Raw genomic sequence first — 164150 nt, 5'->3', positions numbered from 1 at the left:
CCTACCCTTGCTGCCTTCCGGCCCTGGGGGAGTTCAGTCAGATAGCGCCACGTGAGGGGCTGACGCCCACCTTAGCGGATCCCCACCCCCACCGGGGCCCCCCCCCCCCCCCCCCCCCCCCCCCCCCCCCCCCCCCCCGCCCCGGGGGGGCCCCCGGGCCGCGACCCGCGCGGCGGTGCGGCGACGCCCATGGACGAACCGGCCCCACCCCGGCCGGAAGCGGGAGGAACACATGAAGATCTTCCAGCCGATGCTCTTCGTCGGCCTGGGCGGCACCGGCGGCCTCGTCGGCGCCGAACTGGAACGCAAGCTGCGCGTGGACCTGTGCGGCCCCGACGGCACCGCCCTCCAGCACATCGGCGGCCTCGCCCCCTACCAACTGCCCGACTGCCTGCAGTTCGTGTACGCGGACTTCAGCGAGTCCGACCTCCAGCGGCTGCCCCAGTTCAATGTGGACTCCTCGCTGCGCGCGGCGTACGCCCGCACCTCGCGGGCCACCCACAACCTCCTGCCGAACTTCGACAGTTCGCCGGAGGTGACGCAGATGCTGCGGGCCAGCCTGCGCGAGGAGGTCGCGGGCTGGCTGCCCTCGCGCGAGGGCGAGCCGCGCGTCACCCCGCTGCACAACGGCGCGGGCCAGCTCCCCACGGTGGGCCGCGCCGCGCTCTTCGCCACGCTGCGGCACTCCCTCCAGCCGGTCCTGGAACCCCTCCTCCAGGCGATCGACGCCATCGCCAAGTCGGCGGGCGAGCTGAGCGAACTGGGCGGCGGCCGGGTCACCGGCTGCGACGTGTTCGTCGCGTTCTCCGTCGCGGGCGGCACCGGGGCCGGGATCTTCCTGGACTATCTGCACCTGATCAACCAGGCGTTCAAGATGCGCCGCTTCAACGGCGTGAAGATCTACCCGCTGGTCGTCATGCCGTCCTCGTTCCCCGCCTCCACCGGCGGCGGACGCGAGGCGGAGCTGAACGCCGCCCGCTCGCTCGTCGACCTGTTCCGGCTGGTCGACGGGCAGAACGCGCCGACCGCCGGGGCGGAGATCGGCGACCTCGATCAGGAGACCGGTCTCGGCATCCGCTACCCGGGCATCACCCCGGTCCGGCTGCGCACCGGGATCCTGCCGACCGCGTTCCTCTTCAGCCCGACCGCGGGCATCCGCCAGGACGACCTGCGCCGCTCCATCGTCTCGCTGGTGATGTCGCTGATCGGCACCGAACTGGGCGACAGCCGGGCCCAGGGCCGGTCGATGGCCGGCGACGACGACTTCCAGACCTTCGCCGCGAGCTTCATCAACCGGGGTGTGCAGCGCAGCGCCCTGTCACCCACCGGCATCGGCCGGCAGGGGGTGTCCACCAGCCTGGTCGCCTCGATGACCGCCCCCATGGACCAGCTGGCCGACCTGGTGGCCGGGCGGCTGCTGCGGGTCGCGGTCACCGAACTGGTGGAGCGGCCGCGCAACCCGGCGAAGGACGACACCGTGCCGCTGGTCCGGCAGCTGTTCGCCGACTCCCAGCTCGAAGAGCTGTGGGAGCGCAAGCAGTTGCCCGTCGAGGACCCGCAGCCGCTGCCGCGCGGCGGCCGGGCGATCGAGGAGGCGCTCAACAACCGGATCGGGGACATGCAGCGCCTGCTGTCCGAGCTCCAGTCCATCGCCGACCGTCAGGCCGCGGCGATGGCGGCCCGGTTCAGCCCGCGCCCGGCGATCGAGAAGCTCCTCCAGAGCGTCGACCCGTTCCTCGCCGAACGCCTCGTCAGGGGCGTCCCGGACAGCGAGGACGAGATCACCCGGCTCGGCTTCCTCGGCATGCTCACCGCCCGCTCCCGCTCCCCGAAGCGGCCCCCGGGCGTCACCGACCAGCCGCCGAAGACCCCCCGGATCAAGGGCCGCATCGCCGGGATGTCTCCGGCCCGGTGGGGTGACGACGACGTGCGGGCCGCCCTACAGGCCCAGGACAGCTGGTACCGCTGGCGCTGCCGGGCCGTCTGGCACGAGGCCTGGCGGGAGCAGCAGCAGCGCTGGCAGTCGCAGGCGGACACGGCGGGGACCGACCTGGCGCGGCTGGTGAACTCCTTCCGCAAACACGCCGACCAGGAGCGCAAGTCCGCCGAGCAGAAGGGCCTGGAGCTGTACGCGGAGCGCACCGGCATCTCGTACCTCCTGCCGCCGCAGCGCAGCCTCAACCACTTCTACGAGGACGTCGTGGCCCGGCTCGTCCGCGGCGAGGGCCTCCGCGAGAGCGACGACGAGGCGTCGCTGCTGCTGCGGCTCATCGACGGGGACACCTGGCGGGAGGTGCACGCCCGGAGCCACCGCAACCCGGACGGGGCCGTCGGAGCCGTCAAGGCCCGGCTGGAGGGGCGGATCACCCGGCTCTTCGCCGAGAGCGGCGCGCAGTTCGAGGAGCGGCCCCTGCTGCCCTCGATGAGCACCCTGCTGGCGGCCGCCGCCGGTGACGCGGACGCCACCGACCAGGTCAGCAAGGAAGCGCTCGACCTGTTCAGCCGGAAGCTCACCGGTCTGCTGCCGGTCGGTTTCACCCCGGAGGGCACCGGGCCGCTGCGGGTCCTGGTCACCCATCCGCGGGTCCAGGCGGGGGACGAGGTGCAGGAGTACCTCGCCAAGGCGCTGCGGCTGCCGTCCGACGCGAAGAACTCCGTCGAGTACCGGGGCGTGGAGAGCGACTCGATCACCGTGGTCCTCTTCCGCAGCGAGATGAGCCTCACCCAGGTGCCCGAGGCCCGCAAGGTGCTGCGCCAGTGGGCCAGGGCCAAGGACGACGAGCAGGCCCACGACGTGCTGCGCTGGCGGCAGCGCCTGGGCTACGAGGACGACTGGATGGTCAGCAGCGAGGAGGACCGGCGCACGATCCTGCACCGCCTGCTCTGCTGCATGTGGAACGGCCAGGTCGACGTCCTGGACGGCGATACCGCCTCACCCGCCCGGGTGCGGCTGCGGCTGTTCCCGGAGAAGGGGGCGAGCGTCCCCGGCGTACGGCTGCGGCTCGGGGACTTCCCCGGCGGCATCTCCAGCTGGTCGGAGCTGCTGCGCTCCTACGAACGCTGGACGGTGCTGGACGACGAGCGGACCGTGGAGGACTACTGCGGCAAGCTGATGGGCGCCCAGCCCCTCGGGCTCGGCCGGGCGGGCACCGAACCGCACCCGATGTTCGTCGAGCTCGTCGAGCGCATCGCCCCGCGCCAGCTGGAGCTCCTGGAGGAACGCCGGGAGCTCGGCGGCCGGCGCGTGGACGGCTGGATCCGGCCGCTGTGGGAGTTCTGGGCGGAGACCCTGCCCGCGGCCCTGGACATGGAGTTCGGCGACCAGCGGGCGATCCAGCCCACGCTGCGGACCCTGCTGGAACACGTACGCGGCGGCGTCCCGAAGCCGCCCCCCTCCCGGCCCGCGCCGGAGCGCCGGCGCGTCGTGGAGGACGACGAGGACTGGGGCACCTCGGCTCCGAGCACCGACGAACGGCTGGGCGACGACACCCTGCCCGGTCCGCGCTCGGCGCCGCGCTCGGCCCCGTACGACGCGGAGGAGCGGTACGCCGGCGCGGACCGGCACACGGACACCCGGCACACGGACACCCGGCACACGGACACCCGGTACGGGGAGGAGCGGTACGGGGAGGAGCGGTACGGGCCGGACGCCTCGCGCGAGGACCGGCCGGCCCGGGGCGAAGGACGCCGGGACGAGCGGTTCGCGGACGAGCGGCCCCGCGACGAGCGGCCCCGGGACGGAAGGTTCACCGACTCGTACCCGGAGTCGCGGGCGGGTGACGCCCGGTTCACCGACTCCCCCGGTGACGCCCGGTTCGGCGGCGACGACCGGTACACCGGCTCCCGGTCCGGCGACGACCGGTTCGGCGGGGGCGAGCCCGTCGGCGCGCGGGACGACGGCGGCAGGGACGACGGCGCCGCCGACGGGTTCGGCGAGCAGGACAGGCCGCCGGTCCGCCGTCCGGCCGCGGGCGGCTGGGACGGCGACGGCTGGGACACGGACGACGAGGGCGGCGCGGGGCGCTCCCGGAACGGGGGCCCGCAGTGACCTCTCCCGAGGACACCACCGCCGTGGTCCGTCTCGACCTGCGCGCCGGGGCCGCGGCCCTGGCGACCCCGCAGGCCGTGCGCGACCGGGTGGCCGAGCAACTGGGCCGGGCCGGACTGCCGGAACCGGACTACCCGCTGTTCCTGGTCACCGACACCCCGGCCGGGCTGACCGACCACCAGCTCCAGTACGAACTGCTCTCCGGCTACCGGGCGGTGGGCGAGACCCGCATCCTGGTGCTGCTGGTGGGCAGCTCCCCCGGTTCGTACGCCGGCGGGGAGGAGGCGTACCTCCCCGACCGCCGGCTGGTGCGGCCCACGACTCTGCGGGCCGCCACGACCGGCCTGGTGTGGGCCGGTGATCTGCGTTCCGCCCGTACCGCCCTGGACCGGCCGGAGCCGGACGACCCCGCGGCGCTGGCCGTCCTGGTGGACCTCCTGTCGGTCCCGGACGTCTTCGTCCGGGTCCTGGAGGGCCTGCGGAAGCTGCCCGACTCCGTCGCCGCCCCCGGGGTCCGGCTGCTGGAGCAGGACCTGCCGACGGAGGTCAGGGACCGGGCCTGGCGGGACGCGCTGACCCGGTTCGCGGGCGAGGACAGCGGGGCGGGCGACCCGGTCGACACCGTCCCGGACTCCCAGCTGCCCGAACCGCTGCGCGCGCTCGTGACGGGGCGGGACGGCCGGGGCCACGGGCACCGGCGGCCGGACGGCCCGGCGAACCTCGCGCACCGCACGTGCGCGGAGTCCCTGGACCGCGCGGACGAGGACCTCGTCGCGCTGCGGTCCTTCCCCGGCCTGCTGCACCCGGCCCGGCGCGATGCCCTGGAGGCGGATCTGCACCAGGCCCGCGAGGACCTGGGCGGGTTCCGCGCCCTGGTGGAACGGGCCCTCCAGGGCGGCGGCGGAGCGGCGGCGCCCACCGCGGAGGCCGCCGCCCGGCTCGGCGCCCTCGGACTGCGGGTGCCGGCGGCCGACAGTGCGGGGGAACGCGTCGGCGAGGGGCTCCGCGAGCTGGCGGGCAGGCTCCTCGGCGACGGGCTGGCGCTGCGTTCGGTGGCCCAGCACTTCACCGCGCTGGCCGGGCGGGTCGAGCCGGTGCCGGGCACCGCGCTGCTCCACCGGCTCGCCGACCACTCCGAGGAGTCGGTGACCCGCGGCTCCGCCACCGAGTACGCCGCGCCGCCCCGCACCCCGGGTGCGGTGCTGCTCATGGCGGGCGCGGCGGGGCTGCTGGGCGGCCTGTGGCAGTGGCCCGCCGTCCTGGCGGCGCTGCTGGTGCCGGTGCTGTTCGTGGTCGTCGCGCTGCTGGGCGCGAACCGGCTGCGCACGGGCCGGCGCGCCGCCCGGTGGCCGATGGGCCCCCGGCTCGCCGCCGTCGCCGGTGCGGTGGCCGGGGCGGCGGTCGCGTACGCCGCCGACCCGCCGCTCTGGCTCGGCGGGACCGGGCTGCTGGTCGGTCTCGGTCTCACCGCCGAGGCGGTCCGCAGGCTCTGGCGGGACGCCGCCGACTCCTGGGCCGCCGGGCGCGGCACGACGGCGCTGCGCACCGCGCTGGACGGGCTCGACACCCTGCTGGCGGAGCTGGTGCGCGAGCACTGGGCGGCGGAGGAGCGGCTGTACTGCGCGGACGCCGCGCGTTCGGTCGCCGGGATGCTGCGGGCGACCGCTGCCGCCGCCGACGCCCAGGCCGCACCCGAGCCCCTCGCCCCGGCCGGGGCGGGCGGCGCCGGTCCCTACGAGGACGACGACTGGCTCTCCGCGCCCTCCGCGCTGGAGACCCCGGAGTCCGACGCCGCCGACGGGGGCGCGGACGACGGCGACTGGGCCGCCGCCTACGCCTGGGACAACACCCCGGACCGGCACGGCGATCACGAGGCCGACCGGGCCGGCGACCCGTACGGCGACCGGGACGGCGGGGGCCCCGGACCGTACGGCACGCCTTCCCCGGCCGCGTATCCCGCCGGTCCTGACGACGCTCCGTGGGGGAGCGGCGAGGGCGACCGAGCACCGCGCTGGCTGGACCGGGAGATCGGTGAGGGCGGACCGGACCTGGTCGCCACCCTCGCCGGGGACCTCCGCAACACCGCGCTGGCCGCCATGGCCCCCTACTGGGGCGCCGTCGAACGCGGTCAGGCCGGGGCGCTCGCGCTCTCGCGGACCGAGGAACGGGTCCGCGAGCTGCTGTCCGCCGCCCGCCACCACCTGTGGCGCTACGGGGTGCTGGCCCCACCGCCGTACCCGGCCGACCACCGGGCCCGCACCACGGCCGCCGGACTGCTGGGCACCGACTCGCTGCGGGTCGCCGAGCTGGTGGGCCGGGAGACGGACCGGGGGGCCGTCGTCCAGTTGTCCTCACCGGAACAGGGGGCCCTCCTCAGCCGCGACCCGGAAGCCGCCCTGTGGATCCGGTTCGCCCCGGGCACCCTCCAGGGCGAGATCGAGGCCGCCTGGCGCAAGAGCGGTTCGCCGCCGGCCGAGGAGGCGCTGTGGACCTCCTCCGGGCGGTACGCGGGGTTGATCCGGCTCACCCCGCTGCGGATGGGCGTCGTCGACACGGTCCTGCCCCGGCAGGGCACCGGCGGCAGCGCCCGCACCGGCGCCGACCGCGCCGAACCCGCCGTCCACGCCGAGTTCAGGGAGGACGACCGGTGGTGACCACCACCCCGCCGGCCCGGCCCGGGTCACCGGGGGCCCCGCGCCCCCATCTCGTCTTCACCGACCCCACCGGGCGGCGACGCACCGCCCCGGCCCGCTTCGGCCCGGCCTCGCGGCGGGACCCGGCGCTGCCCCAGCGCATCCGCAACGGGCTGCTCGACGACCGGGGGCAGCAGTGCGTCCAGGTGTTTTTGTCGGCGGCCGACGCCGCCAACCCGGTGGCCCGCACCCTGCTGGACACCGAGGCGGGCACCGCCCTGCGCCTCGACCGGACCCTGGAGAACACCCCGTACGCGTATCTGTTCCCCACCGTCATCGGCTACGAGCTGGACACCCCCGAGCCGTTCCTGCTGTACGCCGCCCCGCGCGGCACGCCCGTCGGACGCACCCATGTGATGTCCGCGTCCGACCAGCGGGTGTTCGCCCGGGATCTGACGCTGGCCCTGTGTCTGCTGGACAGCCAGGGTCTCGTGGCGCGCGGGATCTCCCCCGCGACGGTGTTCTGGGACGGTACGTCGGTGCAGTTCTGGGGACTTGAGGGCGTCACCCGCGCCGGACGGCCCCGGACGCCGTGGGGCCGGGCCCCGTTCGCCTCGCCCGAACAGCACCGGGGCGAGGGCCACGTCGACCCCCGGGACGCGGTGTGGAGCGCCGCCCAGGTGCTCTACCAGCTCGTGACCGGCCGGCCAGGCCCCGCCGACCGGGCCCCCGCCGACCTCGACCGGCACCGGGTGCTCGCCGGGACGCTGCCCCGCGCTTTCGCCCCCACGGCGGCCGGACGCCCCACCCCCGGGGCCCTGTTGGAGCTGCTGGCCCCCGAGGAGGCCCGGCGGCTGGGGCCCGCGACTCCGACGGACGGCTCCCGCCCGCACCAGGAGGCGTTCGACCGCGCGCTGGACGCCAAGCGGCGGACGCCCGCTCCCGCCGAGGACCCGGAGGACGGGACGCCCGAGGACCGGGCCCCCGGGGAGGTGCTCTGTCCGTACTGCCTGGAGGGCATCCAACTGGACCTGAGCAGGCTGTTCGTGACGGACGACCAGATGCAGTACCGGCCCCTGGACCTCTCCCGCATCGGCAACCCGGTGCGGCGCGAGGACGTGATGCGGGGCGCGGTCCAGCAGTGCACGGCCGATCCGGACTTCCCGGAGCACCACATCCCGGTGCCCTACCTCACCCACGGCCGCCCGCTGACGGTCGCCATGATCGGCCAGTCCAGCACCGGGAAGAGCCATCTGCTGACCCAGATGATCGCCGAGATCACCGACGGTGGCCTGGAGCGGTACGGGGTGGGCTGGCAGTCCGTCAACCCGGAACAGCACGCCCGGTTCGTCCGTGAGCGGGTGCAGCCATTGCGCAGCGGCAAGGTGCTCGACCACACGAGCGGGGTCGGCCTGGACGGCTTCGCCCGGTTCGTCGAGTCGCTGCTGCTCACCGACGCGCGCGGACGGGTGCGCCCGGTCGCCTTCTTCGACCTCGGCGGCGAGGACCTCGTCCGCACCGACGGGGCGCTGCGCTTCCTGCTCGGCATCGACGCCCTGGTCTTCGTCGTCGACCCGGCGCTCGCGCTGCCGCTGCCCCAGCTCGACGAGGTGCGGCAGCGCTGGGGCACCGAGGTGGACCGGGACGGCGACGCGGCGTTCGGCACCGTCCTCGACCGGCTGCCGCGCCGGGGCCCCTATCTGGAGACCCCGGCGGCGATGGTGCTCGGCAAGTCCGACCTGCTCCGGTTCCAGCCGCCGGTCGACCGCTGGCTGGGCGAGGGGCCGCCCGCCGCGATCGGCCCGGACCAGTTCCGGGAGGAGAGCGGGGACGTCTACGCCCTGCTGCGGCAGCACGCCGGACAGGCCTGGCTGCGGCCCTTCGACGCGTTCCGCCGCTGCACCCTGCACATCGCGTCCGCGACCGGTGGCCAGGAGAGCCAGGGCCGCTACCCGGCGGGCGCGGGGCCGCGCCGGGTGCTGGAACCCCTGGTGTCGCTGCTGGCGATGCACGGGATCATCGAGGCGCCCGGGGGCGCCGCATCATTCGGCGTGGGAAGGGAAACTCAGTGAACGACGCCCTCGATCGGCGCGAGGAGAGCGGACCGGGCGGCCGGCTCGACCAGGTGGTCTTCCGCTGGGACGGGAACCAGGGCCGCTCCAGTACGGGGATGGCGGCGGTGGCGCACTCCTGCTCCGCCGAGCGCGCGGAGTCCCTCCGCCGCGAACTGGGCCCGCTGCTCTGGGTGCCGGGCCCCGGTCCGGCGCCGCGCCAGAGCAGCGTCCGGGTCTCCTCCCGGGCCGCCGGGACCGTACTCCTCCAGCGGTGGCCCACGTTGGACCGGGGCGGCCGTCCCAGCACGGCCTGCCACGCGGTGTTCGGCGACGCGGACACCCTGACGCCGCAGCGCTGCCTGGCTCTGGGCGGCACCGCCTGGAGCGACCGCGCCGTCGCGGAGACCGCCGCCGGGGGCCTGCCGACGCTGGACGGGGCCCGGCTGCGGGCGACGGCGGCCGATCGACTGCGCCAGATGTTCGACGAACTCCCTGTGGTGGAGGAGCCGTTGATGGTGGCGACCGCCGAGTGGCTGCGCGACCCCTCCCGGCGGCTCTCGCTCCTCGCCGCGGAGCACGAACTGCCCGGCTGGCCACGCCGGAACTCCGCCCCCCTGCTCTACCTGGGGCTGCTGTCGGTGTTCGGCGACTGGTTCGGAACGGAGTGGAGCTACGCCACGTACGACACGGCGGACACGCACGCGTTGCGCCTGACCTGTGTGCCCGAGTGGTCCTCCCAGGCGGTGGGCGCCCGGTCGCTGGCCCGTATCCGGCTGCGGCTGCCCGCCGAGGGGGACGTCGAGATGGCCGCGGCGAAGAAGCTGGTCGAGTACGTGCTCGACCACCCCGGCGAGACTCCGGGCGTGCCCCTGCTGACCGGCGAACTCCTCTCCGGGGCCCGCCTGCCCCGGCCGGAACGGCGCGAGGCCCTGCGCCGCATGCTGAACGCCCGGCACGCCCCGGCCCCCGCACCGGTCGGGGAGGAGGACCGTTACGTACGGGAGGAGGACCGGTACGCGAGCGGGCCCCGGCACCAGGACCGGTACGCGAGCGAGGACCGGCAGCAGGACCAGTACGCACGCCGGGACCGGCAGGAGGACCGGTACGCGAGCGAGGACCGGCAGCAGGACCAGTACGCACGCCGGGACCGGCAGCAGGACCGGTACGCGAGCGAGGACCAGCAGCAGGACCGGTACGCGACCGAGCCCCGGCAGGAGGACCGCTACGCGCGCCAGGACCGGGAGGCGCGCCACGAGCAGGAACTACGCCGTCTGCACCAGGAGTTGCTGGTCCACCAGCGCGTCGACGCCGCCCAGTCCGCCCGGCTGGCCGCCCGGCTCCGGGACCTCCGGGACGCCCCGCTGCTGACCCTCCTGTCCGCCGACGGCCTGCCGTGGGCCTCCCGCGATCTCGTCCTGGCCGAGCTGGCCCGCGCGGAGCGACAGCGTTCCCGGGACGAAGCGACCGCACACGCACTCTGCACCGAAGTGCTGCGGCACAACCTGTACTTCAGACCCGGCCGGTCCGGGGCGGACGGTCCGTCCGCCCCGGAGATGCGGGAGCGGGCGGCCGAGCTCTTCTCCTGGGCCGTCGCCCCGCTCGTACGGGACCCCCACCGGGCCCCCGATCTCCGGCCGTTGTTCAACATCGTCCTCAAGGACGGTCGCGACACCGGCATGGCGTGGCTGCGCCGCATCCTGGTCGCGCCCCCGGGCGGCCGGGCCCCCGACCTGCCCCCGCAGCTGTGGCAGCAGGTCGTGACGGACCTCCTCGCCCACCCCGTGCCCGCGCCCGCACCGGCACACGTGCCACCCGCCGCCGTCCCTGCCCCTGCCCCTGCCCCTGCTCCCGCTACGCCGCCGATGCCTCTCCCGGCCTCGTGCACACCCGCCACCGCCCCACCGCCCCGGACCGCACCGGTGCCGAAGCCCTCCGTGCAGCCGTCGCCCGTACCGGCAGGCCCGGAGCAGGAGAAGCCGATCCTGCCGTCCGGCTTCCTGTACGGGCCCTGGTTCGCGCCGGTGATCGGTGTACTCGTCGTCGCAGTGGTCATCGGTCTCGTCATCATCGTCACCAGGTGACCGACGGCCGACGGGCCCGTGCCGCGGGCCCGTCAGCCCAGCGCGTCGACCGCCGCCCGCACGGCCCCCTGCCGCCCGAGGAAGTCCGTGCTGTCCGCCCACTGGTCCACGCTCCCGGTCAGCGGCAGGGCCCGCAGTTCCGGGTCGGTGATGCTCCGGGCCAGGGCGTGGGCGAAGCGCTCGGCGTGCAGCACCTGGAACGGGCGGCTGTGGTACGGCCGCCGCCCGGGGTCCACCGACTCCGCGAGGCCCGAGCGGTTCTGCGCCGCGGCCACGGCCTCGTACGCGTCGCAGAGGTGCCCCTCGCGCGCCGGGTGGTCCGTGGCCGTGACGGCTCCCCGCAGGCCGGGCAGCAGTTCGCCGGCCCCGGGCAGCCGGGCGAAGGCGCTCCCCAGCCACTTGCCGTACGGCGCGTACTCCCGCGCGAGGAGCAGGCACAGCCGCATCAGGTCGCGCACGAGCCGCCCCGCGACCACGGCGGACCCCAGCTCGTCCCCCACCTCGGCGCAGCGGCCGACGAACGCCTCCTCCTGGGAGATCCGCTGCCACTGGCAGGCCAGCAGATAGCGCCACACCTCGTCCGGGTACCAGTGCAGCTCCTGCCGCGCCCTGGTCAGCGTGCCGACGCCGTCGTGGAACACCGCGCCGCCCGTGGTCTCCGCCAGCTTATGCTGCGGCATGGCCAGCCAGTCGCGGACCGCCGGGGCCTGGAGCTCCCCGCCGGGGCCGACGCCCAGGCCGAGCCGATCGTGCAGCCACCCGCCGACGTCGGCGACGAGGACGCGGTGGTGGACCGGGCCGTCCGTCGGCTCCATGTGCCCGACCGGGTCGGCAGGGTCGGCGTGCCGGAAGTGCGTCGGCCAGCCGCGCACCTGCTTGGGCAGCCGCTCGGCGAGCAGGCGGTGCAGCCGCTCCCCGTGCGCGGCGGCGTCGGCCGGTTCCAGGAACAGGTCCAGGCGCGGGCCCCATTCGTGGTCCGCCGACCGGGCGGTGTCGAAGCCGAGCACCTCGGAGCCGGAGCCGATCCGGGCGGCGGCGTACCGCAGTCCGGGGTACTCCGCGTCGAGGACCGGCCGCACGGCCTCCTCGTAGAGGATCCGGGACAGGTCGAGTCCGGGCAGGAACGCGCGGGCGGGGGTCGTCATCCGCCCACCCTGCCCGGCCGGGGGCGTCTGTTTCCAGGCGATTTCCGTGTCGCGGAGCAACGGCTCCCGTCCGCCCGGGGGACCGGTCGGGAGCGAGAGGTGCGAGCACTACAACAGGTGGTCGGCCTTCCCTGCCTTGATGTCCCGGAGGAGGGTGCTCAGCGCCTCCCGGGTGTCAGTCAGGTAGGCCCCCTCCTGCCCGGCGACCGCTATGTAGGCGTTGCCGTCGGCGTCGGTACCCAGGCGGAAGCAGTTGTTTCCCTCGCCGCAGAAGGGCTCTTCCCAACGGATCTCTGTCACGGTCGGACTCCTCATAGGCTGCGAACGATGCTGTGGACGAAGTCCCGCGAGGCGTCCGGGGACAGACTCGCCTCGTCCATCCAGTTCAGATGGGCGCGGTACGTGGACAGTTGCAGCTCGGGCGAACCTCGTCCACGGCCTGACGCTGCCCTCGGCTCTCGCGTCGCCGCACATCGCCCAGGAGACCGTCGAGGTCATCCTGGACACGCATCGTGCGGCGCCGGAGCTGACGGACGCGGCGCTTCTGCTCGCCCACGACCTGGTGGCGTACGCCTGCGGGTTCACCGGAGCCGGCGAGCAGCTCCACCTCTCGCTGTGTTCCGCCGAGAACGCGCTCCAGTCCACCGTTCACGACACACACGCCGCTCACCGTCACCCCCGCCTCGCCGCCGCCTGCGACACACGGCGTCGGGGCCTGCTCGCCCCCGTCGCGGAACGGGTGGAGGCGCGTCTCGGCCTCTGGGGCTTCGGCCCCGCCCACCCGCCGGGTGCCGGAACCTGCACATGGGCCGGCCTCCCGTACGCGCCGAAGCGGCCGGCGGCCTGATCGTCGGACCAGTTCGGGGCCTCCCGGCGGGCACCCCGCGCTCCCACTGCCCGGCCTGCCGGGAACTGAGAGGATGCGCACTGTGAGCAACGATGATCTGGCCGAAGTTCTGGGCACCCGCGAGAGCACGACGCTGGAGTTCAAGCGCACGGCAAAGCGGGAAGGCAAGCGCGGTGACGCCATCGCCACGGCCGTGTGCGCCATGGCCAACGACCTCTGTGGCCATGGGGGCGGTGACATCCTTGTGGGCGTGAACGACGCCGGAGAACCGGTGGACGGTGTCGACACGAGCGATCGCGCGCTACTGGCCCTGACGGACCTCCGGGACGACGGCCGCATTCTCGACCGGCCCTCGCTCACCGTTCGCGTAGCCCGCTACAAGGGCAAGCCGGTCGTGCATCTGCGCGTGGAAGCCTCGGCCGCGCCGCCCGTGCGGTGCGACGGCGTGGTCTGGGTCCGGCCGGGACCCACCACCCGACGGGCCGGGCGGGAGGACGAACGCGTACTGTCCGAGCGCCGCCGTTCGGGGGACGTTCCGTTCGACGTCCGGCCGGTGGTCCGCGCGACGCGCGAGGATCTGGACCTCGACCTGTTCCAGCGTTCCTATCTGCCTTCTATGGTCGATCCCGAGGTGATCGAGGAGAACGGCCGCCCGCTCGCCGTCCAGCTGGCCTCCTGTCACCTCGCGACGCCGGACGGCATCCCCACCGCTCTGGGCCTGCTGACCGTCGGGCTCGACCCGTCCAGCAGCATCCCGGGGGCGTACGTCCAGTTCGTGCGGTACGAAGGGGTCGACCTCGACGCGCCCGTCGCCGACGAGCAGGAGTTGCGGCAGAATCTGATCGGCACGGCTGCCCGGCTCGAACCTCTCCTGCGCAGCAATCTGAGGACCCGGATCGTCGGAGACGGCTTTCGGGAGACCCCGCAACCGGACTACCCGCTGGAAGCCCTGCGGGAGATCTGCATGAACGCCCTGATGCACCGGAACTACGAAACGTCCTACGCCCCGACCCGCATCGTCTGGTTCGACGACCGGATCGAGGTGACCAATCCGGGCGGGCCGTTCGGCCAGGTACGGGACGACAACTTCGATCTGGTGACGGACTACCGCAACCCCTCGCTCGCCGCCGCCTTGAAGGGGCTCGGTTACGTCAACCGCTTCGGCCGGGGCATCGGCAGGGTGCGGGCGGCCCTGGAGCGCAACGGAAATCCGCCCGCCGAGTTCCAGGTGGACGACTCGTCCTGGGCCGTGACCCTCAGGAGGGTCGTATGACCGCGACTTCGATCGCGCTTTTCAACAACAAGGGCGGCGTCGGCAAGACCACCCTCGCCTATCATCTGGCGCACATGATGGGCCGCCTCGGCCGGAACGTCCTGGCCGTGGACCTCGATCCGCAGGCCAACCTGACGTCCGTGTGCCTGGACGAGAGCGAGATCGAGGACCTGTGGTCCAACCCCTCCGAGCTGATCGCCCAGGGCCTCGTCCCGGCGAAATTGAACGGTACGGGGCGTATCCGTGAGGGCCGGACCGTCGCCGACGCGGTGCGGCCCATCCTGGAGGGCACGGGCGACGTGGCCCTGGTGGAGCCGGTCCTGCTGAAGCCGGGGCTGTGGTTGCTTCCCGGAAGCCTCGACCTGAGCCGGTTCGAGGACAAGCTCTCGAACGAGTGGTTCAAGTCGTTCGCCGGAGACATCGCCGCGATCCGCACCACCACCGCGTTCCACCGCATGATCGAGCACGCCGCCGCGTCCGTCGAGGCCGATATCGTGCTCATCGACGTCGGCCCCAACCTCGGTGCCATCAACCGCGCCGCGTTGATCGCGGCCGACAGCGTGCTGATGCCACTCGCCGCCGATCTGTTCTCCCTCAAGGGGCTCAGCAACCTGGGGCCGACCCTCCGGGAGTGGCGGCACAACTGGCGGCAGGTCGTCCTGCCCCAGGTGCCGGCGGGGATCTCGGCGCCCCCGGCGGAGATGACACCACTGGGGTACGTGATCATGCAGCCGGAGATGCGTCTGGACCGCCCGGTGAAAGCCTACGAGCGGTGGCTCGGGCGCATTCCTCTCGTCTATTCCTCCGCCGTGCTGGACGACGCGAAGGACCCTTCGTCCGGGGAAGCCCCCCATCACATCGCCACGCTGCGCAACTACCGCAGCCTGATGCCCCTCGCTCACGACGCACGCAAGCCGATGTTCGAACTCAAGGCCGCGGACGGCGCGCTCGGCAGCACCCAGAAGTACGTGCAGACCTGCTACAGGGAGTTCAAAGGGCTGGCCGAGAACGTTCTGGACCGCGTGGCCGACCGGTAGTGCCGACCGGTAGTGAGGCCAGGACACGGCCTGATGCGGTGGCGGGCCCGGACCGGAGCGGTCCGGGCGATTCGCCGCCGCCGCTTCAGAACTTCTCCACCTTCGCGCCCTCGGGCACCTCGTAGCACCCGGACGTCGTCGTGATCCCCAGGCTGGGCTTCGCCCGGTCGCGGTACTGGACGATCCAGACGCTGACCTTCTTGGCGTCGTTGTCGGCGACCAGGTTGAGGTTCTCGTTCTTGCTGTTGTCCCGGTACTCCCTCTTCAGCACCCAGCCGCCGGTGTTCAGCTTCTTCTTGAGGTTCTCCATCGCCACGTCGGAGTCGGCGGCGGAGCCGGGCTGGAAGTTCCACGGGTGGAACACGCGGAAGAACCGCTCCGGGTCCTTCCCCTCGCACTCCCTGACTCCGGGGCCCGGCTCGGACGCCTTACCGGGCACTCCGGCGTACTGGTAGATCTTGCTGGAGACGGCTTCGAGGGCGTCCGCCGCCTCGTCGGTCGTGGCGATGCCGGCGTACGGCACGCCGGAGGAGGCGTCGTCGGAGCCGGCGGAACCCTCGCCGGGTGAGCTGGGCGAGCTGGGGCTGTTGGAGTCGTTCATGCCACATCCACTGAGGAGGAGAGCGGTCAGGACGAGGGCGGTGGGAACACGGCCCCGGAGGGAGCGGTGCACGGGGGCGCGGCGCCCGGTGGTGAGCGGAGGTCGGAACAACGGAGGTCCTCGGTCGGGTACGGGCACGCCCACGCGGGCGCGGTGGGTGTCGGGGGAGCGGTGAGCGGTCACTCGGGCTCGGTGACGTCACCGTATTCACCGACGACGACGAGCGCCTGGTTCTTCAACGCCGTCGAGGACTCGTCCCAGTAGCCGCTGTGCCCTTCCACCCCCTTGGTGCCGCCCGGCCCCTCGCCGCCCTCGGCGTCGGTGTTCATCTGGTTGGCGCCGAAGGCCTCGTCGCTGGGGATGAGGAAGACGCCGCCGCCCAGGGACCACTGGCTGCCGCCGTGGCCCCAGCGGCCGATGTCGGGGACCGCGTCGCCGTCCGCCTCCTGGTTCCACACGTGGCCCTTCGGGACGTCCATCTCCTCGGCGGACCCGACCTTGACGCCCGGGCTCCCCGCGAGGATCACGTCGTCGGCGTTGAGGTCGCCCTTCTCCGCCGCCGCCCCGATCAGGGTGGTGCCGTACGAGTGCCCGACGGCCGTGCGGTGCGGTTCGCCGGGGCCGCTGTGCGAGGCTTCCAGGCCGTCCATGAACTGCCGGTACGCGGGGGCTCCGTCGTAGGCGTAGTGCTCGAAGGGCGCGTCCTTCACGACGTCCTGCGGTGCGTCGTAGCCGAGCCAGGTGATGGTGGAGACGTTCGCTCCCGGCGCCGCCTCCTGGGTCTGGCGCCACAGCTGCGTCATCCGGTCGATGTCCCCCTCGACCTTGCCGAGGTTCGCCGTCGTGCCGGGGACGTACACCGCCTGGTGCTCGGCCGTGTCCGGATTGCCGGTGGCCACGATCGCCCGGCCGTTGCCCTCGGCGCTGAACCCCAGCAGATACGCCTCCGGCAGCCCTCTCTCGCCGGTCTGGTCGAACCGGGTACGCAGGGAGTTCATCCCCTTGAGCGAGGTCTCCAGCTGCCGGTGCTGGTCCCCGTACTTCTTGTCCCAGGCCATCCACTCGTCGGTGTGGACCTTCACCGGGTAGCGGCCCGCGGTCATCCAGGTCCACTCGTTGGCGGGGGGCCCCGGAATGCTGTTCAGCTGGAGCTGCGCCACGGCCTGTGTCTCGTCGAGCACGACCCGGTTCGCCTCGTCCCTGATGTCGGAGGGGAGGCCGTCGAGCCTGCCCACCAGGGCGGGGTCGAGCGACAGGTACGCCTCCCGCTCCTCCGGGGTGAGGCCCGCCCACCACGCGGCGTTCGCCTTCGGGGTGCCGTCCTTCGGCGGCCCGCCGATCGCGTCCAGGTACGCCTTGCCCGCGTCCCGCACGCCCTCCATGTCGGACCGCGTGTCCTTCCAGTCGGCGTCCGAGACGGTGAGGTCGTCGTCCGCCGTCAGCGCACGGACCTTGGGCGCCCATTTCCCGTCCGCCTCCGAGGCGTCCTTGAGCGCCCCGGCGATCCGGTCGGCGATCTCCTGGGCGGCCGCGGCGTGCGGGTTGGGGTTGATGTTCGCCGCCTGGCGGCCGACCGCCTGCGCGGTGGGGTCGGTCGCCCCGGTCGTGGAGCCGCCCTTGGGCGGCAGCTCGACGCCGTTCTTCGGCTGGGCCTCCGGATAGCTGACGCTTCCGTCGGGGCCGACCGGGAACTTCCGGGCCGCCGCGTCGTCGAGCGCCGACAGGAGCTTCTTGCGGGCCGCGTCCATGTCGTACGCGAACCCGTTGAGGGCGGCGCTCAACAGACCGCACTGGACCTGGGTGTAGTGGAAGTTGGCCGCGACCCGCTTCAGCTCCGCGATGGCGGCGTCGGCGGCCTCGCCCCGCAGGGACTTGCGGATGCCGGCGGTGACCACGTTCTCCAGGTGGTCCTTGGACTTGGCCGCCATGTCACCGGTGGAACGGTATCCGTCGGCCGCCTCCTCCCACTCGGACGGCTTGAGCTCCTTGAGCGTCGTGAGGTTCACCGGCGCCGTCACCTCCCCGCGTTCTGGCCGCCGACGGCGGGGGTGTCGGCGTGCGCGGTCTTGATGCTGTTCAGCTCCGCCTGCACGGCCTCATCGGTCAGGAGCAGGTCGTGCCCGGTCTTCTCCAGGACGCCCTTGACGCTGTCGCACCGCTTGCCGAGCGCCTTGACGTAGCGGTCCCACGAGGCGTGCACGGTTGTCTGCGCCCCCGCGGTCAGGCAGCCCTCTCCCGCGCCGAGGCCCTTCTGCCCGTCCTGTAGCTTCCCCACGGCCTGGTCGATGCCCTCCCGCAGCGATCCGACGCCCGCGCCGGCGTCGTTCCACGCCTTCTTGGTGGACTTCACCCCGCCGGTGACACCGCTCGTGGCCGGGCCGGGCCCGTCACCCGCCGGGTGCTGGTTGAGCCGCATCCCGACGTCCTGGCGCTGGGAGGCGTCCTGCTTGAGCCGCTCCCATTCATCCCATGCCACGAGCGTTTCCCCCTTGTTCGGCAGTCACCCGCGGCAACGTACCAAAACAGGTGCGCATGAAATGTGGAGACGGGTCGACGCCGACGGCACCCCCGCGTCAGCCGCCTTTCGCCGTCTCCCCCACCGGCCGCCGGTCCACGACCCGGGCCGTGGCGTCCGCGTCCAGGTGGGCGGTGCCCTCCTCGCCCGTCACCGTGACCCGGACCCGGGGGCCCTCTCCCGGACCCGCGCCGGGCGTCACGTCGATGCGCCAGCTCTTCGGATCGCGTACGCCCAGGGTCGTGCGGGCCTCGTGGACCAGCGCGGGGAACAGTTCGTACGGGAGCATCTGGACGTGCATCGTCCCGCCGGCCGGGCGGGCGGCGTCGCCACGGAGCCTCATGTGCCGTTCCTCGATGGTGATCGCGGTGACCTCCGAGGTGCCCACGCGGGCCGCCGGCTCCGGCGCCACGGTCAGCCGGAAGTCCACCGGTACGTCGGCCGATTCGCCGCTCGTCGCCCGCAGGTCCTCGATCCGGGCGAGGGCGGTCCGCGTGACCGGCGGCTCGACGGGCCCCGGGGGCCGGCGCCCGGAGACGAAGCCGATCAGCAGGAGGAGGACCAGGACTCCGCCGCCGGTGAGGACGACGGGCAGCTCCTCCAGGATCGCGCCGGCCGCGATGGCCGCGATCGCCGCGCCGATCACCCCCGACACGACCGTCAGGCGCAGGGCTTCGAGGACGCTGCGGATAGCCGAACTTCCGTGCACGGCATGCTCGTTGACTCCAGCGCCGGCGTCCTGCCCGGCCGTCCCCTGCCCCGTTGTCCCCATGACTGTGATGGTGCCGGTCGCGGGCGATCCGGGGCAGGGGGCGGCGGAAGAGTGACGACGAGGTCAGTCCTCGCCCTCCAGGTTCCCTTCCGTCTCCAGGTACACCTGGCGCAGCGCGTCCAGCACCGCCGGGTCGGGCTTGGCCCACATGCCGCGCGACTCGGCCTCCAGGAGGCGTTCCGCGATGCCGTGCAGGGCCCAGGGGTTGGCCTCCTGGAGGAACTGCCGGTTCTCCGGGTCCAGGACGTACGTCTCGGTGAGCTTGTCGTACATCCAGTCGGCGACGACGCCGGTCGTGGCGTCGTACCCGAAGAGGTAGTCGACGGTGGCCGCCAGCTCGAACGCGCCCTTGTAACCGTGGCGGCGCATCGCCTCGATCCACTTCGGGTTGACGACCCGGGCGCGGAAGACGCGGGACGTCTCCTCGACGAGCGTCCGCGTGCGGACGGTCTCGGGGCGGGTGGAGTCCCCGATGTAGGCGGCCGGTGCCGTGCCCTTGAGCGCGCGCACGGTGGCCACCATGCCGCCGTGGTACTGGAAGTAGTCGTCGGAGTCCGCGATGTCGTGCTCGCGGGTGTCGGTGTTCTTCGCGGCGACCTCGATGCGCTTGTAGGCGCTCTCCATCTCCTCGCGGGCCGGGCGGCCGTCCAGCTCGCGGCCGTAGGCGTAGCCGCCCCAGACCGTGTAGACCTCGGCGAGGTCGGCGTCGGTACGCCAGTCGCGGGAGTCGATGAGCTGGAGGAGGCCCGCGCCGTAGGTGCCGGGGCGGGAGCCGAAGATCCGGGTGGTGGCCCGGCGTTCGTCGCCGTGCTCGGCCAGGTCGGCCTGGGTGTGCGCCCGTACGTAGTTCTGCTCGGCGGGCTCGTCCAGCGAGGCGGCCAGCCGTACGGCGTCGTCGAGCAGCCCGACCGTGTGCGGGAACGCGTCGCGGAAGAAGCCCGAGATGCGCAGCGTCACGTCGATCCGGGGGCGGCCCAACTCCTCGTACGGGATGGGCTCCAGGCCCGTCACGCGGCGCGAGGCGTCGTCCCAGACGGGGCGGATGCCGAGCAGTGCGAAGGCTTCGGCGATGTCGTCGCCCGCCGTGCGCATCGCGCTGGTGCCCCAGAGGGAGAGGCCGACCGAGGTGGGCCAGTCGCCGTTGTCGGTGCGGTAGCGGGTCAGGAGGGAGTCGGCCAGGGCCTGGCCGGTCTCCCAGGCGAGCTTGGAGGGGACGGCCTTCGGGTCGACCGAGTAGAAGTTGCGGCCCGTGGGGAGGACGTTGACCAGGCCGCGGAGCGGGGAGCCGGAGGGGCCGGCCGGCACGAAGCCGCCGTTCAACGCGTGTACGGCGTGGGTGAGTTCGTCGGTCGTGGCCGCCATGCGCGGGACGACCTCGGTGGCCGCGAAGGTGAGGATGTCGGCCACCGCGTCCGGCAGCCCGGCGGCGACGGACGCCACGGCGGCCGGGTCCCAGTCGGCGTCGTCCATCGCCTGGACGAGCGCGCGGGCCTGCTCCTCGATCGTGTCGGCGGCGGTTCGGGTGGCGGCCGACTCGTCGAGGCCGAGCGCCTCGCGCAGCCCCGGGAGCGAGGCCGTGCCGCCCCAGATCTGGCGGGCGCGGAGCACGGCGAGCACCAGGTTGACCCGGTCGTTCCCGGCGGGCGGGTTGCCCAGCACATGGAGGCCGTCGCGGATCTGGACGTCCTTGATCTCGCAGAGCCAGCCGTCGAGATGCATGATGAAGTCGTCGAAGCCCTCGTCCTCCGGCCGGTCCTCCAGGCCGAGGTCGTGGTCGAGCTTCGCGGCCTGGATCAGCGTCCAGATCTGCGCGCGGATCGCGGGCAGCTTCGCCGGGTCCATCGCGGCGATCTGGGCGTGCTCGTCGAGGAGTTGCTCCAGCCGGGCGATGTCGCCGTAGCTGTCGGCGCGGGCCATCGGCGGCACCAGGTGGTCGATCAGCGTGGCGTGGACGCGCCGCTTGGCCTGCGTGCCCTCGCCCGGGTCGTTCACCAGGAACGGGTAGATCAGCGGGAGGTCGCCGAGGGCGGCGTCGGGGCCGCACGCGGCCGACAGGCCCGCGTTCTTGCCGGGCAGCCACTCCAGATTGCCGTGCTTGCCGAGGTGGATCATGGCGTCCGCGCCGAAGCCGTTGTCGTCGGCGGAGGCGGCGATCCAGCGGTAGGCGGCCAGGTAGTGGTGCGAGGGCGGCAGATCGGGGTCGTGGTAGATCGCGATCGGGTTCTCGCCGAAGCCGCGCGGCGGCTGGATGAGGATGAGGAGGTTCCCGCGCCGCAGGGCCGCGAGGACGATGTCGCCCTCCGGGTTGGCGGACCGGTCGACGAACATCTCGCCGGGGGCCGGGCCCCAGTGCCGCTCCACGGCGAGGCGCAGCTCCTCAGGGAGGGTGGCGAACCAGCGGCGGTAGTCGGCGGCCGGGATACGGACCGGGTTCTTGGCCAACTGCTCGTCGGTCAGCCACTCCTGGTCGTGGCCGCCCGCCTCGATCAGCGCGTAGATCAGCTCGTCGCCGTCGCCGGAGACCAGCCCCGGGATGTCGGCCTCCGGGCCGAAGTCGTACCCCTCGGCGCGCAGCCGCCGCAGCAGCGCCACGGCACTGGCGGGTGTGTCGAGCCCGACCGCGTTGCCGATCCGGGAGTGCTTGGTCGGGTAGGCGGAGAGCACGAGCGCGATGCGCTTCTCCCCGTTCGGGATGTTCCGCAGCTTCGCGTGCCGTACGGCGATCCCGGCGACCCGGGCCGCGCGCTCGGCGTCGGCGACGTACGCCGGGAGCCCGTCCTCGTCGATCTCCTTGAAGGAGAAGGGGACGGTGATCAGCCGGCCGTCGAACTCCGGCACCGCGATCTGGGTGGCCGCGTCCAGCGGGGAGACGCCCTCGTCGTTCTCCTCCCAGGCGCTGCGCGGGCTGGTGAGGCAGAGCGCCTGGAGGATCGGCACGTCGAGCCCGGTGAGCGCGCCCGCGTCCCACGACTCGTCGTCGCCGCCGGCCGACGCCTCGGCGGGCCTGGTGCCGCCTGCCGCGAGGACGGTGGTCACGATGGCGTCGGCGGCGCGGAGCGCGTCGATCAGCTCGGTCTCCGGCGTACGGAGGGAGGCGACGTACAGCGGGAGCGGCCGGGCCCCGGCGTCCTCCACGGCGGTGCACAGCGCGTCGATGAACGCGGTGTTCCCGCTCATGTGGTGGGCGCGGTAGTAGAGGACGGCGACGGTCGGCGCACCCTCGGCCACCTCGCGGGCCTCCCGCTCCAGCGGGCCCCACGCGGGGGCCGGGGCGGGCGGCTCGAAGCCATGGCCGGTCAGCAGCACGGTGTCGGAGAGGAACCGGGCCAGCTGCTCCAGGTTGGCGGGCCCGCCGTGCGCGAGGTAGGCGTGCGCCTCGGCGGCGATGCCGATCGGCACGGTGGAGGCGGCCATCAACTGGGCGTCGGGGGCCTGCTCACCGGTCAGCACGACGACGGGGCGGCCGGTGGCCAGCACCGCGTCGAGCCCTTCCTGCCAGGCCCGTACGCCGCCGAGGAGGCGTACGACGACGAGGTCGACGCCGTCCAGCAGCTCCGGCAGTCCGTCGAGGGAGACGCGGGAGGGGTTGGCGTACCGGTAGCTGACGGGTCCCTCGGAAGCGCGGGCGCTCAGGAGGTCGGTGTCGGACGTCGACAGGAGCAGGATCATGCTGCGTCAGGCCTTCCTCGGGGTGTCCACGCCCCGGGCGGTGTCGGAGGGTCTCCCCACGTCCGGCTCGGGAACCGGGCGCTCGGGGAAGGGAGTTCCTGACTCGCCCGGCCGGTGGTGGCGGCCGTGCTCACAGTGGCGGGACCGCGCCGGAATCTCACCGGGCTTCCTCCCCTGTCGCCGTCTGGCGATGGCGGCCTGAACGGACCACCGCCTGCATCCTAAGCGGCGGGGGCGGGACGGGGGCAGGGGGCGGGGGTGCGGTGATGATCACCGCGCGCTGGCCCGGCGGCTCTCCGTACCCCGCTGACCAGCGGGTCGAGCCTGCCCGTGTCCCGCGGGCGGGCCCCATCCGTTCCCACGGATCGGCCTCACCCGCTGTCCCGCAGGTCACAGGAGCGAGCCCACCGAGGGGACCGGCCCGGTCGGTATGCTCGCCGCCATGCCCGATTCCGCCCCCTCGCCCCTTTCCGTGGGCGGCCCATCCCCCCGCGACGGCGGCGACGCCTGCCCGGGGACGCTGCGGCTGCACCGGGCCGACGACGGTGCGCTGGCCCGGGTACGCGTCCCCGGCGGGGTGCTGAGCGCGGACCGGGCGGACACGCTGCTCGCGGTGGCCGGCCGGTTCGGGGACGGTGAGCTGCATCTCACCTCGCGGGGCAACGTACAGCTGCGCGGTCTCGACGCGGAGTGCGGCGGCGGGCCGGCCGAACTGCTCGGCGCCGCCGGGCTGCTGCCGTCCGCCGCGCACGAGCGGGCCCGCAACATCGTGGCCTCGCCGCTCGCCGGACTCGACGGATCGCCCTCGGTCAGCGGCTGGTTGTCCGAGCTGGACGGCCTGGTGTGCGGGTCGGCCGCCGCCGCCGCGCTCTCCGGCCGCTTCCTCTTCGCCCTCGACGCGGGCCGCGGTGACGTGGACGCGCTGGGCGCGGACGTGACGCTGATCGCGGAGGGCGGTGACTGCCTCCTGCGGGTCGGGGCCGCCGACGAGGTGTTCCGGCTGCCGGCGGCGGACGGCCCGCGCGCCGCGCTCCTGGCCGCCGAGGCATTCCTCCGCGCCGCCCGGGGCTCCGGCGCGTGGCGCGTGAAGGACCTCCCCGACGACGTACGCGCCGCGCTGGTCCGCACCATCGGGACGGCGGCGGGCCCGACCGCCCACCGCCCTCGTCCGCGGGCGCCGAAGGCTCCGGAGCCGGGTCTCGTCACCGCACCGCACGGCACCACGACCGCGATCAGCGTCGGCGTACCGCTGGGGCGGCTCGCCCCCGCCCAGTGGCGGCTGCTCACCGAAACGGCCCGGCGCTTCGGGAACGAGCGGTACGGGAACGAACTGCGGCTCACCCCGTGGCGCGGGATCGTCATCCCCGGCCCTTTCGAACCGCTCGAACCCTTCGGGCAGTCCGGACCTTCCAGGCAGTCCGGGCAGTCCGGGCAGTCCGGGCACGCGGCAGAGGCGCTCGACGCCCTGGCGGCAGCCGGGCTGATCACCGGCCCGGACTCCCCGTGGACCGGCGTCGGCGCCTGCATCGGCCACCCCGGCTGCGCGAAGTCGCTGTCCGACGTGCGGGCCGAAGCGGGGGCCGCTGTCGGGCCGGTCGGGCGGCTCCCTGTGTACTGGTCCGGGTGCGAGCGCCGCTGCGGCCACCCCCACGGGGAGTGGATCGACGTGGTCGTCACGCCCGACGGGCACCGGATCTCGCACGTACGGGGCGAACACCGTGACCCCCGGGCGGCGGTCCGCGACAACCCGGCGGAACTCGCCGCGGCGGTCGCCGCGGCCCGCGCCTGAGCACGCTCCCCCAGCTTCCCCTCCCCAGCAACCGGCAGAAGAAAGCGACAGCACTGTGCACCAGTACGAGAAGGACGGACCGGCGATCTACCGCCAGTCCTTCGCCACCATCCGCGCGGAGGCGGATCTGGCCGGGCTGCCCGCCGACGTGAGCCAGGTCGCCGTCCGCATGATCCACGCCTGCGGCATGGTCGACCTCGTACGCGACCTCGCCTTCTCACCGAACGCCGTGGCCGACGCCCGCGCGGCCCTGCGGTCCGGCGCTCCGATCCTCTGCGACGTGGCGATGGTGGCCAGCGGGGTCACCCGCAAGCGGCTGCCCGCCGGCAACGACGTGGTGTGCACACTGTCCGACCCGTCCGTGCCAGAGCTGGCCGCGAAGATGGGGACCACGCGCAGCGCGGCGGCCCTGGAGCTGTGGCGGGACCGGATGGAGGGGGCGGTCGTCGCGGTCGGCAACGCCCCGACCGCCCTGTTCCGCCTGCTGGAGATGATCGAGGAGGGCGCCCCGCGCCCCGCCGCCGTCATCGGCGTCCCGGTCGGCTTCGTCGGCGCGATGGAGTCCAAGGAGGCGCTGGCCGAGCACCCGTCGGGCCTGGAGCACCTGATCATCCGGGGCCGGCGCGGCGGCAGCGCGATAGCGGCCGCGGCGCTCAACGCCATCGCGAGCGAGGAAGAGTAGTGACTTCTCCGGTGAAAGACACCAGTACCGGCAGGCTCTACGGCGTCGGGCTCGGCCCCGGCGACCCGGACCTGATGACGCTGCGGGCCGTCCGGGCCATCGGCGAGGCCGACGTCGTCGCCTACCACAGCGCCCGGCACGGCCGCTCGATCGCCCGGTCCATCGCGGCGGCGCACCTGCGGCCCGACCACATCGAGGAGCCCCTGGTCTACCCCGTCACGACGGAGACCACGGACCACCCGGGCGGCTACCGGGGCGCGCTGGAGGAGTTCTACGAGAAGGCCGCGGCCCGTCTCGCGGCGCACCTGGACGCGGGCCGAGCCGTCGCGGTGCTCGCCGAGGGCGACCCGATGTTCTACGGCTCGTACATGCACATGCACAAGCGCCTGGCCGACCGCTACACCACCGAGGTCATCCCGGGCGTGACGTCCGTCAGCGCGGCGGCGGCCCGCCTCGGCACCCCCCTGGTCGAGGGCGAGGAGATCCTGACGATCCTCCCCGGCACCCTCCCGGAGGAGGAGCTGACGGCCCGTCTCGCCGCCACGGACACGGCCGTGGTGATGAAGCTGGGGCGTACGTTCCCGGCGGTGCGCGGGGCGTTCGAGGCGTCGGGAAGGCTGGCGGAGGCCCGGTACGTGGAGCGGGCGACGATGGCCGGGGAGCGCACGGGCGACCTGGCGGACATCGACCCGGCGTCCGTCCCGTACTTCTCGGTGGCAGTGCTGCCGAGCCGCGTCGACGCGCCGCGCCCGTCCGGAAAGGCCGACGGCGAGGTCGTGGTCGTGGGCACCGGACCGGCGGGCCCGCTGTGGCTGACGCCGGAGACCCGCGGAGCCCTCGCCGCCGCCGACGCCGTGGTCGGCTACACGACCTACCTGGACCGGGTGCCGGTCCGTCCGGGCCAGGCGCGGCACGGCTCGGACAACAAGGTGGAGTCGGAGCGCGCCGAGTTCGCCCTGGACCTGGCCCGGCGGGGCCACCGGGTCGCGGTGGTCTCCGGCGGCGACCCCGGGGTCTTCGCGATGGCGACGGCGGTGCTGGAGGTGGCCTCGCAGGACGCGTACGCGGACATCCCCGTGCGGGTCCTGCCCGGCGTCACCGCGGCCAACGCGGCGGCGGCCCGCGCGGGTGCGCCACTGGGCCACGACTACGCCACGATCTCCCTCTCGGACCGGCTCAAGCCGTGGGAGGTCATCGCGGAGCGCCTGCGCGCGGCGGCCTCGGCGGACCTGGTGCTGGCCCTGTACAACCCGGGCTCCAAGTCCCGTACGTGGCAGGTCGGCAAGGCCCGCGACCTGCTCCTGGAGCACCGCTCGCCGGACACCCCGGTGGTGCTGGCGCGCGATGTGGGCGGCCCGACGGAGAGCGTACGCACGGTGCGGCTGGCCGACGTCGACCCGGCGGAGGTGGACATGCGGACCCTGCTGATCGTGGGCTCGTCGCAGACCCGGTGGGTCGAGCGGGGCGGTTCCGGCCCAGGCCGGTCCATCGTGTGGACGCCGCGCCGCTACCCGGAGGCGTAGAGCTTCCGTACCCAGCGCACGGCCTCGTCGGGCGTACGGGCCACCGGCACCCCTTCCGGTACCGGTGGCCGCCGGACCACGACGACGGGAACTCCCGCTTCGCGGGCGGCGGTGAGCTTGGGGGCGGTGGCGTCCCCGCCGCTGTCCTTGGTGACGAGCACATCGATCCGATGGCGGCGGAGCAGCTCCCGCTCGCCCCGGAGGTCGAACGGCCCCCGGTCGAGCAGGACCTCCATCCGGGCCGGACAGGGCGGCTCGGGAGCGTCGACGGACCGCACGAGGAACCACAGCGCGTCGAGTCCCGCTCCCGCGAAGGCGGCGAGCCCCATCCGCCCGGTGGTGAGGAAGACCCGCTCCCCCAGCGCGGGCAGCAGCTCGGCGGCCTCGGCGAGCGACCCGGCGGTGTGCCAGCGGTCACCGTCCTGGGCGACCCAGCCGGGCCGGCGGAGAGCGAGGAGAGGAACATGGGCCTGAGCGGCGGCCTCGGCCGCGTTCCGGCTCATGGTCGCGGCGAAGGGGTGGGTGGCATCGACGAGGGCGTCCACACCGTGGTCACGCACCCAGGCGGCGAGCCCTTCGGGCCCCCCGAACCCGCCGACGCGCACGTCACCGGGCGGCAGCCGGGGAGCGGAGACGCGCCCGGCGAGCGAGGTGGTCACCCGGAGCCCCGGGTCATGGGCGACCAGGTGCTCCGCCAGCCGGCGCGCCTCGGTCGTACCCCCCAGAACAAGAACATGCACAAGCGGCACAGGCATCGGAACGGACTTCTCTCATGAACGCTGAGGCGCGGGGCGGTCGCAGTGCCCAACTCAAACACACCGGCCTGCGCCCCGGCTGGACGACCGGCTCCTGTGCGACTGCGGCGACGACGGCCGCGTACACGGCACTGCTGACCGGCGACTTCCCGGACCCGGTGACCATCATCCTGCCGAAGGGCCAGACACCGGCGTTCGCGCTGGCGGTGGAGGAGCTGACGGCCGGACCGGGTGAGGCGGTGGCGACGGCCGGCGTGGTGAAGGACGCGGGCGACGACCCGGACGTGACGCACGGGGCACTGGTCCGGTCGACCGTACGGAGACTGCCGCCCGGTTCCGGCGTGGTGTTCCGGGCGGGCCCGGGCGTGGGCACGGTCACCCTCCCCGGCCTGCCCCTGGACGTCGGCGAGCCCGCGGTGAACCCGGTCCCGCGCCAACTGATGCGCGAGCACGTGGAGCGGGTGGCGGCGGAGCACGGCGGGACGGGGGACGTGGAGATCACGGTCTCGGTCGACCACGGCGAGGAGATCGCCCGCTCGACGTGGAACGGCCGACTCGGCATCCTGGGAGGCCTGTCGATCCTGGGCACCACGGGTGTGGTCGTCCCCTACTCCTGCTCGGCGTGGATCGACTCGATCCGCCGGGGCGTGGACGTGGCGCGGGCGGCGGGCCTGACCCACGTGGCGGGCTGCACGGGCTCGACATCGGAGAAGACGGTGGTGTCGGAGTACGGCCTGCCGGACATCGCCCTGCTGGACATGGGCGACTTCGCGGGCGCGGTCCTGAAATACGTACGCCGCCATCCCGTCCCCCGCCTCACGATCTGCGGCGGCTTCGCCAAGCTCTCCAAACTGGCGGCGGGCCACCTGGACCTCCACTCGGCCCGCTCCCAGGTCGACAAGCCCTTCCTGGCCGACCTGGCCCGGACGGGCGGGGCGAACGAGGAGCTGGCTTCCCGCATCACCACCGCCAACACCGGCCTGGAGGCCCTGCGCCTCTGCGAAGCGGCGGGCGTCCCCCTCGGCGACCTGGTCGCCGCCCGAGCCCGCGACGAGGCGCTGTCCGTCCTGCGAGGCGCACCGGTGGAGGTGGACGTGATCTGCATCGACCGGGCGGGGGTGGTGGTGGGGCGGGGGTAGGACGACGGAGCAGCGGGCCCCGACGCTTCGCGCGATCGAGGGTGTCAGCCGCACGGTCTACGCTGCACGGAAGCTGTTGCAACCTGGGCGTATCAGGCTGGACGCTGTTTCCTCAGGGCACTTACGCCGCCCGGCGATCTGCTACCCGATAGGTTCATTCCATGTCCGGCCGTCTTCTGGAACTACACGTCGAGAACTTCCGCAGCCTGCGCGATGTGACGATCCCCCTCGGACCGCTCACCGTCCTGGTGGGCCCCAACGGGGTGGGCAAGTCGAACGTACTCAAGGTGTTCGACTTTCTTGCTGCGATCATCCGGACCGATCTGCAGCCGGCGCTCGACGAGCGCGGCGGATTCGACGAAGTAGCCTTCTGGGGAGGCGAAAAACCGCCCACTTCCCTGGCGATTCGCCTCAAAGCGGACTGGACCACGCATGCGAGCGCGAAAGCTCCGGACGAGTACTCGCTGACCATTCGCAGGCGCTCCATGCCTGGCCGCAGCGATTCCTACACCTTGTCACGCCAAGAGAGCTTCCAGTTCAAGCGAACTCAGGGCCGGGGCCGCCGGATCACGATTTCCGGCGATGAAGCCCGAGTCGTGGACAAGAGGGCCGGTCGTGAGTCCGACGGAGGCAAGTTCGGTATCCAACGGCTGAGCAGCGGCCTGTCCACCCTGCCTCGGCTGGGACGGTCGGACGGTGGGGAGGAAGTGGCGAGGGTTGCCGAGCGCTTGTCGTCCTTCAGGGTCTTCGACGTGGACGTCACTGCTGCTCGACAGCCAACACGCACCCACTCGATCAAGGCCGGTCGTCTGGAGCCGCACGCGAAGAACCTTGCGGCGTTCCTGATCCAGCTCAGCACCGACGAGGAACGTTGGGAGCATCTGACACACGATGCCCGCCGCGTTCTTCCGCAACTGGATGCCATCGAGTTCGAGCAGGTCGGGGGCTTCGCCGATCGCCTGGCGGTGGTGCTTCGCGAACGCGGGCTGCGCCGGCCCACTCCGCTGGCGGATGCCTCGTTCGGGACAGTACGCCTTCTGGGTCTCCTGGCCATGCTCTACGACCCTCAACCACCGGCCCTGACGTGCGTCGAAGAGATCGACCACGGCCTCCACCCCCAGGCTCTGGAACTCATTGTTGAGCGAATGAGGGAAGCCTCGGCGCGAACACAGTTCATCGTGGCGACGCACTCTCCCGCACTCGTCGACCGACTGGAACCTCACGAGTTCATCGTGTGCGACCGGGACGAAGACGGAGCGTCCATCATTCCCGCCCTGACTACGACCGAGATCCGGACGATCGTTGCGGAGACAGGTGACCAGCCGCTCGGCGAGCTGTGGTTCTCCGGCGTGCTGGGGGGCGACCTGACAGAGGACGAGCTGTGAGTCGCAGGCGGATATCGAAGCCGTTCGGCCGGGGCATCGTCGTGCTTGCGGGCGAGAGCGCGAACGATCGCCGCATGCTGGCCGCGTTCATCAAGGCAGCCCATCCGGCCCTTGCCGCTGCCGTCACCCTCACCGAGATCACCGATCCCGTGCGGCTGCGGAAGAAGTCGGGCGCTGAACTGGCCACAGCAGCGAACACCCTGGTCAGCAAGGCGCGCGGCAAGGCCCGTCTGAAGGCGGGCGAGTTCGTCGGGATCGCCGTGCACGAAGACATGGATGCCTGCCCCGGCCCTGCTTACGACGCCGCGCGAAAGGCTGTCTCGGCCGCGCTGGGCAAGGCCGCCGGCGACTCCTCATCCGTATACGCGCTCGCCGCCGCCGAGTCCGAAGCCTGGCTCCTTCTCTTTCCCGAGGCGTTCACGCTCCACCGGGCTTCCTGGAAGATTCCAGCGACGTGGAAAGGCAAGGACAGCGGGCGTCGCCAGAACCCGAAGGAAGATCTCGAAGGTCTCCTCACGAGCCCGCGCTTCAGGGAGAGCGACGGCCCGGAGATCGTGTCGGCAGCTCTGGCGCAAGGGTTGCTCACCGAGCCCGAGGGGTCGAATCGCTCCTACCAGGAATTCATCGCGGACATCCGCGACTGGAAGGTTCCCCGCCCGCCCGGTCGCTGACCTTGCCCTTGCCCCGGGGCCGCTCCGCTGCCTGCCCCCATCGGCCTTCTCGCACGCGTACCGTCAGGCCAGGCCCCCGGCTACGCACGGGCACAGGCCGGACCTGACGCAGAACACCGACCGGTCGGCTCAGGGCTGTCCCTTCTCGATGGCATCGAAAATGTCCGCGTCGGTTTCCCGCTGCCAGGCCGGAAGGTCGGGCCAGTCCGCGACGTAGCCCGGCTTGGGATCATCGAAGTGCTTGAACATCTGGGCCGTCCAGCAGGTAGCGACGAAGCGCCCGCGCTGTTCACGTGAAAGCCGGGAAGCATGCCCTCCGCTGATCTCGACGAACTGGCGCACCTGCTCGTACACAGCCCCGGCCGCTTCGCGCTCCCACTGCGGGGTGTCCTCCCACGGGGTGACGTAACCGGCCTTCGGCTCACCGGGGAAATGGCGCCGCACTCCCGCGATCCAGGCTTCCCGGAACAGTCGTGCACCCTCGGTCTGCGACATGCCATCCCCTCTCGTCACGGTGTACTCAGCGCGGCGATGTCCGCCCCCAGCGCCGCCACGCGGTGGTCACGGCTCAGGGGACCGAACTCGCCGTACAGCTTTCGGAGTCTACGGACGACGTATCCGGATCCGGAGGATCGCGCCAGGGCGATGGCCTCCCTGCCGTACGCGATGCCCTGCTCAGGGTCTCGACGCCTCGCCCCGATCGCCGCCAGGTCCGTCAGCACTGCGCCCCTGCGCCGATAGGACTGACCGGGTGACAGGGCTGTCTGCTCCAACGCTCGCGTCAGCGCGTCCTCCGCCAGATCCAGGCGCCCGAGTTGTACGTAGCAAGATCCCCGTTCCTCGGCCAGGCGCGCGCCGTCGAACCGGAGCCATCCCCCGTTGACGCTGTCCGAGGCGAGATCACGAACGGCCTCGGCGCGCCCCATCGCGCGCTCACACGCGTCCAGGTTTCCAAGAGCCGCATAGGTCTCGGCCTGTACGGAACCCGGCTGCCCTTCCTCCCTGCGACTGCCTCCGCTGTTCTTCTCGAACGCCCCGCCCCGAAGACCCGCCCGCGAGGTTGTCGTGATGCAGTGCGCCCACTGGCACCGTCTGCCGCTCGACCTGGCTCGGGAGGCACGAAGCAAGGCACCGGGTGGGCACCTGGACAGAGCCGTCCGGTGCCATCTGTCCCCCCACGAGGGCGACGAGCACTACGGCTTCCTCACCGAACTCGACGAGTACGGGGCCGCGCTGTGGCTGCGCTGGTACGGAAGGGGCGAGATGGAGGTGGTCACCCTCCCGGACTGCCCGGCGCTGGGCACCGGCAGGAACAGAGACGGCTGCTGCCTCTTCGCCGGCCATATCCAGCAGCACACCTGGGAAGGTGCGCAGAAAACGGCCTCACGCACCAGTTGATCGCGAGGCGCGGCCGACCGTACTCCGCCCGAATGCATGATGAGCCCACCAGTTCCCGCCGGTTGCGGCAGAGACCGCTACGAAGCCCCGGGGTCCCCGGGCACCCCCGCCGCAGCCGCAGCGAGCCGTCCCCGCCACCCGTTCGGATCGCGCCCGGCCTCCACGGCGGCGGTCGCGTCGTCGGCGAGGTCGACGCCGAGGTCTGCGGCCCGGCGTTCGGCCCAGCGGGCCCAGGCGGCGGCCTGTTGGCAGTCCGGGCACTCGGTCTCCTCGGCCATGGCCCGGAAGACGTGCTCGGTCCCGGGTCCGGCGCAGGTGACGAGGGGCGCAACGTACCGGGGAACGGCAGGCGGGGGCGGGGGCGGCGGGTCCGAGGGCGGGCGCGCCGGCTCGACAGCGCGTACGGAGATGACGGCTTCGGGCATCTTCTGCTCAAGCCGGTGCCGCAGGAACCCCACGGCGCACCGGACTCCGTCCTGCGGCAGATCGCTGCTCAGCACACGGCGCAACTCACCCCCGGGGACCCCGCGCCGTAGCCACTCCACCGTCTGTGCGAGGAGCGAACGGGCCTCGGCGACACCGAGGCGGAGTCCGTGGCTCGCATGCCGCAGCGACAACAACACCCGTTCGGCTTCCATCTCTTCGGCGGTCAGCGGCTCCAACACCTGTGCCGCGTCGGCGTCGGGGACTTCGGTGGGTGGGTGGGGAGAGTTCTTCTCCCGGTCTTCGTCTACCGGTAGTTGATGACCGACCGTCCGACCCCTCGGCTGACCGACGGTCGGAAACCGCGCACTCGGAGGCGAGGCGACCACGGAATCGACACCGGCATCGATACCCGCGTCGCACCACAGCCCAAGGACCTCGGCCTCGGTCAACGGCACATTGGCGAACAACTGCTGGGTGACCCAGCGCCCGCGCTCCCCGCAGACCCGCCGCTCATGCACGAACCCGCACATGACCAACTGCTCCTTGGCCCGCTGGAACGCCCGCCCCTTGATGCCCAGCTTGCGGGCATGCTCGGACAACGCCAGCTCCGTACAGCCGTCCGGCAACCCCTGAACGTAAAGAATCAGAACCTTCGCGTCACTGCACAGACGCGGATGACGCACGACGTCGTGCGAAGCCTTCGTGTAGCGCCGAGAGGGCGCGATAGCATGCCAAAGCATCCCGGTGGGACTCGCGTTTCCACTAGTTGGGTGAAGGCCCTCGGCTCGGTGCTACGAACACCACCGGGGGCCGCCCCATGTGCGGGTACACACAGAGCGTGATGACGCGATCACGGTACCGCAGCCGGGAAGGCGCGAGCACCAAAAGGCGGAACACCCCACCCGACCAGGTGACTTACTGCTTCCGTGGACGCATGCGCGACGACGACCGCTGCTGGTCGCCACGGACCCGGCGAAGGGGCTGACGAAAGGATGCCGTTGGGGAACTGCTGGACTGGAAGCCGTAGCGATTCCGGGGGACGAGGAGCACGTCCGTGCGGGCGGAAACTCCTCGGGGAACGGGTGACTCTGCGCAGAACGGGTGACTCTGCGCACGAGATTGGGCTCTGCGCACGAGATTGGGCTCTGGCTCAACTTCTGTGGTGCCGGCTCGGCGATCAGTTCACTGCGACTCCGAACGACGGGGCGGCCCGGGCGGGTACCGAGGCCTGGCGTACGTTCGCACCCATGACGTGCACCCTGAGATCCCGACCGGTGGCCCAGTGAGTGACTGGTGGGCCTACCTGGAGGAACAGACCCGCCATGAGGTGGATGCCGACGTGCTGCGGGACCGCCGGCTGTCGGCGGTCAAGTCAGTCTGGGAGGCGCTGCGCCCTCTGGGGGTCGGCCTGCACGAGGCCGAACTGGTGGTCCACGCGCGATACGAGGCCCTGGGCGACCGCGTAAGATACACGCCGCCCGACCCGCTGGATCTCCCCTCGCTCGCAGCCCGGGTCGCAGCTCTTCCCGGCCATGTGGCAGCGGTGGAGGCGGTGTGGGACGGCGACACCGTGCACGGCTGGTTCGTGGACCTGGTCGCGGTCCTGGACGCTCCGGAGGGAGAGAGCCGCCTGGCGACCGTCTACTACCGCTCCGAGGGCCCTCCCCCTGACGTTGCTGCCGCCGAGGCCGGCCGGGCGCTGGCCAGCCACCTTCAGGTGCCCTTCCACTTCGCGTCTCCGGACGTCCCGGATGACCACGCCCCGCGCTGGAGGGATGGTCAACTCGGCACCGCATCCCGCACACACGAAAACGAACAAATTTCCTCCGGATAGGAAACAGGCGCATCTTCGCAGCTCACCGGCGGCCGGCCAACATGTTTCTCACTTCCGCCAGAACAGGTGGTGCGTCATGCCGCTCGGGCTCGGAACGACCTCCAGGTGGTACCGGTCGAGCAGCTCGTCGGGCGACTCCCACAGGCGCAGGCCGGTGCCCAGCTTCACCGGCGCGACCGCCACGTGCAGGGTGTCGACCAGGCCCGCGTCGAGGAACTCGCGGATCGTGGTGACTCCGCCGCCGAGCCGCACGTCCTTGCCGCCGGCCGCTTCCCGCGCCCGGTCGAGGACCGTCGCCGGGTCGCCGTCGACGAAGTGGAACGTGGTGTCCGACAGCTTGAGCGTCGGGCGCGCGTGGTGGGTCATCACGAACACTGGTGTGTGGAAGGGGGGCTCCTCGCCCCACCAGCCCTGCCACTCGTGGTTCTCCCAAGGCCCGCGCTGGGGACCGAACTTGTTACGGCCCATGATCTCGGCGCCGATGTTGTGGGCGAAGTCCCGCGTGAGGTAGTCGTCCAGGCCCCGGCTGCCGCCCGGTTCCGTGCGGTTCGGCCAGCTCGCCGTCGCCCCGGCCCAGGAGAAGAGCCGCTCGGGGTCGACGTGACCGAACGGCCGCTCCAGCGACTGCTCCTCACCCGCGGCGATACCGTCGCTCGACACCGTGAAGTTCTGGACTTTCAGCAGCTGGGTCACGTGCTTCTCCTGCTTCTGTGCGGTCGACGACGGTGGTGAGACTTTCCCGAGAGGGAAAACTCATCGGTCGAGGGCAGAGATCACCTCTCCTTTCCTCTCCTTTCCTCTCCTTTCCTCACCTCACCACACAGCACGCGCATCAGCGATCCATGGGAGTCCTCGTGAGCGATCAGTCCGGCCGACCGGCCCGTAAGCCGTTCCTGTACGTCGTCGTCTGCGCGGCCGGGGTCGCCCGTGATGCCGACCGGCTGTTCGCCGCCGCGCAGGACGTCGGCTGGGAGGTGGGCGTCATCGCCACCCCGCAAGGGCTCGGGTTCCTCGACACGGCGGCCGTCGAGGCCCGGACCGGATACCCGGTCCGCTCCGCCTGGCGCTCCCCCGGAGAGCCACGCCCGCTGCCCGACCCGGATGCCATCGCCGTCGCACCCGCCACGTTCAACACCATCAACAAATGGGCGGCCGGGATCTCGGACACCCTTGCCCTCGGCATCCTCTGCGAGGCGTACGGGCTCGGTGTCCCCACCGCCGTCCTCCCGGCCGTGAACTCATCCCTCGCCGCGCACCCCGCGTACGTCGAGAGCCTGCGGAGGCTGCGCGGCATGGGCGTCCTCGTCAGCCCCCGCACCCCGCACACGCCCAAGTCCGGTGAGGCGGCCCCCTTTCCCTGGGAGGACGCCCTGGAGCTGCTCGCGCCCGTGCTGTCCGGGCGGTCTACGTAGTCTCGTGGCGTGCATACTCACCGGAGCTTCCAGAACCCCCCTGCGCTACCGCACGACGAGGTCGTCGAGGCATTGGAACGGGCACTCCGGGACCGGGCACCCGCGGCCGACGAGATCGAGGCCCCGAGTGTCCTTGTGGGCAGCGCCCTGAACGACGAAGACCGGGAGTTCGTCGAGTACTGGTGTGTGCAGGTCGGGACGCGCGCCACGGCAGGCAGCCAGCTGCTCGGGCTGGCAGGTCTGTGTCTCGGGCACACGGCACGCCGGTTCGGGAAGCTCAGCGACGAGGCCCTCGCGCTGGTGCGGTCGCTGGCCGCGCGCGCGGAGGCGGATCCGTCGGACGTGGACGGCCGGGCACTCGACGGTCTCGACGACGTCCGGAGCTTCCTCCACCTCTGGTAACGCCGTCCCCCCACAGCACGACCGGCCCGTGACGCCGCCTCTTTCGTACACAAACGAGCAGGGGCGAATTCCGGACATGGTGCTGAGGGCGGAGCGAGAGCGCGTGACGCCCGAACCCTTATGGCTTCCGGCTTCCGGCGTCCGGCTTCCGGCGTCCGGCTGCGGCACCTCGACCGATTTTCGCCGCCCGATAAGGTAATGGCCGGATAAAGAGATCGCCAAGTGCGCGCACCGCCGCACGTCTCGGGAGGAAGCCATGGGAACCCGCCGCACGTCACTGCCCGGAGTGGGTGCTCAGTACGACTTCACCACCGAGACGGGCCAGCACATTTCGGTCGTCGTGCACAACGACGGCCGCCGGTTCATCGGGTTCTACGATCAGGATGATCCTGATTCGTGCCAACTCTCCGTCCCCCTGACGACGTCCGAGGCCACCGCGCTCGCGCACCTCATCGATCCGGCGCCCATCGACGCCGTACGGACCGACGGCATCGACCTCGTCACCGAGCACATCCCGCTCGGGTCCCGCTCCCCGTACGGCGGGCGGCTGCTGGGGGAGACGCGGGCACGGACACGGACCGGGGCCTCCATCGTGGCGGTGCTGCGCACCCACAGCGCGCACCCGTCGCCGGAACCGGATTTTCGACTGGCCATCGGGGACACCCTCGTCGCCGTCGGTACGCGTGAGGGCGTCGACGCGCTCTCCGAGATCATTGCGGAGGGCTGACCGTGCATGACACGACTGCGTTGCTGGTGGAGCTGGGAGCCGTCATCCTCGGGCTGGGGCTCGTGGGACGGTTCGCCGGGCGGATAGGCCTCTCCCCGATCCCGCTCTACCTCCTCGCCGGGCTGGCGTTCGGACACGGCGGGCTGATTCCGCTCAAGGCCAGCGAAGAGTTCACCATGGTGGGCGCCGAGATCGGCGTCATCCTGCTGCTTCTCCTGCTGGGGCTCGAATACAGCGCGTCCGAGCTGGTCACCAGCCTCAAGACGCAATACCCGTCCGGCGCCGTGGACTTCGTGCTCAACGCGACACCCGGAGCCGTCGCGGCCCTGATCCTCGGCTGGGGCCCCGTGGGCGCGGTCGCGCTCGCCGGTGTCACCTGGATCTCGTCGTCCGGGGTGATCGCCAAGGTCATGACCGACCTCGGCCGGCTCGGTAACCGCGAGACACCCGTCATCCTCGGCGTCCTCGTCATGGAGGACCTGGCGATGGCGGTGTACCTGCCGCTGCTCACCGCCATGCTCGCCGGGGTCAGCCTGGCCGGCGGCAGCCTCGCGCTCGTGATCGCGCTCGGGGCCGTCGGATTCGTCCTCTACCTGGCGCTCCGCCACGGCCGCCTGATCAGCCGCGCGGTCTCCTCCGACAACCCGGAGATGCTGCTCCTGGTCGTCCTCGGCCTCACCGTCCTCGTCGCCGGTGTCGCCCAGCAGCTCCAGGTGTCCGCGGCCGTCGGCGCGTTCCTCGTCGGCATCGCGCTCTCCGGCGAGGTCGCCGAGGGCGCCCGCAAGCTGCTCACCCCGCTGCGGGACCTGTTCGCCGCCGTGTTCTTCGTCTTCTTCGGGCTCTCCACGAACCCGGCCGACATCCCGCCGGTGCTGCTGCCCGCGGCCCTGCTGGCCATCGTCACCACCTTCACCAAGATCGCCACCGGCTACTACGCGGCCCGGCGCGCCGGGGTCGGCTCGCGCGGCCGCTGGCGGGCGGGCGGCACCCTCGTGGCGCGCGGTGAGTTCTCCATCGTCATCGCCGGTCTGGCCGTGGCCACCGAGCCGCGCATCGGCCCCATCGCCACCGCGTACGTCCTGATCCTCGTCATCGTCGGCCCGCTCACCGCCCGGTGGACGCAGCCCCTCGCGGCGAAGATCGAGGCCCGTCGCGGCAGCGGCGACGGCGACGGGAAGAGCGGCGACGGGAAGAGCAAGGGCACGAGCGGCGCGGAGAAGGAGCCCGTCGCGAAGTCCGCTCCCGAGCGCCGACTGCCGTCGCACGACGATCTCACCCCCGAACCGGCGGGCGAGACGCGCGAGTAGCCGCCTCCCGACTCTGCCGCTCGCGGCCCACGACGAAGCCCCCGGACACCCTCACCGTGTCCGGGGGCTTCGTCGCGAAGGCACCCCGCACCCCGCACCCCACACCCCACCATCGACATCTACACACCTGTAGAGTTGCGCCGGTTCCGGATTCGCACCGCAATGTTTCGCACCGCAATGTAGGGAGACGTCATGGCTCTGTGGGATCGCATCAAAGAATCCGCGTCGTCGATGCAGACGCAGCTGGAGGCGAAGAAGAACGACCTGAAGTCGGGGTCGTTCCGGGACGCGAGCATGGCCATGTGCGCCCTCGTCGCCGCCGCCGACGGTTCCATCGACCCGTCGGAGCGTCAGCGCGTCGCGACACTCATCTCGACCAACGACGTCCTGCGGAACTTCCCGGCGGACGACCTGCAGCGCCGCTTCAACACCTACGTCGACCAGCTCACCGCCGACTTCGCCTTCGGCAAGGTCAGCGTCCTCCAGGAGATCGCCAAGGCGAAGAAGAAGCCGACCGAGGCCCGTGCCGTGGTCCAGATCGGCATCGTCATCGGCGGCGCCGACGGCGACTTCGACCCGTCCGAGCAGGCCGTCGTGCGGGAGGCGTGCTTCGCGCTCGACCTGCCGCCGCACGAGTTCGACCTGTAGGGCCCACCAGGACCGCCGGTGCGGTCGCGCGGGCCAGCAGACCGCTGGTCCGCGTCCCCTCCCCACCGGCAGGCCGGGGGTGCGTCACCCCCCTGAGCACCCCCGGCCACACCTTCCGTCCCCCGGTATGCAGCCGTACGCCGTCCGTCACAGCTCCTTGGCCGGCCAGTCCAGCAACCGGGCCCCGATGACCGCCGTCTGCAGGCTGTAACGGTGCATCGGGTCCGAAGGGTCGGACCCGGTCAACTGGTGGATACGCTCCAGGCGGTACGTCAGCGCCCGTACGCTCAGGGCCAGTCGGCGGGCGGTCTCGGCGGCGACGCATCCCGCGTCGAAGTAGACGGCCAGCGTGTTCAGCAGCGGTTCCGCGCCGCCCCGCGCCTTCTGGAGTGGGCCCAGCTCGCTGCGCACCAGATCGGCCATCGCCTGCCGGTCCCGGGTCAGCACCGGGTAGACCATGAGGTCCGAGGCGTACAGCACGGGCTCGTCCATCCCCATCCGGTCCGCCAGATCGAGGGCTTCGAGCGCCTCGTCGTACGAGTGGACCACCCCGCCGGGGCCCTTGTGCGGGCGGCCGACCGCGACCTGGCCGCCGTCCGTCGCCGCGTGCGCCTGCTTGGCGAAGTAGCGCAGGACGTCGGGCTGACTGCCCGGTGCGATGCAGACGATCCGGCCGTCCTTCGTCGTCAGCAGGATCTTGCGGCCGCTGAACCGAGCCAGCAGCGCCGCCTCCACACTGCGCGGCACCGCGTCCGTCTCCGTGTACGCCTCCGGGCCGGACGCCACCGCCACCGCGTGCGCCCGGGAAAGCCGCAGGCCGAAGCGGGTCGCCCGCTCCGCGAGGCGCACCAGATCGCTGCGCCCGTAGAGCAGGTCGTCGATGAACTCCCGGCGCGCCGCCTCCTCCCGGCGCACGGTGAGCCGCTGGGCCCGCTCGAAGCCCTCGGCGAACGCGTCGACCGCCTGCTCCACCGCGGCCAGGACGGCGTCGGTCGTGGCAGGGGAGTTTCCGGCAGCTCCACGTGGCCAGGCCTCACGCGTCTGTGCCAGATGCATCGTCACCAGAGCGCGGAGCTGATGACCCGCGTCCGCCGCCGCACGGCCCAGCGCACGGCGAGCTTCCAGTTCGTCACGGGTCAGGCGACGGCCGGTGAGGGCGACTTCGCCCAGAATGTGGGCATAATTGCCCAGCATTTCTTCGGGAATCCTCAGCTCGGCCACGCACTCTCCTTCAGCCTTGCAACAGTCTTGTCATTTGCCCAACGCACACGGGGCGGTGCCGGTGCCCGGCATGAGTGATGCGTAAAGATTGCCGGGTTCCGGCAATGCGCTGTGCCGGTCCCGACTGACACGATCAGGTCAGCAACAACACGGGGGAAGCACGGGGGAGCACGGGAAACGAGGGGGGCTGAAGCCCCTCCCGGATCCCGGATCCCGGACCGTCCACGGGGGATCGGGGACGGTCGGGATCCGGAATCCGGCGGGAGGAGTCCCGAGGGAACGCCCGGGCCGCCGCGGCAGGTTCGGACAACGCCGCGGCGCCGGGCCCCGTACACCGGCCGCCGAGCGACCGCTCGCCGCCCCCGTACCGAATCACACGGACGCGCACCGCCCCAGGGCCCGTGCGCAGAACCGCAGGGGGTGGGACCGATGGACGAGTTCCTGAGCGCGACACTCGGATTCCCCGCCGTCGTCTTCGGCGCCGCTCTGGTGGTCGTCGTCTGCTTCTGGCTGCTGGTGCTCGCCGGGGCTGCGGGCCACGACTCCTTCGACGCGGACCTCGACACCGGCCCGGCCGGTCTCGGCGGCGTCCCTGTCTCCGTCTCCGTCTCCCTGCTGGTCGTCTTCGCCTGGTTCGGCAGCGTGACCGGCACGGTCCTGCTGCACCGGAGCGAGATCGGCAGCGCCACCCGCGCCGTGCTCGCCGTCGCCGTACTCGCCGGGTCGCTGTTCCTCGCCTGGGCGGCCGTCCGCCTCCTCGTCCACCGCTTCCGCCGGTACTTCCCGGCGGAACCTCCGCCATCTCGGCTGGACTTCGTCGGGAGCGTCTGCACGATCCGCACCGGCTCCGTCACCGCGACGTTCGGCCAGGCCGAGGTCGTGTCGCACGACGGATCGACGGCCATCGTGCAGGTCCGCACGGCCGGGCCGTTCCCGTCCGCCTCCCGGCTCTCCGGGCCGGCCGCCGAGGAAGCACCGCTCGTCATGGGCGGCTCCGGACTTCTCTACGCGTACGACGAGGACGGCGAGTTCTTCTGGGTCTCGCCCTACGACGCGGCGCTCGATCCGGGTCCGAACACCGGACCGCGCGAGCTGCCGGGCGGGACGACCGGCTGACCCGGCCGGGACCGCCGGGACAACGACTTCAAGCCTCCCAGGAAACCGACTGCAAGCGTCCGGGACTCCGGGCGCCGGGACTTCAAGCCTCCGGGTACCACCGCGTCGCCGCCCACCGGCCGCCCGCCCCCGTGACGGGCAGGCCACCTCTACTTCGCTTGTGCCCTCTCCGTACCGACAAGCCGCCAAGGACTCTTCAATGGATGCCATCTCCTTGGGCATCGGCGTGCTCATCGCCGTTGTCCTGCTCATCGTCATCGCCATCGCCTTCGTCATCACCCGGCTGTTCCGCAAGGTCGAGCAGGGCAAGGCACTGATCATCTCCAAGACCAAGAAGGTCGACGTCACCTTCACCGGAGCCGTCGTCCTGCCCGTGCTCCACAAGGCCGAGACGATGGACATCTCGGTGAAGACGATCGAGATCCGCCGCGCCGGGCGCGAGGGGCTGATCTGCCAGGACAACATCCGCGCCGACATCCAGATCACCTTCTTCGTCCGGGTCAACAAGACCGTCGAGGACGTCATCAAGGTCGCGCAGTCCATCGGCACGGCACGGGCCAGCGACAAGGTCGCCATCCAGGAGTTCTTCGCCGCGAAGTTCTCCGAGGCGCTCAAGACCGTCGGCAAGCAGCTCGACTTCGTCGACCTGTACACCAAACGCGAGGAGTTCCGGGACCGGATCATCCAGGTCATCGGCACCGACCTGAACGGCTACCACCTCGACGACGCCGCGATCGACTTCCTTGAGCAGACCCCGATGGCCCAGCTCGACGGGGCCAACATCCTGGACGCCCAGGGCATCCGGAAGATCACCGAGCTGACCGCGATCGAGCACGTGCGGACCAACGAGTTCCAGCGCACCGAGCAGAAGGAGATCACCCGGCAGGACGTCGACGCCCGCGAGACCATCCTGGAGTTGGAGCGTCGGCAGGCCGAGGCGGAGATCAAGCAGCGCCGCGAGGTCGAGGTCCTGCGGGCCCGCGAGGAGGCGGCCACCGCCCGGGTGCAGGAGGAGGAGCGGCTCGGTTCGCAGACCGCGTTCATCAAGACCGAGGAGCAGCTCGGCATCCAGCGCGAGAACCAGGCGCGGGAGATCGCCGTCGCGCAGAAGAACCGCGAGCGCGTCATCGCCGTCGAGAGCGAGCGCATCGAGAAGGACCGGATGCTGGAGGTCATCGGGCGCGAGCGCGAGACCGAGCTGAACCGCATCGCCGCCACGAAGGAGGTCGAGGCCGAGCGCCGCGAGGTCGCCGACGTCATCCGGGAGCGGATAGCGGTGGACCGCACGGTCGCGGAGCAGGAGGAGTCGATCCTCACCCTGCGCGCCGTCGAGGACGCCGAGCGGTCCCGCAGGTCGGTCATCATCGCGGCCGAGGCGGAGGCCCAGGAGAAGCTGGTCAAGGACATCAAGGCGGCCGAGGCCGCGGAGGCGGCCTCCACCCACCTGGCGGCCGAGCAGCTCACGCTCGCCGAGGCCCGGCTCAAGACCGCGGACCTCGACGCGCAGGCCAAGCTGCGGCTCGCCGAGGGCATCCAGGCCGAGACGGCCGCTCCCGGGCTCGCCGCCGTACAAGTACGGGACGCGGAGGCGGACGTCACCGAGAAGGCCGGTCTCGCGGAGGCCGAGGCGACGGCGGCCCGGCTCAAGGCCGAGGCGGAGGGCACGCGGCTCAAGGCGCTCGCCACGGCGGAGGGCACCCGGGCGCAGGCGACCGCCGACGCGGCGGTCATCGGCGAGAAGCTGAAGGCGGAGGCCGCGGGGCTCACGGACAAGGCGGCCGCGATGGCGGCTCTGGACGAGGCGTCGCGCGGGCACGAGGAGTACCGGCTGCGGCTCGACGCGGAGAAGGAGATCCGGCTGGCCGGTCTCGACGTGCAGCGGCAGGTCGCCGAGGCGCAGGCGACGATCCTGGCGACGGGTCTGGAGAACGCCGACATCGACATCGTCGGCGGCGACTCGGTCTTCTTCGACCGGCTCGTCTCGTCGATCTCGCTCGGCAAGGCGGTGGACGGATTCGTGGACAACTCGCGGACCGCGCAGGCGCTGGCGGGGCCGTGGCTGGACGGTTCGTCGTCCTTCACCGATGACATCAGCCGGGTGCTGGGGTCGTTCTCCACGGGCGATGTGCAGAACCTGACGGTGTCGGCGCTGCTGATGCGGCTGATGGGGCCGGGGGCGTCGGGGGCGGCGTCGGGGCAGGTGCAGCAGTTGCTGGCGGCGGCGAGGGAGCTGGGGCTGGCGGATCTGCCGGTGTCGTCGCTGACGAACGGTACGCCGGTGGCTCCGGCGGCCCCGACCGCGTCCCGGAACGGGGCCGGGGCCGGGGTCGGGGCGCTCGGGTAGCGCATTCCACCCCATCCGGCGTGCGAGGGCGGAACCCTCAGGCCACTCGGCCCGGGGGCCAGGACCGGACGAGCGCGGCCACTCTCAGCCCGTCCGGCGCTTGAGGACGGAACCCTCAGCCCAGGGGGCCGGCGGTCTGCGTGTGCGTCCCACGGGGGTGGGCGCACCAGGGACCGACCTGCCCGTCAGGGCTGGCTCACCGAGCCGGGGGTTCCGTCCTCAAACGCCGGACAGGCTGGAACGACGGACCCGCCCACGCACCTGCAGGGCTGGCCCACCAAGCCCGGGGTTCCGTCCTCAAACGCCGGACAGGCTGGAACGACGGACCCGCCCACGCACCTGCAGGGCTGGCCCACCAAGCCCGGGGTCCCGTCCTCAAACGCCGGACAGGCTGGAATCCCGGACCCGCCCACGCACCTCAAAGGCGGGCCCACCAAGCCCGGGGTCCCGTCCTCGAACGCCGGACAGGCTGGATCTCCGGCCCTACCGGGCCGAAGGTGCCGGACCGGTCGAAGACGATGCACTACGTAGGGAGCCGTACGCATGGACAGCGACACCACCGCCACCGCCACCGCGCCGCAGGACACCCCCAGCGCCGCGGCCGACGTGGACGCCGGTGCCTACGAGGTGCTGCGGCGACGGCTCTCGGCGCAGGCCGGGGAGCTGGTGCGGCGGGCCGAGGCGCTCAACGTACGGCGGACCGAGGAGTTCGGCTCGACCGGCCTGCGGTTGCTGGCCACCGAGCAGGTGCGCACCGAGCGGCCCTCCGTGCCGCGTGACCTCGTCGCGGTGGGCCGGCAGTTGCTCTTCGGTTTCGAGCGCGGGCCGGGCGCGCGCGGCGAGGCCGGGGTCGAGGACGTACTCCGCGTACGGGACTCCGCCCCGGCGGACGACGCCCCGGCAGCCGAGTCCACCCTCCTCGACGACGACGGCTTCCGGCGCGAGTTCTCCTCCCTCCACCGCTACTTCCGCGACGCCCGCCTGCTGCGGCTGCGCCGCGTCGACGGCAGGCTCCTCGCAGTCTTCCGGACCGGCGAGAACGCCGAGGACATCCGGGTGCTGCGCTGGGCGCTGGGGCCGGACGGGTCGCCGGGGGCGTTCCTCGACGCACAGGGCGAGCGCGACCACGTCTTCCCGCCCTCCCACGACTTCGCGTGGGCCGTGGCCGGGCGGGAGGCCCACGTCCCGGGACGCCATCCGCACATCGCCGTCGGCAGGGGCGGCGGGCTCTTCGTCGACACGCTCGGCGGCACCCTCACCGTCAAGGTCACCGACGACACCGAGTCCCCGGACGGGATCTACGAGGAGCCCGTCGACGAGCCGTTGCAGTCGCTGGCCGACGCCGACGTCGAGTACGCGGAGGTCGGGCCGCTGGTGCTGCTGCGCGTGCGCCCGTACAAGGAGGACGCCTGGCGGCACCTGGTCTTCAACTCGCTGCTCGGCACCGTCCAGCGGCTCGACGGCATCGGCCCGTCCTGCCACCGGCTCCCCGAGGACCAGGGGATCATCTTCCCCGGCGGCTACTACCTCACCACCGGCACCGCGAAGACCTTCGACACCGCCGAGGAGCTGACCGAACCGGTCTTCGAGGGCGCGGTCCGCTCACCCAACGGGGAGGACGTGCTCTACGTCTTCCGCTCCCGCGACGGACTCCGCAGCCTCCTGCTCCCCTACAACCTGATCCGTCAGGAGGTCGCCACGCCGCTCACCGGGCGCGGGCACGCCCTGCTGGACGACGGGACGCTGGTCCTGCTCCGGGACACCCCGGACGGGCCCGCGCGCGTGCACCCCGTGCAGCGCTGGGAGACCCCGTACGTCTCCGACACCTACGCCGCCGCCCGCCCCGCCGGGACCGGCCCGCTCGCCCGGATCGGCAACGCCGACCTGGTACGCGGGATCTCCGACTGTCTCGCCCTCGCCCACGGCGTACGGGACATGACGCCGACGACCGCCGTCTACGGGCGGCTCGCGGCCGACTGCGCCCGTGCCCAGGACCGGTACCACTGGTTGTCCGATCCCGAACTGGGGTCGCTCGACGCGCCGTTGCGCGAGCTGCGCGCCACCGCGCAGCAGGTGCTGGCCGAGTTCACCGCGGTGCAGGAGCTGACCCGGCGGGCCGCCGACGCACTGGAGGAGACCGCCGCCCGCATCACCGCGCTGGTGCGCCGGGTGCGCGGCGAGGTTCCCGGGGCGGCGTCCGCCTGGGTCGAGCGGCTGACCGAACTCCGCGCGCTCCACGGCCACTTGGCGACGGTCGGCGACATGCGGTACGCCGACGGCGAGCGGATCGCGGAGCTGTCCGCCCGGACCGAGGACGACATCGCGTCCGCCGCCCAGCGGGCCGTGTCGTTCCTCGCCCGCGAGAACGCGTTCGACGGGTATCACGAGGACATCGCGGGGCTCATGGCCGACGCGGGCGCGCTGGAGACCGTCCGGGACGCGTCCGCCGTGACCGACCGGCTGTCCGCGATGACGGAGGGGCTGGCCACCGTCACGGACGTCGTCACCGGTCTCGACATCGGCGACGCCACCGTGCGTACGTCGATCCTGGAGCGGATCGCGGAGGTGCTGGGCGGCGCGAACCGGGCCCGCGCCACGCTCGACGGACGCCGCCGGGAGCTGCTGTCTAAGGAGGGGCGGGCCGAGTTCGCCGCCGAGTTCGCGCTGCTCGGGCAGGCGGTGACGGGCGCGCTGGCCGCCGCCGACACCCCGGAGACGTGCGACGACCAACTGGCCAGGCTGCTGCTCCAGCTGGAGAACCTGGAGTCGCGGTTCGCGGAGTTCGACGACTTCCTCGCCGAGCTGGCCGAGCGCCGCACCGAGGTGTACGAGGCGTTCTCGGCGCGCAAGCAGACCCTCCAGGACGAGCGGGCGCGGCGCGCGGAGCGGCTGGCCGGGTCCGCGGGCCGGGTGTTGGAGACCATCGCCCGGCGGGTGGCCTCGCTGGAGGACCTCGACGCCGTCCACACCTACTTCGCCTCCGACCCGATGGTCGCCAAGGTCCGCCGGACAGCCGACGAGCTGCGCGAACTGGGCGATCCCGTACGGGCGGAGGAGCTGGGCGGGCGGCTGAAGGCAGCCCGGCAGGAGGCGGGCCGCGCCCTGCGCGACCGCACCGAGCTGTACGCGGACGGCGGGTCCGTGATCAGGCTGGGCCGCCACCGGTTCGCCGTGAACACCCAGCCGTTCGACCTGACGCTCGTGCCCGCCGGGGATCGGAACGGGCAGGGGCAGCGCCTCGCCTTCGCGCTGACCGGGACGGACTACCGGGCCCCGGTCACCGACCCGGCGTTCGCGGCGGCCCGGCCGTACTGGGAGCAGCTTCTCCCCTCCGAGAACGCCTCCGTCTACCGCGCCGAGCACCTCGCCGCCCGCCTCCTCGACGAGCACGGGGCCGGACACCTCGCCGCACTCCCCGATGCCGAACTCGTGACTCTGGTACGGGAGTCGGCTGCGGAGGCGTACGACGAGGGGTACACGCGCGGCGTCCACGACGAGGACGCCACCGCGATCCTCGCCGCTCTGCTGCGTCTGCACGCGGACGCGGGGCTGCTGCGCCACGAGCCCGCCGTCCGCGCGGCGGCCCAGCTCTTCTGGGCGTACGGCGCCGACGAGCGGCTGCGCACGTCCTGGACCAGGCGTGCAGCCTCCCTGGCGCGCGCCCGCGACACCTTCGGCCTGTCCCCGGCCATCGACGCCCTCCAGGAGGAGTGGACGGCGGCGATCGAGTACACCCCCTCCGCATTCGACCGGGTGCGGCCAGAGGCGGTCGCCGCCTATCTCTTCGAGGAACTGACGAACGGGCCCGCCGGATTCGTCGTGGGCAGCACCGTCCGCGCCTTCCTGGACGCCTTCCACCGGGCGGTGGGCCCCGACGCGTACGGGGACGACCTCGCGGCCCTCGCCAACGACCCGGCCGCCGCGCAGCAACTCGTGGAGGGCTGGCTCGCCCCGTACGCCGAGACGGCGGGGGCCTGCGGCGGGGCCGGCCTCGGCGGCGGCGACCTGGCGGAGGCCGTGGCGGTGGAGCTCTGCCCGGAGCTGGAGCGGTACGCGTGCGACGCGCCGCTCACCGAGCACCTGGAGGGCCTCCTCGGTGACCACGCGCGCATCGCGGGCGGCGGGGCCCTCACCGTACGGATCGACGAACTCCTCGCCCGTACCGCCGAGTTCCGCACGCACACCGTGCCCGGCTTCCGTGCCTACCAGCGGCTGCGCACCTCCCTGGTGACCGCCGAGCGCGGGCGGCTACGGCTGGACGACCACCGGCCGCGCGTGATGTCGGCGTTCGTCCGCAACCGGCTGCTCGACGAGGTGTATCTGCCGCTGATCGGCGACAGCCTGGCCAAGCAGCTCGGCACCGCCGACGCCGACCGGCGCACCGACTCGCAGGGGCTGCTGCTGCTCGTCTCGCCGCCCGGCTACGGCAAGACGACGCTGATGGAGTACGTCGCGGACCGGCTCGGCATGGCGCTCGTCAAGATCAACGGGCCGAACCTGGGCCACGACGTGACCTCCCTCGACCCGGACCGGGCCCCGAGCGCCACCGCCCGGCAGGAGATCGAGAAGATCAACTTCGCGCTGGAGGCGGGCAACAACACCCTCCTCTACCTCGACGACATCCAGCACACCTCGCCCGAACTGCTCCAGAAGTTCATCCCGTTGTGCGACGCCACCCGCCGTATCGAGGGCGTGCGGGACGGCGAGCCGCGCAGCTACGACCTGCGCGGCAAACGGTTCGCGGTGTGCATGGCGGGCAACCCGTACACCGAGTCCGGCGAGCAGTTCCGGATCCCCGACATGCTCGCCAACCGGGCCGACGTCTGGAACCTCGGCGAGGTCCTCAGCGGCCGGGACGACGTCTTCGCGCTGAGCTTCGTGGAGAACGCCCTGACCGCCAACCCGGTCCTCGCCCCGCTGGCCGCCCGGTCCCGGGACGACCTGGCGCTGCTGGTGCGGCTGGCGGGCGGCAGCGACCCGGCGGCGCGTGCGGAGCACCTGGAACACCCGTACAGCGCTGCCGAGTTGGATCGGATCCTGGCGGTACTGCGGCATCTGCTCACGGCCCGGGACACCGTGCTCGCGGTCAACGCGGCGTACATCGCCTCGGCCGCGCGGACGGACGCCACGCGTACCGAGCCGCCGTTCCGGCTCCAGGGCTCCTACCGCAACATGAACAAGATCGCCGAGCGGATCGTGCCCGTCATGAACGACGACGAGCTGTCCGCCGTCGTCGACGACCACTACGCGGGCGAGGCCCAGACGCTCACCACGGGGGCCGAGGCGAACCTCCTCAAGCTGGCCGCCCTGCGCGGGACGCTCACCGCCGAGCAGGCCGAGCGGTGGGCGGCGATCACCGCGTCCTACGTCCGCACGCAGGCGCTCGGCGGCCCGGACGGCGACCCCATGACCCGGGCGGTGGCCGCGCTAGGTCTGCTCGCGGACCGGGTCGCGGCGGTCGAGACGGCGATCCAGCGCGCGGCGGGCCCCCGGCACCTGCCGGCGGACCCCCGGCACCTGCCGGCGGACGGGCACCAGAGCTCGGCAGCCGGACCGCAGGGCCCGGTGGGCGGAACTCAGAGCCCTGTGGGCGGACCGCAGGCCCCGGTGGGCGCGCTGAACGACCGGGCGGTTCCGAACCACCATGCGAAGATCACCAACGCTCCACACTGACCGGGAAGACCGAGCCGGAAGGATCACGGCATGCTGGGTTTCGTGCCTCCACTTCCTCAGCAGCCGGGACGCCCGCCGTCGGCCGGCCACATGATCGTCTGCGGTGACGACGCCCTGGCGCGCCGGCTCGCCGTGGAGCTGCGCTACGTCTACGGGGAACGGGTCACCCTGCTCCTGCCCCCGGGCCGGGACGCGAACAGCCCCGAGACGCCGCTGACCCAACGGGGGCGGGCGGCGGCCCTGTTCGGCCGGATGTCGGCGGCGATGAACCGCGCGGGCAACGGCAACGGGACGGCCGTCGGCGGCAGCGGCGACACCAACGCCGGGGTCGAGGCCGTCCGCATTATGGAGGCCCCCGAACCGTCCGACGACGTACTGGAGGAGGCGGGCGTCGACCGGGCCGCCGCCCTCGCGCTCGTCTACGACGACGACGAGCGCAACATCCGCGCCGCCCTGACCGCCCGCCGCCTCAACCCCCGCCTGCGGCTGGTGATCCGGCTCTACAACCGCAAGCTCGGGCTCCACCTGGAGGAGCTGCTCGACCAGGCGGCGGCCGTCGCCATGCCCGGCATCGACCCGGCGCTGCTGGACGCCTCCACCACCGTCCTCTCCGACGCCGACACCGCCGCCCCGGCCCTCGCCGCCACCGCCCTCACCGGCAGCAGCAAGATCATCCAGGCCGAGGGGCTGCTCCTGCGCGCCGCCGAACGCCCGCCGCCGCGCCCCGGCGAGACCCTCGACCCGGGCCTGTGCACCCTCGCGCTGCTCTCCTCCACCACCAACGACCCCGCAGGGTCGGAGGGTTCGGACAGCAGCGGCGACGAGGCCCCGCAACTGCTGCCGGACGCGCGGACCGTCGCCGGCGCGGCCGGACGCGGGACCGTCGTCCTGGAGACGGTCAGCCGGGCCGACCCGGACCGCCCCGCGACCCGCATGGGCGGCAGGGGCGCTCCGCTCTCCCAGGTCTTCTCCCGCAGGCTGCGCTGGTCGGCCCTCGGCGTCGCGGCCTCCGCGCTCGCCCTGGTGATCGCCTCGCTCCTGACCACCGAGGACACCGCGATCCACTCCACCTACCTGACCCTGCTCGACCTGCTGGGCATGAACGACCCGGCGGAGAAGGCGCCGCCGGCCCGGCAGATCATCCAGCTCCTCTCCGGCATCGCCGGGCTTCTCCTGCTCCCGCTGCTGCTCGCCGCCGTACTGGAGGCGTTCGGCACCCTGCGCACCGCCTCCTCGCTGCGTCGCCCGCCGCGCGGCCTCTCGGGACATGTGGTCCTGCTGGGGCTCGGCAAGATCGGTACCCGCGTCCTCGTACAGCTCCGCGAACTCGACGTCCCCGTGGTCGTCGTCGAGGAGGACCCCGACGCGCGCGGCGTCCCGCTGGCCCGCTCCATGCACGTGCCGACCGTCATCGGCGACGTCACTCAGGAAGGCGTCCTCGAAGCGGCCAAGATCCGCCGCGCCCACGCCCTCCTCGCCCTCACCAGCATCGACATCACGAACCTGGAAGCCGCGCTGTACGCCCGCTCGGTGAAGCCGGACCTGAGAGTGGCACTGCGGCTGTACGACGACGAGTTCGCCACCGCCGTCTACCGCACCCTGCGCGCCGCGCACCCCGGGGCCCTGACCCGCTCCCGCTCCGTCTCCCACCTGGCCGCCCCGGCCTTCGCCGGCGCCATGATGGGCCGCCAGATCCTCGGCGCGATCCCGGTCGAACGCAAGGTCATGCTCTTCGCGGCCCTGGAGGTGGCGGGGCACCCGCAGTTGGAGGACCACACGGTCGAGCAGGCGTTCCGGGCGGGCGCCTGGCGGGTCCTGGCCATCGACGCCACCCCGCCGGCCGACCGGGCCCCGGACCTCGCCGCGATCCCGACGTACGACCCGGAGGGCGACGCGACACCGCCGCCCTCCGGCCTGGTCTGGGACCTGCACCCCGGCTATGTCCTGCGCGCCACGGACCGGGTGGTGATCGCCGCCACCCGCCGGGGGCTCGCGGAGCTGCTGCGGCGGCAGCGGTCGGTGGCGCCGAGGCGGTAGGGGGCGCGGGTCGGCAGGGGCCCGCCGACAGCAGCGGCCCGCTGACTCCCGGCTAACGGCTGCCGACTGGCTCCCGGCTACCGGGTGGCTACCGGCTACCGGCTACCGGAACGCGCCCATCGCCTCCCGCACCTCGTCCAGCGTGGCCTCCGCCAGTGCGTTAGCCCGCTCGTTGCCCGCGCGGAGCACCGACCGTACGTACGTCAGGTCCTTCGCGTACTCCGCCCGCCGGGCCCGGAAGGGTGCCAGGTGGCTGTTGACCGCGTCGGTCACCGTCCGCTTGAGGGCGGCGGCTCCGCCGTTCCCGATCTCCGCCGCGACCTCGTGCGGGTCCCGCTCCAGACAGAGGGCGGCCAGCAGCACCAGGGAGGAGACGTTGGGGCGGGAGCCGGGGTCGTAGGTGATGTGCCGGTCGGCGTCCGTGGTCGCGCCCTTGATGAGGCGGGCCGTCTCGTCGGCGGTGGCGCCGAGCGGGACGGAGTTGGCCCGGCTCTTGCTCATCTTCGTGCCGTCCGTGCCGAGCAGCAGGGGCGCGGCGGAGAGCATGATGTCCGGTTCCTGGAAGACGTCGCCGTACCGCTCGTTGAAGCGACGGGCGATCGTCCGGGTGACTTCCAGGTGGGGCGCCTGGTCCCGGCCGACCGGAACCAGGTTTCCCTTGCAGGACAGGATGTCGGCGGCCTGGTGGACCGGGTAGGTGAGCATCAGCCCGCTGACCGTGGACTGCCGTGAGTGCGCGATCTCGTCCTTGACCGTGGGGTTGCGGTTCAGCTCCGCGACGGAGACGAGGCTGAGGAAGGGCAGCATGAGCTGGTTGAGCGCGGGGACGGCGCTGTGGCAGAAGACGGTGGACCGGGCGGGGTCGATACCGAGGGCCAGATAGTCCAGGAGCAGCCCGTCGGTGTACTCCCCCAGCCGCTCGGCGGTGTCCCGGTCGGTGATCACCTGGTAGTCGGGGATGAGGACGATGACGTCCACGCCGAGGTTCTGGAGGCGGACCCGGTTGAGCAGGGAGCCGAAGTAGTGGCCGAGGTGGAGGGGGCCGGTGGGGCGGTCCCCGGTGAGGACCCGGAAGCTTCCGGGGCCCTGGGCGATGCGGCGCTCCAGCACGGCGCTGTGGAGCTCGGCGCTGTGGAGCTCGGCGCTGTGGAACTCGGTGGGGGCGGCCGGGGCGGGGGCCGTGCCGGTGGCGGCGGGCGCTGTGCCGGGTGCGGTGGGTGCGGTGCTGGTCATGGGATCGGGTCTCTCCTCGCCTGGATGATGCGTGGAGGACGGCCCCGCCGGTGAGCGCCGCTGCGCTTCGTCTCCGTGTCCGCGCCGTACGAGAACGCTGTACGAGAGCGCTGTACGGGGCAGCGAAAAGGGCCGTCCATGTCGAACGGCCCTGGTTCCGTGCAGATGCAGTGGCCGCTCCTAGGAGGAGCGCCACCAGTTTCGGCACAGGACGGAGGTCATGGGCCGAGTGTAGCGGCCACAGGGCGCCGGGCCGCGTGGAACAGGCAGGAATAGGCAGGAGGGGGGTCCCGTTATAGGGCATAGTTCAACGTTCAACCAAATCGGCCAGGGGCTTCGGGCGGCGCTTCGGAAACCACGGCCGGGACTCAGGAAGGCGGACGCCATGCAGTTCGGGATCTTCACCGTCGGGGACGTCACGACCGACCCGACCACCGGCCGGACCCCCACCGAGAACGAGCGGATCAAGGCGACCCTGGCCATCGCGCAGAAGGCCGAGGAGGTCGGCCTGGACGTCTTCGCGACCGGCGAGCACCACAACCCGCCGTTCGTCCCGTCCTCCCCGACGACCACCCTCGGCTACATCGCCGCCCGCACCGAGAACCTCGTCCTGTCCACCTCCACCACGCTGATCACCACCAACGACCCGGTGAAGATCGCCGAGGACTACGCCACCCTCCAGCACCTCGCGGACGGCCGCGTCGACCTGATGATGGGCCGGGGCAACACCGGGCCGGTCTACCCCTGGTTCGGCAAGGACATCCGCCAGGGCATCCCGATGGCGATCGAGAACTACGCCCTGCTGCACAAGCTGTGGCGCGAGGACGTCGTGGACTGGGAGGGCAAGTTCCGTACACCGCTCCAGTCCTTCACCGCCACCCCGCGCCCGCTGGACGGCGTCCCGCCGTTCGTCTGGCACGGCTCCATCCTTCCCCAAGCTCTTAAGGAGCAGGGGAGACCCCATTCCCCGAGATCGCCGAGCAGGCCGCGTACTACGGCGACGGCTTCTTCCACAACAACATCTTCTGGCCCATGGAGCACACGAGGAAGATGGTCGACCTCTACCGGCGCCGCTACGCCCACTACGGGCACGGCACCGCCGACCAGGCCATCGTCGGACTCGGCGGCCAGGTGTTCATGCGCAAGAACTCGCAGGACGCGGTACGGGAGTTCCGCCCGTACTTCGACAACGCGCCGGTCTACGGCCACGGCCCGTCCCTGGAGGACTTCACCCGCGAGACCCCGCTGACCGTGGGCTCCCCGCAGGAGGTCATCGAGCGGACCCTGACGTTCCGGGACGCGGTCGGCGACTACCAGCGCCAGCTGTTCCTGATGGACCACGCGGGGCTCCCCCTGAAGACGGTCCTGGAGCAGCTCGACATCCTCGGCGAGGACGTCGTACCGGTGCTGCGCAAGGAGTTCGCCAACCTGCGGCCGGCCGGAGTGCCGGAGTCCGCGCCCGTCCACCCGGCGGTCGCCGCCGCCCGAGCCTCTGGAAAGGAGGCCTGACCCCGATGTTCGCCACCACCCCCCTGCGCATCGTCGCCGTCTCGGCCGGGCTCAGCCAGCCGTCCTCCACCCGGCTGCTGGCCGACCGGCTGGCCGCCGCCGCCCGCGAGCGCCTCGCGGCCGAGCAGGACCGGAACGTCAAGGTCCAGGTCATCGAGGTCCGCGATCTCGCCGTGGACATCGCCCACCACCTGCTCAGCGGCTTCCCCTCGGCCACGCTGCGGGAAGCGATCGACGCGGTGACGGAGGCCGACGGGCTGATCGCCGTGACGCCGGTGTTCACCGCCTCGTACAGCGGTCTGTTCAAGTCGTTCTTCGACCTGATCGACAACACCGCGCTGACCGGCAAGCCCGTGGTGATCGCCGCGACGGGCGGGACGGCACGGCACTCGCTGGTCCTGGAGCACGCGCTGCGCCCGCTCTTCGCCTACCTGCGGGCCGTCACCGTGCCCACCTCCGTCTACGCGGCCTCGGAGGACTGGGGCTCCTGGGGCGACGAGTACACCGAGGGCCTGCCGTCCCGGATCCGGCGCGCCGGCGGCGAGCTGGCCTCCGCGGTCCTGGGCCGTACGGTCTCCGGCGCCTCGCGGGCCCCGGGCCTGGACGACGGGGAGGACGCTGTCGTCCCGTTCGAGCAGCAGCTCGCGGACCTGCGGCTGGACTGATGCCGTGGGGGTGGACCGAAGCCGTGGGGGTGGACGACGCCGTGGGGGTGGTTCACACCGACCCGCCCCCACTTGTCCGATGTGATTACAGTGAGATCGAACGCCGTACAAGCGGGACAGAACGGGACCGCGCTGTACGGACTCACTGGGCTGTACCGAGCTGGAGGCACATATGGGCAGGATCGTTGTGGGCGTCGACGGCTCCGACTCCTCGATCAAGGCGCTGCACTGGGCCGTGCGCCAGGCCGAGCTGACCGGCGCCACGGTGGAGGCCGTGAACAGCTGGGAGTACCCCGCCACCAGCTGGGCGTCGATGATGCCGGGCATGCCGGAGGACTTCGACCCGCAGGCCCTGGCCACCGTCTCCCTCACCGAGGCGCTGGAGGAGGCCCTCGGCGCCGAGGGGGCCGCCGCGGTCAGCAAGGTCGTGGTCATCGGCAATCCGGCCCAGGCCCTGCTCGACCGCGCCCAGGGCGCCGATCTGCTCGTCGTGGGAGCCCGCGGCCACACCGGCCTGAAGGCCACCCTGCTCGGCTCGGTCAGCCTCCACGTCACCCAGCACGCGCCGTGCCCGGTGACGGTCGTACGCGACTGAGCCCGCTCAGCGGTCGCACGCGACCGAGCTGTCTCAGCGGTCGCACGCATCCGAGCCGTCTCAGCGGTCGCACGCGACCGCGCTGTCTCTCCGGTCAGAAAACGGAGGGGTCGTTGTCAGTGGCTGCTCCTATCGTGTGGGCATGACCCCTGCTCTCTTCGGGCGCGACCACCCCGCAGGCGTTCTCCGCTCGGAGATCGCCCGGGCCACGGACAGCCACGGCGGTCTCGTGCTGGTCACCGGCGAGGCCGGGATCGGCAAGAGCACGCTCGTCACCGACGCCGCCCACGAGGCCCGGCGGCGCGGGGCACTGGTGGTCGGAGGCTCCTGCTGGGACTCGGACAACACCCCCGGCTACTGGCCCTGGGTCCAGATCCTGCGCGGCCTCCGCCGGTCCGCCACCGCGGCCGAATGGGCAGCGGCCCAGGACGCGTCGGACGGCCGGCTCGCCGCGCTCCTGGGCGACCCGGTCAGGGTCGCCATGGGCGGTGCGGACGGTCCCAGCCTGCCTTCGGCTCCGGGGCCGACCCCTGGTGCCGCCGGTGGGCCGGGGCCCGACGGGGCGCACGGCGACGGGCCCGGCACGGAAACGGGCACGAGCCCGCCGGGCGACGGTTCGCCGGAGGGGGCCGAGGCCTTCGGGCTCTTCGACGCGGTGACCACGGCCCTCGTCACGGTCTCCCAGAGCCGGCCGCTGGTGGTCGTCCTCGACGATCTGCACAGCGCCGACCCGGCCTCCCTGCGCCTGCTCGAATTCGCCGCCCAGCACGCCTGGTTCGAGCGGCTGCTGCTGATCGGCACCTACCGGGACGTCGAGGTGGAGGCCCCCGGGCACCCGCTCCAGCAGCTGATCCTGCCGCTGGTCTCGCGCGCCGCCGCCACCCTCACCCTGACCGGCCTCGGCCGGGACGAAGTGGGGGCGCTGATGACGGTGACGACGGGCCGCGAGCCCACACCGCGGCTGGTCGACGAGGTTCACCGGCGCACCGGCGGCAACCCCTTCTTCGTCGAGCAGACCGCCCGGCTCTGGCACAGCGGAAGCCCGGTCTCCACCATTCCGCCCGGCGTGCGGGAAGCGGTCCGCCGGCGGCTCGCCCTGCTGCCCGAGCCCGTCGTCTCCCTGCTGACCAGCGCCGCCCTGCTCGGCCGGGAATTCGGCCGTCAGGTCCTGGCCGTGGTGCACGGCGCCCCGGTCCCCCACGTGGACCGGCTGCTGGAGCCCGCCGTCGTCGCCCGTGTCGTCGTCCCCCGCCCCTCCAGGCAGTACGCCTTCGCCCACGACCTGCTGCGCGAGACGCTGTACGCCTCGCTGGACGACGCCGGGGCCCGTGAACGCCACGCCGCCGCCGTACGGTCCCTGGACGCGCACAGCGGCCTCGGCGACGCGGTGCGGCCCGGCGACCTCGCCCGGCACGCCCACCTCGCCGGCGAGGCCCTGGACCGCGACCGCCGGATCGACCTACTGCTGGCGGCCGCCCGGGACGCCTCGGGACGCCTGGCCGACGAGGAGGCCTTTGGCCACTACCGGCGCGCCCTCGCGGTGGCCGGGGCGGGCCCGGCGGGTGCGGAGGGCCGGGGACCGGACCTCCGGCGTGCCGCACTGATCGGTCTCGACCTCGCCGGACAGCTCCGGCACGCGGGGGAGACGGCCGAGGCGGAGCGGCTGCTGGACCGGTCGGTCGCCCTGGCCCGGGAGCTGGACGAACCGGAGCTGCTGGCCCGGGTGGCAATCACCATCCACCGGGACGGGTCCTTCGGCGGCCACGGCGTGGCCACGATGGGCCTCCTCGCCGAGGCACACCGCAGGATCACCGGCAAGGAGGGCCAGGAGGGGCTCTCCGACGACCGGCTCGCCCAGGAACTGGCCATCCACATCATGGCGCTGGCCCGGAGCGGCTCGGACGACGAGGCGCTCGCCTTCTCGCTCTGGGCGCGCCACGACTCCGTGTGGGGTCTCGGCTCGGCGGTGGAGCGGCTCGGGCTGACCGACGAGATGACCGTCGTCGGCCGGCGCACCCACCACCAGGACATGGAACTGAACGCGACGTCCATGCGCTGGGTGACGCTGCTGGAGCTGGGCGACCCGGCCTTCCTCGACCAGTTCCGGGCGTTCGTCCGGCTCGCCGAGCTGACCGAGCTGCCCCGGTTCGCCCTGGGGGTCGCCGTCGACACCAGCCTGATCGCCTCCCTGCAAGGCCGGTTCGCCGAGGCGTCCACCGCGCTGGAGGACGACGCACTCAACCAGGAGAACAGCGACCACGCCTCGTTCGGCTTCATGGGGTACCACCTGCGCTGGGCGATGCACCTGCTCCGGGGCCACTTCGCCGAGGCCGAGGAGACCCTCGGCGAGCTTCCGGGCTCCGGGTATCCCTATCCCGGGCTGCTGGAAGCGGTCACCGCGGCGGAGCAGGGCGACGCCGCTCCCGCGCTGCGCCTGATCGCCGAGCACGCGGACCGCGCCGCACCCTACCCGCGGGCGTTCATGCCGCTGTGGCTCCGGCTGCTGGCCCGGACGGCCGCGATCACGCGCGACCCACGGCTCATCACCCGCGCGGAGGACGAGCTGACGCCCTACACGGGCCAGTGGGTCGTCTCGCTGTACGGGTGCGACATCGGCGGCCCCGTCGACCTCTGGCTCGGGATGCTCGCCGCCGCGCGCGACGACCAGGACGCGGCGGTGGCGGCGCTCACCGAGGCCGCCGCCTCCTCGGACCGCCTCGGCGCCCGCCCCTGGGCCGTACGTGCCCGGCTGTGCCTGGCCCGCTCCCTGCTCGCCCGCGCCGACTCGACCGGTGACGGAGCAGCCGGTGGCGGGGCAGCCGGTGACGCCAGGCAGGCCCGTCGGCTCCTCGGTGAAGTGGAGCGGGAGGCGGGCGAGTTGGCCCTGACCCACATGGCGGCCGAGGCCGCGGCCCTCCGCTCGGCCCCTCCCATCACGGCCCCCACCGCTGCTACCGCTACCGCTACCGCAATCGACGCCCCCACCGCCCCCCATCCAGCCACCATCACCGCTTCCGGTCCCGCCGTCCCGCAGGACCAGGGCCAGGACCAGGGCCAGGACCCGGTCGCGGCCACGGACCGGGGCACGGCCGGTTCGTCGGCAGGGGCCCGGGCCGTGCCGTCCGCCGAATTCCGGCGGAACGGACCGGTGTGGCAGCTGCGTTGGGACGGGGTGACCGTGCACGTCCCGGACGCCAAGGGCCTGCGGGACCTGCACAGCCTGCTGGGGCTGCCCGGCGCCGATGTCCCGGCCGTCCGGCTCCTGGCGCCCGAGGGCGGGGAGCTCGTGATCGCCGCCGGGCAGCTCGGCGGCGATCCGGTGCTGGACGAGGAGGCCAAGCGCCGCTACAAGGAACACCTGGCCCGGCTCGACGCCGAGATAGATCGAGCCGCCGCCCGGGACGACGCCCGGGGGGTCGAGAAGTACGACCGGGAGCGGCAGGCCCTCCTCGACGAGCTCCGCACCGCGGCCGGGCTCGGCGGCCGGACCCGCCGACTGGGCGACCAGACCGAGCGGGCCCGCAAGACGGTCACCGCCCGGATCCGCGACACCCTGCGGAAGCTGGACACCCTGCACCCCGCGCTGGCGGCCCATCTGAAGGCCTCCGTGACGACCGGGACCACCTGCGCCTACCGTCCCGAGCACGCCCCCGACTGGCGGCTCTGACCCGAGCCGCTACTCCTCTTTGCCGCTACTCCTCGACGACGTCGGCGACGACGCACGCCACGTTGTCGGGTCCGCCCGCCTCGCGGGCCAGACCGACCAACCGGCGTACGGCCCCCTCCGGGTCCTCCGCCGCGATGACCGCGGCCCTCAGCTCCGCCTCGTCCACCACTGCGGACAGCCCGTCCGAGCAGAGCAGATAGCGGTCCCCGGCCATCACCTCCCGCAAACTGACGTCGGGGCGGCTCGCCACGATCACCGGGGCGGACCGCGCCTCCCCGACCAGCGCCTTCAGCAGCAGAGCAGGCCCCGGGTGGGAAGCGGCCTCCTCCCGGCTCAGCGAACCGTCGTCGATCATCGACTGGACCAGGCTGTGGTCATGCGTGATCCGGAACAGCTCCCCGCCCCGCAGCAGATAGGCCCGCGAGTCCCCGATGTGCACGAGCCCGAGCCGCGATCCGGTCCACAGCATCGCGGTGAGCGTGGTCCCCGAACCGTCCGGGGCCGCACAGGGCGCGACTGCGTCCCGGACCGCCCGCGAAGCGGAATCCGCCGTGTCCTCCAGGGCGTTCAGCAGATCCGCCGCGGACAGCGCACCCTCCCGGGCGCCCCACGCGGAAGGCTTGAGCGCCTCGATCGCCGCCGCACTCGCCTCGGCCCCGCCCTCCCCGAAACCGTCGGCGACCGCCAGCAGCCGTGGCCCCGCGAACGCCGCGTCCTGGTTCGCCGTACGCACCGCACCGGTATCGGTCAGCGCCGCACACCGGATCGCGAGCGGCACGGCCCCCGCACCGCTACCTGTGTCCCCTGTGTTGCCCGTGCTGCCTGTGCTCTCCGTGTTGCCTGTGTTCCCTGTGTTCCCTGTGTTGCCCGGTATTCGCGACATGCCCCTGCCCTCCGCTGACAGATGGTCGACGAGGTACATCGCCAGATCGCGCCGGGCCGCCGTCTCGGCCTCCACCCGCGCCCAGTAGGCCCGGATCTCCACGGCCGCGGCGCCCGCGTCGAGCGCCACGACCCGGCCGATCCGGCTCAGGGGCATGCCGATTCTGCGCAGCCACGCCACTAGCCGGGCCCCCTCCGTCTGCGCCGGGTCGTAGTACCGGTAACCGTTCACCGGGTCGACCAGGGCGGGCCGGAGCAGCCCCAGCTCGTCGTAGCGCCGGAGCGCCTTGGGGGAGAGCCGGGACAACCGGGCGAACTCCCCGATCGTCACCAGCTCTCCGCTCGCGGCGCCCACCGCTCGGCCTTCGCGTTCCACCCCGTACCTCCTCGTACCGGGCGCCTTCCGCCCGGCCCCACCGATGCTGGGGCTTCCCCTGCGGGGAAGGTCAAGGGCGCACGCGGCGGATACGTCCGCGACGCACGGGCGGGCGAGCCTGCCCGCCGCGGGTCACTTCCGGTTGTAGAGCCGCATCGTCACCGCGCCGAAGACCACCAGGAGCACCCCGGACCAGCCCAGTGTCCAGGCGATGTCGGAGGCCGGCCAGTTGCCCTCCATCAGCTCACGCACCGCCGTGGAGAGGTGGGTGACCGGGCTGTTGTTCACGAAGACCTGGAGCCAGCCCGGCATCGTCTTCGGGTCGACGAAGACATTGCTGAGGAACGTCAGCGGGAAGATCACCATCATGCTGACGCCCATCACCGACTTCTCGGAGCGCAGCAGCAGCCCGAACATCGTCCAGATCCAGGAGAACGCGAACGAGAACACGACCAGCAGAGCGACACCGGCCAGCACACCGAGCACACCGCCGTCCGGACGGAACCCGATGATCATGCCGACGGCGAGCATCACCGCCGACGCCAGCAGATAGCGCAGGACGTCGCCGAGCAGATAGCCGACCATCGGGGCGGGCCGCCAGATCGGCAGCGTGCGGAACCGGTCGAAGACGCCCTTGGCGATGTCCGTGTTCACCGCGATACCCGTGTACATCGTGATCATCACGACGCTCATCACCATGATGCCGGGCAGCAGGAACTGGATGTACTCCTCCGTGGAGCCGGCCAGCGCCCCTCCGAAGAGGTACGTGTACATCAGGACCAGCATGATCGGAAAAGCCGTCACATCGAAGAGCTGTTCCGGCACATGCTTGATCTTCAGCATGGCGCGCCAGCCGAAGGTCATCGATGCCGACAGGGCACTGGGCCTCGGTGGGCGCTCCTGGCCCACCAGGAGCGCCGAGAGGCGTTCCTTGTCCGGCGCGGCGAGCTCGACGCCCTCCAGCTCCGTCTTGGCGGTCGCGGTGCTCATGCCGCCACTCCCTTCTTGTCCGTGAGTGCGAGGAAGACCTCGTCGAGGCTGGGCTGTCCCAGCGAGAAGTTGTCGACCGTGATGCCGCGACGGGCCAGCTCGGCCAGGGCACGCCCGGCCTGCTCCGCGGCCCCCTGCTCGGTGCTCTGCCCGTCGACCCGGGCGGTCAGCGCCACCGGGTCCGCTTCCAGCTGGACCTCCGCGTTCAGCGCGAGCGCCAGCACCTGCTGCGCCTCGGCCCGCTGGTCGGCGTCCCGCAGCCGCAGATGGACGGTGCCGGCGCCGACGGACGCCTTGAGCTCGCCCTTCGTTCCCTCGGCGATGACCTTGCCGTGGTCGATCACCGCGATACGGGAGGCCAACTGGTCGGCCTCGTCCAGATACTGGGTGGTCAGCAGGACCGTGGTGCCGTGGGCGACGACCGCCCGCACGATGTCCCACACCTGGTTGCGGCTGCGGGGGTCGAGTCCGGTGGTCGGCTCGTCCAGGAACAGCACGTCCGGGGTGTTCAGGATGGACGCGGCGATGTCGATGCGCCGCCGCATGCCTCCCGAGTAGTTCTTCACCTGCTTGCCCGCCGCCTCGCTCAGCCCGAACCCTTCGAGCAGCTGGGCCGCCCGGTCGCGGGCCGCCGGCTTGGAGTGGCCGAGCAGCCGGGCGAGCAGGACGAGGTTCTCCACTCCGGTCAGGTCCTCGTCCACCGAGGCGTACTGCCCGGTCAGGCTGACCCGGCTGCGGACCGCGTCGGCTTCCTTCACGACGTCCTTGCCGAACACCCGGGCCGTGCCGCCGTCGGGGCGCAGCAGGGTCGCGAGCATGCGGACGGCGGTGGTCTTCCCGGCGCCGTTGGGTCCGAGGACGCCGTAGACGGTGCCGGTGGGGACGGCGAGGTCGATGCCGTCCACCGCACGGTTGTCGCCGAAGACCTTCACCAGCCCCGTGGTCTCGATGGCCAGTTCAGTACTCATGATCCATTCCTTGTGGGTCGTCGGAGAAGGTCGGTGATCTGCGTCTGGTTCCGGGAGCTCATGAGACGTACGGGCGGACGGCGCGCGCCTCGCGCAGGGCCCAGCCCCACCAGCCGAGCTGGTCGAGCATCAGCCCCACGGACCGGTCCCGCCCGGTGTCGCCGGGGTGCCCCTCCAGCGGCTGCCGGAGGAAGTCGAGCGCGACCCCGTTCCTCAGGGTCACCGTGTGCAGCTCGGTGAAGACCGAACGCAGCTGCTCCACGGCGTACAGCCCGGCGGAACCGTGTCCGTAGCTCACGAAGGCGACCGGCTTGGTCTGCCACTCCTCGTAGGCGAAGTCGATGGCCTGCTTCAGGGAGGCGGGGAACGAGCGGTTGTACTCGGGGGTGACCACGACGAAGGCCTCGGCCCTGGCGATCTCCTCGGTGAACCCCGTCATCTGCTCGGTCGCGCGCCCGGGGTAGTGCACGGGGAAGTCGTAATCCGCGAGATCCAGCACGGCGAGGTCCAGCTCGCTCCGGTCCTGGGCCCGCTCCATGAACCAGCGGCCGACCGCATCGCCGATGCGGCCCTCGCGGGTGCTGCCGATGATCACCGCGACACGCAGGGGCAGGCTGCTTCCCGCGTCCCGGCGCCGGCCGGCGCTCTCGTCCGCGCTCCCGCCGGCGCTCTCGTCCGTCGTCATCCCTCGCTCCTCCTCCCGCGACCTCCGTCGCCTCCCGGACCTCCCGGGCCTTTCGTCCGCCCCGGCCCGTTCCGCTCCCTCACCTCTTGGGCGCCAGACGCGGGGGCGCGGCCGCCAGATTGAATCTGGCGGCCGCGCACGCGGTGGGAAAGGACCGGAACCCGGTCCCGGACGGCGGACGGGATTCAGGTCTCCCGCGTGTAGAAGACGTAGAACGAGACGCAGAGGACGCCCGCCCCGACCACCAGACCCAGAACGGTCGACCTCAGCACGCTGGTGTCGGTGAGGCTCACCAGAAAGCCGATGGCGCACGCGGTCAGCGCGCCGTACACGGCTGCCCGCAGTTCGCGCGGCAGCGAGCGCTGGATCCGGCCCACTGCGAAGCAGAGGACCGCCAGAGCGACACCGGAGACGAGCCCCAGCAGGACCTGCCCGCCGGTGCTGGGACCGCCGTCGCGACGGATGAACGCCGCGTAGAACCCGTAGGCCACGCCGAGCACCAGGGGCAGTGCCCAGGCCAGCGGGGTGTGGTGGCGGGTCCGCGCATGGGCGCGGGAACCTCTTCGGCCGGGCATGGCTGCGTGTGTGGCCATCGCGGACAGCTCCTTCCGTCGCCCCCGTCGCACGCCCCGTTCCTCCAGAGCACACCCGACCGCGCCGCCCGGCAACTCGAATGGCGTACGGCCCGGAGCGGCCCGGCCCCGTACGGGATTCCCTGGAGACGTGCGGACCTCTCCCTCGGCAATCCCGGCGACCACCGCGGCCTTCTCGGCGCTCCTGCTCGTTCTGCTCGCCGTCCTCGTGCCGCTGAGCGCTCTCTCCGCCTGGGTCGACCTGGAGATCGACGACACCGACCGGTACGTCACCGCCGTGTCGCCGCTCTCCTCCGATCCGGCGGTGCGGAGCACCGTCGCGGACCTGGTCACCGAGGAGGCGATGCGGCAGATCGATCTCGGTCCGCTCCAGGACACGGTCCGGGAATTCCTGCACGAGACCGTGCGGTCGTTCACCACCACCGATGCCTTCCGGAATGCCTGGGACACCGCGAACCGGGCCGCCCACAAGGCCGTGGCCGCCGCCCTGGACGGTGACAGCGGGGAGGCCGTGACGATCGATCTGGCCCCGGTGATCGACCAGGTCAAACAGGATCTGGTACGTGACGGCGTGCCGTTCGCCGACCAGATCCCGGTCGAGCGGACGGAGATCACCGTGCTCGGCCCCGGTCAGGCCGACGACCTCAGGAACTCGTTCCGCTGGCTCCGCTACTGCAGCATCTGGCCGGCCGTCGCCACGCTGGTGTTCCTCGTCCTGGTGGTGGGCATCGCCACCGTACGGCGCGGGCTGCGGGCCGGGCTGTGGGCCACCGCGACCGTGGGCGCCGGGTTCGTGCTCGGTGCGATCGTGCTCCGGGTGCTGGTCGCGGTCGGCCGGAGCCAGGTGCTGGACGAGGTACCGGACAGCGACCGGGACACGGCCGCAGCCGTGGTCGACGCCCTGACCGCCTCCCTGCGGACCACGGTGTGGGCGGTGCTGGCAGTCGGTGCGGCCCTGCTCGTGGGGGCGGTGCTGACCCGGGTACTCCTGCGGAGCAGACGGTCCGCGGCCGACGTGCGATGAGGCGGCGCCGGGGTGAGAGTGGGGTCCGTGACCGCCGCCGAGCGACCCGAGAGAGGCGTCATGGCCGACCGCGACATCTTCGAGAACATCGACGACCTGGTCTCCGAGGAGCGCGACCTGCGCGACCGCTCCGTGGCGAAGATGGGCCTGTCCACGGACGAGAAGGCCCGGCTGCGGGCGGTGGAGGTCCAGCTCGACCAGTGCTGGGACCTGCTGCGCCGACGGCGGGCGCTCAACGAGTACGGCGAGGACCCCTCGACGGCGAAGGTCCGCCCCGCCGACGAGGTGGAGGGGTACCAGAGCTGACCGGGGCCCGCGAGGTGCGCCTGGAGCAGCCGGCCCGGTGTTTCACGTGAAACACCGGGTGGCGGCCTCAGCGCTCCGGCGGGTGTCCCTGAAGGCGTTCCATCTCCCGGCGATCGCGCTTGGTCGGACGGCCCGTGCCCCGGTCCCGTACGGGGACCTGGATCGCGAGCTCGCGGGGCGGCGGGGGCGGACTGTTGTCGACGAAGCACTCCACGGCCACCGGCGGGCCGACCCGCTTCTTCACGACCTTCGAGACGACGACCACCCGGTCCCGCCCCGCGTGCCGGAGCCGCACCTCGTCGCCGACGCGTACGGCCTGGGCGGGCTTGGCCCGCTCGCCGCCGACCTTCACATGTCCCGCCCGGCAGGCGGCAGCCGCCTGGGCACGGGTCTTCGTCAGCCGGACCGACCAGATCCACACGTCGACCCGGACGCTTCCCTCCGCCTGCGGCGCGTCACCGGAAACCATGGGTCCGACTGTAATGCGGACCGGGTGGTGAGCGGGCGGCAATAAGGCCGCCCGCCCACCGGACCTCACACGCCGATGTCGCGCCCGTCCCTGCGCCAGACGGCGACGACCGAGGGGCGGACGATCTTGCCCGGGCCGTCGGGCCAGACGCTCGCCGGCTTCTCGACGGAAGCCCCGTCGATCTCGCCCGGGTGCTGGACCGCGACCAGGACCCGGCGGTCCTGGATGACCGGACCGCAGGTCTCGGCCCCGGCCGGGACGGTGAGGAACTGCTTCAGTTCGCCGCGCCGGTCACCGTGGGTCGCCACGCCGAACAGCCCGTCGTGCGAGCCGAGCGCGTTGCCGTCCGTGGAGATCCACAGGTTGCCGTGGGCGTCGAACGCCACGTTGTCCGGGCAGGAGATGGGGCTGACGTTCTCCTTGGGGAAGCCGGAGAAATACGTCGCCGGATCGTCCGGGTCGCCCGCCACGAGGAACAGCCGCCAGGCGAAACCGTCGCCCGCCGGGTCGTCCCAGTTCTCCGCGAGCTCCAGGATCTGCCCGTGCTTGTTGCTGTTGCGCGGGTTCGCCTCGTCCGCGCCGGGCTTGCCCGCCTTGCCGCGGTCCGAGTTGTTGGTGAGCGCGACGTAGACGCGGCCGGTGCGCGGGGAGGGCTCGACGTCCTCCGGGCGGTCCATCTTGGTCGCGCCGACCTTGTCACCGGCGAGGCGCGTGTAGACGTACACCTCGTCGGCGGTCATGCCGGGCACGTGCGACGTGGTGCCGGTGGCCAGCGGGATCCAGACGCCGCTGCCGTCGAACTCCCCGTCGCCTGGCAGCTTTCCGGTGCCGTCGATCTCGGTGACCGGCGAGTCGCCGCTCAGCTTGGCGACGTACAGGGTGCCCTCGTCCAGCAGCGTCAGGTTGTGCTCGCGGGCCGCCCGCGAGTTGCCCTTCTTCATCCGCTTGCTGGAGACGAACTTGTAGAGGTAGTCGAACTTCTCGTCGTCGCCCATGTAGACGACCGGACGGCCGTCGGAGGTGAGCCGAGGCTGTGCCGCCTCGTGCTTGAACCGGCCCAGCGCGGTTCGCTTACGCGGGGTGGAGTCCGGGTCGTACGGGTCGAGTTCGACGACCCAGCCGAAGCGGTTGGCCTCGTTGGGCTCCTTCGCCAGGTCGAACCGGCGGTCGAACCGCTCCCACTTGCGCTCGGTGGCGCTCGTGCCGATCCCGTACCGCTTGTGCATGTCGGTGTTGCCGTTGGCGAAGTACTGGTTGAAGTTCTCCTCACCGTGCAGCGTGGTGCCCCACGGAGTGGTGCCGCCCGCGCAGTTGTTGAGGGTGCCGAGCACCTTGCGGCCGGACCGGTCCGCGGAGGTGCGCAGCAGGGTGCTGCCCGCGGCCGGGCCCGTCATGCGGAACTCGCTGGTCGCGGTCAGACGGCGGTTCAGCGGGTGCCGGTTGACCGGCCCCAGCTTGCCGGTGCGGTGCTCCTCCTGGACGACGACCACGGAGAGTCCGTGCGCCGCCCAGGCGATCTCCACCTGCTCACGGGTCGGGTTGGCCGGATCGTAACCGCGGAACATGAGGATCTCGTCCGTGTACTCATGGTTCGCGACCATGACCTGCCGACCCCGCTCGCCGCGCAGCGGGAGCAGGGAGAGGAAGTCGTTGTTGTAGCCGAACTGGCCGGCCTGGGCCTTCGCCGTCTGCTTGTCCGGGTTGAAGGCGGGCGCTCCGCGCAGGATCGGCTCGCCCCAGCGGATCACCACGTTCTGGGCGTACCCGTCGGGGATGGTGACCTTGTCGTCCTTGTTGGGCGCGACCGGCGAGAACCGCAGGCCACGCGCACCGGACGGGGCCGGTTTGTGGGGGTGACCGGGTTTGTACCCGTGTCCGGCGAGCGCGGCAGCCTCGGCCTGCGGGGCGCTCGGGCCGGTCAGGGCCGCGGTACCGGCGGCGGTGGCGACGGTGACCACGGCGGCGGCGCGCATCATCGAGCGGCGCGACACGGCACCGGCGATGATGTCGCCGGCGTACTCGTTGTCGCTGTTGTTGGGCGTCTCCTTGAAACAGGCGTCCCCGCAGCGGAAGCGGCAGGTCAGCGCGGAACGCCCCCCGGGATGCGAGCTGATGAACGGCAGCAGATTGCGCACGTGGATTCCCTCCGTCTGGTGTCGTGCGTGACGGTATGTGTGCCTCCACGCGGTCCGAGGGACTCCCGGTGAACGGCGGGTGAAGTCCGGGCCACCGCTGTTCCCTTGGGGGCCGGTGGTGGACACCGTCGTGGACTCGGTCCGGGAACGGTTTCGGCTCGGTTGACGCAGGGGTGGGCCGCACCGGCGAACGGCCGGATCCGGCCGCTAACCTTACGTATCCGTCCTGGCCAGGGATGAATTAACCCAGGTCGGACATTCACCGCACCCAACTCACGCGAAAGGCCTCGCCCATGGGCATTCGGAGCTTGCTGCGTAAGGTGTTCGGCCGCACGGAGCAGGACGAGCCGACCACGGCCACCGTCCCGCCCCAGGCCGAGCGCGTTCAGCCCAAGGAGACGGAGCAGGAGACCACTTCGGCGGCCGAGCCCACGGCGGAGCCGAAGGCGTCGATCCCGGCCCCGGCCTCGCCCTCGTCCCCCACCTCGTCCTCCACGCCCTCCGCGTCCTCCGCGTCCTCCACGGAGAGGCCGTCCACCACGTCCACGGCCGCCTCCGCCGCCGGCTCCACGGAGCGTGACGGCTCGCTGGCCGCCGATTTGGTGGCGGAGGCCTTCGACAAGGCGGCCGCCGCGCCGGCGTCCCCGACCGTCCCCGCGCAGAAGTCGGCTCCGGAAGACACACCGAAGGCGGAGAAGGCGGAGAAGGCCGAGGCGCCGGCGACCGCCGAGAAAGCCGTCGAGCCCGAGGCGCCGGTGACCGCCGAGGCTCCGGTCAAGGCCGCCGAGGAACCCGAGTCGGCGCCGGAGCCGATCACGATCGACCTCGACGTCGACGAGACCCCGGAGCCCGCTCCGGAACCGAAGGCCGAGCAGGAGCCGACAGCGGAGACGGAGACGGTAGCTTCTGCGGAAGCCGCCCCCGAAGCGGAGGCCAAGGCCCCTGAGACCGCCCCCGAGGCACCTCAGGCCGCCCCCACCGAAGCCTCCGAGACCCCCAAGGTCACCGAGGCCTCAGCGGCACCGGCAGCCACAGAGGCACCGGAGACCACAGAGACGCCGACCATCACGGAGACCCCGGCGGCCCCGAGGACCCCGGAGCCCGTCGCCACCGCACCCGAGCCCGTCGTCGCCACCCCGGAGCCGGTCGCCGCCGCCCCGGAGGCAGCCCCCGGCAAGCCCGCCACCACGCTCGCGCGGGTCAAGTCGCGTGCTCCGCAGCTCGTCGCCCCGTACAAGGCGGCGCAGACAGCGCTCAAGGCACACGGGCTGACCGGGCTCCGCGCCCGCGTCTACCTGGTGCTCGACCGTTCCGGTTCGATGCGGCCGTTCTACAAGGACGGCAGCGCCCAGCACCTGGGCGACCGGACGCTCGCGCTCGCCGCGCACCTGGAGGAGGACGCCACCGTGCCGGTCGTCTTCTTCTCGACGGACATCGACGGCACCGGCGCCATCGAGCTCTCCGGACACGAGGGCCGCGTCGACGAGCTGCACGCGGGCCTCGGCCGGCTGGGCCGGACGCACTACCACCGTGCGGTCGAGGAGATCGTCGCGCACTACGAGAAGACGGAGGCCACCGGTCCGGCTCTCGTGATCTTCCAGACGGACGGCCCGCCGGACGCCAAGCAGGCCGCCCGGCAGGCCCTGACGGACGCGGCGCGGCTGCCGCTGTTCTTCCAGTTCGTCGCCTTCGGCGAACAGGACGCGAAGGGCTTCGACTTCCTGCGGAAGCTCGACGCCCCGAACACCGGCTTCTTCCACGCGGGCCCGGCGCCCCGCGAGATCGCGGACGCCGACCTCTACCGCGAGATCCTCGCCGGGCTCCCGGCCTGGACCGCCGCGCGCGCGGCCGGCTCCGAGGCCTGATCGACCGGTAGCCGTACGGTCACGGCGAGACCGCCGCCCTCCGGGCCCGGTATCGCCGTGACCGTTCCGCCGTGGGCCACCGCGATCGACCGGACGATCGAAAGACCGAGGCCCGACCCCGGGCCCATCCGGTCGCGGCCCTCGCCGCGCCGGAACGGCTCGAAGAACCCCGCGATATCGGCCTCCGAGACCACGGGTCCGGTATTGCGCACCAGCAGGGCCCCCTCCCCGGTCAGCGAGACCTCCACCGAGCCGCCCGGCACGTTGTACGTGACCGCGTTGGCCAGCAGGTTCGCCACCAGCTGGGCGAGCAGCAGCCGGTTGCCGCGCACGGAGCAGGCGGCCACCACGACGTTCACGGCCGGCCCGCCGCCCGGCCCCCGGCCCTCCGGACCACCGCCCTCCGCTCCCCGTACCGCCGGACCGCCGCTCGCGCCCCGTACCGCCGGACGGCGGGCCGCCTCCTCCCTGACCACGTGGTCGAGACGGACCGCCTCGCGCTCGTCCGCGGCCAGTCCCCGTTCGCTGCGGGCCAGCACGAGCAGCCCCTCGATGAGCCGCTCGCTGCGCCGGTTGGTGTCCAGCAGGGTCTGCCGGGTGCGTACGAGGTCCTCGGGGGACGGATCGTCCAAGCCGATCTGGATCGCGGCGCGCTGCGTGGCCAGCGGGGTCCTCAGCTCGTGCGAGGCGTTCGCGATGAACCTCTGCTGGCTGTCGAACGCCTTCTCCAGCCGGGCCAGCAGCGCGTCCAGCGTCTCGCCCAGTTCCTTGAGCTCGTCGTCGGGCCCGGTGGGCGCCATGCGCTCGTGCAGGGTGTGCGCGGAGAGCCTGCGGGCCTTCTCGGTCATGTCGTGGATGGGTCGCAGCACCCGCCCGGCGGTCCACCAGCCCACCGCGACCGCGCAGCCCGTCATCACGAGCAGGGCGGCGATCGACCAGTACAGGAGCTGTTGCCCCGCCGCGTTGCTGACGTTGTCGGTGAGGTCGTAGACGGTGGGCGGCCCCAGGTGCCGACGGGAGATCAGCGGGCCGTTCACCGCGTAGCCGGGCTGGGCGACGGCGGCGGACGAGGCGATGGAGCGCGCCTCGGTCTCCGTACCGGCGCGGGAGGCCAGGTTGACGGTGGCCAGCAGGGCGGTGCCGAGCACCAGGAAGACACCGCCGTACACCAGGGCGATCCGGGTCCGGATCGTCGAGTGCGGCAGCTTCGAGGCGTCCACCAGCCGCCTCAGGGACGGCCGCTTCACAGGGCGTACCCGACGCCCTGCACGGTGCGGATCAGCGCGGGCTCGCCGAGCTTGGCGCGGAGCTTGCTCATACAGACGCGCACGGCGCCCGTGAACGGGTCGGCGTTGGCGTCCCAGGCCCGCTCCAGCAGCTCTTCCGCGCTGACCGTGCCGCCGTCGGCCTCCAGGAGCAGTTGCAGCACGGTGAACTCCTTCGGCGAGAGGTCCAGATCCCGTCCGTCGCGGAGCGCGGAGCGCCGTACGGTGTCGAGCCGGATGCCGTGGCGCTCCAGCTGGGGCGGTACGGGTCTGGCGCTGCGCCGGCGCAGGGCGCGCACCCGGGAGACCAGCTCGGGGAACTCGAACGGCTTGGCCACGTAGTCGTCGGCCCCCAGATCGAGCCCGGCGACCCGGTCCTCCATGGTGCCGGAGGCGGTGAGCATCAGGATCCGGGTGCGGGAGCCGGAGGCGACCAGCCGGCGGGCCACGTCGTCGCCGTGCACCCGGGGGAGGTCGCGGTCGAGCACGACGACGTCGTAGTCGTGCAGGCCGAGGTAGGCGAGGGCCGCGTCCCCGCTGTACACCGTGTCGACCGCGAAGCCGGCGCGGCGCAGTCCGGTGGCGACCAGCTCCGCGAGGATCTCCTCGTCCTCGGCGACCAGTACCCGCATGGTGATGTCCCCTGCCTCGTGCACGCTTGTCCGCTCCCTCCCAGGATGCGACTTTCCTACGGGAACCATTACGGGAACGGATGTTTCGCAAAGCTCTCCACCGGAGGCCGCCGCTCCGCCCGCGCGGGGCCCCCGTTTATCGATGTGAGTGGATCTTGATCTGGCCGTTAGGATTTCGACCATGGCGGCCACTGGATCCGAGAAGCAGGGGGCGACGGCGTACTACGTCTCGACCCCCATCTACTACGTCAACGACGCTCCTCACCTGGGCCACGCCTACACGACCGTCGCAGGCGACGTGCTCACGCGCTGGCATCGCCAGCGCGGCGAGAAGGTGTGGTACCTCACCGGCACGGACGAGCACGGTCAGAAGATCATGCGCACGGCCGAGGCGAACAACGTCACGCCGCAGGCCTGGTGCGACAAGCTCGTCGAGGAGGCGTGGAAGCCCCTCTGGGAGCATCTGAACATCGCGAACGACGACTTCATCCGGACGACGGAGAAGCGGCACACCGACCGTGTGCAGGAGTTCGTGCAGGACCTGTACGACAAGGGCGAGATCTACAAGGGCGGGTACGAGGGCCCGTACTGCGTGGGTTGCGAGGAGTACAAGCTCCCCGGCGATCTGGTCGACGGCGAGGGCGAGTTCGCCGGGCAGAAGCTCTGCCCGATCCACAAGAAGCCGGTGGAGCTCCTCAAGGAGGAGAACTACTTCTTCAAGCTGAGCGAGTACGGCCCGAAACTGCTGGAGTTCTACGCGGCGAACCCCGGCTTCATCCAGCCCGAGTCGGCGCGCAACGAGGTCGTGAACTTCGTCGAGCAGGGGCTCCAGGATCTGTCGATCTCGCGCTCGACGTTCGACTGGGGCGTCCCGGTGCCGTGGGACGACAAGCACGTCATCTACGTGTGGATCGACGCGCTGCTCAACTACGCGACCGCCGTGGGCTACGGAGCGAACCAGGAGAAGTTCGACGGCACGTTCCCGGCGAACGTGCACCTGATCGGCAAGGACATCCTCCGCTTCCACTCGGTGATCTGGCCCGCGATGCTGATGGCGCAGGGCCTGCCGCTGCCCGGCAAGGTCGTCGCCAACGGCTGGCTGATGGTCGGCGGCGAGAAGATGTCCAAGTCCAACCTGACCGGCATCAAGCCGCAGGATCTGACCTCGCACTTCGGCGTGGACGCGTACCGCTGGTACTTCCTGAGGGCCATCGCGTACGGCAGCGACGGGTCGTTCTCCTGGGAGGACTTCACCGCCCGCTACACCTCGGAGCTGGCCAACGACTACGGCAACCTCGCCTCGCGCGTCGCGGCGATGGTCGGCAAGTACTTCGGCGGTGCGCTGCCGGAGGCGACGGCCGCCGGTGACGCCGAGCGGGCCGTGCAGGAGGGCCTGGCGAAGGCCGTGGCGACCGCCGACCGGAAGATCGGCGAGGAGCTGGACTTCCAGTCCGGCATCCTGGCGGTCTTCGACTTCGTGAAGCAGGTCAACGGCTACATCACGGAGCAGGAGCCGTGGAAGGTGGCCAAGGACACCAGCCCGGAGGGCCAGGCCCGCCTGGCGACCGTCCTGTACACGGCCGCCGAGGCGCTGCGCGGGGTCGCGGTCCTGCTCAACCCGGTGATGCCGGAGACCTCGCAGAAGCTCTGGGAGTCCCTGGGCGCCGAGGAGTCCCTGGGCGCGCTGGCCGACCAGAAGGTCCAGGACGCGGGCGCCTGGGGCGTACTGCCCGCGGGCGCGACGGTGACGAAGGGTGCGGTGCTGTTCCCGCGCCTGGAGGAGAAGCCGGCGTAGCGCGTTCGCACGCACGTCAGGAGCCCGGGACCACCCGTCGTGGTCCCGGGCTCCTTCGTACGGGAGCGCCCTGTGGGCGGCGGCTCGTCGCCTACCGCCTCAGCGTCGCCGCGTCCCCCATCACGATCACCGGGTTCATGGCCGGGTCCAGGGTGCGCAGGAGTTCTTCCATGTGTTCCTCGGGCACGGAGACACAGCCCTGGGTGGGGCCGCCGTGGTCGACGTGGATCCAGATGCCGCCGCCGCGTTCCAGGCCGAGCGGGCGGGTGCGGTCCAGGGGGCTGACGCCCGCCGTGCGGTTGTAGTTGATCGCGACGACGTAGTCGAAGGAGCCCTCCAGCGGCTCTCCGAAGAAGCCCTCGCCGTCCACCGCGAACCGGGGGTGCTCGTCGTACGGCAGCAGCGCTCCCGGGTCGGGGAGCCGGCCGCCCGCGTCGGTGAGCGGGTAGACGCCCGTGGGGGACCTCAGGTCGCCCGCCACATGGTGGTCCGTCCAGCCGTCCATGCCGTTGTGCGCCGGCCAGGGCCCCAGGACCGGCTGCCAGCTCTTCGCCGGGTCCTCGCGGCTGTACAGGACCGCGCCGGACTGGTTGGAGTCGGCCTCCTCGCCGGTCACGACGAAGACCTGCCGGGCCTCGGCGGGGACCTGGGACAGGGTCTCCGGTCCCAGCCCGGGGATCCCGGCGGGGCTCGGCATGGGCTCCGGGCTGGGCGATGCCCGGCGTACGGAGGCGGCGTCGGACTCCGGACCCGCGGCGCCCAACCCCGGAGCCCCTACCGGAGCCTTCGCGGGAGCGGCGTCGGAAGCACAGCCGGCGAGCAGCAGGGCCAGGACGAGGAGCGGTGCGGCGAGCAGGGCCGGCGGGCGGCGCGGGACGGACACGGTGGCGGGCTCCTCGGATGACGGCGGGCGGCGTGGCCGGACGGCACGCGGTGCGATAGGGGTGCCTCGGTGCCAGTCTTTGCCGGGCCCGGCCCGGCCGAACCCGATCCGGGGCCATCCGGCTGTACCGCGTCGCCCTGACCGCGTAGCCCTGTTGTCACGGCTCTCCGCCGCGTGCAACGAAACAGCCCCCGATCGGGTGATCGGGGGCTGTTTCACGTGAAACATCCGCGGAGCGGGAGGAGCCGCGAGGGCTGCTTCTCCGGAACTGCTTCTCCGTGGGCTTCTCCGGAACTACTTCTCCTGGGCTTCTCCAGACCTACTTCTCCGTGGGCTTCTCCGACGCACCCGCGCCCTTCGCGGCGACCGGCTTGCGCAGCTGGATGTTCAGCTCACGCAGTCGGGTCTCGTCCAGCTCGGTCGGGGCGCCCATCATCAGGTCCTGGGCGTTGCCGTTGAGCGGGAAGGCGATCGTCTCGCGGATGTTGGGCTCGTCGGCGAGGAGCATCACGATGCGGTCGACGCCCGGGGCGATGCCACCGTGCGGCGGGGCGCCGAGGCGGAACGCGCGCAGCATGCCCGCGAACTCGTGCTCGACGGTCTCGCGGTCGTAACCGGCGATCTCGAAGGCCTTGAGCATCAGCTCGGGCTCGTGGTTACGGATGGCGCCCGAGGACAGCTCGATGCCGTTGCAGACGATGTCGTACTGCCAGGCGAGAATGTCGAGCGGGTCCTTCTCCTCCAGGTCGGCGAGGCCGCCCTGGGGCATCGAGAAGGGGTTGTGCGAGAAGTCGATCTTCCCGGTCTCCTCGTCCTTCTCGTACATCGGGAAGTCGACGATCCAGCAGAACCGGAAGACGCCCTCCTCGAAGTGGCCGGCGCGCTTGGCGGCCTCGACCCGGACCGCCGACATGATCTTGGAGACCTCGTCGAACTCGCCCGCGCCGAAGAAGACGGCGTGGCCCGGGACCAGCGAGAGGCGCTCGGTGAGCGTCTTGACGTCGGTCTCGGTGAGGAACTTGGCGATCGGTCCGGCCAGCGTGCCGTCCTCGCCCACGCGCACCCAGGCCAGGCCCTTGGCGCCGTGCTCGACGGCGTACTCGCCGAGGCCGTCGAAGAACTTCCGGGACTGGCCCGCGGTGTCCGGGACCGGCAGCGCGCGAACGTGCTTGCCGGCGAACGCCTTGAATCCCGAGTCGGCGAAGACGTCCGAGATGTCGACGAGCTCCAGCTTGGCGCGCAGGTCCGGCTTGTCGTTGCCGTACTTCAGCATCGACTCGCGGAACGGGATGCGCGGGAACGGCGAGGTGACCTCGCGGCCGTTGCCGAACTCGGTGAAGAGCTCGGTCATCAGCTTCTCGATCGGCTGGAAGACGTCCTCCTGCTCGACGAAGGACATCTCGACGTCGAGCTGGTAGAACTCGCCCGGGGAGCGGTCCGCGCGGGCGTCCTCGTCGCGGAAGCAGGGCGCGATCTGGAAGTAGCGGTCGAAGCCCGAGATCATCAGCAGCTGCTTGAACTGCTGCGGGGCCTGCGGCAGGGCGTAGAACTTGCCGGGGTTCAGCCGGGACGGGACGACGAAGTCACGGGCGCCCTCGGGGGAGGTCGCGGTGAGGATCGGGGTCGCCATCTCGTTGAAGCCGAGGGCCACCATCTTGGAGCGGATGGAGGCGATCACGGCCGAGCGCAGCATGATGTTGCGGTGCATGCGCTCGCGGCGCAGGTCGAGGAAGCGGTACTCCAGGCGCCGCTCCTCGTTGACGCCGTCCTCGGTGTTGATCGTGAAGGGCAGCGGGCCGGCCTCGCCGAGCACCTCGACCTCGGTGACCTCGATCTCGATCTCGCCGGTCGGCAGCTCCGGGTTGACGTTGTCGGCTCCGCGCGCGGAGACCTTGCCGTCGATCCGGACGACGGTCTCCTTGGTGAGCTTCGCCAGGGCCTCGTTGCCGGGGGTGCCGGGGCGGGCGACGAGCTGCACCAGACCGTAGTGGTCGCGCAGATCGATGAAGAGGATGCCACCCAGGTCTCGGCGATTGTGCAGCCAGCCGCTCAGCCGGACGTCGGTGCCGACGTCAGAGGCGCGGAGCTCGCCGCAGGTGTGGGACCTGTACCGATGCATCGTCGTTCATCCAGTCTTCGCGGTTGGGGGTGGATTGAGCTTCCCCAGGCTACCGCCCGGGGACGGGACGCTTCATTTCCCTTTGTGTCGCCGTATTCACCCGGCCCCGGGGCAGGTGGCGGCCCCTCGGTGGCGTCCGCCGAGCACATCTTCCTAAAGTGGGGCAATGCGCACCGAGGAAGTCCTGGCCGCGATCGCGACGGGCCTGTGGCGCTGGGACAACGCAGCCGGCACGGTCACGCTCGACGCGGAGGCGGCCCGGCTGCTCGGTCTGCCCGCCGAGCCGGGCAGCTACCAGGAATCCGCGGTGCGCTCCCGTTTCCACCCGGTCGACTGGAACGAGATCTACGGGGTGGTGAACCTCGCGGTCACCGAGGGCACCCTCGCCGAGGCGCGGCTGCGGATCGTGGACGAACGCGGCCGGGTCCTCCGTACGGTGCGCAGCCGCTCCAAGCCGGTCGTCCCGCCGGACCGGGACATCGGGAACTACGTCCTCTACGGCACGCTCCAGGAGGTCGCCGAGCCGCAGCCCGGCTCCACCGACGCCGCCCACACGCCGATCACCGGGGACTGGCGCCGGTCCCGGGAGGCGTTCCTGCTGGACGCCGGGCGGGCGCTGGCCGAGGCGCGGTCCACCGCGGAGGTGCTGCGGGTCGCCGGTTCGCTCTCCATGCCCGGCTTCACCCCGGACGGCCTCGCGGTCTTCGGCTCCGCCGGGGAGCGGCTGACGATCATCGGGCACCACGGGCACAACTCGGAGGACGAGGAGCCCTTCACCGACATGCCCCTGGAGACGGACTACCCGGCCGCCGAGGTCGTCCGCACCGGCCGGGCGATCTATCTCCCCTCCCCCGACGAGTACCGCCGCCGCTACCCGGCCACCTGGCCGCTCGCCCGACGCTTCAAACGGCAGTCCTGGGCCTTTCTGCCCCTGGTGTCCTCCGGCCGCACGATGGGCGCCTGGATGGCGGGGTTCCGGCATCCGGTGGCGTTCTCCCCGGACGAGCGCGCGGTGCTCTCGACCGTCGCCCGCATGCTCGCCCAGGCCCTGGCCCGCGCCGGGGTGGCCGAGACGGAACGCGAGCTGTCGCTCGGGCTCCAGCGCTCGATGATGCCGACCCTGGGCCCGCAGATCCCCGGCATGACGGTGGCCGCGCGGTACGTGCCGACCGGCGGCGGGCTCCAGGTGGGCGGCGACTGGTACGACATGATCCCGCTGCCCAACGGCCGCATCGCCCTGGTCATCGGCGACGTCCAGGGCCATGACGTGCGGGCCGCCGGACTGATGGGCCAGCTCCGCATCGCCCTGCGCGCCTACGCCTCCGAGGGGCACCGCCCGGACGCCGTGCTCGCCCGGGCCTCGCGCTTCCTGTCCGGGCTCACCGACGCGTACGAGAGTGTCGAAGGCGACGAGGAGCCCGCGACGCCACGCTTCGCGACCTGCCTGTACGCGGAGGTGGACCCGGAGGCCGGGACCCTGGACATCGCCCGCGCCGGCCACCCGGACCCGGTGGTGATCAGCGCCGACGGGACCGCGGTGATCCGGCAGACGGCCGGCGGGCTGCCGCTCGGGATCGAGACGGACTCCGACTACCCCACCACCAGGGTGGTCCTGGAGCCCGGCGAGACGATCATGCTCTGCACGGACGGCCTCATCGAGACCGGCGGGCACGACATGGCCACCGGCTGGGACCGGCTGCGCCCGGTCCTGGAGGAGCCCGTCGAGGATCTGGAACAGCTGGCCGACGCGCTGGTCCAGGCCGTGCACGGGCCGACCTCGCACTACACGACGGGGCCGCTCGCGGACCGGCGGGAGGACGACATCGCGGTCCTGGTGCTGCGGCGCGAGAGCGTCTCCGCCCGGGAGACGCCGCCGCGCCGCAGCGTCATGACCATCGCGCAGGCCGAGCCCGAGCGGATCTCGGTCGGCCGGCAGCTCGTGCGCGAACTGCTCCACGACTGGCGCGATCCCGAGCAGGTCGACTCGGCGGTCCTGATGGTCTCCGAGATGGCCACCAACGTGCTCGTCCACACCGACGGGGACGCGCTGATGGTGGCGGAGATCTCCGGCGAGCAGGGGGAGCGGCGGCTGCGGGTCGAGGTCGCCGACGCCAGCGACGAACTGCCGCACAAGAGGCGGCCGGGCGAGATGGCCTCCAGCGGGCGGGGGCTGGTGCTGATGGAGATGCTGGCGGACGCGTGGGGGGTGGATCCGCGCGGGGCGGGGAAGTCGATCTGGTTCGAGCTGTACGAGGCGGCCGGGCCGGGTCCGTGAACTCCGGGTGGTGCGGGGCCCACGGGCGTGCGGGGCCCGCCCCGTAACGGTTCCGTCCTCAAACGCCGGACGGGCTGGGGTTGCCGCCGGGCGGGCTGGGGCGGCTGCCGGACGGGTGGCTGCCGGACGGGCTGGGTTCGTCACCGCCCGGTGGCGGCCCCGAAGGTGACCCGAATCCGTTGCGCAGCTCCCCCAGGACACCGACGGCCGCCGCGCACAGGGGCACGGCCAGCAGCATGCCGAGCAGGCCCGCCACGCTCGCCCCCGCCGTCAGCGCGATCATGATCATGGCGGGGTGCATCTGGACCGTACGGCTCTGGATCATCGGCTGGAGCACATGGCCCTCCAGCACCTGGACCGCGAGGACCACCCCCAGGGCCCACAGGGCGATCACGAACCCCCGGTCGGCCAGCGCGACGAGCACCGCCACCGCGCCGGAGAGGAACGCCCCGAGGTACGGGATGTACGCGCCGACGAACACCAGCGCGCCGAGCCCCACCGCCCCGGGAACGTCCAGGATCAGCAGGCCCACCGTGATGCACACGGCGTCGATCAGGGCGATGAACGTGGTGCCGCGCATGAAGCCCTCGACGGCCTCGAACGCCCGGCGCCCCATGGCCTCGACCAGGTCCCCGGTGCCGCGCGGGGCCACCGAGTGGGCCAGGTTCACCGCCCGGTCCGAATCGCGCAGGAAGAAGAAGGTCAGCAGCAGGGCCAGCACACTGGTCGCCACCAGCGAACCGACCAGGCTGATGCCGCTGAGCAGACCGCCCGCCGCGCTCGCCCCGAACTTCTCGACCAGGTTCTTCGCGTTGTCGGCCAGGTCGTCGACGTCCGTGGCCCCGGCGATGTCCAGATGGTCCACGACCCACTGGCCGGCGTCCTTCAGCGAGTCGACGATCTGGGCGCCGGAGTCGACGAGAGCGGTGACGACGATGTACCCGGCGCCGCCGACCACCGCGACGAGGGCGGCACAGGTCAGCCCCGCGGCCAGCGACCGGTTGAGCCTGCGGGCGATGAGCCACCGGTGGACGGGGCCGAGCAGCGCGGTGCCGAGCAGGGCGAGCAGTACCGGGGTGACCGCGGTCTTGAGGACGACGACCAGCCAGATCGCGACGGCGGCGACGCCCACGACGAGCAGGACGACACCGCACCAGGCGGCCGCGCGGCGGGCGCTCTCGGGGAGGAGGGGCTTGGGTGCGGGCACCCTCCCACCCGATCACGGGGCACGGCGGCCGGCTCGTCCGCCGCCCCCGTACGGGTTACGGGGAGTCACCTGGTGGGAACGGCGGGAGGTGTCACATGCCGTGGACCGCGGGGACCGTGCCCAGGCGGCCGGCCTGGAAGTCCTCGAAGGCCTGCTTCAGCTCGGCCTGACTGTTCATCACGAACGGTCCGTAGTGCGCCATCGGCTCCCGGATCGGACGGCCGCCGAGGAGGACGACCTCCAGGTCCGGGGTGTTGCCGTCCTGCCGCTCGTCCGCGCGGACGGTCAGCGAGCCGCCGGTTCCGAACACCGCGGTCTGGCCCATCGCGACGGGGCGGCGCTCCGCGCCGACCGTGCCGCGCCCGGCCAGGACGTAGGCGAGGCCGTTGAAGTCCTCGCGCCACGGCAGGGTCACCTCGGCGCCGGGCCGGACGGTGGCGTGGATCATCGTGATCGGGGTGTGGGTGATGCCGGGGCCCTCGTGGCCGTCGAGCTCACCGGCGATGACCCGGAGCAGCGCACCGCCGTCGGGGGAGGCGAGGAGCTGGACCTCGCCGCCGCGGATGTCCTGGTAGCGCGGGGCCATCATCTTGTCGGCCTTGGGCAGGTTCACCCAGAGCTGGAGGCCGTGGAAGAGCCCGCCGGACATGACGAGCGACTCCGGCGGGGCCTCGATGTGCAGCAGGCCGGATCCGGCGGTCATCCACTGGGTGTCGCCGTTCTCGATGGTGCCGCCGCCACCGTTGGAGTCCTGGTGGATGAAGGTCCCGTCGATCAGGTACGTGACCGTCTCGAAGCCGCGGTGCGGGTGCCAGGGGGTGCCCTTCGGCTCGCCGGCGGCGTACTCCACCTCACCCATCTGGTCCATCATGATGAACGGGTCGAGGTGCCGGTAGTTGATCCCCGCGAACGCGCGGCGGACGGGGAAGCCCTCGCCCTCGAAGCCGCTCGGCGCGGTCGTGACGGCGAGCACGGGACGGGCCGCGGCGTCACCCGAAGCGGTCACCTTGGGCAGGGTCAGCGGGTTGTCGACGGTCACTGCGGGCATGGAAGCCACCTCCGGGCGAGTGTTCTGCGACCAATTTAGTTGAATGGTGAACATCCTGCAAGGTGTCGCGCATTCCCGGGCGGCCGCGCCGGTGGGCCCGCCCGTGGCCCCGACAGCGAAAAGGGCCCGCGCCACCCCTGGCACGGACCCGTGTCCGAACAACGAAACAGCAGGCCGGCGACCCACTGGGAGGTCACTCCTGCACGCGGGCGCCTACCCGTACATACGGCGCATCGCGAAGTCGACCATCTGCTCGACGGCCTTGGCGTCGAAGACCATCCGGTGATCACCCTCCATATCCAGGACGAAGCCGTACCCCGTCGGCAGCAGGTCGATCACCTCGGCCCCGGTGATCACGAAGTACTTGGACTCCTTGCCCGCGTACAGCCGCAGCTCCTTCAGCGTGGTGAACATCGGGATGACCGGCTGCTGCGTGTTGTGCAGCGCGAGGAAGCCCGGATTGTCGCCGCGGGGGCAGTAGACCTTCGACGTGGCGAAGATCTGCTGGAAGTCCTCGGCGGAGAGGGAGCCGGTGGTGAAGGCCCGTACCGCGTCGGCCAGGGAGGGCGGCGACGGTTCGGGATACAGCGGCTGCTCCCCGTAGCCGCCGCCCATCTGACCCATCTGGCCCATCTGACCCATCTGCTGCTGAGCACCAGGGTTCTGGTCGTAGCCGTACATGCTGCAAAGAGTAATCGGACACATCTACGGCTTGAGGGGTTGCGCCTTATTACTGACGGGTAGCATCATCGTAGAGGTCAGCTGATAGACCTACGCCTGCCTGTCGCCCGACCCGCATCACTCCCCGGGGCGCTGTGCGCCACTGCTATGGATTACGGAGCCTTCCCATGGGGCACTACAAGTCGAATCTCCGCGACATCGAGTTCAACCTCTTCGAGGTCCTCGGGCGCGACAAGGTGTACGGCACCGGTCCGTTCGGTGAGATGGACGTCGACACCGCGAAGAGCATCCTGGACGAGATCGCCCGCCTCGCGGAGAACGAGCTCGCCGACTCCTACGCCGACGCCGACCGCAACCCGCCGGTCTTCGACCCGGAGACGAAGACCGCCCCGGTCCCGGCGAGCTTCAAGAAGTCGTACCAGGCCTTCATGGACTCCGAGTACTGGCGCCTGGGCCTCCCCGAGGAGATCGGCGGCACCACGTCGCCCCGCTCCCTGATCTGGGGCTACGCGGAGCTGCTGCTCGGCGCGAACCCGGCCGTGTGGATGTACTCCTCCGGCCCGGCGTTCGCCGGCATCCTCTTCGACGAGGGCAACGACGAGCAGAAGAAGATCGCGGAGATCGCCGTCGAGAAGCAGTGGGGCTCGACGATGGTGCTGACCGAGCCGGACGCCGGCTCCGACGTCGGCGCCGGCCGGACGAAGGCCGTGCGGCAGGAGGACGGCTCCTGGCACATCGAGGGTGTGAAGCGCTTCATCACCTCGGGCGAGCACGACATGTCCGAGAACATCATCCACTACGTGCTGGCCCGCCCCGAGGGCGCAGGACCCGGCACCAAGGGCCTCTCGCTCTTCATGGTCCCGAAGTTCCACTTCGACTGGACCACCGGCGAGCTGGGCGAGCGCAACGGCGTGTACGCGACGAACGTCGAGCACAAGATGGGCCTCAAGGCCTCCAACACCTGCGAGATGACCTTCGGCGACCAGCACCCCGCCAAGGGCTGGCTGATCGGCGACAAGCACGACGGCATCCGCCAGATGTTCCGCATCATCGAGTTCGCCCGCATGATGGTCGGCACGAAGGCCATCGCCGCCCTCTCCGCGGGCTACCTGAACGCGCTGGAGTACGCCAAGGAGCGCGTCCAGGGTCCGGACCTGGCGAACTTCATGGACAAGACGGCGCCCAAGGTCACCATCACGCACCACCCCGACGTGCGCCGCTCGCTCATGACCCAGAAGGCGTACGCCGAGGGCATGCGCTCCCTCGTGCTGTACACCGCCTCCGTCCAGGACGCGATCCAGGAACAGGAGGCCGCGGGCGAGGACGCCAAGGCGCTCAACGGCCTCAACGACCTGCTGCTGCCGATCGTGAAGGGCTACGGCTCCGAGAAGTCCTACGAGCAGCTCGCGCAGTCGCTCCAGACGTTCGGCGGCTCCGGCTACCTCCAGGAGTACCCGGTCGAGCAGTACATCCGGGACGCCAAGATCGACACCCTCTACGAGGGCACCACGGCCATCCAGGGCCAGGACTTCTTCTTCCGGAAGATCGTCCGCGACCAGGGCGCCTCCCTCAACACGCTCTCCGAGGAGATCAAGAAGTTCCTCGCGGGCGCCCACGGCAACGAGGAGCTGGCCCCGGCGCTGGACTCGCTCGCCAAGGCCGCCGTGGACCTGGAGGCGATCGTCGGCACGATGATCACCGACCTCACCGCGACCGGCGAGGACGTCAAGAACATCTACAAGGTGGGCCTCAACACGACCCGCCTGCTGATGGCCTCCGGCGATGTCGTCGTCGGCTACCTGCTGCTCAAGGGCGCGGCCGTGGCGGCCGAGAAGCTGCCGACCGCCTCCGCCAAGGACGTCCCCTTCTACCAGGGCAAGATCGCCGCCGCGAAGTTCTTCGCCGCGAACGTCCTGCCGGGCGTCTCGACCGAGCGCGCGCTCGCCGAGTCGATCGACAACTCGCTGATGGAGCTGGACGAGGCCGCGTTCTAGGACCGCGCTCGCCCGCTCGATTCGTCAACACGCGCCGCCATCCGGAATTCGTTCGGGTGGCGGCGCTGTCGTATCAGCTGGGTACGCTGAGTGCACGGGCCAGGATCCCTTCCATGGGAGGAACCATGACCGCCGAGGCACAGTCCGAAGCGTCGCAGCAGCGGCGCACCAACCAGGGGTGGCCGGTCCCGCCACCGGACGGCTACACCGTGGACGATTTCTTCACGCTTGACGACCTCCCGCCGCACACAGAGCTGATCGACGGGAGCCTGGTTTTCGTGAGTCCGCAGCGGAAGTTCCACACGCTGGCGATGTATCTGCTGGAGCAGGGGCTTCGCGTCCATGTCCCCGGCCATCTGCGAGTGCGTCGGGAGATGGCGGTCGTGCTGGGCAGGCGAAGTGCGCCTGAGCCGGACCTGGTGGTGGTGTCGGCAGAGGCGGACGGCGACCAGCTGCAGACCCGTTATCAGGCCGCCGACGTCCTCCTCGCCGTAGAAGTCGTCTCGCCCGACTCCGAGGACCGCGACCGGGACACCAAGCCGCACAAGTACGCGGCGGCGGGCATCCAGCACTTCTGGCTCGTCGAGATGACCGGCGAGAACGACCGCCCCATGGTCATCACCTACGAGCTCGACCCGGTCAACAAGACGTACGTCTCCACCGGCGTCCACCACGACCGGCTCAAGCTCTCCGCCCCCTACGACATCGACATCGACCTGACCTCCATCGACGAGCTGTAGGCCGGTCGGACGCCCCGGTCACCGGATACCGGACCCCGGGTCCTCGTTACAGTGAAGAACATGAGTTCTCCCCTCCGGTTCGACCGCGCGCACACCGATGACCTGATGTCCTTCCTGGCGGCCAGCCCGTCCCCGTACCACGCCGTGGCGAACGCTGCCGGGCGACTGGAGGAGGCCGGCTTCCGGCAGGTCGAGGAGACCGCCGCCTGGGACGCGTCGGCCGGTGGGAAGTACGTGCTGCGCGGCGGGGCGATCATCGCCTGGTACGTGCCGGAGGGCGCCGAGGCGCACACCCCGTTCCGGATCGCCGGGGCGCACACCGACTCCCCGAACCTGCGGGTGAAGCCGCTGCCCGACACCGGGGCGCACGGCTGGCGCCAGATCGCCGTCGAGGTCTACGGCGGCACCCTGCTGAACACCTGGCTCGACCGGGACCTGGGCCTGGCCGGGCGGATCTCCCTGCGGGACGGCACCCACCGGCTGGTCAACATCGACCGGGCGCTGCTGCGGGTGCCGCAGCTGGCCGTGCACCTGGACCGGTCGGCCAACGCCGAGGGGCTCAAGCTCGACCGGCAGAAGCACATGCAGCCGATCTGGGGGCTCGGCGACGTCGAGGAGGGCGACCTGATCCGTTTCGTCGCCGAGGAGGCGGGTGTCGACGCGGAGGACGTCACCGGCTGGGACCTGATGCCGCACGCCATCGAGCCGCCCTCGTACCTGGGCCGGGACCGGGAGCTGGTGGCCGGGCCCCGGATGGACAACCTCCTCTCGGTGCACGCCGCGACCGCCGCCCTGGCCGCCGTCGCCGGGCAGAACGACGCCGACATCCCGTACATCCCGGTGCTCGCCGCCTTCGACCACGAGGAGAACGGCTCCCAGTCCGACACCGGGGCCGACGGGCCGCTGCTGGGCTCGGTGCTGGAGCGCTCGGTGTTCGCGCGCGGCGGCACGTACGAGGACCGCGCCCGCGCCTTCGCCGGCACGGTCTGCCTCTCCTCCGACACCGGCCACGCCGTGCACCCCAACTATGCGGAGCGGCACGACCCGACGCACCACCCGGTCGCCAACGGCGGGCCGATCCTCAAGGTCAACGTCAACATGCGGTACGCCACCGACGGCAGCGGCCGTGCGGTGTTCGCCGCGGCCTGCGAGAAGGCGGGCGTGCCGTGGCAGAGCTTCGTGTCCAACAACGCGATGCCCTGCGGCACCACGATCGGACCGATCACCGCGGCCCGGCACGGCATCCAGACCGTGGACATCGGCGTGGCGATCCTCTCAATGCACAGCGCGCGTGAGCTGTGCGGCGCCGACGACCCGTATCTGCTGGCGAACGCGCTCACCTCGTTCCTCGCGGGCTGACCCGCCCATCCAACCGCCCTCGCACACATGGTTGTTGCCGGGCCGGGTACGCGACCCGTACACCGGCCCGGACTCACCGGGCGGTCGAGGAGGCGGAATTCATGGGACTCGGAGGATGCATTCTCCTGATCGGTGGGGGCGCGATCCTGGCGTTCGCCACGGACTGGCAGATGGACACCGTCAACGTCGACCTGGTCGGCTGGATCATGATGCTCGTCGGCCTCGTGGGGGTCTTCGTCTACATGAGCATCGCGAGGCGCCGCCGTATGGTCGTGCCGCCCACCACCACCGTCGTCTCGGACGACGAGCACCGCTACCGCTGACGGCCCGCACGACGACCGGTCCGCACTACCGCTGACGGCCCGTGCGACGACCGGTCCGCGTGGACGGCCGAAAGCCGTCGCCGGGTCGGTCGGCTCTGCGCGGGACCTGCGGAATCCCCGATATTCTGGGTCGGATCCCGCGCCCCCACCGTGGGCGCGTCCCGCCCGGAAGGGGAGCCGCCCGTGGAGTTCCGGCTGCTCGGCACGGTCTCCGTCGAAACGCTCACCGGGCCCCTGCCCCTGGGGCCGGCCAAACGGCGCAGTCTGCTCGCCGCTCTGCTGCTGTCCGCCAACACGCCCGTCTCCGTCGGGCGGTTGACGGAATGCCTGTGGGACGACGAGCCGCCGTCCCAGGCCCGTGGCGTCATCCAGGGACACGTCTCCCGGCTGCGCGCCCTGCTGGCCGGCGCGGACGCGGAGGCGTACGGAGTGGAGCTGGCCACCCTCGGCGACGCGTACGTGCTGCGGGTCCCGGAGACACTGCTGGACTCGCAGCGGTTCGAGGAACTGCTGATGCTGGCACGGGAGCAGCGCGGCCCCGCCGACGCCGTGCTGATGCTCAAGGAGGCCCTGTCCCTGTGGCAGGGCCCCGCGCTCAGCGGGGCGTTCGCCGGTCCGCCGCTCCGGGTGGCCGCGCATTCCCTGGAGGAATCGCGGCTGGCGACGGTCGAGCAACTGTCCCGCGCGTACGGGGCGCTCGGGGAGCACCACCGGGCCGCCGCCCTGTTGACGGCGGAGACGGCGGCGCATCCGCTGCGCGAGTCGCTGGCCGCGGAGCTGATGCTGGCGCTGTTCCGGGCGGGGCGTCAGTCGGAGGCGCTGGACCGTTTCCACCGTACGAGGCGGCTCCTCGCCGACGAGCTGGGCATCGACCCGGGGCACGAACTCGCCGACGCCTACGCCCTGATCCTGCGCGGCGCCCCGGGGCCGCCCACGGGCACCGCTCCGTCGGAGGCCGCCGGTCCCTCACCCACCGCCGGTCCCTCACCCGCCGCCGGTCCTGCCGGTGACGGGGGCCGACCCAGCGCCGGGGGGCCGCCCGGCGCCGGGGGCTCGCCCGTCGGCGAACCGCACCCCGTCGATCTGCTGCCCCGCGCGCCCCGCGGCTTCCACGGGCGCGCCGCCGAACTGGCCGCGCTCAGCCGGTCGGCGGCGGGCGAGGCGCCCGTCTGTCTGGTCACCGGGCCGGCCGGGGTCGGCAAGACCGCGCTGGCCCTCCAGTGGGCGCACCGCAACCCCGCGCTCTTCCCGGACGGGCGGCTCTTCGCCGATCTGCGCGGGTTCAGCACGGCCGGGGAGCCCGCGCTCATCGACGTCCTGCGGGAGTTCCTGCTCGCGCTCGGCGTCTCCCCGCGCCGCGTTCCGGAGTCCGTGCCGGCCGCCGCCGCCCTGTTCCGCTCGCTGACCGCCCGGCGGGGGCTGCTGGTGGTCCTGGACAACGCCCGCGACTCCGCCACCGTCAGGACCCTGCTGCCGGGCGGTGCCGACTGCGTCACGCTGGTCACCAGCCGCCACCGGCTGGAGGGACTCATCGCCTCGGACGCCGCCCGGCCGGTCCCGCTCGACACCCTGGAGACCGACGACGGCACGGCGCTGCTCGCCGGAGTGCTGGGGGAGGAGCGGGTCCTCGCCGAGCCGGTGGCGGCCCGCCGGCTCTCCGAGCTGTGCGGCGGACTGCCCCTCGCCCTGCGCGTCACCGCGGCCCGCCTGGCGGGACGGCCCCGCTGGACGCTGGCCGCGCTGGCCGGGGAACTGGCCGACGAGCGCGGCCGGCTGGCGTATCTCGACGTGGACGACACCGGGGTCGCCGCCGCGATCGGGCTCACCGTCCAGCAGCTGCCGCCCGAAGCCGTCCACCAGCTCGCGCGGCTCGGCCACCATCCGGGCGGCCATTACGCCCCGTACGCGGCGGCCGCGCTCGCGGGGACGGATCCGGTCACCGCGCGGGCGGCGCTGGAGCAACTGGCCGCCGCCCACCTCGTCACCGAGACCGCCCCGGGGCGCTGGGTCCTGCACGACCTGGTGCGCCTCTACGCCCGGAGCCTGGACCCGGCGTCCGCGCGGGAGGCCCTGATCGGGGTGCTCGACCACTGCATCGCCACCGCCCTGGCCGCCGCCGACACGGCGGAGCCCGGCGGCGAACCCTGTTTCGTGCTCCCGGAGGACTACCGCCGGCCCAGCGCCGTACAGGACTTCGCCGACCGTGCGGAGGCGATGCGCTGGCTGGCCACCGAGCGCGAGGACCTGGCGCTGACCGCCCTCGCGGCCCGGGAGGCGGGGCTCGACGACCGGGCCTGGCGGATCATTCTGCTCCAGTGGCCGCAGATGGTGTGGCGGGCGCGGGACAGCTGGTCCCCGCTGCTGGAACTGGCCCTGGAGTCGGCCCGCGCCGAGAAGGACGCGTACGCCGAGTCGAGGGTGCTCACGCTGCTGGGCTGGGTGCTGGCGGAGGAGGGCCGCACCGCCGAGGCCGCCGCGCTGCTGGAGCGCTCGCCCGCGCTCGCCCGGGAGGCCGACGACCCGCTGGGCGAGGCGACCGCGCTGATCAACCTGGCGGTCGTCCAGGCCGAACTGGGCGAACTCCCCACCGCGCTGGAGAACTGCGCACGCGCCGTCGGACTGGCCCGCCGGGAGGGCGACCGGCACACGGAGATGCTCACGCTCCAGCACCTCGCCCGCATGCACCTCACCGCGCACCGCCCCGAGGAGGCCCTGTCCTGTGCCCGGGCGGCGCTCGATCTGGGACCCGAGCACGAGGAGGCGGCGCGCCGCTCCCTGCTGCTGGCCGTCTGCGGCGAGGCCCGACTGGCGCTGGGCGACGAGGAGGACGGCGTACGGCTGCTGGACCGGGCCGCGCAGGAGGCGGAGCGGGCCGGCTACGACGAGGGGGCCGTCCGGGCCCTGGAGGCGCTGCTGCGGGTGTCCGCGCGGGCGGAGTTCCGACGGCGGCACGACGAGGCGCTGCGACGGCTCGCGGAGGAGAGCTGAGCGGCGCGGATCTCCGGTCGGCACCGCTGGACGCGACGTCAGCAGGACGTCAGCGGGACAGCAGCGATACGTGAGCGGCGGCGGGCAGAGTCGTTCCTGTCAGCCGCTCACGGGCGGGCGTCTTGACCGGACGTCCGCCTCACCGTCACCTCGGGGGAATCTCCATGCGCACCTTCCGCAACCGCACCACCGTCCTGGCCGCCGCGACCACGGCCGCTCTCGCTCTCACGCTCACCGCCTGCGGTGACGACGGCACCGGCACCCGGTCGGCGGGCTCGGCGGCGAGCGACTCCGCGACCGTCGCCGCCGACTCCCCGAAGGCCGCCGACGACGCGGCGGAGTCCGGCACCACGGGCTCCACCGGCTCCACCGGCTCCACCGGCAGCGGCACCGGTACCGCGCAGGCCGCGGGCACCACCAAGAGCTCCGACGGCTCCGGGACCTCCGGCGGCACGTCCGCCAAGGCCTCCGCCCCCCTCTGCACGGCGAAGGGTCTGACGATCACCGCCGAGCGCCAGGACGGTCCGCCCTACACCCACCTCACGCTGAGCGCGAAGAACACCTCCGGCGCCGGCTGCGAGATGAAGGAGTACCCGCACATCCACTTCCTGGACAACGCGCGGGGCATCGTCCCGCCCGTCGCCAAGAGCAGGCCGGAGGCCCCGGTGATCCTGGAGCCCGGTCAGTCGGCCTATGCCGCGGTGCGCATGTCCGAGGGCGGGCGGAAGGAGAGCACCGAGACGGTGAAGGAGTTCACGGTCACGCTGAAGGCCAACGGCGGCGGCATGGCGGTCGTGCAGTCCCCCGCCGCCGAGGGCCTCTCCGTCAACCCGCAGAAGTGGGCCACGGGCTACTGGACCACCGAACTGCGCAACGGCGCCGACGACTTCTAGGCCGCCCGGACGGACGCTCCGATTCGTCCGTACCATCCGATTCATCCGTACCGTCTTGTCCGTCCGGTCCGTCCGGTCCGGCCGGTCCGGCAGGCGGCCTGGGCGGGGCCGCCTGTCGGACCACCTCAGCCCTGCTCGTCCATGCCCGCCAGCACCAGCGGCAGCCGGGGCGTTCCCTCCGCGGTCACGCGGACGGGGACGCCCCAGTCCTGTTGGTGCACATGGCAGGCCGGGTACTCGTTGGCCGGGTCGTCGTCGCAGGACGCCGCCATCGCGGAGACGTGCAGCACACCCTCGGTGACCCCGTCCGCGAGGAGCAGGTCGCGCCCGAGGTCCGTCCCCGGGCCGGAGCCCTCCGCCAGCAGCTCGGGCGGGGTCGCGGAGACGAGCAGCCGGGTCGAGGGGCCGTAGCGGGTGTCCAGCTTCTGGCCCGCGGGCGCCTGGAAGACGACGTCGAGGCGGAGGGTGCCCGGGGCGATCTCGGTCGCGGCCCGCTGGGTGCGGTGCGCCTGGTCGGCGACCCGGACCGCCTCCTCCGGCAGCCGGAGCCGGGTCAGCCGGTGGCGGGCCGACTCGACGACGACCAGATCGCCGTCGACCAGCACCGCGTCGCTGGGCTCGCGGACATCGGTGGCCAGGGTGGTGACCTCGCCGGAGGCCGGGTCGTACCGGCGCAGGGCGTGGTTGTACGTGTCGCTGATCGCGACGGACCCGTCGGGCAGCGCGGTCACGCCGAGCGGATGCTGGAGGAGTGCCTGGTCGGCGGCCCCGTCGCGGTGGCCGAAGTCGAAGAGGCCGGTGCCGACGGCGGTGCGGACGTGCTCGTCGCGGTCGACCCAGCGCAGTGAGGAGGTCTCCGAGTCGGCGACCCAGAGCCGCTCCCCGTCGGCGGAGACGGCGAGCCCGGACGGCTGGGCGAACCAGGCCTCGGCGGCCGGCCCGTCGACCAGGCCCTCGTTGGTGGTCCCGGCGGCGACGCGTACGGTCGCGCTCTCCGGGTCGTACGTCCACAGCTGGTGCACGCCCGCCATGGCGATCCACAGCCGGTCGCCGAACCAGGCGACGTCCCACGGCGAGGAGAGGTCCACCTCGCGCGCCGGACCGCTGGTCGGGGTCCCCTGCCACCACTGACGGCCGGTCCCGGCGAGGGTGCTGGTCGCGCCGGTCGTGAGGTCCAGGGCGCGGAGGGCGTGGTTGACGGTGTCCGCGACGGCGACCCGGCCGTCGGGGAGCACGGCGAGCCCCTGCGGTTCGCTGAACCGGGCCTCGTCCGGGCCGCCGTCGTGCAGGCCGCGCTCGCCCGTGCCGAAGTGGCGGCGTACGGTCTCGCCGTCGGCGTCCAGCTCGACGAGGCGGTGCCGGGTGGTGTCGGAGACCAGGAAGCCCCCGTCCGGCAGGAGCAGGGCCTTGCCGGGGAAGCGCAGATGCGTGGCGACGGGCTCGGGCGCCACGTAGGGGCCGTCACCGCGGCGGAGCGTGCCCTTGGCCCCGTGCTCGGCTTCCAGCTCCTCGACGAGCTTCTCGATGGCGTGCGCGTGGCCCTCGCCCGCGTGCTGGGCGACGACATAGCCCTCGGGGTCGATCACGACGAGCGTCGGCCAGGCCCGTACGGCGTACTGCTTCCAGGTGGCCAGTTCGGGGTCGTCGAGGACGGGGTGGTGGACCTCGTAGCGCTCGACGGCGTCGACGACGGCCTGGTGCTCGGCCTCGTGGACGAACTTCGGCGAGTGGACGCCGATGATCACCACGGTGTCGCGGTGCTTCTCCTCCAGCTCGCGCAGCTCGTCCAGGACGTGCAGACAGTTCACACAGCAGAACGTCCAGAAGTCGAGGATGACGATGCGCCCTCGCAGGTCAGCGAGGGTGTACTGCTGGTCGCCTGTATTGAGCCAGCCGCCCTTGCCGGTGAGTTCGGGGGCGCGGACGCGTGCACGTGATGCCATGCCACCAGTCAACACCGTGACCGCCTGCAAGCATTCCGCAGGACCCCGGGGGAACCTGTGACGCATGAGACTTCTCGTGCGTGAGCGGCTGTTCGCCATCGGCGACGACTACTGGATCGAGGACGACGGGGGCCGCAAGGTCTTCCTGGTCGACGGCAAGGCGATGCGGCTGCGCGACACCTTCGAGCTGAAGGACGCCGACGGCCGGGTCCTGGTGGAACTGCGGCAGAAGCTGATCAGCCTGCGCGACACGATGCTCATCGAGCGGGGCGGCGAGGAGCTGGCCAAGGTCAAGCGCAAGCGGCTGTCGCTGCTCCGCAACCACTACCGGGTGACGCTGGTGGACGGCACGGAGCTGGATGTCAGCGGCAGGATCCTGGACCGCGAGTTCGCCGTCGAGTACGACGGTGAGCTGCTGGCCCAGATCTCGCGCCGCTGGTTGACCCTCCGGGACACGTACGGCATCGACGTCGTCCGGGACGACGCCGATACCGCGCTGCTCATCGCGGTGGCGATGTGCGTGATCGTGCTGGCGGACAAGGAGAACGAGGACTGAGCGCCTTGCCCGCTCGCTAAGGCTGAGCGCCTGCCCGCGCGCGGGAGTTCGTTGTTTCACGTGAAACGTGGAGCCCGGGCGGTCTGGTCCGGCCGGGGCTCATCCCGCCTGTCGCGCGGCGGCCCGCCGGTCCGCCTGGACGAAGGCCGCCCCCGCGAGGGCGACGGCGGCAGCGAAGGAGACCGCGAGGGCCGGGTTGAGCCAGGACGGGACGGTACCGCTGTTGAACACCCGGCCGTCGGTGGTGCGGCACAGGATGTGCACCGGGAGGTAGCGCACCTCGTGCGTCTCCACCTGAGCGCCTTCCGGCACGTTGGACGCGTACACGCACTGGTGCATGGGCGTCGAGTTCGTTCCCGACCCGACCTCGCTGACCGTGAGGCCGACGAGGAGGAGCCCCAGCAGGTAGAGGACGGCCGTGGCAGCGGCGGCGAAAATGGCCGTGCCACGGAGCAACGTCGATTCGGCGGCGCCCTGTTCAGCCATGGCGCTCACTGTAGACGGGGCGCCGCGACCACCCCCACGGGCAACCTTCAGAGCGGCGGCGCGAGCCCCAGCCGGCGGTCCTTCAGCGCCGGGAACTGCTCCCGGGTCGCGCGCACCTTCGCCGGGTCCAGCTCGACGGTCAGGACCTCCTCGTCCGCGCCCGCCTGGGCCAGCACCTCGCCCCACGGGTCGACGACGATGCTGTGCCCGGCCTGCTGGATGTCGCCGTGGGTGCCCGCCGTTCCGACGGCGAGCACGTACGCCTGGTTCTCCACGGCACGGGCCTGCGCCAGGAGCGTCCAGTGGGAGCGGCGGCGTTCGGGCCAGCCCGCCGCGACGACCAGCGTCTCGGCGCCCGCGTCGACGAGTCCCCGGAACTGCTCGGGGAAGCGCAGGTCGTAGCAGGTGGCGAGGCCCAGGGTGGTGTCCGGCAGGGCGACGGTCACCAACTCCTCGCCCGCGCCCATCATCACCGCCTCGCCCTTGTCGAAGCCGAAGCGGTGGATCTTGCGGTAGACAGCCGTACGCTCGCCCTGGGGCGAGAAGACCAGACTGGTGTTGTAAAGGGTGCCGTCGTCCGCCCGTTCGACGAAGGAGCCGGCGTGCAGCCAGGTCCCGGCCTCGGCGGCGGCCTTCGCCATCACCTCGTGGGTGGGCCCTTCCAGCGGCTCGGCCTCCGCCTCGAAGGCGGTGTAGGCGAACGCCCCGACCGGCCACAGTTCGGGGAGAACCACCAGGTCAGCGCCGCGCTGGGCGACTACCAAGGAGGCCGCTCGTACCCTGCGGGCATCGACGGATTCGTCCGGGTCCACTGCGATCTGGATGAGGGAGGCGCGCACACTACCACCGTCCTGGCATTCGAGCCGTCAACACGGGCCTACGATCGTCACACGAAAGCACTGCCGGGGTGCCTGCTCGCAGCGTAACTTAGCCAGCGAACCTCCCACGCAGCTCGCCGACAGCGCCGTCAGTGCCAGCCCGCCCGCCAGCACTCCTGCTCTCCAGCCCATGCACCGCAGAACCGCACGAGGGGTCCCGTGACCGTCCATCCCAGCCTCCAGCCCTACACCGACGCCGCGACCCACTCCATCGAGGCGATAGCCGAGCTGGTGAAGCCCCTACCCGAGAGCGAGTGGAACCGCCGGACGCCCTGCCCGGGATGGTCGGTGCGCGACATCGTGTCGCATGTCATCGGCATGGAGTGCGAGATGCTCGGCGATCCCCGGCCGATCCACACACTGCCGCGCGACCTCTACCACGTGCAGAGCGACTTCGCCCGCTACATGGAGATGCAGGTCGACGTCCGGCGGCACCACACCTCCCCGGAGATCACCTCCGAGCTGGAGTACGTCCTCATCCGCCGGGCCCGCCAGATCCGTAACGAGTCGCGCAGCCCCGAGACCAAGGTCCGCGCGCCGCTGGGCGCCGAGCAGACCCTCGAAACAGCGCTGAATCTGCGGGCGTTCGACGTCTGGGTGCATGAGCAGGACCTGCGCGCCACGCTCGGCCAGCCCGGCAACCTGGACTCCCCCGGCGCCCTGATCACCCGGGACATGCTGCTCGCCGGGCTGCCGAAGGTGGTCGCCAAGGGGGCCGGCGCCCCCGCGAATTCGGCGGTCGTCTTCGACGTGCACGGGCCGGTGGAGTTCCTGCGGACGGTACGGGTCGACGCGGAGGGCCGCGGTTCGGTGGACGGCGCGCCCTCTCTGGGCCCCGCCGTGACGCTGTCGCTGGACTGGGAGACGTACGTCCGGCTCGCCTGCGGCCGGGTCCGTCACACGGCCGTCGCCGACCGGATCAAGGTCGAGGGCGACCAGGAGCTGGCTACCGCGATCCTGGACAACTTCGCCGTGACCCCGTGACCCCGTAACATCGCCCCAGCGCCCCGGCGGCGCCCGTCCCGGACCATGGGCGACGGGCGCGCCGCCGAGCGCGTACGGAACGGCTAAGCCGGTACGTGCACGGCCTCGACGCGGCTCACCACGTGGTGGTCGCGTTCCCTGAGCGCCGCCCGGCGGCGCAGCCGCAGGATCTGGGTGACGCCGAGCGCCTCCAGGACGAAGACCGAGGCGAACGCGGCGCGGTAGTTGTCCCCCGTGGCGTCCAGCAGGACCCCGACCGCGAACAGGGTGGTCATCGAGGCGATGAACCCGCCCATGTTGACGATTCCCGAGGCGGTGCCCTGACGTTCGGGCGGATTGGCCGGGCGGGCGAAGTCGAAGCCGACCATCGAGGCCGGTCCGCAGGCGCCGAGCACCACGCACAGGACGACCAGCAGCCACATCGGCGTGTGGTCGGCCGGGTAGAAGATCGCGGAGGCCCAGAGCAGAGCCGTCGTGGCCACCGTGCCCAGCGCGATGGGGACCCTTGCCTCGTGGTGGCGGGCGATGATCTGCCCGTAGACGAGCCCCACCACCATGTTGGACAGCACCACCAGGGTGAGCAGCGTGCCCGCCGTGCCCCGGCTCAGCCCCTGCGCCTCGACCAGGAACGGCATCCCCCACAGCAGCAGGAACACCATCGCCGGGAACTGGGTGGTGAAGTGCACCCACATCCCCAGCCGGGTCCCCGGCTCCCGCCAGGCGGCGGCGATCTGCCGGCGGACGTACGCGGCCCCGGCGTGCTCGGCGGGCGGCGGCTCGTGGCCCTCGGGGTGGTCCTTGAGGAACAGCAGGAGCGGCACCAGCACCACGACACCGGCCAGCGAGCTGCCGACGAACGTCGCGGTCCAGCCGTAGCTGTGCAGCGCCCGCGCGATGAACAGCGTCGAGACGAGGTTGCCCGCCATCCCGAACAGCGCCGCGACCTGGCCGATCAGCGGTCCGCGCCGGGCCGGGAACCAGCGGCTGCCGAGCCGCAGCACGCTGATGAACGTCATCGCGTCGCCGCAGCCGAGCAGCGCGCGGGCCGCCAACGCCATGCCGTACGAGGGGGAGAGCGCGAAGCCGAGCTGCCCGACGGTGAACAGGACGGCCCCGATCGTCAGGACCTTCTTGGTGCCGAGCCGGTCGACCATCAGGCCGACGGGTATCTGCATGCCCGCGTAGACGAGGAGCTGGAGGATCGAGAACGTGGACAGCGCCGAGGCGTTGACGTCGAACCGGTCGGCGGCGTCGAGTCCGGCGACGCCCAGGCTCGTACGGAAGATGATCGCGACGAAGTAGACGGCGACCCCGATGCCCCAGATCCAGCCGGCACGCCGGCCGCCGGGCGGGTCACCGGGCAGCGAAAGGGTGGGCGTGGCGGCCGAACTCACCGGTCCTCACCCCGCACCAGCACCCGCACCCGGCCGACATGGCGGCGCACGACCAGGGCCGCCCCCTCGGCGTCCCCGGCGCGGATCGCCTCCAGCAGCTCACCGTGCTCGGTGATGTTGGCCTCGATCCTGCCGGGGTGGGCCTCCATCACCGCGACGCCCATCCGCAGCTGACGGTCGCGCAGCTGGTCGTAGAGGCGGGAGAGGATCTCGTTGCCGGCGTTCTTCACGATCTCGGCGTGGAAGCAGCGATCCTTGACCGCCACGGCGGCCAGGTCCCCGTCCTCCGCCAACTGCCGCTGCTCATCGAGGAGCTGCTCCAGCCGGGCGATCAACTGCGGAGACGCGGGCACCGCCTTGCGCGCGGCGAACTCCTCGACCAGCAGCCGGGTCTCCACCACGTCCTTGATCTCCTGCGCGGAGACGGCGAGCACGAGGGCGCCCTTCTTCGGGTAGAGCTTGATCAGCCCCTCGACCTCCAGCCGCAGCAGCGCCTCGCGCACGGGCGTCCGGGAGACGCCGACCGCCTCCGCGAGATCCCCTTCGGTGAGCAGCGTCCCGCCCTCGTAGCGGCGGTCCAGGACGGCTTCCTTGATGTGCGTGTAGACGCGCTCGGCGGCGGGCGGGCGCTTGAGCGAGGAGATCGGCGGCTGTACGGGGGCGGAGGGCGCGGCAGGCATGCGCACAGCATAGATACAACATGCACGCATGTGGGACCGGCGTCCGGATTCTGGACCTTGGCGGGTTCCCTGCCCCGGAGACGCGCCCTGTTGCGTGCGCTACGTTGAGCGGGTGACAGGTCACGCCATCGAAGAGGTACGTCTCACCGCGTTCAAGAGCTTCCACGGCGCGGTGCTTCCGCTGGCGCCTCTTACGGTCCTCATCGGGCGCAACAGCAGCGGAAAGTCGAACGCGCTGGACGGGCTGGAGGTCCTCTCCCGACTGGCGCGCGGCGATGACATCACCGAGGCCCTGGAGAGCCGGCGCAGTGCGGCGGGTCCGGTGCGGGGCGGGCTGGGCGGGTGCGTACCGCACGGCTCGGACCAGTTCTCGCTCGGCTGCACCGTCAGTACGGAGCACGGGCCCATCACGTTCGACGTGACGGTCCAGGTCGAGCCAGAAGTCCAGATCATCGACGAGCGGCTCACCGGTCCGACTGCGAGCGGCACACGCCCTCTCCTCGTGAGCGGAGAGCCGATCCCGCACCGCGCGGACATCGACGCCTCCTGGCACAACGGTAAGCGGGGCCGAAACCCGAGCGCCCCCTTCCGGAGCACCCGCCTGCTGACCTCACAGTTGCCTCTGCGTGTTCCCGGTCAGAGTGAGGGCGAGATCGACACCGTATGGGCAGCCGATGCTCTGTTGACCGCACTCACCGGGGCCTTTCATCTCGACCCCGTGCCGCATCTGATGCGGCAGTACGTACCGGCTCGCGATTTCCATCTCCGCAGGACAGCGGAGAACCTCTCTGCGGCGATCGGCAACATCAAGCGGCACGACCCGGAGACATTCACCAGCCTCGTCGGCCTCCTCAGAGGCCTGGCCGATCACAACATCGAGCGGCTGGCCGTCACAAGGTCGGAACTGGGTGACGTCATGCTCGCACTCCACGAAGGGCAGCTGGGACTCACCCCGGCCCGCGAGATGAGCGACGGCATGCTCAGGTTCCTCGCGGTCACGACTTCGCTGTTGACCGGTGGTGACGGGCTGGACCTGGGGCCCACCCCGGACGAGGACATCGAACGGTCACTCACTCTCGTCATCGAAGAACTGGAGAACGGACTGCATCCGTCCCAGGCGGCGGAAGTGCTACGCCTGGTACGGGGAGCGGCAACCGAGAGCACGACCCGGGTCCTCATCACCACCCACAGCCCCGCCCTGCTCTCCGCGCTCAGCGGCGACGACCACGAAGGCGTCATCGTCTGCTCCCGGGACCGTGCGGCGGGCACCAGCCTTCTGACGAGACTCACCGAGCTCGACGGCTACGCCACGGCGATGGGAGCGGGCCCCCTGGGCGACGTGGTAACCCAAGGCCGACTGGTGCGTGAAGAACGCGGCGAACAGGACTACGCCGAGTTCGACCGACTTCTCGGGATCGGGTGACGTCATGGCCCGGGGGGTGGAGTTCGTCGACACGTCGATCCTGTGCAATCTGCTGGAGGTCCCCGGAAAGTGCCAAGACCGCGAACAGGTGATCGACGAGCTGAAAAGCAAACGTGATCGCCGGGACACGGATCTCCTGTTGCCGGTCACCGCGATCATCGAAACGGGCAACCACATCGCCCAGTTGCCCGACGGCCGGGCCCGACGTTCCTGCGCGGAGCGGCTCTCCGCGGTCCTGACCACGGTCATCGAGGGCAAGGCACCCTGGGCGCTCAACGAGGTCGAATGGGACGCGGCCCATCTCCAGGCCCTGGTGAACGGCGGCAACACCGGAAGCAGCCTGATCCAGCACGCCTGCAACAAGCTCGGCTGCGGCGACCTCAACATCCTCATCGAGCGGGACCGGTATCTCGCCCGGACGTCCGGGGTACGAGCCACGATCTGGACGCTCGACGAACTGCTCTCCTCCTACGCCTGACCGGGAACCCCCACCCGCACTGAGCACGGTCCGGCCCGACCCGGCAACCCTGACAGTTCACACTTCCCTGAATTCAGGATTAGCTGTACTGTCCGTCCCATGCTGACCGTCGCTTCCGACATCGAGGTCCTCGCGCGGTTCGGCCGCGCGCTCGCCGACCCGATCCGCTGCCGCCTGCTGCTCGCGCTCCGCGAGGCCCCGGCGTACCCCTCCGACCTCGCCGAGGCCCTGGGCATCTCCCGCACCCGGCTCTCCAACCACCTGGCCTGCCTGCGCGACTGCGGCCTGGTCGTCACCGTGCCGGACGGCCGCCGGACACGCTACGAACTGGCCGACGAACGCCTCGGCAGCGCCTTGGACGACCTGCGCTCCGCGGTGGTGGCCGTCGAGTCGGACCGCACCTGCCCGGACGCGGAGACGAAGGGCTGCTGCTGATGACCACGCTCTCCCTCGGCCCCTCCCCGGCCCGCCGGGACGCGCTCGCCCGGCGGATACGGCTCCTGGTCGCGGTCACCATCGCCTACAACGTCATCGAGGCGGTGGTGGCCCTCACCGCCGGAACGATGGCCTCCTCCAGCGCCCTGATCGGCTTCGGCCTGGACTCCGTCATCGAGGTGTCCTCCGCCGCCGCCGTCGCCTGGCAGTTCTCCGCCCGCGAGCACGCTGTGCGCGAGGCCCGGGAGAGAACGGCTCTCCGGATCATCGCGGTGTCGTTCTTCGCGCTCGCCGCCTACGTCGCCGTCGACGCGGTCCGGACGCTGACCGGGACCGGCGAGGCCGAACCGTCCCCCCTCGGCATCGTCATCGCCGCGCTCTCGCTGGCGGTCATGCCGTTCCTGTCGGCCGCCCAGCGGCGGGCGGGACGCGAGATCGGGTCCGCCTCCACCGTCGCCGACTCCAAGCAGACCCTGCTGTGCACGTACCTCTCCGCAGTGCTGCTGGTCGGACTGCTCCTCAACGCCACGCTCGGCTGGACCTGGGCCGATCCGGTCGCCGCCCTCGCCATCGCCGGCCTCGCCGTCAAGGAGGGGCGCGAGGCCTGGCAGGGCAAGGGCTGCTGCGCCCCGACGACCCATGGTCAAGCCTGCGCAAATTCACCCGATCAGTAACACATCCATTGCCCGCCCTCAGGAGTCTCACCTCCGAGCGGCACCCTTATGTGGCCGCATATCAGGGGCATTTGGAGCGTTCAGTTGAATATCGGCATCAAGCGCATCAATCGCGTCACCGTCACGGCCACCGTGACGCTCACCGCCGGTGCGGTGCTCGCGGGCAGCGCCTTCGCCTCCACGGCGCACGCCGCCACGCCGCCGACTCCGAAGATCGTCGCCAAGGGCGGCTTCGTGATGAACAACGGCACCGGCAAGACCCTCTTCACCAAGTCCGCGGACACCCGACGTTCCACGGGCTCCACCACCAAGATCATGACGGCGCTGGTGGTCCTGTCGCAGAAGAACGTGAACCTGAAATCCAAGGTCACGGTCCAGAAGGCGTACAGCGACTACATCGTCAAGAAGAACGCCTCGTCCGCCCGGCTCATCGTCGGCGACAAGCCCACCGTGGGCCAGCTCCTCTACGGCCTGATGCTCCCCTCCGGCTGCGACGCCGCGTACGCCCTGGCCGACAAGTTCGGCTCCGGCAAGACCCGTGCGGCCCGCGTGAAGTCGTTCATCGGCAAGATGAACGCCACGGCGAAGAGCCTCAAGCTGAAGAACACCCGTTTCGACTCGTTCGACGGCATAGGGGGCGGCAACAACTACTCGACCCCCCGTGACCTGACGAAGATCGCCAGCAAGGCGATGAAGAACTCCACGTTCCGCTCGATCGTCAAGACCAAGTCGACGAAGCAGAAGGTGACCACGAAGAGCGGTGGCTACCGCTACATGTCGTGGAGCAACACCAACAAGATGCTCAGCAGCTACAGCGGCGACATCGGCGTCAAGACCGGCTCCGGCCCGACCGCCAAGTACTGCCTGGTCTTCGCCGCGACCCGCAAGGGCAAGACGGTCATCGGCACGGTGCTGACGTCGTCCTCCGAGGCGAACCGCACCGCCGACGCGAAGAAGCTGATGGACTACGGGTTCAAGAAGTAGCCCGCACGCGTTGTACGGCGAAGGGGCCCGGCCCGCACGGAGTGTGCGGGCCGGGCCCCTTCGCCGCGCCGAGGCTTACGGCTGCCGGCGCAGGTCGGCCGTGAAGGCGTCCCAGGCGGCGGGGGCGAGGGTGAGGACGGGTCCGCCGAGGCGCTTGGAGTCGCGGACGGCGACGGTACGGGGGATGTTGCGGGCGACCTCGACACATTCCTGCCCGGCGTTGCCGCCGCTGTAGCTGGACCTGAAGAATCGAAAGACACCCATATGTCCATCTCCTTGGCGATGCTGGCCCATGAGCGGTCACGGCTGCCGGCGACGCAGGTCGGCCGTAAAGGCGTCCCAGGCGGCGGGCGCGAGGGTGAGCACCGGTCCGCCGAGGCGCTTGGAGTCGCGGACGGCGACGGTACGGGGGATGTTGCGGGCCACTTCGACGCACTCGCCGTTGCCGCTGCTGTAGCTGGACTGGACGAACTCGAAGTGGGGCACAGCTACAACTCCTTGCGAATGCGCCCTATGAGAGCGATGGAATCGCGGGGAGCGAGTCCGCTTCTGGCGATGCGACCGAATGTGACGTTGTGGCGGGCGGCATCCGTCTCGCTCTCCAGCCACAGCGTAGACGACGTCGTGTCCATGTAGACCACGTCCATCGCACCAGGTTCTGCGAACGAGACAATGCTAAAAGCGCTGGTCATGCCTGGGTGCGAGCCCGCGAGGAACGGGACAACCTGCACCGTGACATTTGGCTCGGCGGCGGCGTCCGCCAAGTGAGCCAGTTGGGCCCGCATCACTTCGCGACCACCGACCAGCTGGCGCAGGGCCGCCTCGGCGACAATCGCCCACAACACCAGCGGAGTGCTGTCCGAGAGACGCGCCTGCCGTGCGATCTTCGCTTCGACGAAGCGCTCGATCTCGTCCGGGTCGTCCCAGTCCGCGTTCCCGACTGCGAGCGCCCTGGCGTAGTCCGGCGTCTGGAGCAGCCCTGGAACGAAGGCCCCCTGCCACGTCCGGACGCCTGTCGCGATGTCTTCAAGCGCAACGTACTCGACCAGCGAACGCAGCTCCGGGTACTGATTCCACCAGCCCTTCGCCTTGCGGCGCTCCCGGTCCACCCGGGCAACCTCCAACAGCCGCCCGACGGATTTCGCGTCCTCCAGACCGTAGAACTCGCAGAGCGTGCGGATGTCCGGGTCCCTCATGGGCACCCAGCCCCGTTCCATCTTGACGATCTTCGAGTTGGTCGCACTGATGACCTGGGCAGCCTGCTGCTGTGTCTTCCCGGAGGCGTCCCGCAGGCGCAGCAGCTCACTACCGAGCCTGCGCCCGAGGACAGTTGACGACCTGTTTCCTTGCGGTGTCGCTGGATTCACGGCTTCAGTGTCCCGCTTCCCGGGGCGAGCCGTCGACCTTCGTCACCCGTTGGGGACAATTGTCTCCGTTTCACTTGCATCGATCTACGAAGGGCCAATACGTTCGGTGCTCCGCCGCTAGCACAGCGGAGCCAACTCGGCGGAAGTGCACCGCCCTGCCCTGTGCCGGAACCGAAGAATCACGGCCCGGCGCACCGCAGCAGCGACATAGCCACCGCCCACCCCACCCCGGAGGCACGCGCCCATGACCGCAGCCCAGGCGATCTCAGCCCCCACCCCCGACCCCGTCCTCCGCGAGGACCGCGTCGACTACACGCCCACCGCGCACAGCGTCGTCCTCAGCCGGCACCGCGCCGCCCGGCTCGTCCTCCAGTGGGGGCACCCGTCCCTCGCCGGTGACGCGGCGCTCCTGGTCAGTGAGTTGGCCACCAACGCGTTGCTGCACGGGGCGATCCGGGGGAGGCTCTTCCGGGTCCACCTCAGCCTCACCGCACACGTACTCCGTATCGCGGTCAGCGATCCGCGTGGGGAGCGGCTGCCCAGCATCCGGCGGCCCGACGCCGACGACCCCTACGGGCGCGGGCTCCTGATCGTCGCGCAACTCGCCTCCGACTGGGGCGTCGAGCCGCGCACGGTGGGGAAGACCGTGTTCGCCGAACTCGCCGTGCGGTGAGGGCCGGACATGCCGGTGGGCCCGTACGGAGAAACGTACGGGCCCACCGGGAAATGCACCTACGCCCAGGTGATCAGGCGCTTCGGCTGTTCCAGGATCGCCGCCACATCGGCCAGCACCTTGGAGCCCAGCTCGCCGTCGACCAGGCGGTGGTCGAACGACAGGGCCAGCGTGGTGACCTGACGCGGCTTCACCTTGCCCTTGTGGACCCACGGCTGGAGCTTGATCGCGCCGACCGCCAGGATCGCGGACTCGCCCGGGTTGAGGATCGGCGTACCGGTGTCGACGCCGAAGACGCCGACGTTGGTGATGGTCACCGTGCCGCCCGCCATCGCCGCCGGGGACGTCTTGCCGTCCCGGGCCGTGCTGACCAGCTCACCCAGGGCCGCCGCGAGCTGCGGCAGCGTCTTGTCGTGCGCGTCCTTGATGTTCGGCACGATCAGACCGCGCGGGGTGGCCGCCGCGATGCCCAGGTTGACGTAGTGCTTCTGCACGATCTCCTGGTTGGCCTCGTCCCAGGCGGCGTTGACCTCGGGGTTCCGCTTGATCGCGACGAGGAGGGCCTTGGCGATGATCAGGAGCGGGTTGACCCGCACCCCCGCCATGTCCTTGTCCTCCTTGAGCTCGGCCACGAGCTTCATCGTGCGCGTCACGTCGACCGTGACGAACTCGGTGACGTGCGGCGCGGTGAACGCGCTGCCCACCATCGCCTGCGCGATGGCCTTGCGGACGCCCTTGACCGGGATACGGGTCTCCCGGGCGGAGTCGGAGGCCACGGCGGCTGCCGGGGCCTCGGGGGCCGCCTGCGAGGGGGCCGGGGCAGCCACCGGAGTCGTAGCGGCCGGGGCCGCCGCCGCGTGGACGTCCTCGCGGGTGATGATGCCGTCCTTGCCGGTCGGCACCACCGTCGCCAGGTCGATGCCCAGGTCCTTGGCGAGCTTGCGGACCGGGGGCTTGGCGAGCGGACGCCCTCCGTCCGGCGCACCGGCCTGAGCCGGCACCGCAGGCGCGGGAGCGGCAGCAGCCGGTGCCGCGTGCCCGTTCAGCTCGGCCTGCACCGCCGCCGCGACGGCGGCTGCCTCCGGAGCGGCCGTCGCCCCCTTGCGCGGGCGGCGCTTGGTGGAGGACTCGGCGACGCCGTAGCCCACCAGGACCGGCGTACGGCCCTTCGGCGCGTCACCGGAGTCGGCGGGCGCGGCCTCCACCGGCTCCTGGGCCGGAGCGGCCGGGGCCGGAGCAGGCGCGTCGCCGCTGCCCGGGGCCACGTCGATCGCGATGATCACCTGGCCGACGTCGACGGTCGTGCCCTCGGGGGAGCGCAGCTCGTGCACCACCCCGTCGAACGGGATCGGCAGCTCGACGGCCGCCTTCGCGGTCTCGACCTCGCACACGACCTGGCCGTCGGTGACGGTGTCGCCGGGCTGGACGAACCACTTGAGGATCTCGGCCTCGGTCAGTCCTTCGCCCACGTCGGGCATCTTGAACTCACGGAAACGAGCAGACGTTTCGGTCATCGTCGTCACGAACCCTCTCCTCAGAACGCCAGCGAGCGGTCGACGGCGTCGAGCACCCGGTCCAGGCCGGGCAGATACTCGTCCTCCAGCCGGGCCGGCGGGTAGGGGACGTGGTAGCCGCCGACCCGCAGCACGGGCGCTTCGAGGTGGTAGAAGCAGCGCTCGGTGATCCGGGCGGCGATCTCCGCGCCGGAGCCGTAGAAGACGGGCGCCTCGTGGACGACCACGACCCGGCCGGTCTTCTCCGCCGACGTCTGGATGGCGTCGAAGTCGATCGGGGACATCGAGCGCAGGTCCAGGACCTCGATCGACTTGCCCTCCTCCTGGGCGGCCGCGGCCGCTTCCAGGCAGACCTTCACCATCGGCCCGTACGCGACGAGCGTGAGGTCGCTGCCCTCGCGGACGCGGACGGCCTTGTGCAGCGGGCCGGGGATGGACTCGGTGTCGACCTCGCCCTTGTCCCAGTAACGCCGCTTGGGCTCGAAGAAGATGATCGGGTCGTCACTCTGGACGGCCTGCTGCATCATCCAGTAGGCATCGCTCGCGTTGGACGGCGAGACCACCTTCAGGCCCGCCACGTGCGCGAAGAGCGCCTCGGGGGACTCGCTGTGGTGCTCGACCGCGCCGATGCCGCCGCCGTACGGGATGCGCACGACGACCGGCAGCTTGATCTTGCCGAGCGCGCGGGCGTGCATCTTGGCGAGCTGCGTGACGATCTGGTCGTACGCGGGGAAGACGAAGCCGTCGAACTGGATCTCGACGATCGGGCGGTAGCCGCGCAGGGCCAGACCGATCGCCGTGCCGACGATGCCGGACTCGGCGAGCGGGGTGTCGATCACCCGGTCCTCGCCGAAGTCCTTCTGGAGTCCGTCGGTGATGCGGAAGACGCCGCCGAGCTTGCCGACGTCCTCACCCATGATGAGGACCTTGGGGTCGTTGTCGAGGGCGAGGCGGAGCGACTCGTTGAGCGCTTTCGCGATGGACATCTTTTCCACGGCCATGGCTACTTGCCCTCCTCGGCAGAGTCGGCGAACGATGCCTGGTAGGCGGCGAACTGGGCCCGCTCCTCGTCCACGAGGGAGTTGCCGTCGGCGTAGCCGTGCTCGAACAGGGCCATCGGGTCCGGGTCGGGCATCGCCCGCACCGCCTCCCGCACCCGCTTGCCGAGGGTCTCGCTCTCCGCCTCCAGCTCGGTGAAGAACGCCTCGTCGGCGTGGCCGGACTTCTCCAGGTAGGCGCGCAGCCGCAGGATCGGGTCCTTGGCCTCCCACGCGGCCCGCTCCTCGTCGGCCCGGTACTTCGTCGGGTCGTCGGAGGTGGTGTGGGCGCCCATCCGGTAGGTGAACGCCTCGACCAGGGTCGGGCCCTCGCCCCGGCGCGCGCGCTCCAGCGCAGAGCGGGTGACGGCCAGGCAGGCGAGGACGTCGTTGCCGTCGACGCGGACACCGGGGAAGCCGTAGCCCTGGGCGCGCTGGTAGAGCGGCACGCGGGTCTGGCGCTCGGTGGGCTCGGAGATGGCCCACTGGTTGTTCTGGCAGAAGAAGACGACCGGGGCGTTGTAGACCGCGGAGAAGGTGAACGACTCGGCGACGTCGCCCTGGCTGGAGGCCCCGTCACCGAAGTACGCGATCACGGCGGAGTCCGCGCCGTCCTTGGCGACGCCCATGGCGTAGCCGGTGGCGTGCAGCGTCTGCGAGCCGATGACGATCGTGTACAGGTGGAAGTTGTTGCTGTTCGGGTCCCAGCCGCCGTGGTTCACCCCGCGGAACATGCCGAGCAGGTTGGTCGGGTCGACGCCGCGACACCAGGCGACCCCGTGCTCCCGATAGGTCGGGAAGACGTAGTCGTCGTCGCGCAGGGCCCGGCCGCTGCCGATCTGGGCGGCCTCCTGGCCGAGCAGCGAGGCCCACAGGCCCAGCTCGCCCTGGCGCTGGAGGGCGGTCGCCTCGGCGTCGAAGCGGCGGGTGAGGACCATGTCCCGGTACAGGCCGCGCAGCTCGTCGGCGCTCAGGTCGATGCTGTAGTCCGGGTGCTCGACGCGCTCGCCCTCGGGCGTCAGCAGCTGTACGAGCTGGGGCTCGGAACTCTGCGGCTTCTTCGCGGCGCTGGTCCGCTTACTGGCGCGTCGCGGTTTACGCGCGGCGGCAGTGCTCTCCACGGTCACGTGCGTGCTCCTCCGTCGGTCCGGCCCCCGGGGTCTGCCGGGAACCAGTGCGGCTCGCCTGGATCCGGAGCCGTGCACGGGGTGGGTGCCGGTCGGCCGGAGTCAGGCGTGACAGGTGCCCCGGCGAGTGCCCTGTCATAGGCACGTTACCCACAGCGTCGCAGAACTGCGAAACCCTATCTGACCTGCGATTTTGCTTGGATTTCCAAGTAAATCGAAAAAATCGCGAAGCTCTGCTGGTCAGGGCACTGGAAACAGCCTTGCAGGACGCCGGAACAACGGCACGTTATCCCGCGGATCAGCGCCAGGGAAGAGCGGAGGGGAGGCGAGTGTGTGAGACTGCGATCGTGCGCGAAGATGGAAAAATCACGGTATTTCTGCTCGATGATCACGAGGTCGTCCGGCGTGGCGTCCATGAGCTGCTCTCCGTCGAGGCGGACATCGAGGTGGTCGGCGAGGCCGGTACGGCCGCGGACGCCCTGGCGCGGATCCCGGCGACGCGTCCCGATGTGGCGGTGCTCGACGTGCGGCTGCCGGACGGCAGCGGTGTGGAGGTGTGCCGGGAAGTCCGTTCCCAGGACGAGAACATCAAATGCCTGATGCTCACCTCGTACGCCGATGACGAGGCGCTTTTCGACGCGATCATGGCGGGCGCGTCGGGATATGTGCTGAAGGCGATCCGCGGCAATGAGCTGCTGAATGCCGTACGGGACGTGGCGGCCGGAAAGTCCCTGCTCGATCCGGTGGCGACCGCCCGGGTGCTGGAGCGGCTGCGCGACGGCGGAAACGGCAAGGGCGACGACAAGCTCGCCGGCCTCACCGAACAGGAACGCAAGATCCTGGACCTGATCGGCGAGGGCCTGACCAACCGGGTCATCGGGGAGCGTCTGCACCTCGCCGAGAAGACCATCAAGAACTACGTCTCCAGCCTGCTGTCCAAGCTGGGCATGGAGCGCCGCTCGCAGGCCGCCGCGTACGTCGCGCGGCTCCAGGCCGAACGCCGCTGAGTCTCCTCGCTCGCAGGGACTTTGGTCCCGGGCCACCCGGGGCAGGCGACTCTTACGCTCCCCCTACGGTCGGGGGACAGTGGAATCCATGTCCTTCGACGAACTCCCCGCGACCGGGACGATCCGGCGGGCCGCGACCGGCACGATCGAGCGGACCGGTCCGATCCGGAGCGCCGAGCCCATCGAACTGCTCCGCCGCGTCCCGTACGGTCGCCTCGCGACCAGCATGCGGGCCCTGCCGTTCCTGACGGTGGCCCGGCACATCGTGTGCGACGGCCGCATCCTGCTGCGGATGCACAGCGGCTTCGGCCACCACGAGGCGTGCGACGGGAGCGTCGTGGCGTACGGCGCGGACAACTACAACGACGCGGCCTGCGGCGACGGCGGCGACCTCTGGTCGGTGCAGTTCACCGGCCCCGCCGAGATCGTGCACCCCTGCCCCGAGCAGGAGCGACTGTTCGGCGCCGCGCCCGTCTCCGTCAACGGGGAGCCCTTCGCGCCGGCCTACCTCCGGGTCGATCCGCACTTCGTCACGGAGCACACGCTGAACTTCTGAGGTATCGAGGCCCCAGGGGGTGTCCGGCAGCCCCAGCTCCTGGGGGACGTCCTCTAGCGCACCTCCGGGCGTGACCGCAACTCCGCCGAGCGGCCACGCAGAGTGATCTAACATCTGGTAAGTGCCGCGCTCATATGTCACTCGTCCACCTGTTCCCCCGGTCGGCGAGGTGCTGCGCCGTTACCCGAACGTGGGCGAGCCGCTCGCCTGCGAGCCGATCACCAAGGGCCTGCTGAACCACGGATACCGCGTCTCCACCACGAGCGGGTCCTACTTCCTCAAGCACCATCTCGACAAGAAGCACCTGGGCGACACCAGCGGCGAACGCGCCGCGATCGTGCGCCAGCACCGCGCCACCCAGCGCCTGCAGTCGCTCGGCGTTCCCGTCGTCCCGCCCCTGACGGACACCCGGGGCGACACCGTCACCGTGATCGGCGAACGGTGCTACGCCCTGCACCCCTGGGTCGACGGCCTCCACCGCGTCGGCTCCGAGCTGACCCTCTCCCAGACGCGTCGGCTCGGTGCGCTCCTGGGGACCGTGCACACCGGCCTGGAACAGGTGATGGCGCCGCGCGACAGCCCGCATCCGGTGAGCCCGCCCGCCCGGCCGGGGAACCGCAGCCCGGACGCCGCCGACACCTTCGCGCTGATCGACGACCTGCTGGCCGCCGCGCGCGGGGGCGGGCGGGACGCCCCCCGCGACGCCTTCGACGAACTCGCCGTGCACCGGCTCGTGGAGCGCCGCGCCCTGCTCGAACAGCACTCCCACCGCCGCCCGCCCACTCCGGACGGTCCCGCCACCGGCTGGGTGCACGGGGACTTCCACCCGCTGAACCTGCTCTACCGGGGCGCCGACCCGGTCGCGATCGTGGACTGGGACCGGCTGGCCGTACAGCCGCGCGCCGAGGAGGCGGTACGGGCGGCGGCGATCTTCTTCGTCCGGCCGGCCGGGGAGCTGGACCTCGCCAAGGTACGGGCGTACGCCCGCGCGTACCGGCGGGCCGCCGGGGCGGGGGCCGCGGAGTTGGCGGCCGCAGTGCACCGCGTGTGGTGGGAGCGGCTCAACGACTTCTGGATACTCCGCTGGCGCTATCGCCTCGACGACCGCAGGGCCGACCCGCAGTTCCCCGCGGTGTCGGCCCTGGCGGTGTGGTGGACGCGGGAGTACGAGGCGGTGTGCGCGTCCTTCACGGAGTGAAGCGGTTGCCCCACGCGTGAGCCCGGCGCGCGCCACGAGGGCGCACGCCGGGCTCAGGGGGTGGTGCGGTGGTGCGGTGGCGCGTTCTACCCCGTCGTGGCGCCGAGCGCCGTCTCGCCGGGCGTCGTGCCCGTACCGCCGTCGTCGCCGGCCCCGCCGTCGTCGCCGCCGGGTCCGCCCGGGGTGCCGGGGTCGGTGGTCGGGTCGGTCGGCTCACCGGTGGGCTCGCCGCTGCTGCCCTCGTTGGTGTTGCCGTCCGATGTCCCGGGATCCGTGCCGGTCGGGTCCGGGGACGGGGTGAACGAGGGCTCGCTCGGGGTCGGGTCCGGGTTGTACGGCGGCGGATTCGGCTGCGTCTGACCGCCGGTGGAGGAGGTGTCCGGGTCCTCAGGCTCGTCACTCTCCTCCTCCTCGGACGGCGACTCCGAGGGCTCCTCCTTCTCGGACTGGCTGACCGAGGGGGACGGGGTGACCGGATCCTTCTTCCCGCCGCTGTCGTTCGCGGCGTTGACGGCGAAGGCGACCCCCGCGCCGATCGCGATCAGCGCGAGCAGGACGAAGAGCCACATCTTGCCGCGTCCGCCGGAGCGCCGGCCGCCACCGTCGTAGCCCCCGTCGTCCGGGTTGTACGGCGGCAGGATCGGGCCCTGCGAGGTGTCCCCGTGCATCGGGTGGCCCATCGCGCGGGTGGAGCCGGACATGCCGTGCGGCGGGGTCTGGCCCCCCTCGTGCAGCGCGACCGGGCCGGTGTTCCACGTGCCCGTGTGGCCGCCCTGCACCTGGAGCATCTGCAGGCTGTACTGGACGAGCCCGCGCATCTCCTCGGCGCTCTGGAACCGGTCGTCCGGGTCCTTCGCCAGCGCGCGCATCGCCATCCCGTCCAGCTCCGGCGGCACCACGTCCGAGACCTCGGACGGCGGCACCGGGATGTCCTGGACGTGCTGGTAGACCACCGAGAGCGGGGTCTCGCCGGTGAACGGGGGCCGCAGCGCCAGCAGTTCGTAGAGCAGGCAGCCGGTGGCGTACAGGTCGGAGCGGTGGTCGACGGCCTTGCCGAGCGCCTGCTCGGGGGAGAGGTACTGCGGGGTGCCCATGACCATGCCGGTCTGGGTCATCGTCGACTGCGCGCCGTGCAGCGCGCGGGCGATGCCGAAGTCCATCACCTTGACCGCGCCCGACTCCGTGATGATCACGTTGGCGGGCTTGATGTCGCGGTGCACGATGCCGTGCTGGTGCGAGTACGCGAGGGCTTCGAGCACCCCCGAGACGATGATCAGCGCCTGCTCGGGAGGCGGGGCCTCCGCGGTCAGGAGCAGATCGCGGATGGTGCGGCCCTCGACCAGCTCCATCACGATGTACGGGACGGTCTGGCCGCCCACGACGTCCTCGCCGGAGTCGTACACGGCGACGATCGCGTGGTGGTTGAGGCCCGCGACGGACTGTGCCTCGCGGGTGAAGCGCGCCTTGGAGACCGGATCCTCGGCCAGGTCGGAACGGAGCAGCTTCACGGCGACCGTACGTCCGAGCCGGACGTCCTCCGCCGCGTAGACCTCCGCCATGCCGCCCCGGCCGAGCCGGTAGGTCATCCGGTAGCGTCCGTCACCGACGACGCCGCCGACACCCCAGGCGTCGGAGCCATCCGAAACTCCGCCGCCGTTTGCTTCGGAATCGGGTGCCATCAGTCCTCGCCGTCGTATCTGTCCGCGCGTCCGCGGGTTCTCACGGTGCCTTGCTGCATTGCAGCGTCACGCTACAGCCTCCGCCGGACACCACGGTTCCGCTGCGGCAGGATCATCGGACCGCCCGGCGCGTCCTACACATGGATTTGATGCGTTTCCTGTAACGCTTCCGAGACGCTTCTTGTGCGTAGGGTCACGGAACGGGCACCCGGCTTGACGTGCCGGACCCCTGCGGCAGACTTGGCGCGTAATCGCGTTGTACGGAACCGCGTCGCACGCAAACACATCAGACAGATACACCGCGTGCGACCGCGCGCCGCCGAGGGGGATGCAAGTCATGAGCCAGGACGGCGCACAGGGCCGCTACGCGGGCGGGGCGGTCGCGGGCGGCCGCTACCAGCTGCGCGACCTGCTCGGCGAGGGCGGGATGGCGTCCGTATACCTGGCCTACGACTCCGCCCTCGACCGCCAGGTCGCGATCAAGACCCTGCACACGGAGCTCGGCCGCGAGCAGTCCTTCCGCGAGCGCTTCCGGCGTGAGGCGCAGGCCGTCGCCAAGCTCCAGCACACCAACATCGTCTCCGTCTTCGACACCGGCGAGGACGAGCTCGGCGGTGCGCTGATGCCGTACATCGTCATGGAGTACGTCGAGGGGCAGCCGCTCGGCTCGGTGCTGGCCGCCGACATCCGCAGTCATGGCGCGATGCCCGCCGACAAGGCCCTCAAGGTGACGGCGGACGTGCTCGCCGCGCTGGAGACCAGCCACGAGATGGGCCTGGTCCACCGGGACATCAAGCCCGGCAACGTGATGATGACCAAGCGCGGCATCGTCAAGGTCATGGACTTCGGCATCGCCCGTGCCATGCAGTCCGGTGTCACCTCGATGACGCAGACCGGCATGGTCGTCGGCACCCCGCAGTACCTCTCCCCCGAGCAGGCCCTCGGCCGCGGCGTCGACGCCCGGTCCGACCTGTACTCGGTCGGCATCATGCTCTTCCAGCTGCTCACCGGCCGGATCCCGTTCGACGCGGACTCGCCGCTGGCCATCGCGTACGCGCATGTGCAGGAGGAGCCGGTCGCGCCGTCCACCATCAACCGGTCGGTCACCCCGGCGATGGACGCCCTCGTCGCCCGTGCGCTCAAGAAGAACCCGAACGAGCGCTTCCCCAGCGCCGCCGCGATGCGCGACGAGATCGCCCGCGTGCTGAACGCCACCGGAGGCCAGACCGGCGCCCCCGTGATCGTGGCCGGCGGCGGGCCCGCCAACAGCGGCTCCGGTGTCGGCTCCGCGGTGTTCCCGCCGGTCGACCAGAGCACCCCGGCGCCCCAGAGCGTCCAGACGCCGTACCAGCCGCATCCGCAGCAGCAGCCCCACCAGCCGGGCCCGTACAGCCAGCCGACCCCGGCGCCCACGCCGAGCTACGGCTACCCGCAGTCGGCCCAGGGCTATCAGACCCCGGGCCCCCTGGCCCACCAGACCCCGCCGCCGTACTCGATCAGCCCCCAGCACTCGACGGCCGTGGGCACCGCCGCCGGTGGCGGCGCGAAGCGGAACATGCCGGTCGTCGTCGGTTCGATCGTCGTCGCGCTGCTGGCCATCGGCGGCCTGATCACCGCGATCGCCCTCCAGGGCGGCAAGGACGACGAGGCGGGCAAGGGCGGCGACCCGGGCACCAGCGAGGTGGAGGGATACCGCCCGCCGGAGCGCAACCGGACGATGAAGACCACGGAGTGCACGGATGCCTCCGAGGACTCCAACGACCCGGCGAAGGTCCGGGCACCGAACTTCGTCTACAAGGACATCCTGTCGGCGAAGGCGTGCGCGGCCGCCGCCGGGTGGACGATCAAGGAGATAGAGGAGAAGGGCAACACCTACGCCGAGGGCCAGGTCGTGGGGCAGTTCCCGTCCTCCGGCGCCGCGATCCCCGAACGCGGCGCCCACTTCGAGCTGCAGATTTCCACGGGCCGACCGTCCTGATTCAGTTCACATCACTTGGCCGGTTCCTGGCAGCCGATGATCACCCCCTCCTCCTATACTCGAATGATTTTTCGAATCTGGAGGTCCGGTGCTTTCCCGCAACAAGTCCATACTGTTCGTCGCAGCATCAGCTGCATTCCTGACCATGGCCACGGCAACCTCGGCGGCGGCAGCCCCTGGCGCTGTTCTGTCAGCCGAGACCCCAGGAGCCTATGGCGATGCAACCATCAGATTTGCCAGCCGAACCTATGCAGACAAGATCGATTTGAGGTCTGTCGACCTTCTGGCTGACGGCCACCACGCCCGGCTGCGGGTCATCACCAAGCGCAGCAATGGAACGGTGGCCAACTGGCCTTGGCGGATGAACTACGGCGGTAAGGGCGCCCAGCCGACCTGGACCACAACCCTCAGCGACCCCCAAGGAATCGCGCAGGTGCGGCTCCAGGTGTGCAGAGCTGAGGGCGACGACCTTCTCAACTGTTCGTACAGCGGCTGGAAGCCCAACACCCTCGCATAGTCGAAAGGCAGACGACAAAGCCAGGGATGCGGAGGGGCGACACGCAGGGTCGGCGGGTTGCCGGATGGCCGGGGGTAATAGCGTTCACTGCCCCCTGGGTTCAATCATGGTGAGGCGAGCGATGGGCACAGGGCCCCGACATCCCCTGTGCCCATCTCTGATCATTTTCGGGCCACACTCCTCCGCAATCGGCCGGTACCGATCCCCGTATTTCCGGATACCGCGTCCGGGATGCCGGATGAGGGGGCCCGTGTGACGCTGATCTCATGGCTCCAGGACTTCCGGGCGCATGGTCGTCGAGGTGTGCGGTCTGTCTGATGGCGGCCGCCGGAGTGGCGCTGGGGCCGCTGGGCGGCTCCGCCCACGGTTCACCGGCGCCCGAGGGCCCGTCCCGCACCGCCACCGCCCCCGGCTCCGGGACGTCGAGCCCCGCCGCAACCCCGTCCGCGGCCCCTGCCCGTCCGGCAGCGCCACGGCCCGTGCCGTCGGGCTCCGCGTCCCCCTCGGTGCTCCCCTCCGCCCTGCCCCTGCGGTCCGGCGTCCCGGTCTCCGGAGCGTCGGGAACCGGCCCGGCCCTGGCATCCCCGGCAGCGACCGGGCACGGGGCGCAGGCACCCGCCGGGCCCGGGGCCGACTCGCCGGGCTCCGCCTCCTCCTCCCCTTCCGCTTCCCCCGACGTATCCGGGTCGACCGCCCCCCTGGCCGGGCGCGAGGCCGGGGCGGGCAAGGCGCGTCCCGGGCGTTCGCTGACACCGCTGGAGCTGGCGCGGGCCGAGGAGCCGGTGCCGGAGGACGAGCCCGACACGGACTTCGTAGAACCGGTTGACCTGCCCGCTTCCACTCCGCCGCCCAGCGCCTTCACCGATCCGGGGCCCCGGTCCGGACAGGCTCTGGACGCCGCGTCCGTACGCCGGGTGCAGCAGGTCTCGCTCGGTACGGGCATCGCGCTGGTCGGGCTGGGACTCGGCTTCCTCGCATTCCGTATGCGCCGGGCGAACTGAGCGTCGCGAGCCCCTGTCTCGCTGCGCCGAACCATGCCGACGAGACTTGCCAGACCATGCCGACGGAACTTGCCAGGACGAACATACTCGGTATACATACTCAGTATGTCCATTCGCCACGGCCTGCTGGCCCTGCTGGAGCGGGGTCCTCGTTACGGGTCCCAGCTCCGCACCGAGTTCGAGTCACGCACCGGCTCCACCTGGCCCCTGAACGTCGGGCAGGTCTACACGACGCTCAGCCGGCTGGAGCGCGACGGCATGATCGTCCAGGAGGGCTCGGACGACGCCGGGCACGACCTCTACGCGATCACCGACGACGGTCGCACGGAGCTGCGCACCTGGTTCGAGACGCCCGTGGACCGCACCAGTCCGCCCCGCGACGAACTGGCCATCAAGCTCGCCATGGCCGTGGGCGCGCCCGGCGTCGACATCCGGGACGTCATCCAGTCCCAGCGCCACCACACGCTCAAGGCGATGCAGGACTACACCCGCCTCAAGGCCCAGGCCCTGGCCGACGTCCCGGCCAACCGGGACGAGGTCGCCTGGCTCCTCGTCGTGGAGCAGCTGATCTTCCAGGCGGAGGCCGAGGCCCGCTGGCTCGACCACTGCGAGTCCCGGCTCGTCCGCCTCGCCGAGGCCGCCGCGACCGAACCCTCCGCCGAGCCCGGCCCCGCGGCCACCCGCGGCCCGGCCCGCTCACTGGCCGGCCGGACCCGGTCCAGGCGCTGACGCCCACGCCCGCCGCACCAGCGGGCACCCGGCACCGCCGCCCCCACCCCGGGCACCACCGCCGCCCACACCTGACCCCGTCCGTTCCCAGGGGGGAACCACCCACCATGCCTTCGTCCGCCACACCCCCGCCCCCGCCGTCCTCCGGGACGCCCGGCGGCAGCCCCGTACTCGAACTGCGGGCGCTGACCCGTACCCATGGCTCCGGCATCGCCGAGGTGCACGCCCTGCGCGGGATCCAGCTCGCCGTGCACCCGGGCGAACTGGTCGCCGTGATGGGCCCCTCCGGCTCCGGCAAGTCCACCCTGCTGACCCTGGCCGGCGGGCTCGACACCGCCACCAGCGGCCAAGTGGTCATCGAGGGCCAGGACATCGCCGCCCTCGGCCCCAAGGGGATGGCCGCACTGCGCCGCCGCAGCGTCGGTTACGTCTTCCAGGACTACAACCTCATCCCCGCCCTGACCGCCGCCGAGAACATCGCGCTGCCCCGCGAACTCGACGGCGTCTCCGTGCGCAAGGCCCGCAAGGAGGCCCTCGCCGCACTGGCCGAGCTGAAGCTGGAGGAGATCGCCGACCGCTTCCCCGACGAGATGTCCGGCGGCCAGCAGCAGCGCGTCGCCATCGCCCGCGCCCTCGTCGGCGACCGGCGCCTCGTGCTCGCCGACGAGCCGACCGGAGCGCTCGACTCCGAGACCGGCGAGGCCGTCCTCGCCCTGCTGCGCACCCGCTGCGACCAGGGCGCGGCCGGCGTCATGGTGACCCATGAGCCCCGGTACGCGGCCTGGGCCGACCGGGTCGTGTTCCTCCGGGACGGCTCGATCGTCGACCAGACGCTGACCACCGGGGCCGACTCCCTGCTCTCCGCCGGAACCGCCACGTGAACCCGCTCCCCGGCTGGCGCGCCGCCTTCCGCATAGCCCGGCGCGACGCCGTACGGGCCAAGGGCCGCAGCGCCCTGGTCGTCGCGATGATCGCCCTGCCGGTCCTCGGCGTGACCGCTGCCGACCTCACCTACCGCAGCGCGCTGCCCACCAAGGCCAAGGAACTGACCGCTGAGCTGGGGGCGGCCGACGCCCGGTTCTCCGCCACGAGCCTGGGGCCGGTGAAGCTGCAGCAGATGCCCGACGGCGTGGCCTGGGGCACGCCCGAGGGCGCCCCGGACCCGACCCCGGAGGAGCAGGAGAAGCCGGTCGAGGTGACCGCGGCCTTCCCCGAGGGCTCGCGGTATCTCACCGAGCGGACCGTGCCCGCGTCGGTGACCACCCGCCACGGCATCGCCGACACTCAGATCACCGAACTGAGCGTCGCCGACCCGATGCTGCGCGGCCGGATCGAGCTGACCGACGGGGCCTACCCCCGGGCCAAGGACGAGATCGCCGCGACCGAGGAGTTCATCGAGTCGGCCGGACTGTCCATCGGCGACCGCGTCACCGTGCGCGGCCCCGACCAGTCCTACACGCTCACCGGCGCGGTCGAACTGCCCGCCGACCTGCGGGCCGATTTCCTGTACGCGGTCCCCGGCTCGGTCATCGCCCCCTGGCAGAAGACCGCCGACCGCGACAAGGACATCCTGCCGCCCCAGGCGAGCGACCCGAAGTGGCTGGTCCAGGCCCCGCCCGGCGCGGGCGTGACCTGGCAGGACGTCCTCGCCGCCAACGAGAAGGGCGTGGTGGTCACGTCGCGCCAGGTCGCCCTGAACCCGCCGCCGGACTCCGAGGTCCCGATGGCGGCCATGATGGGCAGCACGTACGACGGGGACGCGGAGCTGACCGCGGCGGCCCTCACGGTGGCGGCCATGGCCCTCCTGGAGATCGTGCTGCTGGCCGGTCCGGCGTTCGCCGTGGGCGCCCGCCGTTCCCGCCGGCAGCTGGGCCTGGTCGGTTCGTGCGGCGGCAGCCGGGGCCAGGTCCGGGCCGTGGTGCTCGCGGGCGGCGCGGTACTCGGCGCGGTCGGCGCGGTGGTCGGGGTCGGCGCCGGATTCGGTCTGACCGTCCTGTTCCGCCCGATGATCGAGGACTACGCGGGCAGTCGCTTCGGCGAGCTGACCGTACGGCCCTGGGAGATCCTCGGCATCGCCGTGCTCGGCCTGGTCACCGGCGTCCTCGCCGCACTCGCCCCGGCGATCGTCGCGGGCCGCCAGTCGGTCCTGGAGTCGCTCACCGGCCGGCGCGGCACCCGCCGCGCCTCCCGGGTGCTGCCCGTCGTCGGCGTCATCGCGCTCGGCGTCGGAATCGCCGTCGCCGTCTACGGCGGGGTCAACGGCAGCACCAACCTCGTCGCCGGCGGATCCGTCCTCGCCGAACTGGGCGTCCTCGGCTGCATCCCGGTGATCGTCGGCTTCCTCGGCCGGCTCGGCCGGCGGCTCCCGCTGACGCCCCGCATCGCCCTGCGCGACGCGGCCCGCAACCGGGGCCGCACCGCACCCGCCGTCGCCGCCGTGATGGCGGCCGTCGCGGGCAGCATCGCCATCGCCACGTACACCAGCAGCAACGCCGCCGAGCAGGCGTACGACTTCACGCCCAACATGACCCCGGGCACTGCGGCGCTGATGGCCTCCGATGTCGACAACTCCGAACTGCCCCGCTCCCGGGCCGCCGTCGAGCAGAACCTCCCGGTCAGCGGCGGGCGCGCCGACATCGGACGGGTCTGGGCCGGAAGCGACTGCTCCGTGTACTACGAGGAGGAGAACGGCTGCGGCACCCTCGAACTCGTGAAGCCCACCGGCAAGGGCCACTCCTGCCCGCTGAAGGGCAAGGGCGCCAAGGAGCTCGCCCTGCGGATCTCGGCCGACGAGCACAAACGGCTGATGAACTCCCCGGCCTGCATGGACGAGAACTACACGATGGTCGCGTTCGGCACCGATGAACACAAGATCGTCATCGGCGGCGCGGACGTGCTCGACTCGTACGTGAAGTTCGACGACCCGGCGGCGGCGAAGGCCATGGCCGAGGGCACCCCCGTCCTGCTGAACTCGGCGTACGCGAAGGGCGGCGAGGTCACCCTCAAGGCCACCCACATCTACAACGCGCGCGACAAGAAGAACCGGGCCCTGCACCCGGGCAAGGCCCGCACCACCACGGACCGGCTGAAGGTGTACGTCGCGCCGGACCGTTACGCGGCGACACCCGGCATCCGGATGGTCATGCCGGAGAAGACCGCCGAGCGGCTCGGCCTGCACGTCGAGGAGTACGGCAGCTTCTTCACGCTGCACCGCGAGCCCACGGACGCCGAGAACCAGTCGGTCCAGGCCGCACTCGACCAAGCGGGGAACCGCGCGTACCTGATGACCTCGGACGAGAGGTTCCGGACGGAGGACGACACGATCCTGCTGATCCTCGCCCTCTTCGCCGGAGTGGTGACCCTGGGCGCGGCGGCCATCACGACCGGGCTGTCGAAGGCCGACGCGGAGGCCGACCTCACCACGCTCAGCGCGGTGGGCGCGCCCCCGGGCGTACGGCGTTCGCTGTCCGGCTTCCAGTGCCTGGTCGTCGCCCTGACCGGGGTGCTCCTGGGAACGGCGGCGGGGCTGGTGCCCGCGGTCGCGCTGCGGCTGACCGACCTGCGCGCGGCGCTCGCGGACATGCGGGAGGACCCGATGCAGTCGGCCTACACGCCGATCGTGATGCCGTGGGAGACCATCGGGCTGCTGGCCTTGGTCGTCCCGGTGCTCGCCGGACTGCTGGCCGCCGGCCTCACCAGCTCCCGGCTGACCCTGACCCGACGCGCGGGGTGAAGGGCGCTTCCGGTGCTGCCGGAACGCTTTCGGTGCCCCCGAAGACGGTGGATCTTCCGTTTTCGGGGGCACCAACGTGGGGTACGGCATGTGTGCGAGACAATGGCGGCATGGAAATGCCGAGGAATGACCGGTCGCAGGAGCACCCGCAGGTCCTTGTCGTGGGCCAGGACGGAATGGCTATCGGCGGCGGTGCCAGTGACGACGAGTCGCGCGAGGTCCCGGTGACGGAAATGGTGGAACAGCCCGCGAAGGTCATGCGCATCGGCAGCATGATCAAGCAGCTCCTGGAGGAGGTCAGGGCGGCCCCTCTCGACGAGGCGAGCCGGGTCAGGCTCAAGGAGATCCACGCCAGCTCCGTGAAGGAGCTGGAGGACGGCCTGGCGCCCGAGCTGGTCGAGGAGCTGGAGCGGCTCTCCCTGCCGTTCACCGAGGAGTCGGTGCCCTCCGAGGCCGAGCTGCGGATCGCCCAGGCACAGCTCGTGGGCTGGCTGGAGGGCCTGTTCCACGGCATCCAGACGGCGCTGTTCGCGCAGCAGATGGCGGCCCGCGCCCAGCTGGAGCAGATGCGGCGCGCCCTGCCGCCCGGCACGGGACACGAGGACGAGGAAGGCGGCGCGGACCCGCACGGCCCGATCCGTTCGGGCCCGTATCTGTAAACCCGTATCCGCCTCCTGAAGTCCGAGGACCGACCACGAGGGGCCCGGCGCACATCACGGTGTGCGCCGGGCCCCTCGTCGTGTGTGTGGCCCGTTCAGGGAGTCAGGTATCCGCTTTACGGGTCAGGTCGTCGTCCGCGCGTCCGTTTACGGGTCAGCTCGTCGTCCGCGCGTCCGTTTACGGGTCAGCTCGTCGTCCGCGCGTCCGTTTACGGGTCAGGCGCCGGCCGACGGCGCGACCAGCAGCACCTTCCCCATGTGCGCGCTGGACTCCAGCACCCGGTGCGCCTCGGCGGCGTCCGCCATCGGCAGCGCCCGGTCCACGACCGGCCGGACCACCCCGCCCTCGATCAGCGGCCACACGTGCTCGCGTACGGCGGCGACGATGGCGGCCTTCTCGTGGAGCGGGCGGCCCCGCAGGGAGGTCGCGGTGACGGCGGCCCGCTTGGTCAGCAGGGCGCCGAGATTCAGCTCACCCTTGGCCCCGCCCTGAAGCCCGATGATCGCGAGGCGGCCGTTGACGGCGAGCGCGGCTACGTTCCGGTCCAGGTACTTGGCGCCGATGAGGTCCAGGATGACGTCGGCCCCCGACCCGGCGGTGTTCTCCCGCAGCTCCTCGACGAAGTCCTGCTCGCGGTAGTTGATGAGGATGTCCGCCCCCAGCTCGGCGCAGCGGGCGAGCTTCTCCGGGCTGCCCGCCGTGACCGCGACCCGGGCCCCGACCGCCTTCGCCAGCTGGATCGCCATCGTGCCGATGCCGCTGGAGCCGCCGTGCACCAGGAAGGTCTCGCCGGGGCGGAGGTGGGCCACCATGAAGACGTTGGACCACACCGTCGCGGTGACCTCGGGGAGCGCCGCGGCCTCCACCAGGTCGACGCCGCCCGGTACGGGGAGGAGCTGGCCCGCCGGCACGGCGACCTTCTCCGCGTAGCCGCCGCCCGCCAGCAGCGCGCACACGGCGTCGCCCACCGCCCAGCCGGTCACCCCGGGACCGAGCGCGAGGATGCGGCCGGCGCACTCCAGGCCGGGGTAGGGGGACGCGCCGGGCGGCGGGTTGTAGAAGCCCTGCCGCTGGAGCACGTCCGCACGGTTCACGGCGGAGGCGACTACCTCGACGAGGACCTCGCCGTCACCGGGTACGGGATCGGGCACCTCGGCCCACACGAGCGCCTCGGGGCCGCCGGGTTCGGGAATCGTGATCGCATGCATGGCCGCGAGGCTACTCCGGCGCGGCCCGCGTTCAGGGGCGCGGCGGCATCGAGTTGTTCGTCAGGGGGGTGGAGCTGGGGCTCTTCCGCACGATGGTGATGACCCGGTCCGTCAGCTGCAACGGGCTGGCCGCCGGGTCGTCGTAGCCGAGCAGCCGGTGCCCGCGCAGGACGCTGACGACGAGGTCGTCCGTCTCCCGTACGTTCTTGCCCACCTCGGCCTTTATGACCGGCCGTTCCACCAGGTCGAGGCCGCTGCCCTGCTGGATCAGGTCCTCCATCACGGTGCCCGCGCTGGGGCTGAGGACGGAGAGGCCGAGCAGCCGCCCGGCGGCGCTGGCGCTGGTGATGACGGCGTCGGCGCCGGACTGCCGCAGCAGGGGCGCGTTCTCCTCCTCGCGCACCGCCGCCACGATCTTCGCTCCGCGGTTCAGCTGGCGTGCGGTCAGGGCCACCAGGACGGCGGTGTCGTCGCGCTGGGTGGCGATGATGATCTGACGCGCCTTCTGAAGCTCGGCGCGCAGCAGGACATCGCTGCGGGTGGCGTCGCCGAGCACGCCCGTGAAGCCCTCGGCGTTGGCGGCCTCGATCACCTTGGAGGCCGGATCGACAACGACGATCTGGTCCTTCCCCAGGCCGGTGGTGCAGAGGGTCAGGATCGCCGAGCGGCCCTTCGTGCCGAAGCCGACGACGACGGTGTGGTCACGCAAGTTGGATCTCCAACGCTTCAGCCGGAAGTCCTCGCGGGTCCGTTCCGTGAGGACTTCGAGAGTGGTGCCGACCAGGATGATCAGGAAGAGCACGCGCAGGGGTGTCACGAGGACCACGTTGATCAGCCTGGCCCCGTCGCTGTACGGGGTGATGTCCCCGTACCCGGTGGTGGAGAGGGTGACCGTCGCGTAGTAAACCGCGTCGAGCAGATCGACCTTGCCGTCGGCGTTGTCGTTGTAGCCGCCGCGGTCGAGCCAGACGATCAGCACGGTCGCGGCCAGCACGAGCAGCGCCATCAGCAGCCGCTTGCCGACCTGGCGGGCCGGGCCGTCGACGACGCGGCGGGGCAGCATCACCCGGGTCGGCACGACCAGTTCGTCGGCTCGCCTGGCCATCGCATCGTGGCCGGGAAGTTTCACGTGAAACACCCTTCCGTCCACGGCGTCGCCGGGGCCCATGGGAGATCCAGAATCTCCACCTCGGTGCCGGACCGTACCCCGCCCGGCTCCACTACGGCCAGCCCGTCCGCCGCGGCGATCCCCCGCAACATCGCGGGCCCGTTGTAGCGGAGCGGCGCGACATGGTCCCGGCCGCCCGGCCGGCCCGCGCGGTGGACCACGGGGACGAGGCGGGTGTCGTGCGGATGCCCGTGCACCTCGGCATGGACGAGGGCCCGGTACGCGTCCTGGGCGGGGCGGCCCGCGATCCCCGCGAGCAGCGGCTCCGCGAGCGTCAGCAGGCCTGATACGGCCGCGAGCGGATTGCCGGGCAGCCCGACCAGATAGGGCCCGTCCGGCGGGCCCTGCGACTGCCCCTCCGGCAGCCCCTCCGGCTGTCGCTTCGGCTGTCGCTTCGGCTGTCCTGAAGCAGGCAGCCGTGCCAGCAGCATGGGGTGGCCGGGGCGGACGGCGACCCCGTCCACCAGGAGTTCGGCCCCGAGGGCGTCGAGGACCGGGTGCACATGGTCGACCGGGCCGGAGGCGGTGCCGCCGGTGGTGACGATCAGGTCGGCGTCGGAGTCGGTGAGGGCGTCACGCAGCGCTTCCGCGTCGTCGCCGAGGCGGCGGGGACCGGAGACCTCGGCGCCCAGGGCCCGTAGCCAGGGGCCGAGCATGGGGCCGAGGGCGTCCCGGATGAGCCCGTCGTGCGGCAGGCCGGAGGCGAGCAGTTCGTCGCCGAGGACGAGGATCTCGACGCGCGGACGGGGCACGGCGGGCAGCGCGTCGTACCCGGCGGCCGCGGCGAGACCGAGCACGGCCGGGGTCACGACCGTCCCGGCCGGAACGAGCTGCTCGCCCGAGCGGCACTCCTGGCCCCGGGGCCTGATGTCCTGCCCGGCGACCACGGGCCGCCTGGCGTGCAGCAGCCCCTTGGCCTCGTCGGCGTGCGCGTGCTCGCTGCGGATGACCGCCGTGGTGTCGGGCGGGACGCGGGCGCCGGTGGCGATCCGTACGGCGGTGCCGTCGGGCAGCGCGCCGGCCGGGCCGCGTCCGGCGAGGAGCCCCGCCCCGGCCCCGAACGCCCAGGGCCCCGGCCCGGCGACCGCCCAGCCGTCCATGGCCGAGGTGTCGAAGGACGGCAGATCGGTGAGCGCGCCGAGCGGCTCGGCCAGCACATGTCCGAGCGCGCGGTCGAGCGGCAACCGGATCGTCGCGAGCGGAGCCGCCCGCCCGGCCCGCGCCGCGACCGCCCGCGCCCGGTCCCAGGCGAGGGGCGGGGGCGGGGGCGGGCCGTCGGTCGGGGCGGGGCCGCCCGGGGCGGCGCTGTTGGCGCTGTTGGCGCTGTTCAGGGTGGAGTGGGGGCTGCCGGTGGGGGCGTCGTGCGCGTCACCGCGCGGGTCGCCCGCGGAGGCGTCCCGTCGGCGGTCGGGGTCCCGGCCCGGGCCGGATCGCGCCCCGCCGACCAAGGCCAGGGCCTGCTCGACGGCCCGCTCCGCCTCCGCATGTGCGAGGTCGTCCGGGTCACGGCGGGAACGACCGGGGCCGACCGGGTCGGGGCCGGTCATGGTGTCCCGGTCCCTTCGCGCCCCGCGTCGGGCTTCGTCTCCGCTTTCGTCTCCGCGTTCGCTTCCGCTTCCCAGCGCAGAGCCAGGGCGGTGGCCTTGCGAGCGGCCTCCGCGACCGCTGCGGCGGCCTCGTCGGGACCCGCGCCTGCGCTCGCTCTGGCCGCCGCGTACCCGACCAGGAAGGTCGTGAGCGGTGCGGCGGGGCGGGCCACTCCGTGCGCGGCGTCGCGGGCGAGGTCGAGCAGGACACCGGTGTCGACGTCGAGTTCGATTCCCAGTTCGTTCTTGACCGAGGTGATCCATTCGTCCAGCACGGCCCCATGCTCCCTGATCCGGGCTCTGGCGGCGGCGATGTCGTCCCAAGTGTCGCAGTCGAACGCGGCGTCGGGGCCCGCGTCGACCCGGGCGAGATCGAGTTCCGCCGTCAGGAGCCGGAGCGGCAGCCCGGCGAGGCCCCCGTACTCGGTGGCGAGCAGGGCCAGCTCCCGGCGGAGCGGCTCGGCACGGTAGGCGGCCACCAGCGGCTGGTCACGCCCGCCGGGGTCGGTGCACAGGGCCCCTTCCCGGCCGGGCCGTCCGGCGGCGGCGAGCAGCGCCTCGACCGTCCCCGCGCCGAGGAACGGAAGGTCGGCGGAGAGGAGGAGAACGCGCTCCGCCGTCGTCAGCCGCAGCCCCGCCCCCAGCGCCGCCAACGGGCCGCCGCCCTCGGGAACTTCCCTGGTCCAGACAACCGGTCTGGCGGTGGCGCGGCGACCGCCCACCACGACGGTGAGCGCCGCGCCGTCGCACGCCGCGAGCACCCGGTCGAGCAGCGCCCGGCCGCCCACCCGGACTCCTGGCTTGTCGGCGCCGCCGAGCCGCTTCGCGGCCCCGCCGGCAAGGACGATCACGTCATAGGCGGTCATACGTCGAGTATGGGCGGCGGCCTGGAGCGACGCCCCCGCCGGGGTGGCCCGATGGCCCGGTGGTCCCGGAGGGGCGCGTCCGGCAGGACACCGGCCGTTCGGCTACAGGGTCCGCAGCAGCACCGCCGGCTGCTCCACGCAGTCCGCCACATACCGGAGGAAGCCGCCCGCGGTTCCGCCGTCGCACACCCGGTGGTCGAAGGTGAGGGACAGCTGAACGACCTGACGTACGGCCAGTTCGCCCTGGTGCACCCACGGCTTGGGCATGATCCGGCCGACGCCGAGCATCGCCGCTTCCGGGTGGTTGATGATCGGCGTCGAACCGTCGACCCCGAACACCCCGTAGTTGTTCAGCGTGAACGTGCCTCCGGTCAGCTGGGCCGGGCTCAGCTTCCCGGTCCGCGCCAGCTCGGTCAGCCGGGCGATCTCGGCCCCGATCGACTCGACGTTACGGGTGTGCGCGTCCCGGACGACGGGAACGACGAGGCCCCGCTCGGTCTGGGCCGCGAACCCGAGGTGCACGCCGGGCAGCCGGACGATCTGCCGGGCCGCCGTGTCCACGGTGGAGTTGAGCTCGGGGAACCGGGCCAGCGCCGCCGTGCAGATCCTCGCCAGCAGGGCCAGGACCGACACCTTGGGCCCGGCGGACGGGCCCGTGGCAGTGTTCATCGCGGCCCTGACCGCCATCAGCTCGGTGGCGTCGGCGTCGACCCAGCAGGTGGCGTCCGGGATCTCGGTCCGGCTCCGCGACAGCTTGTCGGCGACCGCTCCGCGCACCCCGCGCAACGGAATCCGTTCGGCGGCCGCAGGAGCCGGGGGAGCGGGAGCCGCAGGTGCCTGGGCAGGTGCCTGGGCCATACGTGCCGTCGCAGCCGCGGTCTCCTCCGCCTGCCGGATCGCGCCGTCGACGTCGGCGCGCAGGATCAGCCCGTCGGGACCCGAACCCGCCAGCCGCCGCAGATCGATGTCGTGCTGCCGGGCCAGCCGGCGTACCAGCGGAGAGACCACCGGCACGGGCCCCTGCCCGTTCACCACAGCGACAGCCGCAGCCGCAGGAGCGGTCTCGGTGGCAGCGGTCGCGGGAGCCGTGGCGGACGCCGCCGAGGCGAGCACGAGCGCGTCGGACACCGGGGCGTCGGACACCGCGGTCTGGGCGGCCGTCCGGTCGAGTCGGTCCGGCCGGATGCGCCGACGTCTCGCGGCGGGTGCGCCCGTCCCGTACCCCACGAGCACGTTGCCCGAGCCGCCCGAGGACTCCGTGGCGGAGGGGGCGGCGGAGGCGGAGGATGCGGCGGACGACGGGGACGCCCCGGAGAGATCCAGCCCCTCCGGCGCTCCGACGGCGACCGTCAGCAGCGGTGCGCCGACGGGAAGTTCCGTGCCCTCCTCGCCGAATCGCGCGGTCACCACGCCCCCGTAGGGGCACGGCACCTCCACCATGGCCTTGGCCGTCTCGACCTCGACGACGGGCTGGTCGATGGCGACGACGTCGCCGACCTCCACCAGCCAGCGGACGATCTCCGCCTCGGTCAGTCCCTCACCGAGGTCGGGCAGCTTGAATTCGAGCACCTTGGCCATCAGCTGTCCGCCTCCCACTGCAACCGGGCCACCGCGTCGAGCACCCGGTCCACTCCCGGCAGATGGTGCCGCTCCAGCATGGGCGGCGGGTAGGGAATGTCGAACCCGGCCACCCGCAGCACCGGAGCCTCCAGATGGTGGAAGCACCGCTCGGTGATCCGGGCCGCGATCTCACCGCCGGGCCCGCCGAATCCGGGGGATTCATGGACGACGACCGCGCGCCCGGTGCGCCGCACCGACGCGGCCACCGTCTCGTCGTCGAACGGCACCAACGAGCGCAGGTCCACCACTTCGAGGTCCCAGCCCTCCGCGACCGCCGCCTCGGCGGCCTCCATGCAGACCGGCAGGGAGGGCCCGTACGTGATCAGCGTGGCGCTGCGCCCGGAACGGCGCACCTCGGCCTTTCCGATCGGCTCGACCGCGGCGGGAGCCTCGGGCGACCAGTCGGCCTTGGACCAGTAGAGCCGCTTGGGCTCCAGGAAGATCACCGGGTCGTCCGAGGCGATCGACTCCCGCAGCAGCCCGTACGCGTCGTCGACCGTGGCCGGTGTGACGACGTGCAGGCCGGGGGTGGCCATGTAGTACGCCTCGGAGGAGTCGCTGTGGTGCTCGACCCCGCCGATCCCGCCTCCGTACGGCACCCGCACGGTGATGGGCAGCGGCATGGCCCCGCCGGTGCGGTTGCGCATCTTGGCGACATGGCTCATCAGCTGCTCGAACGCCGGGTAGGCGAACGCGTCGAACTGCATCTCCACCACGGGCCGCAGCCCGTACATCGCCATGCCGACGGCCGCGCCGAGGATGCCAGCCTCGGCCAGCGGGGTGTCGGTGCAGCGGTCGTCGCCGAACTCCTTCGCCAGCCCGTCGGTGATCCGGAAGACCCCGCCGAGCGTGCCCACGTCCTCGCCGAGCACATGAACGGTGGGGTCCTCGGCCATCGCGTCGCGGAGCGCGCGCCCGAGGGCCTGCGCCATCGTGGCCGGTTTCGCCTTCGTCCGACGTCCGTCGGCCGTCACTGCCGCGGTCGTCATCGTCCCGCCTCCGCGTCGTGCTCGTCGTGGTCCTGCTCGGCGTCCAGCTCGGCACGCAGGGCGGCCGCCTGCTTCCGGAGCTGGCTGGTCTGCTCGGCGTAGACATGGGTGAACAGGTCCATCGGGGCCAGCTCCGGCTCCGCGTTCATCCGGTCGCGCAGGGCGGCGGCCATGCGTTCCGCGGCCTCCTTCGCCTGCGCGATGCCCTCGTCGTCCAGCAGCCCGCGCCCCGTCAGCTCACGCTCCAGCAGCCGCACCGGGTCGTGCGCCTTCCATGCCTCGACCTCGCTGTCGACCCGGTAGCGGGTGGCGTCGTCGGCGTTCGTGTGGGCTTCCATGCGGTAGGTGACCGCTTCGACCAGGGTCGGGCCCTCGCCGCGCCGGGCCCGTGCCACGGCCTCGCCGAGGACCTGGTGCACCGCGGCGGCGTCGTTGCCGTCGACGAGGCGGCCCGGCATCCCGTACCCGACGGCCTTGTGGGCGAGGGACGGGGCGGCGGTCTGCTTGGCCAGCGGAACGGAGATCGCGAAGCCGTTGTTCTGGACGAAGAAGACCACCGGGGCCTTCCAGACGGCCGCGAAATTCAGCGCCTCGTGGAAGTCGCCCTCGCTGGTGCCGCCGTCGCCGACCATGGCGAGCGCCACCACGTCGTCGCCCTTGAGCCGGGCGGCGTGCGCCAGCCCCACGGCGTGCGGGAGCTGGGTGGCCAGGGGGGTGCACAGCGGGGCGATGCGGTGCTCGCGCGGGTCGTAGCCGGTGTGCCGGTCGCCCCGCAGCAGGGTCAGCGCCTCGACCGGGTCCAGGCCGCGCGCGACAGCGGCCAGCGTGTCGCGGTAGCTGGGGAAGAGCCAGTCGCGCTCCTCCAGGACCAGGGCCGCGGCGATCTCGCACGCCTCCTGGCCGGTGCTCGACGGGTAGACCGCCAGCCGGCCCTGCTTCGTCAGCGCGGTGGCCTGGGCGTTGTAGCGGCGCCCGCGGACCAGCTCGGCGTGGAGCCGCAGCAACAGCTCGGGGTCGACGTCGGCGACCGCGTCCGTACCGAGCACCCGGTAGGGCTCCGGGTCCGGGAGCAGCGGGGCGGGGTCGGTGATCGGCTTCCAGGCCGGGGGCGGCGTGGGCCGGTAGGCGGCCGCGCCGGGCAGCTCTTGGACCGTCATGAGAAGCACCTCCTGGCATCGGGGGAGATCGGGGGGGGGTGGGCGATCGGGGGTATCGACAGGAGCGAGATCGGAGCGAGATGTCGAGGGGCGGGCGAGGCACGGATGTGGTGTGCCTCACCTACCGATTGTTCGGTCGTGGGGGCATTTTGGCTACAGGCACCGCCAGCCTGTGGACAAACGGTTCTCCACAGCCTGGGATAGGAACAGGTCGTCCACAACAGGGAGGCGCGGGCAGATGGCAGCTGAACAAATGGCCGACAGGGGCGAGGAGCCGCGCCAGGCCGCGCCCGCCGTCACACCGCCGACCGCACCCGCGGTCGTACCGCAGGCCCCATCCGCGGTCGTACCGTCGGCCGCATCCGCGGTCGTACCGTCGGCCGCACCCGCCGGCCCGGCGGCGGAGCCCCCGGTTCCGCCCGCGCGGCCGCTGGACGCCATCGACCGCGACATCCTGCGCATCCTCCAGACGGACGGGCGCGCGTCGATACGTTCCGTGGCCGAGCGGGTCCATGTCTCGCGCGCCAACGCCTACGCCCGGATCAACCGGCTCGTCGAGGACGGCGTGATCCGCGGCTTCGGCGCCCGGGTCGACCACGAGCGGGCGGGCCAGGGGGCGTCCGCGTACATCACGCTCAAGATCGTGCAGAACTCCTGGCGCACCGTGCGCGAGCAGCTTCAGGCGCTGCCGGGGGCCACGCACATCGCCCTGGTCAGCGGCGACTTCGACGTACTGCTCCTGGTGCACACGCCGGACAACCGGGCGCTGCGGGAGCTGGTCCTCACCCGGATCCAGTCCATCCCCGAGGTGCTCTCGACACGCACCCTGCTGGTGTTCGAGGAGACGGAGCTCGGACCGCGCCCGGACCGGCCGGCCGAGCTCGCCTGATCCCGACGGGCAAGATCAGCGGCCGTTCGCCCGCAGCCCCTCGAAGGCCAGCTGGACGATGGTGTCCGCGAGCTGCTCCTCCCCCGGGAAACCGCCCGGCTGCGGCCGGTACCACTCGACCAGCGAGTTGACCATGCCGAACAGCAGCCGGGTCGCCAGCCGTATGTCCACGTCCGCCCGGAGGTCGCCCTCGGTGACCGCCGCCTGGAGCAGCTCCGAGACCCGCTGATCGAACTCGCGGCGCCGCTCCAGCGCCCAGCGCTCCGTCTGGGTGTTGCCGCGCACACGCAGCAGCAGGGTGACGTAGGGGACCTCGGCCATCAGCAGGTCGACCGTCCGGCGCGTGACGTACTCGACCCGCTCGACCGCGCGCCCGCGCTGCGCCCCCGGCTCGTCGAGGATCGCGAAGAGCCCGTCGAGCGCCCGGCTCACGGCCCGGCGCAGCAGCTCCTCCTTGCCCGCCACATGGTGGTAGATGGAGGATTTCGAGATGCCCGCCGCCCGGGAGAGGTGCTCCATGGAGGTGCCGTCGTAGCCGCGCTCGTTGAAGACACGGACGGCGACGGTGAGCAGGGTCTCCGGTGTGTACGTGTCCCGCTTGGCCGTGGTCATGTCCGCGATCCTCCCCCATGAGGGATCAGCCCCGCACAGGCGGGGACCGTCGAAGTTGTCCACAGGTTCCCCGGGGCCCCTTGTCCCGACCGATCGTTCGGTTACTCTAACTCCGTCCGTACGTCCCCGCCCGGCTCGATGAGGAGTTGGTCCGCCATGGCCGCCGCGCTCACCCCCCAGCAGCTGTCCGAGACCCACCGGCCCACGCTCGACCAGGCCCTCGACGCGATCAGTACCCGCGCGTACTGGTCGCCGCACCCCGAGCACCCGAAGGCCTACGGGGAGGGCGGCGCCCTGGGCAGTCTCGGCGCGGCCGAGGGCAAGGCCGCCTTCGACGCCGTCCTGAACACCCGTCTCGACCTGGGGCAGCCCGGCACCGACGGCTGGACCGGCGGCGAGGTCTCGCCGTACGGGCCGGAGCTCGGCGTCGAGTATCCGCACGCCGACCTGGACGTCCTGCTTCCGGCGATGAAGGCCGGCACGGGCGCCTGGCGGGCGGCGGGACCGGAGATCCGGGCCCTGGTCTGTCTGGAGATTCTTTCGCGGATCAGCGCCCGCACCCACGAGCTGGCCCACGCCGTGATGCACACGAGCGGCCAGGCCTTCATGATGGCGTTCCAGGCGGGCGGCCCGCACGCCCAGGACCGCGGCCTGGAGGCCGTCGCGTACGCCTACCGGGAGCAGGTCCGCACCCCGGAGACCGCCGACTGGTCCAAGCCGCAGGGCAAGCGCGATCCGCTGAAGCTGCACAAGTCGTTCATCACGTCCGGTCGCGGCATCGGGCTGGTCATCGGCTGCAACACGTTCCCCACGTGGAACAGCTACTCCGGCCTCTTCGCCTCCCTCGCCACCGGCAACCCGGTGCTGGTCAAGCCGCACCCGCGCGCTGTGCTTCCGCTGGCCCTCACGGTGTCCATCGCCCGCGAGGTGCTGACCGAGGCGGGCTTCGACCCGAATCTGGTCGCGCTGGCCGCCGAGCGGCCCGGTGAGGGCATCGCCAAGACCCTCGCGGTCCGCCCCGAGATCCGGATCATCGACTACACCGGCTCCACCGCCTTCGGCGACTGGCTGGAGGAGAACGCCCGCCAGGCCCAGGTCTACACGGAGAAGGCCGGCGTCAACACGATCGTCGTCGACTCCACCGACGACTACCGGGGCATGCTCGCCAACCTGGCGTTCTCGCTCTCGCTGTACAGCGGCCAGATGTGCACCACCCCGCAGAACCTGCTGATTCCCCGGGACGGCATCGCCACCGACGACGGCGCCAAGTCCTACGACGACGTGGTCGCCGACATCGCGGCCGCCGTCAACGGACTGCTCGGCGACGACGCCCGCGCGTCCGCCCTGCTCGGCGCGCTGGTCAACCCGGACGTCAGGGCCCGGGTGGAGGCGGCCGGTGAGCTGGGCGAGGTGGCCCTGGCCTCGCGTACGGTCGCGAACGCCGAATTCCCCGACGCGGTCGTCCGCACACCGGTCGTCGTGAAGCTCGACGGCACCAAGACCGACGACGGCGCGGCCTACCTCTCGGAGTGCTTCGGGCCGGTGTCCTTCGCCGTCGCCGTCGACTCGACGTCCGCCGCCGTGGACCTGCTCCGCCGGACGATCCGCGACAAGGGGGCGATGACGGTCGGCGCCTACACCACGTCCCCCGAGGTGGAGCGCGCCGTCGAGGAGGTCTGCCTGGACGAGTCGGCCCAGCTCTCGCTGAACCTGACCGGCGGGGTCTACGTCAACCAGACCGCGGCCTTCTCCGACTTCCACGGTTCCGGTGGCAACCCCGCCGCGAACGCGGCGCTCTGCGACGGAGCCTTCGTCGCCAACCGCTTCCGCGTGGTGGAGGTGCGCCGCCAGGCCTAGACACGTCTCCGGCAGGCGTCAGAGGCGGGGGTCCGGAACGTCGGCGTGGCGCTGCACCCACGCGTGCATCGCGATGGCCGCGGCGGCGCCGGCGTTGATGGACCGGGTCGAGCCGAACTGCGCGATCGAGCACACCATGGAGGCGTGCTCACGCGCTTCCTCGGTCAGGCCCGGCCCCTCCTGACCGAAGAGCAGGACGCAGCGGCGCGGCAGCTCGGTGCGCTCCAGCGGTACGGCGCCGGGGAGGTTGTCGATCCCGATGATCGGCAGTCCCTCGGCCGCCGCCCACGCGGTCAGGTCCGCCGTGTCGGGGTGGTGGCGCACATGCTGGTAGCGGTCCGTGACCATGGCCCCGCGCCGGTTCCAGCGCCGCCGGCCCACGATGTGGATCTCCTTGGCCAGGAAGGCGTTGGCGGTGCGCACCACCGAGCCGATGTTGAAGTCGTGGCCCCAGTTCTCCACGGCGACGTGGAAGTCGTGCCGCCGCAGATCGAGATCGGCGACGATCGCCTCCCGCGTCCAGTAGCGGTACGCGTCACCGACGTTGCGCCGGTCGCCCTGGGCCAGCAGCTCGGGGTCGTAGCGCTCGCCCTCGGGCCAGGGCAGCGGGTGCGGCCCGACGCCGACCGGCTGGCCGTAGCCGTCGTCGTACTGGAGGGGTTCCTCCTGAAGAGGCCCCGCCGGGGAGTCTTCGGCGGGGCTGGGCTCCGCCGCTGTCGGGGTCTGATGGGTTCTGCCGGTCTCGCTGCTCACCCGACGAGCGTATGGCCCCCGCCGCCACCCTGGCGCCGGGGCTCCTCCGTACTGCCCCCGCCGTCCTTCGCCGGCCCGGCCGCCGGTGGGTCGGCGGGGCCGTACGCGGCGCCGGGCACCCCGGGCTCCCCCGGTGTGCGCGAGCGGCCGGGCAGCCCGGAGAGCAGCCGCCGCCTGCCGATCGTGGCGCGGGCTCCCAGCCACATGAGGAAGGCGGTCGGCAGGAACACGGCGTCGGCCGCGATCATCGCCATGGAGAAGAACGGCAGCCCCAGCAGCAGGGCGATCCCCGCGTGCTCGCAGATCATCACGACCAGCAGGACGTTCTTGACCCGCCGGTTGAAGAGCGTGAACGGAAAGGCGACCTGCACGATGACCGTGCCGTACGTCAGCACCATCACCATCAGCCCGCTGGCGCCGAGGATGTCCGAAAGGGCGGGCCACGGGGTGAAGTAGTCGAGGTTGAGCGGGTAGTAGAGCGCGGTGCCGTCCTGCCAGCGCGATCCCTGGATCTTGTACCAGCCGGCGGTCGCGTAGATCAGGCAGACCTCGGCCATGATCACGGCGAGTGTGGCGTTGTGAGCGAGGTTGGCCAGCACGTCGAGCAGGGTGCGGGGCTCGCCGTGCGGCAGGTAGCGGTTCACGGCCCACCAGGCTGCGGCGGAGAGCCAGATCGTCCACAGCAGGGCGGGGAGCCACCAGGTGCCGCCGAGTCCGCCCATCAACGTGGCCGCCACGAGGACGGGGCCGAGGAGCACCCAGAGCACCGGGCCCACGATGTCCCGCGAGGGCGGCAGGCCCGCCGCGGCACGCTGCGCGTCGCGCGTCGCACGCCGGGCGTCCAGCGACCAGACCTGGGCGCAGCGCGTCAGCACCAGGTAGATCGCCATGAGGTGGACGACGTTGTCACCGCCGTCGCCCATGAAGATGCTGCGGTTCTGCACGGAGAGCACGCCGACCATGAAGAGGACGGACATGGTCCGGGTCCGCCACCCGATCAGCAGCGCCGCCGCGGACAGCAGCGTGAGGGCGTACACGGCCTCGAACCAGACCGTGCTGTCCGTCCACATCAGGACGGAGAAGGCCTCGTTGCCGTTCGTGAGCTGGCGGGCCAGGTCCCAGTGCCACGGGCTGTCCGGGCCGTACAGCTCATGGCGGTGCGGCAGCTCACGCAGCAGGAAGAAGAGGTAGGTGGCGGCGAAGCCGATCCGGACGACGGCGCTCTGGTACGGACCGAGGGCCGAGGCGGTGACGCGCTGGATGGCACGGGCCGGGCCACCGCCGGGGCCGCCGAACGGGGGCACGGCCGGGCGGGGAGGCGGAGGCTGCGTGCCCGCGTTCTGCGTGCCCGCGTTCTGTCGGTCGGCGTTCTGTGGGTCGGCGTTCTGTGGGCCGACGGGCGAGGGGATGGTCACTGGTTCTCCTCCACGCCGCGCGCCTCGTCCCGGTCCTGGTCCGCGTCACGCTCGGGAAGATCCTCCGGCGTCACGGTCCACCAGGGGAGTACGCGGTAGACCGGCCGGGTGCTGATCTTCTCGTTGCTCCACGGGGGTGGGGCGATGGAGCTGGTGGCGGAGCGGAGCTGGATGCGCTCGATCGTGCCGCCGTAGTCGCGCTCGCTCAGCCGCAGCATCGTGATGCGCCGCACGTAGCGCTCGGAGAGATCCCCGCGCAGCCCGCTGGGGCGGTTCTCGCTGTCGTGGGAATTGACGTAGAAGTCCCAGCCCCGGCGGAGCTCGTTCTGGTCCACGTGGCTGGGGAAGAAGTTGCCGCGTATCTGTTCGCCGTCCTCGTACGTCAGGTTCATCCACCTGGTCGTGCGGCGGCCGTCGGCCCCCACCACTTCGGCCCGCACGTGGACGGCGACGTTCTGCTGGAGCGGGTTGGGAGCGAAGAGCTTCCAGTTCTGCTCGAACTCCGGGTAGATCCAGCGGTCGATCGTCTTCCCGTGCTGTTTGGACAGCGTGTTGGACGGGGCGACGTGCAGGAACACCATGGCCACCTGCGTGCAGGCGAGCAGCCCGATCAGGGACAGCGCCAGAGCCGCGGCCAGCTGGTAGGGAAAGGAGAGCCCGGCTATGCCCCGGCCGGTGGCCGAGGGGTCCGGCACAGGCACCGGTACCGGCGCCGGGGGCGTCGGCGGTATGGCTTCGGGGGTGTCCTGCGCTTCCGCCGGCCGGTTCAACGCCTGCGGCCAGACGTCCTTCCCCCCGCCCGCAGAGCTCCTGTCGTGGTCCGAATCCATCCCGCCCCGATCGCCGTCGATCACCACTCAGTTATCCACAGGGTTGACACCCTACGGGCCGCCGACTCACCATTGAAGTCAAGGAACCGAACGATCGGTCGGTAGGGAGCCCGGGATGGCGGCAGTGACTGCGGACCAGACGACGCAGAAGACGCTCGGCACGGAGGATGCGGTGGACGCGGACCGCATCGCGGCTTTCGACGCGGCGGTGGCGGCGGACGAGCGGATCGAGCCGCGCGACTGGATGCCCGACGCCTACCGGGCGACGCTGGTCCGCCAGATGGCCCAGCACGCCCACTCGGAGATCATCGGCATGCAGCCCGAGGCCAACTGGATCACCCGGGCGCCCTCGCTGCGCCGCAAGGCGATCCTCATGGCCAAGGTGCAGGACGAGGCGGGCCACGGCCTGTATCTCTACAGCGCCGCCGAGACCCTGGGCACCAGCCGCGAGGAGCTGCTCGACAAGCTCCACGCGGGCCGCCAGCGCTATTCGTCGATCTTCAACTACCCCACGCTGACGTGGGCCGACGTCGGCGCCATCGGCTGGCTGGTGGACGGGGCGGCGATCACCAACCAGGTGCCGCTCTGCCGCTGCTCCTACGGCCCCTACGCCCGCGCGATGGTCCGCATCTGCAAGGAGGAGTCCTTCCACCAGCGCCAGGGGTACGAGCTGCTGCTCGCCCTCAGCCGCGGCACCGAGGCCCAGCACGCCATGGCCCAGGACGCGGTGAATCGCTGGTGGTGGCCCTCCTTGATGATGTTCGGCCCGCCCGACGACGCCTCGTCGCACTCCGAGCAGTCCATGGCCTGGAAGATCAAGCGGCACTCCAACGACGAGCTGCGCCGGCGCTTCGTGGACATCTGCGTTCCCCAGGCCGAAGTGCTGGGCCTGGAGCTCCCCGACCCCGACATCCGGTGGAACGAGGAGCTCGGTCGGCACGAGTTCGGCGCGATCGACTGGGCCGAGTTCCAGGCGGTCCTCAAGGGCAACGGCCCCTGCAACGAAGAGCGGATCACCCAGCGGCGCAGGGCCCACGAGGAGGGCGCCTGGGTCCGGGACGCGGCAGCCGCGTACGCCGCCAAGCACGCCCCGGCGCAGTCATCGCCCCGGACACCGGCACAGCACAGCGCGTCCGCGCACCACGTGGAGGAGACGGCATGAGCAGCTCGACCGACTGGCCTCTGTGGGAGGTCTTCGTGCGCTCGCGCCGCGGGCTGTCCCACACCCACGCGGGCAGCCTGCACGCGCCCGACGCCGAGATGGCCCTGCGCAACGCCCGCGACCTCTACACCCGCCGCTCGGAAGGCGTCTCGATCTGGGTGGTCCCGTCCACCGGGATCACCGCCTCCTCCCCCGACGAGAAGGACTCCTTCTTCGAGCCGGCCGGCGACAAGCCCTACCGCCACCCGACCTTCTACGAGATCCCGGACGGGGTGAAGCACCTGTGAGCGCCGCCCTCGCCCTCGGCGACGACGCGCTGGTGCTCTCGCACCGGCTGGGGGAGTGGGCCGGCCACGCCCCCGTCCTGGAGGAGGAGGTGGCCCTCGCCAACATCGCCCTCGACCTGCTGGGACAGGCCCGGGTGCTGCTCTCGCTCGTCGGCGACGAGGACGAGCTCGCGTACCTCCGCGAGGAGCGGGCCTTCCGCAACCTCCAGCTGGTCGAGCAGCCGAACGGGGACTTCGCGCACACCATCGCCCGGCAGCTCTACTTCTCGGTCTACCAGCACCTGCTGTACGAGCGACTGGCAGCCGGAGACAGCGAGTTCACCGGCCTGGCGGCCAAGGCCGTCAAGGAGGTGGCCTACCACCGCGACCACGCCGAGCAGTGGGTCCTGAGACTCGGCGACGGCACCGAGGAGAGCCGCACCCGGATGCGCAACGGCCTGGACGCGCTTTGGCGGTTCACCGGGGAGATGTTCCAGCCGGTCGAAGGGCTCGACTCCCCGGACTCCGGTGTCGACTGGCAGGCGCTGGAGGCCGGTTGGCTCGCCGCCGTCACCGATGTCGTCGAGCGGGCCGGTCTGACCCTCCCGGCGGGCCGGCGGTCCGGGGGCTGGGCGGCCGGAGCGGGCCGACAGGGCCTGCACACCGAGCCGTTCGGCCGCATGATCGCCGAGATGCAGCACCTGCACCGCAGCCATCCGGGGGCGTCATGGTGACCGACACCCGGCTGGAGGCGGAGCTGCGCGACCTCGCCGGCTCCGTGCCCGACCCCGAACTGCCGGTGCTGACCCTGGCGGAGCTCGGCGTCCTGCGGAACGTACGCCTGGACGGGCCGGGCCGGGTGACCGTGCAGCTCACTCCGACCTACACCGGCTGCCCGGCGATCGAGGCGATGTCCGCCGACATCGAGCGGGTGCTCCACGACAACGGCATACCGGACGTCTCCGTGGTCACCGTCCTGGCGCCGGCCTGGTCGACGGACGACATCAGCGCCGAAGGACGCCGCAAGCTGGCCGAGTTCGGCATCGCCCCGCCGCGGGCCCAGGTCACCGACGGCGGCCCCGTGCCGCTGACGCTCTCGGTGCGCTGCCCGCACTGCGGTTCCACGGACACGGAGCTGCTCAGCCGGTTCTCCTCCACGGCGTGCAAGGCACTGCGCCGCTGCGTCGCCTGCCGTGAACCGTTCGACCACTTCAAGGAGTTGTAGATGTTCCATCCGCTCCGGGTCAGCGCGATCGAACGGATCACGGACGACGCGGTGGCCGTGACGCTCGCCGTGCCTGCCGAGCTGCGCGAGACCTTCCGCCACATCCCCGGCCAGCATCTGAACGTGCGCTACGCCGTGGACGGCCAGGAGATCCGCCGTTCGTACTCGATCTGCGCACCGGCCACCGAGCAGCCCGGCGAACCGGTCCTGCGGGTGGGCATCCGCATGGTCGACGGCGGGGCGTTCTCCACGTACGCCCTGAAGGAGCTGGCCGTCGGGGACCGGGTGGAGGCCATGCCTCCGATGGGCCGCTTCGTCCTGAAGCCGCGCCCCGGTCTGTTCGCGGCGGTGGTCGGCGGCAGCGGCATCACCCCGGTGCTGTCCATGGCGGCCACCCTGCTCGGCCGGGAACCGACGGCCCGGTTCTGCCTGATCCGCAGCGACCGCACGGCGGCCTCGACGATGTTCCTCGACGAGGTGGCCGAGCTCAAGGACCGCTATCCGGACCGTTTCCAGCTGGTCACCGCGCTCTCCCGGGAGGAGCAGGCGGCCGGGCTCCCCTCCGGGCGGCTGGACGCCGAACGGCTCAGCGGCCTGCTGCCCGCCGTGCTTCCGGTGGCGGAGGTGGACGGCTGGTTCCTGTGCGGGCCGCTCGGCCTCGTACGGGGCACGGAGAAGGCCCTGAGAACCCTCGGCGTCGACCGCTCCCGGGTCCACCAGGAGATCTTCCACGTCGACGAGGGCCCCACCGACGTGACGGTGGTCAAGGTCGCCGCCCCGTCCGACGCCGTGCTGACGGCCACCCTCCACGGCCGCTCGGGCAGCTGGCCCGTGCAGGACACCGAATCCCTGCTGGAGACGGTGCTGCGAAGCCGCTCGGACGCTCCGTACGCCTGCAAGGGAGGGGTGTGCGGGACCTGCCGGGCGTTCCTCGTCTCGGGCGAGGTCCGGATGGACCGCAACTTCGCGCTGGAACCGGAGGAGACCGGGGCGGGCTTCGTGCTGGCCTGTCAGTCGCATCCGCTCACCCCGGAGGTGGAGTTGGACTTCGACCGCTGAGGTCGCTGGGGCGACTGAGGTTGTTGGGGCGACTGAGGTTGTCGGGGTCGCTGAGGCAGCTGGGGTCGCTGAGGTCGCTGGGGCCCTCCGGTGCCGGGGCGCTGTCGCATACCCACGCCTCCGCACTGTTCCCTTCCTCTAGAACCTGTTCTATCTTGACGATCCGTCAGGTCTTGAACGGTTAGCGGGAGGCCCGGACAGTGGACTTCACCTTCACCGAGGAACAGCAGGCGGCCGTCGAGGCGGCCAGGGCGGTCTTCTCGGACGTCGCACCCGACCGCGCTCCCAGTCCCGCCCTGACCCCGGGCGCCGTGGCGGAGGACATCGACCGCCGGCTGTGGAGCGAGCTGGCGCGCACGGATCTGCTCGGTCTCACCCTGTCGCCGGACCACGGAGGCGCGGGCCTCGACCCGATCGCGCTCTGCCTGGTCCTGCGGGAGTCGGCGAAGGTGCTGGCCAGGGTCCCGCTGCTGGAGAGCTGTGCGGTGGCCATGGCGGTCCAGCGGTACGGCGGGAGCACCCTCGCGGCGGAGCTGCTGCCCCCGGCAGGCCGGGGCGAACTGGTCCTGACCGTCGGTGCCAACGGGCGCAGCGGTCACGATCCCGCCGAACTCGCCGTCGCCGCACGGCCGTACGGGGAGAGCGGCGAGAACGAGGAGAGCGGCGGGGCGTCGGCAAGCGGCTCCGGCTGGGTGCTCGACGGGGTGCAGTCCGCGGTTCCCTGGGCCCAGGTGGCCGACTGGATCGCCGTCCCCGCGCACACCGCGGGGGGCCGGCCGGTCCTGGCCCTCGTGCCCCGTACCCGCGACGGCGTCACCCTGGCGGACCAGGTCTCCACCAGCGGTGAGCGCCTGGCCGAGGTCCGGCTCGACGGCGTACGGGTGACGGACCGCGAGCTGATCGACGTCCCGGGCTGCTGGGAGTGGCTGCGGTCCCTGCTCACCACGGGAACCTGCGCGCTCGCGCTCGGGCTGGGCGAGCGGGTGCTCGCGATGACCGCCGCATACACCGGCAAGCGCGAGCAGTTCGGATTCCCGGTCGCCACGTTCCAGGCGGTCGCCGTCCAGGCAGCCGACCGGTACATCGATCTGCGGGCGATGGAGGCGACGCTCTGGCAGGCCGCCTGGCGGATCTCGGCCGACGCCGGGGGGCCGCTGCCGGCGGCGGGCGATGTCGCCGTGGCGAAGATCTGGGCCTCCGACGGCGTCCGCCGCGTCGTGCAGACCGCACAGCACCTGCACGGCGGCTTCGGCGCGGACACCGACTACCCACTCCACCGCTTCCACGCCTGGGCGAAGCAGATCGAACTCTCCCTGGGCCCGGCCGCGGCCCATGAGGAGGCCCTGGGCGACCTGCTGGCCGCCCACCCGCTCGGCTGACCGACAGCACCGACACGTCACCGACAACGCCGACGGCCCCGACCAGGCCCGCCCGGGGGTCAGAGGACGAAGGCGGGCGTCCCGTTGTCCGTGACCATCGGGCGCCCGGCGCCGTCCCAGGCCTGCATGCCGCCGTCGATGTTCACAGCGTCGATGCCCTGCTGGACCAGGTACTGGGTGACCTGGGCCGACCGGCCGCCGACCCGGCACATCACATGGACACGCCGGCCGTCCTCGGCGGACTCGGTCAGCTCTCCGAACCGGCCCACGAAGTCGCTCATCGGGATGTGCAGCGCACCCTCGACGTGACCGGCCGCCCACTCGTCGTTCTCACGGACGTCCAGGACGAAGCCGTCCGACGGCACCGCCGCGGCGTCCACCGAGGGCAGCGGGGCGAAGTTCATGGGTCATGCCTTCTCTCGTGCGGTCTTGGACCTCGTACACGGGGCCTCGTGGCACATGGAACCTCGTGCAGGGGCCTCGTACATACGCGGCGGAGTCACCCGGAACGCTACTGCACCATCTCCGCGAGCTCGGCCTCGCGCCGGGACACCTCGCCCAGCAGTTGCTCCGCGATGTCCTCCAGCAGCTGATCCGGGTCGTCCGGGGCCATCCGGAGCATCGAGCCGATCGCGCCGTCCTCCAGCTCCTTGGCGAGCACCGTCAGCAGCTCCTTGCGTCGGCTGAGCCACTCCAGCCGTGCGTAGAGCTCCTCGCTCTCGCTCAGCGGGGTCAGGGGCTGGACCGGGCCGGCCGCCCACTCCGCCACGAGTTCCTTGAGGAGGTCGACGTCGCCGCGCCCGTAGGCGGCGTTCACCCGGGCGATGAACTCGTCCCGACGCTGCCGTTCCGGCTCGTCCTGGGCGAGGTCCGGGTGCGCCTTGCGGGCCAGCTCGCGGTAGAGCTTGCGGGCCTCCTCGCTCGGCCTGACCCGCTTCGGCGGCCGGACCGGCTGTTCGGTGAGCATCGCCGCGGCCTCGGGGGACAGCCCGTCGGTGTCCATCCAGTCGTGGAACAGCTCGTCGACCCCGGGCATCGGCATGACGACCGCACGCGCCTCCCGCGCCTTGCGCTCGTCCTCCGGATCCCCGGTCCGGGCGGCCCGCGCCTCCGCGATCAGCGCGTCCAGCTCGTCGAGGCGGGTGTACATCGGGCCGAGCTTCTGGTGGTGCAGCCGGGAGAAGTTCTCGACCTCCACCCGGAAGGTCTCCACCGCGATCTCGAACTCGATCAACGCCTGCTCGGCGACCTGCACCGCCCTGGCCAGCCGAGCCTCGGGGCGCGGCGCGGCGTCCCCGGGGCCGGTGGACTCCCCGGGGCCGGTGGACTCCCCGGGGCCGGTGGACTCCCCGGCAACGGCATCCGCGGCATCCGCGGCACCGGAAGCGTCCGGCGTCCCCGGAGCGTCCTCCGCCCCCGGGGCATCCCCCGCTCCGGGGGCGGGTCGGGGCGCGTCCGGCCGGTCGTTGTCCTGCCGGTCTTCATCGTTCCGGGTGGTCGGCACCCCGGCGGCTTCGTGGGTCACCCGTCCAGCGTATGGCCACGGCCCGGTGGCGCAGCACACACGGTGGGGCGCGGCCCGGGCCCCACCCCGTCACGAACAGGCCCCACCGCCGCACGAACAGAGCCCCCGGCGCCACGCGGACCGGGCCCCACCGCCTCAGGAAGCCGTCATATACCGAACTCGGCGGCCAGCCTGCCCGCCTTGATCGCCCGCACCAGCTCGGCGTGATCCGCTTCCGTACGGTCGGCGTACGTCACCGCGAAGGCGGCCACCGCCTCGTCGAGCTCGTCGTTCTTGCCGCAGTAGCCCGCCAGCAGACGGGGGTCGGCGCTGTGCGCGTGCGCCCGCGCGAGCAGCGCGCCCGTCATCCGCCCGTAGTCGTCGACCTGGTCGGCGGCGAGCGCGGCGGGGTCCACGCTGCCCTTGCGGTTCCGGAACTGCCGGACCTGGAACTGCCTCCCGTCGACGTCCGCCCAGCCGAGCAGGATGTCGCTGACGACCTGCATCCGCTTCTGCCCGAGCACCACCCGGCGCCCCTCGTGCGCCACCTCCGGCGCGTCGAAACCGACCGCGGGCAGATAGGGGGCGAGCACCGAGGGACGCGCCTCCTTCACCTGGAGGACCAGCGGCTCACCCCGGTGATCGAGCAGCAGCACCACGTACGACCGGGTCCCCACACTGCCGGTGCCGACCACGCGGAACGCCACGTCGTGGATCGTGTACCGGGCCAGCAGCGGCACCCGGTCCTCGGAGACGGTGGAGAGATAGCCGCCCAGCCCGGCGGCCACGACCGCGGCCTCGGCGTCCGGCACCCGGCGCAGCACGGGCCGGGCGTCGACGAAGCGCCGGCCGCCGTCGGGGCACTCCTCGGTGGAGCGGGCCGCGAAGCGGGCGCTGGTGTTGTTGCGGGCCTTCTCCGAGACCCGCTCCAGGGTGCCGGCCAAGTCACGCGCGTCCGTGTGCGAGACGAGCTCCTCGTCCGCGATCGCGGTCCAGGCGTCGAGGGCGGGCAGCCGGGCCAGCAGGCGCATCGTGCGCCGGTACGCGCCGGCGGCGTCGTGCGCGCCCCGGCGGCAGGTGTCCTCGTCGGCCCCGGCGGCCCGGCCCGCCAGCACCAGTGAGGTGGCAAGCCGCTTGAGGTCCCACTCCCAAGGCCCGAAGACGGTCTCGTCGAAGTCGTTCAGATCGATGACCAGGCTGCCCCGGGCATCGCCGTAGAGGCCGAAGTTGGCCGCGTGCGCGTCACCGCAGAGCTGGGCACCCACCCCGGTGACCGGGCTGCCCGTCAGATCGTGGGCCATCAGCCCGGCCGCACCGCGCAGGAAGGCGAACGGTGTCGCCGCCATCCGACCCACCCGTATCGGTGTCAGGCCCGGCACCCGGCCCCGATTCGACTCCTCGACCGCCCGCACGGCGTCCGGCCGTCCCGGCGGCAGGACCAGCGAGGCGTGCGAGGAGCGCGGCACCCGGTCGCGGAGGGCCTTGCCCGCCGCCTTCGGTGAACTCGCGGCACCACGCCGGGCGAACCCGGGCACGACCGGAATGCGCGGTTCCCCGCCCGCGGTCGCCGCGGTTCCCGTCGTTCCCACAGCACGCTGCTCAGGCGTCGTCGCCTCGGTTCCGCTCATGGAGCGTCGCCTCCCCCACCCTCGTACCGCCTCCGGCTGCCCGGCTGTCCGACCGGTCAGCGGCCCTGTCCGCCAGCGACCGAGCACGACGGTACCGCCGGATGCCCGCCACCCGCCGGGTCCGTGGACAGACGCCACGCCGGGGGCGGGCCCGGTGGACGGCAGTGGTGCGCCCGAGGGCGGCCGGACGAGGTCAGCAGCCGGTTCCGGAGCCGGCCGCGTCGTCCCGCGTCAGATAGGTGTCCGCCCACCGCCCCAGCTCCTCGAGCGCGGGCTCCATCGCGGCGCCCGCCTCGGTGAGCCGATACGCGACGCGCAGCGGCGGTCCCGCGTCAACCTCTCGGATCACCAGGCCGGCCGTGCCGAGTTCGGTCAACCGGTCCGAGAGCATGCGCTCGCTGATGCCGGGAATCGCCCGTCGCAGCTCGGCGAAGTGCACCGGTCGCTGGAGCAGCACCGAGACGATCTGGCCGGTCCAGCGCTTGCCGAACAACGCGAAGACGCGGCTGATCCCCCGGTCGACCCGCCGGCAGGGCTGCTCGCCGTGATCCGCCATTCCCCCAGAATACTGGGCCACCCTTAGCGGCTTACTAAAGGTAAGCAGCCGCTCGGTGAAATCCGACAGGGCCGGGGAGGCTCCAGGAGCACCGCGGCCCTGTCGTATGATGATCATGAACAATCGGACGTTTCACGTGAAACACAGCCCGCCCGGAGCGAATCAGGCGACGACCCCTCCGGCCGCCACCCCCGCACCTGCGGGCTCCTCGTCGCCCTCGTCGCCGGGCCCCCCGGCCCGCGGACCACGACCGGATCCACCGCCCCGCAGACCTGACCCGCCCGATCGGGAGCCCGAGTCGGTCGTGGGATCGGAGCCCGCGCCCTTGGCCTCCGCGGCGATCCTGGCCTCCTGCTCCTCACGCTCCGCCTTCTCGCGCGCCTGGGCCGCCAGATCCACCCGGCCCTCCGGCTTGATGTGGGCGATGACGCCGGGGTGAGCGATCGACGGCAGGATGTGGCGCCACATCTCCGCCACCTGCTCGCGCAGATCGGCCCGACCGGAATCGGCCTCCGAGACCAGCTGAATACCGGTGAACGAAGCGACGATGATTTTGGCTGACACCATCGGGTCGATCTGCGGGAACACCTCGCCGCGCTCCTGGCCCAGCTCCAGCATCCGGGCCGTCGCGTCGATCCAGTCGCCCCATGGATGCGGTCCGCCGAGGAAGACGCCCTCGATGGAGAGCCTGGTACCGGCCCGGGCCATCGAGTTGTGGCGCAGAGCGAAAGCGAACTGCTGGCCACCGTCCACCAGGGACTGAAGCGGCGACCCCTCCTGCTCGAACTCGACCGTGGAGGTCTGCTCGTCCATGATCGCCTGTGCGATGGCCTCCTTGGAGGCGAAGTGGAAGTACAAGGCCCCCTTGGTGACCTTGGCGCGACGGAGAATCTCCGAGATGGCGGCACGCTCGTAGCCGTAGTCGTCGAAGACACTCGCCGCGGCATCCACGATCGACCGCCACGTCTGGACTGCGCGAGCCTGCTTCGCCATTTCCTGCCTCCGGGACGTTCTGTGCGCTCAGCCCTTCACCGCCGAGTCGCCGTCGATCCAACCTCTGCGGCCAGCGTATGCAAGTGCGCCGTTGCACGGGCCATCGGTCTGTCCGGAAACCGTGCCCACACCCGGTGGATCACCGCCCGCGGACACCCGCTGCCGCCTCCTCCTCACCCGCCTGTCCGTACCCCGCACGTCGATCAAAAACACGGACCGACGGGGACGCGGAGAGGGAGGAACACGCGGATACCAGGCATCGAACCACGGAACAACGGCAGAACCCCCGCTCCGGATCGTTTCGAAGCGGGGGGAGGCGGGGGTTCTGGCGAACCAAACCCGACAGTCGCGAGCGACTGAGAATATGCGAGGGAAATCAGCTGTCCGCACACGGCTGAGTCTCCTCAGGCTACAGGGGAGCACCCTCGCCTCCCGGACCGTTCTGTCTCAGCGGTGGTGCTCGGCCTGGGCCTGACGTATCCGGCGGGTGGTCCCGGTGGCCGTCGGCGTCCGCGAGGCGATTGCCCGGGTGGAAGGCGCCGGGGAACCACCGGGGGAAAGCGAAATGGTCGGCATCGTGATCACGATGCCGACCATTTCGTCGGTGCTACCAGGACACCTTCTTCGGTGTCCGTCGTGCGCGAGGGGGGATTTGAACCCCCACGTCCCTAAGGACACTGGCACCTGAAGCCAGCGCGTCTGCCGTTCCGCCACTCGCGCATGAGTGGTGTTTCCAGACTCTCTCACCGTGTGGTGCGAGCGCCTGGCGACATCCGGAAGATTAGCACGGTGAACAGGGTGGAATCACATCCGTTGTTTCGCCTGCTCCAGCAGGGGAAGCGGGAACCCCGAACCATCGCCCCCACTCCTCCAGAGTGCGTCCCGCGTGCGGGACACTGTGAGGAGGCCACCTCTACGATCCGTGTGAGGGGTGACACTCATCCACAGGCCAGACAAGGGGAACCAGCCGATTTCCCGACGCGTGGATACGATCAGTAAGCAGTACAGGGACGATGACAACGGAGGAGGTGCCCCATGGGGGTCATGAAGCGTTTCGAGCAGCGCCTCGAGGGGCTGGTCAACGGCACCTTCGCCAAGGTCTTCAAGTCCGAGGTGCAGCCCGTCGAGATCGCCGGCGCCCTCCAGCGGGAGTGCGACAACAACGCGACGATCTGGAACCGCGAGCGGACCGTCGTCCCCAACGACTTCATCGTCGAGCTCAGCACACCCGACTACGAGCGGCTCAGCCCGTACTCCGGTCAACTGGGCGACGAGCTCTCCGGCCTGGTGCGCGACTACGCCAAGCAGCAGCGCTACACCTTCATGGGACCGATCAAGGTCCACCTGGAGAAGGCCGACGACCTCGACACCGGGCTCTACCGGGTCCGCAGCCGCACTCTGGCGTCGAGTTCGTCACAGCAGGACCCGGCAGGCCAGCCGCGGCAGCCCGCGACCGGGCGGCCCGCCGCCCCGGAGGCTCCCGGCGGCTACGGCTACCCCCCGAGCGCCGCTCCGCCGATGCCCGCGGCCCCGCCGCCCGGCGCCGGACGGCCCTCGGCCCCCACGAACGACCGGCGCCCGCCGGCCGCGCCCGGCCCCCTGCCGGACGCCCGGACCCGGCGCTGGATCGAGATCAACGGCACCCGCCATCAGATCTCCCGCCCGACGTTGGTGATGGGACGATCCACCGACGCCGACGTGCGGATCGACGACCCCGGCGTATCGCGCCGGCACTGTGAGATCCGGACCGGAACGCCCTCGACGATCCAGGATCTCGGGTCTACCAACGGCATCGTGGTAGACGGGCAGCACACCACCCGCGCTACGCTCCGCGACGGCTCGCGGATCGTCGTGGGCAGCACCACCATCGTTTACCGGCAAGCCGAAGGGTGAAGCGGGGGCAATGTCAGAGCTGACCCTGACGGTCATGCGGCTAGGTTTCCTGGCTGTTCTGTGGCTGTTCGTCATCGTGGCCGTTCAGGTCATCCGCAGCGACCTGTTCGGAACGCGCGTCACGCAGCGCGGCTCACGCCGCACTGCCGCCGACGCGCGCCCCCAACAGGGCCGCCAACAACAACAAGCGGCGCCGCCCCAGCAGCGCCAGCAGCCCGGGCGGCAGCGCCGCGGGGCACCCACAAAGCTGGTCGTGTCCGAAGGCACGCTCACGGGCACGACGGTCGCGCTCCAGGGGCAGACCATCACCCTGGGCCGGGCCCACGATTCAACGATCGTGCTGGACGACGACTACGCGTCCAGCAGGCATGCCAGGATCTACCCGGACCGTGACGGTCAGTGGATCGTCGAGGATCTCGGGTCCACCAACGGCACGTATCTGGAACGGACCCGGCTCACCACCCCGACACCAGTTCCGCTGGGCGCGCCGATCCGTATCGGCAAGACCGTCATCGAGCTGCGGAAGTAGTACGACAATGAGCGAGCGGAGCGAGCGAGCCGCGGCGGTCCCGACGGCGGACGCTGCCCGGTTCCCGACCGGAGGGTGGGCAGTGTGGCTCGAGACAGGCTGTACCCCGAGTCAGAGTCGACTGGGCAGGTGCGCATGAGTCTGTCGCTGCGCTTCGCCGCCGGGTCGCACAAGGGCATGATCCGGGAGGGCAACGAGGACTCCGGCTATGCCGGTCCCCGGCTCCTCGCCATCGCCGACGGCATGGGCGGCCAGGCGGCCGGTGAGGTCGCCAGCTCCGAGGTGATCTCCACGCTCGTCCCGCTCGACGACGACGTACCGGGATCCGATCTCCTGACCTCGCTCGGCACGGCCGTGCAGCAGGCCAACGACCAGCTGCGCGTCATGGTCGAGGAGGACCCCCAGCTGGAGGGCATGGGCACCACGCTCACCGCCCTGCTCTGGACCGGTCAGCGCCTCGGCTTGGTGCACGTCGGCGACTCCCGCGCGTATCTGCTGCGGGACGGCGTCCTGACGCAGATCACCCAGGACCACACCTGGGTGCAGCGCCTCGTCGACGAGGGCCGGATCACCGAGGAAGAGGCCACCACCCACCCGCAGCGCTCCCTGCTGATGCGGGCGCTGGGCAGCGGCGACCATGTCGAACCGGACCTCTCCATCCGCGAAGTCCGCGCCGGCGACCGCTATCTGATCTGCTCGGACGGCCTCTCCGGCGTTGTCTCGCACCAGACGATGGAAGAGACCCTCGCCAGCTACCAGGGCCCGCAGGAGACCATCCAGGAGCTGATCCAGCTCGCTCTGCGCGGTGGCGGCCCGGACAACATCACCTGCATCGTGGCCGACGTCCTGGACGTCGACAGCAACGACACCCTGGCCGCGCAGCTCAACGACACCCCGGTCGTCGTCGGCGCGGTCGCGGAGAACCAGGCCCAGCTGGGCGACGGCGGGGCCATGCAGACGCCCGCCGGCCGCGCGGCCGGCCTCGGCCGCCCCGTGCCCCCGCCCGCCGGCGGCTTCGGCCCGCCCGGCAGCGGCGACGTCGGCTACGGGGGCATGCCGGACGGCTCCTACGACGCCTATACGGACGAGGACTTCGCCAAACCGGGCGGCGGCCGTAAATGGCTGAAGCGTTCCGTCTTCATCGTGCTCGCGCTGGCCGTCATCGGCGGCGGTCTGTACGGCGGCTACCGCTGGACGCAGACGCAGTACTACGTCGGCACACAGGACGAGAACGTCGCGCTGTTCCAGGGCATCAGCCAGGACCTCGCCTGGGTCTCGCTCTCGAAGGTCGAGAAGAACCACCCCGAGATCGAGCTCAAGTACCTGCCTCCGTACCAGCGCAAGCAGGTCGAGGCGACGATCGCCGAGGGCAACATCACCGACGCCCGCGAGAAGGTCGCCGAGCTCGCCGCCCAGGCCTCCGCCTGCAAGAAGGACGCGCAACGCCGCGCGGCCGACGCCGAGAACCGGGCCCGTACGGGCGAGGGAGAGGCCGGCGGCACCGCCGGAGCCCCCGCCACCAGGACTTCCGCCACGTCCTCCGCCAAGGGGACCAAGCCGACCACCGCTCCCACTCCCGGCCCCAGCCTCTCGGAGGAAGAGAAGAAGCTGGTCCCGCAGTGCGGTAAGCAGTAAGCCGTAGGGGGCCTTCAGCACCATGAGCGTTGTCACCAACACGACCACCATCGGCGCGATCGACGCACCGAGTCGCCGCAACACCGAGCTGGCGCTCGTCGTCTTCGCCGTCGCCATCTCGGTGTTCGCCTACGCCAACGTGGGCCTCGCCCTCAACGGCGAACTGCCCGCGGGCATGCTCGGCTACGGAGCGGGCCTCGCCCTGCTCGGCGGGGTCGCCCACCTCGTGGTGCGCAGATTCGCCAAGTACGCCGATCCGCTGCTGCTGCCGCTGGCCACCCTGCTGAACGGCCTGGGCCTGGCACTGATCTGGCGACTGGACCAGTCGGAACGGCTGGCGCGGCTCCCCAGCTTCGCGCCCGCCGCCTCCAAGCAGCTGATCTTCTCGGCGATGGGCGTGGCCCTGTTCGTCGGTGTGCTGCTCCTGCTCAAGGACCACCGCATCCTCCAGCGCTACACCTACATCTCCATGGTGGTGGCGCTCATCCTGCTGATCCTGCCGATGTTCTTCCCGGCCCAGTTCGGCGCGAAGATCTGGATCACCATCCCCGGTATCGGCTCGATCCAGCCCGGCGAGTTCGCGAAGATCGTCATCGCGATCTTCTTCTCCGGCTATCTGATGGTGAAGCGCGACGCCCTGGCGCTGGCCAGCCGCCGCTTCATGGGTATGTACCTGCCCCGCGGGCGGGACCTCGGTCCGATCCTGGCCATCTGGGCGATGTCGATCCTGATCCTCGTCTTCGAGACCGACCTCGGCACCTCGCTCCTCTTCTTCGGCATGTTCGTCGTCATGCTCTACGTGGCGACCGAGCGCACCAGCTGGATCGTCTTCGGCCTGACCATGTCGGCCGTGGGCGCGGTCGGTGTGGCCTCGTTCGAGAAGCACGTGCAGGACCGGGTCACCGCCTGGCTCGACCCCTTCGCCGGCTGGGGCACCCATGCCGCCAGTGAGCAGATGGCCCAGGTACTGATGGCCTTCGGCTCCGGCGGCACGCTCGGGACCGGTCTCGGCCAGGGCAACTCCGACCTCATCCTCTTCGCGGCCAACACCGACTTCATCCTCGCCACCGTGGGCGAGGAGCTCGGGCTCGCCGGAGTGATGGCGTTCCTCCTGCTGTACGGGCTGATCGTCGAGCGCGGTGTGCGCACGGCGCTGGCCGCCCGCGACCCGTTCGGCAAGCTGCTGGCCATCGGGCTCTCCGGCGCCTTCGCCATCCAGGTCTTCGTCGTCGCCGGCGGTGTCATGGGCCTCATCCCGCTCACCGGTATGACGATGCCGTTCCTCGCGGCCGGCGGGTCGTCCGTCATCGCCAACTGGGCCCTGATCGGCATCCTGATCCGCATCAGCGACACCGCCCGCCGTCCCGCACCGGCCCCCGCGCCCTCCACCGACGCCGAGATGACGCAGGTGGTCCGACCGTGAACAAGCCCCTGCGGCGCGTCGCCATCTTCTGCGGCATCCTCGTCCTCTCGCTCCTCATCCGGGACAACTGGCTCCAGTACGTCCGCGCCGACGAGCTGACCAGCCACAAGTACAACCGCCGCGTCGAGATCGAGCGCTACGCCCACGAGCGCGGCGACATCATCGTCGACGGCAAGGCGATCACCGGCTCCGCCGAGACCGAGGACAGCGACTTCAAGTACAAGCGGGTCTGGAAGGACGGGCCCCTGTGGGCCCCGGTGACCGGCTACTCCTCGCAGGCCTTCGACTCCTCGCAGCTGGAGAACCTGGAAGACGGCATCCTCACCGGCAACGACGACCAGCTGTTCTTCGACCGGACGCTGTCGATGTTCACCGGCGACAAGAAGCGCGGCGGCAACATCGTCACCACGCTGAACGGCGATGCCCAGAAGGCCGCCTTCAAGGGGCTCGGCGGGAAGAAGGGCGCGGTGGTCGCCCTCGACCCGAAGAGCGGCGCCATCCTCGCCCTCGCCAGCACCCCGTCCTACGACCCCTCGGTCTTCGCCGGTAACTCCCTCAAGGACTCGGACAACCGGCAGAAGCTCCTGAAGGACGAGGACAAGCCGATGCTCAACCGGGCATTGCGCGAGACCTACCCCCCGGGCTCCACCTTCAAGGTCGTCACCGCCGCCGCCGCCCTGGAGAACGGGCTCTACGACGACATCGACGCCAAGACGGACTCCCCGCTGCCCTGGACGCTGCCGCAGTCCACCACGCAGCTCAAGAACGAGGGCAACATCCCCTGCGAGAACGCCACGCTGCGTGAGGCCCTGCGGGTGTCGTGCAACACCGTCTTCGGGAAGATGAGCGACGACCTCGGCAACAAGAAGATGATCGAGCAGACGGACAAGTTCGGCTTCAACAAGGAAGTCTTCACGCCCGTACGCGCCGACGCGAGCATCTACCCCGAGGACAACAGGCCGCAGAACGCGATGGCCGGCATCGGCCAGGCGTCCAACCGGACCACCCCGCTCCAGATGGCCATGGTGGCCTCCGCGATCGCCAACGACGGCAAGCTGATGCAGCCGTACATGGTCGCCGAGCGGCAGGCGCCCAACCTGGACCCCGTCTACACCCACGAGCCCGAAGAGCTCAGCCGCGCGCTCTCCGGTGAGAACGCCCAGAAGGTCCAGCAGATGATGGAGACCGTCGTCAAGGACGGCACGGGAACCAACGCGCGGATCCCCGGCGTCACAGTGGGCGGCAAGACCGGTACGGCACAGCACGGTCTGAACAACAGCGAGAAGCCGTACGCCTGGTTCATCTCGTACGCGAAGACCGACAGCGGCTCACCGGTCGCCGTCGCCGTCGTGGTCGAGGACGGCAACGCCAACCGGGACGACATCTCCGGTGGCGGGCTGGCCGCCCCCATCGCGCGCGACGTGATGAAAGCGGTCATCGACAGCAAGAAGTGAGACCTGTCACGGCGGTCGCCCGTCATACCGGACATCGGATACCGGTCGGATATCGGCTGACGGGTGCGGGCTGATCACGTCACCCGTGCCCGGTAGCGTATGCGCGAACAGCGCACCGCCGCGGACCACACACGGGTGCGGTCGGGACTGACGGAGAGGGCTGGAACAGATGGAAGAGCCGCGTCGCCTCGGCGGCCGGTACGAGCTGGGCTCGGTGCTCGGCCGTGGTGGCATGGCCGAGGTCTACCTCGCGCACGACACCCGGCTCGGCCGCACCGTAGCTGTGAAGACGCTCCGGGCCGATCTGGCCCGCGACCCGTCCTTCCAGGCCCGGTTCCGCCGTGAGGCCCAGTCGGCCGCCTCGCTCAACCACCCCGCGATCGTCGCCGTGTACGACACCGGCGAGGACTACGTCGACGGGGTCTCCATCCCGTACATCGTGATGGAGTACGTCGACGGGTCGACGCTGAGGGAGCTCCTGCACTCCGGTCGCAGGCTCCTCCCCGAGCGCACGCTGGAGATGACGGTCGGCATCCTCCAGGCCCTGGAGTACTCGCACCGCGCCCAGATCGTCCACCGCGACATCAAACCGGCGAACGTCATGCTGACGCGCACCGGCCAGGTCAAGGTCATGGACTTCGGCATCGCCCGCGCCATGGGCGACTCCGGGATGACGATGACGCAGACCGCCGCGGTCATCGGCACCGCCCAGTACCTCTCCCCGGAGCAGGCCAAGGGCGAGCAGGTCGACGCACGCTCCGACCTGTACTCCACCGGCTGCCTGCTGTACGAGCTGCTCGCCGTGCGGCCCCCGTTCGTCGGGGACTCGCCCGTCGCGGTGGCCTACCAGCACGTCCGGGAGGAGCCGCAGCCGCCGAGCAACTTCGACCCCGAGATCACGCCCGAGATGGACGCGATCGTGTTGAAGGCGCTCACCAAGGACCCGGACTACCGCTACCAGTCCGCCGACGAGATGCGCGCCGACATCGAGGCCTGCCTCGACGGCCAGCCGGTCGCGGCCACGGCGGCGATGGGCGCCGCGGGGTACGGGGGCTACGACGGTTACCACCCCGACCAGCCCACCGCCGCCCTGCGCCCGGCCGACCCGAACAACGCCCAGACCTCGATGCTGCCCCCGGTCAACCCGGACGACGGCGGCTACGGCTACGACGACCGCCCGGGCCGTCGGCGCCAGCAGAAGAAGAGCAACACCTCGACGATCCTGCTGGTCGTCGCGGGCATCCTGGTGCTGATCGGCGCGATCCTGATCGGCCGGGTGATCTTCTCCCCGACCAGCGACGACGGCCAGATCAACGCCCCGAACCTGGTGGGCTCCACGGTGCAGGAGGCGGAGAAACTCGCGGCCAGAACCGACGTCACCGTGAAGGTCGGCGCCGAGGAGCCGTGCGAGGAGCAGGAGAAGGGCGAGATCTGCTCGCAGGACCCGGCCGCGGACGCGCTGATGGACAAGGACGGCACCGTCACGGTCGTCGTCTCCGCCGGAGCGCCGAAGATCGAGGTCCCCAACGTCCTGGAGAAGTCCGAGGACGGCGCCCGCGAGGAGCTGGAGAAGAAGGGCTTCACGGTCAACGTCACCACGGAGGAGTCCGAGAAGACCGAGGGCACCGTGATCGAGCAGGACCCCAAGGGCGGCGAGAAGGCCGAGGACGGGGCCGAGATCACCATCACCGTGGCCACCCAGGCGACTCTCGACCTGCCGGACATGCGGACCCGCTCGTACGAGGCGGCGGAGCAGCAGCTGCGGGGCATCGGTTTCACCAACATCTCGCGAACCGACGTGGACTCGGAGAAGCCGGCCGGAGAGGTGATCGAGCAGACGCCCACCGGCCCGAGCAAGCAGGCCAAGGACGCGCAGATCGTCCTGAAGGTCTCCAAGGGGCCGGCGCAGCCGGAGCAGGTCGCGATCCCCGGTGACATCGGCAACAGGCCGTACCAGGAAGTGAAGGCCCAGCTCGAAGGGCTCGGCTTCGTGGTCGCACTCTCCCCGGGTTCGGTCGACAAGCCGAACGCCAAGGTGATCACCAGCAGCCCGGCACCGAACACCCCCGCGGACAAGGGCAGCACCGTCACCATCGTGACCATCGAGGGCGGCGGGAACGGCGGGAACGGAAACGGCGGAGGCGGCCTCTTCGGAGGCATGGGCGACGACTGAGCCACCGCGCCCCCGCCCCGCACGGAAAGGGCCCCGGTCACCTTGATGGTGACCGGGGCCTTCCCGTGTGCCCGAGCGCGAGCGGCTGTTCTTCGGCGGCTCAGCGCAGCTCGACCGGCTTGGTGCGGTCCTTGTCGACCTTCTCCGTACGCTCCAGCTCGCCCCACACGATGTACCGGTACTTCGAGGTGTAGACGGGGGTGCAGGTCGTCAACGTGATGTAGCGGCCCGGCTCGTCGACGCCCGACTCCTCCGGGACCGGCTGGATCACGTCGACGTTGAATTTCGACGTCTCGGGGAGCTTCTTGTAGACCTTGTAGACGTACCAGGTGTCCTTGGTCTCGAAGACGAGCGGATCACCGTTCTTCAGCTTGTGGATGTTGTGGAACTTCGCGCCGTGCCCGTCGCGGTGCGCGGCCAGCGTGAAGTTCCCCTCGTCGTCCCAGGGGAGGCCCGACTCGACCGGGTCCGTGTAGTAGCCCGCGATGCCGTTGTTCAGGGTCTCGGGGTCGGTGCCCTTCTTGACCAGCACCTCGCCGTTCTTCATGGCGGGCACGTGCAGGAAGCCGATGCCGTCCTTGGTGTCCAGGGCGCCCGGTCCGTCCGCCCATCGGCTGCGGACCGTGTCGCCCTGCTTGTCGGCCTCGCGGTCGGCGAGCACATTGGTCCACCACAGGGAGTACGCGACGAACAGCGCGAGCACCAGGCCCGCGGTGATCAGCAGTTCACCGAAGACGCTGACGGCCGTCGCGACGGGGTGGCGGCCTCGCCGGAGCGCCGGGGGCGGGGCCGTGGACGTGTCGGCCCGCTCGTCGTGCTCGGTCCTCGCTGCCACCGCACCGTCCCTGTCGTGAGGATGTTCAGCCGACGAGCGCGTCGGGCTTTCCCTGGCTGCGCGGCCGTTCGTCGACCATCTTGCCCCAGACGATCAGCCGGTAGGTACTCGTGAATTCCGGGGTGCAGGTCGTCATCGTGAGGTACCGGCCCGGGCCCTCGAACCCGGAACCCACCGGTACCGGCTCGATCACCGAGATGTTGGACGGCGCGGTCTGCGGAAGGACGCTGGCCATCTCGTACGTGTAATACGCGTCCTGTGTCTCGACCACGATCGGGTCGCCGGGTTCGAGCTTGTTGATGTAGCGGAACGGCTCGCCGTGGGTGTTGCGGTGGCCGGCCACGGAGAAGTTGCCCTGCTTGTCGGAGGGCATCGCCGTCTTGAGCCTGCCTTCGCCGTAGTGGCCGAGCATCCCCCGGTCGAGCACCTTCTCCTTGTCGATGCCCTCGGCGATCGGGGCGACGACGTCGAGCTTGGGGATGTGCATGATCGCGAAGCCCTGGCCGGGTGCGAACACCCCGGGCTTCCGGTCGCCTTTGGCCCACTCGTCCTGGATCCGGTTCGTCTCCTTGCCGGCGATCTGCTCGGCCCGGATGTTGGTCCACCAGAGCTGGTAGGTGACGAACAGCAGCATCAGGACGCCCAGCGAGATGAACACCTCGCCGACCACCCGGCTGGCGACGACCGCCGGGCTGTCCTTGGCCGCCTTGGCCGCGCGCCTGGCCTCCATCCGGGACATCGGGCGGGCCGGGGCGGCCCGTTCGGCGACCGGTTCCGGGCGCCGACGGCCGCGCCCCTTGGCCGCCCGCCGCCGCTCGGCCCGCCCACCGGAGGGAGGCGGGCCGGGGCGGGAAGCCGGCTCGGGTTCGGGATCGGGCTCGGCCGGAACGCGGCTGATGACTTCGGTGCGGGGCTCGGCGGGCCCCCCGACGACGGCGGTCATGACTTCGGTGCGCGGTTCGGCGGGGAGGTCCGGGGCCGGGGCCCGCTCCTCGGCCGGAGCTATTCGCGCAGACGGCTCCTGGGGCCCGTACCAGTCGCGCTGGTACCCGGCGGGGTCGTACCACTCGTTCGGGGCTCCTTGGGGCTGCTGAGGCCCTTGGTGAGCCGTGTGACCGGCCTCGCGCGACGACGGACCCGGCCCCGGGCCGTCCGTTCCCGGTCCGCCCGGGATGTTGTCCGCCCGGAACCACGGCGAGGCGTGCCCGCCGGGCAGCGGATCGCTGAGCGGATCCGCGAGGCCGTCCACCGCCGCCACGAACGCGCCGTCGGCCCCGTACACCCCTTGCGCGTGAGGGCCCTCCGGCCCGGCCTCGTGCCCGGGGCGGCCTACGGTCACGCGGCGGCCTTGCCCACCACCGGCGCGAGCCCCGCCGACCGCGCGACGGCCCCCTGGTCTCCGCACTGCTCCAGCCAGTTGGCGAGCATCAGGTGGCCGTGTTCGGTGAGCACCGACTCGGGGTGGAACTGCACGCCCTCCACCGCCCGGTCGCGGTGGCGCAACCCCATGATGATGCCGTCCGCCGTGCGGGCGGTGACCTCCAGCTCGGGGGGGAGCGCGCCGGGTTCGGCGGCGAGCGAGTGGTAGCGCGTCGCGGTGAAGGGGGACGGCAGTCCGGCGAAGACGCCCTTGCCCTCGTGGGTCACGGGGGAGGTCTTGCCGTGCAGCAGTTCGGGGGCCCGGTCGACGACGCCGCCGTACGCGACCGCCATCGACTGCATCCCCAGGCAGACGCCGAAGACCGGGACGCCGGTGTCCGCGCAGTGACGCACCATCTCGACGCAGACGCCGGCCTGCTCGGGCGTGCCGGGCCCCGGCGAGAGCAGGACGCCGTCGAAGCCGTCCTGCGCGTGGGCGGGGGTCACCTCGTCGTTGCGCAGCACCTCGCACTCGGCGCCGAGCTGGTAGAGGTACTGGACGAGGTTGAAGACGAAGCTGTCGTAGTTGTCCACGACGAGGACGCGTGCGCTCACTGGTCTGCTCCTGCTCCACCGGCGCTCTCGCCGTCGACGGTCACATCACCGAACGGAAGCAGCGGCTCCGCCCAGGGGAACACGTACTGGAACAGCGCGTAGACGACCGCCAGAACCAGCACGAGCGAGATGACACCCCGCACCCATGCGTTGCCCGGCAGATGCCGCCAGATCCAGCCGTACATGCTGACCCCTCCATTCGGTACCCGCACCAGACTAGAGGGCCGCGGCCGGGGAGGGGGTCAGCTGTGGAAAAGCGTGGACCAGCGTGGACCAGCACGGTCAGCCGGAGAGCTCCGGCGGCCTTCCGTCGCTCACCGGACGCGTGGCGTCCAGATGCGCCCAGGCGATCAGCCGGTGGCTGCTGCCCCATTCCGGCTCGCACGTGGTGAGCGTCAGATAGCGTCCGGCGTCCTCGAATCCGGAGCCGCGGGGCACCGGATCGACGACGGCGGTGTCGGTGGGCACGGTCCGGTACGGGTTCTTCGCGATGCGGTACGTGAACCAGGTCGTGCCGTCGTTCACGACCACCGCGTCCCCGGGCCGCAGCCGCGGGAAGTCCTTGAAGGGGTCGCCGTACGTCCGCCGGTGCCCGGCCACCGCGAAGTTGCCCGTGTCGCCGGGGCGGGCCGTTCCGCTGTAGTGCCCGAGCCCCTTCTGCAAGGTGGTGACCGCGGTGTTCTCCAGGACGGGCCACTCCCAGTCGGCGCCGAAGCGCGGGATGTGCATCGTCGCGAAGGGCTTTCCGGCGCGGTACGGGACCGGTTGCGGGTCCGGGGTCTCCGAGGGGGACGTCTCCGCGGCGGTGGGCGGCGGGGCCTGCGCCACGGGCTCCTGGGCCCACTGGCTCCGGAGGGTGTCGATCTCGCCCTCGGCCGCGTCGGCCGCCTTCACCCCTGTCCAGAACAGGAAGTAGACGACGAAAAGGATGATCAGCGCGCCCACGGTGATGCAGAGTTCGCTGAAGGTTCTGACGACGAGTCGCACCGACACCGGACGGCCTCCCCGGGGCTCAGCTCGTGCTCACTCCACAGGCTGTGCGTAGTGGAGATCCACTGTGCCCGAGTACCCGGGAAGAGTCACCGCCTCGTTCTCGTCGACTTTCCAGCCCAGCCCGTACGCCTTCACGTACAGCAGGTAGTTCTGGATCGCGGTGGAGTCGTTGAGCGCCTGCTTGAGCTTGCCCGGGTCGCCGACCGCGGTGACCTTGTACGGCGGGGAGTAGACGCGGCCCTGGAGGATGAGCGTGTTGCCCACGCAACGGACGGCGCTGGTGGAGATCAGCCGCTGGTCCATCACCTGGATTCCACGCGCCCCGCCCTGCCACAGCGCGTTCACCACGGCCTGCAGGTCCTGCTGGTGGATGACCAGGTCGTTGGGCTGGGGCTCGGGGTAGCCGGGGTTGGCGGTGGCGTCGGGGGGCGCGTCGTTGAGCGTCACGCTGACGGAGTCGCCGCTGATCTTCGTGGTGCCGGCCGCCTTCTCCAGGGCCTTCAGCCGGGCGTCCTCGGCCTTGGTGGAGCCGTCGTCGCGCTGGGCGAGGGCGTCGACGTCCGCGCGGGCGCCGGCGACCGCGTCGTTCAGCTCGCCGTTGTTCTCGCTGCGCTCCCTGATCAGGTCGGAGAGCTTGAGCAGGGAGGAGTCGCTGCGCAGATTGGTGCCCTTGGCGGTGTTGGCGCTGGTGACGAAGATGAGTCCGGCCAGGGCGAAAACCGCAGCGGTGAGGCCCCGGACCGCCCACGCGGAGGTGCGCCGGGCCGGGCCTTCTGGGGAGTCGGCGGAATTGCTCAACGTACCCTTATCTCATCAGGCGCCAGAGAAGCACTACGCTAACGGACGCTCGGGGGAGGCAGCATTCCCCCTGGCACCCGCCCCCGGCGCCCGCCACAGATCCCTGCGCGGTCACGCAGCGCATCGACAGGAGAGTCCCTCGTGCCGAAGTCACGTATCCGCAAGAAGGCCGACTTCACGCCGCCCCCGGCGAAGCAGGCAACGACCATCAAGCTGACCAACCGCAGTTGGGTCGCTCCGGTGATGCTGGCCCTGTTCCTCATCGGGCTGGCCTGGATCGTGGTGTTCTACGTGACCGAAGGTGATCTTCCGGTCGACGCCCTGGGCAACTGGAACATCGTGGTCGGCTTCGGCTTCATCGCCGGCGGTTTCGCCGTGTCGACGCAGTGGAAGTGACGGACCACCTCCGCGCAAGCCCTGCCCTGAGTTACCCACAGAGTTATCCACAGTCGGGGGAAAAGGTCAGACGATCTGTGGATAACTTCCGCTCATGTTGACGCCGGTGTGACCGCAGCCTCCCTCGACGAGGGGGGCTGCACCCCGTTGCCCAGAAGGAAAGACCCAGCTCAGCGACGAGGGGAACACATGTTCCTCTTGCCATGCACAAGATTCTGCGCACGCTGTGGACAACTTCGGTCCGCCTGGGGGTGGAGAGCCCCCGTTCCGCTCGGAATCCGACTCAGGTGAGCGACATCGTGCGGGCGACGACGATCCCGACGGACGCCAGCAGGACGAGCGCGCACACACCGGCCTGCACCGCCGTACGCCGCTCGCGCGGGGCGTGGACCATGCCGATGGCGATGACGACGCCCGCGATCAGACCGCCGACGTGCGCCTCCCAGGCGATGCCGCCCCAGGTGAAGGTGAAGACCATGTTGATCGCCAGCAGCACCAGCACCGGACGCATGTCGTAGTTCATCCGGCGCATCAGCACGGCGGTGGCGCCGAACAGGCCGTAGACCGCACCGGAGGCCCCGAGCGAACCCTGGTTGGGCGCGGCGATCAGATAGGTCAGGGCGCTGCCCGCGAGACCGGACAGCAGATAGAGCGCGAGATAGCGGGAGCGGCCGAGCGCGGCCTCCAGCTGTCCGCCGAGCCACCACAGCCCCAGCATGTTGAACGCGATGTGCACCACTTCCTGGTGCAGGAACACCGAGGTCACCAGGCGGTACCACTGGCCCTCGGCGACGCCTTCGATGGATCCCGGCGGCGGGCTCGGGTCCCATGCCCGCCCGAGCAGCGTCAGATCGCCCACCAGCGCGGGACGGACGGAGACCAGGAGGAAGACGGCCAGATTGATGCCGAGCAGGATCTTGGTGACCAGGCGCGGATCGGCGGCCACCGAGCCGCCCGCCAGCGTCCGCGGCCGACTGACCGCCGAGTGGTGCCCGGTGCCCGAGCCCTGGCGTACGCAGTCGGGGCACTGGAAGCCGACCGAGGCGCTGACCATGCACTCGGGACAGATGGGCCGCTCGCAACGCGTACAGCTGATGCCGGTCCCGCGGTCGGGGTGGCGGTAGCAGGTCGGCGTCGGCACACCGCTTCCCGCTGCGGCACGGTCCCCCGGCGGCTGCTGGTCCATCGGTCCTGGCCTGCCTCTCGGTCCTCGTCGCTCGGCGGCGCGAACAGGGCCGCCCCGCTGGTCCGCTATGTATCAGTACGGACGGGCAGGGCGGTTGGTTCCCGCGAGGGGTATCCGGCGGGAGCGGACGTCAGCGGGTCTCGACGACCACGGACTCGATCACCACGTCCTGCAGCGGACGGTCGGTGCGCGGATTGGTCGGGGTGGCCGCGATGGCGTCGACGACCTTGCGGCCGGCCTCACCGGACACCTCGCCGAAGATGGTGTGCTTGCCGGTCAGCCAGGCGGTGGGGGACACGGTCAGGAAGAACTGCGACCCGTTCGTCCCCGGGCCCGCGTTCGCCATGGCCAGCAGATAGGGCTGCGTGAAGCCCAGCTCCGGGTGGAACTCGTCGGCGAACTTGTAGCCGGGGCCGCCGGTGCCGTTGCCCAGCGGATCGCCGCCCTGGATCATGAAACCGCTGATGACGCGGTGGAAGACGGTGCCGTCGTACAACCGGTCCGTGGATTTCTCGCCGGTCTCCGGGTTGACCCACTCGCGCTGCCCGGTGGCCAGCTCGACGAAGTTCCGGACCGTCTTGGGCGCGTGGTTCGGCAGAAGCCGGATCTCGATGTCGCCCTGATTGGTCTTCAAGGTGGCGTAAAGCTGCTCGGCCACGGTCTGCCTTCCTTCGTCCTTCACCTGACGTCACATCCATCGCTGACGTCCGCCGATCCTCCCACGGACCGGTAAATGTGCGGCCGGATGCCGGACGAAACGGCGCGTTCGGCACCGAACCATGGCATTGTCGTCGGCACACTTCACATGAACCGTTTTGGCCGCAAAGAGCGAGCATGACCCGGATGCCCGTCCCGCATGCCGGGCATGGACGCAACAGGCATGATTTCGAACTGGGCGGACAGGCGGAGTACCTACCCGCCACCAAGGAGGAGGATCTCGTGACCCGCATCGACAGCGTGCGCGCCGCAACCGACTCGGCGAAGGACAGCGCGCAGCACGCCGCGGAAGTGGTGGCGCCTTACGCCGACACAGCCAAGAAGCAGGCGGCCCACTACGCGCACGAGGCTCGTACGCAACTCGCGCCGAAGGTGACGAAGGCCGCCAAGCAGGCCCGTGTCCAGTACGCGTCCCACCTCGCACCTCGCCTCGAACAGGCCCGTACGCACGTGCCGCCCAGGGTCGACGAGGCCGCGCACCGCGCCGCGGTCTCCACCCGTAAGGCCGCACGGAGCGCCGCCGACTACACCGCCCCCCGCGTCGAGCACGCCCGTGCGGTGGCCCTGCCCGTCGCCGAGCAGGCTTCCGCCCGCAGCGCGGCCGCCCTCGCGGCGCTGCGCACCCAGGTGACGGCCAAGGAGATCCAGAAGCTGGCCAGAAAGCACCAGCGGCGGGCCAAGGCGGGCCGGGCCGCGAAGGGGTTCCTGGTGCTTGGCGTCCTGGCCGGCGGCGCCTATGCCGCCTGGCGCTGGTGGGACAAGCAGGCCAACCCGGACTGGCTGGTCGAGCCGCCCGTCGCCACCGAGGTGGGCGACGAGCGTTCGCCGCTCAGCTCGGTCGACGGCAGCGCCCGGGCCGACCTCGACCCGGAGGTGAAGGCCAAGCAGGCCGAGGCCGAGTCGGGCGAGGGGGACACCCCTGGCCTCGACGACCGGCCCTGACCCGGGGCGCCCCGGGGCATACCCCCTGAGAGACCTGAGAGAACGGACGCGGCTGCGGTAACCACCAGGGTGGTTACCGCAGCCGCGTCCGTTCGTATCCCTGCCCCGCTCCGCCGCAAGACGGCGGCGGGGCGTCGCTCACCGGCGACTACCGGCTCACGGCGAAGCGCATCAGGGCCTGCTCGTCGCCCTGCTTGATCTTCCCGGTCTCGTTGATCACCTGGAGCTTCCAGCCGGCGCCCTCGCGGATCGCCTTGGCCACGGCGACGCCGTTGTCCTGGGTGAGCATGCTCGGCCAGATGTCGGCGACCTGCTGCGTGCTGCCGCCCGTCGCGTCGTACACCTTGAAGCTGATGTTGCGCGCGTTGCTGAACGCGCTGCGCTTCTTGTACGCGGCGGCGATGAAGACGATCGCCGTGATGTTCGAAGGAATCTTGGCGAACTCGACGGTCACCGTCTCGTCGTCACCGTCACCGTGCCCGGTCTGGTTGTCCCCGCTGTGCACCAGCGAGCCGTTGCCCAGCGGGTCCAGCGAGTCCAGACCTGCCAGCCGCACCGGGTCCCCGCCCTGCAGCGCGATGGCGATCAGGTCGAGGTCCGTTCCGGCCTTCTGCCGGATCTTCCCCATCAGGCCGCCGCTGCTCCCGACGGTGGGGTCCCAGGATGCCCCGATGGACAGATGGGTCACCCCACCCAGGTCGGCCGGGCCGTCTTCCTTCGTCAACGTGATCATGCCTGAGTCCTTTTGTGGCTCGACTGTTTACGTATGAAGTGTGCCTGGTGCCTCCGGTACACGGTCCCCGGAGGAAGCGCGCCGGTTCCGGATCGTACGAGAAAGACCCCCCCTGAGCCGCGTTATCGCAGTTCAGGGGGGCTTTGAATGTGGACCCCAGGAGATTCGAACCCAAAATAGATACCTTCCTGACCTGCGGTTCTACCGGGGAACCGGGACAAAGAGCCCCGTTTACATCCTCTTGGATCCACCTTGATCCTCCTCTGAGCAAACAGTCCAGGGCCATCGGTTGGCCGAGTGGGCGATCAGCAGAATGCGCCTGCTGCCCCAGCGGTTCGCCAGGTCGATGAGGAAGTCTTCGGTGGCGGCCAGTACTGCGCGGTAACTCTGGCCGCCGGGGAAGGGCTCGTCGATGTGCCGGCTCCGCGGGGAGGCGGGTACTGCGACCTGTAGACCCAGCACACTTCGCACCACCGGCGAGCCCCGGACCAGGCGGTCGGTCCGGGGCTCACTGACGTATCGCGGGAGTCGTCGTCCGTGTCGGGGAAGGCGCTGGCAGGGAAGGCGTTCAGTGGCTTCGGCGGTAGTGGCCGGCGATCAGGGAGATCGAGAACATCGCGGTCATGACGCCCACGGCCAAGGTCAGCGTGCCCGCCGTGCCGCCGCCCATCGACCAGCCGTTGCCGAGCAGGAGTGCCGTGCCGCCGATGCGGGCGAGGACGGCGTACCCACGGTTGCCGACCCGGCTGAAGTGACGGGCCAGGACGTAGCAGGCGGCGATCATCGAGAGGAAGGTGATCGAACCGGCGGCGAAGTGGGCGTAGCTGTGCCAGGTGAGTTCAGTGGGCATTCCGTAGGGGGTGCCGACCGGGAAACCGTCGGCCGGGTCCATGACGAACACGCCCGCCGCGATCATGCCGAAGCCGGAGACCCGAACCAGCCGCGGCGCCCAGATGCCCCCGGGGGTGCCGTGCAGGGCCCGGCGCAGACCGGTCGCCCCGAGGGCGAGCAGGGCGCCGACGACCAGAAAGTTGGCGATCTGGAGCCAGCCGAGGGAGCCGTTGCTCAGCGCGCTCAGCGGGTGGCGGGTGATGTCGAAGCCGTCCCGGGTGGCGGCCTGGGTCAGGGCGACGACCGCCCACAGCGGAGACGCCAGGACCGCACAGGTGAGCAGGGAGTGGGTGGCGCCCCGGGTGGCCTGGGCGCCGGTGGCGGGAGCGGTGCTGCGGTGGTCGACGGTGGTCATGGCGGGTGTCCTCCGGGGTTCGTCGTGTTCGGTTCTCGCTGACACGTCGATCCAGCGATGTGACAGGGAATGGCGGGCGTTCCCTGTCACATCGCGTCGTTCGACGTGTAGGCATACGGCGACCACCGCACCGCAGGTCACCGCACGACGAGATCTCCGCACGACGAGAAGAGAGAACCCCATGCGCTACCTGATGACGACCAAGCCTTCCGACACCGCCCCGGACGAGCAGCTGTACGCCGAGATGGGCAAGTTCGTCGAGGAGCTGACGGCCGCCGGTGTGCTGCTGGCCACCGGCGGCCTCGCGCCGGACGGCATCCTGGTGAGCTCGGCCGGCGACGAGATCACGGTGACGGACGGGCCGTTCGCCGAGGCCAAGGAGGCCGTGGCCGGCTTCGCGCTGATCGAGGTCCGGTCCAAGGAGGAGGCGATCGAACTGGCCCGCCGCTTCCGCAGGATCGTCGGCGACGGCGAGAGCGTGGTCCAGGAGGTCTTCGGCCCTTGAACTGCCGATACTCCTGAACTGCCCGCCACCGGACCTGTCGGCCCCTGAAGCCGTCGGCCCCGGACCTGCGGGCCCCCGGCCTCCGGCCCTCAGCCCTCGGCTCCGACCAGCGCGAAGACAGCACCTGCCCCGGCTTGCGAGCGAGCCGGGGCAGGTGCTGTCATCGTGCCTGTGCTCGATGCCCATCGCACCATTGACGCGGTCTGGAAAATCGAATCGGCCAAGATCATCGCCGGGCTCACCCGGATGGTGCGCGACGTCGGACTCGCCGAGGAACTGGCCCAGGACGCGCTCGTCGCCGCGCTCGAACAGTGGCCCGCCTCCCGCATACCGGACAACCCCGCGGCATGGCTGATGACCACGGCTAAAAGACGCGCTGTCGACCACATCAGGCGCTCCGAGCGCCTGACGCGCAAACAGCGGCAGCTCGCCCACGAGCTTGAACAGCGGCAGGATCCCGAAGACCAGGAGACCCCTGAACAGGACGACGTCCTGCGGCTGATGCTCATCTCCTGCCACCCGGTCCTGCCGACGGAGGGCCGGGCCGCACTGACACTCCGACTCCTCGGCGGCCTGACCGCCGAGGAGATCGCTCGGGCCTTCCTCGTCACCGGGACGGTGATCACCCAACGCATCGCCGCCGCCAAGCGGACGCTGGCCGAGCAGCGCGTTCCGTTCGACCTGCCGGACGAAGCGGAGCTGGCCCAGCGCCTCTCGTCCGTCCTCGAAGTCATCTACCTGATCTTCAACGAGGGGTACTCGGCGACCTCCGGCGACGACCTGATGAGGCCCGGCCTCTGCCTCGAAGCACTGCGACTGGGCCGGCTGCTGGCCGAGTCGGCACCCCGGGAAGCCGAAGTGCACGCGCTTGTCGCGCTGATGGAGATTCAGGCCTCGCGCTCGGCCGCACGCACCGGCCCGTCCGGCGAGCCCGTGCAGCTGCACGAACAGAACCGGGGACGCTGGGACCAACTGCT

The 164150-nt window shown here is 71.6% G+C and carries 140 protein-coding genes, 1 tRNA gene, 1 pseudogene and 1 riboswitch (1 of these 143 only partly in view); of the genes and pseudogenes, 74 read left to right on the top strand and 68 right to left on the bottom strand.

The genetic code is table 11. The features are described from left to right. Positions 1–232: 232 nt before the first annotated feature. From ACIQRW_RS29770 to ACIQRW_RS29755, 4 genes are read left to right on the top strand one after another with little or no spacing between them, the layout of a single operon-like run. The gene (locus ACIQRW_RS29770; protein ID WP_403765891.1) at positions 233–4048 is read left to right on the top strand and encodes a tubulin-like doman-containing protein; all 3816 of its coding nucleotides are present in this window, start codon (positions 233–235) and stop codon (positions 4046–4048) included. Beyond that, complete coding sequence (locus ACIQRW_RS29765; protein ID WP_403765888.1) at positions 4045–6702, top strand: hypothetical protein; 2658 nt, start codon at positions 4045–4047, stop codon at positions 6700–6702. The genes ACIQRW_RS29770 and ACIQRW_RS29765 overlap by 4 nt, the downstream gene beginning before the upstream one ends. Further along, positions 6699–8753: a hypothetical protein gene (locus ACIQRW_RS29760; protein ID WP_403765885.1), complete on the top strand. Its 2055-nt coding sequence runs from the start codon at positions 6699–6701 to the stop codon at positions 8751–8753. Before ACIQRW_RS29765 ends, ACIQRW_RS29760 begins: the two co-directional genes overlap by 4 nt. Then, the gene (locus tag ACIQRW_RS29755; RefSeq protein WP_403765882.1) at positions 8750–10816 is read left to right on the top strand and encodes a hypothetical protein; all 2067 of its coding nucleotides are present in this window, start codon (positions 8750–8752) and stop codon (positions 10814–10816) included. Before ACIQRW_RS29760 ends, ACIQRW_RS29755 begins: the two co-directional genes overlap by 4 nt. Before the next feature lie 32 nt (positions 10817–10848). Here the strand turns inward: ACIQRW_RS29755 and ACIQRW_RS29750 are convergent, their stop codons facing one another. The 3 genes from ACIQRW_RS29750 to ACIQRW_RS29740 all read right to left on the bottom strand — a co-directional run bounded on the left by ACIQRW_RS29750 (position 10849) and on the right by ACIQRW_RS29740 (position 12622). Next, positions 10849–11961: a DUF4037 domain-containing protein gene (locus ACIQRW_RS29750; protein WP_403765879.1), complete on the bottom strand. Its 1113-nt coding sequence runs from the start codon at positions 11959–11961 to the stop codon at positions 10849–10851. A gap of 108 nt (positions 11962–12069) precedes the next feature. Then, positions 12070–12261 carry a hypothetical protein gene (locus ACIQRW_RS29745; protein ID WP_403765876.1) on the bottom strand — a complete coding sequence of 64 codons (192 nt, stop codon included), beginning with the start codon at positions 12259–12261 and terminating at the stop codon, positions 12070–12072. An 85-nt stretch (positions 12262–12346) separates the two neighbouring features. Next, the gene (locus tag ACIQRW_RS29740) at positions 12347–12622 is read right to left on the bottom strand and encodes a hypothetical protein (protein WP_403765873.1); all 276 of its coding nucleotides are present in this window, start codon (positions 12620–12622) and stop codon (positions 12347–12349) included. Positions 12623–12881: 259 nt separating this feature from the next. Between ACIQRW_RS29740 and ACIQRW_RS29735 the strand changes: the two genes are divergently transcribed. Beyond that, positions 12882–14081 (top strand): ATP-binding protein, encoded by a 1200-nt coding sequence (locus ACIQRW_RS29735; RefSeq protein ID WP_403765870.1) that lies wholly within the window; start codon positions 12882–12884, stop codon positions 14079–14081. Further along, the gene (locus tag ACIQRW_RS29730; protein WP_398618331.1) at positions 14078–15118 is read left to right on the top strand and encodes a ParA family protein; all 1041 of its coding nucleotides are present in this window, start codon (positions 14078–14080) and stop codon (positions 15116–15118) included. The genes ACIQRW_RS29735 and ACIQRW_RS29730 overlap by 4 nt, the downstream gene beginning before the upstream one ends. 85 nt (positions 15119–15203) lie before the next feature. Here ACIQRW_RS29730 and ACIQRW_RS29725 read toward each other — a convergent pair whose 3' ends face one another. The 5 genes from ACIQRW_RS29725 to cobN form a co-directional block, all read right to left on the bottom strand. Then, on the bottom strand, positions 15204–15719 hold the full coding sequence (locus ACIQRW_RS29725) for a hypothetical protein (RefSeq protein WP_403765867.1): 516 nt from the start codon (positions 15717–15719) through the stop codon (positions 15204–15206). Between the two features lie 179 nt (positions 15720–15898). Continuing rightward, the gene (locus ACIQRW_RS29720) at positions 15899–17725 is read right to left on the bottom strand and encodes an alpha/beta hydrolase (protein ID WP_403765864.1); all 1827 of its coding nucleotides are present in this window, start codon (positions 17723–17725) and stop codon (positions 15899–15901) included. 8 nt (positions 17726–17733) lie between these two features. Beyond that, a complete protein-coding gene (locus tag ACIQRW_RS29715; protein ID WP_403765861.1) occupies positions 17734–18195 on the bottom strand; it encodes a hypothetical protein in 462 nt (153 codons plus the stop codon). A gap of 97 nt (positions 18196–18292) precedes the next feature. Further along, on the bottom strand, positions 18293–19006 hold the full coding sequence (locus ACIQRW_RS29710) for a hypothetical protein (protein WP_403765858.1): 714 nt from the start codon (positions 19004–19006) through the stop codon (positions 18293–18295). A 63-nt stretch (positions 19007–19069) separates the two neighbouring features. Continuing rightward, complete coding sequence (gene cobN / locus ACIQRW_RS29705; protein WP_403765855.1) at positions 19070–22675, bottom strand: cobaltochelatase subunit CobN; 3606 nt, start codon at positions 22673–22675, stop codon at positions 19070–19072. A 92-nt stretch (positions 22676–22767) separates the two neighbouring features. Next, a riboswitch (cobalamin riboswitch) is annotated at positions 22768–22847 on the bottom strand. Positions 22848–23105: 258 nt separating this feature from the next. On the opposite strand from cobN, the gene ACIQRW_RS29700 reads away from it, so the two are divergent. The 3 genes from ACIQRW_RS29700 to ACIQRW_RS29690 are packed head-to-tail and all read left to right on the top strand — an operon-like array spanning position 23106 to position 26669. Continuing rightward, positions 23106–24464 (top strand): cobalamin biosynthesis protein CobG, encoded by a 1359-nt coding sequence (locus tag ACIQRW_RS29700; RefSeq protein ID WP_403765851.1) that lies wholly within the window; start codon positions 23106–23108, stop codon positions 24462–24464. Positions 24465–24519: 55 nt separating this feature from the next. Then, positions 24520–25146 (top strand): precorrin-8X methylmutase, encoded by a 627-nt coding sequence (locus ACIQRW_RS29695; protein WP_403765848.1) that lies wholly within the window; start codon positions 24520–24522, stop codon positions 25144–25146. Positions 25147–25157: 11 nt separating this feature from the next. Next, positions 25158–26669 (top strand): precorrin-2 C(20)-methyltransferase, encoded by a 1512-nt coding sequence (locus tag ACIQRW_RS29690; RefSeq protein WP_403765845.1) that lies wholly within the window; start codon positions 25158–25160, stop codon positions 26667–26669. Here the strand turns inward: ACIQRW_RS29690 and ACIQRW_RS29685 are convergent. Next, a complete protein-coding gene (locus ACIQRW_RS29685; RefSeq protein WP_403765842.1) occupies positions 26654–27424 on the bottom strand; it encodes a cobalt-precorrin-6A reductase in 771 nt (256 codons plus the stop codon). The two genes, ACIQRW_RS29690 and ACIQRW_RS29685, sit on opposite strands and share 16 nt — an antisense overlap. 17 nt (positions 27425–27441) lie before the next feature. On the opposite strand from ACIQRW_RS29685, the gene ACIQRW_RS29680 reads away from it, so the two are divergent. The 3 genes from ACIQRW_RS29680 (at position 27442) to ACIQRW_RS29670 (ending at position 30619) form a co-directional block, all read left to right on the top strand. Further along, positions 27442–28563 carry a cobalt-precorrin-5B (C(1))-methyltransferase gene (locus ACIQRW_RS29680; RefSeq protein ID WP_403765840.1) on the top strand — a complete coding sequence of 374 codons (1122 nt, stop codon included), beginning with the start codon at positions 27442–27444 and terminating at the stop codon, positions 28561–28563. Positions 28564–28724: 161 nt separating this feature from the next. After that, positions 28725–29948, top strand: a complete 1224-nt coding sequence (locus ACIQRW_RS29675) for an AAA family ATPase (RefSeq protein ID WP_403765837.1) — start codon at positions 28725–28727, stop codon at positions 29946–29948. Then, positions 29945–30619 carry a hypothetical protein gene (locus ACIQRW_RS29670; RefSeq protein WP_403765834.1) on the top strand — a complete coding sequence of 225 codons (675 nt, stop codon included), beginning with the start codon at positions 29945–29947 and terminating at the stop codon, positions 30617–30619. The genes ACIQRW_RS29675 and ACIQRW_RS29670 overlap by 4 nt, the downstream gene beginning before the upstream one ends. A gap of 129 nt (positions 30620–30748) precedes the next feature. Here the strand turns inward: ACIQRW_RS29670 and ACIQRW_RS29665 are convergent, their stop codons facing one another. Together ACIQRW_RS29665 and ACIQRW_RS29660 are read right to left on the bottom strand one after the other, a co-directional pair. Next, positions 30749–31114 carry a hypothetical protein gene (locus ACIQRW_RS29665; protein WP_403765831.1) on the bottom strand — a complete coding sequence of 122 codons (366 nt, stop codon included), beginning with the start codon at positions 31112–31114 and terminating at the stop codon, positions 30749–30751. 14 nt (positions 31115–31128) lie between these two features. Next, positions 31129–31341: a hypothetical protein gene (locus ACIQRW_RS29660; protein WP_403765828.1), complete on the bottom strand. Its 213-nt coding sequence runs from the start codon at positions 31339–31341 to the stop codon at positions 31129–31131. A gap of 346 nt (positions 31342–31687) precedes the next feature. Here ACIQRW_RS29660 and ACIQRW_RS29655 point away from each other — a divergent pair, with 346 nt between their 5' ends. After that, complete coding sequence (locus ACIQRW_RS29655; protein ID WP_403765825.1) at positions 31688–32017, top strand: hypothetical protein; 330 nt, start codon at positions 31688–31690, stop codon at positions 32015–32017. A 77-nt stretch (positions 32018–32094) separates the two neighbouring features. Here ACIQRW_RS29655 and ACIQRW_RS29650 read toward each other — a convergent pair whose 3' ends face one another. After that, positions 32095–33183 (bottom strand): hypothetical protein, encoded by a 1089-nt coding sequence (locus ACIQRW_RS29650; protein WP_403765822.1) that lies wholly within the window; start codon positions 33181–33183, stop codon positions 32095–32097. Between the two features lie 542 nt (positions 33184–33725). Here ACIQRW_RS29650 and ACIQRW_RS29645 point away from each other — a divergent pair. Then, complete coding sequence (locus ACIQRW_RS29645; RefSeq protein ID WP_403765819.1) at positions 33726–34277, top strand: hypothetical protein; 552 nt, start codon at positions 33726–33728, stop codon at positions 34275–34277. A gap of 48 nt (positions 34278–34325) precedes the next feature. On the opposite strand, the gene ACIQRW_RS29640 is transcribed toward ACIQRW_RS29645, so the two are convergent. Then, positions 34326–34970: a dihydrofolate reductase family protein gene (locus ACIQRW_RS29640; RefSeq protein ID WP_403765816.1), complete on the bottom strand. Its 645-nt coding sequence runs from the start codon at positions 34968–34970 to the stop codon at positions 34326–34328. A 161-nt stretch (positions 34971–35131) separates the two neighbouring features. On the opposite strand from ACIQRW_RS29640, the gene ACIQRW_RS29635 reads away from it, so the two are divergent. The 5 genes from ACIQRW_RS29635 to ACIQRW_RS29615 all read left to right on the top strand — a co-directional run bounded on the left by ACIQRW_RS29635 (position 35132) and on the right by ACIQRW_RS29615 (position 38773). Continuing rightward, a complete protein-coding gene (locus tag ACIQRW_RS29635) occupies positions 35132–35689 on the top strand; it encodes a flavoprotein (protein WP_403765813.1) in 558 nt (185 codons plus the stop codon). Between the two features lie 9 nt (positions 35690–35698). Next, entirely contained in the window at positions 35699–36091 is a 393-nt protein-coding gene (locus ACIQRW_RS29630; protein ID WP_403765810.1) for a hypothetical protein, read from the top strand. 256 nt (positions 36092–36347) lie between these two features. Continuing rightward, the gene (locus ACIQRW_RS29625) at positions 36348–36818 is read left to right on the top strand and encodes a cation:proton antiporter regulatory subunit (protein WP_403765807.1); all 471 of its coding nucleotides are present in this window, start codon (positions 36348–36350) and stop codon (positions 36816–36818) included. A 2-nt stretch (positions 36819–36820) separates the two neighbouring features. Next, positions 36821–38125: a cation:proton antiporter gene (locus ACIQRW_RS29620; RefSeq protein WP_403765804.1), complete on the top strand. Its 1305-nt coding sequence runs from the start codon at positions 36821–36823 to the stop codon at positions 38123–38125. Between the two features lie 192 nt (positions 38126–38317). After that, positions 38318–38773 carry a tellurite resistance TerB family protein gene (locus ACIQRW_RS29615; protein ID WP_403765800.1) on the top strand — a complete coding sequence of 152 codons (456 nt, stop codon included), beginning with the start codon at positions 38318–38320 and terminating at the stop codon, positions 38771–38773. Positions 38774–38920: 147 nt separating this feature from the next. On the opposite strand, the gene ACIQRW_RS29610 is transcribed toward ACIQRW_RS29615, so the two are convergent. Beyond that, positions 38921–39994 (bottom strand): PucR family transcriptional regulator, encoded by a 1074-nt coding sequence (locus ACIQRW_RS29610; protein WP_403765797.1) that lies wholly within the window; start codon positions 39992–39994, stop codon positions 38921–38923. Positions 39995–40423: 429 nt separating this feature from the next. Here ACIQRW_RS29610 and ACIQRW_RS29605 point away from each other — a divergent pair, with 429 nt between their 5' ends. The 4 genes from ACIQRW_RS29605 to ACIQRW_RS29590 all read left to right on the top strand — a co-directional run bounded on the left by ACIQRW_RS29605 (position 40424) and on the right by ACIQRW_RS29590 (position 51164). Further along, positions 40424–41110, top strand: coding sequence for a hypothetical protein (locus ACIQRW_RS29605; RefSeq protein ID WP_403765795.1), 687 nt, complete (start codon positions 40424–40426; stop codon positions 41108–41110). Between the two features lie 199 nt (positions 41111–41309). After that, positions 41310–43454: a flotillin family protein gene (locus ACIQRW_RS29600; RefSeq protein WP_403765792.1), complete on the top strand. Its 2145-nt coding sequence runs from the start codon at positions 41310–41312 to the stop codon at positions 43452–43454. Positions 43455–43997: 543 nt separating this feature from the next. Continuing rightward, positions 43998–49127 (top strand): DNA repair ATPase, encoded by a 5130-nt coding sequence (locus tag ACIQRW_RS29595; protein ID WP_403765790.1) that lies wholly within the window; start codon positions 43998–44000, stop codon positions 49125–49127. 30 nt (positions 49128–49157) lie between these two features. Then, the gene (locus tag ACIQRW_RS29590) at positions 49158–51164 is read left to right on the top strand and encodes an NAD-binding protein (protein ID WP_403765788.1); all 2007 of its coding nucleotides are present in this window, start codon (positions 49158–49160) and stop codon (positions 51162–51164) included. A 102-nt stretch (positions 51165–51266) separates the two neighbouring features. On the opposite strand, the gene trpS is transcribed toward ACIQRW_RS29590, so the two are convergent. Beyond that, on the bottom strand, positions 51267–52397 hold the full coding sequence (trpS, locus tag ACIQRW_RS29585) for a tryptophan--tRNA ligase (RefSeq protein ID WP_403765785.1): 1131 nt from the start codon (positions 52395–52397) through the stop codon (positions 51267–51269). A 385-nt stretch (positions 52398–52782) separates the two neighbouring features. Between trpS and ACIQRW_RS29580 the strand changes: the two are divergent. The 4 genes and pseudogenes from ACIQRW_RS29580 (at position 52783) to ACIQRW_RS29565 (ending at position 58833) form a co-directional block, all read left to right on the top strand. Continuing rightward, positions 52783–53906, top strand: a pseudogene (locus ACIQRW_RS29580) (LLM class flavin-dependent oxidoreductase). A 5-nt stretch (positions 53907–53911) separates the two neighbouring features. Continuing rightward, entirely contained in the window at positions 53912–54571 is a 660-nt protein-coding gene (locus ACIQRW_RS29575) for a CE1759 family FMN reductase (protein WP_403765782.1), read from the top strand. Positions 54572–54743: 172 nt separating this feature from the next. Next, complete coding sequence (locus ACIQRW_RS29570) at positions 54744–55166, top strand: universal stress protein (RefSeq protein ID WP_371624535.1); 423 nt, start codon at positions 54744–54746, stop codon at positions 55164–55166. Positions 55167–55308: 142 nt separating this feature from the next. Next, positions 55309–58833, top strand: a complete 3525-nt coding sequence (locus ACIQRW_RS29565) for an ATP-binding protein (RefSeq protein ID WP_403765780.1) — start codon at positions 55309–55311, stop codon at positions 58831–58833. A 25-nt stretch (positions 58834–58858) separates the two neighbouring features. On the opposite strand, the gene ACIQRW_RS29560 is transcribed toward ACIQRW_RS29565, so the two are convergent. The 5 genes from ACIQRW_RS29560 to ACIQRW_RS29540 all read right to left on the bottom strand — a co-directional run bounded on the left by ACIQRW_RS29560 (position 58859) and on the right by ACIQRW_RS29540 (position 63327). Next, complete coding sequence (locus ACIQRW_RS29560) at positions 58859–60091, bottom strand: MerR family DNA-binding transcriptional regulator (protein ID WP_403765777.1); 1233 nt, start codon at positions 60089–60091, stop codon at positions 58859–58861. A gap of 132 nt (positions 60092–60223) precedes the next feature. Further along, a complete protein-coding gene (locus ACIQRW_RS29555; protein WP_403765774.1) occupies positions 60224–61081 on the bottom strand; it encodes an ABC transporter permease in 858 nt (285 codons plus the stop codon). Beyond that, positions 61078–62049, bottom strand: coding sequence for an ATP-binding cassette domain-containing protein (locus ACIQRW_RS29550; protein ID WP_403765771.1), 972 nt, complete (start codon positions 62047–62049; stop codon positions 61078–61080). The genes ACIQRW_RS29555 and ACIQRW_RS29550 overlap by 4 nt, the downstream gene beginning before the upstream one ends. A gap of 58 nt (positions 62050–62107) precedes the next feature. After that, positions 62108–62734: an NADPH-dependent FMN reductase gene (locus ACIQRW_RS29545; RefSeq protein WP_403765768.1), complete on the bottom strand. Its 627-nt coding sequence runs from the start codon at positions 62732–62734 to the stop codon at positions 62108–62110. 185 nt (positions 62735–62919) lie between these two features. Continuing rightward, positions 62920–63327 carry a hypothetical protein gene (locus ACIQRW_RS29540; protein ID WP_403765765.1) on the bottom strand — a complete coding sequence of 136 codons (408 nt, stop codon included), beginning with the start codon at positions 63325–63327 and terminating at the stop codon, positions 62920–62922. 130 nt (positions 63328–63457) lie between these two features. On the opposite strand from ACIQRW_RS29540, the gene ACIQRW_RS29535 reads away from it, so the two are divergent. Next, positions 63458–64351 (top strand): hypothetical protein, encoded by an 894-nt coding sequence (locus tag ACIQRW_RS29535; protein ID WP_403765762.1) that lies wholly within the window; start codon positions 63458–63460, stop codon positions 64349–64351. Between the two features lie 60 nt (positions 64352–64411). Beyond that, positions 64412–64657: a DUF2630 family protein gene (locus ACIQRW_RS29530; RefSeq protein ID WP_403765759.1), complete on the top strand. Its 246-nt coding sequence runs from the start codon at positions 64412–64414 to the stop codon at positions 64655–64657. A 67-nt stretch (positions 64658–64724) separates the two neighbouring features. On the opposite strand, the gene ACIQRW_RS29525 is transcribed toward ACIQRW_RS29530, so the two are convergent. Together ACIQRW_RS29525 and ACIQRW_RS29520 are read right to left on the bottom strand one after the other, a co-directional pair. Then, positions 64725–65126: an RNA-binding S4 domain-containing protein gene (locus ACIQRW_RS29525; RefSeq protein ID WP_403765756.1), complete on the bottom strand. Its 402-nt coding sequence runs from the start codon at positions 65124–65126 to the stop codon at positions 64725–64727. A 65-nt stretch (positions 65127–65191) separates the two neighbouring features. Then, positions 65192–67261, bottom strand: coding sequence for a PhoX family protein (locus ACIQRW_RS29520; RefSeq protein WP_403765753.1), 2070 nt, complete (start codon positions 67259–67261; stop codon positions 65192–65194). Positions 67262–67554: 293 nt separating this feature from the next. On the opposite strand from ACIQRW_RS29520, the gene ACIQRW_RS29515 reads away from it, so the two are divergent. Further along, complete coding sequence (locus ACIQRW_RS29515) at positions 67555–69126, top strand: VWA domain-containing protein (protein WP_403765750.1); 1572 nt, start codon at positions 67555–67557, stop codon at positions 69124–69126. Here the strand turns inward: ACIQRW_RS29515 and ACIQRW_RS29510 are convergent. Continuing rightward, positions 69060–70373, bottom strand: coding sequence for a sensor histidine kinase (locus ACIQRW_RS29510; RefSeq protein WP_403765747.1), 1314 nt, complete (start codon positions 70371–70373; stop codon positions 69060–69062). The two genes, ACIQRW_RS29515 and ACIQRW_RS29510, sit on opposite strands and share 67 nt — an antisense overlap. Then, on the bottom strand, positions 70370–71023 hold the full coding sequence (locus ACIQRW_RS29505; RefSeq protein ID WP_032752670.1) for a response regulator transcription factor: 654 nt from the start codon (positions 71021–71023) through the stop codon (positions 70370–70372). Before ACIQRW_RS29505 ends, ACIQRW_RS29510 begins: the two co-directional genes overlap by 4 nt. Before the next feature lie 181 nt (positions 71024–71204). On the opposite strand from ACIQRW_RS29505, the gene metG reads away from it, so the two are divergent. Continuing rightward, positions 71205–72818, top strand: a complete 1614-nt coding sequence (gene metG / locus ACIQRW_RS29500) for a methionine--tRNA ligase (RefSeq protein ID WP_403765744.1) — start codon at positions 71205–71207, stop codon at positions 72816–72818. Between the two features lie 91 nt (positions 72819–72909). Here the strand turns inward: metG and ACIQRW_RS29495 are convergent, their stop codons facing one another. Next, positions 72910–73701, bottom strand: a complete 792-nt coding sequence (locus tag ACIQRW_RS29495; RefSeq protein ID WP_403765741.1) for a L,D-transpeptidase family protein — start codon at positions 73699–73701, stop codon at positions 72910–72912. 319 nt (positions 73702–74020) lie between these two features. Beyond that, positions 74021–75820 carry an aspartate--tRNA ligase gene (gene aspS, locus ACIQRW_RS29490; RefSeq protein ID WP_007447847.1) on the bottom strand — a complete coding sequence of 600 codons (1800 nt, stop codon included), beginning with the start codon at positions 75818–75820 and terminating at the stop codon, positions 74021–74023. Positions 75821–75986: 166 nt separating this feature from the next. On the opposite strand from aspS, the gene ACIQRW_RS29485 reads away from it, so the two are divergent. Continuing rightward, complete coding sequence (locus ACIQRW_RS29485) at positions 75987–78095, top strand: SpoIIE family protein phosphatase (protein WP_403765738.1); 2109 nt, start codon at positions 75987–75989, stop codon at positions 78093–78095. A gap of 58 nt (positions 78096–78153) precedes the next feature. Here the strand turns inward: ACIQRW_RS29485 and ACIQRW_RS29480 are convergent, their stop codons facing one another. From ACIQRW_RS29480 to ACIQRW_RS29470, 3 genes are all read right to left on the bottom strand, one after another. Then, positions 78154–79302 carry an AI-2E family transporter gene (locus ACIQRW_RS29480; protein WP_403765735.1) on the bottom strand — a complete coding sequence of 383 codons (1149 nt, stop codon included), beginning with the start codon at positions 79300–79302 and terminating at the stop codon, positions 78154–78156. 91 nt (positions 79303–79393) lie between these two features. After that, positions 79394–80350, bottom strand: a complete 957-nt coding sequence (locus ACIQRW_RS29475; protein WP_403765732.1) for a pirin family protein — start codon at positions 80348–80350, stop codon at positions 79394–79396. A 213-nt stretch (positions 80351–80563) separates the two neighbouring features. Beyond that, a complete protein-coding gene (locus tag ACIQRW_RS29470; RefSeq protein WP_007447855.1) occupies positions 80564–81031 on the bottom strand; it encodes an SseB family protein in 468 nt (155 codons plus the stop codon). Between the two features lie 167 nt (positions 81032–81198). On the opposite strand from ACIQRW_RS29470, the gene ACIQRW_RS29465 reads away from it, so the two are divergent. The 6 genes from ACIQRW_RS29465 (at position 81199) to ACIQRW_RS29440 (ending at position 89328) form a co-directional block, all read left to right on the top strand. Then, positions 81199–83025: an acyl-CoA dehydrogenase gene (locus ACIQRW_RS29465; RefSeq protein WP_403765729.1), complete on the top strand. Its 1827-nt coding sequence runs from the start codon at positions 81199–81201 to the stop codon at positions 83023–83025. Positions 83026–83138: 113 nt separating this feature from the next. After that, positions 83139–83765 carry a Uma2 family endonuclease gene (locus ACIQRW_RS29460; protein ID WP_403765727.1) on the top strand — a complete coding sequence of 209 codons (627 nt, stop codon included), beginning with the start codon at positions 83139–83141 and terminating at the stop codon, positions 83763–83765. Between the two features lie 60 nt (positions 83766–83825). Next, the gene (locus ACIQRW_RS29455; protein ID WP_403765724.1) at positions 83826–85124 is read left to right on the top strand and encodes a M18 family aminopeptidase; all 1299 of its coding nucleotides are present in this window, start codon (positions 83826–83828) and stop codon (positions 85122–85124) included. Between the two features lie 101 nt (positions 85125–85225). Further along, on the top strand, positions 85226–85447 hold the full coding sequence (locus ACIQRW_RS29450) for a DUF6458 family protein (RefSeq protein WP_097867157.1): 222 nt from the start codon (positions 85226–85228) through the stop codon (positions 85445–85447). A gap of 183 nt (positions 85448–85630) precedes the next feature. Continuing rightward, positions 85631–88435, top strand: a complete 2805-nt coding sequence (locus ACIQRW_RS29445) for an AfsR/SARP family transcriptional regulator (RefSeq protein ID WP_403765721.1) — start codon at positions 85631–85633, stop codon at positions 88433–88435. Between the two features lie 164 nt (positions 88436–88599). Then, positions 88600–89328: a DUF4232 domain-containing protein gene (locus ACIQRW_RS29440; RefSeq protein WP_403765718.1), complete on the top strand. Its 729-nt coding sequence runs from the start codon at positions 88600–88602 to the stop codon at positions 89326–89328. A gap of 125 nt (positions 89329–89453) precedes the next feature. Here the strand turns inward: ACIQRW_RS29440 and ACIQRW_RS29435 are convergent, their stop codons facing one another. After that, positions 89454–91271: an NHL domain-containing thioredoxin family protein gene (locus ACIQRW_RS29435; protein WP_403765715.1), complete on the bottom strand. Its 1818-nt coding sequence runs from the start codon at positions 91269–91271 to the stop codon at positions 89454–89456. Positions 91272–91335: 64 nt separating this feature from the next. On the opposite strand from ACIQRW_RS29435, the gene ACIQRW_RS29430 reads away from it, so the two are divergent. Beyond that, positions 91336–91827, top strand: a complete 492-nt coding sequence (locus ACIQRW_RS29430) for an LURP-one-related/scramblase family protein (RefSeq protein ID WP_403765712.1) — start codon at positions 91336–91338, stop codon at positions 91825–91827. A 99-nt stretch (positions 91828–91926) separates the two neighbouring features. Here the strand turns inward: ACIQRW_RS29430 and ACIQRW_RS29425 are convergent, their stop codons facing one another. Next, a complete protein-coding gene (locus ACIQRW_RS29425) occupies positions 91927–92313 on the bottom strand; it encodes a hypothetical protein (RefSeq protein WP_069754693.1) in 387 nt (128 codons plus the stop codon). Between the two features lie 47 nt (positions 92314–92360). Beyond that, a complete protein-coding gene (locus ACIQRW_RS29420) occupies positions 92361–93152 on the bottom strand; it encodes a carbon-nitrogen family hydrolase (RefSeq protein WP_403765709.1) in 792 nt (263 codons plus the stop codon). Between the two features lie 198 nt (positions 93153–93350). Between ACIQRW_RS29420 and ACIQRW_RS29415 the strand changes: the two genes are divergently transcribed. Beyond that, positions 93351–94175, top strand: a complete 825-nt coding sequence (locus ACIQRW_RS29415) for a maleylpyruvate isomerase family mycothiol-dependent enzyme (RefSeq protein ID WP_403765706.1) — start codon at positions 93351–93353, stop codon at positions 94173–94175. An 83-nt stretch (positions 94176–94258) separates the two neighbouring features. Here ACIQRW_RS29415 and ACIQRW_RS29410 read toward each other — a convergent pair whose 3' ends face one another. Together ACIQRW_RS29410 and ACIQRW_RS29405 are read right to left on the bottom strand one after the other, a co-directional pair. Further along, the gene (locus tag ACIQRW_RS29410; protein ID WP_403765703.1) at positions 94259–95569 is read right to left on the bottom strand and encodes a nitrate/nitrite transporter; all 1311 of its coding nucleotides are present in this window, start codon (positions 95567–95569) and stop codon (positions 94259–94261) included. Beyond that, a complete protein-coding gene (locus ACIQRW_RS29405; protein WP_403765700.1) occupies positions 95566–96249 on the bottom strand; it encodes a GntR family transcriptional regulator in 684 nt (227 codons plus the stop codon). The genes ACIQRW_RS29410 and ACIQRW_RS29405 overlap by 4 nt, the downstream gene beginning before the upstream one ends. Positions 96250–96361: 112 nt before the next feature. Between ACIQRW_RS29405 and ACIQRW_RS29400 the strand changes: the two genes are divergently transcribed. From ACIQRW_RS29400 to ACIQRW_RS29380, 5 genes are all read left to right on the top strand, one after another. Then, complete coding sequence (locus ACIQRW_RS29400) at positions 96362–97672, top strand: AAA family ATPase (protein WP_403765697.1); 1311 nt, start codon at positions 96362–96364, stop codon at positions 97670–97672. Positions 97673–97676: 4 nt separating this feature from the next. After that, positions 97677–98150 (top strand): hypothetical protein, encoded by a 474-nt coding sequence (locus ACIQRW_RS29395; protein ID WP_403765694.1) that lies wholly within the window; start codon positions 97677–97679, stop codon positions 98148–98150. Between the two features lie 99 nt (positions 98151–98249). Then, positions 98250–98585 (top strand): helix-turn-helix transcriptional regulator, encoded by a 336-nt coding sequence (locus ACIQRW_RS29390; RefSeq protein ID WP_003967954.1) that lies wholly within the window; start codon positions 98250–98252, stop codon positions 98583–98585. Then, positions 98585–99259, top strand: a complete 675-nt coding sequence (locus tag ACIQRW_RS29385; RefSeq protein WP_403765691.1) for a cation diffusion facilitator family transporter — start codon at positions 98585–98587, stop codon at positions 99257–99259. The genes ACIQRW_RS29390 and ACIQRW_RS29385 overlap by 1 nt, the downstream gene beginning before the upstream one ends. A gap of 84 nt (positions 99260–99343) precedes the next feature. After that, positions 99344–100243: a serine hydrolase gene (locus ACIQRW_RS29380; protein WP_359616148.1), complete on the top strand. Its 900-nt coding sequence runs from the start codon at positions 99344–99346 to the stop codon at positions 100241–100243. 75 nt (positions 100244–100318) lie between these two features. On the opposite strand, the gene ACIQRW_RS29375 is transcribed toward ACIQRW_RS29380, so the two are convergent. Genes ACIQRW_RS29375 through ACIQRW_RS29365 form a run of 3 tightly spaced genes read right to left on the bottom strand, consistent with a single transcriptional unit; the run spans position 100319 to position 101610 of the window. Continuing rightward, entirely contained in the window at positions 100319–100507 is a 189-nt protein-coding gene (locus tag ACIQRW_RS29375; protein WP_403765687.1) for a DUF397 domain-containing protein, read from the bottom strand. Between the two features lie 36 nt (positions 100508–100543). Continuing rightward, complete coding sequence (locus ACIQRW_RS29370) at positions 100544–100729, bottom strand: DUF397 domain-containing protein (protein ID WP_403765684.1); 186 nt, start codon at positions 100727–100729, stop codon at positions 100544–100546. A gap of 2 nt (positions 100730–100731) precedes the next feature. Next, positions 100732–101610: a helix-turn-helix domain-containing protein gene (locus ACIQRW_RS29365; protein WP_403765681.1), complete on the bottom strand. Its 879-nt coding sequence runs from the start codon at positions 101608–101610 to the stop codon at positions 100732–100734. A gap of 244 nt (positions 101611–101854) precedes the next feature. On the opposite strand from ACIQRW_RS29365, the gene ACIQRW_RS29360 reads away from it, so the two are divergent. Beyond that, positions 101855–102283: an ATP-binding protein gene (locus ACIQRW_RS29360; RefSeq protein ID WP_403765678.1), complete on the top strand. Its 429-nt coding sequence runs from the start codon at positions 101855–101857 to the stop codon at positions 102281–102283. Between the two features lie 59 nt (positions 102284–102342). Here ACIQRW_RS29360 and ACIQRW_RS29355 read toward each other — a convergent pair whose 3' ends face one another. The 3 genes from ACIQRW_RS29355 to pdhA (ACIQRW_RS29345) are packed head-to-tail and all read right to left on the bottom strand — an operon-like array spanning position 102343 to position 105961. Continuing rightward, positions 102343–103806: a dihydrolipoamide acetyltransferase family protein gene (locus tag ACIQRW_RS29355; protein WP_403765675.1), complete on the bottom strand. Its 1464-nt coding sequence runs from the start codon at positions 103804–103806 to the stop codon at positions 102343–102345. An 11-nt stretch (positions 103807–103817) separates the two neighbouring features. Next, positions 103818–104798 carry an alpha-ketoacid dehydrogenase subunit beta gene (locus ACIQRW_RS29350; protein WP_403765672.1) on the bottom strand — a complete coding sequence of 327 codons (981 nt, stop codon included), beginning with the start codon at positions 104796–104798 and terminating at the stop codon, positions 103818–103820. A 2-nt stretch (positions 104799–104800) separates the two neighbouring features. Next, complete coding sequence (pdhA, locus tag ACIQRW_RS29345) at positions 104801–105961, bottom strand: pyruvate dehydrogenase (acetyl-transferring) E1 component subunit alpha (protein ID WP_403765669.1); 1161 nt, start codon at positions 105959–105961, stop codon at positions 104801–104803. 347 nt (positions 105962–106308) lie between these two features. Here pdhA (ACIQRW_RS29345) and ACIQRW_RS29340 point away from each other — a divergent pair, with 347 nt between their 5' ends. From ACIQRW_RS29340 to ACIQRW_RS29330, 3 genes are all read left to right on the top strand, one after another. Continuing rightward, a complete protein-coding gene (locus ACIQRW_RS29340) occupies positions 106309–106968 on the top strand; it encodes a response regulator (RefSeq protein WP_403765666.1) in 660 nt (219 codons plus the stop codon). An 88-nt stretch (positions 106969–107056) separates the two neighbouring features. Beyond that, positions 107057–107524, top strand: a complete 468-nt coding sequence (locus tag ACIQRW_RS29335) for a pyridoxamine 5'-phosphate oxidase family protein (RefSeq protein ID WP_403765663.1) — start codon at positions 107057–107059, stop codon at positions 107522–107524. Positions 107525–107693: 169 nt separating this feature from the next. After that, positions 107694–108722: a phosphotransferase gene (locus ACIQRW_RS29330; RefSeq protein ID WP_403765903.1), complete on the top strand. Its 1029-nt coding sequence runs from the start codon at positions 107694–107696 to the stop codon at positions 108720–108722. An 86-nt stretch (positions 108723–108808) separates the two neighbouring features. Here the strand turns inward: ACIQRW_RS29330 and ACIQRW_RS29325 are convergent, their stop codons facing one another. Then, a complete protein-coding gene (locus tag ACIQRW_RS29325; protein ID WP_403765660.1) occupies positions 108809–110401 on the bottom strand; it encodes a protein kinase in 1593 nt (530 codons plus the stop codon). Between the two features lie 337 nt (positions 110402–110738). Here ACIQRW_RS29325 and ACIQRW_RS29320 point away from each other — a divergent pair, with 337 nt between their 5' ends. From ACIQRW_RS29320 to ACIQRW_RS29290, 7 genes are all read left to right on the top strand, one after another. Further along, positions 110739–112379, top strand: a complete 1641-nt coding sequence (locus tag ACIQRW_RS29320; protein WP_403765657.1) for a protein kinase — start codon at positions 110739–110741, stop codon at positions 112377–112379. Positions 112380–112467: 88 nt separating this feature from the next. Then, the gene (locus ACIQRW_RS29315) at positions 112468–112896 is read left to right on the top strand and encodes a hypothetical protein (protein ID WP_403765654.1); all 429 of its coding nucleotides are present in this window, start codon (positions 112468–112470) and stop codon (positions 112894–112896) included. Positions 112897–113162: 266 nt separating this feature from the next. Next, positions 113163–113897 (top strand): hypothetical protein, encoded by a 735-nt coding sequence (locus ACIQRW_RS29310; protein WP_403765651.1) that lies wholly within the window; start codon positions 113163–113165, stop codon positions 113895–113897. A 105-nt stretch (positions 113898–114002) separates the two neighbouring features. After that, positions 114003–114626, top strand: a complete 624-nt coding sequence (locus tag ACIQRW_RS29305) for a PadR family transcriptional regulator (RefSeq protein ID WP_403765647.1) — start codon at positions 114003–114005, stop codon at positions 114624–114626. A gap of 107 nt (positions 114627–114733) precedes the next feature. Further along, on the top strand, positions 114734–115507 hold the full coding sequence (locus tag ACIQRW_RS29300) for an ABC transporter ATP-binding protein (protein WP_403765644.1): 774 nt from the start codon (positions 114734–114736) through the stop codon (positions 115505–115507). Further along, positions 115504–118359, top strand: a complete 2856-nt coding sequence (locus ACIQRW_RS29295) for an FtsX-like permease family protein (protein WP_403765641.1) — start codon at positions 115504–115506, stop codon at positions 118357–118359. The genes ACIQRW_RS29300 and ACIQRW_RS29295 overlap by 4 nt, the downstream gene beginning before the upstream one ends. A gap of 110 nt (positions 118360–118469) precedes the next feature. Further along, complete coding sequence (locus ACIQRW_RS29290) at positions 118470–119018, top strand: bacterial proteasome activator family protein (protein WP_026290403.1); 549 nt, start codon at positions 118470–118472, stop codon at positions 119016–119018. Between the two features lie 216 nt (positions 119019–119234). On the opposite strand, the gene ACIQRW_RS29285 is transcribed toward ACIQRW_RS29290, so the two are convergent. The 7 genes from ACIQRW_RS29285 to pdhA (ACIQRW_RS29255) form a co-directional block, all read right to left on the bottom strand. Next, entirely contained in the window at positions 119235–120227 is a 993-nt protein-coding gene (locus ACIQRW_RS29285; protein WP_403765638.1) for an NAD(P)H-quinone oxidoreductase, read from the bottom strand. Between the two features lie 31 nt (positions 120228–120258). Next, complete coding sequence (locus ACIQRW_RS29280) at positions 120259–121395, bottom strand: potassium channel family protein (RefSeq protein ID WP_403765635.1); 1137 nt, start codon at positions 121393–121395, stop codon at positions 120259–120261. Continuing rightward, entirely contained in the window at positions 121353–122942 is a 1590-nt protein-coding gene (locus ACIQRW_RS29275) for a molybdopterin molybdotransferase MoeA (RefSeq protein WP_403765632.1), read from the bottom strand. The genes ACIQRW_RS29280 and ACIQRW_RS29275 overlap by 43 nt, the downstream gene beginning before the upstream one ends. Next, entirely contained in the window at positions 122939–123847 is a 909-nt protein-coding gene (locus tag ACIQRW_RS29270; protein WP_403765629.1) for a DUF6457 domain-containing protein, read from the bottom strand. The genes ACIQRW_RS29275 and ACIQRW_RS29270 overlap by 4 nt, the downstream gene beginning before the upstream one ends. 102 nt (positions 123848–123949) lie before the next feature. After that, on the bottom strand, positions 123950–125425 hold the full coding sequence (locus tag ACIQRW_RS29265) for a dihydrolipoamide acetyltransferase family protein (RefSeq protein ID WP_403765626.1): 1476 nt from the start codon (positions 125423–125425) through the stop codon (positions 123950–123952). Then, positions 125425–126456, bottom strand: a complete 1032-nt coding sequence (locus ACIQRW_RS29260; RefSeq protein WP_403765623.1) for an alpha-ketoacid dehydrogenase subunit beta — start codon at positions 126454–126456, stop codon at positions 125425–125427. Before ACIQRW_RS29260 ends, ACIQRW_RS29265 begins: the two co-directional genes overlap by 1 nt. Beyond that, complete coding sequence (gene pdhA / locus ACIQRW_RS29255; protein ID WP_403765620.1) at positions 126453–127613, bottom strand: pyruvate dehydrogenase (acetyl-transferring) E1 component subunit alpha; 1161 nt, start codon at positions 127611–127613, stop codon at positions 126453–126455. Before pdhA (ACIQRW_RS29255) ends, ACIQRW_RS29260 begins: the two co-directional genes overlap by 4 nt. Positions 127614–127866: 253 nt before the next feature. Here pdhA (ACIQRW_RS29255) and ACIQRW_RS29250 point away from each other — a divergent pair, with 253 nt between their 5' ends. Next, positions 127867–128502, top strand: coding sequence for an Lrp/AsnC family transcriptional regulator (locus ACIQRW_RS29250; RefSeq protein ID WP_403765900.1), 636 nt, complete (start codon positions 127867–127869; stop codon positions 128500–128502). A 15-nt stretch (positions 128503–128517) separates the two neighbouring features. Here ACIQRW_RS29250 and ACIQRW_RS29245 read toward each other — a convergent pair whose 3' ends face one another. After that, positions 128518–129114 (bottom strand): TetR/AcrR family transcriptional regulator, encoded by a 597-nt coding sequence (locus ACIQRW_RS29245; RefSeq protein WP_403765617.1) that lies wholly within the window; start codon positions 129112–129114, stop codon positions 128518–128520. Between the two features lie 156 nt (positions 129115–129270). Between ACIQRW_RS29245 and paaN the strand changes: the two genes are divergently transcribed. Then, positions 129271–130971, top strand: coding sequence for a phenylacetic acid degradation protein PaaN (paaN, locus tag ACIQRW_RS29240; protein WP_403765614.1), 1701 nt, complete (start codon positions 129271–129273; stop codon positions 130969–130971). Positions 130972–130989: 18 nt separating this feature from the next. On the opposite strand, the gene ACIQRW_RS29235 is transcribed toward paaN, so the two are convergent. The 3 genes from ACIQRW_RS29235 to ACIQRW_RS29225 are packed head-to-tail and all read right to left on the bottom strand — an operon-like array spanning position 130990 to position 133969. Beyond that, the gene (locus ACIQRW_RS29235) at positions 130990–131724 is read right to left on the bottom strand and encodes a TrmH family RNA methyltransferase (protein ID WP_403765611.1); all 735 of its coding nucleotides are present in this window, start codon (positions 131722–131724) and stop codon (positions 130990–130992) included. Continuing rightward, positions 131721–133139 carry an HTTM domain-containing protein gene (locus tag ACIQRW_RS29230; protein WP_403765608.1) on the bottom strand — a complete coding sequence of 473 codons (1419 nt, stop codon included), beginning with the start codon at positions 133137–133139 and terminating at the stop codon, positions 131721–131723. Before ACIQRW_RS29230 ends, ACIQRW_RS29235 begins: the two co-directional genes overlap by 4 nt. Further along, the gene (locus ACIQRW_RS29225; RefSeq protein ID WP_403765897.1) at positions 133136–133969 is read right to left on the bottom strand and encodes a DUF5819 family protein; all 834 of its coding nucleotides are present in this window, start codon (positions 133967–133969) and stop codon (positions 133136–133138) included. The genes ACIQRW_RS29230 and ACIQRW_RS29225 overlap by 4 nt, the downstream gene beginning before the upstream one ends. 115 nt (positions 133970–134084) lie before the next feature. On the opposite strand from ACIQRW_RS29225, the gene paaA reads away from it, so the two are divergent. The 6 genes from paaA (at position 134085) to ACIQRW_RS29195 (ending at position 139060) form a co-directional block, all read left to right on the top strand. Continuing rightward, on the top strand, positions 134085–135131 hold the full coding sequence (gene paaA / locus ACIQRW_RS29220; RefSeq protein WP_403765605.1) for a 1,2-phenylacetyl-CoA epoxidase subunit PaaA: 1047 nt from the start codon (positions 134085–134087) through the stop codon (positions 135129–135131). Further along, complete coding sequence (gene paaB, locus ACIQRW_RS29215; RefSeq protein WP_007447213.1) at positions 135128–135418, top strand: 1,2-phenylacetyl-CoA epoxidase subunit PaaB; 291 nt, start codon at positions 135128–135130, stop codon at positions 135416–135418. The genes paaA and paaB overlap by 4 nt, the downstream gene beginning before the upstream one ends. Next, on the top strand, positions 135415–136131 hold the full coding sequence (paaC, locus tag ACIQRW_RS29210) for a 1,2-phenylacetyl-CoA epoxidase subunit PaaC (RefSeq protein ID WP_403765602.1): 717 nt from the start codon (positions 135415–135417) through the stop codon (positions 136129–136131). Before paaB ends, paaC begins: the two co-directional genes overlap by 4 nt. Then, positions 136125–136622 (top strand): 1,2-phenylacetyl-CoA epoxidase subunit PaaD, encoded by a 498-nt coding sequence (gene paaD, locus ACIQRW_RS29205; protein ID WP_403765599.1) that lies wholly within the window; start codon positions 136125–136127, stop codon positions 136620–136622. Before paaC ends, paaD begins: the two co-directional genes overlap by 7 nt. Further along, positions 136623–137681 (top strand): 2Fe-2S iron-sulfur cluster-binding protein, encoded by a 1059-nt coding sequence (locus tag ACIQRW_RS29200; RefSeq protein ID WP_403765596.1) that lies wholly within the window; start codon positions 136623–136625, stop codon positions 137679–137681. Between the two features lie 200 nt (positions 137682–137881). Next, positions 137882–139060: an acyl-CoA dehydrogenase family protein gene (locus tag ACIQRW_RS29195; RefSeq protein ID WP_403765593.1), complete on the top strand. Its 1179-nt coding sequence runs from the start codon at positions 137882–137884 to the stop codon at positions 139058–139060. A gap of 59 nt (positions 139061–139119) precedes the next feature. On the opposite strand, the gene ACIQRW_RS29190 is transcribed toward ACIQRW_RS29195, so the two are convergent. The 6 genes from ACIQRW_RS29190 to ACIQRW_RS29165 form a co-directional block, all read right to left on the bottom strand. Further along, positions 139120–139464, bottom strand: a complete 345-nt coding sequence (locus tag ACIQRW_RS29190) for a rhodanese-like domain-containing protein (protein WP_215105740.1) — start codon at positions 139462–139464, stop codon at positions 139120–139122. 107 nt (positions 139465–139571) lie between these two features. Next, the gene (locus ACIQRW_RS29185) at positions 139572–140585 is read right to left on the bottom strand and encodes a hypothetical protein (protein WP_403765590.1); all 1014 of its coding nucleotides are present in this window, start codon (positions 140583–140585) and stop codon (positions 139572–139574) included. A gap of 146 nt (positions 140586–140731) precedes the next feature. After that, entirely contained in the window at positions 140732–142192 is a 1461-nt protein-coding gene (locus ACIQRW_RS29180) for a DUF2252 domain-containing protein (protein WP_403765587.1), read from the bottom strand. Between the two features lie 193 nt (positions 142193–142385). Further along, positions 142386–142748 carry a winged helix-turn-helix transcriptional regulator gene (locus ACIQRW_RS29175; RefSeq protein ID WP_403765584.1) on the bottom strand — a complete coding sequence of 121 codons (363 nt, stop codon included), beginning with the start codon at positions 142746–142748 and terminating at the stop codon, positions 142386–142388. Between the two features lie 162 nt (positions 142749–142910). Further along, positions 142911–143741 carry a ScbR family autoregulator-binding transcription factor gene (locus tag ACIQRW_RS29170; RefSeq protein WP_403765581.1) on the bottom strand — a complete coding sequence of 277 codons (831 nt, stop codon included), beginning with the start codon at positions 143739–143741 and terminating at the stop codon, positions 142911–142913. Between the two features lie 637 nt (positions 143742–144378). Then, a tRNA-Leu gene (locus tag ACIQRW_RS29165) sits at positions 144379–144461 on the bottom strand. A gap of 315 nt (positions 144462–144776) precedes the next feature. On the opposite strand from ACIQRW_RS29165, the gene ACIQRW_RS29160 reads away from it, so the two are divergent. The 6 genes from ACIQRW_RS29160 to pknB all read left to right on the top strand — a co-directional run bounded on the left by ACIQRW_RS29160 (position 144777) and on the right by pknB (position 152848). Next, complete coding sequence (locus ACIQRW_RS29160; RefSeq protein WP_403765578.1) at positions 144777–145634, top strand: FhaA domain-containing protein; 858 nt, start codon at positions 144777–144779, stop codon at positions 145632–145634. Between the two features lie 10 nt (positions 145635–145644). Further along, complete coding sequence (locus ACIQRW_RS29155; protein ID WP_003967913.1) at positions 145645–146163, top strand: FHA domain-containing protein; 519 nt, start codon at positions 145645–145647, stop codon at positions 146161–146163. A 135-nt stretch (positions 146164–146298) separates the two neighbouring features. Next, positions 146299–147798 carry a PP2C family protein-serine/threonine phosphatase gene (locus tag ACIQRW_RS29150; protein WP_403765575.1) on the top strand — a complete coding sequence of 500 codons (1500 nt, stop codon included), beginning with the start codon at positions 146299–146301 and terminating at the stop codon, positions 147796–147798. Positions 147799–147820: 22 nt separating this feature from the next. After that, complete coding sequence (locus ACIQRW_RS29145) at positions 147821–149221, top strand: FtsW/RodA/SpoVE family cell cycle protein (protein ID WP_403765572.1); 1401 nt, start codon at positions 147821–147823, stop codon at positions 149219–149221. Beyond that, positions 149218–150675, top strand: coding sequence for a peptidoglycan D,D-transpeptidase FtsI family protein (locus ACIQRW_RS29140; protein WP_403765569.1), 1458 nt, complete (start codon positions 149218–149220; stop codon positions 150673–150675). Before ACIQRW_RS29145 ends, ACIQRW_RS29140 begins: the two co-directional genes overlap by 4 nt. A 169-nt stretch (positions 150676–150844) precedes the next feature. Continuing rightward, positions 150845–152848, top strand: a complete 2004-nt coding sequence (pknB, locus tag ACIQRW_RS29135; RefSeq protein WP_403765566.1) for a Stk1 family PASTA domain-containing Ser/Thr kinase — start codon at positions 150845–150847, stop codon at positions 152846–152848. Between the two features lie 100 nt (positions 152849–152948). On the opposite strand, the gene ACIQRW_RS29130 is transcribed toward pknB, so the two are convergent. The 6 genes from ACIQRW_RS29130 to ACIQRW_RS29105 form a co-directional block, all read right to left on the bottom strand. Beyond that, entirely contained in the window at positions 152949–153683 is a 735-nt protein-coding gene (locus ACIQRW_RS29130) for a class E sortase (RefSeq protein ID WP_403765563.1), read from the bottom strand. Between the two features lie 25 nt (positions 153684–153708). After that, the gene (locus ACIQRW_RS29125) at positions 153709–155022 is read right to left on the bottom strand and encodes a class E sortase (protein WP_403765560.1); all 1314 of its coding nucleotides are present in this window, start codon (positions 155020–155022) and stop codon (positions 153709–153711) included. Then, positions 155019–155657, bottom strand: a complete 639-nt coding sequence (locus tag ACIQRW_RS29120) for an aminodeoxychorismate/anthranilate synthase component II (protein ID WP_018957297.1) — start codon at positions 155655–155657, stop codon at positions 155019–155021. The genes ACIQRW_RS29125 and ACIQRW_RS29120 overlap by 4 nt, the downstream gene beginning before the upstream one ends. Further along, entirely contained in the window at positions 155654–155842 is a 189-nt protein-coding gene (locus tag ACIQRW_RS29115) for a hypothetical protein (protein ID WP_003967905.1), read from the bottom strand. The genes ACIQRW_RS29120 and ACIQRW_RS29115 overlap by 4 nt, the downstream gene beginning before the upstream one ends. A gap of 97 nt (positions 155843–155939) precedes the next feature. After that, positions 155940–156650 carry a class E sortase gene (locus ACIQRW_RS29110; RefSeq protein WP_403765556.1) on the bottom strand — a complete coding sequence of 237 codons (711 nt, stop codon included), beginning with the start codon at positions 156648–156650 and terminating at the stop codon, positions 155940–155942. A 30-nt stretch (positions 156651–156680) separates the two neighbouring features. Continuing rightward, positions 156681–157448: a DUF881 domain-containing protein gene (locus ACIQRW_RS29105; protein ID WP_403765553.1), complete on the bottom strand. Its 768-nt coding sequence runs from the start codon at positions 157446–157448 to the stop codon at positions 156681–156683. Positions 157449–157589: 141 nt separating this feature from the next. On the opposite strand from ACIQRW_RS29105, the gene crgA reads away from it, so the two are divergent. After that, positions 157590–157844, top strand: coding sequence for a cell division protein CrgA (gene crgA / locus ACIQRW_RS29100; RefSeq protein ID WP_097865620.1), 255 nt, complete (start codon positions 157590–157592; stop codon positions 157842–157844). A gap of 283 nt (positions 157845–158127) precedes the next feature. Here the strand turns inward: crgA and ACIQRW_RS29095 are convergent, their stop codons facing one another. Both ACIQRW_RS29095 and ACIQRW_RS29090 read right to left on the bottom strand, forming a co-directional pair. Continuing rightward, positions 158128–159030 (bottom strand): rhomboid family intramembrane serine protease, encoded by a 903-nt coding sequence (locus tag ACIQRW_RS29095; protein ID WP_403765550.1) that lies wholly within the window; start codon positions 159028–159030, stop codon positions 158128–158130. A gap of 130 nt (positions 159031–159160) precedes the next feature. Then, positions 159161–159688 carry a peptidylprolyl isomerase gene (locus tag ACIQRW_RS29090; RefSeq protein WP_360732639.1) on the bottom strand — a complete coding sequence of 176 codons (528 nt, stop codon included), beginning with the start codon at positions 159686–159688 and terminating at the stop codon, positions 159161–159163. 281 nt (positions 159689–159969) lie between these two features. Here ACIQRW_RS29090 and ACIQRW_RS29085 point away from each other — a divergent pair, with 281 nt between their 5' ends. Beyond that, positions 159970–160689, top strand: coding sequence for a DUF5324 family protein (locus tag ACIQRW_RS29085; RefSeq protein WP_403765547.1), 720 nt, complete (start codon positions 159970–159972; stop codon positions 160687–160689). A 148-nt stretch (positions 160690–160837) separates the two neighbouring features. Here ACIQRW_RS29085 and ACIQRW_RS29080 read toward each other — a convergent pair whose 3' ends face one another. Continuing rightward, positions 160838–161422, bottom strand: coding sequence for a TerD family protein (locus ACIQRW_RS29080; protein WP_097865618.1), 585 nt, complete (start codon positions 161420–161422; stop codon positions 160838–160840). Positions 161423–161990: 568 nt separating this feature from the next. Next, positions 161991–162668, bottom strand: coding sequence for a DUF998 domain-containing protein (locus tag ACIQRW_RS29075; RefSeq protein WP_403765544.1), 678 nt, complete (start codon positions 162666–162668; stop codon positions 161991–161993). Between the two features lie 181 nt (positions 162669–162849). Here ACIQRW_RS29075 and ACIQRW_RS29070 point away from each other — a divergent pair, with 181 nt between their 5' ends. Both ACIQRW_RS29070 and ACIQRW_RS29065 read left to right on the top strand, forming a co-directional pair. Next, the gene (locus ACIQRW_RS29070; RefSeq protein WP_403765541.1) at positions 162850–163173 is read left to right on the top strand and encodes a YciI family protein; all 324 of its coding nucleotides are present in this window, start codon (positions 162850–162852) and stop codon (positions 163171–163173) included. Positions 163174–163338: 165 nt separating this feature from the next. Next, positions 163339–164150, top strand: partial view of a sigma-70 family RNA polymerase sigma factor gene (locus ACIQRW_RS29065; RefSeq protein ID WP_403765538.1) — the 5' end (the start) only. 1243 nt of this gene lie beyond the right edge of the window; only the first 812 of its 2055 coding nucleotides appear in the window; it begins with the start codon at positions 163339–163341; the stop codon falls past the right edge of the window.

The organism is Streptomyces sp. NPDC091287, assembly GCF_044768525.1.
Taxonomy (GTDB): Bacteria; Actinomycetota; Actinomycetes; order Streptomycetales; family Streptomycetaceae; genus Streptomyces.
The sequence above is the reverse complement of the archived record's forward strand: the minus strand, read 5'-3'. Positions and strand labels throughout refer to the sequence as shown.

Bases quoted from the DNA above. Each gene is read 5' to 3' on its own strand.
- ACIQRW_RS29710 (WP_403765858.1), bottom strand. From the start codon at position 19,006: ATGGGGACAACGGGGCAGGGGACGGCCGGGCAGGACGCCGGCGCTGGA.
- ACIQRW_RS29360 (WP_403765678.1), top strand. From the start codon at position 101,855: ATGACCGCAGCCCAGGCGATCTCAGCCCCCACCCCCGACCCCGTCCTC.
- ACIQRW_RS29615 (WP_403765800.1), top strand. From the start codon at position 38,318: ATGGCTCTGTGGGATCGCATCAAAGAATCCGCGTCGTCGATGCAGACG.
- ACIQRW_RS29080 (WP_097865618.1), bottom strand. From the start codon at position 161,422: ATGATCACGTTGACGAAGGAAGACGGCCCGGCCGACCTGGGTGGGGTG.
- ACIQRW_RS29595 (WP_403765790.1), top strand. From the start codon at position 43,998: ATGGACAGCGACACCACCGCCACCGCCACCGCGCCGCAGGACACCCCC.
- ACIQRW_RS29070 (WP_403765541.1), top strand. From the start codon at position 162,850: ATGCGCTACCTGATGACGACCAAGCCTTCCGACACCGCCCCGGACGAG.
- cobN (WP_403765855.1), bottom strand. From the start codon at position 22,675: ATGATCCTGCTCCTGTCGACGTCCGACACCGACCTCCTGAGCGCCCGC.
- ACIQRW_RS29335 (WP_403765663.1), top strand. From the start codon at position 107,057: ATGTCCTTCGACGAACTCCCCGCGACCGGGACGATCCGGCGGGCCGCG.
- ACIQRW_RS29095 (WP_403765550.1), bottom strand. From the start codon at position 159,030: ATGGACCAGCAGCCGCCGGGGGACCGTGCCGCAGCGGGAAGCGGTGTG.
- ACIQRW_RS29465 (WP_403765729.1), top strand. From the start codon at position 81,199: ATGGGGCACTACAAGTCGAATCTCCGCGACATCGAGTTCAACCTCTTC.
- ACIQRW_RS29395 (WP_403765694.1), top strand. From the start codon at position 97,677: ATGGCCCGGGGGGTGGAGTTCGTCGACACGTCGATCCTGTGCAATCTG.
- ACIQRW_RS29735 (WP_403765870.1), top strand. From the start codon at position 12,882: ATGCGCACTGTGAGCAACGATGATCTGGCCGAAGTTCTGGGCACCCGC.
- ACIQRW_RS29350 (WP_403765672.1), bottom strand. From the start codon at position 104,798: ATGGCCGTGGAAAAGATGTCCATCGCGAAAGCGCTCAACGAGTCGCTC.
- ACIQRW_RS29750 (WP_403765879.1), bottom strand. From the start codon at position 11,961: ATGACGACCCCCGCCCGCGCGTTCCTGCCCGGACTCGACCTGTCCCGG.
- ACIQRW_RS29650 (WP_403765822.1), bottom strand. From the start codon at position 33,183: ATGCTTTGGCATGCTATCGCGCCCTCTCGGCGCTACACGAAGGCTTCG.
- ACIQRW_RS29770 (WP_403765891.1), top strand. From the start codon at position 233: ATGAAGATCTTCCAGCCGATGCTCTTCGTCGGCCTGGGCGGCACCGGC.
- ACIQRW_RS29525 (WP_403765756.1), bottom strand. From the start codon at position 65,126: ATGGTTTCCGGTGACGCGCCGCAGGCGGAGGGAAGCGTCCGGGTCGAC.
- ACIQRW_RS29145 (WP_403765572.1), top strand. From the start codon at position 147,821: ATGAGCGTTGTCACCAACACGACCACCATCGGCGCGATCGACGCACCG.
- ACIQRW_RS29290 (WP_026290403.1), top strand. From the start codon at position 118,470: ATGGAAATGCCGAGGAATGACCGGTCGCAGGAGCACCCGCAGGTCCTT.
- ACIQRW_RS29485 (WP_403765738.1), top strand. From the start codon at position 75,987: ATGCGCACCGAGGAAGTCCTGGCCGCGATCGCGACGGGCCTGTGGCGC.
- aspS (WP_007447847.1), bottom strand. From the start codon at position 75,820: ATGCATCGGTACAGGTCCCACACCTGCGGCGAGCTCCGCGCCTCTGAC.
- ACIQRW_RS29405 (WP_403765700.1), bottom strand. From the start codon at position 96,249: ATGCCTGCCGCGCCCTCCGCCCCCGTACAGCCGCCGATCTCCTCGCTC.
- paaN (WP_403765614.1), top strand. From the start codon at position 129,271: ATGGCCGCCGCGCTCACCCCCCAGCAGCTGTCCGAGACCCACCGGCCC.
- metG (WP_403765744.1), top strand. From the start codon at position 71,205: ATGGCGGCCACTGGATCCGAGAAGCAGGGGGCGACGGCGTACTACGTC.
- ACIQRW_RS29160 (WP_403765578.1), top strand. From the start codon at position 144,777: ATGGGGGTCATGAAGCGTTTCGAGCAGCGCCTCGAGGGGCTGGTCAAC.
- ACIQRW_RS29280 (WP_403765635.1), bottom strand. From the start codon at position 121,395: ATGGGCCCCGGCGACGCCGTGGACGGAAGGGTGTTTCACGTGAAACTT.
- ACIQRW_RS29515 (WP_403765750.1), top strand. From the start codon at position 67,555: ATGGGCATTCGGAGCTTGCTGCGTAAGGTGTTCGGCCGCACGGAGCAG.
- ACIQRW_RS29375 (WP_403765687.1), bottom strand. From the start codon at position 100,507: ATGGGTGTCTTTCGATTCTTCAGGTCCAGCTACAGCGGCGGCAACGCC.
- ACIQRW_RS29320 (WP_403765657.1), top strand. From the start codon at position 110,739: ATGAGCCAGGACGGCGCACAGGGCCGCTACGCGGGCGGGGCGGTCGCG.
- ACIQRW_RS29700 (WP_403765851.1), top strand. From the start codon at position 23,106: ATGCTCGCCGCCATGCCCGATTCCGCCCCCTCGCCCCTTTCCGTGGGC.
- ACIQRW_RS29270 (WP_403765629.1), bottom strand. From the start codon at position 123,847: ATGACCGCCTATGACGTGATCGTCCTTGCCGGCGGGGCCGCGAAGCGG.
- ACIQRW_RS29300 (WP_403765644.1), top strand. From the start codon at position 114,734: ATGCCTTCGTCCGCCACACCCCCGCCCCCGCCGTCCTCCGGGACGCCC.
- ACIQRW_RS29155 (WP_003967913.1), top strand. From the start codon at position 145,645: ATGTCAGAGCTGACCCTGACGGTCATGCGGCTAGGTTTCCTGGCTGTT.
- ACIQRW_RS29555 (WP_403765774.1), bottom strand. From the start codon at position 61,081: ATGAGCACCGCGACCGCCAAGACGGAGCTGGAGGGCGTCGAGCTCGCC.
- ACIQRW_RS29450 (WP_097867157.1), top strand. From the start codon at position 85,226: ATGGGACTCGGAGGATGCATTCTCCTGATCGGTGGGGGCGCGATCCTG.
- ACIQRW_RS29530 (WP_403765759.1), top strand. From the start codon at position 64,412: ATGGCCGACCGCGACATCTTCGAGAACATCGACGACCTGGTCTCCGAG.
- ACIQRW_RS29285 (WP_403765638.1), bottom strand. From the start codon at position 120,227: ATGCATGCGATCACGATTCCCGAACCCGGCGGCCCCGAGGCGCTCGTG.
- pknB (WP_403765566.1), top strand. From the start codon at position 150,845: ATGGAAGAGCCGCGTCGCCTCGGCGGCCGGTACGAGCTGGGCTCGGTG.
- ACIQRW_RS29265 (WP_403765626.1), bottom strand. From the start codon at position 125,425: ATGGCCAAGGTGCTCGAATTCAAGCTGCCCGACCTCGGTGAGGGACTG.
- ACIQRW_RS29275 (WP_403765632.1), bottom strand. From the start codon at position 122,942: ATGACCGGCCCCGACCCGGTCGGCCCCGGTCGTTCCCGCCGTGACCCG.
- ACIQRW_RS29600 (WP_403765792.1), top strand. From the start codon at position 41,310: ATGGATGCCATCTCCTTGGGCATCGGCGTGCTCATCGCCGTTGTCCTG.
- ACIQRW_RS29570 (WP_371624535.1), top strand. From the start codon at position 54,744: ATGGGCAGGATCGTTGTGGGCGTCGACGGCTCCGACTCCTCGATCAAG.
- ACIQRW_RS29385 (WP_403765691.1), top strand. From the start codon at position 98,585: ATGACCACGCTCTCCCTCGGCCCCTCCCCGGCCCGCCGGGACGCGCTC.
- ACIQRW_RS29730 (WP_398618331.1), top strand. From the start codon at position 14,078: ATGACCGCGACTTCGATCGCGCTTTTCAACAACAAGGGCGGCGTCGGC.
- ACIQRW_RS29455 (WP_403765724.1), top strand. From the start codon at position 83,826: ATGAGTTCTCCCCTCCGGTTCGACCGCGCGCACACCGATGACCTGATG.
- ACIQRW_RS29675 (WP_403765837.1), top strand. From the start codon at position 28,725: ATGTCCGGCCGTCTTCTGGAACTACACGTCGAGAACTTCCGCAGCCTG.
- pdhA (WP_403765620.1), bottom strand. From the start codon at position 127,613: ATGACGGTCCAAGAGCTGCCCGGCGCGGCCGCCTACCGGCCCACGCCG.
- ACIQRW_RS29665 (WP_403765831.1), bottom strand. From the start codon at position 31,114: ATGTCGCAGACCGAGGGTGCACGACTGTTCCGGGAAGCCTGGATCGCG.
- ACIQRW_RS29505 (WP_032752670.1), bottom strand. From the start codon at position 71,023: ATGCGGGTACTGGTCGCCGAGGACGAGGAGATCCTCGCGGAGCTGGTC.
- ACIQRW_RS29680 (WP_403765840.1), top strand. From the start codon at position 27,442: ATGAACGCTGAGGCGCGGGGCGGTCGCAGTGCCCAACTCAAACACACC.
- ACIQRW_RS29605 (WP_403765795.1), top strand. From the start codon at position 40,424: ATGGACGAGTTCCTGAGCGCGACACTCGGATTCCCCGCCGTCGTCTTC.
- ACIQRW_RS29470 (WP_007447855.1), bottom strand. From the start codon at position 81,031: ATGTACGGCTACGACCAGAACCCTGGTGCTCAGCAGCAGATGGGTCAG.
- ACIQRW_RS29225 (WP_403765897.1), bottom strand. From the start codon at position 133,969: ATGGATTCGGACCACGACAGGAGCTCTGCGGGCGGGGGGAAGGACGTC.
- ACIQRW_RS29115 (WP_003967905.1), bottom strand. From the start codon at position 155,842: ATGTACGGCTGGATCTGGCGGCATCTGCCGGGCAACGCATGGGTGCGG.
- ACIQRW_RS29200 (WP_403765596.1), top strand. From the start codon at position 136,623: ATGTTCCATCCGCTCCGGGTCAGCGCGATCGAACGGATCACGGACGAC.
- ACIQRW_RS29575 (WP_403765782.1), top strand. From the start codon at position 53,912: ATGTTCGCCACCACCCCCCTGCGCATCGTCGCCGTCTCGGCCGGGCTC.
- ACIQRW_RS29435 (WP_403765715.1), bottom strand. From the start codon at position 91,271: ATGGCATCACGTGCACGCGTCCGCGCCCCCGAACTCACCGGCAAGGGC.
- ACIQRW_RS29590 (WP_403765788.1), top strand. From the start codon at position 49,158: ATGCTGGGTTTCGTGCCTCCACTTCCTCAGCAGCCGGGACGCCCGCCG.
- ACIQRW_RS29550 (WP_403765771.1), bottom strand. From the start codon at position 62,049: ATGAGTACTGAACTGGCCATCGAGACCACGGGGCTGGTGAAGGTCTTC.
- ACIQRW_RS29430 (WP_403765712.1), top strand. From the start codon at position 91,336: ATGAGACTTCTCGTGCGTGAGCGGCTGTTCGCCATCGGCGACGACTAC.
- ACIQRW_RS29075 (WP_403765544.1), bottom strand. From the start codon at position 162,668: ATGACCACCGTCGACCACCGCAGCACCGCTCCCGCCACCGGCGCCCAG.
- ACIQRW_RS29390 (WP_003967954.1), top strand. From the start codon at position 98,250: ATGCTGACCGTCGCTTCCGACATCGAGGTCCTCGCGCGGTTCGGCCGC.
- ACIQRW_RS29565 (WP_403765780.1), top strand. From the start codon at position 55,309: ATGACCCCTGCTCTCTTCGGGCGCGACCACCCCGCAGGCGTTCTCCGC.
- ACIQRW_RS29170 (WP_403765581.1), bottom strand. From the start codon at position 143,741: ATGGCGAAGCAGGCTCGCGCAGTCCAGACGTGGCGGTCGATCGTGGAT.
- ACIQRW_RS29425 (WP_069754693.1), bottom strand. From the start codon at position 92,313: ATGGCTGAACAGGGCGCCGCCGAATCGACGTTGCTCCGTGGCACGGCC.
- ACIQRW_RS29440 (WP_403765718.1), top strand. From the start codon at position 88,600: ATGCGCACCTTCCGCAACCGCACCACCGTCCTGGCCGCCGCGACCACG.
- paaA (WP_403765605.1), top strand. From the start codon at position 134,085: ATGGCGGCAGTGACTGCGGACCAGACGACGCAGAAGACGCTCGGCACG.
- ACIQRW_RS29325 (WP_403765660.1), bottom strand. From the start codon at position 110,401: ATGGCACCCGATTCCGAAGCAAACGGCGGCGGAGTTTCGGATGGCTCC.
- ACIQRW_RS29245 (WP_403765617.1), bottom strand. From the start codon at position 129,114: ATGACCACGGCCAAGCGGGACACGTACACACCGGAGACCCTGCTCACC.
- ACIQRW_RS29545 (WP_403765768.1), bottom strand. From the start codon at position 62,734: ATGACGACGGACGAGAGCGCCGGCGGGAGCGCGGACGAGAGCGCCGGC.
- trpS (WP_403765785.1), bottom strand. From the start codon at position 52,397: ATGACCAGCACCGCACCCACCGCACCCGGCACAGCGCCCGCCGCCACC.
- ACIQRW_RS29310 (WP_403765651.1), top strand. From the start codon at position 113,163: ATGGCTCCAGGACTTCCGGGCGCATGGTCGTCGAGGTGTGCGGTCTGT.
- ACIQRW_RS29180 (WP_403765587.1), bottom strand. From the start codon at position 142,192: ATGAGCGGAACCGAGGCGACGACGCCTGAGCAGCGTGCTGTGGGAACG.
- ACIQRW_RS29655 (WP_403765825.1), top strand. From the start codon at position 31,688: ATGCAGTGCGCCCACTGGCACCGTCTGCCGCTCGACCTGGCTCGGGAG.
- ACIQRW_RS29685 (WP_403765842.1), bottom strand. From the start codon at position 27,424: ATGCCTGTGCCGCTTGTGCATGTTCTTGTTCTGGGGGGTACGACCGAG.
- paaB (WP_007447213.1), top strand. From the start codon at position 135,128: ATGAGCAGCTCGACCGACTGGCCTCTGTGGGAGGTCTTCGTGCGCTCG.
- ACIQRW_RS29175 (WP_403765584.1), bottom strand. From the start codon at position 142,748: ATGGCGGATCACGGCGAGCAGCCCTGCCGGCGGGTCGACCGGGGGATC.
- ACIQRW_RS29460 (WP_403765727.1), top strand. From the start codon at position 83,139: ATGGGAGGAACCATGACCGCCGAGGCACAGTCCGAAGCGTCGCAGCAG.
- paaD (WP_403765599.1), top strand. From the start codon at position 136,125: ATGGTGACCGACACCCGGCTGGAGGCGGAGCTGCGCGACCTCGCCGGC.
- ACIQRW_RS29475 (WP_403765732.1), bottom strand. From the start codon at position 80,350: ATGCCCGCAGTGACCGTCGACAACCCGCTGACCCTGCCCAAGGTGACC.
- ACIQRW_RS29540 (WP_403765765.1), bottom strand. From the start codon at position 63,327: ATGGCCACACACGCAGCCATGCCCGGCCGAAGAGGTTCCCGCGCCCAT.
- ACIQRW_RS29150 (WP_403765575.1), top strand. From the start codon at position 146,299: ATGAGTCTGTCGCTGCGCTTCGCCGCCGGGTCGCACAAGGGCATGATC.
- ACIQRW_RS29305 (WP_403765647.1), top strand. From the start codon at position 114,003: ATGTCCATTCGCCACGGCCTGCTGGCCCTGCTGGAGCGGGGTCCTCGT.
- ACIQRW_RS29250 (WP_403765900.1), top strand. From the start codon at position 127,867: ATGGCCGACAGGGGCGAGGAGCCGCGCCAGGCCGCGCCCGCCGTCACA.
- ACIQRW_RS29725 (WP_403765867.1), bottom strand. From the start codon at position 15,719: ATGAACGACTCCAACAGCCCCAGCTCGCCCAGCTCACCCGGCGAGGGT.
- ACIQRW_RS29260 (WP_403765623.1), bottom strand. From the start codon at position 126,456: ATGACGACCGCGGCAGTGACGGCCGACGGACGTCGGACGAAGGCGAAA.
- ACIQRW_RS29190 (WP_215105740.1), bottom strand. From the start codon at position 139,464: ATGAACTTCGCCCCGCTGCCCTCGGTGGACGCCGCGGCGGTGCCGTCG.
- ACIQRW_RS29625 (WP_403765807.1), top strand. From the start codon at position 36,348: ATGGGAACCCGCCGCACGTCACTGCCCGGAGTGGGTGCTCAGTACGAC.